This window comes from Pseudomonas guangdongensis (assembly GCF_900105885.1).
GTDB classification, from domain to species: domain Bacteria; phylum Pseudomonadota; class Gammaproteobacteria; order Pseudomonadales; family Pseudomonadaceae; genus Geopseudomonas; species Geopseudomonas guangdongensis.
On record NZ_LT629780.1, the window covers coordinates 275,540 to 501,574 of the forward strand.

208 protein-coding genes, 4 tRNA genes, 3 rRNA genes, 1 other RNA gene, 1 pseudogene and 1 riboswitch (2 of these 218 only partly in view) are annotated in these 226,035 nt (G+C 65.9%); of the genes and pseudogenes, 82 read left to right on the forward strand and 135 right to left on the reverse strand.

Annotated elements, in window-relative coordinates; all coding sequences use genetic code 11:
* The 3 genes from holA to BLU22_RS01465 all read left to right on the forward strand — a co-directional run.
* Window positions 1-680 carry the 3' portion of a DNA polymerase III subunit delta gene (gene holA / locus BLU22_RS01455; RefSeq protein ID WP_090211583.1) on the forward strand. 358 nt of this gene lie to the left of the window's left edge, so the window shows 680 of its 1,038 coding nt (coding positions 359-1,038); its start codon lies off the left edge, out of view; it ends in the stop codon at window positions 678-680.
* A 104-nt stretch (window positions 681-784) separates the two neighbouring features.
* Window positions 785-943: an alternative ribosome rescue factor ArfA gene (arfA, locus tag BLU22_RS01460; RefSeq protein ID WP_090211584.1), complete on the forward strand. Its 159-nt coding sequence runs from the start codon at window positions 785-787 to the stop codon at window positions 941-943.
* Between the two features lie 204 nt (window positions 944-1,147).
* Window positions 1,148-2,437: a lytic murein transglycosylase gene (locus tag BLU22_RS01465; protein WP_090211586.1), complete on the forward strand. Its 1,290-nt coding sequence runs from the start codon at window positions 1,148-1,150 to the stop codon at window positions 2,435-2,437.
* A 69-nt stretch (window positions 2,438-2,506) separates the two neighbouring features.
* Here BLU22_RS01465 and thrC read toward each other — a convergent pair whose 3' ends face one another.
* From thrC to oscA, 9 genes are all read right to left on the reverse strand, one after another.
* A complete protein-coding gene (gene thrC / locus BLU22_RS01470) occupies window positions 2,507-3,916 on the reverse strand; it encodes a threonine synthase (RefSeq protein WP_090211588.1) in 1,410 nt (469 codons plus the stop codon).
* Between the two features lie 52 nt (window positions 3,917-3,968).
* Window positions 3,969-5,273 carry a homoserine dehydrogenase gene (locus tag BLU22_RS01475; RefSeq protein ID WP_090211589.1) on the reverse strand — a complete coding sequence of 435 codons (1,305 nt, stop codon included), beginning with the start codon at window positions 5,271-5,273 and terminating at the stop codon, window positions 3,969-3,971.
* A 99-nt stretch (window positions 5,274-5,372) separates the two neighbouring features.
* The gene (locus tag BLU22_RS01480; RefSeq protein WP_090211591.1) at window positions 5,373-6,113 is read right to left on the reverse strand and encodes a thioredoxin fold domain-containing protein; all 741 of its coding nucleotides are present in this window, start codon (window positions 6,111-6,113) and stop codon (window positions 5,373-5,375) included.
* 83 nt (window positions 6,114-6,196) lie between these two features.
* Window positions 6,197-7,093 (reverse strand): site-specific tyrosine recombinase XerD, encoded by an 897-nt coding sequence (xerD, locus tag BLU22_RS01485; protein WP_090211592.1) that lies wholly within the window; start codon window positions 7,091-7,093, stop codon window positions 6,197-6,199.
* 171 nt (window positions 7,094-7,264) lie between these two features.
* Entirely contained in the window at window positions 7,265-8,242 is a 978-nt protein-coding gene (locus BLU22_RS01490; protein ID WP_090211594.1) for a sulfate/molybdate ABC transporter ATP-binding protein, read from the reverse strand.
* Window positions 8,243-8,245: 3 nt separating this feature from the next.
* Complete coding sequence (cysW, locus tag BLU22_RS01495; protein ID WP_090211595.1) at window positions 8,246-9,115, reverse strand: sulfate ABC transporter permease subunit CysW; 870 nt, start codon at window positions 9,113-9,115, stop codon at window positions 8,246-8,248.
* A 10-nt stretch (window positions 9,116-9,125) separates the two neighbouring features.
* Window positions 9,126-9,944 carry a sulfate ABC transporter permease subunit CysT gene (cysT, locus tag BLU22_RS01500; protein WP_090211597.1) on the reverse strand — a complete coding sequence of 273 codons (819 nt, stop codon included), beginning with the start codon at window positions 9,942-9,944 and terminating at the stop codon, window positions 9,126-9,128.
* A 118-nt stretch (window positions 9,945-10,062) separates the two neighbouring features.
* Window positions 10,063-11,058 (reverse strand): sulfate ABC transporter substrate-binding protein, encoded by a 996-nt coding sequence (locus tag BLU22_RS01505; RefSeq protein WP_090211599.1) that lies wholly within the window; start codon window positions 11,056-11,058, stop codon window positions 10,063-10,065.
* Window positions 11,059-11,252: 194 nt separating this feature from the next.
* Window positions 11,253-11,438: a sulfur starvation response protein OscA gene (gene oscA, locus BLU22_RS01510; protein WP_090211601.1), complete on the reverse strand. Its 186-nt coding sequence runs from the start codon at window positions 11,436-11,438 to the stop codon at window positions 11,253-11,255.
* A gap of 219 nt (window positions 11,439-11,657) precedes the next feature.
* On the opposite strand from oscA, the gene BLU22_RS01515 reads away from it, so the two are divergent.
* The 3 genes from BLU22_RS01515 to BLU22_RS01525 all read left to right on the forward strand — a co-directional run bounded on the left by BLU22_RS01515 (window position 11,658) and on the right by BLU22_RS01525 (window position 14,647).
* On the forward strand, window positions 11,658-12,239 hold the full coding sequence (locus BLU22_RS01515; RefSeq protein WP_090211603.1) for an alpha/beta hydrolase: 582 nt from the start codon (window positions 11,658-11,660) through the stop codon (window positions 12,237-12,239).
* 45 nt (window positions 12,240-12,284) lie between these two features.
* On the forward strand, window positions 12,285-13,133 hold the full coding sequence (locus BLU22_RS01520; RefSeq protein WP_090211605.1) for a sigma 54-interacting transcriptional regulator: 849 nt from the start codon (window positions 12,285-12,287) through the stop codon (window positions 13,131-13,133).
* Between the two features lie 161 nt (window positions 13,134-13,294).
* Window positions 13,295-14,647 carry an OprD family porin gene (locus BLU22_RS01525; RefSeq protein WP_090211607.1) on the forward strand — a complete coding sequence of 451 codons (1,353 nt, stop codon included), beginning with the start codon at window positions 13,295-13,297 and terminating at the stop codon, window positions 14,645-14,647.
* Between the two features lie 110 nt (window positions 14,648-14,757).
* On the opposite strand, the gene BLU22_RS01530 is transcribed toward BLU22_RS01525, so the two are convergent.
* From BLU22_RS01530 to BLU22_RS01585, 12 genes are all read right to left on the reverse strand, one after another.
* Complete coding sequence (locus BLU22_RS01530; protein ID WP_090211608.1) at window positions 14,758-16,053, reverse strand: adenylosuccinate synthase; 1,296 nt, start codon at window positions 16,051-16,053, stop codon at window positions 14,758-14,760.
* A 53-nt stretch (window positions 16,054-16,106) separates the two neighbouring features.
* On the reverse strand, window positions 16,107-17,294 hold the full coding sequence (locus tag BLU22_RS01535) for an ATP phosphoribosyltransferase regulatory subunit (protein ID WP_090211610.1): 1,188 nt from the start codon (window positions 17,292-17,294) through the stop codon (window positions 16,107-16,109).
* Between the two features lie 32 nt (window positions 17,295-17,326).
* Window positions 17,327-17,512 (reverse strand): DUF2065 domain-containing protein, encoded by a 186-nt coding sequence (locus tag BLU22_RS01540; RefSeq protein ID WP_090211611.1) that lies wholly within the window; start codon window positions 17,510-17,512, stop codon window positions 17,327-17,329.
* 105 nt (window positions 17,513-17,617) lie between these two features.
* Window positions 17,618-18,490 (reverse strand): protease modulator HflC, encoded by an 873-nt coding sequence (gene hflC / locus BLU22_RS01545; RefSeq protein WP_090211612.1) that lies wholly within the window; start codon window positions 18,488-18,490, stop codon window positions 17,618-17,620.
* The gene (gene hflK / locus BLU22_RS01550) at window positions 18,490-19,656 is read right to left on the reverse strand and encodes an FtsH protease activity modulator HflK (RefSeq protein WP_090211614.1); all 1,167 of its coding nucleotides are present in this window, start codon (window positions 19,654-19,656) and stop codon (window positions 18,490-18,492) included. The genes hflC and hflK overlap by 1 nt, the downstream gene beginning before the upstream one ends.
* Window positions 19,657-19,755: 99 nt before the next feature.
* Window positions 19,756-21,057, reverse strand: a complete 1,302-nt coding sequence (gene hflX, locus BLU22_RS01555; protein WP_090211617.1) for a ribosome rescue GTPase HflX — start codon at window positions 21,055-21,057, stop codon at window positions 19,756-19,758.
* 15 nt (window positions 21,058-21,072) lie between these two features.
* Window positions 21,073-21,318 carry an RNA chaperone Hfq gene (gene hfq, locus BLU22_RS01560; RefSeq protein ID WP_059231646.1) on the reverse strand — a complete coding sequence of 82 codons (246 nt, stop codon included), beginning with the start codon at window positions 21,316-21,318 and terminating at the stop codon, window positions 21,073-21,075.
* A gap of 111 nt (window positions 21,319-21,429) precedes the next feature.
* Window positions 21,430-22,395, reverse strand: coding sequence for a tRNA (adenosine(37)-N6)-dimethylallyltransferase MiaA (gene miaA / locus BLU22_RS01565; protein WP_090211618.1), 966 nt, complete (start codon window positions 22,393-22,395; stop codon window positions 21,430-21,432).
* A 39-nt stretch (window positions 22,396-22,434) separates the two neighbouring features.
* On the reverse strand, window positions 22,435-24,330 hold the full coding sequence (mutL, locus tag BLU22_RS01570) for a DNA mismatch repair endonuclease MutL (protein WP_090211620.1): 1,896 nt from the start codon (window positions 24,328-24,330) through the stop codon (window positions 22,435-22,437).
* A complete protein-coding gene (locus tag BLU22_RS01575; protein ID WP_090216153.1) occupies window positions 24,327-25,817 on the reverse strand; it encodes an N-acetylmuramoyl-L-alanine amidase in 1,491 nt (496 codons plus the stop codon). The genes mutL and BLU22_RS01575 overlap by 4 nt, the downstream gene beginning before the upstream one ends.
* Complete coding sequence (gene tsaE / locus BLU22_RS01580; protein ID WP_394327540.1) at window positions 25,817-26,251, reverse strand: tRNA (adenosine(37)-N6)-threonylcarbamoyltransferase complex ATPase subunit type 1 TsaE; 435 nt, start codon at window positions 26,249-26,251, stop codon at window positions 25,817-25,819. Before tsaE ends, BLU22_RS01575 begins: the two co-directional genes overlap by 1 nt.
* 26 nt (window positions 26,252-26,277) lie before the next feature.
* Window positions 26,278-27,780, reverse strand: coding sequence for an NAD(P)H-hydrate dehydratase (locus tag BLU22_RS01585; RefSeq protein ID WP_090211622.1), 1,503 nt, complete (start codon window positions 27,778-27,780; stop codon window positions 26,278-26,280).
* 63 nt (window positions 27,781-27,843) lie between these two features.
* Between BLU22_RS01585 and queG the strand changes: the two genes are divergently transcribed.
* Window positions 27,844-28,935 carry a tRNA epoxyqueuosine(34) reductase QueG gene (queG, locus tag BLU22_RS01590; RefSeq protein WP_090211624.1) on the forward strand — a complete coding sequence of 364 codons (1,092 nt, stop codon included), beginning with the start codon at window positions 27,844-27,846 and terminating at the stop codon, window positions 28,933-28,935.
* On the opposite strand, the gene orn is transcribed toward queG, so the two are convergent.
* On the reverse strand, window positions 28,925-29,467 hold the full coding sequence (orn, locus tag BLU22_RS01595; RefSeq protein ID WP_090211625.1) for an oligoribonuclease: 543 nt from the start codon (window positions 29,465-29,467) through the stop codon (window positions 28,925-28,927). The two genes, queG and orn, sit on opposite strands and share 11 nt — an antisense overlap.
* An 83-nt stretch (window positions 29,468-29,550) precedes the next feature.
* On the opposite strand from orn, the gene rsgA reads away from it, so the two are divergent.
* From rsgA to BLU22_RS01615, 4 genes are all read left to right on the forward strand, one after another.
* Complete coding sequence (gene rsgA / locus BLU22_RS01600) at window positions 29,551-30,582, forward strand: small ribosomal subunit biogenesis GTPase RsgA (RefSeq protein WP_090216158.1); 1,032 nt, start codon at window positions 29,551-29,553, stop codon at window positions 30,580-30,582.
* A 98-nt stretch (window positions 30,583-30,680) separates the two neighbouring features.
* On the forward strand, window positions 30,681-31,496 hold the full coding sequence (locus tag BLU22_RS01605; RefSeq protein WP_090211627.1) for a rhodanese-like domain-containing protein: 816 nt from the start codon (window positions 30,681-30,683) through the stop codon (window positions 31,494-31,496).
* 15 nt (window positions 31,497-31,511) lie between these two features.
* Window positions 31,512-32,372, forward strand: a complete 861-nt coding sequence (asd, locus tag BLU22_RS01610; RefSeq protein ID WP_090216161.1) for an archaetidylserine decarboxylase — start codon at window positions 31,512-31,514, stop codon at window positions 32,370-32,372.
* Window positions 32,373-32,576: 204 nt separating this feature from the next.
* Complete coding sequence (locus tag BLU22_RS01615; protein WP_090211629.1) at window positions 32,577-34,625, forward strand: EAL domain-containing protein; 2,049 nt, start codon at window positions 32,577-32,579, stop codon at window positions 34,623-34,625.
* A gap of 59 nt (window positions 34,626-34,684) precedes the next feature.
* Here BLU22_RS01615 and serB read toward each other — a convergent pair whose 3' ends face one another.
* Window positions 34,685-35,899, reverse strand: coding sequence for a phosphoserine phosphatase SerB (gene serB / locus BLU22_RS01620; protein ID WP_090211630.1), 1,215 nt, complete (start codon window positions 35,897-35,899; stop codon window positions 34,685-34,687).
* Between the two features lie 131 nt (window positions 35,900-36,030).
* Here serB and BLU22_RS01625 point away from each other — a divergent pair, with 131 nt between their 5' ends.
* Entirely contained in the window at window positions 36,031-37,680 is a 1,650-nt protein-coding gene (locus tag BLU22_RS01625; RefSeq protein ID WP_090211632.1) for a hypothetical protein, read from the forward strand.
* Window positions 37,681-37,803: 123 nt separating this feature from the next.
* Here the strand turns inward: BLU22_RS01625 and BLU22_RS01630 are convergent, their stop codons facing one another.
* From BLU22_RS01630 to BLU22_RS01670, 10 genes are all read right to left on the reverse strand, one after another.
* The gene (locus BLU22_RS01630) at window positions 37,804-38,526 is read right to left on the reverse strand and encodes a PqiC family protein (RefSeq protein ID WP_090216164.1); all 723 of its coding nucleotides are present in this window, start codon (window positions 38,524-38,526) and stop codon (window positions 37,804-37,806) included.
* Between the two features lie 7 nt (window positions 38,527-38,533).
* On the reverse strand, window positions 38,534-39,484 hold the full coding sequence (locus tag BLU22_RS01635; RefSeq protein WP_090211633.1) for an MlaD family protein: 951 nt from the start codon (window positions 39,482-39,484) through the stop codon (window positions 38,534-38,536).
* Window positions 39,485-39,494: 10 nt separating this feature from the next.
* Window positions 39,495-40,814, reverse strand: a complete 1,320-nt coding sequence (locus tag BLU22_RS01640; RefSeq protein WP_090211635.1) for an RNA-guided endonuclease InsQ/TnpB family protein — start codon at window positions 40,812-40,814, stop codon at window positions 39,495-39,497.
* Window positions 40,805-41,164, reverse strand: coding sequence for a recombinase family protein (locus BLU22_RS15105; protein ID WP_231975253.1), 360 nt, complete (start codon window positions 41,162-41,164; stop codon window positions 40,805-40,807). Before BLU22_RS15105 ends, BLU22_RS01640 begins: the two co-directional genes overlap by 10 nt.
* Complete coding sequence (locus BLU22_RS15445) at window positions 41,164-41,430, reverse strand: MerR family DNA-binding transcriptional regulator (protein ID WP_197676757.1); 267 nt, start codon at window positions 41,428-41,430, stop codon at window positions 41,164-41,166. The genes BLU22_RS15105 and BLU22_RS15445 overlap by 1 nt, the downstream gene beginning before the upstream one ends.
* Window positions 41,431-41,473: 43 nt before the next feature.
* The gene (locus BLU22_RS01650) at window positions 41,474-42,238 is read right to left on the reverse strand and encodes an ABC transporter ATP-binding protein (RefSeq protein WP_090211637.1); all 765 of its coding nucleotides are present in this window, start codon (window positions 42,236-42,238) and stop codon (window positions 41,474-41,476) included.
* 2 nt (window positions 42,239-42,240) lie between these two features.
* Entirely contained in the window at window positions 42,241-43,374 is a 1,134-nt protein-coding gene (locus BLU22_RS01655; RefSeq protein ID WP_090211638.1) for an MlaE family ABC transporter permease, read from the reverse strand.
* A gap of 102 nt (window positions 43,375-43,476) precedes the next feature.
* The gene (cpdA, locus tag BLU22_RS01660; protein WP_090211639.1) at window positions 43,477-44,280 is read right to left on the reverse strand and encodes a 3',5'-cyclic-AMP phosphodiesterase; all 804 of its coding nucleotides are present in this window, start codon (window positions 44,278-44,280) and stop codon (window positions 43,477-43,479) included.
* 89 nt (window positions 44,281-44,369) lie between these two features.
* A complete protein-coding gene (locus BLU22_RS01665; RefSeq protein WP_394327541.1) occupies window positions 44,370-44,831 on the reverse strand; it encodes a DUF1249 domain-containing protein in 462 nt (153 codons plus the stop codon).
* Window positions 44,822-45,439 (reverse strand): NUDIX domain-containing protein, encoded by a 618-nt coding sequence (locus BLU22_RS01670; RefSeq protein ID WP_090211641.1) that lies wholly within the window; start codon window positions 45,437-45,439, stop codon window positions 44,822-44,824. The genes BLU22_RS01665 and BLU22_RS01670 overlap by 10 nt, the downstream gene beginning before the upstream one ends.
* Window positions 45,440-45,577: 138 nt before the next feature.
* Here BLU22_RS01670 and BLU22_RS01675 point away from each other — a divergent pair, with 138 nt between their 5' ends.
* A complete protein-coding gene (locus BLU22_RS01675; protein WP_090211642.1) occupies window positions 45,578-46,726 on the forward strand; it encodes an RNA-guided endonuclease TnpB family protein in 1,149 nt (382 codons plus the stop codon).
* Between the two features lie 203 nt (window positions 46,727-46,929).
* On the forward strand, window positions 46,930-47,664 hold the full coding sequence (locus BLU22_RS01680; protein ID WP_090211644.1) for an RsiV family protein: 735 nt from the start codon (window positions 46,930-46,932) through the stop codon (window positions 47,662-47,664).
* A gap of 238 nt (window positions 47,665-47,902) precedes the next feature.
* Here the strand turns inward: BLU22_RS01680 and BLU22_RS14885 are convergent, their stop codons facing one another.
* Window positions 47,903-49,168 carry a site-specific integrase gene (locus tag BLU22_RS14885; protein WP_157718952.1) on the reverse strand — a complete coding sequence of 422 codons (1,266 nt, stop codon included), beginning with the start codon at window positions 49,166-49,168 and terminating at the stop codon, window positions 47,903-47,905.
* 494 nt (window positions 49,169-49,662) lie between these two features.
* Between BLU22_RS14885 and BLU22_RS15165 the strand changes: the two are divergent.
* Window positions 49,663-49,791 (forward strand): annotated as a pseudogene (locus tag BLU22_RS15165) (IS3 family transposase); the annotation flags it as partial.
* Between the two features lie 333 nt (window positions 49,792-50,124).
* Here BLU22_RS15165 and thiC read toward each other — a convergent pair.
* A complete protein-coding gene (gene thiC, locus BLU22_RS01690; RefSeq protein ID WP_090211646.1) occupies window positions 50,125-52,011 on the reverse strand; it encodes a phosphomethylpyrimidine synthase ThiC in 1,887 nt (628 codons plus the stop codon).
* A gap of 69 nt (window positions 52,012-52,080) precedes the next feature.
* Window positions 52,081-52,187, reverse strand: a riboswitch (TPP riboswitch).
* A gap of 193 nt (window positions 52,188-52,380) precedes the next feature.
* On the opposite strand from thiC, the gene BLU22_RS01695 reads away from it, so the two are divergent.
* Window positions 52,381-53,802, forward strand: a complete 1,422-nt coding sequence (locus BLU22_RS01695) for a TolC family outer membrane protein (RefSeq protein ID WP_090211648.1) — start codon at window positions 52,381-52,383, stop codon at window positions 53,800-53,802.
* Window positions 53,803-53,870: 68 nt separating this feature from the next.
* Here the strand turns inward: BLU22_RS01695 and BLU22_RS01700 are convergent, their stop codons facing one another.
* The 33 genes from BLU22_RS01700 to waaA all read right to left on the reverse strand — a co-directional run bounded on the left by BLU22_RS01700 (window position 53,871) and on the right by waaA (window position 91,633).
* On the reverse strand, window positions 53,871-54,425 hold the full coding sequence (locus BLU22_RS01700; protein ID WP_197676758.1) for a FlgO family outer membrane protein: 555 nt from the start codon (window positions 54,423-54,425) through the stop codon (window positions 53,871-53,873).
* Between the two features lie 21 nt (window positions 54,426-54,446).
* A complete protein-coding gene (locus tag BLU22_RS01705) occupies window positions 54,447-55,043 on the reverse strand; it encodes a hypothetical protein (protein ID WP_157718953.1) in 597 nt (198 codons plus the stop codon).
* Window positions 55,044-55,260: 217 nt separating this feature from the next.
* Window positions 55,261-55,335, reverse strand: a tRNA-Thr gene (locus tag BLU22_RS01710).
* A gap of 155 nt (window positions 55,336-55,490) precedes the next feature.
* Window positions 55,491-57,497 (reverse strand): polysaccharide biosynthesis protein, encoded by a 2,007-nt coding sequence (locus BLU22_RS01715; protein ID WP_090211653.1) that lies wholly within the window; start codon window positions 57,495-57,497, stop codon window positions 55,491-55,493.
* Window positions 57,498-57,552: 55 nt separating this feature from the next.
* Window positions 57,553-58,110, reverse strand: coding sequence for a sugar transferase (locus tag BLU22_RS15170; protein ID WP_090211655.1), 558 nt, complete (start codon window positions 58,108-58,110; stop codon window positions 57,553-57,555).
* 24 nt (window positions 58,111-58,134) lie between these two features.
* On the reverse strand, window positions 58,135-59,076 hold the full coding sequence (locus tag BLU22_RS15175) for a UDP-glucose 4-epimerase family protein (protein ID WP_090211656.1): 942 nt from the start codon (window positions 59,074-59,076) through the stop codon (window positions 58,135-58,137).
* A gap of 8 nt (window positions 59,077-59,084) precedes the next feature.
* Window positions 59,085-60,212, reverse strand: a complete 1,128-nt coding sequence (wecB, locus tag BLU22_RS01730; protein WP_090211658.1) for a non-hydrolyzing UDP-N-acetylglucosamine 2-epimerase — start codon at window positions 60,210-60,212, stop codon at window positions 59,085-59,087.
* Window positions 60,205-61,215: a polysaccharide biosynthesis protein gene (locus BLU22_RS01735; protein ID WP_090211659.1), complete on the reverse strand. Its 1,011-nt coding sequence runs from the start codon at window positions 61,213-61,215 to the stop codon at window positions 60,205-60,207. The genes wecB and BLU22_RS01735 overlap by 8 nt, the downstream gene beginning before the upstream one ends.
* A gap of 112 nt (window positions 61,216-61,327) precedes the next feature.
* On the reverse strand, window positions 61,328-62,188 hold the full coding sequence (locus tag BLU22_RS01740; RefSeq protein ID WP_090211660.1) for a dTDP-4-dehydrorhamnose reductase family protein: 861 nt from the start codon (window positions 62,186-62,188) through the stop codon (window positions 61,328-61,330).
* Window positions 62,189-62,242: 54 nt separating this feature from the next.
* Window positions 62,243-63,280, reverse strand: a complete 1,038-nt coding sequence (locus BLU22_RS01745) for an IS630 family transposase (RefSeq protein WP_090211663.1) — start codon at window positions 63,278-63,280, stop codon at window positions 62,243-62,245.
* A 184-nt stretch (window positions 63,281-63,464) separates the two neighbouring features.
* Window positions 63,465-64,946 carry an oligosaccharide flippase family protein gene (locus BLU22_RS01750; RefSeq protein WP_090211664.1) on the reverse strand — a complete coding sequence of 494 codons (1,482 nt, stop codon included), beginning with the start codon at window positions 64,944-64,946 and terminating at the stop codon, window positions 63,465-63,467.
* On the reverse strand, window positions 64,943-66,292 hold the full coding sequence (locus BLU22_RS14890; protein ID WP_157718954.1) for a hypothetical protein: 1,350 nt from the start codon (window positions 66,290-66,292) through the stop codon (window positions 64,943-64,945). The genes BLU22_RS01750 and BLU22_RS14890 overlap by 4 nt, the downstream gene beginning before the upstream one ends.
* Window positions 66,293-66,345: 53 nt before the next feature.
* A complete protein-coding gene (locus BLU22_RS01755) occupies window positions 66,346-67,554 on the reverse strand; it encodes a glycosyltransferase family 4 protein (protein ID WP_090211666.1) in 1,209 nt (402 codons plus the stop codon).
* Window positions 67,555-67,570: 16 nt separating this feature from the next.
* Complete coding sequence (locus BLU22_RS01760; RefSeq protein WP_090211668.1) at window positions 67,571-68,680, reverse strand: NAD(P)/FAD-dependent oxidoreductase; 1,110 nt, start codon at window positions 68,678-68,680, stop codon at window positions 67,571-67,573.
* Window positions 68,681-68,701: 21 nt separating this feature from the next.
* Window positions 68,702-69,904: a glycosyltransferase family 4 protein gene (locus BLU22_RS01765; RefSeq protein ID WP_090211669.1), complete on the reverse strand. Its 1,203-nt coding sequence runs from the start codon at window positions 69,902-69,904 to the stop codon at window positions 68,702-68,704.
* Window positions 69,901-71,784, reverse strand: coding sequence for an asparagine synthase (glutamine-hydrolyzing) (gene asnB, locus BLU22_RS01770; protein WP_090211671.1), 1,884 nt, complete (start codon window positions 71,782-71,784; stop codon window positions 69,901-69,903). The genes BLU22_RS01765 and asnB (BLU22_RS01770) overlap by 4 nt, the downstream gene beginning before the upstream one ends.
* Window position 71,785: 1 nt before the next feature.
* Entirely contained in the window at window positions 71,786-72,889 is a 1,104-nt protein-coding gene (locus BLU22_RS01775; protein ID WP_231975255.1) for a glycosyltransferase family protein, read from the reverse strand.
* A 53-nt stretch (window positions 72,890-72,942) separates the two neighbouring features.
* Entirely contained in the window at window positions 72,943-73,806 is an 864-nt protein-coding gene (locus tag BLU22_RS01780) for an NAD-dependent epimerase/dehydratase family protein (RefSeq protein ID WP_197676759.1), read from the reverse strand.
* On the reverse strand, window positions 73,803-75,041 hold the full coding sequence (locus BLU22_RS01785; protein ID WP_090211674.1) for a glycosyltransferase family protein: 1,239 nt from the start codon (window positions 75,039-75,041) through the stop codon (window positions 73,803-73,805). Before BLU22_RS01785 ends, BLU22_RS01780 begins: the two co-directional genes overlap by 4 nt.
* Before the next feature lie 21 nt (window positions 75,042-75,062).
* A complete protein-coding gene (locus BLU22_RS01790; RefSeq protein WP_090211676.1) occupies window positions 75,063-76,493 on the reverse strand; it encodes an oligosaccharide flippase family protein in 1,431 nt (476 codons plus the stop codon).
* Window positions 76,493-77,782 carry a glycosyltransferase family protein gene (locus tag BLU22_RS14895; protein ID WP_157718955.1) on the reverse strand — a complete coding sequence of 430 codons (1,290 nt, stop codon included), beginning with the start codon at window positions 77,780-77,782 and terminating at the stop codon, window positions 76,493-76,495. The genes BLU22_RS01790 and BLU22_RS14895 overlap by 1 nt, the downstream gene beginning before the upstream one ends.
* Window positions 77,779-78,705, reverse strand: a complete 927-nt coding sequence (locus tag BLU22_RS14900; protein WP_157718956.1) for a glycoside hydrolase family protein — start codon at window positions 78,703-78,705, stop codon at window positions 77,779-77,781. The genes BLU22_RS14895 and BLU22_RS14900 overlap by 4 nt, the downstream gene beginning before the upstream one ends.
* Window positions 78,705-79,337 carry a class I SAM-dependent methyltransferase gene (locus tag BLU22_RS01795; protein ID WP_090211677.1) on the reverse strand — a complete coding sequence of 211 codons (633 nt, stop codon included), beginning with the start codon at window positions 79,335-79,337 and terminating at the stop codon, window positions 78,705-78,707. The genes BLU22_RS14900 and BLU22_RS01795 overlap by 1 nt, the downstream gene beginning before the upstream one ends.
* Window positions 79,337-80,002 carry an acetyltransferase gene (locus BLU22_RS01800; protein WP_090211679.1) on the reverse strand — a complete coding sequence of 222 codons (666 nt, stop codon included), beginning with the start codon at window positions 80,000-80,002 and terminating at the stop codon, window positions 79,337-79,339. Before BLU22_RS01800 ends, BLU22_RS01795 begins: the two co-directional genes overlap by 1 nt.
* Window positions 80,002-81,036 carry a GNAT family N-acetyltransferase gene (locus tag BLU22_RS01805; protein ID WP_090211681.1) on the reverse strand — a complete coding sequence of 345 codons (1,035 nt, stop codon included), beginning with the start codon at window positions 81,034-81,036 and terminating at the stop codon, window positions 80,002-80,004. The genes BLU22_RS01800 and BLU22_RS01805 overlap by 1 nt, the downstream gene beginning before the upstream one ends.
* Window positions 81,026-82,909, reverse strand: a complete 1,884-nt coding sequence (gene asnB, locus BLU22_RS01810) for an asparagine synthase (glutamine-hydrolyzing) (protein ID WP_090211682.1) — start codon at window positions 82,907-82,909, stop codon at window positions 81,026-81,028. Before asnB (BLU22_RS01810) ends, BLU22_RS01805 begins: the two co-directional genes overlap by 11 nt.
* Window positions 82,910-83,024: 115 nt before the next feature.
* Window positions 83,025-84,176: a DegT/DnrJ/EryC1/StrS family aminotransferase gene (locus BLU22_RS01815; protein WP_090211684.1), complete on the reverse strand. Its 1,152-nt coding sequence runs from the start codon at window positions 84,174-84,176 to the stop codon at window positions 83,025-83,027.
* A complete protein-coding gene (locus BLU22_RS01820; RefSeq protein ID WP_090211685.1) occupies window positions 84,176-85,150 on the reverse strand; it encodes an SDR family NAD(P)-dependent oxidoreductase in 975 nt (324 codons plus the stop codon). Before BLU22_RS01820 ends, BLU22_RS01815 begins: the two co-directional genes overlap by 1 nt.
* A 14-nt stretch (window positions 85,151-85,164) precedes the next feature.
* Complete coding sequence (locus tag BLU22_RS01825) at window positions 85,165-86,256, reverse strand: DegT/DnrJ/EryC1/StrS family aminotransferase (protein WP_090211687.1); 1,092 nt, start codon at window positions 86,254-86,256, stop codon at window positions 85,165-85,167.
* Window positions 86,253-86,837, reverse strand: coding sequence for a UDP-2-acetamido-3-amino-2,3-dideoxy-D-glucuronate N-acetyltransferase (gene wbpD / locus BLU22_RS01830; protein ID WP_090211688.1), 585 nt, complete (start codon window positions 86,835-86,837; stop codon window positions 86,253-86,255). Before wbpD ends, BLU22_RS01825 begins: the two co-directional genes overlap by 4 nt.
* Before the next feature lie 56 nt (window positions 86,838-86,893).
* On the reverse strand, window positions 86,894-87,841 hold the full coding sequence (gene wbpB / locus BLU22_RS01835; RefSeq protein ID WP_090211690.1) for a UDP-N-acetyl-2-amino-2-deoxy-D-glucuronate oxidase: 948 nt from the start codon (window positions 87,839-87,841) through the stop codon (window positions 86,894-86,896).
* 70 nt (window positions 87,842-87,911) lie between these two features.
* Complete coding sequence (gene wbpA / locus BLU22_RS01840; protein ID WP_090211692.1) at window positions 87,912-89,225, reverse strand: UDP-N-acetyl-D-glucosamine 6-dehydrogenase; 1,314 nt, start codon at window positions 89,223-89,225, stop codon at window positions 87,912-87,914.
* A gap of 1,118 nt (window positions 89,226-90,343) precedes the next feature.
* The gene (waaA, locus tag BLU22_RS01845; protein WP_090211694.1) at window positions 90,344-91,633 is read right to left on the reverse strand and encodes a lipid IV(A) 3-deoxy-D-manno-octulosonic acid transferase; all 1,290 of its coding nucleotides are present in this window, start codon (window positions 91,631-91,633) and stop codon (window positions 90,344-90,346) included.
* Window positions 91,634-91,721: 88 nt separating this feature from the next.
* On the opposite strand from waaA, the gene BLU22_RS15120 reads away from it, so the two are divergent.
* From BLU22_RS15120 to BLU22_RS01860, 3 genes are all read left to right on the forward strand, one after another.
* The gene (locus BLU22_RS15120) at window positions 91,722-92,528 is read left to right on the forward strand and encodes a nucleotidyltransferase domain-containing protein (RefSeq protein ID WP_197676760.1); all 807 of its coding nucleotides are present in this window, start codon (window positions 91,722-91,724) and stop codon (window positions 92,526-92,528) included.
* 75 nt (window positions 92,529-92,603) lie between these two features.
* On the forward strand, window positions 92,604-93,776 hold the full coding sequence (locus BLU22_RS01855; RefSeq protein ID WP_090211695.1) for an NAD(P)/FAD-dependent oxidoreductase: 1,173 nt from the start codon (window positions 92,604-92,606) through the stop codon (window positions 93,774-93,776).
* A 183-nt stretch (window positions 93,777-93,959) separates the two neighbouring features.
* On the forward strand, window positions 93,960-94,778 hold the full coding sequence (locus BLU22_RS01860; RefSeq protein ID WP_090211697.1) for an aldo/keto reductase: 819 nt from the start codon (window positions 93,960-93,962) through the stop codon (window positions 94,776-94,778).
* 3 nt (window positions 94,779-94,781) lie between these two features.
* Here the strand turns inward: BLU22_RS01860 and BLU22_RS01865 are convergent, their stop codons facing one another.
* The 21 genes from BLU22_RS01865 to trmJ all read right to left on the reverse strand — a co-directional run bounded on the left by BLU22_RS01865 (window position 94,782) and on the right by trmJ (window position 113,656).
* On the reverse strand, window positions 94,782-95,576 hold the full coding sequence (locus BLU22_RS01865; RefSeq protein WP_090211699.1) for an amidohydrolase: 795 nt from the start codon (window positions 95,574-95,576) through the stop codon (window positions 94,782-94,784).
* Between the two features lie 63 nt (window positions 95,577-95,639).
* A complete protein-coding gene (locus tag BLU22_RS01870) occupies window positions 95,640-96,788 on the reverse strand; it encodes a pyridoxal phosphate-dependent aminotransferase (protein WP_090211700.1) in 1,149 nt (382 codons plus the stop codon).
* A gap of 118 nt (window positions 96,789-96,906) precedes the next feature.
* Window positions 96,907-98,394 carry a ribosome biogenesis GTPase Der gene (gene der, locus BLU22_RS01875; RefSeq protein ID WP_090216174.1) on the reverse strand — a complete coding sequence of 496 codons (1,488 nt, stop codon included), beginning with the start codon at window positions 98,392-98,394 and terminating at the stop codon, window positions 96,907-96,909.
* 140 nt (window positions 98,395-98,534) lie between these two features.
* Window positions 98,535-99,677: an outer membrane protein assembly factor BamB gene (gene bamB / locus BLU22_RS01880; RefSeq protein WP_197676761.1), complete on the reverse strand. Its 1,143-nt coding sequence runs from the start codon at window positions 99,675-99,677 to the stop codon at window positions 98,535-98,537.
* Window positions 99,674-100,324: a tetratricopeptide repeat protein gene (locus tag BLU22_RS01885; RefSeq protein WP_090211702.1), complete on the reverse strand. Its 651-nt coding sequence runs from the start codon at window positions 100,322-100,324 to the stop codon at window positions 99,674-99,676. Before BLU22_RS01885 ends, bamB begins: the two co-directional genes overlap by 4 nt.
* Before the next feature lie 28 nt (window positions 100,325-100,352).
* The gene (gene hisS, locus BLU22_RS01890; RefSeq protein ID WP_090211704.1) at window positions 100,353-101,642 is read right to left on the reverse strand and encodes a histidine--tRNA ligase; all 1,290 of its coding nucleotides are present in this window, start codon (window positions 101,640-101,642) and stop codon (window positions 100,353-100,355) included.
* Between the two features lie 9 nt (window positions 101,643-101,651).
* Complete coding sequence (gene ispG, locus BLU22_RS01895; protein WP_090211706.1) at window positions 101,652-102,761, reverse strand: flavodoxin-dependent (E)-4-hydroxy-3-methylbut-2-enyl-diphosphate synthase; 1,110 nt, start codon at window positions 102,759-102,761, stop codon at window positions 101,652-101,654.
* A 1-nt stretch (window position 102,762) separates the two neighbouring features.
* The gene (locus BLU22_RS01900) at window positions 102,763-103,818 is read right to left on the reverse strand and encodes a RodZ domain-containing protein (protein ID WP_090211707.1); all 1,056 of its coding nucleotides are present in this window, start codon (window positions 103,816-103,818) and stop codon (window positions 102,763-102,765) included.
* A complete protein-coding gene (gene pilW, locus BLU22_RS01905) occupies window positions 103,815-104,576 on the reverse strand; it encodes a type IV pilus biogenesis/stability protein PilW (RefSeq protein ID WP_090211709.1) in 762 nt (253 codons plus the stop codon). The genes BLU22_RS01900 and pilW overlap by 4 nt, the downstream gene beginning before the upstream one ends.
* A gap of 16 nt (window positions 104,577-104,592) precedes the next feature.
* Window positions 104,593-105,741 carry a 23S rRNA (adenine(2503)-C(2))-methyltransferase RlmN gene (rlmN, locus tag BLU22_RS01910; RefSeq protein WP_090211711.1) on the reverse strand — a complete coding sequence of 383 codons (1,149 nt, stop codon included), beginning with the start codon at window positions 105,739-105,741 and terminating at the stop codon, window positions 104,593-104,595.
* A gap of 24 nt (window positions 105,742-105,765) precedes the next feature.
* Window positions 105,766-106,197, reverse strand: coding sequence for a nucleoside-diphosphate kinase (gene ndk, locus BLU22_RS01915; protein WP_090211713.1), 432 nt, complete (start codon window positions 106,195-106,197; stop codon window positions 105,766-105,768).
* Between the two features lie 235 nt (window positions 106,198-106,432).
* The gene (gene iscX, locus BLU22_RS01920) at window positions 106,433-106,633 is read right to left on the reverse strand and encodes a Fe-S cluster assembly protein IscX (RefSeq protein WP_090211714.1); all 201 of its coding nucleotides are present in this window, start codon (window positions 106,631-106,633) and stop codon (window positions 106,433-106,435) included.
* 13 nt (window positions 106,634-106,646) lie between these two features.
* Window positions 106,647-106,985, reverse strand: coding sequence for an ISC system 2Fe-2S type ferredoxin (fdx, locus tag BLU22_RS01925; protein ID WP_090211716.1), 339 nt, complete (start codon window positions 106,983-106,985; stop codon window positions 106,647-106,649).
* Window positions 106,986-106,988: 3 nt separating this feature from the next.
* The gene (gene hscA, locus BLU22_RS01930; RefSeq protein WP_090211717.1) at window positions 106,989-108,848 is read right to left on the reverse strand and encodes a Fe-S protein assembly chaperone HscA; all 1,860 of its coding nucleotides are present in this window, start codon (window positions 108,846-108,848) and stop codon (window positions 106,989-106,991) included.
* 51 nt (window positions 108,849-108,899) lie between these two features.
* Window positions 108,900-109,418, reverse strand: coding sequence for a co-chaperone HscB (gene hscB / locus BLU22_RS01935; RefSeq protein WP_090211719.1), 519 nt, complete (start codon window positions 109,416-109,418; stop codon window positions 108,900-108,902).
* An 8-nt stretch (window positions 109,419-109,426) separates the two neighbouring features.
* Window positions 109,427-109,750: an iron-sulfur cluster assembly protein IscA gene (gene iscA, locus BLU22_RS01940; RefSeq protein ID WP_090211721.1), complete on the reverse strand. Its 324-nt coding sequence runs from the start codon at window positions 109,748-109,750 to the stop codon at window positions 109,427-109,429.
* An 11-nt stretch (window positions 109,751-109,761) separates the two neighbouring features.
* Window positions 109,762-110,148 carry a Fe-S cluster assembly scaffold IscU gene (gene iscU / locus BLU22_RS01945; protein WP_090211722.1) on the reverse strand — a complete coding sequence of 129 codons (387 nt, stop codon included), beginning with the start codon at window positions 110,146-110,148 and terminating at the stop codon, window positions 109,762-109,764.
* Window positions 110,149-110,176: 28 nt separating this feature from the next.
* Window positions 110,177-111,391, reverse strand: a complete 1,215-nt coding sequence (locus BLU22_RS01950; protein WP_090211723.1) for an IscS subfamily cysteine desulfurase — start codon at window positions 111,389-111,391, stop codon at window positions 110,177-110,179.
* 39 nt (window positions 111,392-111,430) lie between these two features.
* Complete coding sequence (iscR, locus tag BLU22_RS01955; RefSeq protein ID WP_090211725.1) at window positions 111,431-111,931, reverse strand: Fe-S cluster assembly transcriptional regulator IscR; 501 nt, start codon at window positions 111,929-111,931, stop codon at window positions 111,431-111,433.
* Window positions 111,932-112,073: 142 nt separating this feature from the next.
* Window positions 112,074-112,883: a serine O-acetyltransferase gene (gene cysE / locus BLU22_RS01960; protein WP_090211727.1), complete on the reverse strand. Its 810-nt coding sequence runs from the start codon at window positions 112,881-112,883 to the stop codon at window positions 112,074-112,076.
* Window positions 112,883-113,656, reverse strand: coding sequence for a tRNA (cytosine(32)/uridine(32)-2'-O)-methyltransferase TrmJ (gene trmJ, locus BLU22_RS01965; RefSeq protein ID WP_090211728.1), 774 nt, complete (start codon window positions 113,654-113,656; stop codon window positions 112,883-112,885). Before trmJ ends, cysE begins: the two co-directional genes overlap by 1 nt.
* Before the next feature lie 141 nt (window positions 113,657-113,797).
* Here trmJ and BLU22_RS01970 point away from each other — a divergent pair, with 141 nt between their 5' ends.
* From BLU22_RS01970 to BLU22_RS02010, 9 genes are all read left to right on the forward strand, one after another.
* Window positions 113,798-116,629 (forward strand): valine--tRNA ligase, encoded by a 2,832-nt coding sequence (locus tag BLU22_RS01970; protein WP_090211729.1) that lies wholly within the window; start codon window positions 113,798-113,800, stop codon window positions 116,627-116,629.
* A 143-nt stretch (window positions 116,630-116,772) separates the two neighbouring features.
* A complete protein-coding gene (locus BLU22_RS01975) occupies window positions 116,773-117,753 on the forward strand; it encodes an ABC transporter substrate-binding protein (protein ID WP_090211730.1) in 981 nt (326 codons plus the stop codon).
* Window positions 117,754-117,858: 105 nt separating this feature from the next.
* Window positions 117,859-118,752 carry an ABC transporter permease gene (locus BLU22_RS01980; protein WP_090211731.1) on the forward strand — a complete coding sequence of 298 codons (894 nt, stop codon included), beginning with the start codon at window positions 117,859-117,861 and terminating at the stop codon, window positions 118,750-118,752.
* Between the two features lies 1 nt (window position 118,753).
* Window positions 118,754-119,548 (forward strand): ABC transporter ATP-binding protein, encoded by a 795-nt coding sequence (locus BLU22_RS01985; protein WP_090211733.1) that lies wholly within the window; start codon window positions 118,754-118,756, stop codon window positions 119,546-119,548.
* A gap of 88 nt (window positions 119,549-119,636) precedes the next feature.
* The gene (gene nhaD / locus BLU22_RS01990; protein WP_090211734.1) at window positions 119,637-120,998 is read left to right on the forward strand and encodes a sodium:proton antiporter NhaD; all 1,362 of its coding nucleotides are present in this window, start codon (window positions 119,637-119,639) and stop codon (window positions 120,996-120,998) included.
* Window positions 120,999-121,008: 10 nt separating this feature from the next.
* Entirely contained in the window at window positions 121,009-121,326 is a 318-nt protein-coding gene (locus BLU22_RS01995; protein ID WP_090211736.1) for a winged helix-turn-helix domain-containing protein, read from the forward strand.
* Complete coding sequence (locus BLU22_RS02000) at window positions 121,323-123,152, forward strand: SLC13 family permease (protein WP_090211738.1); 1,830 nt, start codon at window positions 121,323-121,325, stop codon at window positions 123,150-123,152. The genes BLU22_RS01995 and BLU22_RS02000 overlap by 4 nt, the downstream gene beginning before the upstream one ends.
* Before the next feature lie 38 nt (window positions 123,153-123,190).
* On the forward strand, window positions 123,191-123,631 hold the full coding sequence (locus tag BLU22_RS02005; protein WP_090211739.1) for an NfeD family protein: 441 nt from the start codon (window positions 123,191-123,193) through the stop codon (window positions 123,629-123,631).
* 25 nt (window positions 123,632-123,656) lie between these two features.
* A complete protein-coding gene (locus tag BLU22_RS02010; RefSeq protein WP_090211741.1) occupies window positions 123,657-124,517 on the forward strand; it encodes an SPFH domain-containing protein in 861 nt (286 codons plus the stop codon).
* Window positions 124,518-124,535: 18 nt separating this feature from the next.
* Here BLU22_RS02010 and BLU22_RS02015 read toward each other — a convergent pair whose 3' ends face one another.
* From BLU22_RS02015 to BLU22_RS02030, 4 genes are read right to left on the reverse strand one after another with little or no spacing between them, the layout of a single operon-like run.
* The gene (locus tag BLU22_RS02015; RefSeq protein WP_090211743.1) at window positions 124,536-125,231 is read right to left on the reverse strand and encodes an LrgB family protein; all 696 of its coding nucleotides are present in this window, start codon (window positions 125,229-125,231) and stop codon (window positions 124,536-124,538) included.
* Window positions 125,228-125,590 (reverse strand): CidA/LrgA family protein, encoded by a 363-nt coding sequence (locus BLU22_RS02020; RefSeq protein ID WP_090211745.1) that lies wholly within the window; start codon window positions 125,588-125,590, stop codon window positions 125,228-125,230. The genes BLU22_RS02015 and BLU22_RS02020 overlap by 4 nt, the downstream gene beginning before the upstream one ends.
* A gap of 3 nt (window positions 125,591-125,593) precedes the next feature.
* Window positions 125,594-126,124 carry a DUF934 domain-containing protein gene (locus BLU22_RS02025; protein WP_090211746.1) on the reverse strand — a complete coding sequence of 177 codons (531 nt, stop codon included), beginning with the start codon at window positions 126,122-126,124 and terminating at the stop codon, window positions 125,594-125,596.
* Window positions 126,121-127,791 carry a nitrite/sulfite reductase gene (locus BLU22_RS02030; RefSeq protein ID WP_090211748.1) on the reverse strand — a complete coding sequence of 557 codons (1,671 nt, stop codon included), beginning with the start codon at window positions 127,789-127,791 and terminating at the stop codon, window positions 126,121-126,123. Before BLU22_RS02030 ends, BLU22_RS02025 begins: the two co-directional genes overlap by 4 nt.
* 257 nt (window positions 127,792-128,048) lie before the next feature.
* Here BLU22_RS02030 and ccoG point away from each other — a divergent pair, with 257 nt between their 5' ends.
* From ccoG to BLU22_RS02050, 4 genes are all read left to right on the forward strand, one after another.
* A complete protein-coding gene (ccoG, locus tag BLU22_RS02035) occupies window positions 128,049-129,461 on the forward strand; it encodes a cytochrome c oxidase accessory protein CcoG (RefSeq protein WP_090211749.1) in 1,413 nt (470 codons plus the stop codon).
* Window positions 129,462-129,541: 80 nt separating this feature from the next.
* A complete protein-coding gene (gene mapR / locus BLU22_RS02040; protein WP_090216179.1) occupies window positions 129,542-130,951 on the forward strand; it encodes a GntR family transcriptional regulator MpaR in 1,410 nt (469 codons plus the stop codon).
* 209 nt (window positions 130,952-131,160) lie between these two features.
* Window positions 131,161-132,210 carry a 23S rRNA (adenine(1618)-N(6))-methyltransferase RlmF gene (gene rlmF, locus BLU22_RS02045; protein WP_090216182.1) on the forward strand — a complete coding sequence of 350 codons (1,050 nt, stop codon included), beginning with the start codon at window positions 131,161-131,163 and terminating at the stop codon, window positions 132,208-132,210.
* 4 nt (window positions 132,211-132,214) lie between these two features.
* Entirely contained in the window at window positions 132,215-132,799 is a 585-nt protein-coding gene (locus BLU22_RS02050; RefSeq protein WP_090211751.1) for an IMPACT family protein, read from the forward strand.
* Here the strand turns inward: BLU22_RS02050 and BLU22_RS02055 are convergent.
* From BLU22_RS02055 to BLU22_RS02060, 3 genes are all read right to left on the reverse strand, one after another.
* Window positions 132,765-134,108 (reverse strand): TAXI family TRAP transporter solute-binding subunit, encoded by a 1,344-nt coding sequence (locus BLU22_RS02055; protein WP_090211752.1) that lies wholly within the window; start codon window positions 134,106-134,108, stop codon window positions 132,765-132,767. The two genes, BLU22_RS02050 and BLU22_RS02055, sit on opposite strands and share 35 nt — an antisense overlap.
* Before the next feature lie 63 nt (window positions 134,109-134,171).
* Window positions 134,172-134,297, reverse strand: a complete 126-nt coding sequence (locus tag BLU22_RS15355; RefSeq protein ID WP_269457637.1) for a hypothetical protein — start codon at window positions 134,295-134,297, stop codon at window positions 134,172-134,174.
* Window positions 134,297-135,508: an MFS transporter gene (locus BLU22_RS02060; protein WP_090211754.1), complete on the reverse strand. Its 1,212-nt coding sequence runs from the start codon at window positions 135,506-135,508 to the stop codon at window positions 134,297-134,299. The genes BLU22_RS15355 and BLU22_RS02060 overlap by 1 nt, the downstream gene beginning before the upstream one ends.
* Before the next feature lie 120 nt (window positions 135,509-135,628).
* Between BLU22_RS02060 and yejK the strand changes: the two genes are divergently transcribed.
* Window positions 135,629-136,636 (forward strand): nucleoid-associated protein YejK, encoded by a 1,008-nt coding sequence (gene yejK, locus BLU22_RS02065; protein WP_090211755.1) that lies wholly within the window; start codon window positions 135,629-135,631, stop codon window positions 136,634-136,636.
* A 184-nt stretch (window positions 136,637-136,820) separates the two neighbouring features.
* The gene (locus tag BLU22_RS02070; RefSeq protein ID WP_173867188.1) at window positions 136,821-137,636 is read left to right on the forward strand and encodes a polyphosphate kinase 2 family protein; all 816 of its coding nucleotides are present in this window, start codon (window positions 136,821-136,823) and stop codon (window positions 137,634-137,636) included.
* A gap of 239 nt (window positions 137,637-137,875) precedes the next feature.
* On the opposite strand, the gene BLU22_RS02075 is transcribed toward BLU22_RS02070, so the two are convergent.
* From BLU22_RS02075 to BLU22_RS02115, 9 genes are all read right to left on the reverse strand, one after another.
* Window positions 137,876-138,184: a GIY-YIG nuclease family protein gene (locus tag BLU22_RS02075; RefSeq protein ID WP_090211759.1), complete on the reverse strand. Its 309-nt coding sequence runs from the start codon at window positions 138,182-138,184 to the stop codon at window positions 137,876-137,878.
* 107 nt (window positions 138,185-138,291) lie between these two features.
* Window positions 138,292-138,407, reverse strand: a 5S ribosomal RNA gene (gene rrf, locus BLU22_RS02080).
* A gap of 134 nt (window positions 138,408-138,541) precedes the next feature.
* Window positions 138,542-141,433 (reverse strand): 23S ribosomal RNA (locus BLU22_RS02085).
* Window positions 141,434-141,694: 261 nt separating this feature from the next.
* Window positions 141,695-141,770 (reverse strand) — tRNA-Ala (locus BLU22_RS02090).
* Between the two features lie 31 nt (window positions 141,771-141,801).
* Window positions 141,802-141,878 (reverse strand) — tRNA-Ile (locus BLU22_RS02095).
* Between the two features lie 66 nt (window positions 141,879-141,944).
* Window positions 141,945-143,481 (reverse strand): 16S ribosomal RNA (locus BLU22_RS02100).
* Together the 16S, 23S and 5S rRNA genes with 2 tRNA genes alongside form the textbook arrangement of a ribosomal RNA operon.
* A 554-nt stretch (window positions 143,482-144,035) precedes the next feature.
* Complete coding sequence (locus BLU22_RS02105; RefSeq protein ID WP_090211761.1) at window positions 144,036-145,358, reverse strand: DEAD/DEAH box helicase; 1,323 nt, start codon at window positions 145,356-145,358, stop codon at window positions 144,036-144,038.
* Between the two features lie 57 nt (window positions 145,359-145,415).
* Window positions 145,416-146,291, reverse strand: coding sequence for a carboxylate/amino acid/amine transporter (locus tag BLU22_RS02110; RefSeq protein WP_090211762.1), 876 nt, complete (start codon window positions 146,289-146,291; stop codon window positions 145,416-145,418).
* A gap of 122 nt (window positions 146,292-146,413) precedes the next feature.
* Complete coding sequence (locus BLU22_RS02115) at window positions 146,414-147,013, reverse strand: FMN-dependent NADH-azoreductase (RefSeq protein WP_090216184.1); 600 nt, start codon at window positions 147,011-147,013, stop codon at window positions 146,414-146,416.
* A 159-nt stretch (window positions 147,014-147,172) separates the two neighbouring features.
* Between BLU22_RS02115 and BLU22_RS02120 the strand changes: the two genes are divergently transcribed.
* From BLU22_RS02120 to BLU22_RS02130, 3 genes are all read left to right on the forward strand, one after another.
* The gene (locus tag BLU22_RS02120; RefSeq protein WP_090211763.1) at window positions 147,173-148,063 is read left to right on the forward strand and encodes a LysR family transcriptional regulator; all 891 of its coding nucleotides are present in this window, start codon (window positions 147,173-147,175) and stop codon (window positions 148,061-148,063) included.
* A gap of 53 nt (window positions 148,064-148,116) precedes the next feature.
* Complete coding sequence (locus tag BLU22_RS02125) at window positions 148,117-148,671, forward strand: peptidylprolyl isomerase (protein WP_090211765.1); 555 nt, start codon at window positions 148,117-148,119, stop codon at window positions 148,669-148,671.
* Between the two features lie 286 nt (window positions 148,672-148,957).
* Window positions 148,958-150,217, forward strand: coding sequence for an OprO/OprP family phosphate-selective porin (locus tag BLU22_RS02130; protein WP_394327542.1), 1,260 nt, complete (start codon window positions 148,958-148,960; stop codon window positions 150,215-150,217).
* A 210-nt stretch (window positions 150,218-150,427) separates the two neighbouring features.
* On the opposite strand, the gene BLU22_RS02135 is transcribed toward BLU22_RS02130, so the two are convergent.
* Window positions 150,428-150,503 (reverse strand) — tRNA-Thr (locus BLU22_RS02135).
* 25 nt (window positions 150,504-150,528) lie between these two features.
* Window positions 150,529-151,641, reverse strand: a complete 1,113-nt coding sequence (thiO, locus tag BLU22_RS02140; RefSeq protein ID WP_394327543.1) for a glycine oxidase ThiO — start codon at window positions 151,639-151,641, stop codon at window positions 150,529-150,531.
* A gap of 143 nt (window positions 151,642-151,784) precedes the next feature.
* Between thiO and BLU22_RS02145 the strand changes: the two genes are divergently transcribed.
* From BLU22_RS02145 to BLU22_RS02180, 8 genes are all read left to right on the forward strand, one after another.
* Window positions 151,785-152,294, forward strand: coding sequence for a GspH/FimT family pseudopilin (locus BLU22_RS02145; RefSeq protein WP_090216186.1), 510 nt, complete (start codon window positions 151,785-151,787; stop codon window positions 152,292-152,294).
* 126 nt (window positions 152,295-152,420) lie between these two features.
* Window positions 152,421-152,984, forward strand: a complete 564-nt coding sequence (locus BLU22_RS02150) for a GspH/FimT family pseudopilin (RefSeq protein WP_090216189.1) — start codon at window positions 152,421-152,423, stop codon at window positions 152,982-152,984.
* A 2-nt stretch (window positions 152,985-152,986) separates the two neighbouring features.
* Window positions 152,987-153,547, forward strand: a complete 561-nt coding sequence (pilV, locus tag BLU22_RS02155; protein WP_231975256.1) for a type IV pilus modification protein PilV — start codon at window positions 152,987-152,989, stop codon at window positions 153,545-153,547.
* Window positions 153,544-154,413, forward strand: coding sequence for a prepilin-type N-terminal cleavage/methylation domain-containing protein (locus tag BLU22_RS02160; protein WP_090211770.1), 870 nt, complete (start codon window positions 153,544-153,546; stop codon window positions 154,411-154,413). The genes pilV and BLU22_RS02160 overlap by 4 nt, the downstream gene beginning before the upstream one ends.
* On the forward strand, window positions 154,410-155,075 hold the full coding sequence (locus tag BLU22_RS02165; RefSeq protein ID WP_090211771.1) for a pilus assembly PilX family protein: 666 nt from the start codon (window positions 154,410-154,412) through the stop codon (window positions 155,073-155,075). The genes BLU22_RS02160 and BLU22_RS02165 overlap by 4 nt, the downstream gene beginning before the upstream one ends.
* Window positions 155,076-155,085: 10 nt before the next feature.
* Entirely contained in the window at window positions 155,086-158,637 is a 3,552-nt protein-coding gene (locus tag BLU22_RS02170; RefSeq protein ID WP_090211773.1) for a pilus assembly protein, read from the forward strand.
* Window positions 158,634-158,936 carry a PilY2 family type 4a fimbrial biogenesis protein gene (locus tag BLU22_RS02175; protein WP_090211774.1) on the forward strand — a complete coding sequence of 101 codons (303 nt, stop codon included), beginning with the start codon at window positions 158,634-158,636 and terminating at the stop codon, window positions 158,934-158,936. Before BLU22_RS02170 ends, BLU22_RS02175 begins: the two co-directional genes overlap by 4 nt.
* Window positions 158,933-159,373, forward strand: a complete 441-nt coding sequence (locus BLU22_RS02180) for a type IV pilin protein (protein WP_090211776.1) — start codon at window positions 158,933-158,935, stop codon at window positions 159,371-159,373. The genes BLU22_RS02175 and BLU22_RS02180 overlap by 4 nt, the downstream gene beginning before the upstream one ends.
* Before the next feature lie 19 nt (window positions 159,374-159,392).
* Here BLU22_RS02180 and ispH read toward each other — a convergent pair whose 3' ends face one another.
* The 5 genes from ispH to ribF form a co-directional block, all read right to left on the reverse strand.
* Window positions 159,393-160,340, reverse strand: coding sequence for a 4-hydroxy-3-methylbut-2-enyl diphosphate reductase (ispH, locus tag BLU22_RS02185; protein WP_090211778.1), 948 nt, complete (start codon window positions 160,338-160,340; stop codon window positions 159,393-159,395).
* A gap of 115 nt (window positions 160,341-160,455) precedes the next feature.
* A complete protein-coding gene (locus tag BLU22_RS02190; protein WP_090211779.1) occupies window positions 160,456-160,893 on the reverse strand; it encodes an FKBP-type peptidyl-prolyl cis-trans isomerase in 438 nt (145 codons plus the stop codon).
* Complete coding sequence (gene lspA, locus BLU22_RS02195) at window positions 160,886-161,389, reverse strand: signal peptidase II (protein WP_090211781.1); 504 nt, start codon at window positions 161,387-161,389, stop codon at window positions 160,886-160,888. Before lspA ends, BLU22_RS02190 begins: the two co-directional genes overlap by 8 nt.
* Window positions 161,390-161,431: 42 nt before the next feature.
* Complete coding sequence (gene ileS / locus BLU22_RS02200; protein WP_090211782.1) at window positions 161,432-164,263, reverse strand: isoleucine--tRNA ligase; 2,832 nt, start codon at window positions 164,261-164,263, stop codon at window positions 161,432-161,434.
* On the reverse strand, window positions 164,260-165,180 hold the full coding sequence (gene ribF / locus BLU22_RS02205; RefSeq protein ID WP_231975285.1) for a bifunctional riboflavin kinase/FAD synthetase: 921 nt from the start codon (window positions 165,178-165,180) through the stop codon (window positions 164,260-164,262). Before ribF ends, ileS begins: the two co-directional genes overlap by 4 nt.
* On the opposite strand from ribF, the gene BLU22_RS15185 reads away from it, so the two are divergent.
* The gene (locus tag BLU22_RS15185; RefSeq protein ID WP_231975313.1) at window positions 165,124-165,273 is read left to right on the forward strand and encodes a hypothetical protein; all 150 of its coding nucleotides are present in this window, start codon (window positions 165,124-165,126) and stop codon (window positions 165,271-165,273) included. The two genes, ribF and BLU22_RS15185, sit on opposite strands and share 57 nt — an antisense overlap.
* A 9-nt stretch (window positions 165,274-165,282) precedes the next feature.
* On the opposite strand, the gene murJ is transcribed toward BLU22_RS15185, so the two are convergent.
* Window positions 165,283-166,830: a murein biosynthesis integral membrane protein MurJ gene (murJ, locus tag BLU22_RS02210; RefSeq protein ID WP_090211785.1), complete on the reverse strand. Its 1,548-nt coding sequence runs from the start codon at window positions 166,828-166,830 to the stop codon at window positions 165,283-165,285.
* 160 nt (window positions 166,831-166,990) lie between these two features.
* Between murJ and rpsT the strand changes: the two genes are divergently transcribed.
* From rpsT to BLU22_RS02230, 4 genes are all read left to right on the forward strand, one after another.
* A complete protein-coding gene (gene rpsT, locus BLU22_RS02215; RefSeq protein ID WP_090211787.1) occupies window positions 166,991-167,260 on the forward strand; it encodes a 30S ribosomal protein S20 in 270 nt (89 codons plus the stop codon).
* Window positions 167,261-167,421: 161 nt separating this feature from the next.
* Window positions 167,422-167,778: a transfer-messenger RNA gene (gene ssrA, locus BLU22_RS02220) on the forward strand.
* Window positions 167,779-167,954: 176 nt separating this feature from the next.
* Complete coding sequence (locus BLU22_RS02225) at window positions 167,955-168,695, forward strand: helix-turn-helix transcriptional regulator (RefSeq protein ID WP_090211789.1); 741 nt, start codon at window positions 167,955-167,957, stop codon at window positions 168,693-168,695.
* 101 nt (window positions 168,696-168,796) lie between these two features.
* Window positions 168,797-170,320, forward strand: a complete 1,524-nt coding sequence (locus BLU22_RS02230; RefSeq protein ID WP_090211790.1) for a 4-hydroxyphenylacetate 3-hydroxylase N-terminal domain-containing protein — start codon at window positions 168,797-168,799, stop codon at window positions 170,318-170,320.
* Window positions 170,321-170,400: 80 nt separating this feature from the next.
* On the opposite strand, the gene BLU22_RS02235 is transcribed toward BLU22_RS02230, so the two are convergent.
* On the reverse strand, window positions 170,401-170,877 hold the full coding sequence (locus BLU22_RS02235; RefSeq protein ID WP_090211792.1) for a cytochrome P460 family protein: 477 nt from the start codon (window positions 170,875-170,877) through the stop codon (window positions 170,401-170,403).
* A gap of 206 nt (window positions 170,878-171,083) precedes the next feature.
* Here BLU22_RS02235 and argS point away from each other — a divergent pair, with 206 nt between their 5' ends.
* The 14 genes from argS (at window position 171,084) to BLU22_RS02305 (ending at window position 182,355) form a co-directional block, all read left to right on the forward strand.
* Window positions 171,084-172,823: an arginine--tRNA ligase gene (gene argS, locus BLU22_RS02240; protein WP_090211793.1), complete on the forward strand. Its 1,740-nt coding sequence runs from the start codon at window positions 171,084-171,086 to the stop codon at window positions 172,821-172,823.
* A 3-nt stretch (window positions 172,824-172,826) separates the two neighbouring features.
* Window positions 172,827-173,582 carry an SPOR domain-containing protein gene (locus BLU22_RS02245; RefSeq protein WP_090211795.1) on the forward strand — a complete coding sequence of 252 codons (756 nt, stop codon included), beginning with the start codon at window positions 172,827-172,829 and terminating at the stop codon, window positions 173,580-173,582.
* A gap of 160 nt (window positions 173,583-173,742) precedes the next feature.
* On the forward strand, window positions 173,743-174,279 hold the full coding sequence (gene hslV / locus BLU22_RS02250) for an ATP-dependent protease subunit HslV (RefSeq protein WP_090211796.1): 537 nt from the start codon (window positions 173,743-173,745) through the stop codon (window positions 174,277-174,279).
* A gap of 60 nt (window positions 174,280-174,339) precedes the next feature.
* Window positions 174,340-175,680 carry an HslU--HslV peptidase ATPase subunit gene (gene hslU / locus BLU22_RS02255; RefSeq protein ID WP_090211798.1) on the forward strand — a complete coding sequence of 447 codons (1,341 nt, stop codon included), beginning with the start codon at window positions 174,340-174,342 and terminating at the stop codon, window positions 175,678-175,680.
* Window positions 175,681-175,800: 120 nt separating this feature from the next.
* On the forward strand, window positions 175,801-176,172 hold the full coding sequence (locus BLU22_RS02260) for a gamma-butyrobetaine hydroxylase-like domain-containing protein (protein WP_090211800.1): 372 nt from the start codon (window positions 175,801-175,803) through the stop codon (window positions 176,170-176,172).
* Between the two features lie 95 nt (window positions 176,173-176,267).
* Window positions 176,268-177,038, forward strand: a complete 771-nt coding sequence (gene ubiE / locus BLU22_RS02265; protein WP_090211801.1) for a bifunctional demethylmenaquinone methyltransferase/2-methoxy-6-polyprenyl-1,4-benzoquinol methylase UbiE — start codon at window positions 176,268-176,270, stop codon at window positions 177,036-177,038.
* Window positions 177,038-177,652 (forward strand): ubiquinone biosynthesis accessory factor UbiJ, encoded by a 615-nt coding sequence (locus tag BLU22_RS02270; RefSeq protein WP_090211803.1) that lies wholly within the window; start codon window positions 177,038-177,040, stop codon window positions 177,650-177,652. The genes ubiE and BLU22_RS02270 overlap by 1 nt, the downstream gene beginning before the upstream one ends.
* A gap of 4 nt (window positions 177,653-177,656) precedes the next feature.
* The gene (gene ubiB / locus BLU22_RS02275) at window positions 177,657-179,237 is read left to right on the forward strand and encodes a ubiquinone biosynthesis regulatory protein kinase UbiB (protein WP_090211804.1); all 1,581 of its coding nucleotides are present in this window, start codon (window positions 177,657-177,659) and stop codon (window positions 179,235-179,237) included.
* A gap of 76 nt (window positions 179,238-179,313) precedes the next feature.
* On the forward strand, window positions 179,314-179,718 hold the full coding sequence (hisI, locus tag BLU22_RS02280; RefSeq protein WP_090211806.1) for a phosphoribosyl-AMP cyclohydrolase: 405 nt from the start codon (window positions 179,314-179,316) through the stop codon (window positions 179,716-179,718).
* Between the two features lie 4 nt (window positions 179,719-179,722).
* A complete protein-coding gene (locus BLU22_RS02285) occupies window positions 179,723-180,058 on the forward strand; it encodes a phosphoribosyl-ATP diphosphatase (protein WP_090211808.1) in 336 nt (111 codons plus the stop codon).
* 25 nt (window positions 180,059-180,083) lie between these two features.
* Window positions 180,084-180,320, forward strand: coding sequence for a twin-arginine translocase TatA/TatE family subunit (gene tatA / locus BLU22_RS02290; protein WP_090211809.1), 237 nt, complete (start codon window positions 180,084-180,086; stop codon window positions 180,318-180,320).
* Between the two features lie 30 nt (window positions 180,321-180,350).
* Complete coding sequence (tatB, locus tag BLU22_RS02295; RefSeq protein WP_090211811.1) at window positions 180,351-180,836, forward strand: Sec-independent protein translocase protein TatB; 486 nt, start codon at window positions 180,351-180,353, stop codon at window positions 180,834-180,836.
* On the forward strand, window positions 180,833-181,648 hold the full coding sequence (tatC, locus tag BLU22_RS02300; protein ID WP_231975257.1) for a twin-arginine translocase subunit TatC: 816 nt from the start codon (window positions 180,833-180,835) through the stop codon (window positions 181,646-181,648). The genes tatB and tatC overlap by 4 nt, the downstream gene beginning before the upstream one ends.
* A complete protein-coding gene (locus BLU22_RS02305) occupies window positions 181,645-182,355 on the forward strand; it encodes a 16S rRNA (uracil(1498)-N(3))-methyltransferase (protein WP_090211812.1) in 711 nt (236 codons plus the stop codon). The genes tatC and BLU22_RS02305 overlap by 4 nt, the downstream gene beginning before the upstream one ends.
* Before the next feature lie 96 nt (window positions 182,356-182,451).
* On the opposite strand, the gene BLU22_RS02310 is transcribed toward BLU22_RS02305, so the two are convergent.
* Both BLU22_RS02310 and BLU22_RS02315 read right to left on the reverse strand, forming a co-directional pair.
* Window positions 182,452-183,135: an OmpA family protein gene (locus BLU22_RS02310; protein WP_090211814.1), complete on the reverse strand. Its 684-nt coding sequence runs from the start codon at window positions 183,133-183,135 to the stop codon at window positions 182,452-182,454.
* Between the two features lie 91 nt (window positions 183,136-183,226).
* Window positions 183,227-183,871, reverse strand: a complete 645-nt coding sequence (locus BLU22_RS02315; protein WP_090211815.1) for an MBL fold metallo-hydrolase — start codon at window positions 183,869-183,871, stop codon at window positions 183,227-183,229.
* A gap of 117 nt (window positions 183,872-183,988) precedes the next feature.
* On the opposite strand from BLU22_RS02315, the gene BLU22_RS02320 reads away from it, so the two are divergent.
* Window positions 183,989-184,294: an antibiotic biosynthesis monooxygenase family protein gene (locus BLU22_RS02320; RefSeq protein WP_090211816.1), complete on the forward strand. Its 306-nt coding sequence runs from the start codon at window positions 183,989-183,991 to the stop codon at window positions 184,292-184,294.
* Window positions 184,295-184,367: 73 nt separating this feature from the next.
* Here the strand turns inward: BLU22_RS02320 and BLU22_RS02325 are convergent, their stop codons facing one another.
* From BLU22_RS02325 to BLU22_RS02345, 5 genes are all read right to left on the reverse strand, one after another.
* A complete protein-coding gene (locus tag BLU22_RS02325; RefSeq protein WP_090211817.1) occupies window positions 184,368-185,735 on the reverse strand; it encodes a DUF1329 domain-containing protein in 1,368 nt (455 codons plus the stop codon).
* A gap of 25 nt (window positions 185,736-185,760) precedes the next feature.
* Entirely contained in the window at window positions 185,761-187,698 is a 1,938-nt protein-coding gene (locus tag BLU22_RS02330; RefSeq protein WP_090211819.1) for a DUF1302 domain-containing protein, read from the reverse strand.
* Between the two features lie 213 nt (window positions 187,699-187,911).
* Window positions 187,912-188,349, reverse strand: coding sequence for a D-aminoacyl-tRNA deacylase (dtd, locus tag BLU22_RS02335; protein ID WP_090211820.1), 438 nt, complete (start codon window positions 188,347-188,349; stop codon window positions 187,912-187,914).
* Window positions 188,346-189,314 (reverse strand): prolyl aminopeptidase, encoded by a 969-nt coding sequence (gene pip, locus BLU22_RS02340; protein WP_090211822.1) that lies wholly within the window; start codon window positions 189,312-189,314, stop codon window positions 188,346-188,348. The genes dtd and pip overlap by 4 nt, the downstream gene beginning before the upstream one ends.
* A 119-nt stretch (window positions 189,315-189,433) precedes the next feature.
* The gene (locus BLU22_RS02345) at window positions 189,434-191,047 is read right to left on the reverse strand and encodes an FMN-binding glutamate synthase family protein (RefSeq protein ID WP_090216195.1); all 1,614 of its coding nucleotides are present in this window, start codon (window positions 191,045-191,047) and stop codon (window positions 189,434-189,436) included.
* 285 nt (window positions 191,048-191,332) lie between these two features.
* Here BLU22_RS02345 and BLU22_RS15360 point away from each other — a divergent pair, with 285 nt between their 5' ends.
* Window positions 191,333-192,631: a methyl-accepting chemotaxis protein gene (locus BLU22_RS15360; protein ID WP_090211824.1), complete on the forward strand. Its 1,299-nt coding sequence runs from the start codon at window positions 191,333-191,335 to the stop codon at window positions 192,629-192,631.
* A gap of 3 nt (window positions 192,632-192,634) precedes the next feature.
* On the opposite strand, the gene BLU22_RS02355 is transcribed toward BLU22_RS15360, so the two are convergent.
* From BLU22_RS02355 to BLU22_RS02365, 3 genes are all read right to left on the reverse strand, one after another.
* Window positions 192,635-193,153 (reverse strand): ATP-dependent zinc protease family protein, encoded by a 519-nt coding sequence (locus BLU22_RS02355; protein WP_090211826.1) that lies wholly within the window; start codon window positions 193,151-193,153, stop codon window positions 192,635-192,637.
* Between the two features lie 175 nt (window positions 193,154-193,328).
* Window positions 193,329-193,583, reverse strand: a complete 255-nt coding sequence (gene bamE, locus BLU22_RS02360) for an outer membrane protein assembly factor BamE domain-containing protein (protein ID WP_090211828.1) — start codon at window positions 193,581-193,583, stop codon at window positions 193,329-193,331.
* A 130-nt stretch (window positions 193,584-193,713) separates the two neighbouring features.
* On the reverse strand, window positions 193,714-194,724 hold the full coding sequence (locus tag BLU22_RS02365) for a class 1 fructose-bisphosphatase (protein WP_090211829.1): 1,011 nt from the start codon (window positions 194,722-194,724) through the stop codon (window positions 193,714-193,716).
* Window positions 194,725-194,912: 188 nt separating this feature from the next.
* Here BLU22_RS02365 and BLU22_RS02370 point away from each other — a divergent pair, with 188 nt between their 5' ends.
* On the forward strand, window positions 194,913-195,320 hold the full coding sequence (locus tag BLU22_RS02370; RefSeq protein WP_090211831.1) for a YkgJ family cysteine cluster protein: 408 nt from the start codon (window positions 194,913-194,915) through the stop codon (window positions 195,318-195,320).
* A gap of 13 nt (window positions 195,321-195,333) precedes the next feature.
* On the opposite strand, the gene BLU22_RS15365 is transcribed toward BLU22_RS02370, so the two are convergent.
* From BLU22_RS15365 to BLU22_RS02385, 3 genes are all read right to left on the reverse strand, one after another.
* Window positions 195,334-196,386: a methyl-accepting chemotaxis protein gene (locus tag BLU22_RS15365; protein WP_090211833.1), complete on the reverse strand. Its 1,053-nt coding sequence runs from the start codon at window positions 196,384-196,386 to the stop codon at window positions 195,334-195,336.
* Between the two features lie 253 nt (window positions 196,387-196,639).
* Entirely contained in the window at window positions 196,640-197,491 is an 852-nt protein-coding gene (gene hpaD / locus BLU22_RS02380) for a 3,4-dihydroxyphenylacetate 2,3-dioxygenase (protein WP_090211834.1), read from the reverse strand.
* A gap of 261 nt (window positions 197,492-197,752) precedes the next feature.
* Window positions 197,753-198,793 (reverse strand): AraC family transcriptional regulator, encoded by a 1,041-nt coding sequence (locus BLU22_RS02385; protein WP_090211836.1) that lies wholly within the window; start codon window positions 198,791-198,793, stop codon window positions 197,753-197,755.
* A gap of 273 nt (window positions 198,794-199,066) precedes the next feature.
* Here BLU22_RS02385 and BLU22_RS02390 point away from each other — a divergent pair, with 273 nt between their 5' ends.
* The 4 genes from BLU22_RS02390 to BLU22_RS02405 are packed head-to-tail and all read left to right on the forward strand — an operon-like array spanning window position 199,067 to window position 203,811.
* The gene (locus tag BLU22_RS02390; protein WP_090211838.1) at window positions 199,067-200,566 is read left to right on the forward strand and encodes an efflux transporter outer membrane subunit; all 1,500 of its coding nucleotides are present in this window, start codon (window positions 199,067-199,069) and stop codon (window positions 200,564-200,566) included.
* The gene (locus BLU22_RS02395; RefSeq protein WP_090211840.1) at window positions 200,563-202,701 is read left to right on the forward strand and encodes an FUSC family protein; all 2,139 of its coding nucleotides are present in this window, start codon (window positions 200,563-200,565) and stop codon (window positions 202,699-202,701) included. Before BLU22_RS02390 ends, BLU22_RS02395 begins: the two co-directional genes overlap by 4 nt.
* A 4-nt stretch (window positions 202,702-202,705) precedes the next feature.
* The gene (locus tag BLU22_RS02400; RefSeq protein WP_090216198.1) at window positions 202,706-202,906 is read left to right on the forward strand and encodes a DUF1656 domain-containing protein; all 201 of its coding nucleotides are present in this window, start codon (window positions 202,706-202,708) and stop codon (window positions 202,904-202,906) included.
* Window positions 202,907-202,920: 14 nt separating this feature from the next.
* Window positions 202,921-203,811, forward strand: coding sequence for an efflux RND transporter periplasmic adaptor subunit (locus BLU22_RS02405; RefSeq protein ID WP_090211842.1), 891 nt, complete (start codon window positions 202,921-202,923; stop codon window positions 203,809-203,811).
* Here BLU22_RS02405 and BLU22_RS02410 read toward each other — a convergent pair.
* Both BLU22_RS02410 and BLU22_RS02415 read right to left on the reverse strand, forming a co-directional pair.
* On the reverse strand, window positions 203,799-204,734 hold the full coding sequence (locus BLU22_RS02410; protein WP_090211844.1) for a LysR family transcriptional regulator: 936 nt from the start codon (window positions 204,732-204,734) through the stop codon (window positions 203,799-203,801). The genes BLU22_RS02405 and BLU22_RS02410 overlap by 13 nt on opposite strands.
* A gap of 192 nt (window positions 204,735-204,926) precedes the next feature.
* The gene (locus BLU22_RS02415) at window positions 204,927-205,181 is read right to left on the reverse strand and encodes a DUF2790 domain-containing protein (RefSeq protein ID WP_090211846.1); all 255 of its coding nucleotides are present in this window, start codon (window positions 205,179-205,181) and stop codon (window positions 204,927-204,929) included.
* A gap of 314 nt (window positions 205,182-205,495) precedes the next feature.
* Between BLU22_RS02415 and BLU22_RS02420 the strand changes: the two genes are divergently transcribed.
* From BLU22_RS02420 to BLU22_RS15430, 6 genes are all read left to right on the forward strand, one after another.
* On the forward strand, window positions 205,496-206,053 hold the full coding sequence (locus BLU22_RS02420; RefSeq protein WP_090211847.1) for a DUF4339 domain-containing protein: 558 nt from the start codon (window positions 205,496-205,498) through the stop codon (window positions 206,051-206,053).
* Window positions 206,054-206,192: 139 nt separating this feature from the next.
* Window positions 206,193-207,299, forward strand: coding sequence for a helix-turn-helix transcriptional regulator (locus BLU22_RS02425; protein ID WP_090211849.1), 1,107 nt, complete (start codon window positions 206,193-206,195; stop codon window positions 207,297-207,299).
* Window positions 207,293-207,430 carry a hypothetical protein gene (locus tag BLU22_RS15040; protein ID WP_173867164.1) on the forward strand — a complete coding sequence of 46 codons (138 nt, stop codon included), beginning with the start codon at window positions 207,293-207,295 and terminating at the stop codon, window positions 207,428-207,430. The genes BLU22_RS02425 and BLU22_RS15040 overlap by 7 nt, the downstream gene beginning before the upstream one ends.
* A 272-nt stretch (window positions 207,431-207,702) precedes the next feature.
* The gene (locus BLU22_RS02430; RefSeq protein ID WP_090211850.1) at window positions 207,703-208,803 is read left to right on the forward strand and encodes a chemotaxis protein; all 1,101 of its coding nucleotides are present in this window, start codon (window positions 207,703-207,705) and stop codon (window positions 208,801-208,803) included.
* A 61-nt stretch (window positions 208,804-208,864) separates the two neighbouring features.
* The gene (locus BLU22_RS02435) at window positions 208,865-210,487 is read left to right on the forward strand and encodes a DNA repair protein (RefSeq protein WP_197676762.1); all 1,623 of its coding nucleotides are present in this window, start codon (window positions 208,865-208,867) and stop codon (window positions 210,485-210,487) included.
* Entirely contained in the window at window positions 210,484-210,765 is a 282-nt protein-coding gene (locus tag BLU22_RS15430) for a YkgJ family cysteine cluster protein (protein WP_090211853.1), read from the forward strand. Before BLU22_RS02435 ends, BLU22_RS15430 begins: the two co-directional genes overlap by 4 nt.
* Window positions 210,766-210,906: 141 nt before the next feature.
* Here BLU22_RS15430 and typA read toward each other — a convergent pair whose 3' ends face one another.
* Together typA and thiI are read right to left on the reverse strand one after the other, a co-directional pair.
* Window positions 210,907-212,727 carry a translational GTPase TypA gene (typA, locus tag BLU22_RS02445; protein ID WP_090211855.1) on the reverse strand — a complete coding sequence of 607 codons (1,821 nt, stop codon included), beginning with the start codon at window positions 212,725-212,727 and terminating at the stop codon, window positions 210,907-210,909.
* A gap of 140 nt (window positions 212,728-212,867) precedes the next feature.
* Entirely contained in the window at window positions 212,868-214,322 is a 1,455-nt protein-coding gene (gene thiI / locus BLU22_RS02450) for a tRNA uracil 4-sulfurtransferase ThiI (protein ID WP_090211857.1), read from the reverse strand.
* A gap of 332 nt (window positions 214,323-214,654) precedes the next feature.
* Here thiI and glnA point away from each other — a divergent pair, with 332 nt between their 5' ends.
* From glnA to ntrC, 4 genes are all read left to right on the forward strand, one after another.
* The gene (glnA, locus tag BLU22_RS02455; protein WP_090211858.1) at window positions 214,655-216,061 is read left to right on the forward strand and encodes a type I glutamate--ammonia ligase; all 1,407 of its coding nucleotides are present in this window, start codon (window positions 214,655-214,657) and stop codon (window positions 216,059-216,061) included.
* Window positions 216,062-216,272: 211 nt separating this feature from the next.
* Window positions 216,273-216,815 carry a DUF4124 domain-containing protein gene (locus tag BLU22_RS02460; RefSeq protein WP_090211860.1) on the forward strand — a complete coding sequence of 181 codons (543 nt, stop codon included), beginning with the start codon at window positions 216,273-216,275 and terminating at the stop codon, window positions 216,813-216,815.
* A 319-nt stretch (window positions 216,816-217,134) separates the two neighbouring features.
* A complete protein-coding gene (glnL, locus tag BLU22_RS02465) occupies window positions 217,135-218,223 on the forward strand; it encodes a nitrogen regulation protein NR(II) (protein ID WP_090216201.1) in 1,089 nt (362 codons plus the stop codon).
* Window positions 218,220-219,650 carry a nitrogen regulation protein NR(I) gene (ntrC, locus tag BLU22_RS02470; protein WP_090211861.1) on the forward strand — a complete coding sequence of 477 codons (1,431 nt, stop codon included), beginning with the start codon at window positions 218,220-218,222 and terminating at the stop codon, window positions 219,648-219,650. Before glnL ends, ntrC begins: the two co-directional genes overlap by 4 nt.
* Window positions 219,651-219,774: 124 nt before the next feature.
* Here the strand turns inward: ntrC and BLU22_RS02475 are convergent, their stop codons facing one another.
* Window positions 219,775-221,034, reverse strand: coding sequence for an MFS transporter (locus BLU22_RS02475; protein ID WP_197676763.1), 1,260 nt, complete (start codon window positions 221,032-221,034; stop codon window positions 219,775-219,777).
* A gap of 227 nt (window positions 221,035-221,261) precedes the next feature.
* A complete protein-coding gene (gene hpaC, locus BLU22_RS02480) occupies window positions 221,262-221,771 on the reverse strand; it encodes a 4-hydroxyphenylacetate 3-monooxygenase, reductase component (RefSeq protein ID WP_090211863.1) in 510 nt (169 codons plus the stop codon).
* A 504-nt stretch (window positions 221,772-222,275) separates the two neighbouring features.
* Here hpaC and tyrS point away from each other — a divergent pair.
* The gene (gene tyrS, locus BLU22_RS02485; protein ID WP_090211865.1) at window positions 222,276-223,514 is read left to right on the forward strand and encodes a tyrosine--tRNA ligase; all 1,239 of its coding nucleotides are present in this window, start codon (window positions 222,276-222,278) and stop codon (window positions 223,512-223,514) included.
* A gap of 224 nt (window positions 223,515-223,738) precedes the next feature.
* Here tyrS and BLU22_RS02490 read toward each other — a convergent pair whose 3' ends face one another.
* Together BLU22_RS02490 and BLU22_RS02495 are read right to left on the reverse strand one after the other, a co-directional pair.
* Window positions 223,739-225,241 (reverse strand): aldehyde dehydrogenase family protein, encoded by a 1,503-nt coding sequence (locus tag BLU22_RS02490; RefSeq protein WP_090211867.1) that lies wholly within the window; start codon window positions 225,239-225,241, stop codon window positions 223,739-223,741.
* Between the two features lie 150 nt (window positions 225,242-225,391).
* Window positions 225,392-226,035: the 3' portion of an SDR family oxidoreductase gene (locus BLU22_RS02495; protein WP_090211868.1), read on the reverse strand. The gene runs 49 nt beyond the window's last position; the window shows 644 of its 693 coding nt (coding positions 50-693); its start codon lies beyond the right edge, outside the window — the gene reads right to left on this strand; its stop codon occupies window positions 225,392-225,394.

Consider the following 226,035-nt stretch of genomic DNA (forward strand, 5'->3'; position numbering starts at 1 on the left):
CCCAGAAGGCCAGGTGGGCCAAGGCGCTGATCGACGGCGAGGCCTGCCAGTTCGTGCAGGTCTGGCCGGTCGACGCCGCCCAGCTGCCGCAGTGGCTGCGCCAGCGCCTCGCCCAGGCGGGACTCGCCGCCACGCCGGAAGCCATCGACCTGCTGGTGGCGCGCACCGAGGGCAACCTGCTGGCTGCCGTGCAGGAGATCGAGAAGCTCAGGCTGCTGGTCGAGGGCAACCAGCTGGATGCCGCCACCGTGCAGGCCAGCGTCGCCGACAGTGCGCGCTTCGACCTGTTCGGCCTGCTCGACGCCGCCCTGGCCGGCGAAGCGGCGCACGCCCTGCGCATGCTCGAAGGGCTGCGCGGCGAAGGCGTCGAAGCCCCGGTGGTGCTCTGGGGGCTGGCCCGCGAACTGCGCCTGCTCGCCACCCTGGCCTGGCAGCAGGGTCAGGGCATACCGCTGGAACGCGCCATCGGCCAGGCCCGGCCACCGATCTTCGGCAAGCGCCAGGCGCTGGTCGGCCGCGCCGTGCAGCGCCTGCCGGCCAGCCGCTGGAGCGCCCTGCTCGGCGAGGCCCAGCGCATCGACGAGCAGATCAAGGGCCAGGCCGCCGGCAACGTGTGGAACGCCCTGGCCGCGCTGACCCTGCAGATCGCCGGCAGCCGCCTGCCGCTGCCGCCCGGCTGAGCGCTCCATCTGGCTGTTTTTCGCCCAACCCGCTGGACAACGCCCGCCGACCGGCCGATGATGCGCACGCCTGCCAGGGGGCAGGCGCACATCGAGGAATGCCCATGGCCAAGCAACGCAAGCGGCCCAACCAGGCCAAATCCCTGATCGCCCAGCCGCTGTTCCGCAGCCGACAGGAAAAACCCGCCAAAGGCAAAGGCAGCTACCGCCGCGAAGCCTTCCGGTCCGACGACCGGGAGGCTTTTTGCTTTCTGGCCGCCTGACACGCCGCACTCCGGCAGCCCCAGCAGTCCGCTCCCGCCCTCGCCGCCACGCCCGCCACCGCAACAACCCTCCCTCCACCGCACCGAATACCCTGCCCCGCTGCGCGCCTCCCCGGCCACCCGGCGGCGGTCGCACGGTAGCAGCCAAGTCGCCGGGCGCGTGATAAGGTGGCCGCCTGTCCAGCATTGCCGTGGAAGTTGTTCATGTTCGACACCCCCTCGCCGCGCCAGCCTCGTCGCCTGCTCGCCAGCACCGCGCTGCTGCTCGCACTGGCCCAGACCGCCTGCGCCCAGCCGCCGGCCAGCGAAGCCCCGGCCGCCCCGGCGCCGGCCGCCGCGACGGTGCCGGGCGAGCCGGCCCAGGTCCAGAGCTTCGCCCAGTGGCGCGAGACGTTCCGCCAGCAGGCGCTGGCCCAGGGCATCGACGCCGCACTGTTCGAGCGCGCCTTCGCCGGGATCGTGTCCGATCCGGCGGTGATCCGCGCCGACCGCAGCCAGCCGGAATTCACCCGGCCGATCTGGGACTACCTCGACAGCGCCGCCTCGCCGCAGCGCGTGCGCCGCGGCCAGCAACTGCTGGCCGAACATGCCGCGACCCTGGCAGCCATCGAGCAGCGCTACGGCGTCGAGCGCAGCATCCTGGTCGCGGTGTGGGGCATGGAGAGCAACTTCGGCGGCTACATGGGCAACAAGAACGTGATCCGCTCGCTGGCCACCCTGGCCCACGAGGGACGCCGCCCGCAGTTCGCCCGCGAGCAGCTGCTGGCCGCCCTGCAGATCCTCCAGCAGGGCGACGTGACGCCCGGCCACATGCTCGGCTCCTGGGCCGGGGCCATGGGCCAGACCCAGTTCATCCCCACCACCTACCAACGCCATGCGGTGGACTTCGACGGCGACGGTCGCCGCGACATCTGGGACTCCAGCGCCGACGCACTGGCTTCCACCGCCAACTACCTGCGAGCCTCCGGCTGGCAGCGTGGGCAGGGCTGGGGCCTGGAAGTGCGCCTGCCGAGCGGCTTCGACTACGCCCTGGCCGACCCGGAGCTGCGCAAGAGCCTCGGCGAGTGGCGCGCCCTCGGCGTGCAGCCGCAGCGCAGCCTGAACCTGCGCTGGGACGACGCCCAGCTGGCCACCCTGCTGCTGCCGGCCGGCCATCGCGGCCCGGCCTTCCTGGTCCACGACAACTTCCGCAGCATCCTCAGGTACAACAACTCCACCGCCTATGCCCTGGGCATCGGCCTGCTCGCCGAACGCTTCGGCGGCGGCGGACAGATCGTCGCCAGCTGGCCGCGCGGCGAGCAGCCGCTGTCGCGCGAGCAGCGCATCGAGCTGCAGCACCAGCTGGCCGCGCGCGGCTTCGATCCCGGCGCGGTCGACGGCATCATCGGCGCCAACACCCGCCGCGCGGTGCGCGCCAGCCAGCAGCAGCTCGGCTGGCCGGCCGACGGCCATCCGACCCTGCGCCTGCTGGAGGCGCTGCGCGGCGGACAGTGATCGTCCACGCCCACAACGCAAAAGGCCGACTGCATACAGTCGGCCTTTTGCGTTACGGCGCAGCCCGGCTTACAGCGGCTTGCCGCGGTTGCCGTGGGCGCTGACGAAGTCCTGCACGGTCTTCAGGTCGTTGGCCAGTACGGTGCAGCGCTCCTCGCGCTGGAACAGGTCGGCCAGGTGCGCCGGCAGCTGCGGCACGGCGTCGATGCCGGCCTTCTCCACCGCCTCGGGGAACTTGACCGGGTGCGCGGTGCCGAGCACCACCATCGGCAGGGCCAGGCTGCGGCGGCACTCGCGAGCGGCCTTGACGCCGATCGCGGTGTGCGGGTCGAGCAGGTAGCCGGTCTCGGCATGCACCGCGGCGATGGTCGCACAGGTGCCCTCGTCGTCGACGGCCAGCGAGTCGAACAGACGACGCGCCTCGGTCCAGCGATCCTCTTCCACCGCCAGCTTGCCGGTGGCCTTGAAGGCATCCATCAGCGCGCTGACCGCCGCGCCGTTGCGGCCGTGCAGGTCGAACAGCAGACGCTCGAAGTTGGACGACACCATGATGTCCATCGACGGCGACAGCGACGCGTGCAGGGTGTCCTTGTCGTAGCGGTTGCCGGACATGAAGCGGTGCAGGATGTCGTTGCGGTTGGTGGCGACGATCAGCTGGTTGATCGGCAGGCCCATGTTGCGCGCCAGGTAGCCGGCGAAGATGTCACCGAAGTTGCCGGTCGGCACCGAGAAGGCCACCGAGCGGTGCGGCGCGCCGAGCTGCAGGGCGGCGTGGAAGTAGTAGACGATCTGGGCCATGATCCGCGCCCAGTTGATCGAGTTGACCGCCACCAGCCGGGTGCCCTTGAGGAAGCCCTGGTCGGCGAAGCTGGCCTTGACCATCTCCTGGCAGTCGTCGAAGTTGCCTTCGATGGCGATGTTGTGGATGTTGTCGCCGAGGATGGTGGTCATCTGCCGGCGCTGCACCTCGGACACGCGGTTGTGCGGGTGCATGATGAAGATGTCGACGTTGTCGCAGGCCTTGCAGCCCTCGATGGCGGCCGAGCCGGTATCGCCGGAGGTGGCGCCCATGATCACCACGCGCTCGCCGCGCTTGGTCAGCACGTGGTCGAGCAGGCGGCCGAGCAGCTGCAGGGCGAAGTCCTTGAACGCCAGGGTCGGGCCCTGGAACAGTTCCAGCACCCACTCGTTGGCGCCCAGCTGGGTCAGCGGCGCCACCGCCTTGTGGGCGAACACGCCGTAGGTTTCTTCAAGGATGCGCTTGAAATCGGCATCTTCGATGCTGCCGGCGACGAACGGGCGCATCACCCGGAAGGCCAGTTCGTGGTACGGCAGGCCGGCCCAGGAGGCGATTTCCTCGACGGTGAAGCGCGGCAGGTTTTCCGGCACGTAGAGGCCGCCGTCGCTGGCCAGGCCGGCGAGCAGCACGTCTTCGAAGTTCAGGGCCGGCGCCTGGCCGCGGGTACTGATATAGCGCATGGATGCAAACCTTCGGTTCGGGCTGCCGGCGCGCCGGCAGCCGGGAGCGGAATTAGTTGAGCTGTTCGACGCGGATGCGCACGACCTTGCCGGCCACGCCTTCCAGGCCTTCGAGGGCGGCGATGGCGTCGTTCATGCTCTGCTCGCGCACGCGGTGAGTGAGCAGGATCATCGGTACCAGACCGTCGTGTTCCTCGGCCTCCTTCTGCATGATCGACTCGATGTTGATGCCGCGTTCGGAGAGGATGCTCGCCACCTGGGCCAGCACGCCCGGATGGTCCTTGGCCTGGATGCGCAGGTAATAGGCGCTCTCGCAGGCCTCGATCGGCAGGATCGGGTGGTCGGACAGCGCATCGGGCTGGAACGCCAGGTGCGGCACGCGGTTCTCCGGGTCGCTGGTCAGCACGCGGGTCACGTCGACCACGTCGGCCACCACCGCCGAGGCGGTCGGCTCCATGCCGGCGCCGGCGCCGTAGTACAGGGTGCTGCCGACCGCGTCGCCGTTGACCATCACCGCGTTCATCACGCCGTTGACGTTGGCGATCAGGCGGTCGGCCGGGATCAGGGTCGGGTGCACGCGCAGCTCGATGCCGGCCTCGGTGCGCCGCGCCACGCCCAGGTGCTTGATGCGGTAGCCCAGCGCCTCGGCATAGTTGACATCGGCGGTGGTCAGCGCCGTGATGCCCTCGGTGTAGGCCTTGTCGAACTGCAGCGGGATGCCGAAGGCGATGGAAGCAAGGATGGTCAGCTTGTGCGCGGCGTCGATGCCCTCGACGTCGAAGGTCGGGTCGGCCTCGGCGTAGCCCAGCGCTTGGGCTTCCTTGAGCACGTCCTCGAAGGTGCGGCCCTTCTCGCGCATCTCGGTGAGGATGAAGTTGCCGGTGCCGTTGATGATGCCGGCCAGCCAGTTGATGCGGTTGCCGGCCAGGCCCTCGCGGATCGCCTTGATCACCGGGATGCCGCCGGCGACGGCGGCCTCGAAGGCGACGATGACACCCTTCTCGCGGGCCTTGGCGAAGATCTCGTTGCCGTGCACGGCGATCAGCGCCTTGTTGGCGGTGACCACGTGCTTGCCGTTGTCGATGGCCCGGAGCACCAGCTCGCGGGCCACGCTGTAGCCGCCGATCAGCTCGATGACGATGTCGATCTCCGGGTTGCAGGCCACCTCGAACACGTCGCCGGTGATGGGGGTACCGGTGGTATCGCATTGCGGGTTGGCGTCACGCGCGGCGATCTGCGCCACTTCGATGCCGCGACCGGCACGACGGGCGATTTCCTCGGCATTGCGCTTGAGCACGTTGAAGGTACCGCCACCGACGGTTCCCAGCCCACAGATACCTACTTTGACCGGTTTCACTCTGTATTCCCCATCATCATCAAGCTGTGCGGCCGGACATCCCGGCCGCCGAAAGGATCCGCACATTACGAATCGACGGATTGTTAGTCAATCGGCCGCTCAGTCGCCCCGCGCGGCCTGTGCGGCCTGCGCCAGCTGCGGCGCCGGCTGGTAGCCGGGGATCATCTGGCCGTTGGCCAGCACGATGGCCGGGGTGCCCTGCACGCCGATCATCTGCCCCAGCTGATACTGCTCGTCCACCGGGTTGGCGCACTGCGCGGCGGGCACGTCCTTGCCGCTCTTGGCCAGGGTCATCGCCTGCCGGCGATCCTGGGCGCACCACACGCTGACCAGGGTGTTGTAGCCGTGGCTGCCTGCGCCCTGGCGCGGGAAAGCGACGTAGCGCACCTCGACGCCGCGGCGGTTGAGTTCGGCCACCTCGCCGTGCAGCTTCTGGCAGTAGCCGCAGTCGGTGTCGGTGAAAACGGTGATGTGGGTCTTCTGCGCCGCCTTGGGATCGGCCGGGAACACCACCATCTCGGCGGCCGGAATGGCGTTGATCAGCTTGGCCACGCCACGGCTCTCGGCCTGCTCGGTGAGGTTGACGGTCTTGCCGTCCTTGACCTGGAACAGGAAGCCCTGCAGGACGAACTGCGCATCGGCGCTGGCGTAGAGCAGGCGGCCGCCCTTGAGCTGCACCTGATAGAGACCGGGCATCGGACTCTCGGCGATCGACTCGATCGGCAGGTCCGGCTGCAGCGACTTCAGGGCCTGGCGGATCGCCTGGTCGGGATCGGCGGCCAGGGCGACGGCGCTGGCCAGTCCCAGGGCGGCGGCAGCGAGAACAGGGAACGGACGCATGAAGATTCCTCGGGTCGGCGGGACGGCAAAATCGCTGCCAAGACTACCACACCCGGCGCCCGCCTCCGATGCGCCGGACAGCGCTAGTCGTGCGCCGCGGGCGTGGCGCCGAGCGCCTGCAGGCGGGTCTCGGCGAGCCGGGTGTAGATCTGCGTGGTGGACAGCAGGCGATGGCCGAGCAGCTGCTGCAGCACCCGCAGCTCGGCGCCATGGTTGAGCAGGTGGGTGGCGAAGGCGTGCCGCAGGGTGTGCGGCGACAGCGGCTGCTCGATGCCGGCGCTGCGCGCGTGGCGCTTGATGCGGTGCCAGAAGGTCTGCCGGGTCATCTGCTCGCCGCGCAGGCTGGGGAACAGCACATCGCTGGGCTTGCCGAGCAGCAGTTCGCCGCGCGCCTCGCGCAGGTAGCGCCGCAGCCAGTCGATGGCCACTTCGCCGAGCGGCACCAGACGCTCGCGGGCGCCCTTGCCCGGCACCCGCACCAGCCCCTGACGCAGCTCGACCTGCTCCAGGGTCAGCGCCACCAGCTCGCTGACCCGCAGGCCGCAGGCATACAGCACTTCGAGCATGGCGCGGTCGCGCAGGCCGAGCGCCTCGCCGGTGTCCGGCGCGGCGAGCAGCGCCAGCACCTGCGCCTCGCTGAGGCTGTGCGGCACGGCGCGCGACTGCTGCGGCAGGATCACCTGCAGGGTCGGGTCCTCGTCGATGCAGCCCTCGACCTTGCAGAAGCCGTAGAAGTGGCGCAGGCAGGACAGCAGCCGGGCCACGGAGCGGGCGTGATAGCCGGCCTCCAGGCGCCAGGCCAGATACTCGCGGACATGCTCGCGGTCGCCGCGCTGCAGGTCGGCGCCGCGCTCGGCCAGCCAGTCGTGGAACAGCGCCAGGTCGGCGCCGTAGGCCTCGCGGGTATGCCGCGACAGGCCGCGCTCCAGCCACAGGTAGCGGAGAAAACGCTCGATCAGGGGATGCTTGGCGGCGGACATGGACAGGACGCGACTGCTGGATGGATCACCAGTCTGGCACGGTGCGGCGCTGCGCGAAAGCCGGCTACCGCATCGCCGCAGCGCCAGCCGGACGGCCCTCGCCCGGCGCCGCCGAGCCGGACCGGGCAGCCCGCGCGGACTCGGCCAGTGCCGGCGCCGCGCGGCGTCGGCTCAGCCGCGCCGGCCGGACGGCTGGAAGTACAGCCGTGCGCCGCGCTGCAGGCCGAGCAGGCTCGGATGGCTCTTCACCACCTCGGCTTCCAGCGGCTCGCCCTGGCCCTCGACGCGCAGGGTGATGCGGGTGATGGCGCCCAGCGGGCGGATGTCGCGCACCTCGGCGGGCAGATGGCCGGGCAGCGCCTCGCGCGACAGCGACACCTCGTGGGGACGGAACAGGATGTGCCCCTCCTCGCCCAGGTGCAGACGGTTGGAGTCGCCGAGGAAGTGGTAGACGAAGTCGCTGGCCGGCTGCTCGTAGACCTCGCCGGGCGAGCCGATCTGCTCGACCACGCCCTTGTTCATCACCACGATGCGGTCGGCGACCTCCATGGCCTCCTCCTGGTCGTGGGTGACGAACACCGAGGTCAGGTTGATCTCCTCGTGCAGGCGCGCCAGCCAGCGGCGCAGCTCCTTGCGCACCTTGGCGTCCAGCGCCCCGAACGGCTCGTCGAGCAGGAGGATCTTCGGCTCCACCGCCAGCGCGCGGGCCAGGGCGATGCGCTGGCGCTGGCCGCCGGAGAGCTGCTCGGGGTAGCGGTCGGCCAGCCAGTCGAGCTGCACCATGCCGAGCAGCTCGTGGACCTGGTCCTTGATCTGCGCCTCGCTGGGGCGCTCTTTCTTCGGCTTCATGCGCAGGCCGAAGGCGACGTTGTCGAACACCGTCATGTGGCGGAACAGCGCGTAGTGCTGGAACACGAAGCCGACGTTGCGGTCGCGCACGTCGTGGCCGGAGACGTCCTCGCCGTGGAACACGATGCTGCCGACGTCCGGGGTTTCCAGCCCGGCGATGATCCGCAGCAGGGTGGTCTTGCCGCAGCCGGAGGGGCCGAGCAGGGCCACCAGTTCGCCGCTGCGGATGTCCAGATTGATCTCGTCGAGGGCCTGGAAGGCGCCGAAGCGCTTGCTGACGTTGCGGATCTCGATACTCATGGCTTATTCCTCGGCAGCTTTCGACTTGAGGCGGGACAGACGGCTTTCGCTCCACTGCTTGAGCAGCAGGATGCACAGCGCCAGGGCCAGCAGCAGGCTGGCGACGCTGAAGGCGGCGACGTGGTTGTACTCGTTGTAGAGGATCTCGACGTGCAGCGGCAGGGTGTTGGTGTAGCCGCGGATATGCCCGGAGACCACCGACACCGCGCCGAACTCGCCCATCGCCCGCGCGGTGCACAGCACCACGCCATAGATCAGCCCCCACTTGATGTTCGGCAGGGTGACGTGCCAGAACATCTGCCAGCCGTTGGCGCCGAGCAGGCGCGCGGCCTCCTCCTCCTGGGTACCCTGCTCCTGCATCAGCGGGATCAGCTCGCGGGCGACGAAGGGCACGGTGACGAACAGGGTGGCCAGGACGATGCCGGGCACGGCGAAGACGATCTGGATGTCGCGCTCGCCCAGCCACTCGCCGAAGAAGCCCTGGGCGCCGAACAGCAGCACGTAGATCAGGCCGGCGATCACCGGCGACACCGAGAACGGCAGGTCGATCAGGGTGACCAGGATGCTCTTGCCGCGGAACTGGTACTTGCTCACGCACCAGGCGGCGGCGACGCCGAACACCAGGTTGAGCGGCACCGAGATGGCCACGGCGAGCAGGGTCAGCTTCAGCGCGGCGATCGCGTCGGGTTCGAGGATCGCCGCAAAGAAGGTGCCCAGACCCAGCTTGAGCGCCTCGCTGAGCACCATGTACAGCGGCAGCAGCAGGAACAGGGCGAACACCAGCCAGGCACCGGCGATCAGCAGGCTGCGCCCCAGCGCATGGCCGCGACGGGCGGCGTTGACCTGGGCGGAGGCAGCGGTAGTGGATGACATGGCGGCCTCCTCAGGGGGTTTCGATGCGGCGCTGCAGCAGGTTGATCAGCAGCAGCAGGACGAAGGACACCACCAGCATCATCACGCCGATGGCGGTGGCGCCGGTGTAGTCGTACTGGTCGAGCTTGACCATGATCAGCAGCGGCAGGATCTCGGTCTTCATCGGCATGTTGCCGGCGATGAAGATCACCGAGCCGTACTCGCCGACGCCGCGGGCGAAGGCCAGGGCGAAGCCGGTCAGCCAGGCCGGCAGCAGCGCCGGCAGCAGCACATGGCGGAACACCTGCAGCGGCCGGGCGCCGAGGCAGGCGGCGGCCTCCTCGACCTCGCGGGGAATGTCTTCCAGCACCGGCTGCACGGTGCGCACCACGAACGGCAGGGTCACGAAGGTCAGCGCCAGAGCGATGCCCAGCGGGGTGTAGGCGATCTTGAAGCCGAGGTCGGTGGCGAACTGGCCGACCAGCCCGCTCGGCGCGTACAGCGCGGTCAGGGCGATGCCGGCCACCGCGGTGGGCAGGGCGAACGGCAGGTCGATCATCGCGTCGATCACCTTGCGCCCGGGGAAGGTGTAGCGCACCAGCACCCAGGCCAGCAGGGTGCCGATCACGCCGTTGATCAGCGCGGCGACGAAGGCGGTGCCGAAGCTCAGCTTGAGGGCGGCCAGCACCCGCGGCGCGGTGACGATGGCCCAGAACTCGCTCCAGGTGAGTTGCGCGGCATGCACGAACATGGCGCCCAGCGGAATCAGCACCAACAGGCCGAGATACACCAGGGTGTAGCCCAGCGTCAGCCCGAAGCCGGGTATGACGGGGGAAATGCGACGGGACATAGGCTCCTCGGGTCTCACGCGGGGTGTGTACAACGCAACGCTGCAGGCTCCTGACGGATCCTGCAGCGCCTGGGTCACAGGAAAACCCGCACGCTAGAGCGGGCGGACTGGCAAATCCTCACTGTGCCCGGTAGATCTGGTCGAACACCCCGCCGTCGTTGAAGAACTTCGGCTGCGCGGTTTTCCAGCCGCCGAAGTCCTGGTCGATGGTCACCAGCTTGAGCGCCGGGAACTGCGCGGCGAACTCGGCGGCGACCTTCTCGTTGCGCGGGCGATAGAAGTGCTTGGCGGCGATGCGCTGGCCCTCCTCGCTGTACAGGTAGTTCAGATAGGCAGTGGCCAGCTCGCGGGTGCCCTTGCGTTCGACGTTCTTGTCGACCACCGCCACCGGCGGCTCGGCGAGGATCGACAGCGAGGGTGCGACGATCTCGAAGTTGTCGCCGCCCTGCTCCTTGAGGGCGAGGAACGCCTCGTTCTCCCAGGCCAGCAGCACGTCGCCGATGTGGTTGTTGACGAAGGTGATGGTCGAGCCGCGGGCGCCGGTATCGAGCACCGGGACGTTCTTGTACAGCTGCTCGGTGAAGGCCTGGGCCTTTTCCTCGCTGCCGTACTTCTGCTGGGCGTAGGCCCAGGCGGCGAGGAAGTTCCAGCGCGCGCCGCCTGAGGTTTTTGGGTTCGGGGTGATCACCTCGACGCCCGGCTTGACCAGGTCGTCCCAGTCCTTGATCTGCTTGGGATTGCCCTTGCGCACCAGGAACACGATGGTCGAGGTGTAGGGGGTGCTGGCCTGCGGCAGGCGCGACTGCCAGTCCTCGGGAATCAGCTTGCCGAGCTTGTGCAGCTCGTCGATGTCGCCGGCCAGGGCCAGGGTCACCACGTCGGCGCGCAGGCCGTCGATCACCGCGCGGGCCTGCTTGCCGGAGCCGCCGTGGGATTGCTGGATGGTCACAGCCTCGTTGCCGAGCGACTGCCAGTGCCGGTCGAAGGCGGCGTTGAACTCGCTGTACAGCTCGCGGGTCGGGTCGTAGGACACGTTGAGCAGGGTCTGCGCCTGGACGGCGGCGCTGAGGGACAGGCCGGCGATGGCGGCCAGGGCGAAACGACGAATGGACATGCTGGTGCTCCTTGAGCGTGCCTCGCAGGGCACGCGGACAATGCGAAGGTGGTGAAAGTCGTGGCGGGTTTCAGCGACACATTCGCCAGCAACAGCGGCGGTGGGGATGCGTGTTCATGGCGGGGCTCGTGCTCATCGGCTATGGCTCGGGGTCATGGCACGCCCTCTGGTGGTCCAGTCGGGCCTGGCGCTCGTCAGGCCGGCTTGCTGCCGGTCGGCGTCTGCAGACGGAACTTTTCCTTGCGCTCGATCTGCACCACCTGGCCGTTGTGCACGGTGATTTCCACCGCGCCATAACGCAGACCATGGAGGGCATTGTGGATCTCGCGCAACAGACCGGCTTCGTCCTGGCCGGCAACACTGCGTAGGGTGGTGCTCATGGGAATGCTCCTGGGCAAGGGCCGCCGGATCGGACTGACTGCGGCGGCTGGAGCGGATACTAGGCCTTCCTCGAATATTCCTGAAAATACTTTTTGATCATTTTTATAGACCTATAAGGAATATCAATAAAGAATAAATAAATAATTTTTTATTACTTAACATTCTTTCAGTGGCTTCCTAGACTGCCGCCATCCGCAGCCGTCACGAGGGCCTTCGCCATGCGCCGTCATCCTGTCCACTACCTGATCCTGCCGGGCTGGCAAGGCTCGCCCGCCGAGCACTGGCAGAGCCACTGGCAACGCGTGCTGCCCGACGCCAGCCGGGTCGAACAGGCCGACTGGCACACCCCGCAGCGGGCGCAGTGGATCGCCAGCCTCGACCGACACATCGCCGCCGCGCCCGACCGGCTGATCCTGATCGCCCACAGCCTGGGCTGCATCGCCCTCGCCCACTGGGCCGCACAGGCCGCACCGGCCCTGCTGGCCAAGGTGCAGGGCGCGCTGCTGGTGGCGCCGGCGGATGTCGAACGCGCCGGCTGCCCGGCGCCGCTGCAGAATTTCGCGCCCATCCCGCAACGTCGGCTGCCCTTCCCCAGCCTGCTGGTCGGTTCGGACAACGATCCGGCCGCCACGCCGCTGCGCGCCCTGGAGCTGGCGCGCCGCTGGGGCGCCGATCCGCTGCTGCTGAGCGGCGCCGGACACATCAACGTCAAATCCGGGCACCGCCAGTGGGAACAGGGCTTCGCCTACCTGTACCGCCTGCAGAGCCTGATCGAGGCGCAGGCCCGTCGCCGGGCCTGAGCGCCGACACCCGCGCACGGCCGCCGCGCCGGCCAGGAGAGCCCCATGTCTGTCGCCCCCCACCACTCGACGCTGCTGACCTTCAGCGCCGCCGAACGCAGCCCGCTGAGCATCCGCGCCAAGGCCCTGGTGTTTCTCGACCCGCGCTCGCAACGCCTGCAGGCCGAGGTCGAGCGTCTGGCGCCAGGTACCCAGCCGCTGCTGATCCGCGGCGAAACCGGCACCGGCAAGGAGCTGCTGGCCCGCCACATCCATCGCGCCAGCGGCCGCCCCGGCCTGTTCGTCGCCCTCAACTGCGCCAGCCTCAGCCCGCAGCACGGCGAGGCCGAACTGTTCGGCCACCTGCCCGGCGTGCACAACGACTCGGCCAGCAGCCGCGCCGGCTGGTATGGCTCGGCGCACGGCGGCACCCTGTATCTGGACGAGATCGGCGACCTGCCGCTCAAGCTGCAGCACAAGCTGCTGCGCGCCCTGGAAACCCGCGAGGTGCTGCGCGTCGGCGACCGCGAGGCGCGCGCGGTGGATGTGCGCCTGGTGGCGGCCACCAGTTTCGACCTCAGCCGGGCCGCCGCGGTGGGACGCTTCGACGCGCGCCTGCTCGCCTACCTGAGCGACGGCAGCCTGCACCTGCCGCCGCTGCGCGAGCGGCGCGGCGACATCCTCGCGCTGGCCGACTATTTCCTCGGCATGCACGCCCAGCGCCTCGACCTGCCGCTGCCGAGCCTCGGCCCGGAGGCGCAGCAGGCTCTGCAACGGTACTCCTGGCCCGGCAACAGCCGCGAACTGGAAAGCGTCGTGCACTTCGCCCTGCTGGTCAGCGACGGGCGGATCGGACCTGCGCACCTCGACCTGCCGGCGCCGGCCGGAATCGCGGCGCATATTCCAGAAAAATAGCTAGAAATAAACACTCATTACTTCAAGAGCTATACGACTTGCCGTACCCTTGCGCCCCTTGGCGCGACAGCGCGTTTTCCGGCCGGCCCGTGCCTACCCATTCGTCCACGAAACGTCAGCACGCCCGGCCCTTCACCCGAGCATTCATGGAGTATCACGCAATGAACAAGTCCCCCCTCGCAGTCGCTATCCTGGCAGGCATCGTGGGCCTGCCGCTGGCCCTGCCCGCCGCAGCCGCCGGCTTCGTCGAAGACAGCAAGGCCAGCCTGACCCTGCGCAACTTCTACTTCAACCAGGACAACCGCGAGTCGCAGGACTACGCCGGCCAGGCCGAAGAGTGGGGCCAGGGCTTCGTACTCAACTACCAATCCGGCTTCACCGAGGGCACCGTGGGCTTCGGCGTCGACGCCATCGGCCTGCTGGGCGTGCGTCTGGACGGCGGCGGCCGCGCCGGCAAGGGCGGCAGCGACCGCACCCCGGGCCAGCTGTTCCCGCTGGAGAGCGACGGCAGCGCCGTGAACGACTTCTCCCGCCTGGGCCTGACCGGCAAGGTCAAGGTTTCCAAGACCGAGGCTCGCATCGGCACCCTGCTGCCCAAGCTGCCGATCCTGGTGTCCAACGACGGCCGCCTGCTGCCGCAGACCTTCGAGGGCGGCCAGCTGATCTCCAACGAGATCGACAACCTGACCCTCACCGGCGGTCTGATCGAGCACGCCGTGGGCCGCGCCTCCAGCGACAGCACCGGCCTGGCGGTCGGCGGCGGCAGCCAGGAAAGCAACCAGTTCGTGTTCGCCGGCGGCGACTGGAAAGTCACCCCCGAGCTGCTGGCCCAGTACTACTACGCCAACCTGGAGGACTACTACAAGCAGCACTTCGCCGGCCTGACCCACAGCCTGGCGCTGGCCGACCAGCACTCGCTGAAGACCGACCTGCGCTACTTCAAGACCGACGCCGACGGTGCCAACGACAGCGCAGCCGGCCGCGCCGGCGGTTACACGGTGGGTGGCTACACCCGCGACGGCAGCAAGAAGATCGACAACGACACCTGGAGCCTGGGCTTCACCTACGGTCTGGGCGCCCACAGCCTGACCCTCGGCCACCAGCGCGTCTCCGAGGACAGCAACTTCGTCCAGCTCAACCAGGGTAACCTGGACGGCAGCAAGGGCGCCGGTGGCACCAGCGTGTACCTGCTCACCGACCGGCAGATCACCAGCTTCACCCGCGCCGGCGAGCGCACCAGCTTCGCCGAGTACGGCTACGACTTCGCCGCACTGGGCGTGCCGGGCCTGAAGGCCAGCGTCGCCTACCTGAAGGGCACCAACATCAAGACCACCAGCGGTCACGATGCCAAGGAGTGGGAGCGCGACTTCCGCCTCGACTACACCCTGCAGGACGGCGCGCTCAAGGGGCTGAACTTCTCCTGGCGCAACGCCTCGCTGCGCAGCAAGGGGCAGAGCCAGGACGATCTCGACCAGAACCGCCTGATCGTCAGCTACACCCTGCCGCTGCTGTAACCGCACCGGCGCACGCCGCGGACGGATAAAAAAACCCGCTGCCCAGGCAGCGGGTTTTTTCATGGCTGGCCGCTCGGAGGGCGCAAGCCCCCGGACCGGCGCGCGCGCCCTCAGGCGTAGGGGTGGCGCAGCACGATGGTCTCGACGCGGTCCGGGCCGGTGGAGACGATGTCGATCGGCGCACCGACCAGCTCTTCCACTCGCTTGATGTAGGCGCGGGCGTTGGCCGGCAGCTCGTCGAGGGACTTGGCGCCGACGGTGGACTCGCTCCAGCCGGGCATTTCCTCGTAGACCGGCACCAGCCCGACGTAGCTGTCGGCGTCGGTCGGCGCATCGCTCATCAGCTCGCCGGTGGCGTTCTGGTAAGCCACGCACAGCTTGACGGTTTCCAGGCCGTCGAGGACGTCGAGCTTGGTCAGGCACAGACCGGAGATCGAGTTGATCTCGATGGCGCGACGCAGGATCACCGCATCGAACCAGCCGCAGCGACGGGCACGACCGGTGGTGGAGCCGAACTCGTGACCCTTCTCGGCCAGGCGCGCACCGACCTCGTCGAACAGCTCGGTGGGGAACGGACCGGAGCCGACGCGGGTGGTGTAGGCCTTGGTGATGCCGAGGATGTAGTCCAGGTACAGCGGACCGACGCCGGAGCCGGTGGCCACGCCACCGGCGGTGGTGCTGGAGCTGGTCACGTAGGGATAGGTGCCGTGGTCGACGTCGAGCAGCGAGCCCTGGGCGCCTTCGAACATGATGCAGGCGCCGGCCTTGCGCAGCTCGTGCAGGCGCGCGGTGACGTCGAGCACCATCGGCTTGAGGATCTCGGCGTAGGCCAGGGCATCGTCCAGGGTCTTCTGGTAGTCGACCGGGTCGACCTTGTAGAAGTGCTCCAGCACGAAGTTGTGGTAGGTCAGCAGCTCCTTGAGCTTGGCGGCGAAGCGCTCGGGATTGAACAGGTCACCGACGCGCAGGCCGCGACGGGCCACCTTGTCCTCGTAGGCCGGGCCGATGCCGCGACCGGTGGTGCCGATCTTGCCTTCGGAGCGGGCCGCCTCGCGCGCCTGGTCGAGGGCCACGTGGTACGGCAGGATCAGGGTGCAGGCCGGGCTGATGCGCAGGCGCTCGCGCACCGGCACGCCCTTCTCTTCCAGCTTGGTGATTTCCTTGAGCAGCGCGTCCGGCGCCACCACCACACCGTTGCCGATCAGGCACTGCACGTTGTCGCGCAGGATGCCGGACGGAATCAGGTGCAGCACGGTCTTCTCGCCATCGATCACCAGGGTGTGACCGGCATTGTGACCGCCCTGGTAGCGCACCACGGCGGCCGCCTGGTCGGTCAGCAGGTCGACGATCTTGCCCTTGCCCTCATCACCCCACTGGGTGCCCAGGACCACGACATTCTTACCCATAACTCTTGTCCCCTCGTGAAAGGTCGGAACCGGCTTGGCGCCGGCGAAAGTACTCAGGAGGCCAGCGGCGAAACCTGCCAGCCACCCTCCCGCAAACACAATTCGCTGTCGCAGCCGGCCACGCGGGCATCGGCCACATCCTGCCCGGGCAGGGCCTGCACCACCCGGCGGCCGCTGCGGCGCAGCTCCAGCACGGCCTGCCACAGACGCGCATCGTCGCTCTGCGGCGCCCAGATGCCGGCGCTCGGCTCGGCCTGGATGGCCTGCCCTAGATCGACCAGGGTCTTCAGATCGGTGGAGAAGCCGGTGGCCGGCCGCGCACGCCCGAAGTCGGCGCCGATGTCGTCGTAGCGACCGCCCTGGGCGATGGCCTGGCCGACGCCCGGCACGAAGGCGGCGAACACCACCCCGGTGTGATAGTGGTAACCGCGCAGCTCGCCGAGATCGAAGTACAACGGCAGCTGCGGATAGCGTGCCGCCAGCTGGGCGGCCTGGGTCTCCAGCTCGGCCAGCGCGGCCAGCACCTCGGCCGGTGCCGCCGCCAGACGCTGGCGGGCGACGGCCAGCACTTCGCGACCGCCGCACAGTTCGGCCAGGGCGCGCAGCATGGCGGCCAGCTCGGACGGCAACGCCGCGGTCAGCTCGGCTACCTCGTCGATGGCCTTGCGCTGCAGGGCGTCGAACAGCTGCTGCTCGGCTTCGCCGGACAGGCCGGCGGCCCGTGCCAGACCGCGATAGATGCCGACATGGCCGAGGTCCATGTGGACGTCGGCGACTCCGGCCAGCGCCAGCACTTCGAGCATCAGGCCGATCACTTCGCTGTCGCTGGCGCTACTGGCATCGCCATACAGCTCGGCGCCGATCTGGATCGGGCTGCGCGAGGTGGACAGCGCGCGCGGCCGGGCGTGCAGGACGCTGCCGGCATAGCACAGGCGGCTCGGCCCTTCCTGGCGGTGGGTGTGGGCGTCGAGGCGCGCCACCTGCGGCGTGATGTCGGCCCTGAAGCCCATCTGCCGTCCGGACAGCGGATCGGTGACCTTGAAGGTGCGCAGTTCGAGATCCTGGCCGGCGCCGGTGAGCAGCGACTCCAGGTATTCGACGTGCGGCGTGATGACCAGTTCATAACCCCAGTTGCGGAACAGATCCAGCACCTGACGGCGAGCCGCCTCGATGCGAGCCGCCTCTGCCGGCAGCACTTCCTCGATTCCGTCCGGCAGCAGCCAGCGGTCCAGCGTTGCCATATTGCCCCTCCCCTTTCAGCCGGGCGATGTGTTCAACGGAGCCAGTAGAGCAGCCCCGTTCCCAGCAGCATGCTACCCAGTCCGACCAGACGCAGCTGGCGATCTTCCAGCCGGGCCAGACTGACGACAGCCTCGCGCCAGCGTCGCGGACAGAGGAACGGCATGATGCCTTCCAGCACCAGCAGCAGACACAGCGCGATTCCGAGTTCTTGCCACATGGTTCCCGCAGACGCAAAAAAGCCGGGAAATCCCGGCTGCCGCATGATAACACGTTTTCCCGGGCATGGCCCCGACGGCTGCAGGACAGCCGTCGGGGAACGCCGTCAGGGTTTGGCCTTTTCCAGGTAGCGGAAGAAGTCGCCCTTGGGGTCCAGCACCATCACGTCGCGCTTGCCGGCGAAACTCTCGCGGTAGGCCTGCAGGCTGCGGTGGAAGGCGTAGAACTCCGGGTCCTGGCCATAGGCCTTGGCGTAGATCGCCGCCGCCTGGGCATCGCCCTGGCCGCGTAGTTCCTCGGACTCGCGATAGGCCTCGGCGAGCAGCACGCGGCGCTGACGGTCGGCGTCGGCACGGATGCCCTCGGCCAGTTCGCGGCCCTTGGCACGATGCTCGCGCGCCTCGCGCTCGCGCTCGGTGCTCATCCGCTCGAACACGCTACGGTTGACTTCGCGCGGCAGGTCAATGGCCTTGACCCGCACGTCGAGCACTTCGATGCCCAGCTCGCGACGGGCCATGCGATCCAGCGACTGGGTGATGTCAGCCATCAGCGCATCGCGCTCGCCGGACACCACTTCGTGCAGGGTGCGCTTGCCGAACTGGTCGCGCAGACCGGCCTCCAGACGCCGCGACAGGCGCTCGTCGGCGATCTGCTTGGCGCCCGAGGTGGCGGTGTAGAAGCGCTCGGCATCGGCAACCCGCCACTTGGCGTAGGAGTCGACCATCACCGCCTTCTTCTCCAGGGTCAGGAAGCGCTGGGTCGGCGTGTCCAGAGTCAGCAGGCGGGCATCGAACTTGCGCACCTGGTTGACGTAGGGAATCTTCACATGCAGCCCCGGCTGCACATCGGCCTCGACGATCCGGCCGAACTGCAGCAGCACGGCTTTTTCGGTCTGCAGGACGATGTAGAAACAGTTCCAGCCCACCAGTGCCAGCACGGCAGCGGCAATCAGGGCGATCAGCGACTTGTTGCTGCTCATCAGCGGCCCTCCCTCGAACGCAGATCACGCTGCAGATCGCTCGTCGCACGCGGCGCCGGCTCGGCCGCACCGGCCTGCACACTCGGCGCCAGCGGCGCAGCGGTAGACGCGCGGTTGTCGATCATCTTGTCCAGCGGCAGATAGAGCAGGTTGTTCTGCCCCTGATCGCCGGTGACCAGCACCTTGTTAGTGTTGCCCAGCAGATCCTGCATGGTTTCCAGATACAGGCGCTCGCGGGTCACCTCCGGCGCCTTGCGGTATTCGGCCAGCAGGCGAGTGAAGCGGTCGGTCTCGCCCTGGGCGCGCGCCACCACTTCCTCGCGATAGCCGTTGGCATCCTCGACGATGCGCTGGGCCTGGCCACGCGCCTCCGGGATCACGCCATTGGCGTAGGCCTCGGCCTGGTTCTTCTCGCGCTGCTCGTCCTCGCGGGCCCGGATCACGTCGTCGAAGGCTTCCTGCACCTCGCGCGGCGCGGCGGCGCTCTGGATGTTCACCTGGGTCACGGTGATGCCGGTCTTGTAGGTGTCGAGGAACCGCTGCAGACGCTCGCGTACGTCGATGGCCATCTGCTCGCGGCCCTCGGTCAGTACCTGATCCATGGAGGTCGAGCCGACCACGTGGCGCAGGGCGCTGTCGGTGGCGTGCTGCAGGCTGATTTCCGGCTGGTCGACGTTGAGCACGAACTCCTGCAGGTTGCTCACCCGGTACTGCACGGTCAGCGGCACCTCGATGATGTTCTCGTCCTCGGTGAGCATCTGCCCCTGCTTGCTGTAGGCGCGCTCGCGGGTGACGTTCTCCTGGAACTTGCGATCGATCGGCGGCAGGTAGATGTTCAGGCCCGGCCCGACGGTCTCGTAGTACTTGCCGAAGCGCAGGATCACCGCCTGCTCCTGCTCGTCGACCACGTAGACGGCGTTGTACAGCCAGAGCGCGGCCAGTCCGGCGAAGACCACGGCCAGCAGGCCGATCCCGCCGCCCTTGCCGGTGCCGCTGCCGCCTTCGTCGCCGCCACGCCGCTTGCGTCCGCCGAACAACCCGTTGAGGTTGTCCTGCAGCTTGCGCAAGGCTTCGTCAAGATCCGGTGGCCCCTGCCGGTCGCCGCCACGGCGGCCGCCCCAGGGATCCTTGTCGTTCGAGTTGCCACCCGGCTCATTCCAGGCCATAGCGTTCTCCCCACTGGTCACGCGTAGATGCGCGCATGGCGCACATCGGTGAATGCTACCCAAAGCCCCCGAGCAACGGTAAAACCGCCGCGCAGTGCTTTATTGCAAAGTATGTTGCGCCAGGAACTCGTCCGGCTGCCAGCCTTCGCGACTGGCCAGGCGATTGAGTTCCACGCGCGGCAGGCGCACCGTCAGCAGGGTGGCGCCTTCCTCGTCGTGAGCCTCCTGCTGCACCGCACCCAGCGCGAAGAACTGCGCGCGCATCCGGCCCAGTCGCTGCGGCAGACGCAGGGTGCCGCAGAACAGATCGTCGCCGAGCAGTTCGCTGAGCGCCTGACGCAGCAGGTCGAGCCCCCCCCCTTCGCGGGCCGACAGCCAGACCCGCACCGGACGCCCGCTGTCGTCGCGCTGGATCTGCGGCGCCACGCCGGGCAACAGGTCGAGCTTGTTGTATACCTCGAGAGTCGGCAGCTCGTCGGCGCCGATTTCCTTGAGCACCGAATACACCTGCTCGATCTGCAGGTCGCGTTCCGGCTCGTGGGCATCGATCACGTGCAGCAGCAGGTCGGCGTTGCTCGACTCTTCCAGGGTGGCGCGAAACGCCTCCACCAGTTTATGCGGCAGATGACGGATGAAGCCTACGGTATCGGCGAGGATCACCGGACCGACGTCGTCGAAGTCGAGACGGCGCAGGGTCGGGTCGAGGGTTGCGAACAACTGGTTGGCGGCATAGACGTCCGCCTCGGTGAGTGCGTTGAACAGCGTCGACTTGCCGGCGTTGGTGTAGCCGACCAGCGACACCACCGGCACCTCGGCGCGCTTGCGCCCGCGCCGGGCCAGCTCGCGCTGGCTGCGAACCTTCTCCAGGCGCTGCTTGATCTGGCGGATACGTACCCGCAACAGACGGCGGTCGGTTTCCAGCTGGGTCTCGCCCGGGCCGCGCAGACCGATACCGCCCTTCTGCCGTTCCAGGTGGGTCCAGCCGCGGATCAGCCGCGTACTCATGTGTTCGAGCTGGGCCAGTTCGACCTGCAGCTTGCCCTCGTGAGTTCGCGCGCGCTGGGCGAAGATATCGAGGATCAGCCCGGTACGGTCGAGCACCCGGCACTCGAAGGCCTTTTCCAGGTTGCGTTCCTGGCTGGGCGTGAGGGTGTGGTTGAAGATGACCAGCTCGATGCCGTCGGCATGGACCCGTTCGCGGATCTCGTCGACCTTGCCGCTGCCGATCAGAAAGCGGGCGGTCGGCTGATGCCGGGGGACGTTGACGAAGGCAACGACCTCGGCACCCGCCGAACGGGCCAGTTCGAGGAACTCCTCGGGATCTTCACGCGCCTCGGGCGCCTGGCCCTCCAGGTGAATCAGGAGAGCACGCTCGCCGCCACCGGGGCGTTCGAAGAACAAGACTGGCGGCTCCGCTTATTCGCTGTCCGACTCGCCGGTTTCGCTGCTGGGCAGACGCACCGGACGACTCGGAACCACGGTGGAGATGGCGTGCTTGTAGACCATCTGGCTGACGGTGTTCTTCAGCAGGATGACGAACTGGTCGAACGACTCGATCTGACCCTGCAGCTTGATACCGTTGACCAGATAGATGGAAACCGGAACACGTTCCTTACGCAGGGTATTGAGGTAAGGGTCTTGTAGCGAATGCCCTTTTGACATTTTCCACACTCCTTCAGGGGATAATTGGTTTTATTGATTCGAATTCGATCAGTAAAGGCTTGCTGCTGCGCTTCCCCAGAGGATAGCCGGCGGCGGGCCGAAACTGTGTGACTAAGTGGAGATCGCTCGCAGGTATTTCAAGGCCTGCGCCGGATTGTCGCCGGCCAGACTGTCGAGCCAGTGGACCTGCGGCCAGCTGCGCAGCCAGGTGAACTGCCGCTTGGCCAGTTGACGGGTGGCGATGATGCCGCGCTCGACCATTTCCGCCCGGTCGCTGCGCCCTTCGAGAAAGTCCCACGCCTGGCGGTAGCCCACCGAGCGGATCGACGGCAGACCGGCGTGCAGATCGCCTCGCGCATACAGGGCTGCGACTTCGGCGATGAAGCCTTGTTCCAGCATGCCGTGAAAGCGCCGGGCGATCCGCTCGTGCAGCACCTGACGCTGTGCCGGAGCGATCGCCAAGTGCGCGACAGTATAAGGCAAAGCCCGCTGTTGCGGCGCAGCATCCTGCAGATTTTGCAGCTGCTGGCGGCGGCGATGCTCGCTCATGTTCAGGCCGCTGACCCGGTACACTTCCAGGGCGCGCACCAGCCGTTGCGGGTCGTTGGGATGGATGCGCGCCGCCGACTCGGGATCGACCCGCGCCAGCTCGGCATGCAGCGCGGCGAGGCCCTCGGCGGCCGCCTGCGCCTCCAGCTGCGCGCGCACCGCCGGGTCGGCCGAAGGCATGTCGGCCAGGCCCTCGAGCAGCGCCTTGAAGTACAGCATGGTGCCGCCGACCAGCAGCGGAATGCGCCCGGCGGCGCTGATCTCGGCCATCGCCGCCAGGGCGTCGTGGCGGAACTCGGCGGCCGAGTAGCTCTCGGCCGGATCGCGGATGTCGATCAGCCGGTGCGGGAACGCCTCGAGCAGTTCGCGCGGCGGCTTGGCGGTGCCGATGTCCATGCCGCGGTAGACCAGCGCCGAGTCGACGCTGACGATCTCGCAGGGCAGCAGGCGGGCCAGCTCGATGGCCAGGTCGGTCTTGCCCGAGGCGGTCGGACCCATGAGGAAGATGGCAGGAGGCAGCGCAGGCATCGGCACACTCGGTCGGTGATCGGGAGAAAGGCGCGGCGCTCAGCGTCCGCGCAGGAACAGCTTGTCCAGCTCGTCCATGCCCAGCTGGGTCCAGGTCGGCCGGCCGTGGTTGCACTGGCCGCTGCGCTCGGTGTGTTCCATGTCGCGCAGCAGGGCGTTCATCTCCGGCAGGCTCAGGCGGCGATTGGCGCGCACCGCACCGTGGCAGGCCATGGTCGCCAGCAGCTCGTTGAGGTGCGCCTGGATACGGTCGCTGGTGCCGTATTCGAGCAGGTCGCCGAGCACGTCGCGCACCAGCTGGCCGGCCTGCGCCTGCTTGAGCAGGGCCGGCGTCTGGCGGATCGCCAGGGTTTCCGGGCCGAGGCGCTGCAGCTCGAAGCCGAGACGGGCGAACCACTCGGCATGCTCCTCGGCGCAGTCGGCCTCGCGCTGGCTGAGGGCGATGGACTCGGGCATCAGCAGCGGCTGGCCGCGCAGTCCCTCGCTGGCCATGGCGCTCTTCAGGCGCTCGTAGGTGATCCGCTCGTGAGCCGCGTGCATGTCCACCAGCACCAGGCCCTGGGCGTTTTCGGCGAGGATGTACACGCCCTTGAGCTGCGCCAGCGCATAGCCCAGCGGCGGCACATCGCCCTGTTCGGCGGGCAACGGCGCCGCCGTGGCCAGCGGGGTGAAGAACTCGCGGTAGGCGCCCTGCAGCTCGGCCTGCGGCTGCCCGCCGGGGAGCGGCGCAGGGCGATAGCCGCCGCCTACGCTGCGCGTCTGAGCTCCGGCCGGCGGCTGCCAGCCGGGGGACGCAGGCAGCGCGGCCGGCACATGCTCGGCCAGCGCCATCTCGTTCTGCCCGGCGAACTCGCCGGCCGCCAACCCGCCGGGCGCCGGCGCGCTGCGCGGCGTGGCCGCCGCGACCGCCAACTGGTCGTCCGGGCGCACGTCGGCCAGCGCCCGGTACAGGCTGCCGTAGAGGAAGTCGTGAACCATCCGGCTGTCGCGGAAGCGCACCTCGTGCTTGGTCGGATGGACGTTGACGTCCACCGTCGCCGGGTCGATCTCCAGGAACAGCACGAAGGCCGGGTGGCGGCCGTTGTACAGCACGTCGCGGTAGGCCTGGCGTACCGCGTGGGCGACCAGCTTGTCGCGCACGGTGCGACCGTTGACGTAGAAGTACTGCAGGTCGGCCTGGCTGCGCGAGAAGGTCGGCATGCCGACCCAGCCCCACAGGCGCAGGCCGCCGCGCTCTATGTCCAGCGGCAGCGCCTGCTCCAGGAAGGCCGGCCCGCAGACGCTGGCCACCCGCCGCGCCTGGCTGTGCTGGTCGCCGGCCGGATGCAGGCCGAGCACGCCCTTGCCGTTGTGGCGCAGGTGGAAGCCGACCTCGAAGTGGGTCAGCGCCAGGCGCTTGACCACCTCCTGCAGGTGATCGAATTCGGTCTTCTCGGCGCGCAGGAACTTGCGCCGCGCCGGGGTGTTGAAGAACAGGTCGCGCACCTCGACCGTGGTGCCGTCGGGGTGCGCCGCCGGCTGCACGCTGGGCAGCATGTCGCGCCCCTCGGCCTCGACCTGCCAGGCCTGTGCCGCGCCGCGCCGCCGCGAGGTGAGGGTCAGACGCGCCACCGAGCTGATCGAGGCCAGCGCCTCGCCGCGAAAGCCCAGGCTCAGCACCCGCTCCAGATCCTCCAGTTCGCGGATCTTGCTGGTGGCGTGGCGGGCCAGCGCAAGCGGCAGGTCGTCGGCCTCGATGCCGGCGCCGTCGTCGCGCACCCGCAGCAGCTTGATGCCGCCCTGCTCGACCTCGATGTCGATGCGCCGCGCGCCGGCATCCAGGCTGTTCTCCAGCAGCTCCTTGGCCACCGAGGCCGGCCGCTCGACCACTTCGCCGGCGGCGATCTGGTTGGCCAGGCGCGGCGTCAGCAACTGGATGCGCAAAGCGTCGCTCATGGCTGCGCCGCCAGGGCCTGCGCCGGAATGGTCAGCAACTGGCCGGCCTTGAGGCTGTCGCTGCCCAGGCGATTGGCACGGCGCAGCTCGGGCAGGCCGACCTGATAGCGCTGGGCGATGAGGGCCAGGCTTTCGCCGGGTGCCACCACGTGCTCGCGTGCGCCGATGCTGATCTTGCCCTGGTCACGCAGCCAGGCGATGTAGGTACCCGGCGGCGGATTCTCGTGGAAGAACTGCCGCACCCCGGTATGGATCGAGCGCGCCAGCGCCTGCTGGTGGCTCTTGGTGGCCAGCTTCTTCGACTCGCCAGGGTTGGAGATGAACCCGGTTTCCACCAGGATCGACGGAATGTCCGGCGACTTCAGCACCATGAAGCCGGCCTGCTCGACCCGCCGCTTGTGCAGCGGGGTGATCCGCCCCATGTTGCTCAGCACCTTCTGGCCGACGTCCAGGCTGGAGGACAGCGTGGCGGTCATCGACAGGTCGAGCAGCACGCTGGCCAGGATGCGGTCCTTGTTGTCCAGACTGACGCTGCCGGCGCCGCCGATCAGGTCCGAGCGGTTCTCGCGGTCGGCCAGCCAGCGCGCGGTTTCCGAGGTGGCGCCGCGGTCGGAAAGGGCGAACACCGAGGCGCCGAAGGCTGCCGCGCGCGGTGCGGCGTCGGCATGCACCGAGATGAACAGGTCGGCGCCCTTGCTGCGGGCGATCGCCGGGCGCCGTCCCAGCGGAATGAAGTAGTCGCCGGTGCGCACCAGTTCGGCGCGGAAACCGCGCTCGCGGTCGATGACCTGCTTGAGCTCGCGGGAGATTGCCAGCACCACATCCTTCTCGCGCTCGCCGTTGGGGCCCAGCGCACCGGGGTCCTTGCCGCCGTGGCCGGCGTCGATGGCGATGACGATGTCGCGCTTGCCCTTGGGCGCCGGCGGCAGGGCCGCAGTGCTCGCCGGCGCGACCGGCGGACGAGCCGGCGGCGCGACGGCCGGCGGCGCAGCGGGTGCCGGCTTTGCCGTGCCGGCCAGCGCCGGGCTGGCCGGTGCCGGCGGGGCGGCGGGCGCCGGGGCCTTGCCGGCGGCCTGGTCGAACAGGTCGACCACCAGGCGGTGGCCGTACTGCTGGTTGGGCGCCAGGGTGAAGCTCTTGGGCAGCACGGCGCTGGCCATGTCGAGGACGATGCGCAGCTGTCCCGGCGCGCGCTCGGCAACCCGCAGACCGCGGATCGGCGTCTGCGCGGTGGCCAGACGATCCAGCGCGCTGGTCATCTTCGCGCCGTCGACGTCGATGACGATGCGCTCCGGCGCACTCAGGGTGAACACGTTGTGCTGCACCGGGCCGCTGAGGTCGAACACCAGACGGGTGTTGTCCGCCGCACGCCACAGGCGCACGCTGCGGATCTCGCTGGCCGCCGCGGCCAGCTCGCCGAGCAGCAGGCAGCACAGACCGACGCCCAGGCCGAACCAGCCGCGCAGCCCCCTCTTGTTCCCGACCATCAGCGCATGCCCCCCGCCCGCAGCGCCGCGCACCACGCCTCGCCGCGCGCACCGCGCGGCTGCAGGTGTAGGCAGCGGCCTTCGCCCTGCACGTCGATGGTCACCTCCAGATCGGCGGGCGGCAGCACGCCGGCGCCGCGCTCGGGCCACTCGATCAGACACAGGGCGTCACTGTCGAAATAGTCGCGGATGCCGAAGAATTCCAGCTCCTCGGGATCGGCCAGGCGGTAAAGGTCGAAGTGGTAGACGCGCTTCTCGCCCAGCTCGTAAGGCTCGACCAGGGTGAAGGTCGGGCTTTTCACCGCGCCGGCATGGCCGAGGCCGCGCAGCAGGCCGCGCGACAGGGTGGTCTTGCCCATCCCCAGGTCGCCATGCAGACAGATCACGCCGACGCCTGCGGTCACCTCGGCCAGGCGCGCGCCCAGGGCGAGCATGGCGGCTTCGTCGGCGGCATACAGGGTCAGTTCAGGCACGGACTGTGCTCCTCCAGCAAATGTCGAATGTCCTCAATCAGGTCGGCCGCGGCCAGGCCGCGCCCCGCGCCGCCCAGCCGCTCGCCGGCACGCGCATGCAGCCAGACGCCCAGACGCGCCGCCGCCTCCGGCTCCAGCCCCTGGGCCAGCAAGGCGCCGAGCAGCCCGGCCAGCACATCGCCGAGGCCCGCGCCGGCCATCGCCGGATGGCCGTGGTCGCACAGGTGCAGCGTGCCGTCCGGGCTGGCGATCAGGCTGCCGAGCCCCTTGAGCACCACCACCGCATTCAGGCACCGCGCCAGTTCCAGCGCCGCCGCCGCCCGGTCGGCCTGCACCTCGGCGGTGCTGCAGCCGAGCAGGCGCGCCGCTTCGCCGGGATGCGGAGTGGCCAGCCAGCGCCCGCGCGGGGCGGCGAGCGCCCCGGCGGCCAGCAGGTTGAGCGCATCGGCGTCCCAGACCTGCGGCTTGTCCAACGCCCCCAGCCCGCCGAGCAGGCTGCGCGCCCAGGCGCCCTGGCCGCAGCCGGGGCCGAGCACCAGCACGTCGGCAGTCGCGGCCAGCTCCTGAATCTGGTTGGCCGAGCGCACGCCGCGCGCCATCACTTCCGGGCGCCGCGCCAGCGCGGCCGCCACATGTTCCTCGCGGGTCGCCAGGCTGACCAGCCCGGCCCCGCCGCGCAGGGCGCTTTCCGCCGCCAGCAGCGCCGCGCCGCCGAACCCCGTGTCGCCGCCGACCACCAGCGCATGGCCGAGCTGGCCCTTGTGGACGTTGCGCGGCCGCGCCGCCAGCGTCGGCAGGCGCTCGCCGGCCAGCCGCCAGGCCGCCGGCGGTTCGCCGGCCGGCAGCGGCGCGGCGCCCTGCAGGTCGGCGAACCGCAGCGCACCGCAACGATCCGGGCCGTCCAGGCTGAACAGGCCGAGCTTGAGACCGACGAAGGTCACCGTCAGTTCGGCGCGCACCGCCTCGCCGAGCACCCGTCCGCTGTCGGCGCACAGCCCGGAGGGGATATCCACCGCCAGCACCGGCAGGCCGCTGGCGTTGATCAGGCGGATCGCCTGGGCGAAGGGTTCGCGCACCGGGCCGCTCAAGCCGGTGCCGAGCAGCGCATCGACCAGCACTCCGGACAGCGGCGCGCACTCGCTCCACGGCTCGATGCGCACCCTGCCGGCTCGCGCCTCGGCATGGGCGCGGGCGGCATCGCCGACCAACTGCGCCGGATCGCCGACCGCCAGCACCCGCACCCGCCAGCCGGCGCGCTGCGCCAGCAGGGCGATCAGGTAGCCGTCGCCGGCGTTGTTGCCGCGTCCGGCCAGCACGCACAGCTCGCCGGCCTGCGGCCAGCGCCGACGCAGCGCACGCCAGGCGGCCTGGGCGGCGCGCTGCATCAGCTCGAAACCGGGCGTGCCGGCGGCGATCAGGCGGGCATCCAGGGCGCGCACCTGAGCGGCGCGATAAAGGGCAAGGGGCAGGCGATCCGGAGAGGCGGGCATGGAATCATTCGGCAGCGGGGTTAGGCATAATTATACCCCCCCAGCCCCCGAGCACCGCCAGCCATGCCGACCAGTGAAATCGACCTCGCCGCCCTCGCCCGCACCGTCAAGGACTGGGGCCGCGAGCTGGGCTTCCAGCAGGTCGGCATCGCCGGGATCGAACTGGGCGAGCACGAGGCGCACCTGCATCGCTGGCTGGCCGCCGGCCATCACGGCGAGATGGACTACATGGCCGCCCACGGCGACAAGCGCTCGCGTCCGGCCGAACTGGTGCCCGGCACCCTGCGGGTGATCTCCCTGCGCATGGACTACCTGCCCGGCGACACCCGCATGACCGAGGTGCTGGCACGCCCGGAGAAGGCCTATCTGTCGCGCTACGCGCTGGGCCGCGACTACCACAAACTGATCCGCAAGCGCCTGCAGCAACTGGCAGAACGCATCCAGGCCCGGATCGGCCCGTTCGGCTACCGCGCCTTCGTCGACAGCGCGCCGGTGCTGGAGAAGGCCCTGGCCAGCCAGGCCGGCCTCGGCTGGATCGGCAAGAACACCCTGCTGATCAACAAGCAGGCCGGCAGCTGGTTCTTCCTCGGCGAGCTGTACGTCGACCTGCCGCTGCCGGTCGACGCCCCGCACGCAAGCGAGCACTGCGGGCGCTGCCAAGCCTGCCTGGACATCTGCCCGACCGCCGCCTTCGTCGGCCCCTACCAGCTGGATGCGCGGCGCTGCATCTCTTACCTGACCATCGAACTCAAGGGCAGCATCCCGGTCGAACTGCGCCCGCTGATCGGCAACCGGGTGTTCGGCTGCGACGACTGCCAGCTGGTCTGCCCGTGGAACCGCTTCGCCCGCCCCACCCGCCAGGGCGACTTCCAGCCGCGCCACGGCCTGGACAACGCCGAACTGGCCAGCCTGCTGCGCTGGAGCGAGGAGGAGTTTCTCGCCCGCACCGAGGGCTCGCCGCTGCGCCGCGCCGGCTACGAGCGCTGGCTGCGTAATCTGGCGGTCGGCCTGGGCAATGCGCCGACCAGCATCGCGGTGCTCGAAGCGCTCGCACTGCGCCGCGAGCACCCCTCGGCGCTGGTGCGCGAGCATGTCGAGTGGGCGCTGGCCCGCCATCGCGACGCCGCCCGCCCCGACACGGCACTCAGCACTTGAACAGGTGTTCGCGGTAGTACTTCAGCTCGGCGATGGAGTCGCGGATGTCGTCCAGCGCCAGGTGGCTGCTGTCCTTGGTGAAACCGTCCTTGACCGCCGGCGCCCAGCGCGCTGCCAGCTCCTTGATGGTCGAGACGTCCAGGTTGCGGTAGTGGAAGAAGGCTTCCAGGCGCGGCATGTAGCGCACCAGGAAACGCCGGTCCTGGCCGATGCTGTTGCCGCACATCGGCGAGCTGCGCTCCGGCACCCACTGGCGCAGGAACTCCAGGGTGCGCGCCTCGGCCTCGGCGGTGTCGATGCGACTCTCGCGCACCCGCTGGGTCAGCCCGCTCTTGCCGTGCTGCTCGATGCACCAGGGGTTCATGCCGTCGAGCACCGCATCGCTCTGGTGCACCACCAGGCTCGGCCCCTCGGCCAGCACGTTGAGCTGGGCGTCGGTAACGATGGTGGCGATCTCCAGGATCACGTCGCTGTCGGGCTCCAGGCCGGTCATTTCCAGGTCGATCCAGATCAGGTTCTGCGGGTTCTGCATGGCGGGTTCCTCGATGAATGCGCCCATTCTAGCAGTCGCACCGCATGCTAGACTCGCCGCCGAAATTCACCTACGGACGCATCATGGCCAAACGCCAACTGAGCCGCCGGCAGAGCTGGCGCATCGAGAAGATCCAGGAAGAGCGCGCCGCCCGCGCGGCCAAGCGCGAGTCGCGCGCCGTGGAAGAGCTGGAAGGTGGCGATCTCGGCCCCGAACAGCACGGCCTGGTAATCGCCCACTTCGGCGTGCAGGTGGAAGTCGAGGCGCTGGAAGGCGAACTGGCCGGCCAGGTCTGCCGCTGCCACCTGCGCGCCAACCTGCCGGCGCTGGTCACCGGCGACCGGGTGGTGTGGCGCGCCGGCAACCAGGGCATCGGCGTGATCGTCGCCCAGCTGCCGCGCAGCTCCGAGCTGTGCCGCCCGGACATGCGCGGCGTGCTCAAGCCGGTGGCGGCCAACGTCGACCAGATCGTCATCGTCTTCGCCCCGCTGCCCGAACCGCACGCCAACCTGATCGATCGCTACCTGATCGCCGCCGATCACGCCGGCATCCGTCCGCTGCTGCTGATGAACAAAGCCGACCTGGTCGACGAGGGCAACGCGGCGAAACTGGATGCCCTGCTCGACGTCTACCGCGCCCTCGACTATCCGCTGCTGGAAGTCTCGGCACACAACGGCAACGCCATGGACGATCTGCGCGCGGCGCTGGACGGCCGGGTCAGCGTGTTCGTCGGCCAGTCCGGGGTCGGCAAGTCGTCGCTGGTCAACGCCCTGCTGCCGGGCGTCGACCTGCGCGTCGGCGCGCTGTCCGAGCTGACCGGCAAGGGCACCCACACCACCACCACCGCGCGGCTGTTCCACTTCCCCGGCGGCGGCGAACTGATCGACTCGCCCGGCATCCGCGAATTCAGCCTCGGCCACGTCACCCGCGCCGATGTCGAGGACGGCTTCGTCGAGTTCCGCGACCTCATCGGCCGCTGCCGCTTCCGCGACTGCAAGCACGACCGCGAACCGGGCTGCGCGCTGCTCAACGCCCTGGAAGAAGGCCGCATCCACCCGCAGCGCCTGGCCAGCTACCGGCATATCCTGGCGAGCCTGCCGGAGCCGGAATACTGAGTGCGGCGCAGGCGGGACCACGACAGCGCCCGCCCCCCCCTACGAACCGGGGCATTTTCAGTACACTCCCCGCTTTCCCCTTGCCATCGGAGCCCGCCATGTCCGTCTTCGCCGACCTGCCGCTGCTGCTAGAGCCCAGCGAACTGGCCAGCCGCCTCGACGCGCCGGAACTGATCCTCGTCGACCTGAGCCCCGCAGCCCGCTACGCCGAAGGGCACATTCCGGGCGCGCGCCATGTCGACAGCAAGCGCACCCAGCTCGGCCAGCCGCCGGCCCCCGGCCTGCTGCCGAACTGGGACGACTTCCAGGCGCTGCTCGGCGAGCTGGGCCACCGCGCCGACGCCGTCTACGTGCTCTACGACGACGAGGGCGGCCCCTGGGCCGGACGCTTCGGCTGGCTGCTCGACCTGATCGGCCATCGCCGCTGGCACCACCTCGACGGCGGCCTGCAGGCCTGGCTGGCCGAGGGCCGCGAGCTGTCCCGCGAGGTGCCGGCCGCGGTCGGCGGCCCGGTTTCGGTGCAGCCGTGCGCCGACGTACTGGCCAGCCGCGAGTACCTGCTCGAACACCTGCACGATGCCCGGCTGCTGATCTGGGACGCCCGCTCGCCCGCCGAATACGCCGGCGAGAAGGTACTGGCGGCGAAAGGCGGACACATCCCCGGCGCCGTCAACCTGGAATGGACCGACTGCCTGGACCGGCAGCGCGCCCTGCGCCTGCGCGAGGACCTCGCCGAGCTGCTCGCCGCGCGCGGCATCACGGCCGACCGGGAAATCGTCACCCACTGCCAGACCCATCGCCGCTCCGGCCTCACCTACCTGGCGATGCGCGCGCTCGGCTACCCGCACATCAAGGCCTACGCCGGCTCCTGGTCGGAGTGGGGCAACCATCCCGACACCCCGGTGGAACGCTAAGGACACGCCATGAACATCCAAGAACGCCTGTTTCTCGCCGGCCAGTACCTGCTGCCGCACCACGCCCTGTCGCGACTGATCGGCTGCGCCGCCGAGTGCCGCGCCGAGTGGTTCAAGAACCCGCTGATCAGCTGGTTCGTCAAACGCTACCAGGTCGACATGAGCGAGGCGGTGATCGGCAATCCCCACGCCTACGAACACTTCAACGCCTTCTTCACCCGCGCCCTGCGCGACGGCGCGCGGCCGCTGGACGCCAGCCCCGGCGCCATCCTCTGCCCGGCCGACGGCGCGATCAGCCAGCTCGGAGCGATCGAGCACGGCCGCATCTTCCAGGCCAAGGGCCACAGCTTCAGCGTGCTGGAGCTGCTCGGCGGCGACGCCGAGATGGCCGCGCCGTTCATGGGCGGGCAGTTCGCCACCGTCTACCTCTCGCCCAAGGACTACCACCGCGTGCACATGCCGCTGGCCGGCACCCTGCGCGAGATGGTCTACGTGCCGGGCAAGCTGTTCTCGGTCAACGGCTTCACCGCCGAGAACGTCCCCGAGCTGTTCGCCCGCAACGAGCGGGTGGTCTGCCTGTTCGACACCGAGCGCGGGCCGATGGCGGTGGTGCTGGTCGGCGCGATGATCGTCGCCAGCGTGGAAACCGTGTGGGCCGGGCTGGTCACCCCGCCCAAGCGCGCGCTCAAGCACTTCCGCTACGGCGCGGCGGCGCAGCAGCCGATCCACCTGGACAAGGGCGCCGAACTCGGCCGTTTCAAGCTCGGCTCCACCGCCATCGTGCTGTTCGGCCCCGAGCAGGTGCGCTGGGCCGAAGGCCTGGCCGCCGGCAGCGCGGTGCGCATGGGCCAGCAACTGGCCGAACCGCTCGCCTGATCGCCGCCACCCTGCGTCCGCATGAGCGGTACGGACGCAGGGGCGGAACTCCATCACAAGTTCGCGCACCACCGCGCCCAGCCTTTGACCCTGCCCGGCAGCGGCCGCTAGATTCTCTGCGTTCATCCGCCCTCCCCCGCACTTCTTCCTGCGCCGCCCACGGTACGCGACAGCCCCGCGCGGCGCCTCCGAACGGGTTCCACGATGCCGACCGAGAACGACACCATCCGCCTGCTGCTCCTCCAGGACTCGCAGAACGAAGCCGAGCGCCTGGCTAGCCTGTTCCGCAACGCCGGACACGCCACCCGCAGCCAGCGCGCCGACAGCCCCGAGAGCCTGCAGGAGGCCCTGCAGCAGCCCTGGGACCTGCTGATCGCCGCGCCGCACAACGAGCGCCTGGAACTGCGCGCGGCGCTCGACGCCATCCACGCGCAAGGTATCGACCTGCCCTGCCTGCAACTGGTCGACAACCCCAGCGCGGTCCTCGCCGCCCTGCAGCGCGGCGCCGACGACGGCATCCCGCGCAGCGCCGACACCCACCTGCTGCTGGCCGCCCGCCGCGAGCTGCGCAGCCTGCGCGCGCGCCGCGCCGCACGGCAGGCCGAGCGGGCCCTGGAGGAAGCCGAGAAGCGCTGCCAGCTGCTGCTCGACAGCTCGGTCAACGCCATCGCCTACGTCCACGACGGCATGCACATCCACGTCAACCCGGCGTATGCCGAGCTGTTCGGCTATGCCGACGGCGACGACGTCGCCTGCCTGCCGGTGATCGACCTGATCGAGAGCGAGGCGGACAGCGAGCTGCGCGACCTGCTCAAGAACCACCAGCAGCGCGATGGTCAGACCGAGCTGCGCGGCCACGGCCGGCGCGCCGACGGCAGCCGCTTCGCCGCGCGCCTGCTGCTGTCGGCGGCGCGCTTCGAGGGCGAGCCCTGCCTGCAGCTGATCGTGCATGCCGGCAGCGACAACGCCGAACTGGAGGAACGCCTGCGCGAGGCCAGCAGCCTCGATCCGGTCACCGGCCTGTACAACCGTACCCACCTGCTCGACCTGCTGGAGCGCCAGTGTGCCGCCGCCCAGGGTGGCAGCCTGGCCCTGCTGCGCATCGACCACTACGCGCAGCTGCTCGGCGACATCGGCCTGGCCGACATCGACCAGTTGCGCGCCGCATGCGCGGCGCTGCTGCGCGAGCGCCTCGGCGCCGAGACGCCCCTCGGCCGGATCGCCGACGACACCTTCGCCGCCCTGCTGCCCGACCCTGCTCAGGCCGAGGCGCTGCTCGGCGCCCTGCTCGCGCAGGCCGCAGGCAATCTGTTCGAGGTCGGTGCGCGCAGCGTGCAGCTCACCCTGAGCATCGGCGTCGCGCCGCTCGAACGCGGCGACGCGCAGGTCGCCCAGCGCGTCCTGCAGCGCGCCCACCGCTGCTGCGAGCAGGTCGGCGACGGCAACGGCATCAAGCTGTTCAACCCGGCCGAGGAACTGGCCGCCGCCGCCAGCCGCGGCGACCGCCAAGCGATCCTCCAGCAGGCGCTGGACGGCAACGCCTTCGAGCTGCTGTTCCAGCCGGTGGTCAGCCTGCATGGCGGCGCCCACGAGCACTATCAGGCCAGCCTGCAGCTGCGCGACGCCGCGGGCGCCGTGCTGCCGCTGGCCGAGCTGCTCGCCGCCGCCGGCGACGGCCCGCTGCCGCTGCGCGTCGAGCGCTGGCTGCTGCTGCAGGCCATGCGCCAGCTCGCCGCCCGCCGCGAACGGGCGGCGCAGACCCGCCTGTTCGTCGACCTCGGCGCCGCCAGCCTGCTCGACGGCGAGCTGTGCAACTGGCTCGGCAAGGCGCTGGGCGCCGCGCGCCTGCCGGGCTCCACGCTGATCCTGCAGTTCGACGAGGCAGAGGCCGGTCGCCACCTCAAGCAGCTGCGCCAGCTGGCCGAGGGCCTCGCCGCGCTCGGCTGCGGCCTGGCGCTGAGCGGCTTCGGCCGGCACGCCAACGCGCTGGGCAGCCTGCCGCACCTGCCGGTGGCCTTCGTGCGCCTGGCCCCCGAGCTGCTCGACGGCCTCGACGAGGAAGCGCGCCGCGCCGCGCTCGGCGAACTGATCGCCGGCCTGCGCAGCCAGCACAAGCACATCGTCGCGCCCGGCATCGACAGCGCCGGCATGCTCACCAGCCTGTGGCAGACCGGCATCCATTACGTGCAGGGCCCCTACCTGCAGGCCCCGGGGCCGCGCATGGACTACGACTTCGAGGCCGGCCAGGCCTGACACGAAAACGACGAGGGCGCCCACCGGCGCCCTCGCTGCATGACGGTGCTGCGCGCGCCTTACTCGTGACCCTCGCGGTCGCGGTAGCCGAGCAGGTAGAGGATGCCGTCGAGGCCGAGGGTGGAGATCGCCTGCTTGGCCGACTGCTTGACCAGCGGCTTGGCGCGGAACGCCACGCCCAGGCCGGCGATGGCCAGCATCGGCAGGTCGTTGGCGCCGTCGCCGACGGCGATGGTCTGCTCCAGGCGCAGCCCCTCCTGCTCGGTGAGCTGGCGCAGCAGGTCGGCCTTGCGCTGGGCGTCGACGATCGGCTCCACCGCCACGCCGGTGACCTTGCCGTCGACGATCTCCAGCTCGTTGGCGAACACGTAGTCGATGCCGAGCTGCCGCTGCAGCTGGCGGGCGAAGTAGGTGAAGCCGCCGGAGAGGATGGCGGTCTTGTAGCCCAGGCGCTTGAGTTCGGCGAACAGCGTCTCGGCGCCCTCGGTCAGGCGCAGCGAGGCGCCGATGTCTTCCAGCACCTCCTCGGAGAGGCCCTTGAGCAGCGCCAGGCGCTCCTTGAAGCTGGCGCGGAAATCCAGCTCGCCGCGCATCGCCCGCTCGGTGATCTCGGCGACCTGCTCGCCGACCCCGGCGGCCTTGGCCAGCTCGTCGATCACCTCGGCCTCGATCAGCGTCGAGTCCATGTCGAACACCGCCAGACGGCGGTTGCGGCGGAACACGCTGTCGCGCTGGAAGGCGATGTCGACGTTGAGTTCCTGGGCGACGCTGAGGAACTCGGCGCGCAGCGCCGCCGGGTCGGCCGGCTCGCCGCGCACCGAGAACTCGATGCAGCCCTTGCCCAGCTCGGCCGGCGTATCCAGCGGCATGCGCCCGGACAGGCGGTCGATGTGGTCGATGTTCAGCCCGTACTGGGCGGTGATCGAGCTGACCCGCTGCAGCTGCTCGGCGGTGACCTTGCGGGTCAGCAGGGTGACGATGTGGCGCGGCTTGCCCTGGCCGCCGACCCACTGCTGGTAGTCGGCCTCGGACACCGGGGTGAAGCGCACCTGCTGGTCCAGCTCGTAGGCGGTGAACAGCACGTCCTTGAGCACCGAGGAGGCCTGCGCGGTGGGCGGGATCTCCACCAGGATGCCGAAGGACAGGGTGTCGTGGATCACCGCCTGGCCGATATCGAGGATCTGCGCGCCGCCCTGGGCCAGCACCCCGGTGATGGCGGCGGTCAGCCCCGGGCGATCTTCCCCGGTAATGTTGATCAGGACGATTTCACGCACGGCGCACCCCCGCAAGGCAGAAAAGTCCGGCATTCTACCCGCAATCCAACCCGTCTGGCAGCGCGCTTTGCCGGCGCCTCGGCGCCACGGCTATACTCGCCGTCCTTCATTTTCTAGCCGAGTCCCCACTCGTGAGCCGGCCCGTGCCAGTCAAGCCCGACAACTTCTTCGTTCTGCTGCTCAACGCCCTGCGCAACCGCCGGGTGCCCATCGCCCTGCGCATCGTCAGCCACAGCCTGATCCTGCTGGCACTGGCCATGCTGGTCTTCGTCTGGATCATGGGCCTGCAGCTGCGCCAGGCCACCGCGCAGCAGGCCAGCGCCGTGGGCCAGAGCCTGCAGCAGCAGGCCGTCGCCTCGGCCACCGAGCTGATGGTGGCCAACGACCTGCTCAGTCTCAACGTGATGCTCGACAAGCTGGTGCAGAACCCGCTGGTCTCCTACGCGGCGATCTACGCCAGCGACAAGCGCCTGATCGCCGAGGCCGGCCAGCGCCCGCAGGGCAGCCTGCCGCCGCTGGCCGACAACCAGAGCACCTTCAGCGCGCCGATTCCCCGCGAGGTGGCGGCCGCCCAGCTGTACCTGAGCCTGGACATGCAGCAGTTCCGCCAGCCGATGACCCTCAGCCTGCAGAACATGGGGCTGCTGGCGGCGATCGTCCTCGCCCTCGCCCTGGCCCTCAGCCTGCGCCTGGGCAGCCGCCTGAGCCTGCCGCTGCTGCAGTTGCGCCTGTGGCTGCGCGACCCGGTGGATGTCGCTCCGGCCATCGAGCGCCAGGACGAGATCGGCGACCTGGCCCGCCAGCTGCAGGCCCGCCTGGGCCCGGAGATTCCCGAGCCGGCCGAGATCGACCCGCTCGCCGAGGGCGACGACGAGCTGTTCGCCGCCCTGGAGGATGTCCTGGAAGAACGCCCGCCGCGCAAGCCGGCACCCGCGGCGGCGCCAGCCCCGGCCGCCGCACCGCCACGAGCCGCCGCCAGGGCGCCGCGCGGGCCGATCGAGCCTGACTTCGACCTGGACTTCGCTCTCGACCTCGACAGCGAAAGCCCGCCGCTCGCGGCCAAGGCACGTCCCGCCGCAGCCGCCAAGCCGGCAGCCGCGGCGGTCGAGCGTCCTGGCGCCCGCCTGGCCGGCGACGACTTCGACCTGGATGCCGACGACCTCGGCCTGGATCTCGACTTCGCCGAACTGGCCGCCCCCCTGCCGCTGCCGGTGGTGCACAGCGCCGTGCTGTCGATCCAGCTCGGCTCCCAGGAAGAGCTGCACCGCCTGCCGCGCCAGCGCCTGCTCGAACTGCTGCAGCGCTACCGCGACTGTCTGGCGCAGGCCAGCCGCCTGTATCACGGCCAGCTCCACAACCTCAACGACGGCGGCAGCCTGCTGCTGTTCCACAGCGACCAGCCGGGCGAGCCCTACCTGACCCGCGCGCTGTGCTGCGGCGAGCTGCTGCGCGCGCTCGGCCACGCCCTGCAGGTGGAGATCGCCGACAGCGGCCTGACCCTGCACCTGCAGCTCGGCCTCAGCCACGGCGACGACCTGCACGGCCTCGACCCGGCACAGCTGCTGCAACAGCCCGTCTGCCGCAGCGCCATCGAGCTGGGCGGCCACAGCCGCAACCTGCTACTGCTCGACCGCGATCTCAGCCTCGACCCGCAGGTGCGCAGCCAGGCACGCATCCGCGCCATCGCCGCGCCGAGCGGCGCCAGCTGCGTCGAACGCCTGCAGGAGCCCCTGCCGGCACGTCTGGAGCAACACCTGGGACAGATGCTGCGCCCGCGCTGAACGTCCCGGTGCAGCAGGCGCCGGTCGGACGCAGATACGCAAACGCCGTTTCCCGGTCAAGGAAACGGCGTTTTGCATGGTGCAGATACCAGCGCGTGCAGCGAGCGCCCCGCGCCTGCCGGCTCAGAAGCGATACACCTCGCCCGCGCCCGCCGCCGGGGACACCACCGGGATGCGCGGCTCGGCGCTCGGCGGCGCGCTGCGCCGCGGCTGCGGTCGCTGACGGGCAGGCGTCGCGGCCGGCGCGGCGGCGCTGGCCGGCATGGCCTTGACCGCCTCGGCGATCAGTCCGGCGAGTTCCTGCAGCAGCTCGCTCTGCACCCGCAGCTGGTTGACCATCGAGCCGGTGTGCGGGCGCTCCAGACGCACCACGCGGCTGCCGCGCATCTGCCCCTGGGCGTCGAGCAGGCGCCACTGCGCCTCCAGCACCGCCGCCTGCTGGGGGCCGGAGTCGAGGCGGTCGATGTTCAGCAGCACCTGCACCTCGGGCTTGAAGCCGATCCGGTCCGGGTAGAGGGCCAGCCGGCTGCTGTCCAGCCGCGCGGCCAGCTGGCGCAGCAGCAGGCGGGCGATGTCGTCTTCCAGGCTGCCGGCCCAGCGCGCCTCGCGGCTCACGCTCAGGTTGCCGTCGAGCTGGCGCTGCACCACCGACTCGCGCTTGAGGTAGTCGGCCACCTGCAGCGGGCCGAGCAGCACGGCGACGCCGCGATTGTCCTCGGGCAGCACCGGGTTGCCCTGCTGCAGCTGGTAGAAGTGCGCCGGCGGGCTGGCGACGCAGCCGCTCAGGGCCAGCAGCCCGGCGAGCGAGACAGTCGAGAGAAAGGCGCTCAAGCGCGGAAAACCCATGGGCATTTCACCGTTTATTGCCAAAGATGAGCGATTCGGGGTGCTGTTCGAGGCTTTCCGCCGTGCGCTGCAGGGCCTTACCGGCCCGCTCCAGCTCCCCGAGGGACTTGAGCATCTGGAACTGGAGTTCGGATTCCGGCCCCAGGGTGCGCCGCGCATCGCCGGCCAGCCCCTCCATCTGCTCCAGCGTGTGCTGCGCGCCCTGCACTGCCAGGCGGATATCGCCGAGTGCCGCGCGCAGCTCCTCGCTGCCCTGGCGCGCATTATCCAGCATTGGCGGGAGTTGTCGCTGCAGTTGTTGAGTCAGCCCCTCAAGATTGTGCAGGGTCTGCCCCAGGCTGCTCAGCCCGGCCTGCAGCTCGGGCGAGGCGCTGAGCCGCTCCAGCGCCTGCAGGGTGTTGTTGGCCGAGGTCAGCATCTCGCGCAGCGGCATCTCGCGCAGGCTGCCGAGCAGCTCGCGCAGCACGTCGGCGGCCTGGTCGACCCGTGAGGGCACGCTGGGGATCGCCGGCAGGTCGATCTCGCTGCTCTCGCGCACATAGCCCGGCTGGCCGGGGAACAGGTCGAGGGCGACGATCGACTTGCCGGTCAGCAGGCTCTGGGTCTGCAGCTGGGCGCGCAGGCCGCGACGCTCCACCAGCCGCTCGACCATCTGGTCGAAGCTGCCGCCGTCGCGGCCGACCGCCGGGTCGAGGCGCAGCACCACCGGAATCACCACGTCCTTGAGTTCGCGGTCGTAGCCCAGGCGGATCTCGCGCACGGTGCCGACCTTGACCCCGCGATAGGTGACGTCGGCGCCGACGTCGAGGCCGTCCAGCGCACCGGTGAAGTAGACGACATAGTCGCTGGGCTGGCTGAACCAGTTGTCGCGGCCGAGCAGCAGCAGGGCGCCGGCCAGCAGGGCGATGCCGCCGAGCAGGAAGGCGCCGATCCAGAAGGGTTTGCGGGTTTCGCTCATCTCAGCACTGCTATCGAAAAGGTGAACACAGGTGTTCAGCTGTTTCTTCCTGCCCCGACGCGCCTTGTTGGCCGCATTCGTCACTGACAGGCGTCACTTTCCCGGCTACAGCGAGGACCCTCCCCGCCGCAGCGCCGCCGTTACCGGTCGGTCTCGCCACGGGTAGCGCAGTTTCGGTTGCGAGCCGTTTCAGGTTACACGCAGCGTTGAAGCCCCGGTCGTGGCATGTGCCGCAGTCGGCGCACGTCCACTCCCGGTCTTTCAGCGTCAGTGCCTCGTTTTTCCAGCCGCAGGCCGAACAGAGCCGGCTGCTCGGATACCAGCGATCCGCCACCACCAGGCGCGTGCCATAGCGCAGCACCTTGTAGCTCATCTGCTGGCGGAACAGCACAAAGCCCACATCGCTGATCGCACGGGATAACCGGTCGTTGGCCAGCATGCCCTTGACGTTCAGATCCTCGATCACTACCGCTTGGTTTTCGCGGCAGAGCGTCGTGGTGAGCCTGTGGGTGAAGTCCACTCTGATATTGGCAATGCGGCGATGCAGCCTTGCCAAGGTCGCAGTGGACTTGCGACGGTTGTTAGACACCGGAAGCTGAGTGCCTTTCGGCAGCCGGGCGCCCAGGGTAAAGCCGGCCGCCATCTTGGCGGCTTCCAGCTTGCGACTGAGTCGCCGGCTGCGGATTTTCAGGCGGCGCAGGGCGGCCCTGAGCGGCTTCGGTGCCTGGATGCTTTCGCCGCTGGAGAGTGTGGCAACGGATTTGAGGCCGAGATCCACGCCCACGGTGCCGTGGGCAGTGCGCCGGCGCTGCGCCTGGTGCTCGGGGACATCCACCTGGATCGCCACGAACCAGCGATCAGCGCTGCGCGATACGGTCGCGCCGAGGATCTTGCCCTCGAAGCGAAGCGCCTCGGTCATCGCCACGACGCCGATCTTCGGCAGACGGATGCGCTTACCGTCCAGGCTGAACTTGTCGTTGGCGACATAGAAGCTGTCGCGGCAGCGGCCCTTCTTCTTGAAGCGCGGCTCGTGCCCCCGCCGCCCGGCCTGGACGTCCGCAAAGAACGTGGACAAGGCCGTGGCCAGATGCGCAAACGGCTGGGCATGGGCATCCCGATGGATGTCCTTGAGCCAGGGATAGAGGTCGTACTTGATGGCGTTGAACTGCTTCTTCAGCACCATCGCGGTCGGTTTGCCGCCGGCGGCATACTGCTTGCCCCACTCGTCCAGCGCCCAGTTCCATACCTTGCGCGCCGTGCCGCAGGCACGCACAAAGTAGTCCGCCTGGTCGGCAGTTGGGCGTAGGGCGATCTTGTGGGTCAGGTGCATGATGGCTCGTTCTCCTTGAGCGCTTCGTCGAGCCTCTTGCGGTAGTTTTTCAACCCGTCGAGCCGTGCCGAGAAACAATGCGTGATGGTCATCAGGTCTTGCACCATTTCCTGCTCGGGAGACAGGCGCTCTTGATTGAGTACCAGGATTTCGCAGCCGTTCGATAGTGCATAATGCTTGAACCTGTCAAAACCGAAGCGGGTCAGTCGATCACGGTGCGCCAGAATCAAGACCTTGACCTCACCGCAACCAATCGAGTCCATCAGAACGAGAAACTTTTTACGCTTGAATTTCAAGTCCCCGCCGACTTCCTCGACAAACTCGACGCCAGCCAACCCGCGAGCAACCACTAATTCCTCGATACCCTGCGCTGAATGGCTAGGTCAGACCGCTGCTCAGCGCTGGAGACGCGGCAGTACGCGATTTGGCACACAGGCTCACCGACAGGCTGCTGCAGGCCGAGGAACTCACGAATCTGGCGCTCGGTATAGCAGCGCCGATTGGTGACTGTACGCACAATGGGCAACAGGCACCCTTCGCGCTCCCAGCGTTGCAGTGTCTTGACGGTGACGCCCAGCCGCTTCGCGGCTGGGCCAGTGCTTATAGTGTTTTCCATAAGTACACTCAAAAATTAAAAAGCACTATGCGAAATAGCAGATTCAAGCTCTTTGGAGGGCCGGCTCGCCACGGCGCAGGAAACGCTGCACCTCCGGCGGGCCGGCGTCGAGCAGTTGCCGCAGCGGGCCGAGGGCGATCTGGGTACGCGTGCGGTTGTCGAGGAACAGGCAGGTGTCGGCCACCCGGTAGATGCTCGGCAGCTCGTGGGTGACCAGCACGATGCTGGCGCCCAGGCTGTCGCGCAGTTCGAGGATCAGTTCGTCGAGCGCCTGGCAGCTGAGCGGATCGAGGCCGGCCGAGGGCTCGTCGAAGAACAGGATTTCCGGATCCAGAGCCAGCGCGCGGGCCAGCCCGGCGCGCTTGCGCATGCCGCCGGACAGCTCGGCCGGGTACAGCCCGTCGCAGCCGGGCAGGCCGACCAGGGCCAGCTTGAGGGCGGCCAGTTCGGCCCGTTCGGCGCGGCTCAGCTGCGGGTGGTAGGCGGCCAGAGGCAGGGCGATGTTCTCCGCCAGGGTCATGCCGCTCCACAGCGCGCCGTTCTGGTAGAGCACGCCGAAGTGCCGCTGCAGGCTGGCGCGGCGATCCTCGTCGTTGGCCCAGAAGTCCTCGCCACGGAACAGCACCCGCCCGGCCAGTGGCGCCTGCAGGCCGATCAGGTGGCGCAGCAGGGTGCTCTTGCCGCAGCCGCTGCCGCCCATCACCACGAACACCTCGCCGCGGCGGATGGCGAAGTTCAGGTCGTGCTGGATCACCTTGCGCCCGTAGCCGGCGCTGAGGTTCTCCACGCGCAGCAGCGCCTCGTCCATGTTCAGATCCCCAGCTGGGTGCAGATAAGGGTGATCAGCGCATCGCTGACCACCAGGGCGACGATGATGCTGACCACCGCGCGGGTGGTGGCCTGGCCGACCGCCTGGGCGTTGCGCCCGCAGGCCAGCCCGTAGTGGCAGCCGATCAGGCCGATCAGCACGGCGAACACCAGGCTCTTGAAGATGCCGAGCAGGAAGTCGGTGAGGCCGAGCATCTCCAGGCTCTGCTTGAGGTACAGCGGCGCGGAGATGTCGAACAGCCCGGCACCGATGACGAAACCGCCGAGAATGCCCAGGGCGTCGGCGAACACGCAGAGGATCGGCATGCTCACCAGCAGCGCCAGCAGGCGCGGCAGCACCAGGAACTCCAGCGGCGGGAAGCCGAAGGTCTTCAGCGCGTCGATCTCCTCGTTGGCCTGCATGCTGCCGAGCTCGGCGGCGTAGGCCGCGCCGGTGCGCCCGGCCATGATCACCGCGGTCATCAGCGCGCCCATCTCGCGGGTCATGCCGATGGCCACCATGTTGGCGATATACAGCTGGGCGCCGAACGCCTGCAGCTGGGCGGCACCGACGAAGGCGAGGATCAGGCCGACCAAGGTGGCGATCAGCGCGACGATCGGCAGCGCGCCGGGACCGCACTGCGCCAGCGCCGCCCAGAAGTCGCTGCCGCGCATCCGCGCGCGCCCCCGCAGCAGGCGGCCGAGCGCCAGCACCACCTCGCCGCAGAAGGTACAGGCATTGACCAGCGCGCCATGGACCTGCAGGACCGTCAGGCCGAGCCGCGACACCGCGCCGGGGCGGGCCGGCGGCTCCTCCGCGCGGGCCGCCGGTGCGGCCGCCATCGCCAGCAGCCGCGCCACGCCATCCGGCAGGCCGTGCAGCTCCAGCGCGCACTGCTCGTCGGCGGCCAGCCGCTGCAAGCGGCGCAGCAGGGCCAGCAGGCTGCTGTCCCAGGCCTGCAGGGCCTCGACCTGCAGACGCAGGCGCGTGGGCCGCTCGGCCCGGCTGCGCCACACCGCCAACAGCTCGGGCTTGTCCGCCGCCAGGATCCAGTGTCCGGACAGACGCAGCAGCGCCGCGCCGTCCCGCTCGCCGGCCCAGGCCAGTTGTGCCCGAAGAGTGTCCGCCTGCGTCATTCCCCCGCTCCTTGACTCGCCGCCCGCGCCGGCCCGGCGCTGCGCGCCTTCTACCCTACCCGATCGGGCCGCGCGGGGGGACCGCAACGCGCCGCGCGCGGTTCAATAACCGTCGTCGAGGTCAGGCGTCCAGTCCAGCGCCGCGAGGCGCTCGACGCCGGTTTCCAGCCTGCCGTCGGCATGCAGGCGCAGCCAGCGGTAGCCGGGCAGCTCGCGGCCGATGGCGAACTCGGCGCTGCCGGGGGCAAACTGCACGCAGGTGGACGGCGAGGCCAGCAGACGCACGCCGTGCCGCCAGCGATCCAGTTCCTGATGCACGTGCCCCCAGAGCAGTGCGCGCAGGTTCGGATAGCGGTCGGTGATGGCGAACAGCGCCTCGGCATTGTCCAGGCCGATGGGGTCGAGCCAGGCGCAGCCGACCGGCAGCGGATGATGGTGGAAGGACAGCAGCACCGGGCGCTCGCCGGCCTCGTCCAGGGCCCGCTCCAGCAGCGCCAGCTGCGCCGCGTCGAGATGGCCGGCGACCTGCCCCGGCACGCTGGAGTCGAGCAGGATCAGTCGCCAGTTGCCCAGGTCGGTCACCGCCTCGCACCGCGCGCTGCCGGCGCAGGCCGCCTGCAGCACGGCGGCCTCGTCGTGGTTGCCGGGATACCAGCGCGCCGGCGCATCCAGCACCGCGCTCAGCGCGGCGAAGCGCGCATAGGAGGCCGGCGAGCCGTCCTGGGACAGGTCGCCGCTGGCCAGCAGCAGGTCGATACGCGGCTGCTGCGCGCGCGCCAGCGCCACCACCTGCTGCAGGCTGTCGGCGGTATCCAGGCCGAGCAGGGTGCGCCCGGCCTCGGCGAACAGGTGACTGTCGGACAGTTGCACCAGGGTCAGGGGGGCGTGGGCGGCGAAACTGGGCAAGGGCCATCTCCAGCAGGGCTGTCGGGAAGAAATTCGCAGGGCAATGGTGGCACGCACTCGACGCCTGGAACGCCAAATACATCACACTATCAGGCCGCCGGCGACCACCCTGGCGTCGCTTCCGCCAGATACCCGACACTCTGATAGTGCGCCAGCCACTCGCCGAGAAACAGGTTGAGCTGGGTCTTCTCGTCCGGCTGGTGCATCGCCGCGTTGGGATAGGCATAGCGCGCCTGCAGGCGGCGGCAGTGATCGGCGCCGACCACCTCGGCCAGCCGCGCATCGTGGTAGACGCGCACCAGCAGGCGCGGCGCCGGCAGCCAGTCGAGCGCGCGCCGCTCGTGAAGCTCGACGCTGCTGGTGTAGGGGCCGGCGGCGCTGACCTGCAGCACCAGCACCGCCTCGCCCGCACCGAGCGCCACCTCGCGGCGCTGGGCCTGTTCGCGCATGCCCGGCAGCAGGCGCATCAGACGTGCATAGTTGGCGGCGCAGGCGGCCTGCAGGGCGGCCAGGTCGACCCGGTAACGCTCGGCGGCGCGACTCAACGCCAGACCTGACGCAGCTGTTCGCGGTTCAGCGCCAGCCACTGCAGGGCGATGATGCTCGCCGCGTTGTCGAAACGTCCGGCCTGCATCGCCGCCAGAGCCTGGTCGAAGGCCATGACATGCACGCGGATGTCCTCGCCCTCCTCGGCCAGGCCGTGCAGGCCGCCGACGCCCTGGCTGTCGCAGCGGCCGACGAACAGGTAGACGCGCTCGTCGCTGCCGCCGGGCGAAGGGTAGTAGGAGGTCACCGGCCACAGCGCCTGCAGCGTCACCCCGGCCTCCTCCTGGGCCTCGCGATAGGCCACCGCCTCGGGCGACTCGCCCTTGTCGATCAGCCCGGCCACCGGCTCCAGCAGCCAGGGCCGCGCGCTCTTGTCCAGCGCGCCGACGCGGAACTGCTCGATCGCCACCACGCAATCGCGCTGCGGATCGTAGGGCAGCACGCAGACCGCATCGTGGCGCACGAACAGCTCGCGGCTGATCTCCGGGCCCATGCCGCCGCGGAACAGGCTGTGACGCAGGCGCAGCCGGTCCAGCGCATAGAAACCGCGAAAACAGGCCTCGCGCTCGACGATCTCCACCTGCAGCTCGTCGCTGCCCACTGCATCGCTCATCGTAATTTTGCGCGAGAACCTCGGCATTCATGCCGGGGAGGGATAGCGCGGCGCCCGCAGGGTGCCCCTCTTCTCGCTTCTCCTGGGTTGAGGCTATCTTGAGTTGATTCTCTGACTGTGTATGCATACAGTCAACGTATGAAAACGAAGCGCGCCTACCGATACCGTTTCTACCCGACACCCGCGCAGGAAGTCCTGCTAGCGCAGACATTCGGCTGCGTGCGTTCCGCCTACAACACGATCCTCGCCTGGCGTACCCAGGCCTACGAGTCCGAGCAGAAACGCATCGATTACAAAGAGGCCAGCGCTCAGTTGACCGTCTTGAAGAAAGACCCGGCACGGAGCTATCTCAACGAAGTGTCCTGCGTTCCCCTGCAGCAGTGCCTCCGGCACCAGCAACAGGCCTTCACGAACTTCTTCGAGAAACGCGCCGGATACCCGGCGATGAAGTCGAAGAAATACCGCCAGTCGGCCGAGTTCACGGCCTCGGCCTTCACGTATCGCGATGGCCAGCTGTTTCTCGCCAAGTGCAAGGAGCCCTTGGCGATCCGATGGACGAAAGGCCGAGAAACCCTGCCCTCGATGCCATCGACGGTGACGGTATCGCGCGACACCGCGGGCCGCTACTTCGTTTCGCTGCTGTGCGAGGTCGAAACCCCACCGCTGCCGGTGTCGCCGCGAACGACCGGCATCGATCTGGGCCTGAAGGCGTTGTTCGTCACCAGCGAGGGCGAGCAGATCGACAACCCGCGGCACACCGCAAAGTACGCTGCACGCCTGGCGAAAGCCCAGCGAGCGCTGAGTCGCAAGCAGCGCGGCTCGAAGAACCGGGCCAAGGCCCGGCACAAGGTCGCTCGCCTGCATGCGAAAATCGCTGACACCCGACGCGACGACTTGCACAAGCTGTCGCACAGACTGATTCACGAAAACCAAGTGGTCTGTGTCGAGTCGTTGGCGGTAAAAAACATGATCCGCTATCGCAGCCAGAGCAAGGCCATTGCCGACACCGGCTGGGGCGAGCTGGTGCGCCAGCTCGAGTACAAGGCGGCATGGACCGGGCGTCAGCTGGTCAAGATCGACCGCTGGTTTCCCAGCAGCAAGCGCTGCTCGTGCTGCGGTCACACCCTGGCCTCGCTGCCGCTGAGGGTCCGTGACTGGACCTGCCCGGCGTGCGGCTCGCACCACGACCGCGACCTCAACGCCGCGATCAATATCAAAGCCGCCGGGCTGGCGGTGTTAGCCCTTGGAGAGAACGTAAGAGGCATCGGTCAAGTACCGTTGTCCTGATCTCGATGAATTGGGAATCTCTACCCTTCAGGGCGGAGAGCAGTCAATGCCTCACTCCTCCGCCAGAGCACGCCGGCCATTCGAAAGCGTGCAGTTTAACGGCACTCGCCCGCGTCGTGCGCGCGGATTATCGGCGTGCCGCCGCTCTTGAGCGGCGGCGTCCAGCGAGCGATGCTGTACGCCCCGCCGCCCCAGGAGTCCCCATGCGCCCGCTTCCCCTGTTCGCCCTCGCCTACCTGCCGCTGCTCGGCGCCTGCCAATGGCTGGCGCCGCAGCCGGCTTCGCCCGCCGTGCAGAAGATCGCCTGGGAGCAGCGCGCCGAGGGCTGCCAGAGCGAGCGCTGCAGCCTGGTCAACGTCGAGACTCTGCGTATCTCCGACGTCCCCGCGCTGGATGCGCAGATCGAGCGGGCGCTGCTGGCGATGACCCGGGAAGCCGACGGCCAGCCGCTGCCTGCCTCGCTGCGCGGCTACGCCGACGCCCTGCTGGCCGAGTCGCGCGAGGGCCGGGAAACCTGGCTGCAGGCCAAGTTGGTCGACCGCCATGGCGACCTGCTGGTGATCGAGCTGTCCAGCTACCTGTACAGCGGCGGCGCCCACGGCATGCCGGGGCGCGGTTTCATCAACTACTCGCTGAGCCGACAGCGCGCGCTGCAGCTCGACGACCTGCTGCTGCCCGGCCAGGAAGACGCCTTCTGGACCGCAGCCCGCGAGGCGCGGCGCGACTGGCTCAAGGCCCAGCAACTGGACCAGAACCGCGACTTCCAGGCCAGCTGGCCGTTCGTGCCCACCGCCAACATCGCCCTACTGCACGACAAGCTGCAGCTCAAGTACGACGTCTACGCCCTGGCGCCCTACGCCATGGGCCACCCGACTCTGGAGATTCCCTACCCGCGGCTGCAGGGGGTGCTCAGGCCGGAGTATCTACCGGCGCGCTGAAGCTCAGAACAAGCTTTTAAAACTGCTCTGTTAGACCCACCCAAAACGATTCATCAAGTTTTACGCGAGAAACCTCGGCATTCATGCCGAGGTGGGATAGCGCGGCGCCCGCAGAGCGTCCCTATTCTCACACCCCCTGGGTTGAGGCTATTTCTCACGCCTGACGGCGATTCTGGCGGCTCTCAGTTATACCATTTCCCGAGACACGATCTAGCATGTATCTGAAATAACCAACCTTTTAAATACCGGGCTCATTCATATCATCAAAGTTGTAACTCTCAGATTCATAATCCGAGGCAACCTCGATCTGCACAGCCTCGTTATTTGTAGAGCTAGGCTGTCCACTTCTAACTCTATCGAGCCAGTCGCTATGGCTATTAATGACCTCACGAGAGCATTCGACAGACAAAACATTAGAGCCTGACTTTAGTCGCGCTTGCCCCGCTCGACCATAATAAGATTTTGATTTTCCACTGGCATGCCCCATCGCCGCACTCACCAGCTCAGGCGAAAATCCCAGTTTTTTAAGGTCAGCTGACATCTGGTGACGAATACTGTATGCTGTAACTCCAGAAAAACCACAACGCTTACCAACTCGTGACATGCGCGCACTGAAATTCTTAACATTCATTGAATCTGTAACCGCATACCCGCCATGCATATCAACCCATTTACTGATGACTCCTATTACAATAGGAGAGTTCGAAAGATCAACAACCAGCTTACGTAATGGCTGCCCACCCTGAGTTGCTAGTGATGTTTTTGACCCGATGATATAAAACTCAAAAATTTCATCCGAATACTCTGAGCGACTTACCAGAACACCGCCACATGCCTCACTAGGACGGCAACCAGTACAGATAATAACTGCAGCTAAAACCCTATCCACATCTGACCTTATAAAGCCAAGAAACTGCTCCCGCCAACTCCATGGCAAACCCTTCAGCGTTTTACGCTTACTGTTTTTTTGAGAGCCAGAGCAATTCTTCAGCTCCGCAGGTGCTCCCCAGAAGCTCTTATTCCAGAAATAGCAAATCTCAGTCGTCTTAGCATAGATCTCTTCATCATAATCATTAGTTTTTTCTTCGATCCTCCAGTTGATCAAAATTAAAATTTCCTCGACAACCTTGCGCACGTGTGCAGCACGATATTTACGCAAAGTCCCACGTGAAATCCCAAATTTAACTGCATACTCTAATGGGCCCAGCCCACTGAGAGCCATGCGCTTCAGAGCCCTCTTATACTCAATAACTGACCTGGCACTCAATGGAGGACTCAGAACATAAAACACCATTGAAAAAATCTGATTCAGATCCTCTAGCCGAATAACCTTGCGATCATTTAAGAATTCAAATCCTGATCCTTTCCTGATATCATCTACAGACCCCACTCTGAATAAACCCTGCAGCACAGCCGCACGCGCGTAAAACCTAGCATCCGCTCTCGGCGCTGGGCTCGACTCAGAAAAACCATCATTTCCACCCACCTTGCCACAGTCATACAATGAATTCTCATTAGCATCAATATAAACCGGATTAAAACAAAAAAACCCCAGGAAATACCAGCCGGCATCTCTTGCCTGACAAATTCAATGACCTCTGCTTTCAAAGGATCATCAAGACCTAACTGGTCACCCAAATTATTGATCGATAAGCCACCCGAGCTTCCACCAGACAAAACATCATTGGCTTCCTGATCTGGCTGCTCGACACTCTCCCCGCTAAACCTCCGTTTCATACCTGCCTCCAGCGCTGAGTCTAACCATGACAACTACTTCAAAAAGTAGACGCCATTATCAACGCCCATGCAAGAGCTTCCGAAACACCACTTTTCGGGAATGTTTTATTATTGAGTACGCACCAGCATAGTAAAAGCGAATATAATATACATAACAAACACCCCGCGTAACACCAAGATACAAATTGGCTGCCTCTCGCAGCCATGGGATACGCCAGGCCGATCATGATAGCGGTGAGCGCGAGGCCTACGGGGTCGTAGCCGATCTGCAAGGTACTGCCGATTGCCCCATCGACCTACTACGAACATGCTGCCCGCAAAGCGGACTCTGCCCGGCAGCCTGCTCACAGGCGCCGGGGTGATGTGCTCTGCGGGCATGTCCAGCGCGTCTCCAATAGGCAGGCAATCGTCCAAACGGTCGCGGTACTTCCTGTAACAGCCACGAACCAGCCCCGGTTGCTGTCCAACGGCCGCGGTAAACAGAACAGCGGGACAAGAAGAGCACCTATCGGCACGTGTTCAAGATGCTTGGTATTTCCAGACATCCGCCCCGCTGGATGAATATTACGCTGCTGCAGCCTAGGCATGCGTAGCCTTCGACAAGTTGCGCAGTATAGGGTTTGCAAAGCTCACCTAATCTCGCTGGTTGTCGTTGCCGAGAACTATCCCGCAGAAACGAACAACGGGCCCGTAGGCCCGTTGTTCAGAGTAGAGGCTGGATCGTCACACCTTGTGGTACAGCTGCGAGCCCTGGGCCTTGAACTCCGCGGCCTTGGCCTGCATCTCGCGCTCGACGTCGACGTCCACCGCGTCGATGCGCTCCAGGTTGGCGGCGTAGTCGCGCACTTCCTGGGTGATCTTCATCGAGCAGAACTTCGGCCCGCACATGGAGCAGAAGTGCGCGACCTTGGCCGACTCCTTGGGCAGGGTCTCGTCGTGGTAGCTACGCGCGGTGTCCGGGTCGAGGCCGAGGTTGAACTGGTCTTCCCAGCGGAACTCGAAGCGCGCCTTGGACAGGGCGTTGTCACGGATCTGCGCGCCCGGGTGGCCCTTGGCGAGATCCGCGGCGTGCGCGGCGATCTTGTAGGTGATGATGCCGGTCTTCACGTCGTCCTTGTTGGGCAGGCCGAGGTGCTCCTTCGGGGTGACGTAGCAGAGCATGGCGCAGCCGAACCAGCCGATCATCGCCGCGCCGATGCCGGAGGTGATGTGGTCGTAACCCGGGGCGATGTCGGTGGTCAGCGGGCCGAGGGTGTAGAACGGCGCCTCGTCGCAGCATTCCAGCTGCTTGTCCATGTTCTCCTTGATCATGTGCATCGGCACATGACCCGGGCCTTCGATCATTGTCTGCACGTCATGCTGCCAGGCGATCTTGGTCAGTTCGCCGAGGGTTTCCAGCTCGCCGAACTGCGCGGCGTCGTTGGCGTCGGCGATCGAGCCCGGACGCAGGCCGTCGCCCAGCGAGAAGCTGACGTCGTAGGCCTTCATGATTTCGCAGATTTCCTCGAAGTGGGTATAGAGGAAATTCTCCTGGTGATGCGCCAGGCACCACTTGGCCATGATCGAGCCACCGCGGGAAACGATGCCGGTGACGCGCTTGGCGGTCAGCGGCACATAGCGCAGCAGCACGCCGGCATGGATGGTGAAGTAGTCCACGCCCTGCTCGGCCTGTTCGATCAGGGTGTCGCGGAACAGCTCCCAGGTCAGGTCCTCGGCGACGCCACCGACCTTCTCCAGCGCCTGGTAGATCGGCACGGTGCCGATCGGCACCGGCGAGTTGCGGATGATCCACTCGCGGGTCTCGTGGATGTGCTTGCCGGTGGACAGGTCCATGACGGTGTCCGAGCCCCAGCGGATGCCCCAGGTCAGCTTGGCGACTTCCTCTTCAATGCTCGAACCGAGAGCACTGTTGCCGATATTGCCGTTGATCTTCACCAGGAAGTTGCGGCCGATGATCATCGGCTCCAGCTCCACGTGGTTGATGTTGGCCGGGATGATGGCGCGGCCGCGGGCGATTTCCTCGCGGACGAACTCGGGCGTGATCTCCTTGGGGATGGCGGCGCCGAAGCTGTGCCCCGGGTGCTGCTGGGCCAGCAGGCCGGCCTCGCGGGCCTCCTGCAGCTTCATGTTCTCGCGGATGGCGACGTATTCCATCTCGGGCGTGATGATGCCCTTGCGCGCGTAGTGCATCTGGGTGACGTTGGCGCCGGCCTTGGCGCGGCGCGGGTTGCGCACGTGGGCGAAGCGCATCTGGGTCAGTTCGGCGTCGTTGAGGCGACGGTTGCCGAACTCGGAGGTCAGCCCCGGCAGCTTCTCGGTATCGCCACGCTCGTCGATCCAGGCGCTGCGCACGTCGGCCAGGCCCTTGCGCACGTCGATGCTCACGTTCGGGTCGGTGTACGGGCCGGAAGTGTCGTAGACCAGCACCGGCGCGTTCTTCTCGCCGCCGAAGTCGGTCGGGGTGTCGGCCAGGGAAATCTCGCGCATCGGCACGCGGATGTCCGGGCGCGAACCCTGGACGTAGACCTTGCGCGAATTGGGCAGCGGCTGGACGGACTGCTGGTCGACCTGGGCGGACTCGCTCAGGTTCTTGTGTTCGGTCGCACTCATCGACGGGACTCTCCACGGCACAGGCGGGTGATGTCGGAGCGAACCTGAGACAGGAGAACCCTCGCCGCACGGCGAGGACATCTTGTTCCCTACGCGGGTGCTAACCCGATCAGGTTCAACGGGATTCGGAACTGTCCGATCTCAGCCTGCGACTCCAGGCACCCCGACAAGAAAACTCGAGCAGTTTAATCGGCTACGCCACGGGCGGCCAGCCCTGCGGGCCGCAAGGTACAGGCGTTGGCCATACGCGGCGCCTGTCGCGCTCGCGCGCCGCGCCGGATCGGCCTGCCAGCGGCGCTCCAGCGCGCGGTTGACCCCCGCTGCCGCCGCCACTTAGCCTTGCGCGTCATCTCTTTGCAGGACACCCGCATGCTGCGCCGCCTCACTCTGGCATTCGCCATTGCCGCCACCCTGCCGGCCTGGGCCACCGACGCCGCGCCCGGCGCGGTCAGCAATCTGCTGGATGTCTACCGCGACGCCGTGGCGCACGACGCCGAGCTGGCCGCCGCGCAGGCCGACTATCTGGCCCGCCGCGAAGCGTTGCCCCAGGCGCGCGCCGCGCTGCTGCCCAACCTGTCCGCCGGCGCCCGCCTGAGCGACAGCCACAGCCGGATCGACAGCCCCGCCGCCAGCCGCTCGCGCAGCGCCCTCGTCTACCAGGCCAGCCTCAGTCAGCCGCTGTTCCGTGCCGAGCGCTGGTTCGCCCTGCAGGCCGCTGCCGCGCTCGGCGAGCAGGCCGCGCTGGAATTCTCCGCCGCCCAGCAGGCGCTGATCCTGCGCAGCGCCGAGGCCTACTTCGCCGTGCTGCGCAGCCAGGACAACCTGGCCGCCAGTCGCGCCGAGGAAGCCGCCCTGCAGCGCCAGCTGGAGCAGGCGCGCGAGCGCTTCGCGGTGGGCCTGGCGGACAATACCGACCGGCTCGACGCCCAGGCCGCCTTCGACGGCGCCCAGGCCGACCGGCTGGGCACCGAGCGCCAGCTCGCCGACGCCCTGCAGGCGCTGTACAGCCTGACCGAGCGCGACCACGCACACCTGGCCGGCATCCGCCACGACCTGCCGATCCTCGCCCCCAGCCCCGCCGACGCGCAGAGCTGGGTCGACACCGCCGTGCGCCAGAACCTCGACCTGCAGGCCAGCCAGTTCGCCGTCGGCGCGGCGGAGGAACAACTGCGCCAGCGCAAGGCCGGGCACGCCCCGACGCTGGACGCGGTGGCCGACTACCAGCGCGGCGACAACGACGGCATCGGCTTCGTCAACAGCGGACAGAGCGGCCTGCCGCGCTACAGTGGCCCGGCGGAGCAGAGTTCCATCGGCCTGCAGCTGAACATCCCGCTGTACAGCGGCGGCCTCACCCAGGCCCAGGTCCGCGAGGGCCAGCAACGCCTGCTGCAGCGCGAACACCAGCGCGAGCGCCTGCGCCGCCAGGTGGTGCAGGACACCCGCAACCTGCACCGCGCCATCCACACCGACGTGGCGCAGATCGCCGCGCGCCGCCAGGGCATCCTCTCCAGCCGTAGCGCCCTGGAAGCCACCGAGCTGGGCTACCAGTTGGGCAGCCGCAACGCCGTCGACGTGATCAACGCCCAGCGCCAGCTCTACGCCCGCGTGCGCGACTACAACAACGCCCGCTACGACTACATCCTCGACACCCTGCGCCTGAAGCGGACCGCCGGCACCCTCAGCCCGGCCGACCTGCAGGCGCTGACCGGCTTCCTCGACAGCGGCTACGACCCGCAGCGCGACTTCCTGCCTGCCGACCTTGCCTCAGGCCCGGACACCGCACGCCAATAACGACGAAGCCCGGAATGCCTGTGGCATTCCGGGCTTCGAGCACATATCCATGGCAGACGCCGGGGCAGCTACCAGCGCTGTACTCCGCCTCCCAGAAGCGCCTGCACGTTGGCATTCAGCGGCAGACGGAGGTCGGTGGCACCGAGCACGAAGGAATCGCTGGTGCGCACCAAGCGTACGCTGATATAGACCTGCGACTGCCCCACTGCATAGGTACCGATCAGGATCGAGCGCGCCGCATGGGCAGCGCTCAGACGCTGCACCTCACGGGAGAGAATCAGTTCGCCGACATTTTCCTCGATGAACAGACTGTCGCGCATCTTCACCTCGCGCACCAACATGCCTTCGCGGGCCAGGGCCGAGGCGAACAGCTCGGACGTCAGACGGCCCAGGGTCGATGACTCGGTGAGACTGTCGATATTGACGAAGGATGCGGCTATCACCGGACTCTGCTTGAGCAGTTCGGAATTGCTGCGCAGCATCCTCGCTGCGGACTTGTCGATCAGGGCAGACAGCTCGACATCCGGCGAACTCTTGCGCGGCAGATACTGGGAATAACCGGCGCACGCACTCAGCGATAAAACCAGCACCAGACAGGACAACAGACGAAAACAACGCGACACGTTCGACTCCTCGAAGGACAGTTACCAGCGGTCGGTGACCGGAATCATCGGTAGCAGCGGCGCGGACTGGCCAAGCGGCGCGCGAGGCGCCTCATAGTACCGGCGCTCGCCGGCATCGATGTAATACAGGCTTGACGAGGAGTAGATCACCCGCTGGTTCTCCACCACCTGCAGGGTCACGATCAGTTCGTCATCGCCTTGCATGCCCAGGGAGTCGGCCAGCCGTGGCAGAAAACCACCTGCCTGCCGCGCGAACACCTCGCTCGCAACACGCACTTCGACAGCATGCTCGGGAGTCGTCGAGATCCGTGCACCACGACCGACCAGCTCGCTAGTCAGCAAGTCGCGAAAGCCTCGCTGGAAGATCGCCGCGCTCCCGCTGCGGGAAGCCTCAAGCAGATACAGCGGCAGTACACGCAGACGCTCGTTCTCCAACATCCGCTCGGCCTCCCGACGCGCCAGCGCCTCCCACTGACTGACCGCCTGCATGCGCGGCTGCGCGACCATAGCGGCAACGGAGCCCTGCGGCTCCTGGCTGTCATGAACGGCAGCGCAACCACCCAACCACAGGCTGGAGGCGCACAAGGCAAGCGCAAGGCAGTGTGAAAGACTGGGCACGACGGGCTCCTGTGTCTGCAAGGCGTGCGGCGATTATAGGCCCGAGGCCGACGGGGAAAAGCGCGATTAGCGGGATATTCGCAGCCGTTGCACGAGTCAAAGCCATAGCGCACAGAACTACAGCGGCTCACGCCGATATCGTGTACATGGAACGTGAGGTGTGGGAAAGCTTAGAAACAGGTACTGAATGTGCCGAACGGCAAGGACCTGAAGAAGATGGAGCCCATGGGCGGACTTGAACCGCCGACCTCTCCCTTACCAAGGGAGTGCTCTACCGCTGAGCTACATGGGCATCGCGCTGTGCGAGGGCGCGAACTCTAGCAAAAGGCTATGGCGAAAGAAAGAGGCGGGCTACCAAGCAAACCATTCGGGGGCTCACTCTCACTGTAGAACTCTACACGCGTGCCAAGCGGCACTCCGCAACGACAAACTCGTCAGCCCAGCCGTCTAGCGCCGCTCCCTAGCAGCGACAGTACTCAGCCGCTGGCGGTGGATCCAGTCGACGATCTCGCCCTCCGGCTTGTAGCCGTCGACGGTAGCGCGGAGGATCTGCCGGACCCTCTGGAAATCGTCGCAGCGCACCGCGGTCACCAGCTCGACAAGCACTTCGCGGAATGCGCTCCACGGCAGATGGGCCTCGTTGGCACGCATGATCATCGGGTGATCCGTGGGGGTCACGTTATCGCCGATCAGCAGCTCCTCGTAGAGCTTTTCGCCCGGACGCAAGCCACTGAACTCGATGGCGATATCTCCGCGCGGATTCTGCTCGCTGCGCACCGACAGGCCGGAAAGGTGGATCATCTTCTCCGCCAGCTCGGCGATGCGCACGGGCTCGCCCATGTCCAGAACGAACACATCGCCGCCCTGCCCCATCGAGCCGGCCTGGATCACCAGCTGCGCCGCCTCGGGGATGGTCATGAAGTAGCGGGTGATCTTCGGGTGGGTCACGGTCACCGGCCCCCCGCGCTTGATCTGCTCGCGGAACAGCGGAATCACCGACCCCGACGAGCCCAGCACGTTGCCAAACCGCACCATGGTGAAGCGGGTCTTGTTGACATGGCGCACACCACTGTCATCGCCGTAGAGCAACGGCGCCGGCTCAGCACTGAGCGCTTGCAGGACCATCTCGGCAAGACGCTTGGTGCTGCCCATCACATTGGTCGGGCGAACCGCCTTGTCGGTGGAGATCAGCACGAAGTGCTCCACTCCGGCCTGGATAGCCGCCTGTGCGGTGTTCAGGGTGCCCAGCACGTTGTTGTGCACGCCCTCGGCGATGTTGTGCTCGACCATCGGCACATGCTTGTAGGCCGCCGCATGGTAGACGGTGTTCACCCGCCAGGTACGCAGCACATCGAGCAGCCGGCCGTGGTTGCGGATCGAGCCGAGGATCGGCACCAGCTGCAGGTTCAGCGCCTCGCGGCACACCTGCTGTTCCAGCTCCTGATGGATGCTGTACAGGTTGAACTCGCTGTGTTCGAAGAGGATCAGGGTGGTCGGCCCCTGGGTGACGATCTGCCGGCACAGCTCGGAACCGATCGAGCCCCCCGCCCCGGTGACCATCACCACCTGGCCGCGGATGCAGCGCTCGAACAGCTCCGCGCGCGGCGCCACCGCATCACGGCCAAGCAAGTCGGCGATGTCCACCTCCTGGATATCTTCGACCTTGACCCGACCACTGGCCAGGTCCATGAACCCCGGCACGCTACGCACATGCAGCGGGAAGGGTTCCAGCGTGGCGAGGATCTCGCGACGGCGCCCGCGGGTTGCCGAGGGAATCGCCAGCAACACCTCGCTCGCGCCGGTCTCGTCGATCATCTGCTGGATATGCTTGGGCTTGTAGACCTTGATACCGGCAATGGCCCGATTGGCAATGCTGTCGTCGTCGTCGATGAACGCCACCGGGCGCATAGACTTGCCCATGCGCAGCGCCGCCACCAACTGGTTGCCCGCCGCCCCGGCGCCATAGATGGCTACCCGCGGCAAACCGTCGTCGCGACCGACAAAGGGAATCCCCAGCCCCGCCGCGTACCAGTCGCCCATGAAGTACTGGCGTATCAGCAGACGCAGGCCGCCCACCAACACCAGACTCAGCCACCAGTAGTTGAACACCAGCGAACGCGGCACCAGCGCCGGTGCATCGCGATACCAGTAGACCACCAGCGCCATAAGCAACGCAGAAAGGGAAACCGCCTTGACGATGGCCAGCAGTGCATCGTTGCCGAGGTAGCGCATCACCGCCCGATACATGCCGAGCCGGATGAACAACGGGATAGCCAGCAAGGGGGCCAGAATGAACAGCCACAGATGCCCGCCCAGAGGGTCGACCAGATCATCCGTCCCCAGGCGCACGACAAAGGCCAACCAGAGGGCCAACCAGACCAGCAGCACATCCACCACCACCTGCAACAGGCGCTTGTGGCGGCGCTTCAGGCCCAAGAGTCTTTCACGGAACATAAGCACTCCAATCCCATCCTGGCCCGGCGCAGCTTGTCACCGGGAGGCGCACGCCTCAGTCCTTTTTCACCACCCGGTCACCCGCACCCTTGCCGGCCACGGTCATGAAGATGTACTTGAAGTAATCGCCCACCGTCAGGCTCTGGATCATCCTCTGGTCGGTCTCAGCCAGCAGTGCCGGGGTGGACATGTCGATCTCGCTGACCTGGGCCAGACCGGTGATCCCCGGGCGCACGGCATACACACCACGCCTGGCGCGCTCTGCGGTCAACTCCTGCTGATTGAACAGGCCGGGACGCGGCCCGACCAGGCTCATCTCGCCCTTGAGCACGTTCCACAACTGCGGCAGCTCATCCAGCTTGGTCTTGCGCAGGAAATGGCCGAAACGAGTAATGGAAGAGCTGCTGGCCAGATGGGTGGCCACGGAAGCGGTATCCACCTTCATGGTACGGAACTTGACCAAGGTGAAGGGCTTCTGCTCCCGACCGACGCGCACCTGGCAAAAGATCGGCGAACCGGTATCGAACAGACCAATCACGGTAAGCAGCAACAATACAGGGGCGCCAAACACCAGTCCCAGCAGCGAAAAAACAATATCGAACAGACGAATCACCGAACCACCCCCGAAAAAAACCGCTCAATCCAGCGGCAAAAAACAACGCCGCAAGCCCTCTTCCACCGTATAGGGCGGCTTCCAGTCCAGCAGCTCGCAGGTCTGGGAAATATCCACCTGCAACGAGCCCAGCAAGCGCTGCGCCATCGCCTTCCTGCCCAGCAAACCTGCTCCCAGCTGCAGCATGGCCGCCGGCACGGGAATCAGCCGCGCCGACTTACCCATGGCCCTGCCCACCGCTCGCAGCAGCTCGGTGGTGGACAGATCGTCACCATCACCGGCCAGCAATACCCGATTGGCCGCCGCTGGGTGATCGATGCAGTGGATGATCAGATCGACCAGGTTGTCGATGCCGACCAGAGAGCGTTTGTTGTGGATGGCACCGAGGGGGAGCGGCAACCCGTTCTCGACCAGCTTGATCATGCTGGCGAAATTGCCCTTGACGCCGGGGCCGTATACCAGCGGCGGGCGGATGATCACCACTTCCATGCTAGTCTCGTCGGCCAACTGCAGCAAACCCTGCTCAGCTTCCAGCTTGGACAGCCCATAGGGGTCTTCCGGAGCTGGTATATCAGAAACCCGGAAAGGTTTTCCAAGCGCAGTCGACTCACCATTGACCTTGATCGAGCTGATGAAGATGAAGCGCTTGGCCCCGGCAGTCGCAGCCTGACGGGCCAGACTCAGGGTGCCTTCTACGTTGACACGTCGGTACTCGGCCAGAGGGTCTGCCACTTCGTCCTTCATGATGTGGGCGCGAGCGGCGGCGTGGATGACCACCTGCTGCCCAGCCACAGCCGAAGCCCAGTCAGTATCTGTGGAAATCTCCCCGACAACGTGCGCTACCAGCTCTGTCGGCGCTCCCTGCGAACGTAGAGCGACAGCTAGGCTGACGCCTTTCTGCAGATTGAGCTGCCTAACGAGCGAGCGCCCCAGAAACCCGGTAGACCCGGTCAGTAAGATATTCATGCGAGGGATCAGCTCTTACGCCAGACAGTTCGATTGATATAGTCGGTGTAGCTCAGTACCACTCGAACAACCTGCAGCGATACCGGACCGCCTTCGTAGTCCGGCACCAAAGGAATCACGCGTCGACCTCCTTGATGCTGGCTAGTAATAACCTTGACTGCTTCCAGCACCGAGTCTTTCTTCAGCCCACTCATGATCAGCGTGCCTTCGTCCATGCCTTCCGGGCGCTCATGGGCATTGCGCAGGGTCACTGCCGGCAAGTTGAGCAGTGAAGCTTCCTCGGTGATGGTTCCACTATCTGAGAGCACGCAGAAAGCGTTCATCTGCAGCTTGATGTAGTCGAGCAGGCCGAACGGCTTGGAGAAGCGGATCAGTGGATGCTCCAGCGACTCGCCCAGCGCCTCCAGGCGCTTGCGGGTGCGCGGATGGGTCGAGACGATCAGCGGGAAGCCGTACTCGTCGGCCAGCGCACGCAAGGTGGCGAGCAGGTCGCGCAGGTTATCCGGGGTGTCGACGTTCTCTTCGCGGTGGGTGCTGACGATGAAGAACCTGCCCGCCTCCAGCCCCTCGCGGGCCAGCACGTCGGAGGCCTCGATCTTCGGCCGGTAGTAGTCGAGCACCTCGTGCATGTGCGAGCCGGTCTTGATGATGGTCTCGGGGCGGATGCCCTCGGCGATCAGGTAGCGGCGGGCATGCTCGGTGAGCACCATATTGATGTCGGAGAGGTGATCGAGCACCTTGCGGTTGAGCTCCTCCGGCACGCGCTGGTCGAAGCAGCGGTTGCCCGCCTCCATGTGGAACACCGGAATCTTGCGGCGCTTGGCGGCGATCACCGCCAGGCAGGTGTTGGTGTCACCGTAGAGCAGCAGCGCATCGGGCTTTTCCAGCTCGAACACCGCATCGGCCTTGGCGATCACCTCGGCGATGGTCTGCGCGGCGGTGTCGCCGGCGGCACCGAGAAAATGGTCCGGCTTGCGGATCTCCAGGTCGTCGAAGAACACCTGGTTCAGCTCGTAGTCATAGTTCTGCCCCGAGTGCACCAGTACGTGGTTGACCTGGCGGTCCAGCTCGGCAATTACCCGGCTCATCTTGATCAGCTCCGGACGGGTGCCGACCAGGGTCATGACCTTAAGCATTGAGCTGCTCCTTGATGTAGTCGAGTTTGAGCAGCAGCTGCTTGATGCCCGCCACGTCCAGGCGCTCGGTATTGTGCGAGGTGTAATCGTCCAGCTCGGAGATCTTCTCCTCGCCCTCGACGAAGTACTTCTTGTAGTTCAGGTCGCGGTTGTCGGCCGGGATGCGGTAGTAGCGGCCCATGTCCTCGGCCTTGGCCATTTCCTCGCGCGAGACCAGCGATTCATAGAGCTTCTCACCGTGGCGGGTGCCGATCACCCGCACCGGGTTATCGTGGCCGAACAGCTCCTTGAGCGCCTGGGCCAGCTCGCCGACGGTTGAGGCCGGCGCCTTCTGCACGAACAGGTCGCCCTGCTGGCCGTGCTCGAAGGCATGCAGCACCAGGTCGACCGAGTCCTCCAGCGACATCAGGAAACGCGTCATCTGCGGATCGGTGACGGTCAGCGGCTCGCCGGCCCGTAGCTGGTCGATGAACAGCGGGATCACCGAACCGCGCGAGGCCATCACGTTGCCGTAGCGCGTAGCGCAGACCACGGTGCCGCCCTCGGGAATCATCCGCGACTTGGCCACCATCAGCTTCTCGGCCATGGCCTTGGAGATGCCCATGGCGTTGATCGGGTACACCGCCTTGTCGGTGGACAGCACCACCACCCGCTTCACGCCGCTGGCGATGGCCGCATTGAGCACGTTCTCAGTGCCGTTGACGTTGGTGCGCACCGCCTCCATCGGGTAGAACTCGCAGGACGGCACCTGCTTGAGCGCCGCGGCATGGAAGATGTAGTCGACGCTGACCATGGCCTGCTTGAGACTGTCGTAGTCGCGCACGTCGCCGATGTAGAACTTGACCTTGTCGTTGGCCAGGGCGATGCGCATATCTTCCTGCTTCTTCTCGTCACGGGAGAAAATGCGGATCTCGCGCACGTCGGTATCGAGGAAACGCCTGAGCACCGTGTGACCGAAGGAGCCGGTGCCCCCGGTGATCATCAATACCTTGTTGTCGAACATAGAACCTTCCTGAACGTGAACACGGCCCGAGGGCTGAATGTACCTGCCCTCTCCCTTTCGGGAAAGGACCGCAAAGAGCATGAAAACGCCGGCAATCGGCCGGGCTGCGAAACTAACCGCGCTGCTGGTGCATACGACGCACCAGCTCGACCCAGTCCGGCGCCACATAGCCGGTGGCCGCGCGGAAGCGCGAACCATCCAGCGAGCGGTCGATTACCAGCGCGTCATCCGGACGAATCTCGATTGACTTGCCGTACTGCGCAGCCACCAGGCTGAGCAGCCGGAACTTGTCGATCGGCTCGGCGGCGACATGATACAGGCCATTGAGCTGCGGGTGCGCAAGCACGAAGTCCTTCATCACCCGCGCCAGCTCCACCGTCGGCAGGCCGGAGAAGATCGCCTTAGTGAACCCCCTGACGCTGCCCTGCTGCGCCAGGAACCAGTCCACCAGCGCGTTGCTCGAACCTAGCTCGTGGCCGATGATCGAGGTACGCAGGGTAATAGCATGCGGCAGCTCATGCAGCTCGCCGATGTACTTGGACTTGCCATAGAGATCTTCCGCGTCCGATGGATCGCTCTCCAGATACATACCCTTGCGCCCGGAAAACACGCAGTCGGTGCTGACATGGATCAGCCGCGCGCCACCCAACTCGCACAGCCGCGCCAGCCGGTGCGGCAACATGGCATTGATAGGCAGCGCGGTGAGCGGGTCCTTGGCATCGGCCAGCTGCTTGATCAGCCCGACACAGTTGATGACAACGTCCGGGCGTACTTTGCCCAAGACCGCAACGAGCGCGTCCTGGTCAAGCACGTCTACACCGCTAAGCAGACGTTCCTGGCTCTGTTGCGGGAAGTTCCGCAGCGCAGCACCACTGCGCACGGTACCCCATGTCTCATGCCCTGCATCGGCAGAGAACGCGCGAAACACGGCGCTGCCGAGCATGCCGGTTACACCCAGAATCAAAATCTTCATATCTATCCTTTAACTTCGGATTGTCTTATTAATCCGGCAACCCAATACCCCAAATCATGCTGCATACGCGATTTTGGGATGTCGGAAGTAGGAACGAATCCGCTCGGGCTTTGATTGAAGGCGCCGCATGACCGAGCGGACTCGGCCTTCCAACGCATCCCGACTTTTCAAACTTGGCCCGCTGCGCACCTGATGCTTGAGATCGCCATTCAGGTATTCGTCCGGGTTGAGCTCGGGGGCGTAGGCGGGCAGAAAGAACACCTCAATCCGTTCGCGCCGCCCCTCCAGCCAGGCTTTGACCTTCTTGCTGTGGTGCACGCGCAGGTTGTCCAAGACCAGGAAGACCTTGCGCCCGCTGGTATCCCGGATCAGTCGCCCCAGGAAGCGGATCAGCACGACCGCTGTCATGGTTTCCCGGTACAGCATGAAGCGCAGCTTGCCCCGGTTGGTCACCGTCGAAATCATGTTCGTGGCAAAGCGGCTTCCGCTGACTTCGCGTACGGGCGTCCGCCCTGCCGGGGCGTAGCTGCGCCCTGCATGACTGTCGCTGCGCAGGCCGGTTTCATCGCCCCAGTGGATCTCGCCGCCCTCGGCCTTGGCGCGCTGCTCGATCTTCGGATACTCGGTTTCCAGCCAGCGCTTTATCGCCTCGGGCTTCTGCTGGTAGGCGCGCTTCAACGGGCGTTGTGGGGTATAGCCCCAACGCTTGAGGTATTCACCGACTGTCCGGATAGGCATCTGAAAGCCGCAGTGCAGGGCGATCAGGGCGCGCACCGCATCACGCGTCCAGAGCGCGAAGTCCAGCTTCAACTGATCCGGCATGGTGTCGAGCAACAGGGTGCGAATCAGTGACTCCTGCTCGGAGGACAGGCTGCGTCGCTCCCCCGGCAGCGATCCGCGCTGGCCACCTTCGATCGCGGCCTCTTTGCCCTGGTGCTCCGCGATCGCGACCCAATGCGCCACCGTGCGCAGATGAACGCCAACGGCTTCGCCGATGGCTCTGTAGGTATACCCCTGCTCGCGCATGCGTAGGGCGATAGCGCGTTTTTCGCGCTGTTCCAAGGGGCTGAGGCTTCGTGCGTCGCTGGTCATGGTGAAAAACGCTGATTATGCCCTATTGTATTGCCGGATTAATAGGCTATGTACGAAAAGTCAGTTTGCCTTGAGCAACAAGATAAAAACAGCTCCGAAAAGGCATCCAGACCCCCAGAAACCGATCATTTACTGATCACTTTTGAAGTCTCTCAAATCCGGTTCAGGACTTTTCGTACAGAGCCTAACGACGCCCCGAAAAACTTGCCAATCTGAGCTTAAAGCGCTCGAACAGTTGCCGAGCGAAGAGTCGCTCGTCAGAACGCATGATCAGAAAACTGAACAGTAATGCTGGAAAAATCAGTATGAAATGCCAGGAATAGAGCTCTCGATCGCTCCAGCAAAGCCAGGCGGTGAGGGCCACCATTACAATTCCACCGAACCAGTACAAAAGCCTTCTGCCCTCCAATGCCACGCCATGACAAGTCAACAGACGCCACGTCAGGAATGCAAGATAGAACACATAACTCACCAAATAAGCAAAACCAACCCACTCCAGCCCATGCGATAACAGCAACAACGACATCGCCATGAAAATGATACTCCAAAGACCTTCAGCCAGCGCGAAGCCCTTCATATCGGCTCGCGCTACCAGTGCCGTAGAAATAACCCAACCCAAGACCCTGACAAAATCCCCTATGAGGACCCAGCGCAGTACATTTAGAGAGGGGAGAAACTCATGACTGAACAGCACGAAAACGATCAATGGCTTCATGACTACCAGGCAGGTAATCAGTGGCAGGGAAATCAACAGAGAAAAATGAAACGCCTTGGCGAGCGCCGAGTGCATCTCATCGCCGGCGCCTACCTGACTAAGCTCCGGTAACAGGTAACTCTGCAATGAAGTCAGAAACAGAGCCAGATACATGGCACTGATACTCCAGGCAGCATCAAACTGCCCCGCGCCTTCCAGTCCATAGAGCCGCACAATATAACTACGCACGATCAAAACGCTGCCAAGCGTCAGGAACAAGGACAGCAATGAAGGCAACGCCACTCGCAAAAACCGCACGGTAGCGTTCCAGGTAGCGCCACTCGGCGCAACCGCCGTCAAGCCTTGAAAATACCCCTGACGGCGCACGAAGATGAACGCAGCAATCAACCCGAGCAGAGGCCCACCGGCAAGCAGCAGAACCATGATATTTGGGTATCCGCGAGCGTAGACTAAACCAATGGGCAGAGCGACCAGCGCAGCTCCCAAGCCTGTCAGCATGGTGACGATGCTCAATGCACCGAATTGCATTTCAGCAGTCAATACGCCCCGAAAGAAGAACAGCAGTGCCCCGAGAACAATAGGGATCACCAGCCAGCGAATAGCAGAAGCGTGCTCACCTGCAAAAATCCAGGCGGCGATGAAGTCCGCGAAGATCAATATGGCTGCTGAGAGCAAAAGACTGGCCAGTACAAACACATAGAAGGACGACAAAAAGAACTGCCGCTTGGCCACGCCCTGATGACTGCTCAAGCCCTGAACAACCGCGTTCTGTCCACCTATCGACGCGACTGACGAGAGCATTTGCTGCAAATGCCGCAACACCGAGTACAACCCGACGCCGGCAGGCCCCGTCAATACCGCCAGCAACTTGACGGCAACCGCCCCAAGCAACAGACCGAAAAATTGCCCAACGGCAGTCTTTAATGTAGACACCGCCATGCCTGGCTTCATTTATCACCACCAGCTTGAGTAATAGCGGGCGAGGTGGCTTGCCTTTCACAAAGCAGAAAAGCCAGCACCACATAGATGAAGAGTCCGCCACTGAGTAGCGTCGCGGTCAGTGAACTCACAGATGCAACAAAGAAACAAACAACACTCGACACCATCAAGACCCGACTACCAGAGGAAAATATACAGGCTGCACAAAATGTAAAGATGAGACAGTACACCACCACACCAGCCCATCCAAACGCTAGTTTTGCATCGACAAAGAAAACAGTATTGGATGCACCAGTACCACCGGGTGAGGCGCCAAACTCATACACATAAACCATTTTCTCAAGCAGCATTTTAGGCTCACCATAAAGATGATGAATAAAACTAACCGAGCGCCCTAGAGTAAGTTTCCCGTCGAGTACTGTTTGATGGAAACCTAGCCAGTCATAAGCCGTTACGTAGGGAATCCATATGATTCGATTCACCAAAATATATAATTTTCCAGAAACGTGACTCGCATCAACCGTGACTTGCCCAACCCCGAAATTATCTTGAATCAAGTTCGGCAAAAAGAAACGCCCCGGCCGCCCCATAGGTTCTTGGATAGGCATGTCTGGAGGAATAGAAACCTGCTGGGCTGAAAAATCATCGCCCCCCCCACCCACGCTCCCTGACTGTGAATCCCCAATCCCGCCCATAGCCAGAATAGTCATTACACCAATACTTGCTAACATTAAAATGACTGTAGCAAGTACGCTGGACCAGCGCTTCGCAGAAAAAAAATAAAGCATACAGGGCAGGAAAATATAAACAGGTGCAACCTTTTCTAGCGACAACATCGAAAAAATAAGCAGCGCCACCAAAAGCCAGTATCTGAGTCTGGAATTGAAAGCGAATGCAGCTACCAAAACCAGCGGCATTACAGAGCGCCCTAAAATAAAAACCGCATACCTAAGCAGACTTTCATAACCCTCCAACCCCGCCAAAAACTGACCGCGAGCCTGCGCAATTTCCATCAATGTACCGCCCTTGAGCGCCACGACCAAAGGCACAGCATCGGCTAGGTATACGGCATAACCGAGACTCGCCGCGTATATACAAACCGCTACAACCGACAGGCGATACCAAAACACATTCGAGACGCTAATTAAATGAGAAGACTTTTCTGCCAAAAACAAAAACATCTTCGAAAAAAAACCATAAGAGCATAAATAAATAAAAGAAAACAAAACAACTAAAAACAAAAGCTCAACCGCTTCTCGATCACGAAACAATATCAAACCGAGCAATACAGCCGGAAAGTAAATAAGCCCAACCAGCAAAACAGGAAGGGCTTTAAACCCCACTAAAAAATTATTCAAGAGACGCCTTCCCATCACTTAAAAAATAAAAAACAGAAAAAGCCAATCAACACTCATGACAATAACCGAACCAGGTTTTTCACCTGTGACGGCATATCAAAATTCACGTCAAAGTAGTCTCGACCCGATTTTCCCATGGCCTCACGCTCAGCTACACCGAGTGCATGCAGACGGCGAATGTTTTCCACCAACGGCAACACCTCCTCGGCCGCCGACGTCAATCCAGCACCGGCCTCTGAGACAACCCGCGCGCCCTCCCCATTGATGCTTGCAAGAATCGGCCGACCTGCGGCCAGATACGCCTGGATCTTACTCGGCACTGTTTGTGCAAAAGCTTCGTTATCGTTGAGCGAGACAAGTAGCGCAGACGATTTTTCAAAAATTTTTGGCATCGCTTGCGGCGCAAAGCGTCCGGCCAGAATGAGGTTATTCAAGTCGAGGGCCTGCTGTTGGGACTTGAGCCACGCTAGGCGGCTTCCGCTACCCACAATGACCAGCCGCACCTGAACATCATCTCGCAAGTGCACGGCTGCTTGCACAAGGGTATCCAAAGCCTGTGCGGTTCCCAGATTGCCGGCAAAAACAACACAAAAATACTGGTCGAGCAGTTCGCTAAGTTCGGCTGGAATAGGCTCCCGATCCACAGGCGAGTTAGCATCCATGGAGTTAGGGTAATAAACAATTTTCTCGCGATCCGCGTATCGCGAGACCGGTTCAAAAAAGGCACGCGATTGCACCAACAAGATATCGCAGAAGCGATAGATACCTCTTACCAACCATCCCACTGCCCTGAGCACATGAGGATTACTGATAAAGCCAGTGGCCTTGAGGCTTTCCGGCCACAGATCCTGAACCCACAAAGCAAGTTTTGCCTTCTTCAGCCACTTCAGTGGGATTGCAGGGATTGCCTGCAAGATAGGCGACGGTGCGAAAACCAGAATCGCGTCGAACTCTCGCTTGCGCAGCATCCAGGGTAGAAACAACAAACCCGCCAGGACAAACGACAGGTAATTGAGTATCAGGTTTTTCGCCCCGCCCTCGCCTCGCGGCCAAAGCGGCACTCGAAGCACATCGATCTTCCCGAGATAGCACTCGTACTGCGTCCCTTTGGCACTGTAACCATCGAAAATTTTGCCATCCGGGTAGTTGGGTTTACCGGTAGATACGACGACTTCATGACCCTGCTCATAGAGAGTGCGTACAATGTCGTTGATAATGAAACTTTCCGGCCAAAAATATTGGGAAAGAACGAGAATCTTCATAGGTAACAAGAGGGACTCAATCAATGATCCTGGCAACGTGATCGGCAATGGCAAGGCTGGCAGTTAACCCCGGAGACTCTATCCCATAAAGGTTGACCAGTCCGGGTAGGCCGTGAGTTTTTGGCCCTTGTATCAGGAAATCTTCAGCGGGTTGTCCTGGCCCGGAGAGTTTAGGGCGAATGCCGCAGTAACCTGGCGTAAGTCGCTGTGGATCAAGCCCCGGGAAATATCGTTGGATCGCAATGGCAAAATCACTTCTTAGTACTTCTTCGACTTGATAGTCGAGGGTATCGGTCCAGGCAACATCCGGCCCGAATTTCACTTGCCCGCCCATATCGAGCGTTGCATGCACTCCAAGGCCCGCCGTATTCACATCTGGCATCGGGTACACAAGACGCGAAAATGGTGACCGCCCGCTGTAAGAAAAATAGCGTCCCCGGCACCACTGGGTTTGCGGTACATGACGCGCCTCAAGGCCGTCGATGTTCGACGCCAGTTGACTGGAAAACAGCCCTGCTGCGTTTATCACCCGATGCACGCCCACAGAGAAAGGCTCACCACAGCTCTCCCCTTCCACCAGCCAGTACGCGCCATTGTGCTGTAACCGCGAGACTCGAGTCGCGAGTACCAGATCCGCACCGTGCCGTTGCGCGTCACCGAGCAAGGACTGCAAGTAGGCATGGCTATCGATAATACCGGTATCTACCGAAAGCAAAGCTGCCACGCCGGCGACCGCTGGTTCCATTTGACGAAGTTGTGCCGCACTGACTTCCAGCAATGAGTCCACACCGGACTGCACCGCATTCTTTTGAAGGGCTTCTAGCGCCGCGATTTCATCCGGGCTCACCGCAACCAGCAATTTACCGATCCGCCGATGCTCGACGTGATGGTCCTCGCACCAGCGATACAGCAAATGACGTCCTTCCATACACAGACGCGCCTTCAACGAGGTAGGCGAGTAGTAAATGCCCGCGTGAATGACTTCCGAATTGCGGCTGGACGTATGCGAGCCAATCCAGCGCTCCTCTTCAACCACCAGCACACTATGCCCGGAGCGTGCCAGGCGCGAAGCGCAGGCCAACCCGATGACACCGGCGCCGATGACGAGACAATCGTAAGAGCCCATATCGCGAGTGCCTTGTCTAAATCAGGATTTGGAAAGAAGACGCCGGTAAAGGTCGTGCATCAACTGCGCATTGGCTTCGATCACAAAGTTTTCCTCTGCCCACTGGCGAGCCTGGCGACCCAGTGTCTGGCGGAAGACGTGGTCCTCTGCCAAACGCTGCAAGGCATCGGCAAGCAGCTCCGGGTCGGGATGCGGGATCGCCAGTCCGGTCACTTCGTGTAACAGCGCGTCCGGCATAGGATCTGTCAACGCTACCACGCTTGGAATCGAATAGAACGCCGCCTCGAATACCGGTCGGCCAGCAGCATCCAAGTGAGAGGGAAAACAGAGAATATCGAGCTGCGGATACAACGACCTGACGTCTGCAATGAACCCCAGCATACGGACCTGTACCTGCAATCCGTAATCGCTGATCATCTGCTCCACGTTGGCACACACGTCATCGGCAAAACCCAACTTGCGCAGCGCCCATGCCTTCAACCCTGTGAGCTTACGAGCGTTTTCCCCGGCTATCAGACACTCGATGTTGACCTTGCGCGCCTTCAGAATGCGCATCGCCTCGATCAGCTCATAAATGCCTTTGAGCGGAATCAGAACGCCGAGAAAACCGACACGTACGGGGTCATCGGCGCGGCGCGCAGACAGAGTCTGTACGTCGTTTTCAATTCCCAGGCCGTTGTGCACGATACTCAGGGGCAAGTCTGTCGGTAGTGTTGCTGCGACCGTATGATCGATCGCCACAACCGCGTCTGCATGACGTCGCAGCCAGGCATTGACCAGCCGGGTACGCAAGCCGGACCCGGGCGCGCGCTGCAGGGAGCGCACATGCACAAGCATCGGCACCCGCAACAGCCATTTGGCGAAAATGGCCAAGGGCAGCAATGTCACTTCGTTAACGTGCAACAAATCGAACTTCTCGTGGCGTAAATGCCAGAACGCAGCCAATGAAAACGGCAGCAAAAAGATCTCTCGCAGCAAGATAATCCAGCGAAGACGGCGATAGTGGCTGAAACGCGTATTGTCGAACTGGCTCAGCCCTTTGACCTTGCGCACATCCATGCCCGCTTTAACAAAAGCCTCGCAAACCGGACCGTCAGGGGTCACGACCGTGCCCTGCACACCCAGCGAGTGCAATCGGGTGAACAGCTCGATAAGGCTCTTTGAAGCACCACCGAATGCCGCGGCCGGATGCAGATAAAGCACCCGTGGTAATGAATCATTCATCGCAAGCTACCGTACCAGCGAGCAAAGTTGACCCAGCGCCAGACCTGCCACGTATAGGCGCGACGGCCCGTAACCACGGTGTCGAAATGCTCAAGCAACTTGGTCTGATCAAGGAATGGCAGACCCAGATCCTCCTCCAGCCAAGGCCGCAACGTATCGGCCATACCCATCAACCATTGTTGCTCGGGCGTCGCGAAGCCGATCTTGTCGCGGCGATCCAGCACCTCGGCCGGCACGATTCCGCGCAATGCCGAGCGTAGAAGATGCTTGGTCTCCCCCCCCGGGGAAACCAGATATTCCTCTGGTAGTGACAGCATGAAGTCGGACAAGTCTGTGATCAGGAACGGGACGCGGCTCTCGACCGAGAAACGCATCGAGTTGCGATCACCGTGGCGAAGCAGGCCGAGCAGGCCGCGTGTATTCAACGAGGTTGCCAACGTGCTCATCATGCGTCGCCCAGGCAAGCTTTGTTGCGGCGCATGCTTCGGAAAACCAAGATTCACACCGCTTTCGCGCAGCGGGCCGGGACGAATCCACGCAGGGCAGTTGTCCATACCGTTGAGCCCACGCAACAGATCGTGCAATCGCCCTTCACTGTATTCGCCAACAACCCGCTTCAGGCCTTCCAGACGGCTGCGCCCGGGCCATCGCGACCATTGATTCAGAAAGCTCCAGGCTTTGCTGTAATGCCCGTTGTCCAGCAAACTACGGATACGCTGCCCCGCATAGCCACTGTACCCGCCTTGATTCTCATCGGCCCCCTGCCCTTCCAGGGTCACGGTGATGCCCTGCTCTTTGGCCTTCTTGAAAACGCGATACTGAGCATAGATGCTGGTGCTGCCGAACGGCTCACCCTGTGCGGTAATCAGGTCTTCGAGATCAGCCGCCAGTTCGTCGCCCGAAACAACCACCTTGTGTGCCCTGGCGCCGACATGGGCATTGATCTTGTCTACCCAGTTTTCTTCGCTGACGACACTGCCCCGGGCAATGTAACTGAAGGTATGGATGTCAGCGTCGGGTTCCAAATGGCGCATGGCGCAGACGATTGCGGAAGAGTCGATACCACCAGACAGCGCAGCGCCGACTGGGACATCACTACGCATATGCAGTCGCACACTATCCAGAAACATCTCTCGCAATTGCTCACTGGCACTGGCAAAGGAAATAGATGATGCCGGCGCTACCGATGGCTCCCACCAAGTCTCTGGGACTGAAAGCTTTAGCGTAGCCAGATCGACGCTCATCAACTGGCCGGGCATGAGGCTGACTATGCCCTCGATGAAACTCTCATTACCAAAGTCGTATTCACCGTGGACTAAGTAGTCGTATGCCCTTTGCCAATTTAGAGCGGCGCGCTGGCGCCTGAGCGCTCGCACCGCAGGAAGCTCGGAACCAAAGACAAAACTCTGCTCATCCAAAGCATAAAAGAAAGGTTTGATGCCAAATGCGTCCCGCACACAAGTCAGCGAATTCTGCTGGCGATCGAAGATCACGAAGGCAAACATACCCTTCAGCCTCGGCAACGCGGCCTTACCCCAGTGCGCCCAAGCGGCTAATAACACCTCGGTGTCCGAACGGGTATTGAACCTCCTACCAAATGCTTCTAGTTCTGCTCGCAGTTCAAGGTAGTTATAAATTTCTCCATTGAATATAAGCACATACCGCTGATCAGCCGAGTACATCGGCTGCTGGGCTCCCTGAGAAAGGTCTATGATCGCAAGCCTCGTATGCCCTAAAACGAGCGTACCTGCGGCAACGGAAAATTGGTCAAAGCCATTATGATCAGGCCCACGCAGACGCATCGCAGCCAAAGCAGATCTTGCACGCAGGTCAAGATCTGCGGGTGCGGATTGCCAGAACCCACCGGTAATTCCACACATACTATTTCGTGACCTTTTTCTGGCGCTCCAGCGCCCTTTCGTAATCAGCCTTAATACTGCGGGCTATAGTAATGGGATCATGCCAGCGCTCAACGAAATATCGGCTTTTTCGCCCGAGCGCAACCAGATCTTCACGAGGCATGGTCAACACTCTAAGTAGCGTCTGCTCGAGCGAGCATGGCGTGACCTGGATGAACGGAAGATCGGCCCTCATTTCCGGCTCGATATACCTCAAATCCTCTTCGCGAATATAAACAAGTACAGGCTTACCCAGTGCCATTAGCTCTACCGCCAAACCGCCATACCAGCCAGCGAATAGTTGATCGATCAGAACATCGGCGGACTCGTATAACTTGCGAGCCTCGGCATTACTCATACCTTCCACAAGCAGCAATTCGAAAGCGAAGCCTTGCGAACGCAGACGCTCCAGAGCAGTAAGAATGATGTCAGATCCTTTGACCCTGCGATTGCTAGGCGCATGTACGATACGCAGTGGCCGGTCTTCGCTCTGGCTGTAAGAGGGGCGCCACTCATCCATGAACACATGAGAGTAAGGTGTAAAACGTGCCCCAGAGGGCAACACATGCAACAAGTCGGGGTTCACTGAATAAACCTGACTACTGACACCTCCTAACTTGCGGATATTGCTCCTCTTGAAGGTATCGGAAGCCATGCAGTAGTAGCCCTCTTCCACTTGGCTGGCGATATTGATCGCGAAATTTGCACGACTGTAATCACCTTGACGTGCATCATCACCCTGATATGTGATGAACACTAACTTTCCAAGCTTGCGAATATAAAAAATCTCGAATCGCTGCAATAAGCGCAAGTAGCCAGCATAAATGCACCGCAGAATTCCTTTTAGCCCCTGTCGGCGGCTGTAGGTAAATGCATAGGCGCAGGCCAGAGTGGTACCAGCGTTATAATGAACGATGTCAAAGCGAGGCAATAAAAACAGAATGGCCCAAAGCCTCTTCAACTCACGTACCAGCAGACTTTGCCCCGGACGGTGCAGTACCAGATCTGCTGGATAGTTAAGGTAATTTTGCGAAACAACCAACGAACAACTGTCTACGCCCAACTGACGAAGGGCACGACTGAGCACTTGAGGATTTCCGCCCACCGAGCTTGGGGCGTGCAAGACTTTGTACCCCTCCATCAAGGAATTAGCTCCATAATTCCCTGCGCAAAGCTGACTTTTGGAACAACGAGCGACTCACTAAGCGCTCCAATATCCGCGATGAGGTGGCGCGGCTCGCTCGCATCAATCTTGAATACAGGTTTACACCCGACCACCTGCCCGATCACACCAGCGATCTCTCGCAACGACATGGTCTGCGTACCTGCCACATTGAAGGTGTGACTACCCTCGAGCGTCAGACAGCCCTCCAACGCAGCCACCGCATCGCTGACATGGATTGGATTGATCTTGATACCTTCCTCGCCTTGCAGGCTGATTGGATTGCCCGCGAGAACGTTATCCACCAAGCGCGGCACCAACATCTGCCGCTTCTGGCCTTTGCCGTACATGAAGAAGAACCGCAGAATGGCAACGTTCATCAGCGACGAGTAATTCTGCGCGAGAACTTCGGCACAGAGCTTGCTGCTTAGGTAATAGCCAAGTTGGCCATGATGAGGGATAGGCGAGTTCTCCCTGAACGCCTCATCACCCGCACCGTACACCCCTCCGGAAGAGGCAAGAATAAAGTGGCGGGCGCCTGCGGTACGAGCATAATCCAGCAGTCGGGCGGTCGATGCGACATTGACGCCAAATACATCCATGGCCTGCTCGGGAAACTCCCGGAAACGTGAGGACTGCGCCAGATGAATAACGGTATCGATGCTGGACGGCAGCGCCTTAGGGGACCAGTCGCTGGACAGATCTACCTTGTGGTAGATCACCCCAGGTAACGGTCGGGCCGGCATGGAATGAACCACAGCATACACATGATGCTGCGCTGCAAACCGGGATACTGCATGCATACCAAGCAATCCATTGGCGCCAGTAATCAGAATATTCAAATTTGCCGCTCCACCTTATTACCTGTCTGAGCTTGCTCGCCGCGCCCCTCTCGAGGGCCAATCAATTTGGCGAAAATTTTAGAAAACTCAAGCGAAATTGCCTCGACCGAGTGATGTCGCTCGACAAAGGTACGACCACGGCTGGCAGCGATGGATAGAACAGAGCGGTCGTCATAAAGCTTGCGAATCACCTCTTTGAGGCTGAAGGCATCCGCGCGAATAATCGGGATCTCGTCGAAGCCTTTGAGTAGATCTGTGGCCACATAAAGCGATTCCAAATCTCGACGCAAATGACAAATGACCGGCTTACCCGACGCCATAGCCTCAATAGCAAACATCGCATACCACCCAATGACCAGCTGATCGACCACAACATCAGCTTCGAGAATCAACCGCCTTACTTGATCGTTAGACACTCGTTCGACCATCACCAACTCGATATCGAGTCCTTCTTGGCGAAGCTCTTCGACAGCCTTGACAACATGCCTCGTACCCTTGATCTCTCGGTGATTTGGGGCGTGTAGCAATTTAAGCGTACGCTCGAGAGGCTGCGATTCAGTCCTAAAGGCTGGCATTTCGGGCAACTGGATCGAGAAATGGGCGATCATCAGGCTGTCCCAGTGGTGCATGTAATCAACCCACTCACAACCACCGACGATATGGCTGCCAGCCGAACTCCAAACATCGACCATGGCTTGAATATGCCTATGCCGGGTACGGTGCTGAGGGTAGTCGACCGCCATGGCGTGCTTGAACTGCAGGTTCGGCGAACGGCTCATGACCTGTACATCTGATCCGTAGGGCAGGACGACGGTTTTGACCCCTGCCAAGCGATAGAGATAAGGCTCTAGGCGCCAGAGAAACGCCGTACCCTGCCCCAATGCACCGCCATCGAAATAGATGATCACAGAACGATAACGACGTGCCGACCAGCAGAATATATATAGATTCAGCAGCAGCTTGCGGGTCAGGATACTCTTCGATAGCCAATGCTGGTCAAAGCGCACGTCGAAGTTGCTCGTGATGTGCCAGACTTGGCTGACGAAGGTTTCTGCTGAATAGCCGACCAGTTCAAGGGCGCGTTTGTGGTATATGTTGTTGATCAGTGGAAAGGGGCCCAGGCCGATATCAAATTTACGCTGCTGGAAAGACTTGCAGCACAAGGAAAACAGCAACAAAAAAGGCAACGCCAGCAACTCTAAACCAAAACGAAAAAAATAATACGCCGCTCTCATTTCCCCCCCAGGCAGTACGATTCAAAGCGAACGAAAAACTCTAAAGTTAAGCGACAGCATGGCTAACACCACGCATACCAACGCAATGCACAGCTTCACTGCTGACGCAGCCAAATCAAACTCTTGTGACAACCAGTGAATGCTTGAAAAAAAAACCACCGCACCTAGCAAGCACAACCAGAGTAAGCGTATCCAGCTGATTGGCAAAGGGTAGAGACGTTGAGTAAAGAGAAGAAAGCCACCCGATAGAAGCATGCAAGATATTAACGTAGCCGTCGCCGCCCCTGTCGCACCAAACCAGGGAATCAACCAAAAATTCAAGGCCACATTCAAAATGGCGGCCGCCCATGCAAGACCAGCAAAAATCTTGGTTCTATTAGCCAGGGAGATACCGATGGCAGTGACTTGCTGGGTAGCCTGAAATACTGCGGTAAAGCATAGTACCGTTAATGGAATAGTTGCGGCAGCATAGTCGGGCGACATGATCGCCCCAATAAATTCGCCCGCAAACAAAGCGATGGATCCGGCCACACACAACATGACTACCAAGAGAATCAAGAGCACCTCCGCATAGACCTGCCTATGGCTCTGGGGATGATCCGCCCTGACTTTTACCGCATAAGGACTCCAAGCCATACCAAATGCAGTTGCGACGAAAACTGCCAAGGTAGAGAACCTGAATGCTACTGAATAGATGCCAACCTCGGAGACCCCGGCCATTGCCGCCAACATCCATCGATCAATCGATGCGAACAACCAGTAAGCAACCTCGGTGAAAATGAAGGGAGTACCGAAAGCCAAAAGCCGTCCAGCCCAAGGCCTATCAAGATTTACGACGAAGTCCTTTTTGACAAGCCAGATCCCAAGCGGTAATGCCAGCAGCAGTGTTGATGCCTGGGCCAATAGTACGCCCTCAACGCCCGCACCAAAATGCAGAACTAGGAAGAGCGCAATCAGCGATCCAAGTGCACGACTGGTGAAAGTGTAGCCCAAGAACTTCCAGGGCGCGAAATGAAGCCTCAAGACATCCTGCAAGTATTGGCTCCATTGGAGAAGCGGAAGAAGAGCGGCGATAGCCAGAACGCCCATTGAACCTAGTTGCTCCACTCCGCCAGTGCTCGCTTTGAATATCAACGGCACGATAAAGAATGCACATACTCCACACACTACGCCGACACCGAACGTCAGCCAGAAGCCTGTCGAGACCAATACCGACCGTTCAGCCTCAGAAACACCGGCATCCCAATAGTAGCGCTGCACCGCGTTATTCAAACCGCAACGAACAAAAACAGCGCCAAGTGTCGCAATGGTCAGCCCTAGCTCCATAACACCAAACCCCTCAGTCGACAGAGCGGAAGCGAGCAATGGAAAAGTGAAGAACGCGAGAAGCTTCAGCAGGAAGTCGCCGCCGCCATAAATGACGCTATCACGGGCTAATTTACGTAAAAACACTACTCAGGCAACCGCCCATTTTTCAGAGGATGAATAACCTTGGCGGCACGCTTGGGGTAATCGCTCAAAAGCGGATGATACAAATCAATCAAGCGCTCGCGACGACCGTAAAGATAGTGAATTATCTCACCAAACAAATATTGCGCTGAATCGTAACCATAGTACTTCTGAACATATGCTCTACCGGCAGCACCTAGCTCCCTGCGGATGCCAGGCTGCGTAACGAGCTTGCGTAAAATCTCCACAAGATTTTCTGGAGACCCCGAAACGATGGGGCATTCGGAAAAATATGACCATCGACGAAGAGGCGAGACATAGTTTTCGTCTTCGAGATTGCTAATTACCGGCAGACCAGAAGCCATTCCCTCTAGGCCGTTAAGCCCATGGCCAACTGCTATAAGTTGCTCAACCAGAATATCGACATCTTCCTTGAAGATCCGTTTGACTTCCGAATTTTGCTTACCCTCGATCAGAACCAGCTCTACTTTCAAACCGTCACGCTTTAGCTGGGCAACCGCATCAATTACAAACTCACTTCCTTTGAAACCACGATGATTTGGCGCATGCGCGATATAAACCACATCATTTACGCCATCCGCATCACTGGCTCTGGTCGACGGAGTCCACTCCTCATAATTAATAAAAAGGAAATTCGGCATGATGACGTCCCACCGACCAAACCCATCAGGCCCTAAAAATCCAAGTAGTACCACATCGGCGTGCTCACACCAGTAGTCAACGCGCGCAGCGATACGCCGCTGCTGCCGTGAAGGCACGGGGACCGACATCAACAACCCCTGCAGCATGGAGGTAGACTTCACCCTGTTGTAAACAAACGCGTCCAGGCCAAATGGAAGAACTACGACCTTCTTCCGCGCCAATTTCAATAGCTGGGCCTCCATGCGCCAAAAGGGAGTTTTTCCAAGAAAAAAACCGTTGAACGAAATAAAGAACACATCAAATCTGAAAAGACTCTCAAAAAAGGCGAGGTAATACTTCAGGAAAACTGGAATAGGTCCATAGCTTTCCTGAACCAACCGATCATAGTCCTCCCGCTTATTTATCGTATAGGAATAACCATCGGTAAAGGTCAGCGACTCGTAGCCCGCTGCACGCATAGCTCGCGCCCAATAAGAGTTATTTATTATCGGCGCCTCCCCCCAGACCAAACGCGGATTATCCAGTATAGGCCGACAGGATAGGCGAGCAGAGAGCGCTATCAGCATTGCAACGATGAAGAAGAGCGGATAGGCAGCCCAACAAAATAACGTATAGACTCTAGCCTTCATAAAAACACTTTCTTCCGATCAAGAATAGCTACGCCAAACCCGTTGCGACCGAATCCGTCGCCATTGAAAAGCATATATCGTTTACCATTGAAGTCGAACACGCAGGGATAGCAAATCATTTCGCCACACTCATCGCAGTCCGCATCAATACCCGCTTGACGATCATTACGCACCCACTGCCAACCATCAGTGGAGGATGCATAGCCCATTCGATACTTTCCATGCTCTACCCCCACGAACGAGAACCACATTTCGTAGTCTCCTTCGCCATTTTTCATCACAGCAGAGCGAGCAATATTAGTTTCACCAGGTGCAAAGTCAATGGCAACTCGGCCTTCACGCTGCCAATTCAAACCATCCGCCGAAGTCGCATGCTTGATATGGTAATGGGACTGCAATCCGTGCACTTCACGGGTCCACTTTACCCCAGAGACATAGGTCATTCTGTACAACTCACCATCTTTGTAGACATGGGGCGAAGTGACGAGACAAGGATCGTATTCACTACGACTCATGACCGGGGCTACCGAGGTGCGTTTGAAATTCAGCCCGTCTTCGCTGACCGCCAAACCAATTGCCGCATAAAAAAGCGGAGGGTTCGCACCTTTGTTCCATCCGATGAAATAAAGATGATAACGACCTTCGATAGCTATAATCGACGCTGGGAATACACCATGCTCATCGAAATGGCCGATTTCACCCGGAGCCAAGCAAAGCGTAGGAACTTTGCTGAGCACTCGTACTTCGTCGCCTTGTAGCGCCAGATCCACTGAGTAGATACTGGAATACTGGCGCCCATCACGGACTGCAAAAAAAACCCTGATAAAGTCAGCAAAGCATAATACTGTAGGGAGTTGAGCATGTGACACCGCCGACGCCAAAACCCCTGAAGACAGATGATAGAAAAAGATCTTCTTCCACATTATTTTTTCACCACAATGGTCCATTCCCACAGGTCGTAATCGTGCAGCAGGGCCACTTTGCGCGAGAAGTTCTTCTTGCAGTAGTCAAACCACTCGACAGACTTGCCGTAGAACAAGTGCGGTTCTTCCCAATCGACGTAGGAGGTCAGCAAGTTGAAAGCGAAGCCTTTCGAGCTGTGCTTATCGAGCGCGTGGAGGCTTTCTTTAATGTACGCTTCCCACTCTTCATAAGTGGCATCAAAGCGGACATTGTAGGTACCCGAAACGAACGAGTAGTCCGCCACACTGGTCACTTCTTTGGCCAGACGCAGGTCGATCTTGTCGGCAGGGTAGACTGACAGACGCTTGGCCGCAGCATCGAGCATCTCCTGACTGACGTCATAGCCGTGGTAGCAGGACACTTCGCAGCCCAGGTCCTTTTCCAGAAAGTCCAGAATGGACCCGTAGCCACAGCCTAGGTCGTTGATGGAGAACGGCTCGTCCGCGGCATCGAGTAACGCTGCCAACTTGGAGAAGCGCAGCTTCTGGCACGCTTCGGTGTTCCAACCTACTGAACGCGAATCCTCCCCCATCTTGCGCAGGTTATCGGAATACATCGCTTCAATTTTTTTAAGTTGCGAATCGACGGCCATCAGAAACCAATTTCCTCAGAGTTCATTTTGTGGGCGCGTGTTCTCTCTTCTATGTAAACCTCTTTGGGCTTCGTGTTCTTCATCAACAGGGCACCAGCGCCGATCAATGTTTCGTCGGCGATTGTGAGACTGTCTCTGAGCGTCGCATTCACTCCAATGAACACGTGATCGCCAATCACGCAGGAACCGGAAATCACAACATGGGAACTAATGAAATTGTGGTGCCCAATCTTACTATGGTGACCAATGTGGTTTCCACTCCAAAGCATGGTATTGCTGCCGATGGATACATAAGGCTGCAAGGTATTGTCTTCAAAAATGAAGACATTGTCGCCCAAGGTATTGGAACTCCAGACCTTGACGCTGGGGTGCACGAACGTCGCACAGCGGTAACCCTCCGCCAGCATCTCCTCGTATACACGTCGACGCACGTGATTCATCTTCGCGTAGCCAATAGCCACGAACACCTCGACCTCGGCAGCAGGGTAAAGGCCGGGCAGATCCTCGACGGCGATCAGCGGCAGCCCGTAAATCTCCTCGGCGTTCTGGTACTCACGGTGGCAGGCGTAGGCAACAACCTGATAGTCGGAGAGCTCATTGAAGTAATCGCCGGCCACCTCAGCAAACAGCCCTGTGCCCACAATCACCAATTTTTTTGATTTCATCACGCCCCCAGCTTGGAGAATGGAAGAAGGAAGAAGCCTTGATAACCCTCCAACAGCTCCTGTCGGGAGCGTGCTTTCAAGGACGCATCAAAAATCCGGGTGTAGTAGTAATACGGGTAGTCGGTGGTACCCCACTTCTTCTTGAAGTCATACACCCCGCCCTGGGAAAGCCAGGTGCCGCCCCAGTTCCAATTTGCAAAGCCGTTGGCTATGGCATCCTGCATCGCCGTGTACACGATCAAGGCAAGCGCCTGCGTGCTACGCGCCGACTCCACGATCACCGGCGTGAAGTACTCGACGGTACGGTTATGGTAGAACAACAGCAACGCCGCGACGGGTTGGCCATCTTTCTCAGCAACGAAGATCTTCCAGTTCTGCGCATCGACAAAGGCTGGGATGGCATCGAAGAACGAGCGCTGCTTGCTCAGCCCGCCAATCGCCGTGATGTTCTTGACATGGGTAGTGAACAGGAAATCCACATCCGCCTGGCTGCGGCCTTCACGAATGGTGATGCCCTCCTTGATGGCCTTGCGAATGTTGCGTGGGCGAGGATCACTGAAACTGCTCATCAGTTCATCGATGTTCGCCAGTGCCGGAAGGTGGGTGATCTGCCCGATGCGCTCATCGCGGCAATCGTACTTGCTGTGACGCTCATAGACTGCGAACGGCTCCAACGGGTTTGAGATCAACGTGGCACAAACAGCGCCCTCACGCTCGGCCAACTGATAGAAGAATTCGACCAGCGCACCCGCGACTTCGTCGTTGCGCTCGACCTGAATCACACCGCCATTGCTGCCGTAGTACGCAAGCGAGTTGTAGACCTTACCGAGGTACCCTTCCTTAACCAGGTACGGGAGGACCGCAACCACGCGCTCCCCTTCGAGGCAGAACAGGCAACGGGCTTGGGCCTCTAGGTGATCGGCGACCAAGCCCATGAAGCCGGATGTTGCATAGATAAGCGAAGTAGGGCTGCCAATGACGAAAGTATCCAGTGCCTCGGCCATCGCAGCGACTGAATGGTCCTCAATAAACACCGGATTGCTCCAACCAGGAATTAACGTTAAGCAGCGACCAGATCAGTAGCCGGCGGTTGCTGGTACCGGTCAAGTGCTCGTCCACCAGGCCTCTGATGGCTTTCTTGTCCATGATCTGATATAGCGGCGACCGGTCGTTATCGATGGTAGCCCTCAGAAAATCGATACTCTCGCCTTTGAACCAACTGGCGTCCGGGGCGGAGAAACCTTGCTTCTCAGCCTTGGTGACATCACCGGGTATGTAATTCGACATAACATCGCGCAGGATCTGCTTGCCGTCGCGGGTCTTTTCGAAATACTTCGCAGTCTTGCTGCCAGCTTCGTTCTCGTTGAGTCGAATGACATTGGACAGGTTGTTCAACTTCAGATGCACCGGGCAGCGCATCGCAAAATCAACCAGATCATTGTCGAGAAAGGGCACGCGGCTTTCGAGGCCATGAGCCATACTTAACTTGTCCTCGACCACCAACAGGCCATGCAGGAAGGTCTTCGCCTCGAAGTACAACGAATGATTGATGTAATCCTCTGGCGTATACAGATTGTCCGCATGGTGCTTGAACACATCACGGAAGATATCGCGCGTCCACACATGCTTCACATCATCCCAGATAGGCGCAAAAACATTCTTGAGCCGGCTATTTGGGATCAAGCGCTGCCAGAACTGGTAGTACTTGTCGATGTAATGTTCGAAATCATCATTGACCACCGCGCGGTAGTAGCGCCACGGATAGCCACCAAACAACTCATCGCCGCCGGCCCCCGACATCACCACCTTGACGAACTTCGATGCCAGCTGCGCAGCATAGTAGTTGGGGTAGCTCTGCCCCACCCGTGGCTCTTCCAAATGCCAGGCCAGTTTGGGCAGCACACGCTCCATGTCGCCAGCCTTCAAGACCATTTCGTAATGCTCGGTCTTGAAGTGATAGGACATGTACTCGGCCTTGCTGCGCTCGTCGTACCCCATCTCGATGCCCGAGGCAGAATTCAGGTCGAAACCGCAGGTAAAGGTCTTCATGTAGGGCAGCGACTGAGCCGCGATCGCGGTGATCGAGCCTGAGTCCATACCGCCGCTGAGGTAGCTGCCGAGTTCCACGTCCGTCACCAACTGACGATTGACGGCCTGGCGGAACAGACGATCCAGTTCTTCCCGGTACTCCTCGCTGCTGGCCTTTTGCTGTGGCTCGCGGAAATCGTAGTCCCAGTACTCCGTCAATTGCAGTGCCGGCGACTTGCGCTTCATGTCCAGCACGGCATAGTGCCCGGCCGGGAACATCTTGACGTCGTTCAGCAGCGTCTTGTCGGTGAAAATGTTCTGGAAGGTGAAGTATTCCAGTAACGCTTCCTTGTCGAGGCTGCGACGAAACTCCGGCATGGCCATTATGGCCTTCTGCTCGGACCCAAACGCCAGGGTATTGCCCTGCCGCGCGTAATAAAGTGGCTTGACGCCATATCGGTCACGTGCTAGCAGCAGGGTCTGCTCCTGACGGTCCCACAGGGCCAGGCCGAACATGCCGTTGAAGCGTTGGAGGGCTTTCGGGCCCCAGGCGATCAAGGCGTTAAGCACGACTTCGCTGTCAGTGCGCGAGCGAAACTGGTAGCCCAAGGCCTCCAGCTCGATACGCAGTTCGCGGAAATTGTAGACCTCACCGTTGTAGACCATCACGTGACGCTGGGATACGGAGGCCATCGGCTGGTGCCCGGCAGGCGACAGATCAATGATTGCCAGACGACGATGGCCCAGGCCGACGTTGCCCTCGATCCAGTGGCCTTCGCCATCCGGCCCTCGATGAGCGATGCCGTCCGTCATGCGCTGTAGAACTACAGGCGATACCGGATTGTTATCCAGGTGAATGAGACCGGTAATGCCGCACATGCGCTTTGCTGCTCCTGAAAATCGATAAGGCGATGAGCCGTGGGACTGCTTGCTCCCGACTTATCACCTCGAATGCCCCCTGACACCAGGTCAGGGGCCTGTCTTGCTTGATGGCTCAACCCAGTTGGCGAATTGCCTCGACCACGTAGGCATAGTCCTCTGCATCCATCCGGTTGTGCAAAGGGATAGCCATGCTGTAATCATTGCAGTCACGCGCCGCCGGGAAGTCGTCCGGCGTCAAGCCATAACGGTCGCGATAGTAAGCCAGCATATGCACCGCGTGAGTGCCCGGGCGAGTAGCGATGCCCTTGGCCTGGAGGATTTCCATCATCTCGTTGCGCGGCATTGGCGCCTTGGCCGGGTGGACATACAGCACAAATGCCTGCCAGCCATGACGACCACCTTCAGGGGTCGTGGGCAGACGCAGCCAGTCGATACCCGCCAGCTGCTCGCCGTAGTACTTCGCCCACTGCTCACGCTCGTCGATGAAACCATCGAGCTTGGCCAGTTGCACCAGACCGACCGCACCCTGCAGGTCGGTCATGCGGTAGTTGAAACCCAGCAGGTTGAACTCTGGCAGCAGGTACGGACGCGGGCCATGGTGGCGCTGCTCTTCAGAGAGCGACGCACCGTGGTTGCGCAACTGGTTCATCTGCTCGGCCAATTCGGCGTTGGCGGTGGTGACCATGCCGCCCTCGCCGGTGGTGACCGATTTGCGCGGGTGAAACGAGAACGCTGCGACATCGCCCAAACTCCCTGCCGGGCGGCCGTTCCAGCTTGCCCCTGCGGCACAGGCAGCGTCCTCGACAATCGCCACCGAAGGTGGCAGTTCGGCACGCAGCGTATCGATGTCTAGGCAACGGCCAAACAGGTGAACGGCAATCACTGCACGGGTACGGTCACTGATCTTGGCCTTGACCTGCTTAAGGTCTAGGTTGAAAGTCAGCGGGTCGACGTCGACGAACACCGGGGTGGCGCCACAGTAGAGGACGACGTTGGCCGTGGCCACCCAGGTAAAGGCTGGAACGATGACTTCGTCGCCCGGGCCGATACCCAAGCCGGCTAGCGCCAGGTGCAGACCAGTGGTGCAGGAAGTAACAGCTAGCGCATGGGGAACCTGATGGCGCTCGGCGAAGGCTTTCTCGAATGCGGCAACCTTGGGCCCTTGAGTCAGCCAGCCACTCATCAGTGGCTCACGAGTGGCCATCCATTCTTCCTCACCGGTGCTAGGCAGGGAAATAGCGATATTGCGCTTTTCCATCGACATCACTCAGCCCCGTTCTCGGCACGCCAGTCGATCAGCTTCTGCAGACCTTCACGCAGTTCGTACTTGTAGGTAAAACCAAGGTCGGCAGTGGCTTTCTTCGGGCAGCCAATACGGTTCTGCACCATGCGGCGGGCATCGTCGGCGCTGTATGGACGATATTCCACCTTCAGCTCCGATTGTTTGAGGTCGAGGATCGTGTCGCACAGCTCCTTGATGCTGGTCTGCACGCCAGTGCCTACGTTGTAGAACTGGTCAGTGACTTCGGCCTCCAGCGCCCGGACATTGCAACGTGCAACGTCTTCGACGTAGATGAAGTCGTAAGCCTGAGTACCATCACCATTGATGACCGGGCCTTCGTTGGCATCGATCTTGTTCAGCATGATCGGAATAACGCCAGTGTAGGCGGCGGTCTGATCCTGGTGCGGGCCGTACACGTTCATGTAGCGCAGGCCGACATAGCTTAGGCCAAAACGGTCGTGGTAGGCGTGGCACATGGCCTCACCAGCGATCTTGGTAGCACCGTAGAAGTTGCGATTGTTGAAGGGGTGTTCTTCGGTCATCGGAACCTGCACCGCATCGCCGTACACCGATGCCGAGGAGGAGTAGACCAAGCGTTTGATGTTGTTGTTCACGCACGCCTCGAGCACGTTGAAAGTGCCCTCGATGTTGACGTGAAACGCGGTGCGCGGGAAATCCTTACAGTGCAGCAGCCACATGGCAGCCAGATGGATTACGCCATCCATGCCTTTCATTGCATCGTTGAGCAGGTCGATCTCGCGGATGTCTCCACCGTGCGGGTACATGGTGCAACGCGGATCCTTGAGCTGCTCGGCAATATTGCTGAGCTTACCGCGGGCGAGGTTGTCATAGATGACGACCTGTTCAGCACCTTCCTTGAGCAGCTCGGATACAACGAAGCTGCCGATGAAACCGGCGCCGCCGATGACGAGAATCTTGGAACCTTTGACTTTCATGCTGGGTTACTCCATTAAGTGCGGGTAGTGGCGGCCAGTGCGGCGCAGATCGCTTGCTGTTCGGTTTCGCCGAGGTAGGGATGCATCGGCAGGCTCATGACTTTGCGCGCAATCGCATCACCAACAGGCAGGCTTGCGTGTTCGTCCTTGACCGCCGGTTGCTGATTGAGCGGAATTGGGTAGTGCACTGCGGTAGGCACGCCTGCCACCTTGAGCTGCGCCTGCATGCGGTCGCGACTTTCCACCTGAACGGTATACTGCGCCCAGGCGCTCGTGTTGCCGGCAGTCACGAATGGCGCTTCGATCCCGTGCAGCTCAAGCAAATGGGCATAATTCGCGGCAACCTGCTGACGCTTTGCCAACTCGGATTCGAAAATTTCCAACTTAGGCAGCAGAATCGCAGCCTGAAGGGTGTCTAGGCGGCTGTTCACGCCCACACGGATGTGGTGGTAGCGACGATCCTGACCATGACGGGCGATCTGGCGCATTACTGTGGCCAACTCGTCATCGTTGGTGAAGATTGCTCCACCGTCGCCATAACAACCCAAGGGCTTACTTGGGAAGAAGCTGGTGCAGGCAATGGTCGTCAGATTGCATGAGCGCTTGCCCTTGTAGGTGGCACCGAAGCTCTGCGCGGCGTCCTCAATCACAGGGATGCCATGCCGGGCAGCGATAGTATTGATCGCGTCGAAGTCAGCGCATTGGCCATACAGCGACACAGGGATGATCGCCTTGGTACGCGGGGTGATGGCAGCTTCAAGCAGCGCCGGATCAAGGTTATAGGTGCGCGGATCGACGTCAACGTACACCGGTTTTGCCCCTAGCAGAGCAACTGTCTCGGCTGTGGCGATATAAGTGAAGCCGGGGGTGATAACCTCATCGCCCGGGCCAATGCCCAGCGCCATCTGTGCAATCTGCAGCGCATCGGTACCGTTGGCAACGCTGATGCAGTACTTGGCATCCACAAAGGCCGCCAGCTTCTCCTCCAGCTCCGCCACTTCCGGACCAAGAATGTACTGGCCATGCGCCAGTACGCGCTGAATATTGGCGTCGATCTTGTCTTTGATCAGCGTCTGCTGAGTTTTGAGATCGATGAATTCGATCACTGCGCTTGCTCCTTTCTGAGAACACCACCCTCGAGCACATAGCTCTCTCCGGAGTGAATGCATGGCGCACTCCCCTCCCCGGCAAGCGGCAGATCCAGTTGCTCGCCGAACTCGCTCATCCAACCAATCTGCCTAGCTGGAACCCCGACCATCAGCGCATAGGCAGGAACGTCTTTGTTGACCACTGCGCCTGCACCTATGAAAGCGAACTCGCCAATGGTGACGCCACAGACGATGGTACAGTTGGCGCCGAGGGTGGCGCCTTTCTTCACCAGAGTGTCGCGGTACTGGTCCTTGCGCTCGATCAGCGAGCGCGGGTTGTAGACGTTGGTGAAGACCATACTCGGCCCGCAGAACACGCCCTCTTCGAGGGTGACGTTGTCATAGACCGAGACGTTGTTCTGCACCTTGCAGTGGTCTCCGATGACCACCTTGTTGCCGACGAACACGTTCTGGCCCAGGGACACCCCCTTGCCGATGCGCGCGCCGCCGCAGACGTGAACGAAATGCCAGACGCGCGAACCTTCTCCGATCTGTGCGCCGTCATCGACAATGGCGCTGGGGTGCTGGTAGTGAGGCATGGGCGTTTCCTGAAGGCAAAAGACATGATCGCCAGCAAGCTGGCTCCTAAAGGGGCTCAGACCAGCCGGTTGAGGAACGGGTGGCCTTCGTCATTCTGCGCGCCGACGATGGCGGCGGAGCGGATAGTGTTGACCGTTTCCACGCAGTGACGTGCATCTTCAATGCCGTAGCCGCGACCGGCGAGGATTTCCTGGTAGCTGGTGGTGTGCAGGTCGGTGAAGCCTTCGGAGAATTCCATTTCCTCGCCGTTGACAGTAATGGAGCGGTAGGTGGGCTTCTTGCCCTTTACCGAGTCCGGCAGGTCGTTGGCGTCGATGGACAGGAACCAGCGTACCCGGGCCTTTTCGTACTCCAGGTAGCCGGCGGCCTTGTAGTCGGAGGCGAAGTGCACCACGTTGCGCTGCAGCTTGCCGAAGATGAAGTGCAGCATGTCGTAGAAGTGCACGCCGATGTTGGTGGCCACGCCGAAGGATTTGCGCGGATCGCCCTTCCAGCTCTCCATGTACCACTTGCCACGGCTGGTGATGTAGGTCAGCTCGACATCGTATTTGTGGCTGGCGTTCTCCGCCGTGACCTTGTTCTTCAGATCGAGGATGGCCTGATGGTGACGCAGCTGCAGGATGTTGTAGACGCGCTGGCCGGTTTCCTGCTCGATCAGCGCCAGCTCGTCGAGGATCTCCGGAGTCGGCACCAGCGGCTTTTCGCAGATCACGTCGCAGCCCAGGCGCAGGCCAGCAGCGATGTGAGCATGGTGCAGGTAGTTGGGGGTGCAGACCGAGACATAGTTGAGCGCCGTGGCCGGATCGCGCTTGATGCGCTGGGCATGTTCCAGGAAGCGCTCGAACTCGGTGAAGAACTCGCTCTGCGGCGAGATGCTGTCGATGATGCCGACCGAGTCGTTGATGTCGTAGGCGGAAACCAGCTGGTTGCCGGTGTCCTTGATGGCGCGCATGTGCCGGGGCGCGATGTAACCGGCGGCGCCGATCAGGGCGAAGTTCTTCATGGCTATTCCTTGCAAAGCGTGACCCGGCAGGCTGGGTAGCCTGACCGGGCGGTGACTGCGTGGTGAACGATCAGGCCTTGATGATGTGTTCGGCCGGCGTGCGGTATTTGCCGCGGCTGTCGACGATCAGGCGAGCGTGCTGGGCGATCAGCTCGTAGTCGAACTTGTCGTGGTCGGTGGCCAGCACCACGGCATCGAAGCGGGCGAGGTTGTCCGCGGTCAGGGCTTCGCTGTTCAGTTCGAAATGGTGCTCGCGCATCTTCGGGAATACCGGCACATGCGGATCGCTGTAGGCGACGATGCCACCCTTGGCTTCGATCAGCTCCATGATCTCCACGGAGGGCGACTCGCGCATGTCGTCGACGTTCTTCTTGTAGGCGATGCCCAGCACCAGGATACGGCTGCCCTTGAGCGCCTTGCCGCTGTCGTTCAGGCCATCCATCAGCTTGTTCAGCACGTACTCCGGCATGGCGCGGTTGACTTCGCCGGACAGCTCGATGAAGCGGGTATGCAGACCGTACTCGCGCGCCTTCCAGGTCAGGTAGAAGGGGTCGATAGGGATGCAGTGACCACCTAGGCCCGGTCCGGGGTAGTAGGCGGTAAAGCCGAACGGCTTGGTCGCGGCGGCATCCACCACCTCGAAGATGTCGATGCCCATGCGGTCGGCGACGATCTTCATCTCGTTGACAAGGCCGATGTTGACCGCGCGGTGAATGTTTTCCAGCAGCTTGGTCATTTCCGCTGCCTTGGTCGAGCTGACCGGTACGACCTGGTCGATGGCCTGCTCGTACAGGGCGATACCGACTTCTAGGCAGGCCAGGGTATGACCGCCGATCACTTTAGGAATGGTGCGGGTTTCAAAGTTTGGGTTGCCCGGATCTTCGCGCTCAGGCGAGTAGACTAAGAAGATGTCTTCACCGACCACCAGTCCGCCTTCCTGTACACGAGGCAACAGTTCCTCCTCGGTGGTTCCGGGGTATGTGGTGCTCTCTAACGATACGGCTTGGCCAGCACGTAGATAGGGCTTGATAGCATCGGTGGTATTGATCACGAAGCTCATATCGGGCTCGCGATACTTGTTCAGCGGGGTCGGCACGCACAGAATCAACGCATCGCACTCACTGGCGCGACGGAAGTCGGTAGTCGCTTCAAAACCGCTTTCACACGCTGCGGCGATCTTGTCGGCGTGGATATGTTCGATATAGCTTAGGCCGGCATTGAGCTTACCGACCTTATCTGTATCAATATCGATACCGAGCACACGGTAGCCGATAGAATTATAGCGCAGCATGAGCGGTAGCCCTACATAGCCCAGACCGACTATGCCGATGATGGCTTCTTTAGATTTGAGTTTTGTGATGATTGCTGCTGTATAGTCGGTCATCGAGGACGATCTCGTTAGCGGATTATTCAATGATTTTACGGCTGACGACACTTTTCAATCAGCCTGACCCGGCAGGAATTTTTAATTTAACCTGCAGTGGCATTACTGCCAGATCAAATATAGCATTCTATGCTTGACCAGATAGCACTTACATATAGAGCTTATTTTATTATTCTGGCAGTAGACTTAAGCACACTAACTTGATGAGCTGCGAAATAACATTAAGCAGAAACTTGCAGCTTCTTTCATAGCCACCGGCTCTTTTCTCACCAAGCGAAGCTGCGCTCCACAAGCCGGCACTTGGGTATTACCTTAAAGGTTCGTGGCCTGCTGCACTTAGCTATCTGTGTAATGATATGCTCACTTAGGATTTCGCTCAAATCTTGCACGAAAAGCTTGCCTATACATCTACTGTCAGCCAGCAGGATTGGTGCTCGTCGGGTGCAAGCCTATAGCAATTCAGAGCCTGCGAAACGCTCTCTCACCATCTATTCCCCTTCCGTTTAGTGCTTAGCTCGACCGCATACGGCAGGCTATGCATGTCGACAGTGATAGGTGCTTCTAGGTAGTCTGGACACGCTACCGCCCCAGGATTTGACGTCGCTTTCCTGAGGACGATGAGACTACGCTGCTACCTGCTGCCACAAGGACAGTCATCGTTGCCAGCTCAATGAGTGAGGCGACGACGTCGTCAGGCAGTAGCCGGATGGATATTGCATAGCATACTGCGAACCAGTGCGACGAACACACCAAGCATATCGCCGCGAACGAAGCCGATGTTGGGAATCAAGAAACTCTTAAGCTGGATCGGACGGTCCAGGTTGCAGGCCGACTGCGCGATGTTGGCTCGCTGATCGGTGAACACTCCGCCCACAGTTCAAAAAGGTCGATCTCATCGTCGTAACGACCGAGATTGCCGGCTTGCTCCACAACTACCACTCCTTTATGCGTATCTCGGATCGACATGGACAGGTACTCTTGCGCTGTCGACCTATGTCATACCTACCGAGTTAGCAGTCTGCCAGATTTGTACAAGCAGCCCCCTACTTTCGAGTGGCGCGTATTTTGCCAAGTTAGTCATGCTGGCGCCAGCCACCACCGACCGGGGCGACAAGCGTTCAGTACGATACCAAGAGCTTTTGCACGCATGCCAGCAGGCGCTGCAGGGCGCCTTGATTGGCACGCAGCACCTCCAGACCGGCGCGGCTCATGTCCTGGCGGGCCGCCGGCGTGCCAAGCAGAGTCTGCAGGCAGTGGGCCAAACTGGCACCATCGCCCACTTCGACCAGCGCGCCGGCCGCGCGCAGCTGCGCTGCGATCTCCAGAAAGTTGAACAGGTGCGGACCGCTCAGCACCGGCAACCCCAGCGCCGCCGGCTCCAGCAGGTTGTGGCCGCCGTTGGGCACCAGGCTACCGCCGACGAAGGCGACGTCGGCCAGGGCGTAGAGGAACAGCAGCTCGCCCATGGTGTCGCCGAGCAGCACCTGGTCTTGCGCCGTCACCGGCTGGGCAGCGGAGCGGCGCACGGTGGCGAAGCCTTCGCGCCGGCACAGCGCGAGGACGGCGTCGAAGCGCTCGGGATGGCGCGGCACGAGGATCAGCAGCGCGTCGGGATGGCTGGCGAGCAGTTGGCGGTGGGCGGCGAGAATCTGCTCGTCTTCGCCGGCATGGGTGCTGGCGGCGATCCACAGTGGGCGCCGCTCGGCTCCCCAGCTGGCACGCAGGGCCTTGGCGCGCGGCTGCAGCTCGGGATCGATACTCAGGTCGAACTTGATCGAGCCGGTGACGCCGACGCACTCGGCGCGGGCGCCGAGCCGGCGGAAGCGCTCGGCCTCGGCCTCGGTCTGCGCGGCGATCCAGTCCATCTCGGCGAGCATCGGCCGGGTCAGGCCGGCAAAGCGGGCATAGCCGCGGGCGGACTTCTCCGACAGCCGGGCGTTGGCCAGCACCGTGGGAATGCCGCGCCGCGCGCACTGGTGGATGTGGTTGGGCCACAGCTCGGTTTCCATGATCAGCGCGAGCTTCGGCCGGATCCGGTCGAGGAAGCGCGCCGCCGCCCACGGCAGGTCGTAGGGCAGATAGCAGTGCTGCACGTCGCCGGCGCGGATCTCGGCGTCGAACAGCGCGCGGATGCGCTCGGAGCCGGTGGGGGTCATGCAGGTGACGGTGATCGGCAACTCGGGATGACGCTGACGCAGGGCGCGAATCAGCGGCGCGGCGGCGATGCTTTCACCCACCGAAACGGCGTGCACCCAGATGCCGCCGGGCCTGAGCGGCGGCAGCGCGAGGGCGAAGCGCTCGGCCAGGCGTTGACGGTAGGCCGGCGCCTGGCGGCTGCGCAGGTAGAGGCGCAGGAGGATCAGCGGCAGGGCCAGGTGCAGGAGGAAGCTGTAGAGGGTCCGGTTCATCGGCAAAGAGGTGCGCCTTCCCGTAAATGTGGAAATGTGGGTGAGCGCGTATACTGCCCACCCTCATGACACTCGTACAGAGGCAGCTATGCGTCTTACCCCATTTCAGACTCGTACCATTGTTGACGTCGCCCGCCAGCAACTGGGTCCGGATGTACGCATATGGCTGTTCGGCTCACGAGCCGACGATCGTCTGCGTGGCGGCGATATCGATCTGCTTGTTGAAACCGGGCAGGTGATTGAAAACCGCATGTTGGCTGCCGCACGCCTGGATGCGGCATTACAGATGGCCCTGGGCGAACAGAAGCTCGATGTCTTGCTGGTCGACGCCTGTACCGAGACCAAGCCGATTCATGAGGTTGCCAAAACCGAGGGCATCGAGTTGACCACAATACCCGACCCAGAATATCTGCGCCTGCTCAGCCTGCTGGAAGTGGTGCGCCGCGAGGGAAACTGGCTGCTGCGCGCCCAACGCCGTTTGTTCGCCTATCCACTCGATGTCGCATGGTTCGACGGACTGGAGCAGGACGATGCTGCCGCCGAAACCTTGGAAGCGTTCGTGTCGCGCTTCGCTCGTTTGCAGGACAATCTCGGCGACAAGCTGATTCCCGCCTGCCTGCGCGCCTTGGCTGAGCGCACCGGAAGCGCGCTGGACAACCTTAATCGTGCGGAAAAACTGGGCCTGCTATGGTCGGCTCAGGACTGGTTAGCGGCCCGCACGCTGCGTAACCGCATGGTTCACGACTACCAGCCGGCCGCCGAAGATCTGATCCAGGCCCTGAAGGCCGCCAACCTGCTGATCCCACATTTCATCGAGACCTACAACACCATCAACCAGCGCCTGGCGGAGAGTCTGGGCGTGACGGGTGAGTGGCCGGAGCAGCTGGAGGCCTGACCAGTCAGGCCGTATAGCTAGCCGCCGCTACCAACAGTTGTACTTCTTGCCCTCTGCTCACTGAAGGCTCTGCCCATGTCCCAAGCCCTGTGTACCGATATCCTCATCGTCGGCGGCGGTATCGCCGGCCTCTGGCTGAATGCCCGGCTGCGCCGGCTCGGTTATGCGACCGTGCTGGTGGAGAGCGTGGCGCTGGGCGGCGGGCAGAGCGTGAAGTCGCAGGGGATCATCCATGGCGGTACCAAGTACGCGCTGAGCGGCGCGCTGACCGGCTCTTCCGAGGCCATCGCCGACATGCCCAGGCGCTGGCGCGAAGCGCTGGCCGGCAGCGGCGAACTGGACCTCTCCGGCGTGCGCCTGCTCTCCGAGGCCCACTACCTGTGGTCGCCCGGCACCCTCGCCGGCAACCTGACCGGCTTCTTCGCCAGCAAGGCGATGCGCGGACGGGTCGATCAGGTCAAAGGCGCGGCGCTGCCGCCGGCGCTGCAGGACGCGCGGTTCCGGGGCAAGGTCTACCGGCTAGCCGAGCTGGTGCTGGACGTGCCCAGCCTGATCGCCCGCCTGGCCGCGCTGGCCGGCGACGGCCTGCTGGCCGGCGCATGCATCGAGCCGCTGCGCGAAGGCGGCGAGCTGGTCGGGCTGAGCGTCGACGGCCGGGCGATTCGCGCCCGCCGCGTGGTGCTCTGCGCCGGCGCCGGCAATGCCGGGCTGCTGGCGGCGCTGGGGATAGAGCAGCCGCAGCAGTTGCGCCCGCTGCACATGGTGCTGGTCAAGGCGCCGACCCTGCGGCCGCTGTACGCCCACTGCCTGGGCGGCGGCACCAAGCCGCGGATCACCGTCACCACCCATCCGGCCGCCGATGGCCAGTGGGTGTGGTACCTGGGCGGCGACCTGGCCGAGGCCGACGGCGTGGCCCGCGACGAGGCCGCCCAGGTGCGCGCCGCACAGCGCGAGCTGGGCGAGCTGCTGCCCTGGGTCGATCTGTCGGGCGCCGAGTGGCGCACCCTGCGGGTCGATCGCGCCGAGCCGGCGCAGTCGGGGCTGGTGCGCCCGGACAATGCCTTCCTCGCGGCGCAGGGCGCCCTGCTGGTCGGCTGGCCGACCAAGCTGGCGCTGGCGCCGGATCTGGCCGACCGGGTGGTCGCCAGCCTGGAACGCGACGGCATCCGCCCCGGCGACCGCCCTGCCCTGCCGGCACTGCCGCGCCCGAGCGTGTCGCCGGCGCCCTGGGATAGCCTGTTTGCCTGAGACGGGGGCGGCCTGCGCGCCGACCGCCATCGCCGGGAAAGCGCTACGCGAGTTTTCTACCCTGCGGCTCGGTGCAGCCGGCAGTGCAGGGTGGACAACTCGCGCAGCGACTGCCCACCAGACGGGCCGCGCCAGGATCGACGATACTCCCACGCCTTCATCCCCGCACGAGGACTCCGCCCCATGCCATCCGCCACCCTGCACGACCTGCACCGCCCGCTCGGCTCGACCGGGCTGATCGTCTCGCCGCTGGGCCTGGGCACGGTCAAGCTGGGCCGCGACCAGGGGGTGAAGTACCCCAACGGCTTCCGCATTCCCGACGACCGCGCCGCCGCCGAGCTGCTGGCCCAGGCGCGGGCGCTGGGCATCAACCTGCTGGACACCGCGCCGGCCTACGGGGTGAGCGAGCAGCGCCTCGGCCCGCTGCTGCGCGGCCAGCGCCAGGATTGGGTGATCTGCAGCAAGGTCGGCGAGGAGTTCGACGCCGGCCTCTCGCATTTCGACTTCAGCGCCGCGCACACCCGCCGCTCGGTGCAGCGCAGCCTGCGCCGGCTGGAAACCGACTACCTGGACCTGGTCCTGGTGCATTCGGACGGCAACGATCTGGCGGTACTGGACGATGAGGTCTACGGCGAGCTGGAGCGCCTCAAGAGCGAGGGGCTGATCCGCGCCTTCGGCTTTTCCGGCAAGACCGTGGCCGGCGGGCTGCGCGCCCTGGAGCGCGGCGACTGCGCGATGGTCACCTACAACCTTGCCGAGCAGGGCGAGCGGCCGGTGCTCGACTACGCCGCCGCCCACGGCAAGGGCATCCTGATCAAGAAGGCGCTGGCCAGCGGCCATGCCTGCCTGGCGGCCGGCGCGACGGACGCCGACCCGGTACGCGCCAGCTTCGCGCTGGTCTTCGCCCATCCGGCAGTGAGCAGCGCGATCGTCGGCACCATCAACCCGGCGCATCTGGCCGCCAACGTGGCCAGCGTGGCGGCGCTGCTCGCCGTCGGCTGAGTCTCAGTCCTTCAGTACGAAGGCATCGGCATCCCGCCAGGCCGGGAAGCGGGCGCGGAACTTGGCCAGCGCCTGCGCTGACAAGGTGACGTGGAACACCCCCTCGGCATCGCCGGCATCCAGCAGGCTGTCGCCGATGAAGTCCAGCACCTGGCTGTCGCCGGCGTGCGGATAGCCGTTGCCGTCCTCGCCGATGCGGTTGACCGCCGCGACGTAGCACAGATTCTCGATGCCGCGCGCCGGCAGCAGGCGGTTCCACGGATTGCGCCGCGCCGCCGGCCAGCTGGCGATGTACAGCAGCAGGTCGGTGTCGTGGGGATCGCGGCTCCACACCGGGAAGCGCAGGTCGTAGCAGACCAGCGGACGCACGTGCCAGCCCTTGATCTGCAGCAGCACGCGCTCCTCGCCCGCCGCGTAGTGCTCGTGCTCGCCGGCCATGCGGAACAGGTGGCGCTTGTCGTAGTGGGCGCAGCTGCCGTCCGGGCGCGCCCAGTACAGGCGGTTGCGGTAGCTGCCATCGGCGGCGCGGGTGATCACGCTGCCGACCACCACGGCATTCAGCCGCGCGGCCTGCGCCAGCAGCCAAGCGCGGCTCGGGCCGTCCTCGGCCTCGGCCAGCGCGGCGGCGTCCATGGAGAAGCCGGTGGCGAACATCTCCGGCAGGATCACCAGGTCGGCGCCCTCGGCCTGCCCCAGCAGACGGGCGAAGTGGGCATGGTTGGCGGCCGGGTCCTGCCAGACCGGGGCGGTCTGCACCAGGGCCAGCTTGAGATCGGGCAGGGTTGTCAGGTCACGCATGGGAGTTCTCCGCAAGTTCTCGGGCATCGAGTAAGGCAGGAGGCGCCGTGCGCCCCCTGCCGATCACACCCGGCACAGCTTCTCGGCGGCCTGGCGCAGGGTGTCCTCGCGCTTGGCGAAGCAGAAGCGCAGCAGGCGCAGGTCCTGGGGCGGCTCCTGGTAGAACACCGAGACTGGAATGCTCGCCACGCCGTGCTCGCGGGTCAGCCATTCGGCCATCTCCACATCGCTCAGGTCGTCGCGGATCGCCGAGTAGTCGACCAGCTGGAAGTAGGTGCCGGGCGTCGGGGTGAAGGCGAAGCGCGAGCCCTTGAGCAGGTCGCAGAACAGGTCGCGCTTGCTCTGGTAGAAGGCCGGCAGCTCGTCGACGTGCTCGGGGTGGGCGCTCATGTAGTCGGCCAGCGCCCACTGCAGCGGGGTGATGCCGCAGAAGGTGACGAACTGGTGGACCTTGCGCAGCTCGTCGGTGAGATCCGGCGGCGCCACCACGTAGCCGGTCTTCCAGCCGGTGACGTGATAGGTCTTGCCGAACGAGCTGACCACGAAGGCCCGCGCGTACAACTCCTCGTGGGCCAGCACGCTGGCGTGCGGCGCGCCGTCGTAGACCAGGTGCTCGTAGACCTCGTCGCTGATCAGGTGGATGTCGTAGTCGCGGATCAGCGCCGCCAGCAGGTCCAGCTCGGCGCGGGAGATCAGCGCGCCGCTGGGATTGTGCGGACTGTTGAGGATGATCAGCCGGGTGCGCGAATTGATCGCGGCCTCCAGGCGCTCCCAGTCGATGGCGAAGTTCGGCAGGCTCAGCGGCACATGCACGCAGCGACCGCCGGCCAGCTGCACCGCCGGCTCGTAGCTGTCGTAGCAGGGATCGAAGACGATCACCTCGTCGCCCGGCTGCACCAGCGCCTGCACCGCGCAGAAGATCGCCTCGGTGGCGCCGGGGGTGATGGTCACCTCGCGCGTCTCGTCGAGGCGCCGGCCGTAGCAGCGCTCGATCTTCGCCGCCACCTGCTCGCGCAGCGCCGGCAGGCCGATCATCGGCGCGTACTGGTTGTGCCCGGCAATCACATGGCGGCAGACCGCCTCGCGCAGGGTCTGCGGGCCGTCGAAGTCGGGGAAGCCCTGGGACAGGTTGAGCGCGCCGCATTCGGCGGCCAGTTGGGACATGGTGGTGAAGATGGTGGTGCCGACCTGGGGCAGTTTGCTGACGATCATCGCAATTCCTGAGCCTGTTGAGCGCAAGCGGCGAGGATAGCCGATCGGCACGGCGCCGGGCAGGCACAAAAGCCCGGCCCGGCGCACGCTTTGCCACAGAAGATTTCCCGGCCGCGGCTCAGCGGCGCTTGTCCTTGCGCTTCTTCTCGGCCTTCTTGTGGTGGCTCATCAACCGGCGCTTCTTGTTCACCTGGCGGGTGCTGAGGGTGTTCTTCTTGCCCTCGTAGGGGTTGTCGCCGCCCTTGAACTCGATGCGGATCGGCGTGCCGACCAGCTTGAGCACCCGCCGGTAGGTGTTCTCCAGGTAACGCGAGTAGGCACGCGGCACCGCGTCGACCTGGTTGCCGTGGATCACGATCAGCGGCGGGTTGGCACCGCCCAGGTGGGCATAGCGCAGCTTGATGCGGCGGCCGTTGACCAGCGGCGGCTGGTGGGTACTCACCGCATCCTCGAGGACCTGGGTCAGGAAGCTGGTCGGCCAGCGGGTCACCGCCGAGCGGAACGACTCCTGCACCGACTTGTACAGGTGGCCGACGCCGGTGCCGTGCAGGGCGGAAATGAAGTGGATATCGGCGAAATCGACGAACTGCAGGCGGCGCTCCAGCTCGGTCTTGACCCGCTCGCGCTCGTGGCTGTCCATGCCGTCCCACTTGTTCAGGGCGATGACCAGCGCGCGGCCGGTCTCCAGCACGAAGCCGAGCAGGTTGAGGTCGTGGTCGACCACGCCTTCGCGGGCGTCCATGACGAACACCACCACGTTGGCGTCCTGGATCGCCTGCAGGGTCTTGACCACCGAGAACTTTTCCACCGCCTCGAAGATCTTGCCGCGGCGGCGCACGCCGGCGGTGTCGATCAGGGTGTACTTCACCTCGTCGCGCTCGAAGGGGATGTAGATGCTGTCGCGGGTGGTGCCGGCCTGATCGTAGACGATCACCCGCTCCTCGCCGAGCATGCGGTTGACCAGGGTCGACTTGCCGACGTTGGGGCGGCCAATGATGGCGATCTTGATCCCGGACTTCTCGTCGGGACCGGGGATGCGCTGCTTGGGCTCGGCCGGGGCGGCGCCCTCCTCGCCTTCGCCGGCTTCGGCCAGCTCGTCTTCCTCGCCCTCGTCCTTGGGGAAGGCGCCTAGGGCGGCCTGCAGCAGGGCGTTGACGCCGCGACCGTGGGCGGCGGCGACCGGGAAGGCGTCGCCGATGGCCAGCGGGCTGAACTCGGCGCGGGCGATTTCCGGATCGACGGTGTCGACCTTGTTGGCGACCAGGAAGGTGCGCTTGTTCTTCTTGCGCAGGTGCTCGGCGATCATCTGGTCGGCGGCGGTCATCCCGGCGCGCGAGTCGACCATGAACAGCACCGCATCGGCTTCCTCGATGGCCTGCAGCGACTGCTCGGCCATCTTCGCGTCGATGCCTTCCTCGTCACCGGAGATGCCCCCGGTGTCGATGACGATGTAGGTACGGCCCTGCCATTTCGCCTCGCCGTACTTGCGGTCGCGGGTCAGGCCGGAGTAGTCGGCGACGATGGCGTCGCGGCTCTTGGTCAAGCGGTTGAACAGCGTGGACTTGCCGACGTTGGGGCGGCCCACCAGGGCAATAACGGGAACCATGCGGCTCTCCATAGGGTGATTCGTGAAAAACGCAACGGCCGCTGCAGTCTAGATGCAGCGGCCGCTGATGGGTATGTACCGCCTCCCGGCAGTACGCCCGGCGTCAGGCCGCGTCCCGCGGGCCGGCGCCGGAACGCGCCTCAGCGCAGGGTATAGGCCACCAGCTTGCCGCTGTTGCCGTAGGCGTACAGCCAGTCGCCGACCACCAGCGGGCGGGCGCGCAGGCCGTCGCTGTCGACCCGCACGCGACCGACGAAGCGACCGTCCACCTGGCTGAGCAGGTGCAGGTAGCCTTCCAGATCGCCCACCGCGACGTTGCTGGAGAACACTGCCGGGCTGCTCAGCTGGCGGCGCGCCAGGGCGTCGTTGCTCCACAGCGCCGAAGTCGAGCGCTCGTCGATGCCTTCGACGCTGCCGCTGGCCTGGCTCAGGTAGATGTTGCCGAAGCCGGCGGCGACGCCGACGTAGCTGGACGCCTGGCGCTGCCACAGCGGCCGGCCGCTCTGCAGGTCCAGCGCGGCCAGCTGGCCCTGGTAGGTCACCACGTAGAGGGTGCCGCCGGACAGCAGCAGACCGCCGTCGATGTCGACGATGCGCTCCAGTTCGGAGCGACCCTTGGGCACCGCCACGCGCTGCTCCCAGACCGGGATGCCGCGCTCGACGTCCACGGCGATCACCTTGCCGCTGGACAGGCCGGCCACCGCCAGGCGGTTGGTCACCACCGGCGAGCCGGTGCCGCGCAGGGTCAGCACTGCGGGAGTGCTGTCGTAGCGCCACAGCTGGCGACCGTCGTAGGCGTCCAGGCCGATCAGACGGTCGTCCTGGGTCTGCACCACCACCACGTTGCCGTTGCTGGCCGGTGCCGACAGCACTTCGCCGCCGACCCGCGCGCGCCACTTCTCTTCGCCGCTGCTGCTGTCGAGGGCGATCACCTCGCCCTTGAGCGTGCCGAGCAGCACCAGACCGTAGCCGGCGCCGACACCGCCAGATACCGGCAGGTCGAGTTCCTGCTTCCACAGCACCTTGCCGGTTTCGCGATTCATCGCCAGCACCAGGCCCTCGATGTCCGCGGCGAACAGGCTGTCGCCTTCGCTGGCCAGCTCCAGCTGGTTCCAGGTCTCGCCCTGACCGGTGCCGACCGAGCGGCTCCACTGCTTGTCCAGGCGCACTTCCTCGCTGAACTTGGTCAGTTCGGCCGGTGGCAGTTCCTTGGTCGAATTGCTGCTGCAACCGACGGCGAGCACCGCCGCCGCCAGCATTACCGCATGAGTCCAGCGCATCATTGTTGGGCTTCTCCGTCGGCCAGGTCGTCCAGCTTGATTTGCAGCGTGCCGAGGCCCGCTTCCTGGGGCTGCGCCGCACGCGCCTTCTGGTAGGCGGCGCGCGCCTCGGCATTGCGGCCCAGCTTGACCAGCAGGTCGCCGCGCAGCTCCTCGCGACTGGCGACGAAGACGGCAGCCGCCTCGCCGGCCAGCAGGGCCAGTCCTTCCTCGGTCTTGTCCTGGGCGGACAGCACGCGGGCCAGCCGCTGGCGCGACACTTCGCCGAGGGTGGCGTCGGCCGGCGCATCCATCACCTTGCGCAGCTCGGCGGCGGCCTCGTCGAGGCGCCCGCTGTCCACCGCCACGCGCGCCAGCAGCAGGCTGGCGTACTGGGCGTAGTGGCTGCCGGCGAAATCCTTGTTCAGCCTGCCGGTCAGCTCGCTGACCTTGGCCGCATCCGGTTCGCCGGCGCCGTTCAGGCTGATGTCCACCAGTTGCTGGTAGAGCGCCGAGGCGGCCTGGCTCTGGTTGATCTGACGATCCTGCCAGAGCTGCCAGCCGAGCACCCCGGCCAGCGCCAGGGCGCCGCCGGCCAGCAGCGGCTTGCCGTTGCGCTGCCACCACTCCTTGATCGCTGCCAGTTCTTCTTCTTCGGTACGCGAGGTCACCCCGGTCACTCCCTAGCTCTGTTCAGATTCAGGCTTGCGCCAGGCAAGCGGCGAGATGCGCGCTCAGCGCATCCCAGGCGACGGTCTGCTGCTCGGCGTCACCGCGCAGCGGCTTGACGCCGACCACCTGCCGATTCAATTCGTCCTCGCCGAGGATCAGCGCGAACAGCGCGCCGCTCTTGTCGGCCTTCTTCAACTGGCTCTTGAAGCTGCCGGCGCCGGCGTTGACCACCAGGCGCAGGCCCGGTACGGCGTCGCGCAGCTGCTCGGAGAGCTGCACAGCGGCCAGTTCGGCGGCCTCGCCGAAGGCGGCCAGGTAGACATCGACCTGGCGGGCCAGCTCGGCCGGCACCTTGTTGAGGGTCTCGATCAGCAGTACCAGGCGCTCGACGCCCATGGCGAATCCCACCGCCGGGGTCGGCTTGCCGCCGAGCTGCTCGACCAGGCCGTCGTAGCGGCCGCCGGCGCACACGGTGCCCTGGGCGCCGAGCTTGTCGGTGGTCCACTCGAACACGGTCTTGCCGTAGTAGTCGAGACCGCGCACCAGCTTGGGATTGAGCACGTAGGGGATGTGGGCGGCATCCAGACGCGCCTTCAGACCCGCGAAGTGCACGCGCGACTCTTCGGATAGGTAGTCGGCCAGCTTGGGCGCGTCGACCAGCAGCGCCTGGGTATCGGGGTTCTTGCTGTCGAGGATGCGCAGCGGGTTGCTGCTCAGGCGGCGCTGGCTGTCCTCGTCGAGCTGCTCGAAGCGCGCCGACAGGTACTCGACCAGCGCCTCGCGGTAGCGCGCGCGGTCGTCGCTGCTGCCCAGGCTGTTGAGTTCCAGCTGCACCGCGTCGCGGATACCGAGGATGCCCCACAGGCGCCAGGTCAGCACGATCAGCTCGGCGTCGACGTCCGGGCCATCGAAGTTGAACAGCTCCACGCCGATCTGGTGGAACTGGCGGTAGCGGCCCTTCTGCGGGCGCTCGTGGCGGAACATCGGGCCGATGTACCACAGCTTCTGCGGCTGGCCGCCGCCGATCAGTCCGTGCTCCTGCACCGCACGCACGCAGGAGGCGGTGCCTTCCGGGCGCAGGGTCAGCGAGTCGCCGTTGCGGTCGGCGAAGGTGTACATCTCCTTCTCGACGATGTCGGTGACCTCGCCGATGGAGCGCTTGAACAGGTCGGTGAACTCGACGACCGGCATGCGGATCTGCCGGTAACCGTAGCCGTCGAGCAGACCGGCGACGCTGTCTTCCAGGTAACGCCAGAGCGGGGTCTGCTCCGGCAGGATGTCGTTCATGCCACGGATGGCCTGGATGTTCTTGCTCACGAAAATTCCTTAACTGCGGGCGATCAGGCGGGCATCGGCCTCGGCCTTCTCTGCCGCTTTCCGGCGGATCAGCTTTTCCAGCTCGTCCACCAGGTTGTCGTTGTCCAGTTTGTGCGCCGGCTTGCCGTCGATGTAGACCAGGTTCGGGGTGCCGCCGGTGAGGCCGACGTGGGCCTCCTTGGCTTCGCCCGGACCGTTGACCACGCAGCCGATCACCGCCACGTCCATCGGCACCAGCAGGTCTTCGACGCGGCCTTCCAGCTCGTTCATGGTCTTGACCACGTCGAAGTTCTGCCGCGAACAGCTCGGGCAGGCGATGAAGTTGATGCCGCGCGAGCGCAGGCGCAGCGACTTGAGGATGTCGAAGCCGACCTTGATCTCCTCGACCGGATCGGCGGCCAGCGACACGCGGATGGTGTCGCCGATGCCCTCGGCCAGCAGCATGCCCAGACCCACCGCGGATTTCACGGTGCCCGAGCGCAGGCCGCCGGCTTCGGTGATCCCCAGGTGCAGCGGCTGCTCGATCTGCCCGGCGAGCAGGCGGTAGGCGGCGACCGCCATGAACACGTCGGAAGCCTTGACGCTGACCTTGTACTCCTGGAAGTCCAGGCGGTCGAGGTGCTCGACGTGGCGCAGCGCGGATTCGACCAGCGCCTCGGGGGTCGGCTCGCCGTACTTCTTCTGCAGGTCCTTCTCCAGCGAACCGGCGTTGACGCCGATGCGGATCGGGATGCCCTTGTCGCGGGCGCAGTCGACCACCGCGCGCACGCGATCCTCGCGGCCGATGTTGCCCGGGTTGATACGCAGGCAGTCGACGCCCAGCTCGGCGACGCGCAGGGCGATCTTGTAGTCGAAGTGGATGTCGGCGACCAGCGGCACGCGGACCTGCTGCTTGATACGGCCGAAGGCTTCGGCGGCGTCCATGTCCGGCACCGAAACGCGCACGATGTCGGCGCCGGCGTCTTCCAAGCGGCGGATCTGCGCCACGGTGGCGGCCACGTCGCAGGTGTCGGTGTTGGTCATGCTCTGCACCGAGATCGGCGCATCGCCGCCGACCAGCACCGAGCCGACGCGGATCTGCCGCGACTTGCGGCGCACAATCGGAGAATGGCAGTGCATGTTACTGGCCCAGGTTGATGCGGGCGGTGCCGCTGGCGGTGAGGTTCTTCAGGTGCTCGACCGGGACGCCGTTGTAGCGCACCTCGGTGGCGCCGCGGGCGTTGCCCAGGCGCAGCTCCAGCGGAGCCTTGCCGGCGATCTCGAGGCTTTCACCCTTGCGCTTGACGGTGCTGATCAGCACGCGGCCGCCCGCCTCGCTCACCTGCACCCAGCAGTCGGCGCTGAAACCGAGCTGCACCAGGCCCTGGCCGGGGGCCACGGCCGGAGCGGCCGGTGCCACCGGCTCGGCGACCGGCACTGCGGTGCCGGTGGTGCCGGTGGTGCCGGTCTCTACAGGTACGGCACTGGCCGGCTGCACGGCGGCATCGGCCGCCGCAGGCGGTTGCGGTTGCGGTTGCGGTTGCGGTTGCGCAGGCTCGCCGGCCGGGGCCGGGACTACGGGCGCCTCGACCACCGCGATGCCGGCGTCTGCCGAGGCAGGGGCGGACTCCACCGGCTCGAGCGCAACCGGAGCCGGCGCCTGGGCCGCCGCGACGGCCTGATCCTCGGGCTCCTCGACCGGGTGCAGCTGCGTGGTGCCGTCGGCGCTGTCCACCTCGATGTGCTGCAGGCCGAACATGCCCAACTCGCTCAGCCGCTCCGGGCGCTCCTGCCACCAGAAGTAGCCGAGCAGCACCAGCAGGGCCAGCAGCGCGGCGCTGGCCAGGCGCAGCAGGGTGCGCGACAGGCGGCGCGGCTCGACCACCCGGCCGAGGCTCTGCACCTGGCTGCCGGCGGCGCTGCTGGTGCCGGTGTGGCGGTCGAAGGCCTCGACCAGCGCAGCCGGATCGAGGCCGAGCAGCTTGGCGTAGGCGCGGATGTAGCCGCGGGCGAAGGTGTGCCCCGGCAGGCGCTCGAAGGCGCCGGCCTCCAGCTGGGACAGGGAATGACTGGTCAGGTTGAGCTGGGCGGCCACCTCGGCCAGTTGCCAGCCCCGTTCCTCCCGAGCCAGACGCAGGATTTCGCCGGGGTTGCCCTGCGGCTGCGCTGCGGCTGCTTCGGTGTGCGACATGCTCATTGTTGCTCCGCGAGGTATTGCTGATATTCAGGGGAACCCGGATACAGCCGGCTCAGCTGGGTGCCGTAGGCGGCAGCGCCCGCGCGGTCCTCGAAGACCTTCGCCAGGCGCGCGCCAAGCAGCAGGCTGCGGGCATCCTGGAGGCCCTTGAGGCCGACGAAGCGCTCATAGTAACCGCGTGCGGGCACATAGTGGCGATCTTCGAAAGACAGCGCTGCCATTTCCAGCAGCACGCGCGGCTGGTTGCGGTTCAGCCGCAGGGAGCGCTGGAAGTGTTCGCGCGCCTGGGCGCGCCGGCCCAGCTGAAGGGCGGTCAGTCCGAGGTTTTCGTAGACTCGGGACCGTTCCGGGTAGAGGTGATCGGCAGCGGCCTGCTGGAAGCGCTGGTAGGCGTCTTCGTAGCGCCGCTGCTCGTAGAGGAAACTGCCGTAGTTGTTGAGGATGCGTGCCTCGCTGCGCGCCGCCAGCGCCTTGCGGTAATGCTGGTCGGCCAGCTCCGGCTCCATTTCGCTCTGGAACACCAGGGCCAGCGCGGCGTGCGCATCGGCGTCGTTGCCGTTCAGCGCCAGGGCGCGCTTGAGCGGCACCTTGGCCTGCTCGGTGCTGCCCTGCTGCAGGTAGCCGATCCCCAGCTGCACATAGGCGGCGCGGGCGGCATCGCGCCCCTCGGCGGTGGCCAGCGGGTCTCGCGGACCGCTGGCGACGCAACCGCCGAGCACTGCGCCGAACAACAGGAAGATCGCACTACGCAGCATCATTACAGGTCCTTCTGTCTCAGGGGCGGGCGCTGGCCACGGGGGACTGCTCGCCGTCGTCGTCCAGCTGACGCAGGGCGATGTAGCGCTCGCTGCGCCGGGTGCGGTCCATCACCTGGCCGACCAGCTGGCCGCAGGCGGCATCGATATCCTCGCCGCGGGTGGTGCGCACGGTGACGTTGAAGCCGCCGTGATGGAGCAGATCCTGGAAACGGCGGATGGCGTTGTTGCTCGGCCGCTCGTAGCCAGAATGCGGGAACGGGTTGAACGGAATCAGGTTGATCTTGCACGGCAGGTTGCGCAGCAGCTCGATGATCTGCGCCGCATGCTCGGGCTGGTCGTTGACGTCCTTGAGCAGGGTGTACTCGACGGTCAGCACGCGCTTCTCGCCAAGACCCGAGATGTAGCGCTTGCAGGCATCCAGCACCACGGCCAGCGGATACTTCTTGTTGATCGGCACCAGCTGGTTGCGCAACTCGTCGTTAGGCGCGTGCAGCGACAGCGCCAGGGACACGTCGATCACCTTGGCCAGCTCGTCGATCATCGGCGCGACGCCCGAGGTGGACAGGGTCACCTTGCGCTTGGAAATGCCGTAGCCGAGGTCGTCCATCATGATGTTCATGGCGGCGACCACGTTGTCGAAATTCAGCAGCGGCTCGCCCATGCCCATCATCACCACGTTGGTGATGGCGCGATCGATCTTCGCCGGCACGGTGCCGAAGGATTTGTTGGCGATCCACACCTGGCCGATGATCTCGGCGGCGGTCAGGTCGCTGTTGAAGCCCTGCTTGCCGGTGGAGCAGAAGCTGCAGTCCAGCGAGCAGCCGGCCTGGGAGGACACGCACAGGGTGCCGCGCCCGTCGACCGGGATGTACACGGTCTCGACGCAGCTGCCGGACGCCACGCGCACCACCCACTTGCGGGTGCCGTCGCTGGAGATGTCCTGGCTGACGATCTCGGGACCGCGGATCTCGGCGCAGCCCTTGAGCTTTTCGCGCAGGGCCTTGCCGAGATTGGTCATGGCGTCGAAGTCGTCGGCGCCAAAGTGGTGAATCCATTTCATCACCTGGCCGGCCCGGAAGCGCTTCTCGCCGATGGACTCGAAGAACTGTTCCAGCTGCGGCTGGGTCAGCCCCAGCAGGTTCACTTTGCCGGTCGTTTCAGTCATGGATTCACCCTCACCGCAGGCCGCTTAGCGGATGCGGTTGCACAGCTCGGTAGCGGAGAAGAAGTAGGCGATCTCGCGGGCAGCGGAGGCCTCGGAATCCGAACCGTGCACGGCGTTCTCGTCGATGGAGACGGCGAAGTCGGCGCGGATGGTGCCGGCAGCGGCTTCCTTCGGGTTGGTGGCGCCCATCAGCTCGCGGTTCTTCAGCACGGCGTCTTCGCCTTCCAGCACCTGAACGATGACCGGGCCGGAGGTCATGAAGGCGACCAGATCCTTGAAGAAGCCGCGCTCGCTGTGCTCGGCGTAGAAGCCGGCGGCTTCGCGCTCGGACAGCTGGACCATCTTGGAAGCGACGACGCGCAGGCCGGCCTTCTCGAAACGGGTGGTGATTTCGCCGATCACGTTCTTGGCAACGGCGTCGGGCTTGATGATGGAGAAGGTGCGTTGCAGGGCCATGGAATAGCTCCGAAAAGGTGGGGTTGACGGGGTAACCGGGAGCGCGCCGCCATCGGCAGGCGAGGCAGCGCACAGGAAGTCCGATAGATGAAACGCGCGAATTATACGCAGGTTGCAGTGAAATGCGTACCGCCGCGCCGGGCGGCGCGGACTGCGCCCGGGGCACGGCGCACGAAGGCGTCGCGAGGCGTTTCTAGCGCCCGCGCAACGGCAGGGCGGGGAACGGCGCCGGGCCTTACTCGGCCTCTTCGATCCAGGCGGCCTGGATGGCCTCCAGCACCTTCTCGCCGCTGCGCTGCGGGTCGTCGGCGAACTCCGGCAGCTCCACCACCCAGCGATGCAGGTCGACGAAGTTGACGTAGCGCGGATCGACGTCCGGCTTGCTGTCGGCCAGCTGGATGGCGATCTCCAGCACATCGGTCCATTTCAGGCTCATGGGCGGCTCCGGCTCAGTGGCTCTCGTTGACCTGGTTGATGGTGTACCTGGGAATCTCCACCACCAGATCCTGCTGGCCGACCCGCGCCTGGCAGGACAGCCGCGACTCCGGCTCCAGACCCCAGGCCTTGTCGAGCATGTCGTCCTCCAGCTCGTCGGAAGGCTCCAGCGAATTGAAGCCCTCGCGCACGATCACATGGCAGGTGGTGCAGGCGCAGGACATCTCGCAGGCGTGGACGATGTCGATATCGTTGCGCAGCGCGGCCTCGATGATGGTTTCACCGGTATTGGCCTCGACCACCGCGCCCTCCGGGCAATGCTCGGCATTGGGCAGAAAGACGATCTGCGGCATGGCTTATTCCTCGATTTCGTTGAGCTGGCGTCCGGCCAGGGCGGCCTTGACGCTGTCGTTCATGCGCCGCGCGGCAAAGGCGTCGGTGACCTGGGACAGGCGACGCACCTGCTGCTCGATGGCCACGGTATCGCCGCCGGCCGCCCGCTCGCGCAGGGTTTGCATCTCGTGGTCGATGACCAGGCGCTCGTCGGCGTCGAGCAGGCGCTCGCCGTCGACCGCCAGCGCCGCCTGCACCGCTTCGAGCAGGCGCTGGGCCTCGACCTGCTGCTCGCGCAGGGCGCGGGCATGCTTGTCGTCGCCGGCATGGGCGAAGGAGTCCTGCAGCATGCGGGCGATCTCCTCGTCGCTCAGGCCGTAGGATGGCTTGACCTGGATGCTCGCCTCCACCCCCGAACCCTGCTCGCGGGCGGTGACGCCGAGCAGGCCGTCGGCATCGACCTGGAAGGTCACGCGGATCTTCGCCGCGCCGGCGACCATCGGCGGAATCCCGCGCAGCTCGAAGCGCGCCAGCGAGCGGCAGTCGCTGACCAGTTCGCGCTCGCCCTGCAGGACATGGATCATCATCGCCGTCTGGCCGTCCTTGTAGGTGGTGAAGTCCTGGGCACGGGCCACCGGGATGGTGGTGTTGCGCGGGATAACCTTCTCCATCAGCCCGCCCATGGTTTCCAGACCCAGCGACAGCGGAATGACGTCGAGCAGCAGCAGTTCCTCGCCCTGCTTGTTGCCGGCCAGGGTATCGGCCTGGATGGCGGCGCCGATGGCCACCACCTGGTCGGGGTCGATGTCGGTCAGCGGCGTGCGGCCGAACAGCTCGCCGACCGCCTCGCGCACCCGCGGCACGCGGGTCGAGCCGCCGACCATGACCACGGCCTCGACCTCGTCCAGTTCGATGTCGGCGTCGCGCACGGCGCGGCGGCAGGCCTTGAGGCTGCGCGCCACCATCGGCTCGATCAGCGCGTCGAACTGCGCGCGGCTCAGCTCGCCGGACCAGACGCCGTGACTGACGCCGACCCGCTCGGCGCCGGTCAGCGCCTCCTTGGCGGCGCAGGCGCTCTGCAGCAGCTGGCGCTGGGTGCCCGGATCGAGATCGGCGGAGATGCCTGCCTGCTCGATGATCCAGCCGGCGATGGCATGGTCGAAGTCGTCGCCGCCGAGGGCGCTGTCGCCGCCGGTGGCCAGCACCTCGAACACGCCGCGGGTCAGGCGCAGGATGGAAATGTCGAAGGTGCCGCCGCCCAGGTCGTAGACCGCGATCACGCCTTCGGTGCCCTTGTCCAGGCCGTAGGCCACCGCCGCGGCGGTCGGCTCGTTGAGCAGGCGCAGCACGTTGAGGCCGGCCAGACGCGCGGCGTCCTTGGTGGCCTGGCGCTGGGCGTCGTCGAAATAGGCGGGCACGGTGATCACCGCGCCGACCAGCTCGCCGCCGAGGGTCGCCTCGCCGCGCTCGCGCAGCACGCGGAGGATCTCCGCGGAAATCTCCACCGGACTCTTCGGCCCCTGCACGGTGTCGATGAACGGCATCTGCGAGTCGCCGGCGACGAAGCGGTAGGGCAGCTGCTCGCCCAGTTGCTTGACGTCGGCCAGACCGCGACCCATCAGGCGCTTGACCGAGATGATGCTGTTCAGCGGATCGCCGGCGGCCGCAGCGACCACGGCGTGACCGACGTCGATGCCGTTCTCCAGGTAGCGCACCGCCGAGGGCAGGATGACCCGCCCCTGGGCGTCCGGCAGCGGCTCGGCACGGGCACTGCGCACGGCAGCGACCAGGGAATTGGTGGTGCCGAGATCGATCCCCACCGCCAGACGACGCTGGTGCGGCTGGGGGCTCTGTCCCGGTTCGGCAATCTGCAGTAGGGCCATGGTCTTCGCGGTATCGGGCGCCGCCCCGCCGCCAGGCAGGGGCCACGCGGGTTAATCGTCGAGGCGCTCTTCCAGTTCGCGCGCCTCTCGGGCCAGCTTGTCGAGGAACTGCATGCGGCGCATCAGCCGCTCGGCCTGCTCGCGCTCGGCGGGCACGTCCCAGCAGGCGGCGAACTCGCTTTCCAGCGCGCCCTGGGCCTGCTTCAGGCGGCGCTTGAAGGCGGCCACCCCGTCCAGATCGGCGCTGTCCTGCAGCTCTTCCAGCTCCTCGCGCAGCATCATCTGGCGCAGCAGGAACTCGGGGTCCTGCACCGTGGCCTCCAGCGGCAGGCTCTCGCCGCGCAGGCCGAGCAGGTAATGAGCGCGGCGGCTCGGGCTCTTCAGCGTCTGGTAGGCGTCGTTGAGCTGGGCGGCGCGCGCCAGGGCCTGGCGCTGCTCGGCGGCCGGCGCATCGGCGAAGCGGTCCGGATGGGTTTCGCGGGCCAGCTGGCGATAGCGCTCGGCGAGCTGCGCCAGGTCGATGGCGAAGCCCGGCTGCAGGTCGAACAGGGCGAAGTGGCAGGTGCTCACGGCGGGCCTCAAACGTTGAAGCTTTCGCCGCAGCCGCACTCGCCGCGCACGTTGGGGTTGTTGAACTTGAAGCCTTCGTTCAGCCCCTCGCGGGTGAAGTCCAGTTCGGTGCCGTCCAGGTAGGCGAGGCTCTTCGGGTCGATGAACACCTTGACCCCGAAGTTCTCGAACACCAGGTCCTCGGCGGCCTGCTCGTCGACGAACTCCAGCACATAGGCCAGACCGGAGCAGCCGGTGGTGCGCACTCCGAGACGGATGCCCTCACCCTTGCCGCGCCCTTCCAGCGAGCGACGAACGTGTTGTGCGGCGGCTTCGGTCATGCTGATGGCCATGGGCGTTTTCCTCAGAGCAAGCCTTTCTTCTGCTTGTAGTCGCGCACGGCCGCCTTGATGGCGTCCTCGGCGAGCACCGAGCAGTGGATCTTCACCGGCGGCAGGGCCAGCTCCTCGGCCAGCTGGGTGTTCTTGATGGTCTCGGCCTCGTCCAGGGTCTTGCCCTTCATCCACTCGGTGGCCAGGGAGCTGGAGGCGATCGCCGAGCCGCAGCCGTAGGTCTTGAACTTGGCGTCTTCGATGACGCCCGCCTCGTTGACCTTGATCTGCAGGCGCATCACGTCGCCGCAGGCCGGCGCGCCGACCATGCCGGTGCCGACGTTGGGGTCTTCGGCGTCGAGCTTGCCGACGTTGCGCGGGTTTTCGTAGTGGTCGATGACCTTGTCGCTGTATGCCATGGCGGTATTCCTCGCTGAATCTTGGGCGTCAGTGCGCCTGCCACTCGACCTTGGAGAGGTCGACGCCTTCTTTGAACATGTCCCACAGCGGCGACAGTTCGCGCAGTTTGGTCACGGCTTCGCGCACCTTGGCGGCGGCGTAGTCGACCTCTTCCTCGGTGCTGAAGCGGCCGAAGGTGAAGCGGATCGAGCTGTGCGCCAGTTCGTCGTTGCGGCCCAGGGCGCGCAGCACGTAGGACGGTTCCAGGGACGCCGAGGTGCAGGCCGAGCCGGAGGAGACGGCTAGATCCTTGAGCGCCATGATCAGCGACTCGCCCTCGACGTAGTTGAAGCTGAGGTTGAGGTTGTGCGGCACGCGCTGCTCGCGGCTGCCGTTGAGGTACACCTCTTCCATGCCTTCGAGCTGGGCCAGGAAACGCTCGGCCAGCGCCTTGATGCGCACGCTCTCGACGGCCATCTCTTCCTTGGCGATGCGGAACGCTTCGCCCATGCCGACAATCTGGTGGGTGGCCAGGGTGCCCGAGCGCATGCCGCGCTCGTGGCCGCCGCCGTGCATCTGCGCCTCGATGCGCACGCGCGGCTTGCGCTGCACGTAGAGCGCGCCGATGCCCTTGGGACCGTAGGTCTTGTGCGCGGAGAAGGACATCAGGTCGACCTTCAGCGCGTCCAGATCGATCGCCACCTTGCCGGTGGACTGCGCCGCGTCGACATGGAACAGGATGCCGCGGGCGCGGGTCAGCTCGCCGATGGCTGCGATGTCGTTGATGGTGCCGATCTCGTTGTTGACGTGCATGATCGACACCAGGATGGTGTCCTCGCGCAGCGCCGCCTCGACCATCGCCGGGGTGATGATGCCGTCCTCGCCGGGCTCCAGGTAGGTGACCTCGAAGCCTTCGCGCTCCAGCTGGCGGGTGGTGTCCAGCACCGCCTTGTGCTCGATCTTCGAGGTGATCAGGTGCTTGCCCTTGCCGCTATAGAAGTGCGCGGCACCCTTGATCGCCAGGTTGTTGGATTCGGTGGCGCCGGAGGTCCAGACGATCTCGCGCGGGTCGGCGTTGACCAGCTCGGCCACCTGGCGGCGGGCGTTTTCCACCGCCTCTTCGGCCTTCCAGCCGAACAGGTGGGAGCGCGATGCCGGGTTGCCGAAGTTCCCGTCCATCGTCAGGCACTCGCACATCTTCTGCGCCACGCGCGGGTCGGCCGGCGTGGTCGCGGAATAATCGAGGTAGATCGGCAATTTCATCAGGTCTCTCCTGTCAGGCTGGCGGTCCGCGGCATTCGGTCAGTCGATGGCGGACGCTTCTATCTTTTCGAGCGCAGGGGTCGATGCATCCTTGCCGTTCAGGCGGCGCAGGTTCTGGCGCTGGGCGACATCCTGGACATCCTGGCGCTGTACCAGGTCGGCCAGGCTGATGCCGCTGAGGAACTCGTGAATCCGGTCGCTCAGACCGCACCACAGGTGGTGGGTCAGGCAGGTGTCGCCTTCGTGGCAGCCGCCCAGGCCGCTGCAGCGGGTGGCGTCCACCGACTCGTTGACCGCGTCGATGACCTGCGCCACGTCGATGCTGGCCATGTCGCGCGACAACTGGTAGCCGCCGCCGGGGCCGCGCACGCTGGTGACCAGGCTGCCACGGCGCAGCTTGGCGAACAGCTGCTCAAGGTAGGACAGGGAAATGCCCTGCCGCTCGGAAATGTCGGCAAGGGACACCGGCCCCTCCTGCGCATGCAGCGCAAGGTCGAGCATGGCCGTCACGGCGTAGCGGCCCTTGGTGGTCAGTCGCATGAGCTTGCACCACGATGATTCGGAAAGTGCCGGAAGTATGCTATTCCCGATCAAAACAGTCAACTATAAGACCGAGCAGCGCGCTGGGATTATGCCGGCACCGGCGGCGGGCGATGGTAACAGATCGCCCGCGCCCGGCGCATCACGACCCCTTCGCGGCATCCGGGTCGGCCGCCGCGCCGCGCGCCTCGCCCTGCACCGCGGCGAAGTCCTCGCTGCGCAGGCTCGGCAGGTCCTTGGCGCAGTAGTCGCTGCCCAGCGCGGTGAGCGCCTTGCACATGCCTTCCAGGCGGCCGTCGACCGCCTGCAGGTGGTCGAGCAGTTGGCCGATGGCGCGCGCCACCGGGTCGGGCATGTCCTCGCTGACCCCGTAGGCGTCGAAGCCGATCTTCTCGGCCATCGCCTTGCGCTTGGCTTCCTGGACGTCGTCGGTCTCGCCGCCGCGCAGGATGATCCGCCCGGGAATCCCCACCACGGTGGCGCCCGGCGGCACCTCCTTGGTAACCACCGCGTTGGAGCCGACCTTGGCGCCGGCGCCGACGGTGAACGGCCCGAGGATCTTCGCCCCGGCGCCGACGATCACCCCGTCGGCCAGGGTCGGGTGGCGCTTGCCCTTGTTCCAGCTGGTGCCGCCGAGGGTCACGCCGTGATAGAGGGTCACGTCGTCGCCGATCTCGGCGGTCTCGCCGATGACGATGCCCATGCCGTGGTCGATGAAGAAACGCCGGCCGATCTTCGCCCCCGGATGGATCTCGATGCCGGTCAGCCAGCGGCCGAGGTGCGACACCAGCCGCGCCAGCAGCTTCCAGTCGGCGCCCCACAGACAGTGGGCGAGCCGGTGCAGCCAGACCGCGTGCAGGCCCGGGTAGCAGATCAGCACCTCGAGGGTGTTGCGCGCCGCCGGGTCGCGATGGAACACGCTCTGGATGTCTTCGCGCATGCGTTCGAACATCAATGGTCTCTCCGCTTGTGGGGCTCGCCGCGGGCGGCCTTCTGGGTTTCGGTGAGGATACCGCGCAGGATGTTCATCTCCAGCTTGCTGATGCCGCTGCGGCCGTACAGGCGGCGCAGGCGGCTCATCAGGTGGCGCGGCTTTTCCGGATCGAGGAAGCCGATCTGCACCAGGGTCTGTTCGAGGTGCCCGTAGAACAGCTCCAGCTCGTCGGCGGTGACCGGCACCGCATTGAGCATGGCGGTGGTTTCCACCTTGTCCATCTTGGTCGGCTGCCCCTGACGGGCCAGCCAGGCCATGCGCACCTCGTAGGTCAGCACCTGCACGGCGGTAGCCAGGTTCAGCGAGCTGAACTCGGGATTGGCCGGAATGTGCACGTGGAACTGGCAGCGCTGCAGTTCCTCGTTGGTCAGCCCGGCGTACTCGCGGCCGAACACCAGCGCCACCTCGCCGCCCAGCTCGGCATGTTCCAGGCTGGTCTGCGCGCACTCGCGCGGATCGAGCAGCGGCCAGGGGATGCGCCGATCGCGGGCGCTGGTGCCGAGCACCACGGTGCAGCCGGCCAGCGCCGCTTCCAGACTGTCGACCACCACGGCGGCCTCGAGGATGTCGGTGGCGCCGGAGGCCCGGGCATTGGCCTCGCCGCTGGGGAATTCCTCGGGCTGCACCAGCACCAGTTTCGACAGGCCCATGTTCTTCATGGCCCGCGCCGTCCCGCCGATGTTGCCCGGATGGCTGGTATTGACCAGCACCACGCGAATCCTGTCGAGCACGCACGCTCTCCCGAGTCTGGAAAAAAGGAACGCGATGTTACCCAAGCGCCGGGCACCGCGCCATGCCGGCCTACGCCCGGCGCGGCATCCTCGTTATACTGCGCCGTTTTCCGATCAGCTGCCGCAAGGGTCCCGCCGCGCATGGACAAGACCTACCAACCCCACGACATCGAATCCCGCTGGTACGCAGAGTGGGAGGCGAAGAACTACTTCGCGCCGCAAGGCTCCGGCGAGTCCTACACCATCGCCCTGCCGCCGCCGAACGTCACCGGCAGCCTGCACATGGGCCACGGCTTCAACAACGCGATCATGGACGCGCTGATCCGCTTCCGCCGCATGCAGGGCCGCAACACCCTGTGGCAGCCGGGTACCGACCACGCCGGCATCGCCACCCAAATGGTGGTGGAGCGCCAGTTGGCCGCGCAGAACCTGTCGCGCCATGACCTCGGCCGCGAGAGGTTCCTGGAGAAGGTCTGGGAGTGGAAGGAAGAGTCCGGCGGCACCATCACTCGGCAGATCCGTCGCCTCGGCTCCTCGGTGGACTGGTCGCGCGAGCGCTTCACCATGGACGAGGGCCTCTCCGAGGCGGTCAAGGAAGCCTTCGTGCGCCTGCACGAGGACGGCCTGATCTATCGCGGCAAGCGCCTGGTCAACTGGGACACCAAGCTGCACACGGCGATCTCCGATCTGGAAGTGGAGAACCACGACGAGAAGGGCTCGCTGTGGAACCTGCGCTACCCGCTGGCCGACGGAGAGAAGACTGCCGAGGGCCTCGACTACCTGATCGTCGCCACCACCCGCCCGGAAACCATGCTCGGCGACAGCGCCGTGGCGGTGAACCCCAATGACGAGCGTTACCAGGCGCTGATCGGCAAGTTCGTCGAGCTGCCGCTGGTCGGCCGGCGCATCCCGATCATCGGCGACGACTACTGCGACCCCGAGTTCGGTACCGGCTGCGTGAAGATCACCCCGGCCCACGACTTCAACGACTACGAAGTCGGCAAGCGCCACAACCTGCCGCTGATCAACATCCTCGACAAGGATGCGGCGATCCTCGCCAAAGCCCAGGTGTTCAACCTCGACGGCAGCGTCAACAGCGAGCTGGACGCCAGCCTGCCGGCGCAGTTCGCAGGATTGGACCGTTTCGAGGCGCGCAAGCAGATCGTCGCCGCCTTCGACGCCCTCGGCCTGCTCGAGAAGATCGACGACCACGCGCTGAAAGTGCCCAAGGGCGACCGCTCCGGCACCGTGATCGAGCCGTGGCTGACCGACCAGTGGTACGTCTCCACCAAGCCGCTGGCCGAGAAGGCCATCGCCGCCGTGGAGGACGGCTCGATCCAGTTCGTGCCCAAGCAGTACGAGAACATGTACTTCAGCTGGATGCGCGACATCCAGGACTGGTGCATCAGCCGCCAGCTGTGGTGGGGCCACCGCATTCCGGCCTGGTACGACGAGGCCGGCAACGTCTACGTCGGCCGCGACGAGGCCGAGGTGCGCACCAAGCACAACCTGGGCGACATCGCCCTGCGTCAGGACGACGACGTGCTGGACACCTGGTTCAGCTCGGGCCTGTGGACCTTCTCCACCCTCGGCTGGCCGGAGCAGACCGACTTCCTCAAGACCTTCCACCCCACCGACGTGCTGGTCACCGGCTTCGACATCATCTTCTTCTGGGTCGCCCGGATGATCATGATGAGCCTGCACCTGACCGGGCAGATCCCGTTCAAGACCGTCTACGTGCATGGTCTGGTGCGCGACGGCCAGGGCCACAAGATGTCCAAGTCCAAGGGCAACGTGCTCGACCCGCTGGACATCGTCGACGGCATCGACCTGGAAACCCTGGTGGCCAAGCGCACCAGCGGCATGATGCAGCCCAAGCTGGCCGAGAAGATCGCCAAGCAGACCCGCGCCGAGTTCCCCGACGGCATCGCCAGCTACGGCACCGACGCCCTGCGCTTCACCTTCTGCTCGCTGGCCTCCACCGGCCGCGACGTCAAGTTCGACATGGGCCGCGTCGAGGGCTACCGCAACTTCTGCAACAAGCTGTGGAACGCCACCAACTTCGTGCTGGAGAACACCGACGGCAAGGACTGCGGCGCCGACGACGAGGCGGTCGAGCTGTCGCCGGTGGACCGCTGGATCATCTCCGCCCTGCAGCGCTGCGAGCAGGACGTCACCCGCCACCTCGACCAGTTCCGCTTCGACCTCGCCGCCCAGTCGCTCTACGAGTTCGTCTGGGACGAGTACTGCGCCTGGTACCTCGAGCTGGTCAAGCCGGTGCTGTGGGACGAAACCGCTTCCGTCGAGCGCCAGCGCGGCACCCGCCGCACCCTGGTGCGCGTGCTGGAAGTCATCCTGCGCCTGGCCCACCCGTTCATGCCGTTCATCACCGAGGAGATCTGGCAGCGCATCAAGGCCCTGGCCGGCAAGGAAGGCCCGACCCTGATGCTGCAGCCCTGGCCGGTGGCCAATGAGGCGCGCATCGATGCGGCGGCCGAGGCCGACATCGCCTGGGTCAAGGACTTCATGCTCGGCGTGCGGCAGATCCGCGGCGAGATGAAGATCTCCATGGCCAAGCGCATCGACGTGGTGCTGGCCAATGCCTCGGACTCCGACCAGCGCCGCCTGGCCGCCTTCGAGCCGCTGATCGCCAAGCTGGCCAAGCTGGAGTCGGTGCGCGTGCTGGCCGCCTCCGAGGAAGCGCCGCTGGCCGCCACTGCGCTGGTCGGCGAGATGGAAGTGCTGGTGCCGATGGCCGGGCTGATCGACAAGGACGCCGAGCTGGCGCGCCTGGACAAGGAGCTGGCGCGCCTGGAAGGCGAGGTCAAGCGCGTCGGCGGCAAGCTGGCCAACGAGGGCTTCGTCGCCAAGGCGCCGGCCGAGGTGCTCGACAAGGAGCGCGCCAAGCTGGCCGAGGCCGAGCAGGCGCTGGCCAAGCTGGCCGAGCAGCGCGCGCGCATCGCCGCGCTCTGACCCCCGCACCGCGCCCCGGCCCCTGGCCGGGGCGCTGCCGTCGGCGCCGCACAATTGCTGACGACGACGGGAAAACGTGCGATGTTTCCGCCACGTCGCCGCGCCGCGGCGACCTGCCGACAGATCATTCAGGAGAGTGCCGCATGCTGCAGGCTCAGAAGAAGAAATGGCTGCCCCTCGGTCTGGCCCTGGCCATGACCGCCGGTGTTCCGTTCGGCGCCAGCGCCGCCGAGGAGAAATCCGTGGCGGTCACCGCCATCGTCGAACACCCGGCCCTCGACGCCGCCCGCGACGGCGTGCTCGATGCGCTCAAGCAGGCCGGCTACGAGCCGGGCAAGAACCTCAAGTGGCAGTACCAGAGCGCCCAGGGCAACAACGGCACCGCCGCGCAGATCGCCCGCAAGTTCGTCGGCGACCAGCCCGACGCTATCGTCGGCATCGCCACTCCCTCGGCCCAGGCACTGGTCGCCGCGACCAAGAGCGTGCCGGTGGTGTTCACCGCGGTCACCGACCCGGTCGGCGCGCAGCTCACCCCGAGCTGGGAAGCCTCGGGCACCAACGTCACCGGCGTCTCCGACGTGCTGGCGCTGGACAAGCAGATCGAGCTGATCCGCCAGATCGTCCCCGAGGCCAAGCGCATCGGCATCGTCTACAACCCCGGCGAGGCTAACTCGGTGGTGGTGGTCAAGGCCCTCAAGGAGCTGCTGCCGACCCTCGGCATGACCCTGGTGGAAGCCTCGGCGCCGCGCTCGGTGGACGTCGGTTCGGCGGCGCGCAGCCTGGTCGGCAAGGTCGACGCGATCTACACCAACACCGACAACAACGTGGTGTCGGCCTACGAGGCGCTGGTCAAGGTCGGCAACGACGCCAAGATCCCGCTGATCGCCTCCGATACCGACAGCGTCAAGCGCGGCGCCATCGCCGCCCTGGGCGTCGACTACCGGCTGCTCGGCGAGCAGACCGGGCGCATCGTGGTGCGCATCCTCAACGGCGAGAAACCGGGCGACATCCAGCCGCAGACCAGCGACAAGCTGCAGCTGTTCGTCAACCCGGGCGCCGCGGCCAAGCAGGGCGTCAGCCTCTCCCAGGCGCTGCTCGACTCGGCGGCCGAAATCATCCAGTAAGCCCAGCGGCCGGAGCGAGCGCTCCCCTGCGCGCGGCGGCTCCGCCCCGCCGCGCGCGGCCGGGGCCGCTCCGGTTCTCTTCCGACCCTGACCGGCAAATCCCCCATGTCCCTGTTTTCCCTGTTCGGCGCCCTGGAGATCGGCCTGATCTTCAGCCTCGTGGCCCTGGGCGTGTACATCTCCTTCCGTCTGCTGCGCTTCCCCGACCTCACCGTGGACGGCAGCTTCCCGCTCGGCGGCGCGGTCTGCGCCATCCTGATCGCCAACGGCTTCGATCCGTTCTTCGCCACCCTGGCGGCGACCGCCGCCGGCGCCGTGGCCGGCACCGTCACCGGCCTGCTCAACGTGCGACTGAAGATCATGGACCTGCTGGCCAGCATCCTGATGATGATCGCCCTCTACTCGATCAATCTGCGCATCATGGGCCGCCCCAACGTGCCGCTGATCAGCGAGCCGACCCTGTTCACCGTGCTGCAGCCGGAGTGGCTGAGCGACTACGTGCTGCGCCCGCTGCTGCTGCTCGGCATCGTCGTCCTCGCCAAGCTCGGCCTGGACTGGTTCTTCGCCACCCAGAAGGGCCTGGCGATCCGCGCCACCGGCTCCAACCCGCGCATGGCACGGGCCCAGGGCATCAACACCGGGGCGATGATCCTGCTCGGCATGGCCCTGTCCAACGCCCTGGTGGCGCTGGCCGGCGCGCTGTTCGCGCAGACCCAGGGCGGCGCCGACATTTCCATGGGCATCGGTACCATCGTCATCGGCCTGGCCGCGGTGATCGTCGGCGAGAGCATCCTGCCGTCGCGTCGCCTGGTGCTGGCCACCCTGGCGGTGATCCTCGGCGCCATCGTCTACCGCTTCTTCATCGCCCTGGCGCTGAACAGCGACTTCATCGGCCTGCAGGCCCAGGACCTGAACCTGGTGACCGCGCTGCTGGTGACCTTCGCGCTGGTCATCCCGCTGCTGAAGAAACGCCTGTCCGCGCCGAAGAAGGGGGCCTGAGATGCTCAGCGCACGCAACCTGGAAATCACCTTCAACCCCGGCACGCCGATCGAGACCCGCGCGCTATGCGGGCTGTCGCTGGACATCCCCAGCGGCCAGTTCGTCACCGTGATCGGCACCAACGGCGCCGGCAAGTCGACCTTCCTCAACGCGGTGTCCGGCGATCTGGCGGTGGACAGCGGGCAGATCCTCATCGACGGCGACGAGGTCACCCGCCTGCCGGTGTGGGCGCGCGCCGAGCGCGTGGCGCGGGTCTTCCAGGACCCGCTGGCGGGCACCTGCGAGGACCTGACCATCGAGGAGAACATGGCCCTGGCGCAGCAGCGCGGCGGCCGCCGCGGCCTGTCGCGGGCGGTACGCGAGGAGATGCGCGCGGCCTTCCGCGACAGCCTGGCGACCCTCGGCCTGGGCCTGGAGAACCGCCTGGGCGACCGCATCGGCCTGCTCTCCGGCGGCCAGCGCCAGGCGGTCAGCCTGCTGATGGCGGCGCTGCAGCCCTCGCGCATCCTGCTGCTCGACGAGCACACCGCGGCGCTCGATCCGCGCACCGCCGACTTCGTCCTGCAACTGACCGCGCGTATCGTCGCCGAAAAGCGGCTGACCACCATGATGGTCACCCACAGCATGCGCCAGGCGCTGGACGTCGGCGACCGCACGGTGATGCTGCACCAGGGCCAGGTGGTGCTCGACGTCAGCGGCGAGCAGCGCAAGGGGCTCGACGTGCCGGACCTTCTGGCGATGTTCGAGAAGGTGCGCGGCGAGAAGCTCGCCGACGACGCCCTGCTGCTCGGCTGAAACGCGGCGTGCATCCCGCCCGCCGCCGGCCCGGGGCAACCCCTCGGGCCGCCTTCCCCTCCCCCACCTGTCAACTGGAATTGCCCCCATGTACGCCTGGATGGCCCTGATCTTCGTCGTCGGTTACCTGTGCATCGCCCTCGAACACCCGCTGCGCATCGACAAGGCCGCCGCCGCGCTGCTCACCGCGGTGCTCTGCTGGACTCTGCTGGTGCTCGGCGAAGGCAGCATCCTGCCGGCCGCCGCGGCCGGCGGCCACGGGGTGATCGGCGAACTGCGCCATCACCTGGGGGAGATTTCCGAGATCCTGTTCTTCCTCCTCGGCGCCATGACCATCGTCGAGCTGGTCGACTCCCACGAGGGCTTCCGCACCATCACCGGACGCATCCAGACGCGCAAGCGCGTGCATCTGGTGTGGATCGTCGGCCTGATGACCTTCTTCCTCTCCGCGGTGCTGGACAACCTGACCACCACCATCGTAATGGTCTCGCTGCTGCGCAAGCTGGTGCGCGGCCGTCCCGAGCGCTGGCTGTACGTCGGCGTCGTGGTGATCGCCGCCAACGCCGGCGGCGCCTGGTCGCCGATCGGCGACGTGACCACCACCATGCTGTGGATCGGCAGCCAGATCAGCGCCCCGGGGGTGATCGCCGGGCTGTTCCTGCCCAGCCTGGTGTGCCTGCTGGTGCCGCTGACCATCCTCAGCTTCACCCTGCGCGGCGAAGCGCCGCGCCCGCGCGCCCTCGCCCACCACGCCAAGGAAAGCCGGATCAGGATCACCGACTTCGAACGCAACCTGGTGCTGGCCCTCGGCCTCGGCTCGCTGCTGTTCGTGCCGGTGTTCAAGACCGTCACCCACCTGCCGCCGTACATGGGCATCCTGTTCGGCGTCGGCCTGCTCTGGGTGGTCACCGACGTGCTGCACCGCGGCAAGCACGCCGAGGACAAGCACCCGCTGTCGGTGGCCGGCGTGCTGCGGCGCATCGACACGCCCAGCGTGCTGTTCTTCCTCGGCATCCTGCTGGCGGTCTCCAGCCTGGCCAGCGCCGGCCACCTGGCCCAGGTCTCCACCGCGCTGCGCGACGGCTTCGGCAACGTCTACGCGATCAACTACGCCATCGGCCTGCTCTCGGCGGTGGTCGACAACGTGCCGCTGGTGGCCGGTGCGATGAAGATGTACCCGCTGGTCGACGCCCAGACCCTGGCCGCCGCGCCCGCCGCCGAACAGGCCTGGCTGGGCCACTTCGTCGCCGACGGCACCTTCTGGGAAATGCTCGCCTACTGCGCCGGCACCGGCGGCAGCAGCCTGATCATCGGCTCGGCGGCCGGCGTCGCGGCGATGGGCATGGAGCGCATCGGCTTCATCTGGTACCTCAAGCGGGTCAGCCTGCTGGCCCTGCTCGGCTACAGCGCTGGCGCCGCCACCTACCTGGGCCTGCTGGCCCTCAACTGACGGAACCGCCATGGACCTGAGCAAGACCCGCAGCAGCTTCTACCGCCGCCTCTACGTCGCCTGGCTGATCGACAGCGGCATCGCCACCAGCGTGCCGGCGCTGATCGCCGCCACCGGCATGCCGCGCCGCACCGCCCAGGACACCCTGGCGGCGCTGGCCGAACTGGACATCGACTGCGCCTTCGTCCAGGAGTCCGGCGAGCGCCACAACGCCGGGCACTACGCGATCCGCGACTGGGGCGCCATCGACCGCGCCTGGGTCGCCGCCCACCATGCCCGGCTGCGCGAGGCGCTCGGCTACCCCGTCGCGGACCGGCCGCGACCATGAACCCGCAACTGCTCCTGGTGCTCGGCCTGCTGCTACTCGCGGTGGTGCTGTTCGTGCGCAACCGCCCGCGCATGGACGCGGTCGCCTTGCTGATGCTCGCCGCCCTGCCGCTCAGCGGCGTGCTGGAAGTCCACGAGGTGCTGGCCGGCTTCGCCGAACCGGCGGTGGTGCTGATCGCCACCATGTTCGTGGTCGGCGAGGCGCTGGTGCGCACCGGCATCGCCTACCGCTTGGGCGAGTGGCTGATGCGTCGCGCCGGCAACAGCGAAGTGCGCCTGCTGGTGCTGCTGATGCTCTGCGTCGCCGGCCTCGGCTCGATGATGAGTTCCACCGGGGTGGTGGCGATCTTCATCCCGGTGGTGCTGAGCATCGCCGCGCGCCTCGACCTGGCGCCCAGCCGGCTGATGATGCCGCTGGCCTTCGCCGGCCTGATCAGCGGCATGCTCACCCTGGTCGCCACCCCGCCGAACCTGGTGGTGCACGGCGAGCTGCTGCGCGCCGGACAGCCCGGCTTCGGCTTCTTCGCCTTCACCCCCATCGGCCTGGCGATCCTCGTGCTGGGCATCGGCTACATGCTGCTGACCCGCCGCTGGCTGGCCAGCGCGCGCAGCCGCGAGGCCGCCGGCGAGCCGCGCCTGACCCTCGCCGACCTGGTGGACAGCTACCGCCTGGCCGGCCGCGAGCGGCGCCTGTGCCTGCGCCACGACTCGCCGCTGGCCGGCCAGGCCCTCGACGGCCTGCAGCTGCGCAAGCAGCACGGCATCAACGTGATCGCCATCGAGCGACGCCGCACCCTGGGCCGCGAGCTGCTCGCCGCCAACGCCGACAGCGAGCTGCGCGGCGGCGACATCCTGCTGGTCGACCTGGCCAGCCCGGCCATCGGCCTGCTCGGCGCCTACCGCGAGCTGGGCCTGGAGCCGCTGGGCCTGAAGCAGTCCTACTACGCCGACCACGCCCGCGAGCTGGGCCTGGTCGAGGTGGCCCTGCCGCCGGGCTCGCGGCTGCCCGGCAAGACCATTCAGGAGCTGGGCTTTCGCAGCCGCTACCGGCTCAACGTGGTGGGCCTGCGCCGCGGCAGCCGGGCGCTGGAGGGCGTGCTGGTCGACGAGAAGCTCAGGCCCGGCGACACCCTGCTGGTGGCCGGCAAGTGGAAGGACATCCACCGCCTGCAGGGCCTGAGCCGCGACTTCCTGGTGCTCAGCCTGCCGGCGGAGATCGACGAGGTGGCCCCGGCGCAGAGCCAGGCGCCCTACGCCCTGCTGAGCCTGGCGGTGATGGTCGGCCTGATGGTCAGCGGCGCGGTGCCCAACGTGCTGGCCGCGCTGATCGGCTGCCTGCTGCTCGGCGCCTTCCGCTGCATCGACCTGGACAGCGCCTACCGCGCCATCCACTGGCCGAGCCTGCTGCTGATCGTCGGCATGCTGCCCTTCGCCGTCGCCCTGCAGAAGACCGGCGGCATCGACCTGGCGGTGCAGGGCCTGCTCGCCGTGCTCGGCGAGGCCGGGCCGCGGGCGATCCTCGCCATCCTCTTCGCGGTCACCGCGCTGGTCGGCCTGTTCATCTCCAATACCGCCACCGCGGTGCTGATGGCGCCGGTGGCCATCGCCTGCGCCCAGGCCCTCGGCGCCTCGCCGGCGCCCTTCGCGATGACCGTGGCGCTAGCCGCCTCGGCGGCGTTCATGACGCCGATCTCCTCGCCGGTCAACACCCTGGTGCTCGGCCCCGGTCAGTACCGCTTCGCCGACTTCGTACGCATCGGCGTGCCCTTCACCCTGCTGGTGCTGGCCACCTGCGTGCTGCTGGTGCCCTGGCTGTTCCCGTTCTGAGCTACGCTGGCCACGACCGACGACGCCAAGGAGGCGCAATGGCAATCCAATGGTGGTACTGGGCCCTCGGCGGCATCCTGCTGGTGCTGCTGGAACTGGTGGTGCCCTCGTTCTTCATCCTCTGGTTCGGCCTCGGCGCCCTGCTGGTGGCCGGCGCGCTGCTGCTGGTCGAGCTGTCCCTCAGCGCCCAGCTGCTGCTCTGGACCCTCGCCTCGCTGGCCATGCTGGTGCTCTGGCTGCGGGTGTTCAGCCCGCGCCGCCAGCGCACGCTGATCGGCAGCGCCGGCGGCGAGGTACTCGGCGAGGTGGGCCTGCTGGTCGGCGCGGTGGCGCCCTTCCAGCGCGGCAAGGTGCGCTTCCAGCGGCCGATCCTCGGCGCCGAGGAGTGGGCCTGCATGGCCGATGCCGAAATCCCCGCCGGCACGCGGGTCAAGGTGCTATCCATCGAAGGCAGCTACCTGAAGGTAGCGCGCGCCTGATTCCCCAGCGTTCAAGGAGCACAACATGACTGCAGGACTGGCCATCACCATCGCACTGCTGGTATTCGTCGTCGTCACCGTGGCCCAGGGCGTGCGCCTGGTCGCCCAGGGCGAGGAGTGGGTCGTCGAGCGCCTGGGCAAGTACCACAGCACCCTGCGCCCGGGGCTGAACATCCTCATTCCCTACCTGGACAAGGTCGCCTACAAGCTGGTGACCAAGGACATCATCCTCGACGTGCAGGAACAGGAAGTGATCACCCGCGACAACGCGGTGATCCTCACCAACGCCATCGCCTTCATCAAGATCACCGACCCGGTCAAGGCGGTCTACGGCGTCACCGACTTCTCCGAGGCGATCCGCAACCTGATCATGACCACCCTGCGCTCGATCGTCGGCGAGATGGAGCTGGACGAGGCGCTGTCCTCGCGGGACAAGATCAAGGCGCGGCTGCGCGAGAGCATCGCCGACGAGGCGGTGGACTGGGGCCTGACCGTCAAGTCGGTGGAGATCCAGGACATCAAGCCGTCCGCCTCGATGCAGGGCGCCATGGAGCTGCAGGCCGCCGCCGAGCGCGAGCGCAAGGCCGCGGTGACCAAGGCCGAAGGCGCCAAGCAGGCGGCGATTCTCGAAGCCGAGGCGCGCCTGGAATCGGCCAAGCGCGACGCCGACGCCCAGGTGATGCTCGCCGAGGCCAGCGCCGAGGCGATCCGCCGGGTCACCAGCGCGGTGGGCGGCGAACCGGGGCCGATGATGTACCTGCTCGGCGAGAAGTACATCGCCGCGCTGGAAAAGCTCGGCGACAGCGACAACGCCAAGATCGTGCTGATGCCCGCCGACCTGCAGGACAGCCTGCGCGGCCTGCTCGGCAAGCCCGGCGGACGCTGAGCGCGGGCAGACGGGCGTTCAGCCCAGCAGCAGCGGCAAGGCCAGTGCGCTGAACGCCCCCGCCAGGCTCATCGCCAGGGCGGCAAAGCCGCCGGCTTCCGGATGCTCCTGCAGCGCCTGGGCCGTGCCGATCGCATGGGCCGACAGGCCGAGGCTCAGCCCGCGCGCGGCCGGGCTGGTCACCCCGGCCCGATCGAGCAGCAGCGGCCCCAGCACCGCGCCGAGCACGCCGGTGATCATCACGAACACCGCCGTCAGCGCGGGAATCCCGCCCATCTGCTCGGCCAGGGCGATGGCGATGGGCGAGGTCACCGACTTCGGCGCCAGGCTCATCAGCATCTCCCGGTCGGCACCGAACAGCGCGGCGAGGCCGAGGGTCAGGGCGACGGTAATGGTGCCACCGACCAGCAGGGCGATGGTCACCGGCCAGAACAGCTGGCGGATGCGCGGCAGGTTCTGCTGCAGCGGCACCGCCAGCGCCACGGTGGCCGGGCCGAGCAGCAGCCAGAGCAGGCTCGACTCCTGGCGGTAGCGCGGGTAGCCGATACCGCAGGCCCACAGCGCGCCGACCAGCAGCAGGGTCGCCACCAGCACCGGCTGGGCCAGCAGCCAGCGGCTGCGCTGGTACAGTTCCAGGGCCAGCTGGTAGGCCAGCAGGGTCAGGCCGAGGACGAACAGCGGATGGCCGACGATAGCCGTCCAGATCGCCGTCATGGGCGCCCCTCCCGACCCAGCTGGCGGCGGATCAGCCACTGCATCAGCGCGCCGGTCAGCGGGATGCCGACCAGCAATGAGAGCACCAGCGCGGCGGCAATCGCCCAGAAATCGGCGCCGATCCGCTGCCACTGCACCATGATGCCCACCGCCGGTGGCACCAGCAGCAGCGGCAGGTACCCGAGCAGCGTGCCGGCGCTCTGGCGCAGCGCCTCGCTGCCGTGACCGTCGAGGCCCAGCCAGGCCAGGGCCAGCAGCATGCCGAGGATCGGCCCCGGCAGGGCCGGCAGCAGCCAGAGGCTCAGCGCCGTGCCGGCCAGCTGGAAGGCCAGCAGCAGGAGCAGGCCATGCACGCTCATGCCCTATTCCTCTTCGTCCGCGCCACTGCGCCGGCGGAACAGCGGGCGCGGTTCCAGCACCGAGCGGCCGTACAGCACGCTGATCCCCTGCAGCCCCTTGAGCGCATCGGTGGCCGACTTGTCCTCGCGCACGGCGAAGGCATCGAAGCCGCACTGGCGCATGTGGCTGAGCTGGTCGCGCAGCACGTCGCCGACGGCGCGCAGCTCGCCCCGCCAGCCCAGGCGCGTACGCAGCAAGTAGGCCTGGCTGTAAGCGCGGCCGTCGCGGAAGCTGGGGAACTCCAGGGCGATCAGCGGCAGGCCGGCCAGCCAGGGCGCCAGCTCCTCCGGCTCGTCGTCGGGCGCCAGCCAGACGCCGTCGCGGGTATCGCCGCGGCCGGCCAGCACATCCGCGCTCTGCCTTTCGCGCCACATCGCCAGCGGCAGCAGCAGCGGGCCGTCCGGCAGCGGTTCGAGCGGTTCGCGCACCCAGCGCCACGGATCATCGGTGACCAGGCGCGCACCGTCTGCGCCCAGCTTGATCAGGTTGTTCATGCCGAAGCCTCCTGCTGGCGGTAGACCCGCTCCTTGAACGGCTCCAGGCCGATGCGCTGCACGGTGTCGACGAAGGGCTCGTCGCCCTCGCGGTAGGCGACGAAGGTGTCGACCAGCCGCTCGATCACCTCGGGAATCTGCTCGGCGCCGAACGCCGGGCCGATCACCTTGCCCAGCGCGCTGGCCTTGCCCTGGGCGCCGCCGATGGTCACCTGGTACCACTCGCTGCCGTTCTTGTCGACGCCGAGGATGCCGATGTTGCCGATGTGGTGGTGGGCGCAGGCGTTCATGCAGCCGGAGATGTTCAGGCTCAGCTCGCCCAGATCGTGCAGGTGGTCGAGGTCGGCGAAACGCGCCTGGATGGCCTGGGCGATGGGGATCGACTTGGCGTTGGCCAGCGAGCAGTAGTCGCCGCCGGGGCAGGCAATAATGTCGGTGAGCAGGCCGATGTTGGCCGTGGCCAGGCCCAGCTCGCCGGCACGCTGCCAGACGGCGTACAGGTCGGCCTTGCGTACGTCGGGCAGCACCAGGTTCTGCTCGTGGGCGATGCGGATCTCGCCGAAGCCGTAACGCTCGGCCAGTTCGGCGACGCCCTCCATCTGCTCGGCGGTAACGTCGCCCGGCGGCAGGGCCGGCCCCGGCTTAGTGGACAGCACCACCGCGGCGTAGCCCGGCACCTTGTGCGCCTGCACGTTGCGCTCCACCCAGCGGGCGAACGCCGAGTCGCCGGCCAGCGCGCTGCCGTAGTCGAGGTCGGCATCGTCCAGCGCGGCGTAGGCCGGCGGCGCGAAGTGGGCGGCGACGCGCTGGTACTCGGCCTCGGTCAGCTCGGCCGGGCCGTCCTTGATGTGCTGCCACTCCTCCTCCACCTCGCGGGCGAAGGCCTCGACGCCGAGCGCCTTGACCAGGATCTTGATCCGCGCCTTGTACTTGTTGTCGCGGCGGCCGTGGCGGTTGAACACCCGCAGGATGGCCTCGACGTAGGACAGCAGGTGGCGCCAGGGCAACGCCTCGCGCACCTGCTGGGCGAGGATCGGCGTGCGCCCGAGGCCGCCGCCGACCATCACCCGCAGCAGCAGCTCGCCGGCCTGGTCGCGGTAAAGATACAGGCCGATGTCGTGCATCATGATCGCCGCGCGGTCCTGCTCGGCCGAGCAGATGGCGATCTTGAACTTGCGCGGCAGGTAGAGGAACTCCGGGTTGACCGTCGACCACTGGCGGAGGATCTCGGCCAGCGGGCGCGGGTCGAGCAGCTCGTCGGCGGCGACCCCGGCGAAGGCCTCGGTGGTGATGTTGCGCACGCAGTTGCCGGAGGTCTGGATGGCGTGCATCTCCACCTCGGCCAGACGCTCGAGGATGTCGCCGACCTGCTCCAGCTCGATCCAGTTGAACTGGATGTTCTGCCGGGTGGTGAAGTGGCCGTAGCCGCGATCAAAGTGACGGGCGATGTGCGCCAGGGTGCGCAGCTGATCCGCCGACAGCGTGCCGTAGGGGATGGCCACGCGCAGCATGTAGGCGTGCTTCTGCAGGTACAGGCCGTTCTGCAGGCGCAGCGGCAGGAACTCCTCCTCGCTCAGCTCGCCGCTCAGGCGCCGCGCGATCTGGTCGCGGAACTGCGCGACCCGTTCGAGCACCAGGGCGCGGTCGTATTCGTCGTATCGGTACATGGGCTACCTCGTCCGGCCGGCCCGCACCGTCGCGGCGGGCACTTGGGGCGGCGACTATGCCCGGCGAACAGGTGGGAAAACAGCGGCAGATCCGACCTAAAAAAGCGTATCAGCCGCCGCCCCGCTCCCCCTCACGACGCTCGCCAGCGCCGCGCCGCCGGCATCTGATCCGCTTTTTGTGCGCGGATCTGAGTCTGTTTCCACGCCAGTCATCGGCCGATCATGGCGCCATCTTTTGATGCCGATGGAGCCCTCCCATGAGCGAACGCATTCCCGCGCAGATCGTCGAGACGGTCGAGGCGCGGCCGACGCGCCTGACGCCCGCCCAGGCCGGCGGTCCGATCCACACCCGCAGCTTCACCGGCCTGTTCCGCACCCTGCGCCTGGCCGGCGCCGGCATGCTGTTCCTGCTGTTCTTCGGCACCGCCTGGCTGAACTGGGAAGGCCGCCAGGCGGTGCTCTGGGACCTGGCCGGGCGCAAGTTCTACATCTTCGGCGCCACCTTCTGGCCGCAGGACTTCATCCTGCTCTCGGCACTCTTGATCATCTGCGCCTTCGGCCTGTTCGCCATCACCGTGGCCGCCGGGCGGGTGTGGTGCGGCTACGCCTGCCCGCAGAGCGTGTGGACCTGGATCTTCATGTGGGCGGAGAAGGTCACCGAGGGCGACCGCCAGCAGCGCATCAAGCTCGACGCCGCGCCCTGGTCGGCCGCCAAGCTCGCCCGCCGCGGCGCCAAGCACGGCCTGTGGCTGGCGGTCAGCCTGGCCACCGCGCTGGCCTTCGTCGGCTACTTCACGCCGATCCGCGCGCTGGTCCACGACCTGTTCACCCTGCAGCTCGACGCCACCACCGCCTTCTGGGTGTTCTGCTTCAGCGCCGCCACCTACCTCAACGCCGGCTGGCTGCGCGAGAAGGTCTGCCGCGACATGTGCCCCTACTCGCGCTTCCAGAGCGTGCTGTTCGATGCCGACACCCTGATCGTCTCCTACGACGCCGCGCGCGGCGAAAGTCGTGGCGCGCGCAAGAAGGAAGCCGATCCCAGGGCGCTGGGCCTCGGCGACTGCATCGACTGCACCCTGTGCGTGCAGGTCTGCCCCACCGGCATCGACATCCGCGACGGCCTGCAGCTGGAATGCATCGGCTGCGGCGCCTGCGTCGACGCCTGCGACGGCATCATGGACAAGATGGGCTACGCCCGCGGTCTGGTGCGCTACGGCTCCGAGCGCGAGCTGGCCGGCGGCCGCACCCGCTGGCTGCGCCCGCGCCTGGTCGGCTACGCCGCCGCCCTGCTGCTGATGTTCGGCGCCTTCGGCTGGGCCCTCGACACGCGCCCGCTGGTGTCGCTGGACGTGACCAAGGACCGCGGCCTGTACCGCGAGAACAGCGAGGGGCAGATCGAGAACATCTACCGCCTCAAGGTGATCAACAAGACCCAGCAGGCGCACCGCTATGCGATCTCGCTGGTCGATGCCGGGCCCTTCGTCCTGCAGGGCGCGCGCGAGCTGCAACTGGCGCCCGGCGAGATCCTCGACGTGGCGGTGAGCGTGGCGCTGCGCGACGGCCCCGCCGCCGACAGCACCCTGCCGCTGCGCTTCGCGGTGCAGGAACTCGAACGCCCCGAGGTACGGGTGGTCACCGCCAGCACCTTCGTCGCGCCGCGCCAGCGCTGAACGCCCGGGAGGAAGGCCGCGCCATGCACCGCCGCGACTCGCTAGACTGCGCCACATCCTCCCCGCTCAACCCGGACAAGATGAAGCGCTACGAGAAATTCGCCGACGAGATCGCCGAGCTGATCCGCACCGGCGTGCTGGCCCCCGGACAGAAGCTACCCTCGGTGCGCCACGCCAGCCGCACCTACGGGGTCAGCCCGTCGACGGTGTTCCAGGCCTACTACCTGCTGGAAAGCCGCGGGCAGATCCTCGCCCGCGCGCGCTCGGGCTACTTCGTCCGCGAGCTGGCCCAACGCCCGCTGCCGGAGCCGGAGATCAGCGCCCGCGAAGCGCAGACCAGCGAGGTCGACGTCAGCGCGCTGGTGTTCTCGGTGCTCGGCTCGCTGAAGGACCCGGACACCGTGCCGTTCGGCTCGGCCTTTCCCAGCCCCGACCTGTTCCCCCTCGCCCGCCTGGCACGCTCGATGGGCCACGCCGTGCGCGAGCTGTCGCCCCATGCGGTGATCGCCGACATGACCGAGGGCAACGCCGACCTGCGCCGGCAGATCGCCCTGCGCTACATGGTCAGCGGGGTGATGCTGCCGCTGGAGGAACTGGTGATCAGCAACGGCGCGCTGGAGGCGCTCAACCTGTGCCTGCAGTGCGTGACGGCCCCGGGCGACCTGGTGGCCATCGAGGCGCCGGCGTTCTACGCCACCCTGCAGGTGCTGGAGCGGCTCAAGCTGCGCGCCGTGGAGATCCCCGTGCATCCGCGCGAAGGCATCGACCTGGCCAGCCTGGAGGACAGTCTGGCGCGCCTGCCGATCAAGGCCTGCTGGTTCATGAGCAGCCTGCAGAACCCGCTCGGCGCGAGCATGGGCGAGGAGCACAAGCGCGCGCTCTACGCGCTGCTGCAGCGCCATCAGGTACCGCTGATCGAGGACGACGTCTACGCCGAGCTGTACTTCGGCAGCCAGCCGCCCAAGCCGGTGAAGAGCTTCGACCGCGAGGGCCTGGTGATGCACTGCGGCTCGTTCTCCAAGTGCCTGGCGCCGGGCTACCGGGTCGGCTGGGTGGCCGGCGGGCGCTGGGCCGAGCAGATCCGCCGGCTCAAGCTGATGACCACCCTCTCGCCGTCGGTACCGGCGCAGGCGGCCATCGCCGACTACCTGCAGCACGGCGGCTACGACCGCCACCTGCGCAAGCTGCGCCATGCGCTGGAGAGCCAGCAGGCCTCGATGCTGGCCTCGGCGGCGCGGCACTTCCCGGCCAGCACGCGGGTGACCCGCCCGGGCGGCGGCTACTTCCTGTGGTTCGAGTTTCCCGAACAGGTCGACTCGCTGCGGCTGTTCCAGCTGGCCCTGGCCCAGGGCATCAGCCTGGCGCCGGGGCCGATCTTCTCGGCCACTCGGCGCTTTCGCAACTGCGCGCGGCTCAACTACGGCCATCCGTGGGATGCGCCGAGCGAGCGCGCCATGGAGCTGCTCGGACGCATCGTCGACTCGTTCTGATACGGCCGAATCGCGCCGTTTCGCGGCTGTCTTGCCGCGAGCCGGCACACAATCATCACCCGGATCGGCACACAGAAGGGACGGGGCCGCGCCATCCGTGACCGCCGGACTTACCGGCGGAGCGATCCGCCCGGCCCGGCGGAAAACCGCGCCAGCCGCCGCGCCGCTGTGGGAAAATGCCCGCCTTCGCAGCCGATCTCCGTTTCCCCATGTCCCAGCCGCCGCAACGCCCTGCCCGCCCCCGTCCCGGCGCCCGCAAGCCCGCCGCCACGCCGCGCGCCGCCCAGCCCGCCCCTGCGCCGCGCCCGCCAGCCGCCAAGGGCGAGCTGCACCCGCGCAACCGCCACCAGGGTCGCTACGACTTCCCCGCGCTGATCAAAGGCTGCCCGGAGCTGGCGGCGTTCGTCATCCGCAACCCCTACGGCAAGGAGAGCATCGACTTCGCCGATCCGGCGGCGGTGCGGGTGTTCAACCGCGCGCTGCTCAAGCAGTTCTACGGCATCGCGCACTGGGACATTCCGCCCGGCTACCTGTGCCCGCCGGTGCCGGGGCGCGCCGACTACATCCATGCGCTGGCCGATCTGCTGGCCGAGGACTGCGGCGGTGCCATTCCGCGCGGCGCGCACGTGCGCGTGCTGGACGTCGGCAGCGGCGCCAACTGCATCTACCCGCTGATCGGCCAGCGCGAATACGGCTGGCACTTCCTCGGCTCGGACATTGACAGCACCGCGCTGGCGGCCGCGCGCACCATCGTCCAGGCCAACCGGCTCGGCCATGCCATCGAGCTGCGCCAGCAGCACGATGCCCGGCACATCTTCCATGGCCTGCTGCAGGCCGGCGAGCGCTTCGCCCTGAGCCTGTGCAACCCGCCGTTCCACGCCTCGGCCGCCGAGGCCAGCGCCGGCAGCCGGCGCAAGTGGAAGAACCTCGGCAAGCTCGACCCGCAGCGCAAGCTGCCGGCGCTCAACTTCGGCGGCCAGTCCAACGAGCTGTGGTGCCAGGGCGGCGAGATCGCCTTCGTCCGGCGGATGATCGAGGAGAGCCGCGCGGCGGCGGCGCAGGTGCTGTGGTTCACCTGCCTGGTGTCCAAGGCCGGCAACCTGCCGCTGGTCGAGCAGGCGCTCCGCCAGTGCGGCGCGCAGGCGACCCGCACGGTGGCGATGAGCCAGGGCCAGAAGCAGAGCCGCTTCGTCGCCTGGAGCTTCCACGACGCCGCCGCGCGCGCCGTCTGGCTGGCCGCCGAGCGCCCGGCGGGCTGACGCCATGGCCTTCACCCTGGCCGCGCCCTGCGAGTACCGCGAGGAGATCCGCAAGAGCCGCTTCCTCGTCCTCGCCGCGCCGGCGGACAGCCCGCAGGCGGCGCAGGCGTTCATCGCCGCGCACAGCGACCGCGCCGCCTCGCACAACTGCTGGGCGTGGAAGTGCGGCGCGCAGTACCGCTTCAGCGACGACGGCGAACCGGGCGGCACCGCCGGCCGGCCGATCCTTGCCGCCATCGAGGGCCAGGACTGCGACAACATGGTGGTACTGGTGATCCGCTGGTACGGCGGCATTCAGCTCGGCACCGGCGGGCTGGCGCGCGCCTACGGCGGCAGCGCGGCGAAATGCCTGCAGGGCGGCGAGCGGGTGGCGCTGGTCGCGCGGCTGCAGGGGCACTGCCATGTGCCGTTCGCCGAGTTGGCGCGCATCCGCGCGCGTCTGGGCGAATGGCAGGTGAGCATCGAGGGCGAGGCGTTCGACGCCACTGGCGCCCGGCTGCAGTTGGCGCTGCCGGCCGCGCAGCGCGACGAGCTGGCGCTGCGCCTGGCCGAGCTCAGTCGCGGTCAGGTGCTGCTGCAGGTGCCCTGAGCGCCTCGCCCTGCAGGCGCCCGAGCACATGGCGCAGGTGCAGGTGCAGCTGGTACAGCTCGCCCGAGTAGGCCAGCGGCACCTCGACCCCGGCCAGCTCGCGCTCCAGGCGTTGCAGGCGCGCCGCCTCGGCCTCGCGGCGGGCCGCCGGCAGGCCCGTCTCCAGTTGTCGGTCGATGTCGCGCAGGTAGCGATACCAGCGATAGATCCGCGCGCGGATGCGCCAGCGGTACAGCGGGCCGACCGCCTTGCCCAGCGGGATCAGCACCACCAGCAGCGGAATCAGCAGGATGATGTAGCGGTCGGCCAGCGACGCGATGCGGAACGGCAGGTAGCGCTGCAGCAGCGGCAGGCCGTGCTCGTGGAAGTACGCGGCCTCGTCGAGCAGCGCCAGGGTCGGCGGCTCGGCGCTCGGGTAGGCGCCGGGTGCATCCAGCAGGCTGCCCTGCTTCATCACCTCGCGGGCCGCGGCGAGGATCAGCGGCGTCAGCGCCGGATGGAAGCTGTCGTTGACCACCAGGGTGGCGGCCGGCGCGAGGGTGACGATGTCGCGCGCCGGGCTGTTGGCGGCCAGGTCGAGCAGTCCCTCGCCGACCGCGATGCTGCGCAGGAAGGGCAGCCGCGCCTGATAGGCGGCGCCGCGGCGCAGGCTGGTCACGCCCAGCTCGGGCGCGCGGGCCAGGCGCCGGATCAGCGGGTTCTCCGCCGGGCCGATGAAGAAGGCGGCATCCAGCTCGCCGGCCAGCAGGGCGCTGGCGGCCTTGCTGCCGCCGGTGAATTGCCAGTGGGCCGGGTACTGGTCGAGGTCGATGCCGTTGAGGCCGAGCAGCAGGCCGCTGATCTGCGCCGTGCCGCTGCCCGCCGTGCCCAGCCCGAGGCGCAGCGGCAACAGATCGCGCGGGCCGTCGATCGGCAGCTCGCGGCGCTGGAACAGCCAGAGCGGCTCCTGATAGACGCTGCCCAGCGAGCGCAGCCGGGCACGCTCGTCGTCGCCGAGCTGCAGCTCGAGGCCGCTCTGCATCAGACCGAGCTGGACATCCTGCTTGTCGTCGAGCAGCAGGCGCAGGTTCTCCCGCGCGCCGCTGCTGGGCACCAGGGTCAGCTCGAAACCGCTCTTGGCCAGTTCGACCTTGAGCCGCTCGGCAAAGCCGGCGTAGCCGCCGCCTTCGGCACCGGTGGCCATGCTGGCGCGCATCGGCGGTGGCGGCGCCGCGAGGTAGAACACCGCGCCCGCCAGCAGGGCGAATACCGGCAGCAGCCACAGGTTGGCGCGCAGCATGATCGACAGGTCCTGGAATATCCGACGCATGGGCGCTCCCTTCCACGATGAGTGGCGGCCAGCATACCCCTGTCGCCGTCCCGGACTGAACCCTCAGCAGATCCCCACGCCCAGTTGCAACAGCGCCAGGCCGCCGCGCTGCCAGCCCCACCAGGCCAGCGCCAGCAGCGCCGCCAGCAGCAGCGCGACCGCCAGCCGGGCGATCCGCCGTGCGCGCATCACTGCGCCTGCGCCGCGGCGCGCAGCCGCGCCACCGGCTGCTCGCGCACCGGCCAGTTGAGCAGCGCGGCCATCAGGCTCAGGCCGACGCAGATCTGCCAGACCAGCTCGTAGCTGCCGGTGCGGTCGTACAGCCAGCCGCCCAGCCAGCCGCCGAAGAACGAGCCGATCTGGTGGAACAGGAAGACGATGCCGCCGAGCATCGACAGGTTGCGTACGCCGAACAGGGTCGCCACGGTGCCGTTGGTCAGCGGCACCGTGGACAGCCACAAGAAGCCCATCGCCATGCCGAAGGCATAGGCCGTCCACTCGCTGAGCGGCGCCCACAGGAAGGCGACGATCACCACCCCGCGCACCAGGTAAAGCCCGGTGAGCAGGCGCGGCTTGGAATAACAGCTGCCCAACATCCCGGCGGTGTAGGTGCCGAACACGTTGAACAGCCCGACCAGGGCCAGCACCGTGGTGCCGACGTGGGCGGGCAGTTGCTGGTCGACCAGATAGGCCGGCAGGTGAACGCCGATGAACACCACCTGGAAGCCACAGACGAAGAAGCCCAGCGCCAGCAGCCAGAAGCCGGAATGCCCGGCGGCCTCGCGCAGCGCCTCGCCCAGGGTCTGTGCCGGTCCCTGATGCGCCGGCTGCGCCGGGCTGCGCAGGATCAGCGCTGCCGGCAGGATCAGGGCGATCAGCGCCGCCAGCGCCAGCAGCGCCGCCGACCAGCCGAGTCCGGCGATCAGCGCGAGGCTGCCGGGCAGCATGACGAACTGGCCGAAGGAGCCGGCCGCCGCGGCGATGCCCATGGCCATGCTGCGCTTTTCCACCGGCGCCGCCTGGCCGACGGCGCCGAGCAGCACCGAGAACGAGGTGCCGGACAACCCCAGGCCGATCAGCAGCCCGGCGCTCAGCGACAGCGCGGCGGGCGTGGTGGACAGGGCCATCAGCAGCAGGCCGGCGACGTACAGCACCCCACCGATCACCACCGTGCGGCGCACCCCGAAGCGGTCGGCGAAGGCGCCGGTGAAGGGTTGGATCAGGCCCCAGATCAGGTTCTGCAAGGCGATGGCGAAGGCGAACACCTCGCGCCCCCAGCCGAATTCGCTGCTCATCGGCGGCAGGAACAGCCCGAAGCCGTGTCGCACGCCCAGCGACAGGGCGAGGATCAGCGAGCTGCCCAGCAGCATCCAGCCACAGTGGCGCCAAAGCGAGTTCATCGTTGGATCTCCTCAAACAAAGGGCGAGGATATCACCGCGGTCCGGAACCGCGCGCGCCCCCGCCCGCTCGCGGTCCATCGGTTACACTGGCGCATCCCGTTTTCCGCCACGAGACCGCCATGCCGATCCGCCACGCCATCGTCCACCTGATCGACAAGAAGCCCGACGGCAGCCCCGCCGTGCTGCATGCCCGCGACAGCGCGCTGGGCGACTCGCAGGCCATCGACAACCTGCTGGCCGACCTCAACGACAGCTACAACGCCAAGCCCAACAAGGTCTGGGGCTACTTCCACGAGGACACCGCCGGCCATCCGTTCTCCGTCTGGCTGGCCGACTATCTGGACGGCGGGCGCGATTTCGTCGCCTTCAGCCGGCAGACCGTGGAGCACCTCAAGCAGTTGATGGAGGAGTCCAACCTGTCCACCGGCGGCCATGTGCTGATGGCCCACTACCAGCAGGGCATGACCGACTACCTGACCCTCGCCCTGCTCCACCACAGCGAAGGCGTGGCGGTCACCGACAGCCTCGACGTCACCCCGTCGCGCCACCTCGACCTCGGCCAGTTGCACCTGGCCGCGCGGATCAACCTTTCCGAGTGGCGCAACAACCAGAGTTCCCGGCAGTACATCTCCTTCATCAAAGGCCGCAACGGCAAGAAGGTGTCCGACTACTTCCGCAACTGCATCGGCTGCCAGGAAGGCGTCGACGCGCCCAGCGAGACCCGCACCCTGCTCAAGGCGTTCAGCGACTACGTGGAAAGCGAGGATCTGGCCGAGGAGCAGGCCCGCGAGAAGACCGAGGCGCTGGTCGACTATGCCAGCACCCAGGCGCGCCGGGGCGAGCCGATCGCCCTGGAGGAACTGTCCGAACTGCTCGACGAGGAGCAGCCGCGCGCCTTCTTCGAGCATATCCGCAACAAGGACTACGGTCTGGCTGCGGAGATCCCGGCGGACAAGCGCACCCTCAACCAGTTCCGCCGCTTCACCGGTCGCGCCGAGGGTCTGTCGATCAGCTTCGAGGCGCATCTGCTCGGCAAGGCGGTGGAGTACGACGAGAGCCAGGATCTGCTGATCATCCGCCAGCTGCCGAGCAAGCTGAAGGACCAGCTCAAGCGGCGCCAGGACTGATTCGGCGCTATGGTCTGTCGAGGGCCGGGGCCTGCCAGTGGATGTCCTCGCGGCGTCCTGGCGGTGCGGCAGGCTCGGCGTAAGGCTGGTCGAGAGTTGCGAGACGTCTGGCTTGCCGGAAAGAACGCTTGCGCAGGCCGCTCCGGGCTATCCGGGATTCTGTCTTTTGTGGAAGCACGCCATGCTGCGCCTGCCCGACACCCTGCTCGATGCCTGCCGCTGCGATCCCCGCACGCCCCTGAGCGGCGATCCCGAACGTCGCTGCGGCCTGACCCACGCCGAGGCCCGCACCCGCCTCAACGCGCTGAAACCCTGGCTCGCCGAGCAGCAGCAACTGCTCTGGGCACGCCGCCAGGAGGCTCTGCTGCTCTGGCTGCAGGGGCCGGACTGCGCCGGCAAGGACGGCAGCATCCGCCGGGTGTTCGGCGGCCTGAGCCCCGTGGGACTGAACGTGCATGGCTTTCGCCAGCCGAGCAGCGCAGAGCGTGCCGAAGGCTTTCTGCAGCGCTACCGGCGCTGCCTGCCGGCGCCCGGACACATCGCGGTATTCAACCGCACGCCCTACGAGGGCGTGGCCTGCGACCTGTTCGACGGCTTCATCGACGCATCGAGCCTTGCCGGGCGGCTGACGCAGCTGGCGCAGTTCGAAGACGAGCTGGCCACACTGGGCATCCGTCTGCTCAAGATCTACCTGCAGATATCCCGCACCGAGCAGAAGGCCCGCCTGCGCAGACGCCTGCTCGACCCGCGCAAGCACTGGAAACTGTGCGCTGCCGACCTCGACGCCCATCGCCAGTTCTGCACCCAGAACGCGCACTGGGCCGGCATCCTCGCCGCCAGCCACCGCGACGCGGCCCCCTGGTACATAGTGCCGGCCAATCACAAGTGGCTGCGCGACCTGCTGCTGGCCAGCCTGCTGGCCCGCGAATTCGAGCGCCTCGACCAGCACTGGCCGACCCCGTCGCTGCCGTTCGATCTGGACACTCTGGAGCGGGCCTGAGCAGTGCCGTACGCAAAGTCGGCAGGGCGCAGATCAGGCAAAGTCTGACATGAGAGAGTACGGCCGCCGCCCACGGTGGCTTGTGCTACGTGCTCGCCCCGTATGCCGTTGAGCATATGTTGCAGCAGAAAGGCCCGACCTCAGCGGGGTAAGACGTGCATGTGTAGCAGGTTGATCCGGGGCTCAAACGCTGTGTTGGCCGCACTTCCAGCATTCTGGGAATACCCCGGATGAGCAATCTATTGAGAGATCACACCGAGCCACTCCGCCACCAGACGCTCCTTGGCTGCCTTGCTCAGTCGCTTGATCGTCCACTCCCGCGACAGCGCGGCGCTCTTGTCTCGGCAGGCCTCCACATACACCAGCGCCTGCGCCGGACTGCTGTGGAAAAAACGCGCACCCTTGCCGCGCCGATGCACGGCAAAGCGCCGCACCGGATCGTCGCTGACGCCGCAGTACAGCGCCCCGTTCTGGGCACGCACCAGATAGACGTACCAGGTCCGCGCCTGCGCCGTCGTGCCGCCCTGCGGCTCCGCCTTGCCCTCCACCGGCCGCCCCTCCCCGTCGCGTTGCGTCCTTGTCGTCGCCGCCGTTCATTTTCGGCGCAAAGAGAAACCCCCGACCAGCGTTTGCTGATCGGGGGTTTGGTATAGGTGCTTGACGATGACCTACTCTCACATGGGGAAGCCCCACACTACCATCGGCGATGCGTCGTTTCACTGCTGAGTTCGGGATGGGATCAGGTGGTTCCAACGCTCTATGGTCGTCAAGCAATTCGGTTGGGATCTCGCCGTGGCGCGATCCCGAATCAGGTATGTGATAGCGGTGTTTCTATTCGGTATTTGCGGTTCATGCAAGCTTTCGGCCTGTCACACGCAACAATTGTCAGATTGTTTGGGTGTTATATGGTCAAGCCTCACGGGCAATTAGTATCGGTTAGCTCAACGCCTCACAGCGCTTACACACCCGACCTATCAACGTCGTAGTCTTCGACGACCCTTCAGGAAGCTCAAGGCTTCAGTGAGATCTCATCTTGAGGCAAGTTTCCCGCTTAGATGCTTTCAGCGGTTATCTTTTCCGAACATAGCTACCCGGCAGTGCCACTGGCGTGACAACCGGAACACCAGAGGTTCGTCCAACCCGGTCCTCTCGTACTAAGGTCAGCCCCTCTCAAATCTCAAACGTCCACGGCAGATAGGGACCGAACTGTCTCACGACGTTCTAAACCCAGCTCGCGTACCACTTTAAATGGCGAACAGCCATACCCTTGGGACCGGCTTCAGCCCCAGGATGTGATGAGCCGACATCGAGGTGCCAAACACCGCCGTCGATATGAACTCTTGGGCGGTATCAGCCTGTTATCCCCGGAGTACCTTTTATCCGTTGAGCGATGGCCCTTCCATACAGAACCACCGGATCACTAAGACCTACTTTCGTACCTGCTCGACGTGTCTGTCTCGCAGTCAAGCGCGCTTTTGCCTTTATACTCTGCGACCGATTTCCGACCGGTCTGAGCGCACCTTCGTACTCCTCCGTTACTCTTTAGGAGGAGACCGCCCCAGTCAAACTACCCACCATACACTGTCCTCGATCCGGATAACGGACCAGAGTTAGAACCTCAAGATTGCCAGGGTGGTATTTCAAGGATGGCTCCATGGAAACTGGCGTCTCCACTTCAAAGCCTCCCACCTATCCTACACAAGCAAGCTCAAAGTCCAGTGCAAAGCTATAGTAAAGGTTCACGGGGTCTTTCCGTCTAGCCGCGGATACACTGCATCTTCACAGCGATTTCAATTTCACTGAGTCTCGGGTGGAGACAGCGCCGCCATCGTTACGCCATTCGTGCAGGTCGGAACTTACCCGACAAGGAATTTCGCTACCTTAGGACCGTTATAGTTACGGCCGCCGTTTACCGGGGCTTCGATCAAGAGCTTCGCTTTCGCTAACCCCATCAATTAACCTTCCGGCACCGGGCAGGCGTCACACCCTATACGTCCACTTTCGTGTTTGCAGAGTGCTGTGTTTTTAATAAACAGTCGCAGCGGCCTGGTATCTTCGACCGGCGTGGGCTTACTGAGCAAGTCATTCACCCTCACCGGCGCACCTTCTCCCGAAGTTACGGTGCCATTTTGCCTAGTTCCTTCACCCGAGTTCTCTCAAGCGCCTTGGTATTCTCTACCCAACCACCTGTGTCGGTTTGGGGTACGGTTCCTAGTTACCTGAAGCTTAGAAGCTTTTCCTGGAAGCATGGCATCAACCACTTCGCATTCTAAAAGAACGCTCGTCATCAGCTCTCGGTCTTGAATTCCCGGATTTGCCTAAGAATTCGACCTACCACCTTAAACTTGGACAACCAACGCCAAGCTGGCCTAGCCTTCTCCGTCCCTCCATCGCAGTAACTAGAAGTACAGGAATATTAACCTGTTTCCCATCGACTACGCTCTTCAGCCTCGCCTTAGGGACCGACTAACCCTGCGTCGATTAACGTTGCGCAGGAACCCTTGGTCTTTCGGCGTGGGAGTTTTTCACTCCCATTGTCGTTACTCATGTCAGCATTCGCACTTCTGATACCTCCAGCCAGCTTCTCAACTGACCTTCACAGGCTTACAGAACGCTCCTCTACCGCTCATCCAAAGGATGAACCCGTAGCTTCGGTGTGTGGTTTGAGCCCCGTTACATCTTCCGCGCAGGCCGACTCGACTAGTGAGCTATTACGCTTTCTTTAAAGGATGGCTGCTTCTAAGCCAACCTCCTAGCTGTCTAAGCCTTCCCACATCGTTTACCACTTAACCACAACTTTGGGACCTTAGCTGACGGTCTGGGTTGTTTCCCTTTTCACGACGGACGTTAGCACCCGCCGTGTGTCTCCCACGCTGACACTTCCAGGTATTCGGAGTTTGCATCGGTTTGGTAAGTCGGGATGACCCCCTAGCCGAAACAGTGCTCTACCCCCTGGAGTGATACGTGAGGCGCTACCTAAATAGCTTTCGAGGAGAACCAGCTATCTCCGAGCTTGATTAGCCTTTCACTCCTATCCACAAGTCATCCCCTACCTTTTCAACGGGAGTGGGTTCGGTCCTCCAGTCAGTGTTACCTAACCTTCAACCTGCTCATGGATAGATCGCCCGGTTTCGGGTCTATACCCAGCGACTAAACGCCCTATTAAGACTCGCTTTCGCTACGCCTCCCCTATACGGTTAAGCTTGCCACTGAATATAAGTCGCTGACCCATTATACAAAAGGTACGCAGTCACCCAACAAAGTAGGCTCCCACTGCTTGTACGCATACGGTTTCAGGTTCTATTTCACTCCCCTCTCCGGGGTTCTTTTCGCCTTTCCCTCACGGTACTGGTTCACTATCGGTCAGTCAGTAGTATTTAGCCTTGGAGGATGGTCCCCCCATATTCAGACAAAGTTTCTCGTGCTCCGTCCTACTCGATTTCACTGCAAGGATCTTTTCGTATACGGGGCTATCACCCACTATGGCGGCACTTTCCAGAGCCTTCTACTAAAATCCAAGCAGCTTAAGGGCTAATCCCCGTTCGCTCGCCACTACTAAGGGAATCTCGGTTGATTTCTTTTCCTCAGGGTACTTAGATGTTTCAGTTCCCCTGGTTCGCCTCTTGCACCTATGTATTCAGTACAAGATACCCAGCTTATGCTGAGTGGGTTTCCCCATTCAGAGATCTCCGGATCAAAGTCTGTTTGCCGACTCCCCGAAGCTTATCGCAGGCTACCACGTCTTTCATCGCCTCTGACTGCCAAGGCATCCACCGTATGCGCTTATTCACTTGACCATATAACCCCAAGCAATCTGTGATCCGAGGATCTGATTGACTGTGATTATGTGCGTGAATGTCGACATTCGCCGAAAACTTGCGCTTGAACTCGCAAATTTTACCTTGACTTGAATGATCACCAGTGAAAGAGATCATTCAGTCTACTTCTATCACATACCCGAATTTTTAAAGAACGTCTGGCGATAAGACCAGAAATCAATGCTCGTTTCGCACTGCATGTTGCAGTACAAGCACTCATTTCTGAGCTTGGCGATTAAGTGGTGGAGCCAAGGAGGATCGAACTCCTGACCTCCTGCGTGCAAAGCAGGCGCTCTCCCAGCTGAGCTATGGCCCCATCTTTCGATCAGCCTGCGCACCACGACAATTGGTGGGTCTGGGCAGATTCGAACTGCCGACCTCACCCTTATCAGGGGTGCGCTCTAACCAACTGAGCTACAGACCCAATCGCCTTTCGCGAGTGAATCAAGCAATTCGTGTGGGAGCTTATGAGGAAGCTGAAGTCTTCGATTAAGGAGGTGATCCAGCCGCAGGTTCCCCTACGGCTACCTTGTTACGACTTCACCCCAGTCATGAATCACTCCGTGGTAACCGCCCTCCCTAAGGTTAGACTAGCTACTTCTGGAGCAACCCACTCCCATGGTGTGACGGGCGGTGTGTACAAGGCCCGGGAACGTATTCACCGTGACATTCTGATTCACGATTACTAGCGATTCCGACTTCACGCAGTCGAGTTGCAGACTGCGATCCGGACTACGATCGGTTTTGTGGGATTAGCTCCACCTCGCGGCTTGGCAACCCTCTGTACCGACCATTGTAGCACGTGTGTAGCCCTGGCCGTAAGGGCCATGATGACTTGACGTCATCCCCACCTTCCTCCGGTTTGTCACCGGCAGTCTCCTTAGAGTGCCCACCATAACGTGCTGGTAACTAAGGACAAGGGTTGCGCTCGTTACGGGACTTAACCCAACATCTCACGACACGAGCTGACGACAGCCATGCAGCACCTGTGTCAGAGCTCCCGAAGGCACCAATCCATCTCTGGAAAGTTCTCTGCATGTCAAGGCCAGGTAAGGTTCTTCGCGTTGCTTCGAATTAAACCACATGCTCCACCGCTTGTGCGGGCCCCCGTCAATTCATTTGAGTTTTAACCTTGCGGCCGTACTCCCCAGGCGGTCAACTTATCGCGTTAGCTTCGTTACTAAGTTCTCAAGGAACCCAACAACTAGTTGACATCGTTTACGGCGTGGACTACCAGGGTATCTAATCCTGTTTGCTCCCCACGCTTTCGCACCTCAGTGTCAGTATCAGTCCAGGTGGTCGCCTTCGCCACTGGTGTTCCTTCCTATATCTACGCATTTCACCGCTACACAGGAAATTCCACCACCCTCTACCGTACTCTAGCTCAGTAGTTTTGGATGCAGTTCCCAGGTTGAGCCCGGGGCTTTCACATCCAACTTGCTGAACCACCTACGCGCGCTTTACGCCCAGTAATTCCGATTAACGCTTGCACCCTTCGTATTACCGCGGCTGCTGGCACGAAGTTAGCCGGTGCTTATTCTGTTGGTAACGTCAAGACAGCAAGGTATTAACTGACTGCCCTTCCTCCCAACTTAAAGTGCTTTACAATCCGAAGACCTTCTTCACACACGCGGCATGGCTGGATCAGGCTTTCGCCCATTGTCCAATATTCCCCACTGCTGCCTCCCGTAGGAGTCTGGACCGTGTCTCAGTTCCAGTGTGACTGATCATCCTCTCAGACCAGTTACGGATCGTCGCCTTGGTGAGCCATTACCTCACCAACTAGCTAATCCGACCTAGGCTCATCCGATAACGCAAGGCCCGAAGGTCCCCTGCTTTCTCCCGTAGGACGTATGCGGTATTAGCGTTCCTTTCGAAACGTTATCCCCCATTACCGGGCAGATTCCTAGGCATTACTCACCCGTCCGCCGCTGAATCCGGTAGCAAGCTACCTTCATCCGCTCGACTTGCATGTGTTAGGCCTGCCGCCAGCGTTCAATCTGAGCCATGATCAAACTCTTCAGTTCAAATCAATCTGGGTTTTGAGAAAACCCTAAACTTGGCTCAGCAATCGCAAAAAACTCTCGAATTCACGAGTGTTACTTGTGATGCTGATAATCTTGCGACTGTCAGTCTTATCTCACAAGCACCCACACGAATTGCTTGATTCAACTTATTAAAGAGCGTTTCGACCGAGCCAGTGTTTCGTCTCAACCGAGGCCGCGCATTCTACAGCAGCCTTTCAACCTGTCAAGCGATTTTTGAAAATTTCTTTTCGATTCAATCGCTTGGCGCCTTCCGGAAGGACCCTTCCGATCAGCGAGGCGCGCATCTTACAGCCTTTCGAGCCGAAGTCAACACCTCTTTGCAGCACCGCCCGGAGGCGAAAACCGCAGCAGGACCCGAGCCCCGCACTCCCTGCAAGAGCGAGCGACGCAAGCATCGCTCAATCGCCTGAACTTTGCAACCTATTGATTTAAAAGGCTTTTTGTTCAGCTTCTCGCTGGAAGTGGCGCGCATTATAGGCCACTTCCAGCAGCCGTCAACGAGTTTCTTGCATCATTTCACATCTTTCCAACATTCAGGCGGTCGGCGCCTGCGGCTTGCGTCGCTTGGGGGCGGTGAAGCCGTCACCGACGCTGGCGGCCGGCTTGTCCTTGCGGGCAGCCGGCTTGCGCGCCTTGGCCGGCGCGCCATCCTTCTTGGTCTGTTTCTTCTTCTTGCTGCCGGCGGCTTTGCCGGATGCCTTGAGCTTTTTGGGTCCAGTGTAACTGCCCAGCAGCTCCTTGACCTGGCGCCGTTCGAACGCCTGCTTCAGATAGCGCTCGATACTCGACATCAGGTTCCAGTCGTTATGGCAGATCAGGGAAATGGCCAGCCCCGCCTGCCCGACCCGGCCGGCACGGCCGATGCGGTGGACATATTCGTCGCCGCTGCGCGGCATGTCGAAGTTGATCACCAGATCGACGCCCTCGATATCCAGGCCGCGCGCCGCCACATCGGTGGCGACCAGCACGTTGACGTGCCCCTGGCGCAGCCGGTCGACGGCCTGCTTGCGTTCCTCCTGGTCCTTCTCGCCATGCAGCACATAGGATTTGACCTTGGAGGCGCGCAGTACCCCTACCAGCCGGTCGGCCTGGGCGCGCGTATTGGTGAAGACAATCGCCTGGGCAAAGGCCTCATGCGCCAGCAGCCACTGCAGCAGGCGTTCCTTGTGGCGCACGTCGTCGGCGGTGATGATCTGCTGGCGCAGGTTTTCGTTCAGTTCGTTGCGCCGGTTGAGCAGCAGCAGTTGCGGCTCGCGGAGGATTTCATCCACCACGCGATCCAGCACGCGCCCGCCTGTGGTGGCGGAGAACAGCAGCGTCTGGCGCTGCGCCGCAGCGCAGGCTGCGGCCAGTTTGAGCACATCATCGCTCATACCCAGATCGAGCATGCGGTCGGCTTCGTCGAGCACCAGCATCTCGACATCGCCGAGCAGCAGACTGCCAGCCTGCAGGTGCTCCAGCAGACGGCCGGGCGTGCCGATGACGATCTCCGGGTTCTTGCGCAGCGCGGCGGCCTGCTCCTTGAAGCCCTCGCCGCCGGTGATCAGGCCGGCCTTGAGGAAGGTGAACTGGGCGAAGCGCTCGACCTCGCGCAGGGTCTGCTGGGCCAGTTCGCGCGTCGGCAGCAGGATCAGGACGCGGGCGGCCGCCTGCGGGCGGCTTTCGGTGAGCAGCCGATGCAGCGCCGGCAACACGAAGGCCGCCGTCTTGCCGCTGCCCGTCTTGGCCGTTACCCGCAGGTCGCGCCCTTCCAGGGCCGGCGGGATGGCGGCCGCCTGAACCGCGGTCGGCTCGGTGAAGGACAGGGACGACAATGCCTTGAGCAAACGCTCGTGCAAACCGTAATCAGCAAACACGGACTACCTCGAATGATGAAAATCGCTGGCGCATAGACTAACCCGAGTCGCCCGCGCTCAGGAGTTTTCCTTGCCGGAACGCTCAGTTCGATGCCCTGCGCGGCTCAGCCACAGCGAGGCCAGTATGACGCCGCCACCCAGCGCCAGGCGCGCCAGGTCCGCCTCCCGGTTCCACAGCAGCAGGTTGACCAGCAATCCGGCCGGCACCAGCGCATTGTTCATCACCGCCAGGGTACCGGCATCGACCAGCGTCGCGCCCTTGTTCCACCAGTACATGCCCAGCCCCGAGGCCGCCAGGCCGAGCCAGAGCAGCACGCCCCACTGCAGCGATGTCGCCGGCACGCGCTGCGGATCGCCAAAGATCAGGAAGGACGGCAAGGCCACCGCCAGCGCACCGATATAGAAGTAGCCGAAGCGGCGATACAGCGGCAGCTCGCTGGGGTAGCGGGCCACCATATGCCGATACAGCACCTGCCCGGCAGCGAAGGTCGTGTTGGCCACCTGCAGCAGCGCAAAGCCCAGCCAGAACTCCCGGCTCACCGCCTCGTAGCGGATGATCGCCGCACCCAGCACGGCCACCGCCGCCGCCAGCAGTGCCCAGGGGTTGAAACGGCGACTCAGGGCATCGTCGATCAGGGTCACATACAGCGGCGTGAGGATGGTGAACAGCAGTACCTCCGGCACCGAGAGCAGCGCGAAGCTGCGGTACAGGCACAGGTAGGTGATCCCGAACTGCAGGGCGCCGGCCAGCAGCAGGCCGCCGATGAAACTCGGCGCCACACCGCGCCAGCGGGTGAACGGCAGGAAAACCAGACCGGCCAGGACGATCCGGCTCAGCACGGCGAAGTCGCTGTCGACCTGCCCGGACAGGTACTCGCCGATCAGGCTGAAGGAAAATGCCCAGAGCAGGGTGACGACTATCAGATGACCCATGATCCGCCTCGCCAAAAGCGCGCGACCATAGCGCGTTCGGCCAATGCGGTGAAGCCAAAACGGCGACCGCCCGCAGGCGGTCGCCAAGGCCGTGCCCGGCTGGACACGGCGGAGCAAAAACTTCAGGCGATCTCCGCCAGTCGCGCGCGCGCCCGTGCCAGCCCCTGTGCGGCGCTGTCGCCGCCCATGTTCAGCCCTTCGGCATGGACGAACTGCACGTCGTCGATGCCGATGAAGCCCAGGGCCTGGCGCAGGTAGGGCTCCTGCTGATCCAGCGGCCCGCCGGCATAGACGCCGCCGCGCGCGGTCAGCACGTAGGCGCGCTTGCCCTGCAGCAGTCCGCGAGGCCCCTGCTCGGTGTACTTGAAGGTCACCCCGGCGCGCAGCACATGGTCGAGCCAGGCCTTCAGGGTGCTGGGAATGGCGAAGTTGTACATCGGTGCGCCCAGCACCAGCACATCGGCGGCCAGCAGCTCCTCGATCAGCTGGTCGGAGCGGGCCAGGGCGGCCTGCTCGGCGGCGCTCTGCTCGACAGCCGGTTTCATCCAGCCGCCGAGCAGGTCGGCGTCCAGATGCGGCAGCGGCTCGCGGGCCAGGTCGCGGTTCAGCACCCGGCCGCCGGGATTGGCCTGCCGCCACTGGGCAACGAACTCCTCGCTCAGCTGCCGGGATACCGAGTCCCGCTGGCGTACGCTGCTCTCGATCAGCAATAGGGTAGACATCTGCATTTGCCTCCATCCGGTGATGCGCTTGTCGATAGCGGCAGGATAGGCAGCACGGCTTCGATAAAAAAGCGCAAAAACCCGCTACAAACTATCGCCCCGCTCGATGTATCTTCAGCGCTTGCGCCGAGCAACGCAGCCCGCCCACGGAGAGACAGCATGAAAGCCCCGCGCGTGACCCTCGAACAGTGGCGCACCCTGCAGGCGGTGGTCGACCACGGCGGCTTCGCCCAGGCGGCCGAGGCCCTGCACCGCTCGCAATCGTCGATCAGCTACACGGTCGCACGAATGCAGGAACAGCTCGGCGTGCCGCTGTTGCGCATCGACGGTCGCAAAGCAGTGCTGACCGAGGCCGGCCATCTGCTGTTGCGCCGCTCGCGGCAACTGGTCAAGCAGGCCAGCCAGCTCGAAGAGCTGGCCCACCATATGGAGCAGGGCTGGGAAGCCGAAGTCCGCCTGGTGATCGATGCCGCCTATCCGAGCAGCCAGGTGATCGCCGCCCTCTCCGCGTTCATGCCGCAAAGTCGCGGCTGCCGGGTGCTGCTGCGCGAGGAAGTACTGTCCGGCGTCGAGGAGGCCTTGCTCGACGGCGAAGCCGACCTGGCGATCAGCGGCCTGATCCTGCCCGGCCAGCTGGGCAGCGACCTGTGCTGCGTCGAGTTCGTCGCCGTCGCCCACCCCGACCATCCGCTGCACCGCATGCAACGCGAGCTGACCCATCAGGATCTGGAAAGCCAGCTGCAGATCGTCATCCGCGACTCCGGCCGCCGTGCGCCGCGTGATGTCGGCTGGCTCGGCGCCGAGCAGCGCTGGACCGTCGGCAGCCTGGCCACCGCGGCCAACTTCGTGGCCAGCGGCCTGGGCTTCGCCTGGCTGCCGCAACACATGATCGAACAGCGCCTGGCCGAAGGGAGCCTCAAGGCGCTACCGATGACCAGTGGTGCGCGCCGCGAAGTGCGCTACCTTCTCTACCCCAACAAGGATCGCCCCATGGGGCCGGCCACGCGCATCCTCGGCGACCTGCTGCGCCGCCATGCGCGCCCCCGCTGACTGCGCAGCACCAGCTTGCCCGTCCTTCCAACGACCCAAAGGAACCCTCCGTCATGCTGAAGACGCTTACCCTGGCCGCCTGCGGCCTGCTGTTCTCCACCGCCCTGCTGGCAGCAGAGGCGCCACGCGTACTGCTCTCCACCAATCTCGGCGAGGTCGAGGTCGAACTGAACGCCGAGAAGGCGCCGGTCAGCGTGGAGAACTTCCTCGCCTACGTGGACCAGGGCTTCTACAACGGCGTGCAATTCCACCGGGTCATTCCCGGCTTCATGGTGCAGACCGGCGGCTTCGATGCCGACCTACAGCAGAAAAGCACCGCAGCGCCGATCAAGAACGAGGCCGACAACGGCCTGCACAACGTGCGCGGCACCCTGGCCATGGCGCGTACCAGCGACATCAACAGCGCCACCAGCCAGTTCTTCATCAACCTGGCCGACAACGCCTTCCTCGACCATGGCGGCCGCGACTTCGGCTATGCGGTGTTCGGCAAGGTCGTGCGCGGCATGGACGTGGTCGACCGCATCGCCCGTGTACGCACCGGCAACCGCGGCATGCACCAGAACGTCCCCGTCGAGCCGGTGCTGATCGAATCGGCCAAACGCCTGTAAGCCTCTCCGCCCCGCAACGCCCGCCCGGTCGTTGCGGGGCGCCCAGGCAGAGTTATTCACCAAGGGAGCAAAAAGTTCCCGTGAAATATAATTTTCATATAACGGTTATCCCCCTGACATAACCCCCGGCCAACATTCCCCTCCAGCACCGGCGGGCCAGCGCCCGCGTGTTTTTGAACGCTCAAGTCCAAACTAGGGGAATCCTTCGATGATCCGTAAGCACCTCGCAGGCGTTGCCTTCAGCGCCCTTGCCCTGGCCGTATCCGCCCAGGCCGTCGCCGGCACCGTGACCACCGATGGCGCAGACCTTGTCATCAAGACCAAAAGCGGCCTGGAAGTCGCCACCGCCGACAAGGAGTTCAGCTTCAAGGTCGGCGGTCGCCTGCAGGCCGACTACAGCAACTTCGACGGTGTCTACACCAAGGACGGCAACAACGCCGACGCCGCCTACTTCCGCCGCGCGTTCCTGGAGATTTCCGGCGTGGCCTACAAGGACTGGGCCTACGCGATCAGCTACGACTTCTCGCACAACGCCGGTAGCTCCGAAGACGGCTACTTCGACGAAGCCTCCATCGCCTACACCGGTTTCAAGCCGGTCACCATCAAGCTCGGCCGCTTCGACCCCGACTTCGGCCTGGAGAAGGCCACCAGCTCCAAGTGGGTGACCGCCCAGGAGCGCAACGCCGCCTACGACCTGGTCGACTGGGCCAACGGCCACCAGAACGGCATGGGCATCCAGGTCGCCGGCACCGCCGCCGACATGTTCTACGGCTCGGCCAGCCTGAGCGCCAAGGACGAAAATGACCAGGACGGCCAGAGCGTCAAGCAGTTCAACCTGCGCGGCGTGTTCGCCCCGATGGCCGAGGCCGGCAACGTCCTGCACCTGGGCCTCAACTTCGCCCAGCGCGACATGTCGGACACCGAATTCGACAGCCGCATCCGCAGCCGCTTGGGCATGCGCGGCGTAAGCACCAAAGGTGGCAACGATGCCGGCGACAACGGCAACCGCCCGCATCTGGGCGGCGCCGAAGCTACTGCTGCAGGCACTTTCGGCAATGATCGTGCCTGGGGTCTGGAAGCAGCCTGGGCCATGGGCCCGCTTTCGGTACAGGGCGAGTACCTGCAGCGCAAGTTGCAATCCGACGACGGCGCCTACAGCGATGTCAAGGCAAACGGCTACTACGCACAAGTTGCCTACACCCTGACCGGCGAAGCACGCGGCTACAAGCTAGGCAAGTTCGACAGCATCAAGCCTGCTAACAAGCAGACCGGCGCCTGGGAAGTCTTCTATCGCTACGATCACCTCAGCGTCGAAGACGACAACAACTATGTGGCCTTCAAGAACGACGACGGCAAGGCCGGCAAGAACTTTGGCCCTATCGGCGACATCGACGGCAAGGTTCACAATATCGGCGTCAACTGGTATGCCAACGAGAACGTCAAGCTGAGCGGTGCCTATGTCAAGGCCAAGGCTGACAACGCCCCTAACGGCGCCAACGACGAAGACGGCGACGGTATCGTGTTCCGCGCCCAGTACGCCTTCTGATCCCGTCCCCGGACGCGGCTCCGCTGCAGCTTCACGCCCCGGCGTGGCGCTGCCGCCTCGACACCCGGCGAACGCCCTGCGCTCGCCGGGTGTCGCATTTGGGCGCTGCCAGAACCGGGGAGCTTGCCCCACAAACGACGAACCCCGCACGGGGCGGGGTTCGTCGGGGGTGTTCGTGCGGCGGCCTGACGCAGCCTGAAACACTTGAAGTGGTGCCGGAGACAGGAGTCGAACCTGCGACCTTCGCATTACGAATGCGCCGCTCTACCGACTGAGCTACACCGGCACATCATGAAACGGCGCAGAGGCTATCACTGCTGGCCGAGCAGGTGCAAGGCAGGCGCGTAGGGCGCAGGATCGACGATCGGCGTCTGTCCCAGCAGCAGGTCGCAGAGGAGCTGGCAGGAAGCCGGCGCCAGCACCAGCCCGTTGCGGAAATGTCCGCAGTTCAGCCACAGCCCGTCATGCTCCGGCACCGGGCCGATGGCGGGGATACCGTCCGGCGAGCCGGGGCGCAATCCCGCCCAGTGCGCGACCACCTCGGCCTCGGCCAGTGCCGGCAACAGCGCCGCGGCCGAAGCATGCAGGCTGGCCAGGGCTACGCCGCTGGGCGTCTTGTCGAAGCCGGCGTACTCCAGCGTGCTGCCGACCAGCACGTGCCCGTCGCGGCGCGGAATGGCGTAGCGGCCATTGGCGAGCACCATCGCCGGCAGGAAGTCTGCGGCGCATTTGAACAGGATCATCTGCCCCTTCACCGGCTCCACCGGCAGGGCGAGCCCGAGGCTCTTGAGCAGCTCACCGCTCCAGGCGCCCGCCGCGACCACCACCCGGCGCCCGCGCAGCGCGCCCTGCGCCGTCCGCACGCCGACCACACGAGCTCCCTCGCGCAGGAAACCTTCGACGGCACAGTGCTCGCGGATCTCAACGCCGGGCATGCACTGCAGGGCCGTGCGCAGGGCGCGCACCAGGCGCGGATTGCGCACGTTGGCCACCCCCGGCATGTGCAGGGCCTGGCGGTAGCCGGGTGCCAGCACCGGCAGGGCCTGCTCGACCTCGGCAATCGGCACCTGCTGCAGCGGCCTGGCCTGCTCGGCCGCCCAGGCCAGGGCCTGCGCCTCGTCTTCCAGATCCAGCCAGTACAGACCGGTGACATGCACCTCCGGGTCGATCCCGCTCTCGGCCCGCAGGCGTTCGCCCAGTTGGGGGTAGAAATCCTGCGACCAGTGCGCCAGCGCCGTCACCGCCGGGCTATAGCGCCAGGGGTACAGCGGCGAGACGATGCCGCCGCCGGCCCAGGAGGACTCGCGCCCGCACTCGCCACGGTCGAGCACCACCACAGCCTCGCCGGCACAGGCCAGCCGATAGGCCGACAACAGCCCGATGGCTCCGCCGCCGACAATGATCGTCGCTTCATCCACCTCGATTTTCTCCCCAATCCAGTCTGCGTTCACGGTTCATGCGGCCCTGGTTCGCAGCTTCGGACAATCCACTTGCACGACAGCAGGCGGAGGCTATGCAAAGAGGAACCACGGACGGCACGCCATGATAAAGGCAGGGAGAGGACAACATGAACGCGATACGCGCAAAAGGCGTCACGCTGATCGAGCTGATGGTCGCGCTGGCCATCCTGGCCGTCGCCCTGACCCTGGGCCTGCCAGCGCTGGACGAGTTGCTGGCGCGCAACCGGCAGACCGCGCGCCTGCATCAGCTGCAGGGCGATCTGCACCATGCCCGCAGCCACGCGCTGACGCGACGCCTGCGCGTCGAGGTGTGCGGCTCGGCCGACGGAAAAACCTGCCAGGCAAGCTGGAGCCAGGGCTGGATCGCCCGCGAGCGTCGCAGCCAGCGCCTGTTGCTCGCGCACCAGCAAAAGGCCGACCCGACATTCCAGTGGAGCGGCTTCTCCGCCAGCATCCAGTTCATGCCCAGCGGCACCAGCCCGCAGAGCAACGGCCGCTTTCTGCAATGCCATCGTCAGGAGGTCGGCTGGCTGCTGATCCTCAACCGCCAGGGGCGCCTGCGCGTCGGCAGCACGAGCGAGAACCTCGCCGAGGTCGCACGCTGCCGGGGTCAATGACTCAGGCTGTGCAGCGCGTCATGCCGGCACCCGGCGCAGTTCCCTACCCTTCAGCTGCACCGCGCCCCGCAGGGCCGCCTCCCGGATGCCGGCCGGCGCAGCAAACGACGAGAGTAGCAGCGGACCATGACACAACGGCAGTACACCCGCGGGTTCACCCTGATCGAGCTGATGGTCGCCATCGCCGTACTGGCGATCGCCATCAGCACGGCCGTCCCCGCCTTCACCCAGACCATCCGGAGCACCCGCATGCAGGCGAGCAGCGACGAGCTGTTCGCCTTCCTGCTGCAGGCGCGCGCCCAGGCGGTCAACGAGCGGCGCACCTACCAGGTGCGCTGGCAGGAAAGCGCCGGGTTGCTCGACTCGGCCCTGGAGCTGGCTGCCGCCGCCACCCCGAATACCCTGGCAGGTCGCCTCGGTCTTGCCGACGAAGACATCGACGTGCGCCTCTTCGATGCCCAGGGCCGGTCGCTGCCGAAACTCTCGGGCAGCCACGCGCAGTATCACGCGCTGCAGTACCGGGCCAACGGCAGCGTCGGCAGCACGGTACTGCTGACGCTCTGTCGCGACGACGATCCGGCCAGCGGCCGACTGATCCGCATCCAGCCGAGCGGCTCGCCGACCCTCTATCCGCCCGGCAAGAAAGGGCACGGCAACGACGAAGACCTGACAAGCTGCTCGGAGCCTTAGCCATGACCCAACTCCTGCGCCCGAACGCGGGCTTCAGCCTGATCGAGGTACTGGTCACCCTGCTGCTGACCACCCTCGGCATCCTCGGCATGGTCGCCCTGCAGGCCAACGGCGTGATCTATACCCAGGACTCGATCCACCGCAATGCGGCGATCGAGCTGAGCAACGATCTGGCGGCGATCATCCGCGCCAATCCGGGCGAGATCGTCGAGCAAGCCGAGCCGCCTTTGCTCAGTGGTTTCAAAAGCGAAAGCCTGTTCTTCAAGGAGGAGAGCGGCAGCTTTTCTCCCGCCCTGCCCGCGGCAGACAGCACGGCAGACGCCTGCGCGGCACCGCAGACCGCCCAAGAGCAGCGCGACTGCTGGGCGACCCGGGTATTCGCCCAGCTCCCCGGAGCCGCCGAGCACCTGGACCAGATGCATGTCTGCCGCAAGTCGGACCCCGCGAGCAGCTGCGACAACCTCGGCAGCACCGTAGAAATCCAGCTGGCCTGGGCGGCCAAGGAAGGCACCTGCGGAGCAGGGCTCGACTACTGCACCTACAGAACAAGGATCGATCTATGAGCGGAGCCCGCCTGATCGCCGCCGGAAAGCAGCGCGGCCTGTCCCTGGTCGAGCTGCTGATCGCACTGCTGATCAGCAGCCTGTTGATCATCGGCATCACCCAGATCTACCTCGACAACAAGCGCAACTACCTGTTCCAGCAGGGTCAGGCCGGCAACCTGGAGAACGCGCGCTTTGCCAGCCTGCTGCTGGACAGCTACCTGAACAAGGCGGGCTATCGCCGAGCCCCGGAGCAGGCGATGGACGACGCCTTCCCCGCCGCCACGCCAAACGGCTGCATGGCCTTTGCCAAGGGAAGCGCCATCGTCCCGACCAGCGACGGCTTGGGTCTGTGCATCCGCTATCAGCCCCTGTACAGCACGGAGCCCGACTGCCAGGGCAACGCCAGCGCCGCCTTCGACGACAGCAGCGCCTTCAGCGCACCGCCCAGCAGCAGCCTGATCACCCTGGTCATCCGCTACCGCGCAGCGAACCCGACGAGCGAGCTGCACACCGGCGCGCTCAGCTGCCAGGCCGCCGGCGGCGCCAGCCCCACCGAACTGCTCGGCGGCGTCGCAGACTTTCGACTGGAGCTCGGCCTCGGCACACCGGGGGTACGCGACGAGAAAAAACTCAAGGTATCGCCGTTCGTTAGCGCCGCAGACTGGAAAGGTGACAGTACCGATGGGCCGATCCGCGCTGTCCGCTACCGCATGCTGCTGGCCAGCGAGGCGAACCGCCGCGACGACAGCACCGCTCCCAAGGCACTGGCGGAGTGGCTGGACAGTGCCGACAGCGCCACCCGCACCCGCCTGCAAAGCCACGACCAGCGCCGCCTCTATCACGCCATCGGCGGCAACCTGATCCTGAGGAACCTGATGCCATGAACGCCTCGCCCCATCGCCAGCGCGGCGTCAGCCTGCTGATTGCGCTGCTCATGCTGCTGGTCATCACCACCCTGGCCCTGAGCAGCCTGCGGGAAGCCTCCATGGAGGCGAAGATGACCGGCAACCGCGCCCTCCTCAACGACCTGCAGAACTCCGCCGACTCGGCGCTGCGCGAAGCCGAGTTCCGCTTCTACGGCGCCGGCGGCAAGCAGGAGCTGCTCGAAAAGCTCGAACCCACCGCCCGCAACTGCCGCAAGACCAACCAGCTCAAGAGCAACGGTATCAACCTGCCGTGTCTGCTGAACTTTGCCGAAAGCGAGCTGGCCAGCCTGCACAAGACGCCGCTGCTGGCGCTCAAGAACAAGGACGCCAGCAAAGGCAAGCCCCTCTACTCGCAGAGCGCCGCCAACGACGCGGACCTGCTCTGGATGCCCTACCGGGGGCTGAGCGCCGCCGAGCCGAGCCAGGGCCTGTACCCGGCGTACTGGAATACCACCCTGATCCGCTCGCTGAACGTCGAATACGGCCAGGAGCTGGAAGGCAAGGGCACCTATCTGTACCTGATCAACGCCACCTCCAGCCTGGACGAGAGCTCGGAGGACAGCTATCGGGCGACCCTGCAGTCGACGATCTCCAACATCTACATCGGCCTGAACAACTGAGGCTCACCGCATGGAACGGAACTCCTTCGGCAAACGCTCGACCGCTACCTGCAGCGTACTCGGCAGCTGCATCGCCATCGGCCTCGCCCTGCCCGCACACGCCGCCATCTCCCAGCAACCCCTGTCGCTTACCGAGGGCGTCTCGCCCAACCTGCTGGTCACCCTCGACGACTCGGGCAGCATGATCTGGGCCTACGCACCGGATGCGATCGAAGACTACAAGACCAGACCCGCCGGCCGTTCCAACGCCTTCAACGCGATGTACTACAACCCGGACGTCACCTACGAGGTGCCCAAGCAAGTCAGCTTCTCCAACGGCAACATCATCGTGACCGACTACCCGACGCCCTCGTTCACCAAGGCCTTTTGGAACGGCTTCGACCTGAAAACCTCGTGGGCCGAGTTCGATCTGAGCACGGAGTACAAAGTCCAGTGGGACACTGGCGCCTATAACGCGAAAAGCTTCGTCAGCACCTGCCCCTCCGGCATGCCAAAGAACAGCTGCAAAGACGGCGTCAGCCATGCCTACTACTTCAACTACAACGTCAGCAGCACGTGCCCGCCGCCGCCCAATACCAGTGGCAAAGACAGTTGCTACACCTACCAGAAGGTCAAGGACTCGGAGCGGACCAACTTCGCCATCTGGTTCTCCTTCTATCGCAACCGCAGTCTGGCCACCCGCACTGCGGCGAACCTGGCCTTCTACAAGCTGCCGGAGAACGTGCGCATCACCTGGGGCGCATTGAGCGAATGCTTCATTGGCAGCAACCAGGGCGGCCTGTGTTTCAACAACAAGATCGACGAATTCTCCGGCGCCCACCGGGAAAACTTCTTCAAGTGGCTGGCCAACTTCGAGGAAACGGGCGCGACCCCCCTGCACGCGGCGATGCACCGCGCCGGGAAGCTCCTCCAGAAAGAGTCGACCTACGTGAGCGCCGACGGCAGTTCCTCGTCCTGCCAGGCCAGCTATCACATCATGATGACCGACGGCGTGTGGAACTCCCGTACCGACAAGGACAGTCCCGGCAACAGCGACTCCGCCCTCCCCTATCCCTACAAGGACGCCTACTCCAACACCCTGGCCGACGTCGCCTATTACTACTGGAAGACCGACCTCAACACCAAGTTGCAGAACAACATCAGGAAGTACATTCCTTTCGTCGGTGCCAACGATCAGGCCACCTACAACGACCCGCGCAACAACCCGGCCGAATGGCAGCACATGGTCAACTTCATCGTCGGCCTCGGTCTGTCGCGCTCGCTGACCAACGCCACCGCACCCACCTGGACCGGCAGCACTTTCGGTAACGTCGCCGAGCTGATGGCCATGGGCAGCAACGGCAAGCGCTGGCCGGAGGTCGGCCCCAACGACCAGAACAACGTCTACGACCTCTGGCACGCCGCAATCAACTCGCGCGGCGAGTTCTTCAGTACCGACTCCCCCGACGCCCTAGTCGAGGCCTTCGCCAAGATCCTCAGCCGGATCGCCGACCGCACCACCTCGGCGGCCAGCCCGGCGATCAACTCGGGCATCCTCGAAGAAGCCGGCGACCAGTTGACCAGCTACAGCTACCAGACCTCCTACTCCAGCCGGGACAGTTGGTCGGGCGATCTCAAGAGCGCCACCAAGACCCGTACCTGGAACGCCGCCACCGGGCAGTTCAGTGTTGCCAGCACCGATGGCTGGAGCGCGCGGGACCGCCTGGACACCCGCGCCGGCAGCTGGTCGGCTCGCCAGATCATGATCGCCGGCGGCAACCACGCCAGCGGCCTGCAGCGCTTCAGCTGGAGCAACGCCGGAGACGCCGGCACAGTCGGCACCCTGGCCTACTACCTGCGCCAGAACCCCGATGACGGCGACATCCTCGAGCCGCTGAACGCCACCCTGGCTCAGGATCGCCTCGGCTTCCTGCACGGCGACCGCAGCCGGGAGGGCACCCTGTTCCGCGAACGGCGCAGCCTGCTGGGCGACATGATCGGCTCCAGACCAGCAGTGGTCCGCGGTGCACGCTATCTGCCCAGCCAGGCCGAACGCCTGGAAAACGACAGCAACTACCTGGCGTTCGCCAATACCCACAGAACGCGCCGGCCGCACATCTACGTCGGCGCCAACGACGGCATGCTGCACGTCTTCGACGCCGAGAGCGGCGACGAAACCTTCGCCTTCGTGCCCAGTGCGGTCTTCCCCCGCCTGCACAAGTTGACCGGCAAGAGCTACCAGGGCGCCGCGCACCAGTTCTACGTGGACGGCTCGCCGGTGATCGCCGACGCCTACCTCGACGGCCAGTGGCGCACCGTCCTGATCGGCACCCTGCGCGCCGGCGGCAAGGGCCTCTTCGCCCTGGACGTCACCGATCCCGCCGACATCCGCCTGCTCTGGGAGTTCGGCGCCGAACAACTGCCCAACGACTACACCGCACGCCTCGGCTACAGCTTTGCCCAGCCGACCGTGGCCCGCCTGCATCACGGCAAGTGGGCCGTGGTGGTCGGCAACGGCTATCACGGCGAAAACCACACCAACGGCAAGGCTGCCCTGCTGATCATCGACCTGGCCAGCGGCGAGCTGACCAAGAGCCTCGAAGTCAGCGGCGAGGAGGGCATCGCCAACGGCCTGTCGACCCCGACCCTGGCCGACATCAACAGCGACGGCGTCGCCGACTACGCCTATGCCGGCGACCTGCAGGGCAACCTGTGGCGCTTCAACCTCAGCCCGGCCAACAACCCGGCCGAGGCCCCCTTCTCCCGCGCCAACGAAGGCGACGGCGTGGTGCGCAGCTTCAAGGTGTCCTATGGCGGCGCCCCGCTGTTCCGCGCCGAGCACAACGGCGTGCGCCAGCCAATCACCGCGCCGCCGGCACTGATCCGCCATCCGACCGGACTCGGTTACCTGGTGGTGGTCGGCACCGGCAAGTACTTCGAGGAAGGCGACAAGTGGGGCCAGCGCAACGGCGACGTTGCGCTGCCGCAGAGCATCTACGGCATCTGGGACATCAAGACCGACAGCACCAGCCCCAACGACAGCCTGCAGCCGGACGCACTGACCCGCAGCGGTCTGCAGGCGCAGACGATGAACGCCGATCGGGAAGCCACGCTCTCCGGCAAGCCCGCCCGCCTGCTCACCGACACCCCCGTCACCTGGGCCACGCCGCCGGCAGCCGGCAGCACGACCTGGGGCACCGGCAAGTACGGTTGGTACTTCGATCTGCCCCTGGAGGGCGAGATGACGATCGAGCGAATGCAGGTCTTCGGCCAGACCCTGTTCTTCCAGAGCCTGGTGCCCAACAGCGATCCCTGCTCGCCCGGCGTCGAGAACTGGACCTACGCCATCAACCCGCAGACCGGCGGCCGCACCCGCCACCACGCGTTCAACGAGCACCGCAGCAGCGCCGACCCGGACAAGGTCATCTCCGCGGTCCAGCAGGACGGCGAAGGCGGCCTGACCCTGGGTCAGGAGCCCGACGGCGACTATGTGCTGTGCACCGGCCTGGACTGCGAGAGCGTGGCACCCGACCCCAGCAGCATCGGCCGCCAGAGCTGGCGGATCGTCGAGGAGGAGCAATGAGAAAACCACTGGCCGTCCTGCTGCTCGCAGCAGGCAGCGCCCTGGCGGGCACCGGCGTACAGGCCGTCGACAGCTTCGAGGAAGTCGGCCTGATCGAGGCCCTCGATCCACGCCAGCAACTGGTCACGGTCGACGGACGCACCTACCGCTTGCCCGCCCAGATCCAGCTCGATGGCCTGCCGGCCATCTCCCGCCTGCAGAGCGGGCGACTGATCGGCTTCAGCGGCGTCCAGCAACGCCCGTACCCGCTCATCGAATCCCTGTACCTGTATCCGACCCAAGCGGAGCCGCAACCATGAAGACGCCATCCGCCAGCCGAGGCTTCACCCTGATCGAGATGATGATCGTCGTGGCGATCGTCGGCATTCTTGCGGCCATCGCCTACCCCAGCTACCAGGAGTACGTGCTGCGCGGCAAGCGCAGCGAGGGCAGCGCCTTCCTGATGGACATCGCCGCCCGCCAGGAGCGCCACTATGCCCAGCACCACAGCTACGTGACCGCAAACAACCAGCTGTCGAGGCTGGGCGTGGCCGACAAGTCGTCCCAGCAGCACTACAGCATCGGCCTGGCCGCGAGCAGTGGCGACGGTGGCTATACCCTGACCGCGACGCCGGCCTTCAGCGACGAGCGCTGCGGCAACCTGACCCTGAACGCCCTCGGCACCAAGGGCGCCAAGGGCAAGACCAGTGCCGGCAGCGATGCCGACAAAACCCTGGTGCTCGGCTGCTGGAAATAGCCGCCGCGCGCGCAGCGGCTCAGTCGAGGGACTGCACCCGCAGTTCCTTGGGCATCGAGAAGGTGATGTTCTCCGCACGGCCCTCCAGCTCGACCAGCGCCTCGGCGCCCCAGGCCCGCAACTGTGCGATCACCCCCTGCACCAGCACCTCCGGGGCCGAAGCCCCGGCAGTGATGCCGACCCGGCCCACGCCGTCGAACCAGGCACGCTGCAGGTCCTCGGCGCCGTCGATCAGGTAGGCGGTGGTGCCCATGCGTTCGGCCAGTTCGCGCAGGCGGTTGGAGTTGGAACTGTTCGGACTGCCGACCACCAGCAGCAGCTCGCAATCCTCGGCCAGTTGCTTGACCGCATCCTGGCGATTCTGGGTCGCATAGCAGATGTCGCTCTTGCGCGGCCCCTGGATGGCCGGGAACTTGCTGCGCAGGGCATCGATGACACGGGCGGTATCGTCCATCGACAGGGTGGTCTGGGTGACGTAGGACAGCGCCGCGGGATTGCGCACTTCCAGCCGCGCCACGTCCGCCTCGTCCTCGACCAGGTAAATCGCCCCGCCGTTGCGCGCATCGTACTGGCCCATGGTGCCTTCCACTTCCGGATGGCCGGCGTGGCCGATGAGGATGCACTCCTGACCGTCGCGGCTGTAGCGGGCGACTTCCATATGAACCTTGGTGACCAGCGGGCAGGTGGCGTCGAACACCTTGAGGCTGCGCCGCTCGGCTTCGTCGCGCACCGCCTGGGATACGCCGTGGGCGCTGAAGATGACGATCACCTCGTCCGGCACCTGGTCGAGTTCCTCGACGAAGACCGCGCCACGGGCACGCAGGTCCTCGACCACGAACTTGTTGTGCACCACTTCGTGACGCACGTAGATCGGCGGGCCGAAGACCTCCAGGGCACGGTTGACGATCTCGATGGCACGGTCGACGCCGGCGCAGAAGCCGCGGGGATTGGCGAGGGTGATTTGCATGGCTGGTCTCGGCACGCGCAAGGGGGGATAAAAGCGGGATGCAGGGCCGGACGGCCCTGCGCACAAGCGGTGGACAGCGCGGCGCGCTATCCACCCTTATGCCGCAGCCGTCTGCTCAGACCGGCTGCACCTCGACGATTTCCACCTCGAAGGTCAGGCGCTTGCCGGCCAGCGGGTGGTTGAAGTCGATGGTCACCTGGGCATCGTCGAACTGCTTGACCACGCCCGGCAACTCGGCGTTGGCGGCATCGTTGAAGATGATCAGCAGCCCCTCGGACAGCTCCATGCCGGCGAAATTGCCGCGCGGCATGACCTGCACGTTCTGCGGGTTGGGCTGACCGAAGCCGTGCTCCGGCTCAATGGCGATCGAGCGCTTATCGCCGGCCTTGAGGCCGTACAGCGACTGCTCGAAACCGGGCAGCAGGTTGCCGTCGCCGACGGTGAAGGTGGCCGGGGACTTGCCTTCGGTGCTGTCGACCACCTCGCCCGATTCGAGCTTGATGGCGAAGTGCAGGGTCACCTGACGCTCGGGGCCAATGCGCTGTTCAGTCATTGCGGTCTCCGCTTTTCTCGGATTTGAACATGTCCACGGCCAGCAGCACGGCACCGACGCTGATCGCACAGTCGGCGATGTTGAAGGCCGGGAAGTACCAGCGGTTCTGCCAGTGAACCAGGATGAAGTCGATCACGTGGCCGTAGACCACCCGGTCGAACAGGTTGCCCAGCGCGCCGCCGAGCACCAGCGCCAGCCCCAGCGCCAGCCAGCCCTGACCGCGACGCGGCAGGCGCTTGAGCCAGACCACCAGCACGGCGCTGACGCCGACGGCGATCGCCGCGAACAGCCAGCGCTGCCAGCCGTCGTGGTCGGCGAGGAAGCTGAAGGCCGCGCCGGTGTTGTAGGCCAGGGTCCAGCTGAAATAGCCGGGAATGATCACGATCTGCTGGTACATCTGCAGACTGCCGTCGAAGTACAGCTTGGTGAGCTGGTCGAGCACGAAGACCAGCGCACTCAGCCACAGCCACGGCAGCGCGGAAGTGCGGGGGCTCATACGCAGCAGCCCTCAGCGCACGCCAACCGGATCGACAGGCGATCAGGCATGCTCGCGCACCTCGCCGTCGCCGTGCACGTTGTCGATGCAGCGGCCGCACAGTTCCGGATGCTCGGCGTGCTGGCCGACGTCCTCGCGGAAGTGCCAGCAGCGCACGCACTTGCCGTGCGCCGACTTGACCACGCGCAGCTTGAGCCCGGCCAGCTCGCTGTCCACCGCATCGGCCGGGGCGTCGGCGAGCGGCGCCAGGCTGGCGTAGGAGGTGATCAGCACGAAGCGCAGCTCGTCGCCCAGCTTGGCCAGGCGAGCGGCCAGCGCCTCCTCGGCGTACAGGGTGACCTCGGCCTGCAGGCCGCCGCCGAGGGTCTTGGCGTTGCGCTGGTTCTCCAGCTCCTTGTTGACCGCGGCCTTGACCGCCATCGCCTCGGCCCAGAACTCGCGGCCCAGCTGGGCGTCGGCGTCCAGTTCGAACAGACCGTCGTACCAGGTGGTGAGAAACACCGATTGGCTGCGCTCGCCCGGCAGGTACTGCCAGATTTCCTCGGCGGTGAAGGCGAGGATCGGCGCGATCCAGCGCACCAGCGCCTCGGCGATGTGGAACAGCGCGGTCTGGCAGGAGCGGCGCGCCACGCTGTCGGCGGCGGTGGTGTACTGGCGGTCCTTGATGATGTCGAGGTAGAAGCCGCCCAGTTCCTGCACGCAGAAGTTGTGCACCCGCGAGTAGACGTTCCAGAAGCGGTACTGCTCGTAGGCCTCGGTCAGCTCGCCCTGCAGGCGCGCGGCGGCGTCCACCGCCCAGCGATCCAGCGCCAGCATCTGCGACGGCTCCAGCAGGTCGGTGGCCGGGTTGAAACCGCTGAGGTTGGAGAGCAGGAAGCGCATGGTGTTGCGGATCCGCCGGTAGGCGTCGGCGCTGCGCTGGAGGATCTGCTTGGACACCGCCATCTCGCCGGAGTAGTCGGTGGCCGAGACCCACAGGCGCAGGATGTCGGCGCCCATGCTGTCGGTGACTTCCTGCGGAGCGATGACGTTGCCCAGCGACTTGGACATCTTGCGGCCGTTCTCGTCGACCACGAAGCCGTGGGTCAGCAGGCCACGGTACGGCGCGTGGCCGTCGATCGCCGCGCCGGTCAGCAGCGAGCTGTGGAACCAGCCGCGGTGCTGGTCGGAGCCTTCCAGGTAGAGGTCGGCGCGCGGGCCCTGTGCGTGCCCCATCGGGTGCGAGCCGCGCATCACGTGCCAGTGGGTGGTGCCGGAGTCGAACCAGACGTCGAGGGTGTCGCTGATCTTGTCGTACTGGGCGGCCTCGTCACCGAGCAGCTCGGCGGCGTCCAGCTTGAACCAGGCCTCGATGCCCTCCTGCTCGACGCGCTGGGCGACCAGCTCCATCAGCTCGACGGTGCGCGGATGCAGCTCGCCGCTTTCCTTGTGCAGGAAGAACGGGATCGGCACGCCCCAGTTGCGCTGGCGCGAGATGCACCAGTCGGGACGGTTGGCGATCATCGCGTGCAGGCGCGGCTTGCCCCAGCCGGGGAAGAATTCGGTCTGCTCGATGGCGTTCAGGGCGCGCTCGCGCAGGGTGACGCCCAGCTCGGGCTGCTTGTCCATGCCGACGAACCACTGCGCGGTGGCGCGGTAGATCAGCGGGGTCTTGTGCCGCCAGCAGTGCATGTAGCTGTGCTGGATGCCTTCGTGCTTGAGCAGTGCGCCGACCTCTTCCAGCTTGGCGACGATCTGCGGGTTGGCCTTCCAGATGAACTGGCCGCCGAAGAACGGCAGGTCCTTGACGTAGACGCCGTTGCTCTGCACCGGGTTGAGGATCTCGTCGTTGCTCATGCCGTAGTGCTTGCAGGTGCGGAAGTCGTCCTCGCCGTAGGCCGGCGCCGAGTGGACGACACCGGTGCCGGCGCCCAGCTCGACGTACTCGGCGAGATACACCGGCGAGAAGCGCTCGTAGAGTGGGTGGCGGAAGCGGAGGTGCTCCAGCGCGGCGCCCTTGGCGGTGGCCAGCACCTCGCCCTCGAGGCCGTAGCGCTGCAGGCAGGACTCGACCAGCTCGGCGGCCAGCACCAGCAGGCGAGCGCCGGTGTCGACCAGCGCGTAGTCGAATTCGGGGTGGACGTTGAGCGCCTGGTTGGCCGGGATGGTCCACGGCGTGGTGGTCCAGATGACGATGGCGGCCGGCTTGGCCAGCTCGCCCAGGCCGAAGGCGGCGGCCAGTTTGTTTTCATCCTCGATGGCGAAGGCGACGTCGATGGCGTCGGACTTCTTGTCCTGGTACTCGACCTCGGCCTCGGCCAGCGCCGAGCCGCAGTCGAAGCACCAGTTGACCGGCTTGAGCCCCTTGAACACGAAGCCGCCCTTGACCATCTCGGCCAGGGCGCGGATCTCGCCGGCCTCGTTGGCGAAGTTCATGGTTTTGTACGGGTTGGCGAAGTCGCCGAGCACGCCGAGGCGGACGAAGTCGGCCTTCTGGCCCTCGATCTGCTCGCTGGCGTAGCTGCGGCACAGCTCGCGGGTCTTGTCCGCCGGCAGGTTCTTGCCGTGGGTGACCTCGACCTTGTGCTCGATCGGCAGGCCGTGGCAGTCCCAGCCCGGCACGTAGGGGGCGTCATAGCCCGCTAGGGTCTTGGAGCGGACGATGATGTCCTTGAGAACCTTGTTGACCGCGTGACCGATGTGGATGTTGCCGTTGGCGTAGGGCGGGCCGTCGTGCAGGACGAACTTCGGCCGGCTTTCGCCGAGGGCGCGCAGCTGGCCGTACAGGTCGATCTCTTCCCAGTACTTGAGCATTTCCGGCTCGCGCTGCGGCAGCCCGGCCTTCATCGGGAATGCCGTTTCCGGCAGGTTCAGGGTCGCTTTGTAGTCGGTCATTTCAGGTTCTCTAACGGTTGACCCTGCCAGTGGGCACGGGCGGCGGCGATGTCCGCGGCGATCGCCGACTTCAGTGCCTCCAGGGAGGCGAAACGTTGCTCGTCGCGCAGCTTGCGGTGGAACTGCACCGCCAGACGGCGGCCATAGAGATCGCCGGAAAAATCCAGCAGATGAACTTCCAGATGGGCACGGCCGTCACCGTCCACACTCGGACGCGTACCGATGTTGGCCACCCCGGCGCAGCGCCGCCCGTCCAGCTCGGTGCTGACCAGATAGACCCCCTGCAAGGCCGGGCGCAGGCGATTGAGGCGCAGATTGGCGGTCGGCGCACCCAGCTGGCGTCCGAGCTTCTGGCCATGCAGTACCCGTCCGCTGATGCAGTAGGGCCGCCCGAGCAGGCGCTCGGCCATGGCGAAGTCGGCGGCGGCCAGCACCTCGCGCACCCGCGTGCTGCTGATGCGCACGCCGTCCAGGGCGATGGTCGCCGCCGACTCGACGCTGAAGCCCTCGCGCTGCCCGGCCTCGACCAGCAGGTCGAAGTCGCCGGCACGGTCGCAGCCGAAGCGGAAGTCGTCCCCCACTTCCAGGTGCACCACGCCGAGCCCCTCGACGAGGATCTGGTGGACGAACTGGTTGGCGGAAAGCTCGCGCAGGCGGCGGTTGAAGGTCAGGCACAGCACCTGATCGACGCCACAGGCGCGCAGCAGTTCGAGCTTCTCGCGCAGGCTGGAAATCCGCGCCGGGGCCTTGTCGGGGGCAAAGAACTCGCGCGGCTGCGGCTCGAAGATCACCACGCAGCTGGGCAGCCCGGCCTGCGCCGCACGCTCGCGCAGGCGCGCCAGGACGCCCTGGTGACCGCGGTGCACGCCATCGAAATTGCCGATGGTAGCGACGCAGCCACGCTGGCAGGAGCGCAGATTATGGAGACCTCGGACCAGTTGCATAACACGCATCTTGCTCGAAAAGTGGTCGATTATACCCATGCACAGGCACAAGGCGTAGGCCTGTGACAGCCCATATCAGTGGCGCAGATGGCGCAGGCGCAGGCCCAGTCCGCACATCGCCACGACGTAGACGGCGATGCCGCCACCGACCAGCAGCCCCAGCTCCATGGCGCGACGCTGCCAGCCCCAGGCGAACCACTCGGCGGACGGCGCATTCAGCCACCAGACCAAGGCCACCATGGCCGCGCAACCGCCCAGCAGGCGCAGCAGGAACAGCCACCAGCCCGGCGCCGGGCGGTATACGCCGCTCTTGTACAGCCCCCAGAGCAGCAGGCCGGTGTTGAGCATCGACGACAGCGAAGTGGCCAGCGCCAGTCCGACGTGCTGCAGCGGCCAGATCAGGATCAGGTTGAGCACCATGTTGGCCACCATGCACTGCACGGCGATGCGCACCGGGGTCTTCAGGTCCTGACGAGCGAAGAAGCCCGGCGCCAGCACCTTGATCAGCATGAAGGTCAGCACGCCCAGCGAATAGGCCTCCAGCGCGCCGGCCGCCTGCTCCACGTCGCGCTCGGTCATCTTGCCGTAATGGAACAGGCTGGCGATTAGCGGCTCGGAAAGGATCGCCAGGGCCAGCGCCGCCGGCACGCCGACCAGCAGCACCATGCGCAGCGCCCAGTCGATGGTCGCCGAGAAGGCCTTGGGGTCGCCGCCGGCATGCTGGCGCGACAGGCTGGGCAGGATCACCGTGCCGATGGCGATGCCGAAGGCACCCAGCGGCAACTCCGACAGGCGGTCGGCGTAATACAGCCAGGACACGCTGCCGGTCTGCAGGAAGGACGCCAGCACGGTATCCAGCAGCAGGTTGACCTGGCTGACCGACACGCCGAACAGCGCCGGCACCATCAGCATCATGATCCGCCTGACCCCTTCGTCGCCGCGACTCGGCCGCGGAATCGGCAACAGGCGGATACGCGCCAGGAACGGCAACTGGAACAGCAACTGGGCCAGCCCGGCGACGAACACGCCCCAGGCCAGCGCCATGATCGGCTGATCGAAATACGGCGTGAGCAGCACCGCCGAGCCGATCATGCAGACGTTCAGCAGCACCGGGGTGAAGGCCGGCACGGCGAAACGCCCATAGCTGTTGAGGATGCCGCCGCAGAAGGCGGTCAGCGAGATCAGCAGCAGATACGGAAAGGTGATGCGCAGCAGGTCGCCGGCCAGGGCCAGCTTTCCCGGATCGTCGCGAAAGCCCGGCGCGAACAGCATCACCAGATAGGGCGAGGCCACCACTCCCAGCGCCGTCAGGGCCGTCAGCACCAGCCCGAGACGGCCGGCCACCCGATCGACCAGCTGCTTGACCTCCGCCAGACTGCGCTGGGCGCGATACTCCGAAAGCACCGGGACGAACGCCTGCGCGAAGGCTCCCTCGGCGAATAGCCGGCGCAGGAAATTGGGGATCTTGAAGGCGATGAAAAAGGCATCGGCGGCCGGACTGGAACCGAAATAGGCCGCCACCACCATGTCGCGCACCATGCCCAGCACCCTCGACAGCAGGGTCATCACGCTGACCACGGCACTGGATCGCAACAAACCGCCTTTGCTCGACTCGCCAGACATGCTTTAATTCCCACCCCTGCAAAGGTGGGCGAGTTTAAGCCAGTGCCAGCCCGTCCGACCAGCGACCCGTAGCCGCCATCGGTGCTTGACAACCCAGTCGAGCATCGGCATGATTCGCGGCCTTATTATTTGGTATCCCCAGTTTTCGAGGAGCTCGACGGTGGCCAACTCCCCCTCCGCCAAAAAACGCGCCAAACAGGCTGAGAAGCGCCGCAGCCACAACGCAAGCCTGCGCTCGATGGTGCGTACCTACATCAAGAACGTAGTTAAGGCTATCGACGCCAAAGATCTGGCCAAAGCCCAGACCGCCTACACCCTGGCTGTACCGGTGATCGACCGTATGGCCGACAAGGGCATCATCCACAAGAACAAAGCTGCTCGTCACAAGAGCCGCCTGAACGGCCACATCAAGGCCCTCGCCCAGGCATAAGCTTCTGTTCCAACAAAAAACCGGCTTAGGCCGGTTTTTTGTTGCCCGCAGGAAAGCCTCAGACAGCAGCGACCGACGGCGGAGCCGACCTGTGGATAAAGCCTTGGCCTGCGGAAGCCTTTGGCGTACACTCCGCCCAGACCTTGCAAGTGCGATACCCTGGGGCCGATTAGGATTCGACGCCGGTAACAAAGCTTGAGGGGCATGCCGAGTTGGTAACAGAACTCGTAAATCCACTGTTGCAAACTTATAGTTGCCAACGACGACAACTACGCTCTAGCCGCCTAAGGGCGCTAGCTGACCCTAGGGGATGCCTGTAAACCCGAAGATTTGGTCAGTCATATAGAACAGGATCGCCGCCAAGTTCGCTGTAGACGTAACGGCTAAAACTCATACAGCTCGCCCAAAGCACCCTGCCCGTCGGGCGGCAATGGGTTAACTCAATAGACCGGGATAAGCATGTAGAACCGATAGTGGAGAGCTGGCGGACGGGGGTTCAAATCCCCCCGGCTCCACCAAATGTACGAAACCAAACCCCTGATTTTCCTAGAATCTCAGGGGTTTTGTGTTTCTGGGAGCCTACTCCGCCAATACGCTGTCGAGGCCGGACCTCGGGCAAGACGCTCTACCCCGCGCACTGCCGCCCCCGCCTGCCCGACCGAGCAGCCCAGCCGCCGAGGAGCCGCCCATCGCGATGAACACCACAGCACCGACCGACGGCCTGCCTGCGAGCGCCCTGCTGACCCTGCTGGACAGCCTGGGCGAAGAGCAGTTCCTCGCCCAGCTGCTCGACTGGATGCACGCCGCACTGGGCGCCGACCAGTGCATGCTGTTCTTCTGCGCCGAGGACAAGCGCGTCTCCACCCTGCTGTACAAGGACTTCGCACAGGACGAGTCGGCCCGCGCCCTGGCCCACTCCTACATCAGCGAGCGGCGCTACATGCAGGACCCCAACTTCGCCCTGCTCAAGACCTGCCCGCCGGGCGAGCTGCATGTGCTGCACCTGGATCACCTCAGCACCGGGATGGGCCCCAGCTACCGGCGGCGCTTCTTCGACGAGCCCGGCTTCAAAGACAAGCTGTCGATCATCCGCGGACACGAGGCGGGCAACTACTACCTCAACCTGTACCGCCGCACCGGCAGCTTTGGCGAGGTGCTCGGCCAGGCCGACGACGAGCAGCGCATCGCCCGCCTGCTCGGCAGCCTGCTGGTCAAGCACTACCTGCTCAACCGCAAGATGCTCGCCCAGGGGCCGCTGGCGTTCCTCTCGCAGCGCGAGCAACAGGTCTGCCAGGCAGTACTGCAGGGCAAGAAGAGCGAGCTGATCGCCGACGAACTCAGCGTTTCCCTGCACAGTGTCGCCACCTACCGCAAGCGTGCCTACGAGAAGCTGGGCATTTCCAGTCGCGCCCAACTGTTCGCCCTGTGCCAGTGAGCTGTCCCTTTTTTCAGGGGACAGGACCGGTCAGCCGCATCCCTTAACCTGCGCTCCTCAGCCGTAGTCACACCTACGATAAGAATCGAGAGAGCCTGTCCATGAAACCCGAAAGCCACATCAAAGAAGCCGGCCGCCCGTTCAATGGCGAGGAGTTCCTTGCCAGCCTGCGCGACGGCCGCGAGGTCTACTACGCCGGCGAGCGCGTCGAGGACGTCGCCACCCACCCGGCGTTCCGCAACTCGGCCCGCACCGTGGCCGCGCTCTACGACGCCCTGCACGCTCCGGAAACCAAGGACAAGCTGTGCTGGGCGACCGACACCGGCAACGGCGGCTACACCCACAAGTTCTTCCGCTACGCCCGCTCGCCGCAGGAACTGCTGGAGCAGCGCGACGCCATCGCCGAGTGGGCGCGCATGAGCTACGGCTGGATGGGCCGCACCGCCGACTACAAGGCCGCCTTCGGCGACGTGCTCGGCGCCAACCCGGAGTTCTACGGCAAGTTCGAGGGCAACGCGAAGATCTGGTACAAGCGCATCCAGGAAAACTGCCTGTACCTCAACCACGCCATCGTCAACCCGCCGATCGACCGCAACAAACCGAGCGACGAGGTCAAGGACGTCTACGTCCACGTCACCCGCGAGACCGACGAGGGCATCTACGTCAACGGCGCCAAGGTGGTGGCCACCAACTCCGCGCTAACCCACTACAACTTCATCGGCCAGACCGCCGTGCAGGACATCGGCGACGATCCCGACTTCGCCCTGCTGTTCATCACCCCGATGAACGCCAAGGGGGTCAAGCTGATCTCCCGCGTGTCCTACGAGAAGAACGCCAGCGACAGCGCCTCGCCGTTCGACTACCCGCTGTCCTCGCGCTTCGACGAGAACGACGCGATCCTGATCCTGGAAGACGTGTTCATCCCGTGGGAAGACGTGCTGATCTACAAGGACAAGCAGAAGCTGATGCAGTGGGGCTTCGAGGCCGGCTTCGGCCGCCTGTACCCGCTGCAGGCCTGCACCCGCTTCGCAGTCAAACTGGACTTCCTCGCCGGCCTGCTGGAACAGGCGTTGGAATGCACCGGCGCGGTGGAGTTCCGCGGTGTGGCCGCCGAGCTGGGCGAAGTGGTCGCCTGGCGCAACCTGTTCTGGTCGATCTCCGAGCACATGTGCCTGGCCGCCCAGGAGTGGAAGAGCGGCGCCTACCTGCCGCCGACCGAGTCGGCGTTCAACTACCGCGCCTTCGCGCCGATGGCCTATGACAAGATCTTCCACATCGTCAAGACCACCGCGGCCAGCGGCCTGATCTACCTGCCGGGCAGCAACGTCGACCTGCAGAATCCAGAGCTGAACGCTGCCCTGGCCCGCTACTGCCGCGGCTCGGGCGACATCCAGCACACCGACCGGATCAAGATCATGAAGCTCTTGTGGGACGCCATCGGCACCGAGTTCGGCGGTCGCCACCACCTCTACGAGCTGAACTACGCCGGCACCGCCGACGCCATCCGCATCCAGTGCCTGGGCAGCGCCCGCGCCAGCGGCGAGATGAAGAAGATGCGCGCGCTGTCGCAACAGTGCATGAGCGAGTACGACGTCGACGGCTGGACCATCCCCGGCCTGCAGTAAGCCGCCAGGCAAGACCACGGGGGCCGCCGAAGAGATCCGCCGGCCCCCGTGGCGTTTCCGCCCTCGGCTCGCGCGGACGCTCAGTCCCGCGCGCGACTGAACACGTAGTCGTGCTCGCGCTCCGGCTCGTGGCAGGCGAAGCAGGCGGTCGCCGCATCGCCTGCCACCGCGCGCCGCTGGCGGTCGCCGCCGGCGAAGCCCTCGAAGCCCCAGCCGCCGGTCGCGGCGAAGCGCTGGCTGTCCTTGTGCATCACTCCGACCACCTTGCGCGCGCCCTCGACCACCGCGGCGTCGCTGCGCTTGGCCTCCAGCAGATCGAAGACGATCACCGCGCCGTCGGCGAAGCGCCCGTTGCGGTAGCCCTCCAGGGCGGTGTCGTTGGCATAGATATGGTGAATGCCGCCGAAGGCCGCATGCAGCGGATGCCCCTCCTCGATCAGCATGCTCTTGACGTGACGCCAGTCGCGGTAGCCTTCGGGATAGGCCACCTCGGGTTCGGCGGCGATGCCCGCGGTCGCGACGCACAGGGCCCCGAGGGCCAGCAGCAGGGGTTTCATGGCACGCACCTCTCGACGGAATGCAGGAAGACTCCGCACAGGGGGCACGCCCGCAGCGCACATCGCCCTGCACCGAGCCGGTGCCTTGAAGCGTAGAGGCGCGACCTGCCCCGTCAAGGCCGCCCGGGCGGTGCGCCCTTGATGCCCTCTGCCCTGGCGCCGATAATGCCGGGTTTTCACGCAGCGCCCGGCTCAAGAGCACACCGATGAAAGACAGCATTCGTCACCTGATCCAGCAAGCCCTCACCCGCCTGACCGCCGAGGGGGTGCTGCCCGAGGGGCTGACTCCGGCGATCCAGGTGGAAAACACCAAGGACAAGAGCCACGGCGACTTCGCCAGCAACATCGCCCTGATGCTGGCCAAGCCGGCCGGGCTCAAGCCGCGCGAGCTGGCCGAGAAGCTGATCGCCGCGCTGCCCGCCGACCCGGCGGTAAGCAAGGTGGAGATCGCCGGCCCCGGCTTCCTCAACTTCTTCCAGAACCGCGATGCCCTGGCCCAGCGCCTGGAGGCCGCCCTGGCCGATCCGCACCTGGCGGTGCGCAAGGCCGGCGCCGCCCAGCGCGTGGTGGTCGACCTGTCCTCGCCGAACCTGGCCAAGGAAATGCACGTCGGCCACCTGCGCTCGACCATCATCGGCGACGCCGTGGCCCGCGCGCTGGAGTTCCTCGGCGATACGGTGATCCGCCAGAACCACGTCGGCGACTGGGGCACCCAGTTCGGCATGCTGCTGGCCTACCTGCAGGACCAGCCGGTCGAGTGCGAGACCGACCTCGGCGATCTGGAGCAGTTCTACCGCGCGGCGAAGAAGCGCTTCGACGAATCGGCCGGCTTCGCCGACCGCGCCCGCGGCCTGGTGGTCAAGCTGCAGGCCGGCGACCCCGAGTGCCTGCGCCTGTGGCAGCGCTTCAACGAGATCTCCCTGGCCCACTGCCAGAAGGTCTACGACCGCCTGGGCGTCAAGCTCGGCCCGGCTGACGTTCGCGGCGAGAGCGCCTACAACGCCGACCTGGCGCAGATCGTCGCCGACCTCGAAGCCCGCGGCCTGCTCAGCGAGAGCGACGGCGCGCAGTGCGTGTTCATGGACGAGTACCAGAACGCCGAGGGCAAGCCGCTGCCGGTGATCGTGCAGAAGGCCGACGGTGGCTACCTGTACGCCACCACCGACCTGGCGGCGATGCGCTACCGCAGCCAGACCCTCAAGGCCGACCGGGTGCTGTACTTCGTCGACCAGCGCCAGGCCCTGCACTTCCAGATGGCCTTCGAGGTGGCGCGCCGCGCCGGCTTCGTCCACGAGGGCATGGATCTGGAGCACATGGGCTTCGGCACCATGAACGGCGCCGACGGTCGGCCGTTCAAGACCCGCGACGGCGGCACCGTCAAGCTGATCGACCTGCTCGACGAGGCCGAGCTGCGCGCCTACGCCCTGGTCAAGGGCAAGAACCCGGAGCTGGACGAGGCCGAGCTGCGCCGCATCGCCCGCGCCGTGGGCATCGGCGCGGTCAAGTACGCCGACCTGTCCAAGCACCGCACCAGCGACTACAGCTTCAACTTCGAGCTGATGCTCAGCTTCGAGGGCAACACCGCGCCCTACCTGCTGTACGCCTACACCCGCGTGGCGAGCATCTTCCGCAAGCTCGGCAAGGAGATCGCCGAGATCGGCGGGCAGATCGACCTGCAGGCCGAACAGGAGCAGGCGCTGGCCGCCAAGCTCGCCCAGTTCGCCGAGGTGGTCAACGCCGTGGCCGCCAAGGGCACGCCCCATGTGCTGTGCAGCTACCTGTACGAGCTGGCCGGACTGTTCTCCAGCTTCTACGAGCACTGCCCGATCCTCGCCGCCGAGGACGAGGCCGTGCAGCACAGCCGCCTGCGCCTCGCCGCGCTGACCGGCCGCACCCTCAAGCAGGGCCTCGAACTGCTCGGCCTGGACACCCTGGAGCGCATGTAAGCGATGGCCGCCCGCAAGCAGAAACCGCGTCCGCGCGGCGCCAGCCGCACCAGCCCGGCGGCCGAACGGCGCCGGCTGCCGGGCTGGGCGTGGCTGGGCGTCGGCCTGGTGGCCGGCGGCTTCATCGCCTTCCTGGCCCAGCTGGAGCCGGGCCGCGACGAGGTCAAGCGCCCGCCGGCCAGCGCCGCCCGGCCGGCGGCGCCGACCCCGCCGCCGGAGCCAGCCAAGCCCAAGTACGAGTTCTACAACCTGCTGCAGGAGTCGCAGGTCTCCAACCCGCCGGCCAGCCAGAGCACCCCGGCACCGGCGCAGCCGACGCCGGAACAGGTCAAGGCGGTGGAGGCCGCTCGCGCCCAGGCCCTGCTCGAAGGCCGCACGCCGCCGCCCCCGCTGAGCGCTGCACCGGCGCCAGCACCGGCCCCCGCAGCCCCCGCCGCGCCGCGCCCGGCACCCGCGACGCAAGCTCCGGCTCCGGCTCCGGCCGCCAAGCCTGCCGCAACGGTGGCCGCGCCGAGCGCGCCGGCCGGCCAGCGCTTCGTCATCCAGGCCGGCTCGTTCGGCAGCCGCGAGCAGGCGGAAAGCGCTCGCGCCCGGCTGATCCTGATCGGCCAGGATGCGCGCATCGAGTCCGGCGAAGTCGGCGGCAAGACCTGGCACCGGGTGGTGGTCGGCCCGTTCAGCAGCCGACAGCAAGCCGACAGTGCGCAGCAGCGCCTGAGTGCCAACGGCATCGGCGGCGTGGTGCAGCAACGCCGCTGACGCCACGCCCACCGGCGGCGTCCGCCGACGCCGCCGGTGCGCTCTTGCCCGTCCGGCACCCCGACCAAGGTCGAGCGCGCCGGCGAGTTGAAAAGCCCTGCAGCGCCCCCATATCCCCTGCATCCCGGACGCTCGCGTCCAGCAGCAGGAGATCGCTCCCTTGACCACCATCGTTTCAGTCCGCCGCAACGGCAAAGTCGTCATGGGCGGCGACGGCCAGGTATCGCTCGGCAACACCGTGATGAAAGGCAACGCCAAGAAGGTCCGCCGCCTGTACCACGGTCAGGTGCTGGCCGGCTTCGCCGGCGCCACCGCCGACGCCTTCACCCTGTTCGAGCGCTTCGAGGGGCAGCTGGAAAAACATCAGGGCCACCTGATCCGCGCCGCCGTCGAACTGGCCAAGGACTGGCGCACCGATCGCAGCCTGAGCCGCCTGGAGGCCATGCTGGCGGTGGCCAACAAGGACGCCTCGCTGATCATCACCGGCAACGGCGACGTGGTGGAGCCCGAGCACGGCCTGATCGCCATGGGCTCCGGCGGCGGCTTCGCCCAGGCCGCGGCGCTGGCGCTGCTGCAGAAGACCGAGCTGTCGGCCCGCGAGATCACCGAAACCGCCCTGAACATCGCCGGCTCGATCTGCGTGTTCACCAACCAGAACCTGACCATCGAGGAGCAGGACTGCGCCCAGGATGCCTGACGCTGCCACCCGCGCCGCCGTCCCCCTGACGCCCTTCCCTGTCCTGCCCGGAGCCATTCCATGTCCATGACGCCCCGCGAGATCGTCCACGAACTCAACCGCCACATCATCGGCCAGGACGACGCCAAGCGCGCCGTCGCCATCGCCCTGCGCAACCGCTGGCGGCGCATGCAGCTGCCCGCCGAGCTGCGCCAGGAAGTCACCCCGAAGAACATCCTGATGATCGGCCCGACCGGCGTCGGCAAGACCGAGATCGCCCGTCGCCTGGCCAAGCTGGCCAATGCGCCGTTCATCAAGGTCGAGGCGACCAAGTTCACCGAAGTCGGCTACGTCGGCCGCGATGTGGAATCCATCGTCCGCGATCTGGCCGACGCCGCGCTGAAAATGCTGCGCGAGCAGGAAGTGCAGAAAATGCGCTACCGCGCCGAGGACGCCGCCGAGGAACGCATCCTCGACGCCCTGCTGCCGCCGGCGCGCACAGGCTTCGGCGACGAGCCGGCGCCGCGCGAGGACTCCAGCACCCGCCAGCTGTTCCGCAAGCGCCTGCGCGAAGGCCAGCTGGACGACAAGGAAATCGACATCGAGGTGGCCGAGGCACCGGCCGGCGTCGAGATCATGACCCCGCCGGGCATGGAGGAGATGACCAGCCAGCTGCAGAACCTGTTCTCCGGTCTATCCAAAGGCAAGCGGAAGACCCGCAAGCTCAAGGTCGCCGATGCGCTGAAGCTGATCCGCGACGAGGAAGCCGCCGCCCTGGTCAACGAGGAAGAGCTCAAGGCCCGCGCCCTGGAAGCGGTCGAGCAGCACGGCATCGTGTTCATCGACGAGATCGACAAGATCGCCAAGCGCGGCAACGTCGGCGGCGCCGACGTGTCCCGCGAGGGCGTGCAGCGCGACCTGCTGCCCTTGATCGAGGGCTGCACGGTCAACACCAAGCTGGGCATGGTTAAGACCGACCACATCCTGTTCATCGCCTCCGGCGCCTTCCACCTGAGCAAGCCCAGCGATCTGGTGCCGGAGCTGCAGGGCCGCCTGCCGATCCGCGTCGAGCTCAAGGCGCTGACCCCGCAGGACTTCGAGCGCATCCTCAGCGAGCCGCACGCCTCGCTGACCGAGCAGTACTGCGCGCTGATGAAGACCGAGGGCCTGGAGATCCAGTTCGCCCAGGACGGCATCCGGCGCCTCGCCGAGATCGCCTGGCAGGTCAACGAGAAGACCGAGAACATCGGCGCGCGCCGCCTGCACACCCTGCTCGAACGGCTGCTCGAGGAAGTCTCCTTCAGCGCCGCCGACCTGGCCGTGGAGCACAGCGAGAAGCCGATCGTCATCGACGCCGCCTACGTCAACGGCCACCTCGGCGAACTGGCCGCGGACGAGGACCTGTCGCGCTATATCCTGTAACCCCGGATGGTGGGCAACGCTGCGCGGTTGCCCACCCTGGCGCTGCCACATCGGGCGTAGGGTGGACAACGCCGCCGGCTTGTCCACCGTTTCGGGAACGCTTTCTTGCGGAGCACCGTCATGCCCATTCCCACCGCCATCCGCCTGCACAAGGCCTCGAAGACCCTCGAACTGCACTACGGCGAGACGCGCTACAGCCTCGGCGCCGAGTTCCTGCGCGTGCATTCGCCCTCGGCCGAGGTCAAGGGCCACGGCAAGCCGATCCTGCAGCACGGCAAGCTCAACGTCGCCCTCACCGGCGTCGAGCCGGCCGGGCAGTACGCCCTCAAGCTGATCTTCGACGACGGCCACGACAGCGGCCTGTACACCTGGGACTACCTCCACGAACTGGCCACCCGCCAGGACGCGCTGTGGGCCGACTACCTCGCCGCGCTGGCCGCCGCCGGCAAGTCGCGCGACCCCGACGAGTCGGCGGTCAGGCTGATGCTGTAGCGGGACGAATTGCCACAGCCCCTGGCAGGCAGCGTCAAGACAAAGCCCGGCATGCCGATTAGAATGGCCGGCACATTTTTTCAGGTGACTGCGACATGAGCGATCCGCGCAAGCCCGACTCCGCCGAGCCGACTACCCACTTCGGTTACCAGAACGTACCGGAGAGCCAGAAGGCGCAGAAGGTCGCCGAGGTGTTCCACTCGGTGGCCGCCAAGTACGACCTGATGAACGACGTGCTGTCCGGCGGCATGCACCGCCTGTGGAAGCGCTTCACCATCGAGCTGTCCGGCGTGCGTCCGGGTAACCGGGTGCTCGACATCGCCGGCGGCACCGGCGACCTGACACGCCAGTTCTCCCGTCTGGTCGGCCCGACCGGCGAGGTGGTGCTGGCCGACATCAACGCCTCGATGCTCCAGGTCGGCCGCGACAAGCTGCTCGACAAGGGCGTGGCCGGCAACGTCCGCTTCGTCCAGGCCGATGCCGAGAAGCTGCCGTTCCCCGACAACCACTTCGACGTGGTGACCATCGCCTTCGGCCTGCGCAACGTCACCCACAAGGAAGACGCCCTGCGCTCCATGCTGCGGGTGCTCAAGCCCGGCGGCCGCCTGCTGGTGCTGGAGTTCTCCAAGCCGGCCAGCGCCCTGCTCGGCAAGGCCTACGACGCCTACTCCTTCGCCTTCATGCCGCTGGCCGGCAAGCTGATCACCAACGATGCGGAAAGCTACCGCTACCTGGCCGAGTCGATCCGCATGCACCCCGACCAGGAAACCCTCAAGGGCATGATGGTCGATGCCGGTTTCGAACTGGTCACCTACCACAACATGACCGGCGGCATCGTCGCCCTGCACCGCGGCATCAAGCCCTGATGCTCGGCGCTGCGCTGCTCGCCGGCGTCGAGGCCGGCCTCAACAAGGTGCTGGCGCTGGACGCCACCGCGCTACCGCGCCTGGCCGCGCTGCAGGGCCGGGTGATCGCCGTCGACTGCACGGCGCCCGCGCTGCGCCTGTTCCTGCTGCCCGGCGCCGATGGCCTGCGCCTGGCCGGGCACTGGGAAGCTCCCGCCGACTGCACCCTGCGCGCCCCGGCTGGCCGTCTGCTCGAACTCGCCGTGCACCGCGACAAGAGCGCCGTGCTGCACGCGCCCGACGTCGAGCTGGACGGCCACAGCGCCTGCCTGCTCGATCTGGCGGCGATCCTCCAGGATCTGGAGCTGGACTGGGAAGGCGCGCTGGCCGAGTGGCTCGGCCCGCTCGGCGCGGTGGCTCTGGCCCGGCCGCTGCAGGGCGCCGGGCAGTGGAGCGGCGATGCCCTCGCCAGCCTGCGCCTGAACCTCGCCGACTGGCTGGCCGAAGAAGCCCGCCTGCTGGCCGGGCGTCAGGAAGCCGAAGCGCGCTTCGCCGAACTGGACGACCTCAAGCTCGCCCTCGACCGCCTCGAGGCGCGCAGCGAGCGCCTTGCCCGCCGCCTGGAAGACCACTGACCGCATGAAGCTGCTCGCCCTGTGCCGCCTGTTCCGCATCCAGCGGGTCGCCGTCCACTACCGGCTCGACGACCTGCTGCTCGACCTGCCACTGCCCTGGTGGCTGCGCAGCCTGCTGCGCGCCCTGCCCTGGCGCTGGCTACCCCGCGCCGACGCCGGGATGTCGCGCGGCGAGCGGCTGCGCCGCAGCCTGGAAGACCTCGGCCCGGTGTTCATCAAGTTCGGCCAGTTGCTGTCGACGCGCCGCGACCTGCTGCCCGCCGACATCGCCGACGAACTGGCGCACCTGCAGGACAAGGTGCCGCCGTTCCCGCCCGAGCAGGCGGTGGCGCTGATCGAGCAGCAGCTCGGCGCACGTATCGAGCAGGTGTTCAGCCGCTTCGAGCGTCAGCCGCTGGCCAGCGCCTCGGTGGCCCAGGTGCATGCCGCGCAGCTGAGAAGCGGCGAGGACGTAGTGGTCAAGGTGGTGCGGCCGGGCCTGGAGCCGGTGATCAGTCAGGACATGGCCTGGCTGTTCGTGCTGGCCCGTCTGGCCGAGCGGGTGTCCGCCGATGCCCGCCGGCTGCATCCGGTGGAGGTGGTCGGCGACTACGAGAAGACCATCTTCGACGAGCTGGACCTGCTGCGCGAGGCGGCCAACGGCACCCAGCTGCGGCGCAACTTCGACGGCTCCAAGCTGCTCTACGTGCCGCAGGTGTACTGGGACTGGTGCCGGCCCAAGGTGCTGGTGATGGAGCGCATCTACGGCATCCCGGTCACCGACCTGGACGCCCTGCGCGACCAGGGCACCGACATGAAGAAGCTGGCCGAGCGCGGCGTGGAGATCTTCTTCACCCAGGTGTTCCGCGACAGTTTCTTCCACGCCGACATGCACCCCGGCAACATCTTCGTCAGCACCCGCACACCGCACGACCCGCAGTACATCGGCATCGACTGCGGGATCATCGGCAGCCTCACCGCCGAGGACCAGGACTACCTGGCGCGCAACCTGCTGGCCTTCTTCAAGCGCGACTACCGCAAGGTGGCGCAGCTGCACATCGACTCCGGCTGGGTGCCGGCCGACACCCCGGTCAACGACTTCGAAGCGGCGATCCGAACCGTCTGCGAGCCGATCTTCGAGAAACCGCTGAAGGACATCTCCTTCGGCCAGGTGCTGCTGCGCCTGTTCCAGACCGCGCGGCGCTTCAACATGGAAGTGCAACCGCAGCTGGTGCTGCTGCAGAAGACCCTGCTCAACATCGAGGGCCTCGGCCGCCAGCTGTACCCCGACCTCGACCTGTGGGCGACCGCCAAGCCGTTCCTCGAACGCTGGATGCGCGAGCGCATGAGCCCGCTGCGCCTGCTGCGCAACCTGCAGCAGCAGGCCGAACAGGTGCCGCAGCTGGCGCGCAAGGCCGAGCTGGCGCTGGAGCGCATCGGCCAGGGCGGCCTGCCCGCCGCCGCGCGCGGCGAACGCTGGCCGGTACGTCTGCTCGGCGCCGTGCTGCTGCTCGGCGCCGCCAGCAGCGGTCTGGCCCTGACCCCCGACACCTGGCCGGCCTGGAGCATGCTGGCCGGCGGTCTGTACCTGATCCTGCGTCGATAGCCAGCGCGCCACGCCGCTGGCAAACTGACTCAATTGTGAACCGGCGCCCGGTGCGCCCCGGACAAGCGAACACCCCATGAGCAACTGGCTGGACGAAATTCACTGGAACGCCGACGGGCTGGTCCCGGCGATTGCCCAGGACCACAAGAGCGGGCGCATCCTGATGATGGCCTGGATGAACCGCGAATCCCTGCAGCTGACCGTCGACGAGGGCCGCGCCATCTACTGGTCGCGCTCGCGCGGCAAGCTGTGGCGCAAGGGCGAGGAGTCCGGCCACGTGCAGAAGCTGCACGAACTGCGCCTGGACTGCGATGCCGACGTGATCGTCCTGCAGGTCGAGCAGCTCGGCGGCATCGCCTGCCACACCGGCCGCGAGAGCTGCTTCTACCGCGTCTACCGGGACGGCGCCTGGCAGACCGTCGATGCGGTGATCAAGGACCCGCACGCCATCTACGAACACAAGGGCCACAGCCATGAGTGAAGCCATGAGCCACGACACCCTCGCGCGCCTGGCCGCAGTGCTGGAGGCGCGCAAGGGCGCAGCCCCCGACAGCTCCTACGTGGCCAGCCTGTACCACAAGGGCCTGAACAAGATTCTGGAGAAAGTCGGCGAGGAGTCGGTGGAAACCATCCTCGCCGCCAAGGACGCCGCCGTGAGCGGCGACTGCAGCGACCTGATCTACGAGACCGCCGACCTGTGGTTCCACTCCCTGGTCATGCTCGCCGCCCTCGGCCAGCACCCGCAGGCGGTCCTCGACGAGCTGGACCGCCGCTTCGGCCTCTCCGGGCACGCCGAAAAGGCCGCCCGTTCGCAATCCTGATTTCAACCTACTCGGAGATTCCATCATGGGATTCGGCGGCATCAGCATCTGGCAACTCCTGATCATCCTGCTCATCGTGGTCATGCTGTTCGGCACCAAGCGCCTCAAGTCGCTCGGCTCGGACGTCGGCGAAGCGATCAAGAGCTTCCGCAAGTCGGTGAACACCGAAGAAGAGGCCGGCAAGCCGCAGGTGGAGGAGCCCAAGGGCACCACCATCCAGGGCGAAGTGCGCAAGGTCGACGAGCCGGCGAAGAAGAACTGACGCACCCTGGTGCCGGAGCGTGGCTGAATCATGTTCGACGTAGGCTTTAGCGAACTGCTGCTGGTCGCCCTGGTGGCCCTGCTGGTGCTCGGCCCCGAGCGCCTGCCGGGCGCGGCGCGCACCGCCGGCCTGTGGATCGGTCGGATCAGGCGCAGCTTCGCGGCGATCAAGACCGAGGTCGAGCGCGAGATCGGCGCCGACGAGATCCGCCGCCAGCTGCACAACGAAAACATCCTGGCCATGGAACGCCAGCAACAGCAGGCCAGCGCGACGGACACCAAGGTGCCGCCCGCAGCCCCGCTGCCGGGCGAGGCGCCGGCCACGCCGAGCGGCCCCACCGAGGCGCAGGTCAACGCACCGATCGCCGCGCACAGCCGCCTGGCCTCGCTGCCCGGCCATTCGTCCGCCCCGCCGCTCGCGGAAGCCGCCAGCCACGACGCCAGCATCCCCTCCGCCGGCACGGTCGCCCGCACGGACGCCGCGCCGGCCGCCACCGAGCCTCCACGCAGCACATGACCAGCCAGACCCCGCCCTCCGACCAGGAAATGCCCCTGATCGCGCACCTCACCGAACTGCGCAACCGCCTGCTGCGCTGCGTGGTGATCATCCTGCTGATCTTCGCCGGGCTGTTCTACTTCGCCCAGGACATCTACGCGCTGGTCGCCGCGCCGCTGCGCGCCTACCTGCCCGAAGGCGCCACCATGATCGCCACCGGGGTGGCCTCGCCGTTCCTCACCCCGTTCAAGCTGACCCTGATGGTCTCGCTGTTCCTCGCCATCCCGGTGATTCTCCAGCAGATCTGGGGCTTCATCGCCCCCGGCCTGTACCAGCACGAAAAGCGCATCGCCGTGCCGCTGCTGATCTCCAGCATCCTGCTGTTCTACGCCGGCATGGCCTTCGCCTACTTCGTGGTGTTCCCGATCATGTTCGGCTTCTTCGCCAGCGTGACCCCGGAAGGCGTGGCGATGATGACCGACATCGGCCAGTACCTCGATTTCGTGCTGACCCTGTTCTTCGCCTTCGGCGTGGCCTTCGAGATTCCGGTGGCGACCTTCCTGCTGATCTGGGTGGGCATCGTCGACGTCGCCACCCTGCGCAAGAGCCGCCCCTACGTGATCATCGGCTGCTTCGTGGTCGGCATGTTCCTCACCCCGCCGGACGTGTTCTCGCAGACCCTGCTGGCGGTGCCGATGTGGCTGCTGTTCGAGGCCGGCCTGTTCTTCGGCGCCACGGTGCGCAGGCCGCAGACCGAGACGAGCGGGAGCGACGCGGCCGGCACCGCCCTGGCCACCCGCGACGACGACCAGCCGCCGGCGCCGCAGGCATGAACCTGCTGCTGCTCGAAGATGCCGACCTGATCGCCGCGGACCGCGCCCTGCTGCGCGGTCGGCGCCTGAAGCACCTCAACGAGGTGCATCGCGCCCAGGCCGGCGACAGCCTGCGCATCGGCCGCCTCGGCGGCGCGCTGGGCAGCGGGCGGATCCTGCGCCTGGACGGCGAGGCGGCGGAGATCGCCGTGGAACGCCTCGACGAGGCCGCGCCGGCCAAGCTGCCGATCACCCTGCTGCTCGCCCTGCCCCGGCCGAAGATGCTCAAGCGCGTGCTGCAGACCGTGGCCAGCATGGGCGTGCCGCGCCTGGTGCTGCTCAACAGCTACCGGGTGGAAAAGAGCTTCTGGCAGACTCCCTTCCTGCAGCCTGCCGCGATCCGCGAACAACTGATCCTCGGCCTCGAACAGTCCCGCGACACCCACCTGCCCGAAGTGAGCATCGAGCAGCGCTTCAAGCCCTTCGTCGAGGACCGCCTGCCGCAACTGGCCAGCGGCACCCTCGGCCTGGTCGGCCACCCCGGCGACTACCCGGCCTGCCCGCGCGCCGTCGATGCGCCGGTGACCCTGGCCATCGGCCCGGAAGGCGGCTGGATTCCCTACGAGGTGGACAAGCTGCGCGAGGCCGGCCTCGCCCCGGTGCAGCTCGGCGAGCGCATCCTGCGCGTGGAAACCGCCGTCACCGCCCTGCTCGCCCGCCTCTACTGAGCCGGCTCCGCTTCGCCCTAACGCCCACGGAGCCCGAAACGACGACGGGGCGACGCATCGCTACGCCGCCCCGTCGTTATCCGGCGGATGCCCGGATCAGTACTGCACGCCCGGCAGCGGACGCAGGTTCACTTCCACGCGACGGTTCTGCTGACGGCCCATCTCGTTGGCGTTGCTGGCCACCGGCATGTCCGGGCCGGCGCCGCGGGTGGTCACCCGCGCCGGGTTGACGCCCTGGGAGATCAGGTAGTTGGCCACGCTCTGCGCACGGCGCTGGGACAGCGCGACGTTGTACTGGTAGCCGCCGGTGCTGTCGGTGTGGCCGACGATCTCGATGCTGTTCTGGTCGAACTGCTTGAAGGAGTTGGCCAGGTTGTTCAACGGGGTATAGAAGTTGCTGGCGATATCCGCCGAGTTGGTGGCGAAGGTGATGTTGCCGGGCATGATCAGCTGGATGTTGTCGCCCTGGCGCTGCACCTCGACGCCGGTGCCCTGCATCTGCTGGCGCAACTGGGCTTCCTGCTTGTCGGCGTAGTAGCCATAGCCGGCGCCGCTGGCGCCGCCGATGGCCGCGCCGATCAGCGCGCCCTTGCCGCGGTTGTCGTGGCTGATCAGGGCCCCGGCCGCGGCACCGGCGAGGGCGCCGAGACCGCCGTACTTGGCGGTCTTGCTCATGCCGGCGGAGTCGCCCTGGGCGCTCTGGTCGTAGGGATTCTGCGCGCAACCGCTCAGCACCGACAGGGCGAGGGCGGACAGGATCAGGCGACGAGACAGTTTCATGGATGGCTCTCCTTGGATGATGGGCCAGGCCTTGCCGGGCAGTTGGTCATTAGAGGCAGCGCGAGGGAATAAATTCCCGCCTGTCTTCACTCTAGGCACGGACGAACGGATTTTCGCGCATTTCCTCGCCCAGCGTGGTGTCCGGGCCATGTCCGGCGACCACCGTGGCCTGCTCGTCGAGACGGTACAGGCGCTGGCGGATCGAACGCTCGATGGCCGAGTAGTCGCCGCCCCACAGGTCGGTGCGGCCGATGCCGCGGCGGAACAGGGTGTCGCCGGCGATCAGCAGCTTGGCGTCCTCGAACCAGAAGCTCATCGAGCCGGGCGTGTGCCCCGGGGTGTGCAGCGCCACGCCGCAGCCGCAGGCCAGCTCCTCGTCGTCCCGCAGGTAGCGGTCCGGGGCCGGCACCGGGGTGTAGGGCACGCCGAACATCCGGCACTGCAGCTCCAGGCTGTCCCACAGGAAACGGTCGGCCTCGTGCAGGTGCAGGGTCGCGCCGGTCTTCTCCTTCATCTGCCCGCTGGCGAGGAAGTGGTCGAGATGAGCATGGGTATGCACGATGCTGACCACCTTGAGGCCGTGCTTGTCCAGGCGCGCCATGATCAGCTCCGGGTCGCCGCCCGGATCGACGACGATGGCCTTTTTCGTCAGCGGGTCGCCGATGATGGTGCAGTTGCACTGCAAGGGACCGACGGGGAAGGTTTCGCGGATCAGCGCGGGTGGGGCGGCGTCCATGGGGAGGCTCCTGCAAGGGTGATGAGGCATTCTCGACCCCGCGCGCGCCAGAGGCAACGCCGCACCCGGCGCGCCGCCCCGCTAGAATGCCCGCTCACCATCAGCGAGGAGTCGCCCATGTACCTGGCCATGAACCGTTTCAAGATCGCCCGCGGTCACGAGGACACCTTCGTCGCCCACTGGCGCCAGCGCGAGAGCTATCTCGACGAGGTGCCGGGATTCGTGCGCTTCAACCTGCTGCGCGGCACCCAGACCGAGGAGTACACCCTGTTCGCCTCCTGCACCGAGTGGGAGTCGGCGGCGGCCTTCGAGGCCTGGACGCACTCCGAGGCGTTCCGCAAGGCCCACGCCAACGCCGGCAAGAGCCCGCGGGAAATCTATCTCGGCCCGCCGCAGCTGGAGCTGTTCGAGGCGGTGCTCTGACACCCCGCCCCGCGCGCCGCAGGCCGGGCCACCGTCGCCAACACGGCGGCCCGGACCGGCCTGCCGTGACAGCTCAGCGTACGCCGGCCTGGCGCAGCGCCGCCGGGGTGAACTCGCCGGCGCTGGCGCTGAAGCCGAACTCGTAGGCCGAGCGCTCCTCGTTCTTCATGCCCAGCGCCAGGTAGCGGCCGTTGAGCAGGTCGTAGAGGGTTTCCACCGCGTACCAGGGCACCTGCTTGTCGTAGTAGTTGATGGCGTGGGCCTCGGCGACGCGCCAGAGGGTGCCGCGGCCGTCGTAGTGGTCGATCAGCGCGGCCTGCCAGCTGTCCTCGTCGATGTAGAAGTCGCGCCTGGCGTAGATGTGCCGCGCGCCGCTCTTCAGGGTCGCGGTGACGTGCCAGACGCGGTGCAGCTCGTAGCGGGTTAGCGCCGGGTTGAGGTGGCCGGGCTTGATCACCTCGGCGTACTTGAGGGTCGGCGCGTCGAGCCGGTGGCTGTTGTAGGGGATGTAGATCTCCTTCTTGCCGACCAGTTGCCAGTCGTAGCGATCCAGCGCGCCGTTGTACATGTCCAGGTTGTCGGAAGTGCGCATGCCGTCGGCGGCGGTGCCGGGGCCGTCGTAGGCGACCTGCGGGGCGCGGCGCACGCGGCGCTGGCCGGCGTTGTAGAGCCAGGCCAGGCGCGGTTCCTTGACCTGGTTGAGGGTCTCGTGGACCAGCAGCACGTTGCCGGCCAGCCGCGCCGGGGCAGTGACCCGCTGGCGGAAGTAGAACAGCACGTTGCCGGGGCGGCTCGGATCGTAGTCGCGCAGGCGGGTGGGGAAGACGAACTCGTCGGTGAAGTGCACCAGGTTGTAGGCGCCGTTGGGCTGCGGAGTGGCCTGGGTGATGTAGCGGCGCACGCTGCCGCCACGGTAGCGGGTCAGGTGGTTCCAGATCACCTCCTCGGCGCTCTGCGGGATCGGGAAGGGGTTGGCGGTCTCGAAGCCCTCCAGGCCGTTGCCGCCGTCCACCAGCCGGGTGCGGGTGGCGTTGCGCGCGGTCGCCGCATAGACCTCGGCGGGCAGGCTGGCGCTGCGCCGGCTCGGGTAGACCGGCATGCGGAAGCTGTCCGGGTAGCGGCGGAACATCGCCAGCTGTCCGGGCGTCAGGTTTTGCCGGTACTGCTCGACGTTCTGCGCGGTGATGGTGAACAGCACGGCGTCGCCGGCATAGGGGTCGCCGAGAAAGCCTCGGGCATCGGCGCGCCCGGCATCGACCGGCAGGCCGCCGTCCCAGGCCGGGATGCTGCCGGCGGCGTTGCCGGCCTTCTCGGCGCCGACCGGGGTCAGGCTGCCGCCGAGCCTGGCCGCCTCCTGGGCCGGGACGGCGGCCAGCGCGTTGCCGGCCAGCAGGGCCAGGGCCAGAACGACGCGCTGCAGCGGGGTCTTGTGCGAAGTCATGCTCGCTCTCCTTGTCCGTGGCGGCTCAGAAGCTCATGCCGAAGCTGAGGCTGAGGAAGTCGCGGTCGACCAGCGTGTTGTACTTGCCGCCGAAGAAGTCGGTGTACGCCAGGCTGGCGGTATAGGTGTTCTGGTAGTCGGCGTCCAGGCCGACGCTGATCGCCTTGCGGCCCTCCTCGAAGTTGCCGCCGGGGCCGGGCGAGTAGCCGTCGACGTCGTGGGACCAGGCCAGGTTCGGCTTGAGGTTGATCCCGGCGATGGCGTCGTTGTAGTCCCACACCGCGCGCAGGCGGTAGCCCCAGGAGTTACGGGTGGTGAAGCCGTCGTCCTCGCAGTAGCGCGACAGATTGCGCTGCTCGGCGCCGCTCAGGGTGCCGGCGTTGAGGGTCTGGCAGCGCCCGTTGGGCAACGGCCCGGGGCCGAACACCGGATCGCGGCCGTAGCGCAGCTTAGAGCGGCTCTCCAGGCCGCCGACGTGGGTCCAGCCGATCTCGCCGACCAGGGTCAGCCGGCTGGCGCCCATCACCTGATCGAAGAAATGGGTGAAGGTGGTCTGCAGCTGGGTGATTTCCTTGCGCCGGTAGCCGTGGGCGTCGCGCCCGGGAGTGGCCTGGACCAGCGACAGATTGGGGTCGAGCGGGGTCAGGCCGCCGTAGAGGATGTCGGTGGTGTTGATCTGTACCGGGGCGTTGGGCCGGTAGCTGATCTCGCCGCTCCAGGCGGTGCCGCTGGGCAGGGTGGTGGAGAAGCTCAGGCCGTAGAGGCGGATGTCCTCGGGGTACTCGATGAAATAGCGCGAGTTGCCGGCCACCAGCAGCGGCGCGATCTGGCTGGCGACGCTGCCGGCCTGTGCCGGCGGCACTCCGGCGCCGACCAGCTGCGGGCCGAGTCCGGCCGGGTTGAGCGGGCTGAGCAGGCCGAACACTCCGGGGTCGGCGGCGGTGGCGCTGAAGATCGGCGCGCGGCTGTGGTAGTTGACGAAGTAGGCGCCGAACTCGGTGCCCAGCGGCTCGACGTAGTAACGCAGCGCCACGCCGAACTGGCCGTCGTCGCGGGCGTCGCGGTCGGCGCCGCGGCGCACCCGCACGCCCTCGTCCGGCGCCCCCCAGCTCGCGCCGTTGGCCTGCAGCACGCCGAGCACCGCCGGCGCCAGCGGGCCGAGGCTGGCAGCCAGGGCGTCGCGGCGGCGCAGCACGGCGAGGTTGTCGGCGCAGCCGTCGGCGACCAGGTCGGGCTGCGAGAAGAAGGTGCCGCAGTTGTCCACCACCGTCTGGTCCCACTCCAGCTGGTAGAAGGCCTCCAGCGACAGGTTGTCGCTGAGGTTCTGCGCCACGTAGAACATGTTGACCGGGATCAGCCCCTCCCTGAGTTCCGAGCCGGGCCGGCGGAAGGCGGCCACGTCGATGGGGTTGATGGCGTTGACGCTGCCCTGCAGGAAGGTGCTCTCGCCCCAGCTGACCACCTGGCGACCGAGGCGCACGGTGCCGGGCAGCTCGCCCAGGGTGTAGCGCTGGTAGACGAAGGCATCGAGCAGCTCGGCGCCGGAGGCCTGGGCGCCCTGCTTGCGGTTGCTGTCGTCGATGGCCTTGAACGGCCGGCCCTCGTCCTTGAGTTCGAAGTCGTACCAGTACTTGCCGCGCAGGAACAGGCCGCTGTCGCGGTACTTCAGCTCCAGGTCGTGGACGCCCTTGAAGATCTTCGAGAAGGTTTCCCCGCGCTTGAAGTTCAGGTGGCTGTCGTCGGAGGTCTGCGACAGGCCGCGCCCGCCGTTGTTGGCGCCGATCAGGTCGGCATCGGGGCTGGCGGTGGCCCAGCTGGCGCCCACCGTGAGGGTCGAGTCGAACTGCCCCTCGACCTCGCCGATGTTGAAGGACACCGCCTGGGCCGGCGCGGCCAGCAGCGCGGCGACACTGACGCCCAGCGGTAGCCTGGCGCGGCGCCAGGGCTGTTGGATTCTGCTCATCGACACGACTCCCTGTTGTGGTCTGCGCGCGCGTCCGACGCCGGGGCGTGCGATCCCCGCGCAGGCGTCGAACCCGCGGCTTGTAGCGACTCGCTATGAGGCATCCTGAGTATTGACCGCTTTGGCGATTTTCCAAGCCGCGCCGGCCCGGGTAGCGCAGGCACCGGGCCGAGCGGCGTAGCCGGGCGCCGCGCGCTGTCGCGGAGGGCGCGCTCAGCTTTCCAGCAGGAAGGTCACCGGGCCATCGTTGATCAGGTGGACCTGCATGTCGGCGCCGAAACGCCCGCTGGCCACCTGCGGATGGCGCGCGGCAGCGCGCGCCAGCAGGTAGTCGAACAGCGCCGCGCCCTGTGCCGGCGGTGCGGCGCTGGAGAAGCTCGGGCGCAGGCCGCTTCTGGTATCGGCGGCCAGGGTGAACTGCGAGACCAGCAGCAGCCCGCCGGCCACGTCGCTCAGCGACAGGTTCATCTTGCCGTCGGCATCGCCGAACACCCGGTAGTTGAGCAGCTTGTGCAGCAGCTTGTCGGCGCTGGCCTCGCTGTCCTGCGGCTCGACGCCGACCAGCACCAACAGGCCTTGATCGATGGCGCCGACCACCTCGCCGTCGACCTCGACGCGCGCCGCGCGCACCCGTTGCAGCAGTGCCTTCATGCGCCCTCCTCCGGGCCCAGCAGGCGCCGCGCGATCTGCCCGGTGGCGCGCACCAGGGCATCGGCGATGCCCGCCTCGCTGGCGGCGTGACCGGCGTCGCGGATGATCGCCAGCTCGCTGTTCGGCCAGGCCTGGTGCAGCGCCCAGGCGTTGTCCAGCGGGCAGATCACGTCGTAGCGGCCGTGCACGATGATCCCCGGAATATCGGCGATCTTCGGCATGTCGCGGAGCAGCTGGTCGGCTTCGAGGAAGGCGTTGTTGACGAAGTAGTGGCACTCGATGCGGGCGATGGACAGCGCGCGGTGCGGATCGGCGAAACGCTCGACGACATGGCCGTTGGGGCGCAGGGTGGCGGTGCGGCCTTCCCAGATCGACCAGGCCTTGGCGGCGTGCATCTGGGCGATCTGGTCGCTGCCGGTCAGCCGGCGATAGAAGGCGCCGACCAGATCGTCGCGCTCCTCGGGCGCAATCGGCGCCAGGTAGTCCTCCCAGTAGTCGGGGAACAGCCGGCTGGCGCCCTCCTGGTAGAACCAGCGGATCTCCTGCGGGCGGCAGAGGAAGATGCCGCGCAGGATCAGCGCGAGCACCCGCCCGGGGTGGGTCTGCGCATAGGCCAGCGACAGGGTCGAGCCCCAGGAGCCGCCGAACAGCACCCACTTGTCGATGCCCAGGTGCTCGCGGATGCGCTCCATGTCGGCGACCAGGTCCCAGGTGGTGTTGCCGTCGAGACTGGCGTGCGGGGTGGAGCGGCCGCAGCCGCGCTGGTCGAAGGTGACGATGCGGTAGACGGTCGGGTCGAACCAGCGCCGGCTGGCCTCGTCGCAACCGGCGCCGGGGCCGCCGTGCACGAACAGCACCGGCAGGCCGTCGGGCGTGCCGCTCTCGTCGACGTACAGCTCGTGCCCGCCGTCCACGGCCAGGCTGTGGACGGCGTAGGGTTTGATCTCGGGATACAGGGTCAGCATGCGGACTCTCCGATGGATGCACGGGCCCCTTGGCCCCGTGTCGATGCCAAGCATCATAGCGAGGAATGCCGCGCCCGCAGCAGGCGGCGCTGACGCACGGGCGCGGATGCCTGCGGCTTTCAGTCCGGCGCCGGGGCGAAGCTCTCGGCCTGGGCCATGCGCCACATGCGTGCGTAGAACTCGCCCTCGATCTGCCCGCCGAGCAGCTCGCCGGGCTTGAGGTAGACGTGCTTCTGCGAATACAGGGCGATCTCGCTGGTCGACACGCGCAGCGCCAGGTGGCGGGCCTCCAGTTGCGCGGGATGCTCCAGACCGGCGGCGGCGAGCATCTCGGCCAGCGCCTTGAGGGTGTTGCGGTGGAAGTTGTGCACCCGCTGCGCCTTGTCCTCAACGACCAAGGCGCGCTGGCGCAGCGGGTCCTGGGTGGCCACCCCGGTCGGGCACTTGTTGGTGTGGCAGGACTGCGACTGGATGCAGCCGATGGCGAACATGAAGCCGCGCGCCGAGTTGGCCCAGTCGGCGCCGATCGCCAGCACGCAGGCGATGTCGAAGGCGCTGACGATCTTGCCGCTGGCGCCGAGGCGGATCTTGTCGCGCAGGTCGAGGCCGACCAGGGTGTTGTGGACGAACAGCAGGCCTTCGCGCAGCGGCACGCCGATGTGGTCGGTGAACTCCAGCGGCGCCGCGCCGGTACCGCCCTCCTTGCCGTCGACCACGATGAAGTCGGGGAGGATGCCGGTCTTGAGCATGGCCTTGGCGATGGCCATGAACTCCCACGGATGGCCCAGGCAGAACTTGAAGCCCACCGGCTTGCCGCCGGACAGCTCGCGCAGGCGGGCGAGGAATTCGAGCAGCTCGACGGGGGTGGAGAACTCGGCGTGGCGCGCCGGCGAGATGCAGTCCTCGCCGAGCGGCACGCCACGGGTGGCGGCGATTTCGGCGGTGACCTTGTGTTTCGGCAGGATGCCGCCGTGGCCGGGCTTGGCGCCCTGGCTGAGCTTGACCTCGATCATCTTCACCTGCGGATCGTTGGCCTGCACGGCGAACTTCTGTGCGTCGAAACGGCCCTCGGCCGTGCGGCAGCCGAAGTAGCCGCTGCCGATCTCCCAGATCAGGTCGCCGCGGTGCTCGCGGTGGTAGGGGCTGATGCTGCCCTCGCCGGTGTCGTGGGCGAAGCCGCCGAGCGCCGCGCCCTGGTTCAGCGCGCGGATGGCATTGGCGCTCAGCGCGCCGAAGCTCATCGCCGAGATGTTGAAGATCGACGCCGAGTACGGCTGGCGGCACTGCGGGCCGCCGATCTCGACGCGAAAGCTCGCCGGGTCGAGGTGCGCGGCCGGCAGCATGGAGTGGCCGATGAATTCGAAGCCGGTCTGGCTGACGTCGCTCAGGGTGCCGAACGGCTTGTCGGCCGGCTCGTTCTTCGACCGGGCATAGACCAGCGAGCGCTGCGCGCGGGAGAACGGCAGGCGCTCGTTGTCGCCTTCGAGCAGGTACTGGCGGATCTCCGGGCGGACGAACTCCACCAGGTAGCGGATGTTGCCGAGGATCGGGTAGTTGCGCCGCACCGCGTGGCGGGTCTGGCGCAGGTCGTTGATGCCGACCAGGGTCAGCGCGCCGCCGAGCAGGGTCACCAGCCACAGCCAGGGGTGGCCGGCGAGGAACGGCAGGGTCAGCAGGGTGATCAGCACGCAGGCGGCGAAGAAGGCGTAGCGGCTGAGCAGCGACAGATTGATCCACATGGCTCTGGGCATCTCCGGTCGACGGGAGACCAGCGTCCGGGTCTCCCTCGCCCACCACTGTAACGGAGCCGGCGCCGCGCGGCATGCCCGGCGGCTGGCGACGCGCGGCACAGCGCAGTGGTCAGACCGTTTGTCGAGGCATATCATGCAGCGCAACACGAAAGCCGCCAGAAAGCCGCACTTTCGTCCGTTTTTACCCCCTCACGACCGAAGATGACCGAACTTTGACGCCAAAAGCGTCACGCTCTCGACGGTCGAGCCTAGCGAGCACTGCACCCGATGCGACTGATCCGCGCCCTGCAAAGCCAACGCCAGCACGACAAGCATCTCCTCGACTCGATCGGCCGCAACATGGCCACCGCCGAGTTCAGCCCCGACGGCACCCTCATCACCGCCAACCCGCAGTTCTGCCAGACCCTGGGCTATGCCCGCGAGGAACTCGCCGGCCTGCCGCACCGCCGCTTCTGCGCCGCGGAGCAGGCCGACAGCGCCGAATACCGGCAGTTCTGGACGCGCCTGCGCGTCGGCGAATCCTTCACCGGGCAGTTCCGCCGCCAGCGCAAGGACGGCCGGCCGGTCTGGCTGGAAGCCACCTACATGCCGGTCTGCGACCGCCACGGGCAGGTCAGCCGGGTGCTCAAGATCGCCCGCGACATCAGTGCGCGGGCCGAGCACAACCGCCACGCCGAGCACCTGGTCGACGCCATCAACCGCTCGATGGCGGTGATCGAGTTCGAGCTGGACGGCAGCGTGCGCCGCGCCAACGACAACTTCCTCGCCACCATGGGCTACACCGAGGCGCAACTGCACGGCCAGCACCACCGCCTCTTCTGCACCGAGGAATACCGGCGCAGCCGCGACTACCAGGCCTTCTGGGAACGCCTGCGCCGGGGAGAGCATGTCAGCGGCGAGTGCCAGCGGGTCACCCGCGACGGCCGACCGATCTGGCTGGAAGCCTCCTACACGCCGATCCTCGACGACCAGGGGCGCCCCTACCGGGTGATCAAGTTCGCCAGCGACATCAGCGCGCGGGTCGAGCGCCACCACGCCGAACAGCACAGCGCGCAGACCGCCTACGGCATCGCCCGGCACACCGAACAGCTGTCCGCCGACGGCAGCCGGGTGATCCTCGACACCCTGGAGCGCATGCACGCGCTAGCCGAGCAGGTGCGCCAGGCGGCCGCGCATGTCGCCCATCTGGAAGCGCAGATCCGCGGCATCAGCGGCATCGTCGGCGACATCGAGCAGATCGCCCAGCAGACCAACCTGCTGTCGCTCAACGCCGCCATCGAGGCGGCGCGCGCCGGCGAGGCCGGGCACGGCTTCGCCGTGGTGGCCGGCGAGGTGCGGCAGCTGGCCGGCCGCACCTCGCGCTCGACCGCCACCATCGGCACGCTGATCGAGGCGATCCAGGGCGGCACCGTCGAGGTCAGCAGCGGCATGTCGGGCTGCCTGAGCCTGGTCGAGGACGGCGTCGCGCTGGCCAATCAGGCCGGCGCGGCGATCCGCGAGATCCAGCAGGGCGCCGAGCAGGTGGTCGAGGTGGTGCAGCAGTTCTCCACCACCCTGGCGCGCTGAGGCTCAGGCGCAGTCCGGCCGGCCGCTGGTGAAGCGCCGGCCCGGATCGATCAGCGCATCGAAGTCCTTGAGCGCGCGCGCGCCGATCAGCAGCGGATAGTCGAAGTGGCTGCGGTCGGTGAGGTTGACCTCGATGCGCTGGCGGCTGTCGCCCAGGCAGACCGGCATGGCGATCACCGGGCGCGCGGTGTAGGCCGCCTCGTCACCGGCGGCGATGTCGCCGGCGCGGCGCTTGATGTAGCCCATGCGCAGCAGCGGACGGACCAGGGTGCGGGGCTCGGCGTGTTCGCCGACGGCCAGCTGGAAGCGCACCCACTGCGCGCCATCCTTCTCGAAGGTCTCGATGTTGCGGGCGCTCAGCGAGGCGGTCTCCGCGCCGGTGTCGAGCTTGGCGGGCAACGCCAGGTCCAGCTCGGGCAACAGCACCTGCTCGTGCAGACCGAAAATCGGCTGGTCGTCGGCGTGGGCAAGAGTGCAGCACAGCGACAGGCTGGCCAGCAGGGCGATCAGGGGGGACTTCATGTCGACAACATCTCTCGATGACAAGCTGCGGCACGCTACCGGGTGCCGCCTGAAAAGGTGAACAGGGCCCGGAACGGGCACGGCGACACGCGTGCCGCCGCCCTGCCGGGGACCATGCCTGCGCCAGCCTAGGGCGCGCGGCTGAATCCTGGCTGAATCGTCGCTCGCGGAGCGGCTACTTGAGGCCGGCGCCGGAGAACACCAGCACCTTGTCGTTGCCGAACTGGATGCTGATGAAGCTGCGCTCGTCGCCCCAGGTGCAACTGCTGAAGCCCAGCGCCCCGGCGCACTCGGCCGGAGCGCCGAGCAGTTGCTCGACCTCGACGCGGCTCATGCCCGGCTTGAGCCTGGAGAAGTTTTCCTGGTTGACCTTGTTGCAGGCCGCCAACAGCACACAGCAGGCCAGCAGGGCGAGAGAACGCAGCGACATCGCATGACTCCTGGGGAGAAGAAGGCCCGGCCGCGCAGCGCGGCAAGCGGGGGTGCAGGTTGGACGCCGCTGCCGGCGCTGCGTTCCGCAGCAGGCGCAGGCGGCAGCGCCACCCGCGCCGCGGCGCGACTCAGGCCTCGCGGTGGTAGGCGGTGACGCGCTCGACTTCCTCGCGGGAGCCGAGGAACACCGGCACGCGCTGGTGCAGCGAGGTCGGCTGGATGTCGAGGATGCGCTGTGCACCATCGGTGGCCGCGCCGCCGGCCTGCTCGATGATGAAGGACATCGGGTTGGCCTCGTACATCAGGCGCAGCTTGCCGGGCATCGACGGGTCGCGGGCATCGCGCGGGTACATGAACAGCCCGCCGCGGGTGAGGATGCGGTGCACGTCGGCGACCATCGAGGCGATCCAGCGCATGTTGTAGTTCTTGCCCAGCGGGCCTTCCTTGCCGGCCAGCAGCTCGCCGACGTAGCGCTGCACCGGGGCTTCCCAGTGGCGCTGGTTGGACATGTTGATGGCGAACTCGGCGGTGCTTTCCGGCACGCGGATGTCGTCGTGGGTCAGCACGAAGCTGCCCAGCTCGCGGTCGAGGGTGAAGCCCTTGACGCCGTTGCCGAGGGTCAGCATCAGCATGGTCTGCGGACCGTAGATCGCATAGCCGGCCGCCACCTGCTCGGTGCCCGGCTGCAGGAAGGCTTCCTCGCCCAGGTCGCAGCCGTTGTCGCAGCCGTTCGGGCAGCGCAGCACGGAGAAGATGGTGCCGACCGAGACGTTGACGTCGATGTTGCTGGAGCCGTCCAGCGGGTCGAACACCAACAGGTAGGCACCCTTGGGGTACTGGCCGGGGATCTGGTAGGCCTGCTCCATTTCCTCGGAGGCCATGCCGGCCAGGTGGCCGCCCCACTCGTTGGCTTCGAGCAGGATCTCGTTGGACAGCACGTCGAGCTTCTTCTGCACTTCGCCCTGCACGTTCTCGCTGCCGGCCGTGCCGAGCACGCCGCCCAGCGCGCCCTTGGAGACCTGGTGGCTGATTTCCTTGCAGGCGCGCGCCACCACCTCGATGAGGAAGCGCAGGTCCGCCGGCGTGTGGTTGCTGCGGGTCTCTTCGATCAGGTAGCGGCTGAGGGTCACGCGGGACATGGTGGTGGGGCTCCGGAGGGGAAGAAAAAAACCGCGGCATTTTAACCCGAGTTGGCCCGCGCCGCTGCTGCCGGCGCACGAACGGCCGCCATCGGTCCGCGCAGGCGCCTCGGGGCGGAAAAAATGCTGCGCGCGGGCCGGGCGCTCTTTATCATCGCGCGCCTGTTTTTCCCACCGCACAGACTCCCATGGCCAACATGCAGATGATTGTCGGCGCCGACCCCGAGCGCCTGGAAACCTGGATCAAGTACCGCAGCGGCCTGTGCCGCGACTGCCAGGCCACCTGCTGCGGCCTGCCGGTGGAGGTGCGCATCGCCGACCTGGTGCGCCTCGGCGTGGTCGACGACTTCGAGGCCCAGGAGCCGCCCAAGCAGATCGCCAAGCGCCTGAGCAAGGCCGGCATCGTCGGCCACTTCAACCAGAAGCACGGGATCTTCACCCTGCAGCGCACCGCCAGCGGCGACTGCCTGTACCTGGACCAGAAGAGCCGGCGCTGCAGCGTCTACGCCAACCGCCCGGACACCTGCCGCAACCACCCGCAGGTCGGCCCGCGCCCCGGCTACTGCGCCTACCGGCCGCAGGGACTGCGCCGCTGAGCGCAAGCGCGCCTTATACCTGGTGCATAAGCTCGTCGATGCAGCCGACCACTTCCATGCTCGCCGACTCCATGCGCTCCAGCGCCTCGGCCATCGCCTGCATGTCGCCGGCCTTGCCGGCCTGCAGGGCCAGATGACCGGCCTCGTGGACGATGCGGTGCGGCGCATCGAGGGCCTTGAAGCTGCGCAGCGCGGTGTAATGCCGCGAGCCGTAGCCCTGGAAGTACCACTTGCCCAGGCGGCACTCGGTATGACAGGTCAGGTGGGTGTCGAACTCGCCGTTGTGGATGGCGCGATAGACCTGGTTCTTCCACACCGCATGGTCGAGCTTGGTGGTGTTGAGGAACGAGGTGGTGGCGGTCTCGCTCATCACCGACTGCAGGCGCTCGGAGCGCTCGATCATGGTGCCGACCACTTCGTGGATCTGTACCGAGGAGGCGGACACCTCGTTGGCGCAGTCCTGGGTCTGCAGCACCGCCTGGCGGATGCTGGCGATCTGCTCGACGATCTGCTGCACCAGCGCGTCGATCTTCGAACTGGCGTCGCCGGCGCGCTGGGCCAGATGGCGCACCTCGCCGGCCACCACGGCGAACCCGCGTCCCGCCTCGCCGGCACGCGCCGCCTCGATGGCGGCGTTGAGCGCCAGCAGGTTGGTCTGGTCGGACACCTGGCGGATGTTGTCCACCAGGCTCTGGATCGACGAGGCCGCCGCATCCAGCGCCGCCGCGCTGCTCGCGCTGCTGTCGGCATGGCTGGTGATGCGCCGCGAGCGGCTTTCCAGGTTGGCGACCGCCTTGCGCGCATCGCCGAACAGCAGGTCCAGGGTTTCCAGCTCCTTGCGCTCCTCGACCAGCGTCTCGGCGTGCTCGGCGATGCTCTGGCGGATCATCTCCAGCATCGCCGCACCCTGGATCTGGCTGGCGCAGACACGACCCTGGCCGTCCTGCTGGGAGTCGGCCGAGGAGAGCTTGCGCTCCAGCGCCTGCAGCTCTTCGAGCAGCTTGCGGGCTTCCTGTTCGGCGGCCTGGCGCAGTGCGATTTCTTTCTTCTTGCTGGCAAATATCATGAAAAGTCCCTGTACCACCGTTGCTGTTCGCCTGTGGACAAAATCGGCGGCGGCCTGCGACGGGCGCGTTGGCGCGCCCGCCGCAGGACGAAACCCAATCGTCAAAAAATCGACGATTTTGCCCCTCTGTTTGTGTTAGATCGTAACATTCGGCGACTCAGGCAACCTACGGCACAGATCAATATTCGCCCCCTCTTCTTATTCATTTTTACAATATGGTTATTCGCGACACTTTGACGCGGCGATAAGCGCGCTAGTCCAGCGGGAACAGCACGTTGCACTGGCCGGTGCCGGAGCTTTCGAAGTACGGAGTGAGCACCTCGGCGCGGCCCTTGTAGCCCTTCCAGCCGAGCAGACCGTAGAGCATCGCGGTGTCGTGCATGCCGCCCTCGCCGTCGCAGTCGCGGGCGTACTGCGGCAGCATGTCGAGGAAATCGGCGTGGTTGCCGCGCTGCCACATCTCCATCACCTTGAGGTCGACCTGCTTGTTGAACGGCCGGCTGATCTTCATCAGGTGATCACCCACCTCGCGGTTCGGCGCGATGCGGTGCGACAGCGAGCCGCTGGCGAGGAAGGCCACGCGGCGGTCGGAAGCCTCCACCGCCTGGCGGATCGACTCGCCCATGGTCTTCGAGTCTGCCAGGTGGGCGTCGTACAGCCAGGCGGCGATGGAGACGATCTTGATGCTCTTGTCGATGCCCATGTAGCGCAGCGGCACCAGGGTGCCGTACTGCAGGCCGAGCGAGGGCACATCGGTGTGGCTGCGGGTGAACACGTCGTTGGCGGTGGCGGTCGCCGCGATGGCGTCGCCCAGCTCGGCGTCGCCGACGTACTCGTAGGGCAGGTCGCGGATGAAGTGGGGGAACTCGGTGCTGGTGTACAGGCCCGAGCAGTCGGTGTTGGCGTTGATGTGGTAGCCGGCATTGACCAGCCAGTGGGTGTCGGCGACCACGATGGTGTCGACCGCCCGCTCGCGGATCATCTCGCCGAGGCGGCGGTGTCCCTCGATGGCCGCGGCGCGGCAGCCATGGTGCGGGCCGGGCTGCTCGGAGATGAACATCGACGGTACGTGGGTGACCTTGGCGGCCAGAACGATCTCGCCCATGACGGCTTCCTCTTGTTGTACGGACAGGGACTGTGCCGGACAGGCCGGCGGTTGGTGCGCCCAGTATCCGCACGGGCCGAGGGGAGAACATTGCCGCTGGCGGCAAAAGACTAGCCTTTACGCGCAACCTGCTGCATCCAGAGGCTACCCACCGAAGCACGACACCGGCATCGGCAGAAAATCGCCGCGCGAATTTTCTGCCCCACGCACTGCGCGCGCCTTCGCCCCTGCCGACTGCCCCCAGAGGGTTGCATGCGTCCTTTATGGAGCGGTTCCCGGCTCGCTCAGCGGGCGCAGCCGCGCGCGGTAGCGGCTCGGCGTCTCGCCGGTCCAGCGCTTGAAGGCGCGGTTGAAGTGGCTCGGCTCGGAGAAGCCCAGCGCGTAGGCCAGCGCGCTGAACGGCTGCTGCGACTGCTGCACGTAGCGCCGCGCCAGGGTGGCGCGCACCTCGTCGAGAATCCCGCTGAACGAGGTGCCCTGCCGCGCCAGCCGGTACTGCAGGGTGCGCGGATTGCTGCCCAGCTCGGCGGCCACCGCCTCCAGGGTCGGCGTGCCGCCGGGCAGCAGCTCCAGCAGCCGCGCGCGCACCTGCAGCGCCGGGTTGAGCAACTGGTGACGGGCCAGGTACTCGGCCACCAGACGGTCGTTCTGCCGCGCCAGCTCCGGGTTGCCGGTGGGCAGCGGGCGCTGCAGCTCGGCACCGTCGAGCAGCAGGCTGTTGTCGGGCGCAGCGAACTGCACCGGCGCGGCGAAGTGCTCGCGCCAGGGCGCGGGGTCGGCCGGCGCTGCGCGCATCAGGTTGACCGCGCGCGGCGCGAAGCTCGGTCCGCGCATGTCCTGCAGCAGCTTGCTCACCGCGCCGAGGAAGTAGTCCACCCCCTCCGGGGCGATCTGCGCCTGACCGTCGATCTCCTGCACCAGCATGCGAAAGCGCAAGGCGTCGCCCTCGGCTTCCAGGCTCAGGTCGGCGCCGTCGTTGAGCAGCGCGGCGAAGCGCACCATGCGCTCCAGAGCTTCGAGCAGGGTGCTGCTGGCCCACAGCGAGAAGCCGAGGGCGTGGAAGGTGGTCGGGCAGACGAAGCGCGCGGCGTGCAGACCGATGTCGGCGTGGCCGGTACGCGCCACCGCCAGCGGCCAGAAGCGCCGGGTCAGCGCCGAGGAAAAGCGCGCCTCCTGGGCGTACTTGGCCGCCGGATCGGCGCCGGCCTCCTGCAGCAGCTGGTCGGCGTCCAGCCCCAGCGCCTCCAGGGTGCGGGTCACCGCCGCCAGCCAGCCGGCGACCACCGAAGAAGTCTGCGTCATCTCCTGCCCCCACTGCGAAATTGCGGACGCGCAGCCTAGCGGCCGGCGCACCGCTCCATCTTGCGCCGGATCAGTGCGCCGGCCAACGGCGCGCCCCGCCCGTCGCACGCAAAGGCCCGGCGCAGAGCGGATGCATTGTTGCGCAGGGCACAACTGAGCTTCTCCGCAGCGGCGATTTATCCCCGCCGCCGCGGCTCGCACAATCGCCGCGCCGCAGCGCTCGCCGCGCTCCCCCTGCTGCCAGGACGTCCTTCCGTGCCGCCACCTTCCTCCATGCGCCAGCCCTGCGCCGGCTTCGTCGTCGCCGTCGTTCTGGCCCTGAGCGGCTGCCTCGACAGCGCGGGCATCGCCCCGCAGCAGGCGCGTCTGGACGCCAACGCCCTGAGTCCCGGCGCCGCCCTCGCCCAAGCGCGCCGCGAGGCCGGCTGGCCGCAGGAGGACTGGTGGCGGCAGTACCGCGACCCGCAGCTCGACGCCTGGATCGCCCGCGCCCTGGAGCACAGCCCGCGCCTGGACGAGGCCGAGGCGCGCGTGCGCCAGGCCATGGCTCTGGCCGGCGAGGCCCGCGCCGCCGAGGCGCCGCAGCTCGCCGGCGGCGCCGGCCTGCAACGCCAGCACTGGCCGGACGACGCCCTGCACGGTCCCGGCGCGCTGGGCGGCAGCAGCCACTGGAACGGCGAGGCCGGCCTCGGCCTGCGCTACGCCCTCGACCTCTGGGGCCGCGAGCGCGACGCCAGCGAGAGTGCCCGGCACGCCGCCTACGCCCGCGCCGCCGAGGGCCGGGTGGTGCAGCTGGAGCTGCAGCGCAACATCGTGCGGGTCTATGTGCAGCTGGCGCTGCGCCATGCCGAGCGCGACATCCTCAAAGCCACTCTGGCCCAGCAGGAGCAGATCCTCGCCATCGCCCGCCGCCGTCTGGCCGGCGGCCTGGGCACCGCCTTCGAGGTCAGCCAGGCCAGTGCGCCGCTGCCGGAGACCCGCCGGCAGATCGCGGCGCTGGACGCGCGCATCGCCCTGGCCGGCCACCAGCTGGCCGCCCTCGCCGGCCAGGGGCCCGGCGCGGCGGCCGCACTGCAGCGGCCGAAGCTGCGGCTCGCCGCCCAGCCGAGCCTGCCGGCGGTGCTGCCGGCCGACCTGCTTGGCCGCCGTCCCGATGTGGTCGCCCGGCGCTGGCAGGTCGCCGCACAGGCCGACGCCGTGGATGTGGCGCGCGCCGACTTCTATCCCAACGTCGATCTGGTCGCCCGCCTCGGTTTCGGCGCGGTGGGCGGCGGCGCGCTGGCGCTGCTGCGGGCCGACAAGCTCGGCGGCAGCATCGGCCCGGCGCTGTCCCTGCCGCTGTTCGACGGCGGCCGCCGGCGCGAGCGGCTGGGCGCCGCCAGCGCCGACTACGACGCCGCGGTGGCGCGCTACAACCTGACCCTGACCAGCGCGCTGCGCGAGATTGCCGACCAGCTGATCCGCCTGCGCTCGCTGGAGGCGCAGCAGCGCCTGGCCGCCGAGGCGCTGGCCACTGCAGAGGCCAGTTGGTGCCTCGCCGAGCGGGCCTGGCGCGGCGGGTTGACCGACTATCTGGCCGTGCTGGAGGCACAGGCCCGGCTGTTCGAGCGGCAGCGCGTGCAGCAGCGGGTCTGGGCGGCGCGCCTGGTCGCCCACGCCGAGCTGACGGTCGCCCTCGGCGGCGGCCTGCTCGATGCGCGGCACTCCCCCGCCGAACCGCTGCTCGCGCCGCGCCGCGTGCCGCTCGCCGCGGCCGGAGCGGCGCCGCGATGAGCCTGCGCGACGAGCTGGCGCGCTGGGCGCGCAGCGAGGGCCTCGCCTGGATCTTCATCTGCAAGATGCTGGCGGCGGCGCTGACCACCCTGTGGCTGGCCATGCGCCTGGAGATGCCGCAGCCAAGCACCGCGGTGATGGCGGTGTTCATCGTCATGCAGCCGCAGAGCGGCCAGGTGCTCGCCAAGAGCCTGCACCGCCTGCTCGGCACGGTGGTCGGCCTCGCCGCCATGCTGCCGCTGCTCGCTCTGTTCGCCCAGGAGCCGGTGCTGTTCCTCGGCGGCATGGCGCTCTGGGTCGCCCTGTGCACCGCCGGCGCGGCGCGCTACCGCGACCTGCGCAGCTACAGCTGCGTGCTGGCCGGCTACACCGCCACGCTGATCGGCCTGACCGCCATCCAGCACCCGGAAACCGCCTTCGTCCAGGCGCTGTGGCGGGTACTGGAGATCGGCCTGGGCGTGCTGTGCTGCTCGCTGTTCAGCGCGGCGATCCTGCCGCAGAGCACCGGCGCCGCCATGCGCGAGGCCATCGCCCGGCGCTTCGGCGACTTCGCCACGCTGGCCGTGACCCACCTGCCCGGCGGCGAACGCGCCGCCTTCGAGACCGCCCAGGCGCGCCTCGCCGCGCAGACCGTGCGCCTGGAAACCCTGCGCAGCATGAGCGGTTACGACGACCCGCAGCTCGCCCTGCGCATGGGCCGGCTGACCCGCCTGAACCACGACTTCATGGCCATGACCAGCCGCTTCCATGCCCTGCAGCAGCTGCTCGGCCGCCTGCGCGGCCAGGGCGCCGAACTGGCCCTGGAGGCCTTCGCGCCCTGCCTGGACAGCCTCGTCGCGCTGCTCGCGCCCTGGCGCCAGCGCGCGCTGGACTGCCCTGCCGCCGCCGCGCTGGCCACGCAGCTGGAGGACTACCGCGCACGCTTGCTGCCGCTGATCCGCCAGTGCCGCGCCGGCCTTGGCGAGCTGCCCGCCGACAGCCCGCTGCGCCTGGACTTCGACACCGCCGCCGAACTGCTCTACCGCCTGGCCGGCGACCTGCACGAGTACGCCCTGACCCACGCCGCACTGGCGCCGGCGCGCCATGCCCGCGAGCGCCGGAGCGAGCGCTTCGCGCCACGCGCCAACCGCCTCGCGGTCGCCGCGGCCGCCCTGCGCATGCTGTTGCTGGTCGCCCTCGGCAGCGCCTTCTGGCTGCAGAGCGCCTGGCCCAGCGGGCACATGTTCCTGATCAGCGCGGTGATCATCGGCGCGCTGTGCTCGGCCTCGGCCAACCCGGCGCGCATGGCCCTGCAGATGGCCGGCGGCACCTTCCTCGCCGCCCTGCTGGGCTTCGTCGAGAGCTTCCTGGTGTTCCCGCAGATCGGCGGCTTCCCCATGCTCGCGCTGGCGGTGACCCCGGTGTTCCTGCTCGGCCTGTACCTGGCCACCCGGCCGCGCTGGGCCGGCTACGGCCTGGGCCTGCTGATCCTGTTCGGCTTCGGCACCCTGCCGGCCAACCTCACCGTCCACGACCCGGCCGGCCTGCTCAACCACTACATCGCCCTGGTGCTGTCGCAGCTCCTGGTGGCGGCGGTGATGGCCGGCGTGCTGCCGCCCAACCGCCCGTGGCTGTGGCGCCAGCTGGAGCGCGACCTGCGCCGCCGCGTGCCGCATGTGCTGCGCGCGCCGCTCAAGGGGCTGGCGGCGCGCTTCGACAGCTCGACCCGCGACCTGCTGACCCAGGCCCACGACCTCGCCGCCGGGCATCCCGCGGTGCAGCGCGACCTGCTGCGCTGGATGACCCTGGTGCTGGAGATCGGCCATGCGGTGATCGAGCTGCGCCAGGAGAAGGCGCGCCTGCCCGACGAGTCCAGCTACGCCGCCGGCACCGCCTGGCGGCTGGCCTTCGACGCCCTCGCCGCGGCGCTGGCGCGGCTGTTCGCCCGGCCCACGCCGGAGCACCTGCACCAGGCGCTGGCCGGGGTCGAGCAGACCATCGACGCGCTGCGGCGCACTCCCGAGGCCGGCGCACCGCACTTCGCCAGCTCGCCGCTGCGCCGCCTGGAAAGCCACCTGCACTTCATCCGCACCGCCCTGCTCGACCCGCATTCGCCGCTGGCCGAGCACCTGCCCGGAGCCGCCCATGCTGCCTGATTCCCTGCCGCGCGAGATCGCCTTCCACGGCGTGCTGCTGCCCAGCGTCGCCGCGCTGTTCCTGCTCGCCATGCTGCTGGGCTGGGGCCTCGACCGCCTGCTCGCCGGGCTCGGCCTCTACCGCCACGCCTGGCACCCGAGCCTGCTGCGCATCGCCCTGTTCGCCGGCCTGTTCGCCGGCCTCGCCCTGACCGTCCACCCCTGAGCCCGAGGCCGTCCATGCCGTCCCGCCCATCGATCATCAGCGTGCTCGCCACCCTCGGCGTGGTGCTCGCCGCCCTCTGGCTCGGCCGCAGCCTGTGGCTCAACTACATGGAGTCGCCCTGGACCCGCGACGGCCGGGTGCGCGCCGACGTGGTCGCAGTGGCGCCGGACGTCGCCGGCCAGGTGGTCGAGGTCGCGGTGCGCGACAACCAGACCGTGCGAAAAGGCGACCTGCTGCTGCGCATCGACCCGGCACGCTACCGGCTGGCGGTCGACGAGGCCCGCGCCCTGCTCGCCGCGCGCCGGGCCAGCCTGGCGATGCGCGAGCAGAACGCGCGGCGCCGTCTGGCCCTGGACGAGCGGGTGGTATCGCGCGAGGACCGCGACGCCGCCGCCAACGCCGCCGCGGCCGCGCACGCCGAATACCGCCGGGCGCAGGTGCGGCTGGCGCAGGCCGAGCTGGATCTGGCGCGCACCCGCGTGCTGGCGCCGGTGGACGGCTACGTGACCAACCTCGGCGTGCGCCCCGGCGACTACGCGCGCGCCGGCGAAGCGCAGCTGGCTGTGGTCGACCGCCACTCCTACTGGGTCTACGGCTACTTCGAGGAAACCAAGCTGCCGCTGCTGGCGGTCGGCGATCCGGTGGAGATGCAGCTGATGAGCGGCGCACGGCTGGAGGGCCATGTCGACAGCATCGCCCGCGCCATCTACGACCGCGACAACCCGCCGAGCCGCGAGCTGATCGCCGACGTCAACCCGACCTTCAACTGGGTGCGCCTGGCCCAGCGCGTGCCGGTGCGCATCGCCCTCGACCGGGTGCCCGACGGCGTGCTGCTGGCCGCCGGGATCACCTGCACGGTGATCGTCAAACCGCGCAGTCGCGCGCCGGCCGCTCAGGCCCAGTAGGCGGGATTGTCGAGATCGGCGCTGTCGCGCGCCAGCAGCAGCGGCAGCTCGGCCTTGAGCAGCGCCACCCAGGTGGCGATCTTGGCGTCGAGGAAGCGCCGCGAGGAATACAGCGCGTACAGGCTGCGCTCGTGCAGCTGCCACTGCGGCAACAGGCGCACCAGGCCGCCCTCGCGCAGCGCCTTGGCGGCCATGAAGCTGGGCAGCAGGCACACTCCCATGCCCGCCACCGCGGCCTGCACCATGGCCTCGGAGACGTTGACCTGGAAGGTCTGTCCGGGGCTGATCACCTGCCTCTCGCCCTGCCGCTCGAACACCCAGTCGCCGGGATACACCGGATCGAGCAGGCGTAGGCAGCGATGCGCGCGCAGGGCTTCGGGCGTCTGCGGCGTGCCGTGCCGGCGCAGGTAGGCCGGCGCGGCGCAGACCACGCTGAAGACCTCGCCCAGGCGCTGGGCGACCAGTTCGGAGTCCGGCAGCTCGCGGCAGTGGGTCACCACCACGTCGTGGCCCTCCTCCAGCAGGTCGGGAGTGCGCTGGGACAGGGCGAGGTCGACGTCGACCTGCGGATACAGCTCGGCGTAACGCACCACCAGCGGCATCAGGTACTGGGTGCCCAGCCCGGTGAAGGAGTGCACGCGCAGCCGGCCGCGCGGGGTGAGGTGCGCGCCGCTGGCCTCGGCGGCGGCCTCGTCGACCTGGGCGAGGATCTGCCGGCAACGCTCCAGATAGCGCGCCCCGGCCTCGGTCAGGCGCAGGCGGCGGGTGGTGCGATAGAGCAGACGCGCCTGCAGGCTGGCCTCCAGCTCGGACACCAGCCGCGACACCTGGGCGGTGGACAGTTCGAGGGTCTGGGCGGCGGCGGTGAAGCTGCCGCTGTCGATCACCCGGGCGAATACCCGCATGGCCTGCAATACATCCATGGCAACACGCTCTCAGCAACGACGGCCCCCAGCATAACGCAGCGCCGGCCGCGCCAGGCATGGGCCAGGCAGCGCCGGACAGGCCGGGCACCAGAGACAAAAAAGGCAGACTCGAAGAGCCTGCCTAGCGGGAGCGATGCGAACTCTGCCGACTTCGCCGGAGCACCCCCATGGAGAAACCGGCCAGCGACCTCAGTCGCAGTACATGTCGTGCTTGAGGTAGCTGATGGACTGCACCTGGCCCCGGGAATCGCGGTAGGTCATCTCGGTCGGCACCAGCTCGCAACGCCCGTGGGGCGCCTCGTCGATGGCGAGCACCTCGGCGACATCCAGCGTCATGCCGTAGGTGTAGCGGGTTGCCTGCGCGTCGCGGCCTGCCGAAGCGTCGGCGGCGAAGGCCGCGGCGGAAGCCAGCATGACGGTCAGGAACAGGGCTGTGGATTTCATGAGCAACTCGACCTCTTGGGTTGAAAGCAGCCCCGGCGGCTGGTTCGCTGCCGGGTATGGGCGCATTTTCCGGGCAGCGCCGGGCGGGAAAAATAGCGGCGCGCAGAAGCATCCTTTGCATAAGGCGTAACAATCCGGCGCCACGTCTGCGCCCGTCGACCGAGGCCTCCGAGACCGTCGGACACCGCCGCAATACCGCGCGCCGACAGCAGCCATGCGACTGCGACATCGGCTGTCGCAGCGCTATGCACAATGCTCCCAGGGCCGGACGCCCCCACATCCGGCCCTGCCACGGACTGCCCAGGAGCCTGCACATGCACAACGACATCCCCGGCGCCCCGCGCTGGTACTACGAGGACAACGGCGAACGTCGCGGCAGCCTCGACGAAGCCCAGATGATCGAACTGATCCGCGCCGGCCGGCTCGACCGCCACACCCCGGTCTGGAAGATCGGCAGCGCCGACTGGCAACTGCTCGACGACAGCGAACTGCGCAGCCACCTGGACAGCCCCGTGCCGCCGGCATCGAGCGGCCGAGACGTCGACAACCGCCTCATCTGGCTGCTGGCCTGTGCCCCGCTGCTCGGCTATCTGCTGGAATGGGTGCTGGCCTTCGCCCTCAACACCAGCCAGATCCAGACCGAACGCGCCATGGAAGCGGCACGCTACTGGTACGCCACCCTCGCCCTCAACCTCCTCCTCGGCGTGCTGGACGAAAGACGCCTGAAGCAGACAGGCCACGACACCGCACGCCTGCGCGGCTGGGTCTGGCTGGCGCCGGCCTATCTCTACCGGCGGGCCCGGCATCTGGGCCACAGCCTGGGCTATTTCGTCGCCTGGCTGCTGTCCTTCGCCCTGCTCCTGCTCGCCTGAGCCCGCGCCGCAGAAGCCCGCTCCAGACACCATTCGCGCTTGGTCTAGTGGCAAGGTGCCGCTGTCCAACCCTTACACTCGTGCGTAACGCGGCCGCCGCCCAAGCGCCCGCCGCCACCGCCGACACGGAAGCCGCCCCATGTCCGAATTCAAGGACCCGCTGTACCGCTACCTCAACATCCTGCAACTGCTTCCCCGCGCGCCGAACAAGATCGCCACCAGCACCCTGCTGCAGAAGCTCAAGGAGCGCGGCTTCCAGCTCAGCGAGCGCACCCTGCAACGCGACCTGAGCGGCAGGCTCAGCAAGTTCCCGATCCACTGCGACAGCGAGAAAAAGCCCTACCGCTGGGGCTATAGCGAACACGCGCTGTTCACGGCGGACGTTCTCCCCGCCGCGGACACGCCCACCGCGCTGGCCCTGCACCTGGCCGAAGGCCACCTCGGCAACCTGCTGCCGCAGAACGTGCTCGACCTGCTCGGCCGCCACTTCCGCCATGCCCGCGAGCACCTCGACGAACTGCAGCACAACGGCCTCGCCCAGTGGGCGCGCCGGGTGCGCAGCCTGCCCAACGGCAAGACCCTGCTGCCCGCCCCGCTGCAGCCGCAGGTCTGGGAACAGGTATCCACCGCCCTGGTCGACAATCGCCAGCTACGCATCGACTACCGCAGCCGTAGCAAGGGCGACACCAAGACCCTGCGCCTGCACCCCGCCGGACTGGTCTCGCGCCACTCGATCAGCTACCTGATCGCCACCGTCAACGACTACGACGACCTGCGCCAGTTCGCCCTGCACCGCATCCGGAACGCCGAACTGCTCGACGCGCCGGCACGCGAGCACGATAGCTTCGACATCGACCGCTACATCGAAGGCGGCGCCTTCTCCTCGCGCCAGTCGCCCCAGGAAGTCGAACTGATCGCCGACGTCGCCCCGCAGACCGCCTGGCTGCTCGGCGAAACCCCGCTCAGCCGCCAGCAACGCCTCGAACCGCTGCCCGGCAGCGACTGGCAACGCCTGCACGCCCGCGTGCCGCTGGACCAGGAAACCCTGTGGTGGATCTTCGCCCTCAACGACAACATCCGCGTGCATGCCCCCAAGGTTTGGGTCGAGGAAATCGAGCGGAAGCTTGAGCGGCTGCGAGAGATGTATGCCGCACCGACTGCCAGCGACACAGATCGTCGCAGCGCTGTGGAAACTGGGCCTCAGGAAGCGGACAACGCCATCACTCGGGAGAACGCGCCATGCTGAAGAACATCCTCGCCGTCGTCGGCCTCTACTTCGTCGCCAAGAAGGGCTATGAACATTATCAGGAATACAGCGAGTTGAAGCGGGAGAAGGAGAAGCGGGAGCAGGGAGGACAGTCGAATTGCCAGAGCTAACAATAACCCATAAGTCACTCCACACAGCAGACCATGCACATACACAATTCAAGAAAATGATGAGCGATTTCAAAAAACCCCTGCCTCCCACGAAGGGAGATGGGCTTGACTATAAGAGCATAAAAACACAATTAAAAAACAGATCAAAAATATTTCCAACACCACCCATGAAAGCAATGCACACATATGACCGCCAAGATATTATAAATACTATCACCAGCGATCATTAAAACCCAAAAATTACTTCAAAAAATCCAAAAAGGTAAATATTCATGCCGCTTCCTCTAATCCTTGGCGCAGCCGCTCTGGCTACTGCAGCCTTCGGCGCCAAGAAAGGCTACGATGGCTACCAGAAACACTCGGAAGCTGACGAAATTGTCAATTCCGCCCAAAATCTTTATGCTCATAAAAGGGATCTTTTCGACATACAAGAGGCGGCCACAAATTCGGCACTTGAAAAATTAGGCAAGAAAGAGCTTAGCATCGGCCAGAGCTTTAACGATTTTAAAACTCTCGCTGATGATCTGCTTAAAAAACTTAACACCGGCCGCCAAGACAAACTGGAAATCAACATCCCCAAGCACAAACTGCAAAGCGTTGAGAGCTACAGCTACACCGCCGTAGGGGTGTTGGGTGCAGCAGCGGGGGCTGGCCTAGCCGGTGCGGCTACTGGGTTCGCCGTTTACGGTGGTGTCATGGCTCTGGGTGCGGCGTCTACGGGAACTGCAATCTCGTCGTTAGCAGGGGTCGCTGCTACCAACGCAACGCTAGCGGCTATTGGCGGTGGCTCGCTAGCCACCGGTGGCCTAGGCATGGCCGGCGGCACAGCGATTCTCGGCGCAGCCGTGGCTGGTCCGGTACTGGCCATAGCCGGCTGGGCATATAACAGTCATGGCGAAGAGGCGCTGAGAAACGCGCGCAAGGCGAGCCGTGAAGTAGACCTTGCCGTGGAAAAGCTGGAAAAAGCCCAACTGCAACTCAGCAATACTGAGGGTTATGCCTTAGATATCCTTGAAGTATTGAAGTCTGTCTATGCCCAATTCGATCAGTACTTCGATATTCTCAAGGCCGCTGCCGGCCAAGTCGAGGCTGCAAAGATTCTCAAACAGAATCCACAAGCAGTGCTAGCCCAATTGAGTGACGCCATTATGCGTGCGATTAGCAATGGCTACACTCTAGCAGTCATACTTGTCGACCTAATTACCACACCACTCTTCAAAGTCAAAAACTACAATTACGAAGCCACCAAAGACAAAAGCGAAGTACCGGCAATGGAAACGGACGCAGATGGCTCGATGATTCTAAATTCCGATCAACTGGATAGAAAACTCGAAGAAACAAAAACAAAATCTGCCAGCATAGAGCTGGCTTAATCACTGCGCGGGGCCAAACGGCCCCGCCTCTGCCTTTTACTTTCTAGCGATGGATACCATTATGCATGCCGCAGCGCAAAACTTCCCTTGGGCCAAGGAGCTCGAAAAAACCGTAGTGAACAGCTTGGTAACCAGCTTCGGCTTAGACTTCATACTCTTCAAAGACAAGGAAGGCGGCGAAGTTGACACTATCCACAACGTACGCAATGGCATCTGGGCTACGACTACAGAAAAGCATCGTTACAATCAGCGCGGCGAATACGACTCCACTCCCTACCACACGCATGAAAACTACAAAAAATCAGGAAAAGAAGACAAAGTCAAGCATGCGGATGGAGAATTGTACGACCCCTACCGAAACACTAATTTAGGTGCACATGAAAAGCGCAACCTAGATCATGTGATCAGCGCAAAAGAAATCCACGATGATGCCGGCCGCGTACTCGCTGGGCTCAGTGGCGCGGAGCTAGCCAACCAGAAAAGCAACCTGCAATCCACTCACGAAACCGTAAATAAATCGAAAAAGCAGACACCCATCGATGAATACCTACAGAAGCTTCCGAAATTAATCTCCACACACGAAATGACGTTAGAAAAAGACCGTAATCGCCTAGCGGGCCTATCTCGCGAGACACCACAGCAAAAACATAAGGCTCGTGAACTTGAAGACAGGATCCGAAAAACCGAAAAAAAAATATCCGAACTTAAATCCATAGACTCAGAAAAAATGCGCAAGCGTGATGCCGAAGCTCGCGCCCCTTACGAGCAGCAAATCAACCATACCTATTACACCAGCAGCAAATTCCTACACCAGACCGTTGGCGCAGCCAGTATCGCTGGACTAAAAATGGGAACTCGCCAGATGCTTGGAATAGTTATGTCAGAAATCTGGCTTGAACTAAGAGATCAACTACCGGAAACGCTGAGCGGGCTTAAGAAAAACTTCAGCTTCGAGACATTTATAGAACGCATCGCCAGCTTGCTCAAGGCCATATGGATAAGAGTTCAAAAGCGTTTCAGCTCATTTCTGACAGCATTCAAAGATGGCGTATTCGCGGGAGTCTTTGGAAGCCTGACAACGACAATTTTCAACACTCTCGCCACTACAAAATTGATGGCAATCAAGATTATCCGTGAAGTTTGGGGACAAATCATCAAAGCCATCAAGCTTTTAATCTTCAATCCCGACCAGCTAAGTTTTGTTGAACTCTGCCAAGCTGTGACGTCATTACTATCAATAGGTGCTGCTACGGCTGTTGGCTCCGTGGCCTATGCGCAACTGCTTCCGCTTTGCAGCTTCCCGTTTGGCGCCGAACTAGCTGCATTCGCGAGCGCTCTCATCACTGGCCTGGCCACTCTCGGGCTAAATTATTTTTTACTACACAGTGGGATGGCACGCAAGCTTTGGGCTTATACCGACACATTAATGCCACATGCTGGAACGGTCAGACAGTTCCAAGACATTAATGCGGAACTGGATCGTTACCTGACAGAGCTGAGTCAGATGGAGTTCAACTTGGATATAGAGGAACTACAAACTTTCACGCTAGAGCTTCAGGCTTGCAATGATGAACTACAGCGCAGCGCAGTTTTGCAAAAGATAGTGGAGGACCGCGGCATCGAACTACCGTTTGAAGTAGGAAACGCGGCCAGCACACGTAACTGGTTGGCCTCGCTGGTATGATTCCATCAGCATTTCCCTGTACGCAATGCGGGCTATGCTGCCGTAATGTACGTCTGGCAGAGCAGACGCGCTATCTGGATCGGGGGGATGGGGCTTGTCGAAACTACAGTGATGCCGACAAAAAATGTCTGATTTATGAGACCCGACCAGATATCTGCCGAGTAGGCCTACAGTACAAAACTCATTATTCACAGCAGTATAGCTGGGAAGCTTTTATTGAGGCGAATACCGAGGTTTGTCGAGCACTACAGATTCAAGAATTTACTGAACCAAATTAACATGAAGCAATTCAAGAGAAACCCTGAAAAACCTTCCAACCTTAGCTACCAAAAAATAAAAATCGCTTCCTAGCCATCTAAAAAATTCTACAAAAACCGCCAGTATTACTACTGGCGGTTTTTTATTTCAGCCAAAAGCGATCAGACCTTGCTGCGCTCATACCGCTTGCGGTCGTTCTCGTTGAGCATCTTCTTGCGCAGGCGGATGGACTTCGGGGTCACTTCCACCAGCTCGTCGTCGGCGATGAACTCCAGCGCCTGCTCGAGGGTGAACTTGATCGGCGGAACCAGGGCGATGACCTCGTCCTTGCCGGAAGCGCGCATGTTGTCGAGCTTCTTGCCCTTGGTGGGGTTGATCACCAGGTCGTTGTCGCGGCTGTTGATGCCGCACAGCTGGCCTTCGTAGATGTCCTGGCCCGGCTCGAGGAACAGCTTGCCGCGGGCCTGCAGGGTTTCCAGCGAGTAGGTCAGCGCGGTGCCGGTGGCCATCGACACCAGCACGCCGTTCTGGCGGTTGGTCACTTCGCCGGCCTTGATCGGGCCGTAGTGGCTGAAGGTCGAGGTCAGGATGCCGGTGCCCGAGGTCAGGGTCAGGAAGTTGTTGCGGAAGCCGATCAGGCCGCGCGCCGGGATGGTGTACTCCAGGCGCACACGGCCCTTGCCGTCGGGGATCATGTTGGTCAGATCGCCCTTGCGCAGGCCCATCTGCTCCATCACCGGACCCTGGTGCTGCTCCTCGATGTCGATGGTGACGTTCTCGTACGGTTCCTGCTTCTCGCCGGCCTCGTTCTCGATGATCACCACTTCCGGGCGGCCCACGGCCAGCTCGAAGCCTTCACGACGCATGGTCTCGATCAGCACCGACAGGTGCAGCTCGCCACGGCCGGAAACCTTGAACTTCTCCGGGGACTCGCCCTGCTCGACGCGCAGCGCCACGTTGTGCAGCAGTTCCTTCTCCAGACGGTCCTTGATGTTGCGGCTGGTGACGAACTTGCCTTCCTTGCCGGCGAACGGCGAGTCGTTGACCTGGAAGGTCATGCTCACGGTCGGCTGGTCGACGGTCAGCGGCGGCAGCGCCTCGACGTTGTTCTGGTCGCACAGGGTGTCGGAGATGAACAGCTCGTCCATGCCGGAGACGCAGACGATGTCGCCGGCGGTGGCTTCCTCGACCTCGACGCGCTGCAGGCCGGAGTGGCCCATGACCTTCAGGATGCGGCCGTTGCGCTTCTTGCCGTCGGCGCCGATGGCGGTCACCGGGGTGTTGGTGCGCACCTTGCCGCGGGCGATGCGGCCGATGCCGATGACGCCGAGGAAGCTGTTGTAGTCCAGCTGGGAGATCTGCATCTGGAACGGGCCTTCGACGTCCACCACCGGGGCCGGCACGTGGTCGATGATGGCCTGGAACAGCGCGTCCATGTTGTCGTCCATGGCCTCGTGGTCCATGCCGGCGATGCCGTTCAGGGCGCTGGCGTAGACGATCGGGAAGTCCAGCTGCTCGTCGGTGGCGCCGAGGTTGTCGAACAGGTCGAAGATCTGGTCGATGACCCAGTCCGGACGCGCGCCCGGGCGGTCGATCTTGTTGACCACGACGATCGGACGCAGGCCGGCCTTGAACGCCTTCTGGGTCACGAAGCGGGTCTGCGGCATGGGGCCGTCCTGGGCGTCGACCACCAGCAGCACGGAGTCGACCATGCTCATCACGCGCTCGACCTCACCGCCGAAGTCGGCGTGGCCGGGGGTGTCGACGATGTTGATGTTGTAGCCGTTCCACTTGATGGCGGTGTTCTTGGCCAGGATGGTGATGCCGCGTTCCTTTTCCTGGTCGTTGGAGTCCATCACGCGCTCGCTTTCGGCTTCCTTGCGGTCCAGGGTGCCGGAGAGCTTGAGCAGGCTGTCGACGAGGGTGGTCTTGCCATGGTCGACGTGGGCGATGATGGCGATGTTGCGCAGATTTTCGATCACTGGGGTGTCTTCTCGATAGGTGACGCTTGAATTCGGATGCCGGGCTGAGTGTCGCGCCCCGCTGGCGACAGCATGATTACTGCGTGTGCGGCCGGTCGGGAGGGCGGTGGCGGATGCTGCCGCCGAACAGGCCGGGCATCCTACGCCGGACGATAAACGCGCACATTGGCATGCCCCTCGCTGAGCAGGTGGTGGGCATGCAGGCGGCTCATCACGCCGCGGTCGCAATACAGCAGGTACTGGCGATTGGCGTCCAGTTCCTTGAAGTGGTTGTTGATGGCGTAGAACGGCAGGGTCTGCACCTCGATGCCGGGCAGGTCGAGGGGCTGGTCCTCGGCGGCGTCGGGGTGGCGGATGTCGAGGACAATCTGCCCGGGCAGCGCTTCGCGCACTTCCTCGATGGGCAGGTCCTTGCCGAGCTCGTCGATCACCTTGTCGATGGTCACCTTGCGCGCGCGCTCCAGGGCGCGGTCGAGGATCGCCATGTCGAACTGCGCTTCCTCGTGCTCGATGCGGTAGCGCTTGGCGCGGGTGGTCGGGTTGACCGAGATGACCCCGCAGTATTCGGGCATGTTCTTGGCGAAGGCGGCGGTGCCGATGCGTTCGGCGGTGTCGATGATGTCCTGCTTGTGGCTGGCGATCAGCGGGCGCAGCACCAGGGTGTCGGTCACCGAATCGATCACCGAGAGATTGGGCAGGGTCTGGCTGGACACTTGGGAGATCGCCTCGCCGGTGACCAGCGCGTCGATGCGCAGCTCTTCGGCGACGCGCGAGGCGGCGCGCAGCATCATGCGCTTGAGCACCACGCCCATCTGGCTGTTGTCGACCTTGCCGAGGATCTCGCCGACCACTTCCTCGAACGGCACGCTGACGAACAGCACGCGGTGCGAGCGGCCGAACTTCTCCCACAGGTAGTGGGCGACTTCCATCACCCCCAGCTCGTGGGCGCGCCCGCCGAGGTTGAAGAAGCAGAAGTGGGTGAGCAGGCCGCGACGCATCATCTGCCAGGCGGCCACGGTGGAGTCGAAGCCGCCGCTCATCAGCACCAGGGCCTGCTCCAGCGAGCCGAGCGGGTAGCCGCCCATGCCGGTGTGGCGGGCGTGCTCGATCAGCAGGCGGTCGTAGCGCACCTCGAAGCGCACCTCGATCTCCGGCTGCTTGAGGTCGATGCCGGCGGCGCCGCACTCGCGGCGCAGGCGGCTGCCGACATGGGTGGCGACGTCCACCGAGGAGAAGGCGTGCTTGCCGGAGCGCTTGCAGCGCACCGCGAAGACCTTGCCGGCCAGCTGCGCACCGAAGTGGTGCCGGCACTTGTCGAAGATGTCGTCGAAGTCGCCCAGCGGGTACTCGTGGACCTCCAGGCAGTGGGCGATGCCCGGCGTGCAGCGCAGGCGTTCGAGCATCTCGGCCAGCCGGCGGGGCTCGTCGACGCGGGTCTGCAGCTCGATGTTGTCCCACTCGCCCTGTACGTCCAGTTCGGGGTCGAGATCCTTGAGTACCGCACGGATGTTCTTCGCCAGCTGGCGGATGAACTGCTTGCGCACCGGACGACTCTTGATGGTGATCTCGGCGAAAGGTTTGACGATGACTTTCATGTAATGAACTGGACGGGGGCGTAGCCTGAAAAAGGGGGCGCAGAGTATAGCGGAAAACTGCTCAACTCTTGAGCAGTTTTCCGCGCGAAGGCAAAAGCGCACCAAAATGTTTCAGTGCAACCCTTGAAAGCACAGGCTTGGTGCAGGATGCTGGCGCCCGCGCAAGGCAACGCCCGGAAAAGCCGCATTTTCCCGCACCCGGCGTCCATTGGCGGGCACTGGCACGCTGCTTGCTTATTCAAACGGGACAACTTTTCCGGCGGGCGTCACGCCCGGAGCCAACCGATTCTACCGGGCGCCCTGACCGCCCACGAGTACCCCTGGAGGACAGCATGTCGAAGGCACTGCAACTGATCCAAGAACACAGCGCAAAGTGGATTGATCTGCGCTTCACCGATATCCGCGGCCAGCAGCACCACATCACCATGCCGGCGCGCGATGCCGACGAGGACTTCTTCGAGTTCGGCAAGATGTTCGACGGCTCCTCCCTGGCCGGCTGGAAGGGCATCGAAGCCTCCGACATGATCCTGCTGCCCGACGACGCCACCGCGGTGATGGACCCCTTCACCGAGGAGCCGACCCTGATCCTGGTCTGCGACGTGATCGAGCCGTCCACCATGCAGGGCTACGACCGCGACCCGCGCGCCATCGCCAAGCGCGCCGAGGAATACCTCAAGTCCACCGGCATCGGCGACACCGTGTTCGCCGGCCCCGAGCCCGAGTTCTTCATCTTCGACTCGGTGAAGTACAAGTCGGACATGTCCGGCTCGATGTTCAAGATCTTCTCCGAGCAGGCCGCCTGGAGCAGCGACGCCGACGTCGACGGCCGTCAGGGCAACAACGGCCACCGCATCGCGGTCAAGGGCGGCTACCTGCCGACCCCGCCGAGCGATCCGGACCACGAGATCCGTACCGCCATGTGCAACGCGCTGGAGGAAATGGGCCAGATCGTCGAGGTGCACCACCACGAAGTGGCCGGCGCGCAGAACGAGATCGGTGTGAAGTTCAACACCCTGGTCGCCAAGGCCGACGAAGTGCAGACCCTCAAGTACTGCGTGCACAACGTCGCCGAAGCCTACGGCAAGACCGCCACCTTCATGCCCAAGCCGCTGTACGGTGACAACGGCTCCGGCATGCACGTGCACATGTCGATCGCCAAAGACGGCAAGAACACCTTCGCCGGCGAAGGCTATGCCGGCCTGTCCGATACCGCCCTGTACTTCATCGGCGGCATCATCAAGCACGGCAAGGCGCTGAACGCCCTGACCAACCCGTCGACCAACTCCTACAAGCGTCTGGTCCCGGGCTTCGAGGCGCCGGTGATGCTGGCCTACTCGGCACGCAACCGCTCCGCATCGATCCGCATCCCCTACGTGGCCAGCCCGAAAGGCCGCCGCATCGAGGCGCGCTTCCCGGACCCGGCAGCCAACCCGTACCTGGCCTTCGCCGCCCTGCTGATGGCCGGTCTCGACGGCATCCAGAACAAGATCCACCCGGGCGATGCCGCCGACAAGAACCTGTACGACCTGCCGCCGGAAGAGGCCAAGCAGATCCCGCAGGTCTGCGGCAGCCTGAAGGAGGCCCTGGAGGCCCTGGAAGCCGACCACGAGTTCCTGCTCAAGGGCGGCGTGTTCACCAAGGACTTCCTGGACGCCTTCATCGAGCTGAAGTCCGCCGAGGAAATCAAGGTGCGCACCTTCGTCCACCCGCTGGAGTACGACCTGTACTACAGCTGCTAAGCCCGCCGTAACGGCATGCCAGAGAGGCCTCCCGATGGGAGGCCTCTTCGTTTCCGGGCCGGCGCAACCCCGGCTCGCAGAAGCGCCGCACGTTCGTCCGGGCAGCGGCCGCGCAGGCTTTGCGGCCTTGCCCACAGAGCGTACGGCGCAGGCTTGCCGGACGTGCCGGCAAGGTGCAAGGCTGCTCCTCCGCACCTAGGAGGAACGCCCGATGCGCCTGCCCGCACTCTGCCTGCTGCTCGCCTGCGCCCTGCCGGCCAGCGCCGAGATCTACCGCTCCACCGACGCCCAGGGCAACCCGGTGTTCAGCGACCGCCCGCTGCCCGGCGCCAGCCGCGTCGAGCTGCCCGCCGACAACCGCATGGACAGCCCGCAGACCACCGCGGCGCCCGCACCCGGCAGCACCGAGCCCGAGGGGGCGCCCGCCTACCAGCAGCTGCGGATCAGCCAGCCGGCGCCGGACGCCAACCTGCGCAGCAACGACGGCAGCCTGAGCGTCAGCCTGAGCAGCCAGCCGGCGCTGCAGCCCGGCCACCGCTACCGCCTGCTGCTCGACGGCCAGGCGCAGGGCAGCTCGACCAGCCCGCAGTTCCGGCTGCACAACCTCGACCGCGGCAGCCACAGCCTGGCCGCCGAGATCGTCGATGCCGACGGCCGGGTGCTGGCCCGCAGCCCCAGCCAGAGCGTCCACCTGCAGCGCCACTCCGTGCAGCACACCCGCCCCACGCCATCCGCCAAGCCGCCCCAGCCCTGACGCCATGACGCCACACCTGTCGGGCGCGACCGCCCTGCCCCGCCGCCGGGCACGGCGCACCATAACGGTGCATCGCCGTGTCCGGCGACCTATACTGATCCGGCCGTATCGCGCCAGCGCAACCCCGGCGCCGCCCTCCGCCCGGCTGCGCAGGCGCCGGACCACGCCCGCTGCGGCCCATTGCCGGGCGGCGGCGCGGGCCGCCTGAACGGCCGCGGGCAATGCACGAAAAAGCGGCAAGCCACTGCCCCCGATCTGCGCCGCGAACACTGGCGCGCTTCTTGCAGTTCCCATGCACCTCAAGGAGCGCATGCTGACCATGGCCTACGACTCTCTGCAGCGCCTGCTGCTCGACAACCTGACCACCGCAGTGGTGCTGCTCAACGGCGAGCTGCGCCTGGAATACATGAATCCGGCCGCCGAGATGCTGCTCGGCGTCAGCGGCCAGCGCAGCCTCGGCCAGTTCGTCAGCGAACTGTTCAGCGAGATGCCCGACGGCCTGGCAGCGCTGCGCCAGGCGGTGGCCAGCGGCCACCCATTCACCAAGCGCGAGGCGCAGCTGCTGTGCAACAGCCTGCAGCCGCCGCTGACCGTCGACTACACCGCCACGCCGATGACCGGGCTGGGCGGCGCCCTGCTGCTGCTCGAACTGCACCCACGCGACCGCCTGCTGCGCATCACCAAGGAGGAGGCGCAGCTATCCAAGCAGGAGACCACCCGCCTGCTGGTGCGCGGCCTGGCCCACGAGATCAAGAACCCGCTGGGCGGCATCCGCGGCGCCGCCCAGTTGCTGTCGCGCGAGCTGCCCGACCCGGCGCTCAAGGACTACACCAACGTGATCATCGAGGAGGCCGACCGGCTGCGTAACCTGGTCGACCGCATGCTCGGCTCCAACAAGCTGCCGCAGCTGGCGCCGGTCAACATCCACGAGGTGCTGGCGCGGGTCTGCAGCCTGGTCGAGGCGGAAAGCCAGGGCCGCCTGAGCCTGGTGCGCGACTACGACCCGAGCATTCCCGAGCTGCTGGCCGACAGCGAACAGCTGATCCAGGCGCTGCTCAACATCGTGCGCAACGCCATGCAGGCCATCGCCGCGCGCAAGCAGCCCGCGGAGCCGGGGCAGATCGTTCTGCGCACCCGCGCCCTGCGCCAGTTCACCATCGGCCACCAGCGCCACCGCCTGGTCTGCCGGGTGGAGGTCATCGACAACGGCCCGGGCATCGACCCGGCGCTGCAGGACACCCTCTTCTACCCCATGGTCAGCGGGCGTGCCGACGGCACCGGCCTGGGACTGGCCATCGCGCAGAACATCCTCAACCAGCATCAGGGCCTGATCGAGTGCGACAGCCAGCCCGGACGCACGGTCTTTTCGCTGTTCCTGCCGCTTGAACAAGGAGTACCGACCCCATGAACCGACCGGAGACCGTCTGGATCGTCGACGACGACCGCTCGATCCGCTGGGTGCTGGAAAAAGCCCTGCAACAGGCCGGCATGCCCAGCCAGAGCTTCGACAGCGCCGACAGCCTGCTCAACCGCCTGAGCCTCGAACAGCCCACGGTGATCCTCTCCGACATCCGCATGCCCGGCGCCAGCGGCCTCGACCTGCTGGCGCGGATCCGCGAACTGTACCCACGCCTGCCGGTGATCATCATGACCGCCCATTCCGACCTGGAAAGCGCGGTGGCCTCCTACCAGGGCGGCGCCTTCGAGTACCTGCCCAAGCCGTTCGACGTCGACGAGGCGGTGTCGCTGGTCAAGCGCGCCACCCTCCACGCCCGCGAGCAGCAGGCGCTGGCCGCGCCCGCCGAGCAGGCCGCCACCCCGGAGATCATCGGCGAGGCGGCGGCGATGCAGGAGGTGTTCCGCGCCATCGGCCGCCTGAGCCACTCCAACATCACCGTGCTGATCAACGGCGAGTCCGGCACCGGCAAGGAGCTGGTGGCCCACGCCCTGCATCGCCACAGCCCGCGCGCCAACGCACCGTTCATCGCCCTGAACATGGCGGCGATCCCCAAGGACCTGATGGAGTCCGAGCTGTTCGGCCACGAGAAGGGCGCCTTCACCGGCGCCGCCGCGCAGCGCCGCGGACGTTTCGAGCAGGCCGACGGCGGCACCCTGTTCCTCGACGAGATCGGCGACATGCCGGCCGACACCCAGACCCGCCTGCTGCGCGTGCTGGCCGACGGCGAGTTCTACCGGGTCGGCGGCCACACCCCGGTCAAGGTCAACGTGCGGATCATCGCCGCCACCCACCAGAACCTGGAAACCCTGGTGCGCGAGGGCAAGTTCCGCGAGGACCTGTTCCACCGCCTCAACGTGATCCGCATCCACATCCCGCGCCTGGCCGACCGCCGCGAGGACATCCCGACGCTGGCGCGCCACTTCCTCGCCCGCGCCGCCCAGGAACTGGCGGTGGAGCCCAAGCTGCTCAAGCCGCAGACCGAGGAATACCTGCAGAACCTGCCCTGGCCGGGCAACGTGCGCCAGCTGGAGAACACCTGCCGCTGGATCACGGTGATGGCCTCCGGGCGCGAGGTGCATGTCGACGACCTGCCGCCGGAGCTGCTGCAGCACAGCCAGGACGCCCCGGTCGGCGGCAGCTGGGAGCAGTGCCTGCGCCTGTGGGCCGAACAGGCGCTGGCGCGCGGGCAGAGCGACCTGCTCGGCAGCGCCCTGCCGGCCTTCGAGCGGGTGATGATCGAGAGCGCCCTCAAGCACACCGCCGGCCGCCGCCGCGACGCCGCGCAGCTGCTCGGCTGGGGGCGCAACACCCTGACCCGCAAGATCAAGGAGCTGGACATGGCGGTGGAAGGCGGCGACGAGGACGAGAGCCTCTGAGGCGGCGCGCCGGGCAAAAAAATCCCCGACATGCGCAAGGCATGCCGGGGCAGGAAATGGCGGGAAATCCGGACAGAGCACCCTCACCCGGTTACCACGCCTACGGGTCGCACCCCCGATAGGATCAGCCGCCCGCCTGGCTGTGCAGGTCGTCGCGCACCTGTTCGCGCAACGTCTGCCGCCGGGCCAGCAACCAGAAACAGAACAGCAACAGCACCGCACCTTCCAGCGCCAGGGTCAGCGGCGCGCCGATGCGCGCGGCCAGCAGGCCGGCGAGCAGGCCGCCGATGGCGTCGAAGCCGAAGCGCGTCGAGGTGAAGAACGACACCACCCGGCCGCGCAGCTGCTCGGGCGCCAGGCTCTGCAGCAGCATGTTGATGCCGACGTTGCCGACCGAGATGCCGAAGCCGAGCAGCGCCATGGCGGCCAGCGCCAGCGGCACCACCGGGCTGGCGGCGAAGGCCAGCAGCGCCGCCGCGCTGAGCAGCGCGCCGACCAGCACGATGCGTACCAGCCCGGGCAGCGCCTGGCGGGTGGCGAGGAACAGGGTGGAAAGGAAAGCGCCGCAGCCGGCTGCGCCCCACAGCCAGCCGAGGGTCTGCGCGTCGCCGCCGAAGATGTCGCGGGCGAACACCGGCAGCAGCACCGCGTAGCTGGAGGCGGTGAGGTTGACCATCGCCAGGGTGAGGATCAGCAGGCGGATCGGCTGGTTCTGCCAGACGTAATCCAACCCCTCGCGGAACACCTTGCCGGTCGAGCCGCTGGCGCGCGCCGGCGTGTCGATGCGGATCAGCAGCAGGCCGATCAGCAGGGCGAGGAACGACAGGCCGTTGAGCGCGAAGCACAGCGCCTCGCTGGTCAGCGCCAGCAGCACGCCGGCCAGCGGCGGGCCGACGAAGCGCCCGGCGTTGAACAGCATGGCGTTGAGCGCCAGGGCGTTGGGCAGGTCTTCGCGACGGCCGACGAAACTGCCGATCAGCGACTGGCGCAGCGGCGTGTCGAAGGCATTCAGCACGCCGAGCAGCAGCGACATGGCGACGATCAGCGCCGGGCCGATCAGCTCGAAGGCGGTCAGCCCGGCCAGCACCAGCGCCTGCACGGCGAGGATGCCCTGCACGGCGATCAGCAGGCGGCGCTTGTCGTGACGGTCGGTCCAGGCGCCGGCCAGAGGGCCGACGATCAGTTGCGGCAGCAGCGCGGCGAAGGTGGTGACGCCGAGCAGCGCCACCGAGCCGGTGAGCCGGTAGATCAGCCAGGACAGCGCGACCTGCTGGATCCAGCTACCGAGGATCGACACCGCCTGACCGGCGAAATACAGGCGGAAATTGGCGTGCTGCAGCGCACGCACGGCGACCGGCCACTGGCGATCGGCGGAAGAAGTCACGGCGCCTCCTGCGGTAAGCGGGCCGCCCCTGGCAGCATCGCAAGAAGGAAAAAAGCCGCCGCCCGCAAAGAAGACACCCACAAGTGCCCGGGCGGCAGCAGATGTTTAACATCTTAATGGTTGTCCGGCGCCGGCGCCAGCCCTGTGCGCCCGCAGCACCCGGCCGGCCACGAAAAAGGGCCATGCATCGCTGCATGGCCCTTTGCGGTAACGCTCGGCGCCTGTACTCAGGCAGCGCGCTCGACGCGGCGGAAGGCGCGGCTGAAGTACACCAGGCTGTCGCCTTCCTCGCGCACGTGGATGTCGTCCAGCTCGACCAGCAGCACCGAGTGGGTGCCGATCTCCTGGCTCTCGACGATGCGGCCCTGCAGGTTGGCCAGCGCGCCTTCCAGCACCGGCAGGCCTTCGCTGCCGGTGGTCCACGGATCGAGGGCGAAACGCTCCTCCATCGCCACCCCGGTCATCCCGGCGAAGTGCTTGGCGGCTTCTTCCTGCTCGCCGGACAGCACGTTGACGCACAGGCGGCCGTTGGCCTTGAACACCGCGTTCATCGCGCTGTTGCGGTTGACGCAGACCATCAGGGTCGGCGGGGTATCGGTCACCGAGCACACCGCGGTGGCGGTGATGCCGCAACGGCCGGCTTCGCCGTCGGTGGTGATGATGTTCACCGCGGCGCTCATGTGCGCCATGGCATTGCGGAAGGCGAGCTGCTTGGGATCGAGCGGCGACTGGGACATGTGGGTAACTCCTGGCGCAAGGTTGTGGGCCGGGGAAAGGCTTCCCGCGACCGGCGGCGTCGCTGGCGGACGCTTTCGAAAGGGCGTGCTCCAAGTGTAACGACTCGGTGCGCTTTCCCCAATCATGAATATCTAAACGAATCTGCAGAATGTCTTTTCCGCGCTTTGACTTGCACTTTTCACAGACTGGCGCCGCAGCGGCCGGACGCCTCGGGAAGCCTGCCCGCGCGGCAATAACGGGCACGCGCCGCACCCGCAGCGCCCAGGGCACCGGACTCCCCGGCCGGGCCGCGGCGGCCCCGTGGGCTTGCCCCCGTCACGGGAACTCGTGCTAGAGTCCGCCCCCATGAACCTGTTAACGATTTCCCGCGTCCGCTATTACGCCTATTACCGCACCTCACCGAGGCGGTAGGCGCGTACGCGCATCCGATCCGCCTGAGGCGGACCGGATCGTCTTTTCCACAGTCTCCTCAGGCGTTTCGCCATTCCCCCAAGGAGACTGCAATGCCCCCGATCGACACCGACCTGCTCGCCCTGCTCGAAGAGCGCGGCTTCGTCCACCAGCACACCGACGCCGACGGCCTGCGCGCCGCCTTCGCCCGTGGCCCGCTGACCGCCTACCTCGGCTTCGACGCCACCGCCGACAGCCTGCACGTCGGCCACCTGCAGGGCCTGATGCTGATGCGCTGGCTGCAGCACGCCGGGCACAAGCCGCTGCTGCTGATCGGCGGCGCCACCACGCGGATCGGCGACCCGAGCTTCCGCGACAGCAGCCGGCCGATGCTCGATGACGCCACCATCGCCGCCAACATGCGCGGCATCGAGAGCGCCTTCCGCCGCTACCTGCGCCTGGGCGACGGCGCCAGCGACGCCCAGGTGGTGGACAACGCCGACTGGCTGGACGGCCTCGGCTACCTGGAGTTCCTCAACCGCGTCGGCCGCCACTTCAGCGTCAACCGCCTGCTGACCTTCGACGCGGTGCGCAGCCGCCTGGAGCACTCGCTGTCGTTCCAGGAGTTCGGCTACACCCTGCTGCAGGCCTACGACTTCACCGAACTGGCGCGCCGCCATGGCTGCACCCTGCAGATCGGCGGCGCCGACCAGTGGGCCAACATCATCAACGGCGTCGAGCTGTCGCGCCGCCAGGACGGCCCGCAGCTGTACGGCCTGACCATGCCGCTGCTGACCACCAGCGACGGCCGCAAGATGGGCAAGTCGGCGCAGGGTGCGGTGTGGCTCAACGCCGAGCGTCTGGCGCCGTTCGACTTCTGGCAGTTCTGGCGCAACTGCGACGACCGCGACGTCGGCCGCTTCCTCGCCCTGTTCAGCGAGCTGCCGATGGCCGAGGTGCGCCGCCTCGGCGCGCTGCAGGGCGCCGAGCTGAACGAGGCGAAGATCGTGCTGGCCAACGAGGCCACCCGCCTCGGTCACGGCGAGGCGGCCGCCCAGGCGGCGGCCAACGCCGCGCGCGGGGTGTTCGACGGCGCCGCCGGGCTCGACGGTCTGCCGACCCTGCACCTCGCCCCCGCCCGGCTGGCCGCCGGAGTGAGCCTCGCCGAACTGGCCGTGGAAGCCGGCCTGGCCGCCTCGCGCAGCGCCGCGCGGCGCCTGGCCGCCGGCGGCGGCCTGCGCCTGGACGGCGTGGCGGTCAGCGATGCCGAGCAGCCGCTGGACGGTACGAGCGGCGAATGGCGGCTGTCGGCCGGGCGCAAGCAGCATGTGCGCATCGCCCTCGCTCGCTGAGTCGTCCCGCGCCGCCCGCCCTCTTGCGGCGGGCGGCCAGGCAAAAAAAGACCCGCGACGTCGCTGCCGTGACGTCGCGGGTCAAATCTCGCTGACGGAATAACACTGCGCCTCCCTGGCTGCGCGCGGCGGCGCGGTGTGGCGGCCGGGAATGGCCTGCCAGAAGCACCGCCAGCGCTCCCTGATGGCACCGCAGCGGCTGCCCGGCCGCTGCGCAGCCGTCCTCAGTAGGCGATGCACACCGACTTGAGTTCGGTGAACGCCTCCACCGCACCGCGACCGAATTCGCGGCCGATGCCCGACTGCTTGTGGCCGCCGAACGGCAGGTTGGGGTCCAGCGGCACATGGCTGTTGACCCACACGGTGCCGGCCTGGATCTGCGGAATCAGGTTCATCGCCTGGCCCAGATCGTTGGTCCACAGGCTGGCGGCCAGGCCGTACTGGCTGTCGTTGACCATCGCCATGGCCTGCTCGATGCTGTCGTAGGCCAGCACCGAGAGCACCGGACCGAAGATTTCCTCGCGCGCGGCGGACATGCCCTGCTCGACATCGCCGAGCACCGTGGGCGCCACGAAGTAGCCCGGCAGCTCCGGCGCGCCGCCGCCGGTCAGCACCCGCGCACCCTCGGCGCGGGCCTTGTCGAGATGGCCGAGCACGCTGGCCTGCTGACGCCGCGACACCAGCGGATTGATCTGCGCCTCGGGGTCCATGCCGGCGCCGATGCGCATGCCCTGCACCGCCGCGGCCAGCGCCTCGGCGAATTCGGCGCAGCGCGCGCGCGGCAGGTAGATGCGCGAGGCGGCGGCGCACACCTGGCCCTGGTTGAGCAGCCCGCCCATCAGCGCGCCGCCCACCGCCTTGTCCAGATCGGCGTCGGGCAGGACCAGCATCGGGTTCTTGCCGCCCAGCTCCAGCGAGAAGCGCGTCATGTTCTGCAGGGCGGCCACGCCGATCTGCTTGCCCACCGCAGTGGAGCCGGTGAACGACACCTTGCTCACCCGCGGATCGCTGACCAGCGCGGCGCCGGCCAGCGCGCCGCGGCCGACCACCACGTTGAGCACTCCCGGCGGAATCCCCGCCGCGATGGCCAGCTCGGCCAGGCGCAGGGCGGTCAGCGGGGTTTCGTCGGCCGGCTTGATGACGATGGTGCAGCCGGCGGCCAGCGCCGGGACGATCTTCCAGATGGCGATCATCAGCGGGAAGTTCCACGGCACGATGCCGACCACCACCCCCGCCGGCTCGCGGCGGGTGTAGGCGTTGTAGCGGGTGCCGGGCGGGATCGGGATCGACACGTCGAGGGTCTGCCCCTCGATCTTGGTCGCCCAGCCGGCCATGTAGCGCATGTACTCCACCGAGGCGCCGACCTCGATGGCGCGGGCGATGTGGATCGACTTGCCCTGGTTGAGGGTTTCCAGCTGCGCCAGCTCCTCGCCGTGGGCCTCGACCACCTCGGCGAAGCGCAGCAGGATGCGCTCGCGGTCGGCCGGGCGCAGGCCGCTCCACACGCCGCTGCGGAAGGCGCGCTGCGCCGAATCCAGCGCCAGCTCGACCTCGGCGGCGCCGGCCATCAGCAGTTCGCTGAGCGGCGCGCCACTGGCCGGGTTGTAGACCTCGACCCGCTCGCCGGCATGTTCGGCAAGCGGCGCACCGTCGACGAACGAGGTGTGCCGGCGCTGGAGGAAGGCGCTCACCTGGGCGAGCGGTTCGATAAGGGCGGGACGGGTCATGGGCTTACTCCGGATCGGGACCGGGCGCGGCTCCGCGGCGTGCAGGCGCACGCGGCGGAGCCGCGCCGTATGCCTTGATCATAGACAGCCCCCCGCCGCACGCCTTGCCCGAGACTGCCAACCTTCTTGACTGGCTGTGCCGCCGGCGCGCTACCAGGGCAGCGTCTGTCCCTGATGGTCGACGAAGCGGCAGTCGCGCCGCCCGGCGGCCGCCTCGATCACCGCCAGCAGGCCGCCGACGCTCTGCTCGACGCTCAGCGGCGCCGCCGCGCCGCCCATGTCGGTCTGCACCCAGCCCGGATGCAGCGCCAGCAGGGCGAACTCGCGGCGTTCGCCGAGCTGCGCCGACCAGGACAGCAGCAGGCTGTTGAGCGCCGCCTTGCTCGCCGCATACAGCGGCATCTCGGCGCCGGGGCTGAGCTGCAGGCTGGCCATTGCCGAACTGGTGCAGGCCAGCACGCCATCCGCTGCCAGGCGCGGCGCCAGGGTGCGCGCCAGGCGCAGCGGGGCGATGGCGTTGCTGACGAACAGCTCGGCGATCTCGGCGTCGTCGGCGCCCAACACGTCCTGGGCCGCCGGGCCGTAGACCCCGGCATTGAGCAGCAGGCGGTCGAGGGTGGCGCTGCCCAGCTGGGCGTCGATCCGCGCCGCGGCCCCGGCGGCATTGAGGTCGCCGGCGAGGATCTGCAGGCGTTCGCCGTACTGCTCGGCCAGCGCCTGCAGGCCGGGCGCGGCGGCGGGGTTGCGGGCCACGGCGAAGACCCGCTCGCCGCGCTGCAGATAGGCCTGGGTCA

Excerpts from the sequence above, each read along its gene's own strand:
- BLU22_RS15360 (WP_090211824.1), top strand. The coding sequence starts at position 191,333 with ATGCGACTGATCCGCGCCCTGCAAAGCCAACGCCAGCACGACAAGCAT.
- ccoG (WP_090211749.1), top strand. The coding sequence starts at position 128,049 with ATGAGCGAACGCATTCCCGCGCAGATCGTCGAGACGGTCGAGGCGCGG.
- BLU22_RS01650 (WP_090211637.1), bottom strand. The coding sequence starts at position 42,238 with ATGGACGAGGCGCTGCTGCGCGTGGAGAACCTCAGCGCCGGCTACGGG.
- BLU22_RS02435 (WP_197676762.1), top strand. The coding sequence starts at position 208,865 with ATGCATGCCGCAGCGCAAAACTTCCCTTGGGCCAAGGAGCTCGAAAAA.
- waaA (WP_090211694.1), bottom strand. The coding sequence starts at position 91,633 with ATGAACCGGACCCTCTACAGCTTCCTCCTGCACCTGGCCCTGCCGCTG.
- asnB (WP_090211671.1), bottom strand. The coding sequence starts at position 71,784 with ATGTGTGGAATTACCGGTGGGTTCTGGCAATCCGCACCCGCAGATCTT.
- BLU22_RS01615 (WP_090211629.1), top strand. The coding sequence starts at position 32,577 with ATGCCGACCGAGAACGACACCATCCGCCTGCTGCTCCTCCAGGACTCG.
- BLU22_RS02390 (WP_090211838.1), top strand. The coding sequence starts at position 199,067 with ATGCGCCAGCCCTGCGCCGGCTTCGTCGTCGCCGTCGTTCTGGCCCTG.
- ileS (WP_090211782.1), bottom strand. The coding sequence starts at position 164,263 with ATGACCGACTACAAAGCGACCCTGAACCTGCCGGAAACGGCATTCCCG.
- BLU22_RS01480 (WP_090211591.1), bottom strand. The coding sequence starts at position 6,113 with ATGCGTCCGTTCCCTGTTCTCGCTGCCGCCGCCCTGGGACTGGCCAGC.
- BLU22_RS01530 (WP_090211608.1), bottom strand. The coding sequence starts at position 16,053 with ATGGGTAAGAATGTCGTGGTCCTGGGCACCCAGTGGGGTGATGAGGGC.
- rsgA (WP_090216158.1), top strand. The coding sequence starts at position 29,551 with ATGGCCAAACGCCAACTGAGCCGCCGGCAGAGCTGGCGCATCGAGAAG.
- BLU22_RS02430 (WP_090211850.1), top strand. The coding sequence starts at position 207,703 with ATGCCGCTTCCTCTAATCCTTGGCGCAGCCGCTCTGGCTACTGCAGCC.
- BLU22_RS01750 (WP_090211664.1), bottom strand. The coding sequence starts at position 64,946 with ATGAAGCCAGGCATGGCGGTGTCTACATTAAAGACTGCCGTTGGGCAA.
- BLU22_RS15445 (WP_197676757.1), bottom strand. The coding sequence starts at position 41,430 with ATGGAAAACACTATAAGCACTGGCCCAGCCGCGAAGCGGCTGGGCGTC.
- BLU22_RS01585 (WP_090211622.1), bottom strand. The coding sequence starts at position 27,780 with ATGCCCGCCTCTCCGGATCGCCTGCCCCTTGCCCTTTATCGCGCCGCT.
- BLU22_RS01950 (WP_090211723.1), bottom strand. The coding sequence starts at position 111,391 with ATGAAATTGCCGATCTACCTCGATTATTCCGCGACCACGCCGGCCGAC.
- glnA (WP_090211858.1), top strand. The coding sequence starts at position 214,655 with ATGTCGAAGGCACTGCAACTGATCCAAGAACACAGCGCAAAGTGGATT.
- hslU (WP_090211798.1), top strand. The coding sequence starts at position 174,340 with ATGTCCATGACGCCCCGCGAGATCGTCCACGAACTCAACCGCCACATC.
- miaA (WP_090211618.1), bottom strand. The coding sequence starts at position 22,395 with ATGCCTGCGCTGCCTCCTGCCATCTTCCTCATGGGTCCGACCGCCTCG.
- BLU22_RS15175 (WP_090211656.1), bottom strand. The coding sequence starts at position 59,076 with ATGAATATCTTACTGACCGGGTCTACCGGGTTTCTGGGGCGCTCGCTC.
- BLU22_RS01745 (WP_090211663.1), bottom strand. The coding sequence starts at position 63,280 with ATGACCAGCGACGCACGAAGCCTCAGCCCCTTGGAACAGCGCGAAAAA.
- BLU22_RS02010 (WP_090211741.1), top strand. The coding sequence starts at position 123,657 with ATGACTGCAGGACTGGCCATCACCATCGCACTGCTGGTATTCGTCGTC.
- xerD (WP_090211592.1), bottom strand. The coding sequence starts at position 7,093 with ATGTCCGCCGCCAAGCATCCCCTGATCGAGCGTTTTCTCCGCTACCTG.
- BLU22_RS01715 (WP_090211653.1), bottom strand. The coding sequence starts at position 57,497 with ATGTTCCGTGAAAGACTCTTGGGCCTGAAGCGCCGCCACAAGCGCCTG.
- BLU22_RS01655 (WP_090211638.1), bottom strand. The coding sequence starts at position 43,374 with ATGACGCAGGCGGACACTCTTCGGGCACAACTGGCCTGGGCCGGCGAG.
- BLU22_RS01735 (WP_090211659.1), bottom strand. The coding sequence starts at position 61,215 with ATGTTCGACAACAAGGTATTGATGATCACCGGGGGCACCGGCTCCTTC.
- BLU22_RS01785 (WP_090211674.1), bottom strand. The coding sequence starts at position 75,041 with ATGAGAGCGGCGTATTATTTTTTTCGTTTTGGTTTAGAGTTGCTGGCG.
- BLU22_RS02410 (WP_090211844.1), bottom strand. The coding sequence starts at position 204,734 with ATGGATGTATTGCAGGCCATGCGGGTATTCGCCCGGGTGATCGACAGC.
- BLU22_RS02420 (WP_090211847.1), top strand. The coding sequence starts at position 205,496 with ATGCACAACGACATCCCCGGCGCCCCGCGCTGGTACTACGAGGACAAC.
- hpaC (WP_090211863.1), bottom strand. The coding sequence starts at position 221,771 with ATGTCCCAGTCGCCGCTCGATCCCAAGCAGCTCGCCTTCCGCAATGCC.
- dtd (WP_090211820.1), bottom strand. The coding sequence starts at position 188,349 with ATGAAGGCACTGCTGCAACGGGTGCGCGCGGCGCGCGTCGAGGTCGAC.
- BLU22_RS01870 (WP_090211700.1), bottom strand. The coding sequence starts at position 96,788 with ATGATCGTCAGCAAACTGCCCCAGGTCGGCACCACCATCTTCACCACC.
- pip (WP_090211822.1), bottom strand. The coding sequence starts at position 189,314 with ATGCTGACCCTGTATCCCGAGATCAAACCCTACGCCGTCCACAGCCTG.
- BLU22_RS01970 (WP_090211729.1), top strand. The coding sequence starts at position 113,798 with ATGGACAAGACCTACCAACCCCACGACATCGAATCCCGCTGGTACGCA.
- BLU22_RS01995 (WP_090211736.1), top strand. The coding sequence starts at position 121,009 with ATGGACCTGAGCAAGACCCGCAGCAGCTTCTACCGCCGCCTCTACGTC.
- BLU22_RS02355 (WP_090211826.1), bottom strand. The coding sequence starts at position 193,153 with ATGAAGTCCCCCCTGATCGCCCTGCTGGCCAGCCTGTCGCTGTGCTGC.
- thiI (WP_090211857.1), bottom strand. The coding sequence starts at position 214,322 with ATGAAAGTCATCGTCAAACCTTTCGCCGAGATCACCATCAAGAGTCGT.
- BLU22_RS02425 (WP_090211849.1), top strand. The coding sequence starts at position 206,193 with ATGTCCGAATTCAAGGACCCGCTGTACCGCTACCTCAACATCCTGCAA.
- arfA (WP_090211584.1), top strand. The coding sequence starts at position 785 with ATGGCCAAGCAACGCAAGCGGCCCAACCAGGCCAAATCCCTGATCGCC.
- BLU22_RS15120 (WP_197676760.1), top strand. The coding sequence starts at position 91,722 with ATGCGTCTTACCCCATTTCAGACTCGTACCATTGTTGACGTCGCCCGC.
- BLU22_RS15040 (WP_173867164.1), top strand. The coding sequence starts at position 207,293 with ATGCTGAAGAACATCCTCGCCGTCGTCGGCCTCTACTTCGTCGCCAAG.
- tyrS (WP_090211865.1), top strand. The coding sequence starts at position 222,276 with ATGCCCCCGATCGACACCGACCTGCTCGCCCTGCTCGAAGAGCGCGGC.
- BLU22_RS01535 (WP_090211610.1), bottom strand. The coding sequence starts at position 17,294 with ATGGCAACGCTGGACCGCTGGCTGCTGCCGGACGGAATCGAGGAAGTG.
- BLU22_RS02245 (WP_090211795.1), top strand. The coding sequence starts at position 172,827 with ATGGCCGCCCGCAAGCAGAAACCGCGTCCGCGCGGCGCCAGCCGCACC.
- BLU22_RS14895 (WP_157718955.1), bottom strand. The coding sequence starts at position 77,782 with ATGAAGGCTAGAGTCTATACGTTATTTTGTTGGGCTGCCTATCCGCTC.
- argS (WP_090211793.1), top strand. The coding sequence starts at position 171,084 with ATGAAAGACAGCATTCGTCACCTGATCCAGCAAGCCCTCACCCGCCTG.
- BLU22_RS02150 (WP_090216189.1), top strand. The coding sequence starts at position 152,421 with ATGACACAACGGCAGTACACCCGCGGGTTCACCCTGATCGAGCTGATG.
- ndk (WP_090211713.1), bottom strand. The coding sequence starts at position 106,197 with ATGGCCCTGCAACGCACCTTCTCCATCATCAAGCCCGACGCCGTTGCC.
- BLU22_RS02385 (WP_090211836.1), bottom strand. The coding sequence starts at position 198,793 with ATGACGCAGACTTCTTCGGTGGTCGCCGGCTGGCTGGCGGCGGTGACC.
- tatC (WP_231975257.1), top strand. The coding sequence starts at position 180,833 with ATGACCAGCCAGACCCCGCCCTCCGACCAGGAAATGCCCCTGATCGCG.
- BLU22_RS01605 (WP_090211627.1), top strand. The coding sequence starts at position 30,681 with ATGTCCGTCTTCGCCGACCTGCCGCTGCTGCTAGAGCCCAGCGAACTG.
- hflC (WP_090211612.1), bottom strand. The coding sequence starts at position 18,490 with ATGAGCAGCAACAAGTCGCTGATCGCCCTGATTGCCGCTGCCGTGCTG.
- fdx (WP_090211716.1), bottom strand. The coding sequence starts at position 106,985 with ATGCCGCAGATCGTCTTTCTGCCCAATGCCGAGCATTGCCCGGAGGGC.
- queG (WP_090211624.1), top strand. The coding sequence starts at position 27,844 with ATGCCGACCAGTGAAATCGACCTCGCCGCCCTCGCCCGCACCGTCAAG.
- wbpD (WP_090211688.1), bottom strand. The coding sequence starts at position 86,837 with ATGCCTCACTACCAGCACCCCAGCGCCATTGTCGATGACGGCGCACAG.
- BLU22_RS15365 (WP_090211833.1), bottom strand. The coding sequence starts at position 196,386 with ATGATATTTGCCAGCAAGAAGAAAGAAATCGCACTGCGCCAGGCCGCC.
- BLU22_RS01490 (WP_090211594.1), bottom strand. The coding sequence starts at position 8,242 with ATGAGTATCGAGATCCGCAACGTCAGCAAGCGCTTCGGCGCCTTCCAG.
- BLU22_RS02460 (WP_090211860.1), top strand. The coding sequence starts at position 216,273 with ATGCGCCTGCCCGCACTCTGCCTGCTGCTCGCCTGCGCCCTGCCGGCC.
- BLU22_RS01635 (WP_090211633.1), bottom strand. The coding sequence starts at position 39,484 with ATGAGCGAAACCCGCAAACCCTTCTGGATCGGCGCCTTCCTGCTCGGC.
- BLU22_RS01515 (WP_090211603.1), top strand. The coding sequence starts at position 11,658 with ATGCGCCGTCATCCTGTCCACTACCTGATCCTGCCGGGCTGGCAAGGC.
- BLU22_RS02310 (WP_090211814.1), bottom strand. The coding sequence starts at position 183,135 with ATGAAACTGTCTCGTCGCCTGATCCTGTCCGCCCTCGCCCTGTCGGTG.
- BLU22_RS02145 (WP_090216186.1), top strand. The coding sequence starts at position 151,785 with ATGAACGCGATACGCGCAAAAGGCGTCACGCTGATCGAGCTGATGGTC.
- BLU22_RS01760 (WP_090211668.1), bottom strand. The coding sequence starts at position 68,680 with ATGGGCTCTTACGATTGTCTCGTCATCGGCGCCGGTGTCATCGGGTTG.
- BLU22_RS02165 (WP_090211771.1), top strand. The coding sequence starts at position 154,410 with ATGAACGCCTCGCCCCATCGCCAGCGCGGCGTCAGCCTGCTGATTGCG.
- BLU22_RS01740 (WP_090211660.1), bottom strand. The coding sequence starts at position 62,188 with ATGAAGATTTTGATTCTGGGTGTAACCGGCATGCTCGGCAGCGCCGTG.
- BLU22_RS02180 (WP_090211776.1), top strand. The coding sequence starts at position 158,933 with ATGAAGACGCCATCCGCCAGCCGAGGCTTCACCCTGATCGAGATGATG.
- rlmF (WP_090216182.1), top strand. The coding sequence starts at position 131,161 with ATGTCCCAGCCGCCGCAACGCCCTGCCCGCCCCCGTCCCGGCGCCCGC.
- BLU22_RS01855 (WP_090211695.1), top strand. The coding sequence starts at position 92,604 with ATGTCCCAAGCCCTGTGTACCGATATCCTCATCGTCGGCGGCGGTATC.
- BLU22_RS02160 (WP_090211770.1), top strand. The coding sequence starts at position 153,544 with ATGAGCGGAGCCCGCCTGATCGCCGCCGGAAAGCAGCGCGGCCTGTCC.
- bamE (WP_090211828.1), bottom strand. The coding sequence starts at position 193,583 with ATGTCGCTGCGTTCTCTCGCCCTGCTGGCCTGCTGTGTGCTGTTGGCG.
- BLU22_RS01800 (WP_090211679.1), bottom strand. The coding sequence starts at position 80,002 with ATGAAATCAAAAAAATTGGTGATTGTGGGCACAGGGCTGTTTGCTGAG.
- BLU22_RS02170 (WP_090211773.1), top strand. The coding sequence starts at position 155,086 with ATGGAACGGAACTCCTTCGGCAAACGCTCGACCGCTACCTGCAGCGTA.
- BLU22_RS02000 (WP_090211738.1), top strand. The coding sequence starts at position 121,323 with ATGAACCCGCAACTGCTCCTGGTGCTCGGCCTGCTGCTACTCGCGGTG.
- BLU22_RS02025 (WP_090211746.1), bottom strand. The coding sequence starts at position 126,124 with ATGAACAACCTGATCAAGCTGGGCGCAGACGGTGCGCGCCTGGTCACC.
- BLU22_RS01975 (WP_090211730.1), top strand. The coding sequence starts at position 116,773 with ATGCTGCAGGCTCAGAAGAAGAAATGGCTGCCCCTCGGTCTGGCCCTG.
- BLU22_RS01900 (WP_090211707.1), bottom strand. The coding sequence starts at position 103,818 with ATGAGCATGTCGCACACCGAAGCAGCCGCAGCGCAGCCGCAGGGCAAC.
- ubiB (WP_090211804.1), top strand. The coding sequence starts at position 177,657 with ATGAAGCTGCTCGCCCTGTGCCGCCTGTTCCGCATCCAGCGGGTCGCC.
- BLU22_RS01755 (WP_090211666.1), bottom strand. The coding sequence starts at position 67,554 with ATGAAGATTCTCGTTCTTTCCCAATATTTTTGGCCGGAAAGTTTCATT.
- cysW (WP_090211595.1), bottom strand. The coding sequence starts at position 9,115 with ATGTCATCCACTACCGCTGCCTCCGCCCAGGTCAACGCCGCCCGTCGC.
- orn (WP_090211625.1), bottom strand. The coding sequence starts at position 29,467 with ATGCAGAACCCGCAGAACCTGATCTGGATCGACCTGGAAATGACCGGC.
- BLU22_RS01820 (WP_090211685.1), bottom strand. The coding sequence starts at position 85,150 with ATGAAAGTCAAAGGTTCCAAGATTCTCGTCATCGGCGGCGCCGGTTTC.
- BLU22_RS02320 (WP_090211816.1), top strand. The coding sequence starts at position 183,989 with ATGTACCTGGCCATGAACCGTTTCAAGATCGCCCGCGGTCACGAGGAC.
- murJ (WP_090211785.1), bottom strand. The coding sequence starts at position 166,830 with ATGTCTGGCGAGTCGAGCAAAGGCGGTTTGTTGCGATCCAGTGCCGTG.
- BLU22_RS01765 (WP_090211669.1), bottom strand. The coding sequence starts at position 69,904 with ATGAATGATTCATTACCACGGGTGCTTTATCTGCATCCGGCCGCGGCA.
- BLU22_RS01985 (WP_090211733.1), top strand. The coding sequence starts at position 118,754 with ATGCTCAGCGCACGCAACCTGGAAATCACCTTCAACCCCGGCACGCCG.
- BLU22_RS02120 (WP_090211763.1), top strand. The coding sequence starts at position 147,173 with ATGAAAGCCCCGCGCGTGACCCTCGAACAGTGGCGCACCCTGCAGGCG.
- thiC (WP_090211646.1), bottom strand. The coding sequence starts at position 52,011 with ATGAGTGCGACCGAACACAAGAACCTGAGCGAGTCCGCCCAGGTCGAC.
- iscA (WP_090211721.1), bottom strand. The coding sequence starts at position 109,750 with ATGGCCATCAGCATGACCGAAGCCGCCGCACAACACGTTCGTCGCTCG.
- BLU22_RS02005 (WP_090211739.1), top strand. The coding sequence starts at position 123,191 with ATGGCAATCCAATGGTGGTACTGGGCCCTCGGCGGCATCCTGCTGGTG.
- BLU22_RS01465 (WP_090211586.1), top strand. The coding sequence starts at position 1,148 with ATGTTCGACACCCCCTCGCCGCGCCAGCCTCGTCGCCTGCTCGCCAGC.
- BLU22_RS01575 (WP_090216153.1), bottom strand. The coding sequence starts at position 25,817 with ATGGTCGGGAACAAGAGGGGGCTGCGCGGCTGGTTCGGCCTGGGCGTC.
- BLU22_RS02060 (WP_090211754.1), bottom strand. The coding sequence starts at position 135,508 with ATGAACTCGCTTTGGCGCCACTGTGGCTGGATGCTGCTGGGCAGCTCG.
- tatA (WP_090211809.1), top strand. The coding sequence starts at position 180,084 with ATGGGATTCGGCGGCATCAGCATCTGGCAACTCCTGATCATCCTGCTC.
- mutL (WP_090211620.1), bottom strand. The coding sequence starts at position 24,330 with ATGAGCGACGCTTTGCGCATCCAGTTGCTGACGCCGCGCCTGGCCAAC.
- BLU22_RS01860 (WP_090211697.1), top strand. The coding sequence starts at position 93,960 with ATGCCATCCGCCACCCTGCACGACCTGCACCGCCCGCTCGGCTCGACC.
- BLU22_RS02315 (WP_090211815.1), bottom strand. The coding sequence starts at position 183,871 with ATGGACGCCGCCCCACCCGCGCTGATCCGCGAAACCTTCCCCGTCGGT.
- tatB (WP_090211811.1), top strand. The coding sequence starts at position 180,351 with ATGTTCGACGTAGGCTTTAGCGAACTGCTGCTGGTCGCCCTGGTGGCC.
- hpaD (WP_090211834.1), bottom strand. The coding sequence starts at position 197,491 with ATGGGCGAGATCGTTCTGGCCGCCAAGGTCACCCACGTACCGTCGATG.
- BLU22_RS01680 (WP_090211644.1), top strand. The coding sequence starts at position 46,930 with ATGCGCCCGCTTCCCCTGTTCGCCCTCGCCTACCTGCCGCTGCTCGGC.
- BLU22_RS01980 (WP_090211731.1), top strand. The coding sequence starts at position 117,859 with ATGTCCCTGTTTTCCCTGTTCGGCGCCCTGGAGATCGGCCTGATCTTC.
- iscR (WP_090211725.1), bottom strand. The coding sequence starts at position 111,931 with ATGCGACTGACCACCAAGGGCCGCTACGCCGTGACGGCCATGCTCGAC.
- wbpB (WP_090211690.1), bottom strand. The coding sequence starts at position 87,841 with ATGAAGAACTTCGCCCTGATCGGCGCCGCCGGTTACATCGCGCCCCGG.
- ubiE (WP_090211801.1), top strand. The coding sequence starts at position 176,268 with ATGAGCGATCCGCGCAAGCCCGACTCCGCCGAGCCGACTACCCACTTC.
- BLU22_RS01695 (WP_090211648.1), top strand. The coding sequence starts at position 52,381 with ATGCTGCGCCGCCTCACTCTGGCATTCGCCATTGCCGCCACCCTGCCG.
- BLU22_RS02225 (WP_090211789.1), top strand. The coding sequence starts at position 167,955 with ATGAACACCACAGCACCGACCGACGGCCTGCCTGCGAGCGCCCTGCTG.
- BLU22_RS02325 (WP_090211817.1), bottom strand. The coding sequence starts at position 185,735 with ATGACTTCGCACAAGACCCCGCTGCAGCGCGTCGTTCTGGCCCTGGCC.
- BLU22_RS02190 (WP_090211779.1), bottom strand. The coding sequence starts at position 160,893 with ATGACTGAACAGCGCATTGGCCCCGAGCGTCAGGTGACCCTGCACTTC.
- BLU22_RS02285 (WP_090211808.1), top strand. The coding sequence starts at position 179,723 with ATGAGCCACGACACCCTCGCGCGCCTGGCCGCAGTGCTGGAGGCGCGC.
- BLU22_RS14900 (WP_157718956.1), bottom strand. The coding sequence starts at position 78,705 with ATGTGGAAGAAGATCTTTTTCTATCATCTGTCTTCAGGGGTTTTGGCG.
- iscX (WP_090211714.1), bottom strand. The coding sequence starts at position 106,633 with ATGAGCCTGAAATGGACCGATGTGCTGGAGATCGCCATCCAGCTGGCC.
- BLU22_RS15355 (WP_269457637.1), bottom strand. The coding sequence starts at position 134,297 with ATGCGCGCACGGCGGATCGCCCGGCTGGCGGTCGCGCTGCTGCTGGCG.
- BLU22_RS02415 (WP_090211846.1), bottom strand. The coding sequence starts at position 205,181 with ATGAAATCCACAGCCCTGTTCCTGACCGTCATGCTGGCTTCCGCCGCG.
- BLU22_RS02115 (WP_090216184.1), bottom strand. The coding sequence starts at position 147,013 with ATGTCTACCCTATTGCTGATCGAGAGCAGCGTACGCCAGCGGGACTCG.
- BLU22_RS02370 (WP_090211831.1), top strand. The coding sequence starts at position 194,913 with ATGGCCAACATGCAGATGATTGTCGGCGCCGACCCCGAGCGCCTGGAA.
- hisI (WP_090211806.1), top strand. The coding sequence starts at position 179,314 with ATGAGCAACTGGCTGGACGAAATTCACTGGAACGCCGACGGGCTGGTC.
- bamB (WP_197676761.1), bottom strand. The coding sequence starts at position 99,677 with ATGATGCGCTGGACTCATGCGGTAATGCTGGCGGCGGCGGTGCTCGCC.
- BLU22_RS01640 (WP_090211635.1), bottom strand. The coding sequence starts at position 40,814 with ATGCACCTGACCCACAAGATCGCCCTACGCCCAACTGCCGACCAGGCG.
- BLU22_RS01815 (WP_090211684.1), bottom strand. The coding sequence starts at position 84,176 with ATGTCGATGGAAAAGCGCAATATCGCTATTTCCCTGCCTAGCACCGGT.
- hscA (WP_090211717.1), bottom strand. The coding sequence starts at position 108,848 with ATGGCCCTACTGCAGATTGCCGAACCGGGACAGAGCCCCCAGCCGCAC.
- rlmN (WP_090211711.1), bottom strand. The coding sequence starts at position 105,741 with ATGACTGAAACGACCGGCAAAGTGAACCTGCTGGGGCTGACCCAGCCG.
- glnL (WP_090216201.1), top strand. The coding sequence starts at position 217,135 with ATGGCCTACGACTCTCTGCAGCGCCTGCTGCTCGACAACCTGACCACC.
- BLU22_RS02230 (WP_090211790.1), top strand. The coding sequence starts at position 168,797 with ATGAAACCCGAAAGCCACATCAAAGAAGCCGGCCGCCCGTTCAATGGC.
- cysE (WP_090211727.1), bottom strand. The coding sequence starts at position 112,883 with ATGTTCGAACGCATGCGCGAAGACATCCAGAGCGTGTTCCATCGCGAC.
- cysT (WP_090211597.1), bottom strand. The coding sequence starts at position 9,944 with ATGTCCCGTCGCATTTCCCCCGTCATACCCGGCTTCGGGCTGACGCTG.
- wbpA (WP_090211692.1), bottom strand. The coding sequence starts at position 89,225 with ATGACCGACTATACAGCAGCAATCATCACAAAACTCAAATCTAAAGAA.
- ntrC (WP_090211861.1), top strand. The coding sequence starts at position 218,220 with ATGAACCGACCGGAGACCGTCTGGATCGTCGACGACGACCGCTCGATC.
- oscA (WP_090211601.1), bottom strand. The coding sequence starts at position 11,438 with ATGAGCACCACCCTACGCAGTGTTGCCGGCCAGGACGAAGCCGGTCTG.
- BLU22_RS02270 (WP_090211803.1), top strand. The coding sequence starts at position 177,038 with ATGCTCGGCGCTGCGCTGCTCGCCGGCGTCGAGGCCGGCCTCAACAAG.
- wecB (WP_090211658.1), bottom strand. The coding sequence starts at position 60,212 with ATGCTTAAGGTCATGACCCTGGTCGGCACCCGTCCGGAGCTGATCAAG.
- pilW (WP_090211709.1), bottom strand. The coding sequence starts at position 104,576 with ATGATGCTGCGTAGTGCGATCTTCCTGTTGTTCGGCGCAGTGCTCGGC.
- BLU22_RS02050 (WP_090211751.1), top strand. The coding sequence starts at position 132,215 with ATGGCCTTCACCCTGGCCGCGCCCTGCGAGTACCGCGAGGAGATCCGC.
- BLU22_RS02175 (WP_090211774.1), top strand. The coding sequence starts at position 158,634 with ATGAGAAAACCACTGGCCGTCCTGCTGCTCGCAGCAGGCAGCGCCCTG.
- BLU22_RS01540 (WP_090211611.1), bottom strand. The coding sequence starts at position 17,512 with ATGTGGCAAGAACTCGGAATCGCGCTGTGTCTGCTGCTGGTGCTGGAA.
- BLU22_RS01520 (WP_090211605.1), top strand. The coding sequence starts at position 12,285 with ATGTCTGTCGCCCCCCACCACTCGACGCTGCTGACCTTCAGCGCCGCC.
- BLU22_RS01675 (WP_090211642.1), top strand. The coding sequence starts at position 45,578 with ATGAAAACGAAGCGCGCCTACCGATACCGTTTCTACCCGACACCCGCG.
- BLU22_RS15430 (WP_090211853.1), top strand. The coding sequence starts at position 210,484 with ATGATTCCATCAGCATTTCCCTGTACGCAATGCGGGCTATGCTGCCGT.
- BLU22_RS02405 (WP_090211842.1), top strand. The coding sequence starts at position 202,921 with ATGCCGTCCCGCCCATCGATCATCAGCGTGCTCGCCACCCTCGGCGTG.
- BLU22_RS02305 (WP_090211812.1), top strand. The coding sequence starts at position 181,645 with ATGAACCTGCTGCTGCTCGAAGATGCCGACCTGATCGCCGCGGACCGC.
- tsaE (WP_394327540.1), bottom strand. The coding sequence starts at position 26,251 with ATGCTCGCCCTGGGCGCGCGCCTGGCCGAGGTGACCGCAGGCGTCGGC.
- lspA (WP_090211781.1), bottom strand. The coding sequence starts at position 161,389 with ATGAGCCCCCGCACTTCCGCGCTGCCGTGGCTGTGGCTGAGTGCGCTG.
- pilV (WP_231975256.1), top strand. The coding sequence starts at position 152,987 with ATGACCCAACTCCTGCGCCCGAACGCGGGCTTCAGCCTGATCGAGGTA.
- nhaD (WP_090211734.1), top strand. The coding sequence starts at position 119,637 with ATGTACGCCTGGATGGCCCTGATCTTCGTCGTCGGTTACCTGTGCATC.
- thrC (WP_090211588.1), bottom strand. The coding sequence starts at position 3,916 with ATGCGCTATATCAGTACCCGCGGCCAGGCGCCGGCCCTGAACTTCGAA.
- BLU22_RS01525 (WP_090211607.1), top strand. The coding sequence starts at position 13,295 with ATGAACAAGTCCCCCCTCGCAGTCGCTATCCTGGCAGGCATCGTGGGC.
- BLU22_RS01670 (WP_090211641.1), bottom strand. The coding sequence starts at position 45,439 with ATGAGCGATGCAGTGGGCAGCGACGAGCTGCAGGTGGAGATCGTCGAG.
- iscU (WP_090211722.1), bottom strand. The coding sequence starts at position 110,148 with ATGGCATACAGCGACAAGGTCATCGACCACTACGAAAACCCGCGCAAC.
- BLU22_RS01505 (WP_090211599.1), bottom strand. The coding sequence starts at position 11,058 with ATGTCCATTCGTCGTTTCGCCCTGGCCGCCATCGCCGGCCTGTCCCTC.
- BLU22_RS02235 (WP_090211792.1), bottom strand. The coding sequence starts at position 170,877 with ATGAAACCCCTGCTGCTGGCCCTCGGGGCCCTGTGCGTCGCGACCGCG.
- mapR (WP_090216179.1), top strand. The coding sequence starts at position 129,542 with ATGAAGCGCTACGAGAAATTCGCCGACGAGATCGCCGAGCTGATCCGC.
- asnB (WP_090211682.1), bottom strand. The coding sequence starts at position 82,909 with ATGTGCGGCATTACCGGTCTCATTCACCTGGATAACAATCCGGTATCG.
- ispH (WP_090211778.1), bottom strand. The coding sequence starts at position 160,340 with ATGCAAATCACCCTCGCCAATCCCCGCGGCTTCTGCGCCGGCGTCGAC.
- BLU22_RS02110 (WP_090211762.1), bottom strand. The coding sequence starts at position 146,291 with ATGGGTCATCTGATAGTCGTCACCCTGCTCTGGGCATTTTCCTTCAGC.
- BLU22_RS02490 (WP_090211867.1), bottom strand. The coding sequence starts at position 225,241 with ATGACCCGTCCCGCCCTTATCGAACCGCTCGCCCAGGTGAGCGCCTTC.
- BLU22_RS02055 (WP_090211752.1), bottom strand. The coding sequence starts at position 134,108 with ATGCGTCGGATATTCCAGGACCTGTCGATCATGCTGCGCGCCAACCTG.
- BLU22_RS01795 (WP_090211677.1), bottom strand. The coding sequence starts at position 79,337 with ATGGCCGTCGATTCGCAACTTAAAAAAATTGAAGCGATGTATTCCGAT.
- BLU22_RS02015 (WP_090211743.1), bottom strand. The coding sequence starts at position 125,231 with ATGACGGCGATCTGGACGGCTATCGTCGGCCATCCGCTGTTCGTCCTC.
- BLU22_RS02030 (WP_090211748.1), bottom strand. The coding sequence starts at position 127,791 with ATGTACCGATACGACGAATACGACCGCGCCCTGGTGCTCGAACGGGTC.
- BLU22_RS02395 (WP_090211840.1), top strand. The coding sequence starts at position 200,563 with ATGAGCCTGCGCGACGAGCTGGCGCGCTGGGCGCGCAGCGAGGGCCTC.
- BLU22_RS01630 (WP_090216164.1), bottom strand. The coding sequence starts at position 38,526 with ATGGGTTTTCCGCGCTTGAGCGCCTTTCTCTCGACTGTCTCGCTCGCC.
- yejK (WP_090211755.1), top strand. The coding sequence starts at position 135,629 with ATGCCGATCCGCCACGCCATCGTCCACCTGATCGACAAGAAGCCCGAC.
- hflK (WP_090211614.1), bottom strand. The coding sequence starts at position 19,656 with ATGGCCTGGAATGAGCCGGGTGGCAACTCGAACGACAAGGATCCCTGG.
- BLU22_RS02260 (WP_090211800.1), top strand. The coding sequence starts at position 175,801 with ATGCCCATTCCCACCGCCATCCGCCTGCACAAGGCCTCGAAGACCCTC.
- ispG (WP_090211706.1), bottom strand. The coding sequence starts at position 102,761 with ATGCACTGCCATTCTCCGATTGTGCGCCGCAAGTCGCGGCAGATCCGC.
- BLU22_RS02330 (WP_090211819.1), bottom strand. The coding sequence starts at position 187,698 with ATGAGCAGAATCCAACAGCCCTGGCGCCGCGCCAGGCTACCGCTGGGC.
- der (WP_090216174.1), bottom strand. The coding sequence starts at position 98,394 with ATGGTTCCCGTTATTGCCCTGGTGGGCCGCCCCAACGTCGGCAAGTCC.
- hfq (WP_059231646.1), bottom strand. The coding sequence starts at position 21,318 with ATGTCAAAAGGGCATTCGCTACAAGACCCTTACCTCAATACCCTGCGT.
- BLU22_RS02125 (WP_090211765.1), top strand. The coding sequence starts at position 148,117 with ATGCTGAAGACGCTTACCCTGGCCGCCTGCGGCCTGCTGTTCTCCACC.
- BLU22_RS01865 (WP_090211699.1), bottom strand. The coding sequence starts at position 95,576 with ATGCGTGACCTGACAACCCTGCCCGATCTCAAGCTGGCCCTGGTGCAG.
- BLU22_RS02020 (WP_090211745.1), bottom strand. The coding sequence starts at position 125,590 with ATGAGCGTGCATGGCCTGCTCCTGCTGCTGGCCTTCCAGCTGGCCGGC.
- BLU22_RS02365 (WP_090211829.1), bottom strand. The coding sequence starts at position 194,724 with ATGTCCCGCGTGACCCTCAGCCGCTACCTGATCGAAGAGACCCGCAGC.